The organism is Cupriavidus plantarum (assembly GCF_905397285.1).
Taxonomy (GTDB): Bacteria; Pseudomonadota; Gammaproteobacteria; order Burkholderiales; family Burkholderiaceae; genus Cupriavidus; species Cupriavidus plantarum.
Genome location: NZ_CAJPUX010000001.1, coordinates 628169 through 856427, shown reverse-complemented (window position 1 = coordinate 856427; position 228259 = coordinate 628169). Strand labels below are relative to the sequence as shown.

204 protein-coding genes, 4 tRNA genes, 1 pseudogene and 2 riboswitches (2 of these 211 cut by a window edge) are annotated in these 228259 nt (G+C 66.0%); of the genes and pseudogenes, 119 read left to right on the top strand and 90 right to left on the bottom strand.

What is annotated here, in order from left to right:
* From KHP16_RS03960 to KHP16_RS03950, 3 genes are all read right to left on the bottom strand, one after another.
* Positions 1-2130, bottom strand: the 5' portion of a protein-coding gene (locus KHP16_RS03960) for an ABC transporter permease (RefSeq protein WP_244835629.1). Its footprint begins 435 nt before the window's first position; only the first 2130 of its 2565 coding nucleotides appear in the window; its start codon is at positions 2128-2130; its stop codon lies off the left edge, out of view.
* A 21-nt stretch (positions 2131-2151) separates the two neighbouring features.
* Positions 2152-2742 (bottom strand): DUF4126 domain-containing protein, encoded by a 591-nt coding sequence (locus KHP16_RS03955; protein WP_109581689.1) that lies wholly within the window; start codon positions 2740-2742, stop codon positions 2152-2154.
* A 70-nt stretch (positions 2743-2812) separates the two neighbouring features.
* Entirely contained in the window at positions 2813-3760 is a 948-nt protein-coding gene (locus KHP16_RS03950) for a LysR substrate-binding domain-containing protein (protein ID WP_109581690.1), read from the bottom strand.
* Positions 3761-4044: 284 nt separating this feature from the next.
* On the opposite strand from KHP16_RS03950, the gene xdhA reads away from it, so the two are divergent.
* The 7 genes and pseudogenes from xdhA to KHP16_RS03915 all read left to right on the top strand — a co-directional run bounded on the left by xdhA (position 4045) and on the right by KHP16_RS03915 (position 13708).
* Positions 4045-5613 (top strand): xanthine dehydrogenase small subunit, encoded by a 1569-nt coding sequence (gene xdhA / locus KHP16_RS03945; RefSeq protein ID WP_211959621.1) that lies wholly within the window; start codon positions 4045-4047, stop codon positions 5611-5613.
* A gap of 9 nt (positions 5614-5622) precedes the next feature.
* Positions 5623-8016: a xanthine dehydrogenase molybdopterin binding subunit gene (xdhB, locus tag KHP16_RS03940; RefSeq protein ID WP_211959620.1), complete on the top strand. Its 2394-nt coding sequence runs from the start codon at positions 5623-5625 to the stop codon at positions 8014-8016.
* A gap of 7 nt (positions 8017-8023) precedes the next feature.
* Positions 8024-9022 (top strand): xanthine dehydrogenase accessory protein XdhC, encoded by a 999-nt coding sequence (gene xdhC, locus KHP16_RS03935; RefSeq protein ID WP_211959619.1) that lies wholly within the window; start codon positions 8024-8026, stop codon positions 9020-9022.
* Between the two features lie 64 nt (positions 9023-9086).
* On the top strand, positions 9087-10109 hold the full coding sequence (locus KHP16_RS03930; RefSeq protein WP_115951960.1) for an adenosine deaminase: 1023 nt from the start codon (positions 9087-9089) through the stop codon (positions 10107-10109).
* A gap of 22 nt (positions 10110-10131) precedes the next feature.
* Positions 10132-11460, top strand: a pseudogene (gene guaD, locus KHP16_RS03925) (guanine deaminase); the annotation flags it as partial.
* 188 nt (positions 11461-11648) lie between these two features.
* Entirely contained in the window at positions 11649-12851 is a 1203-nt protein-coding gene (locus tag KHP16_RS03920) for a fatty acid desaturase (RefSeq protein WP_211959617.1), read from the top strand.
* 44 nt (positions 12852-12895) lie between these two features.
* Positions 12896-13049, top strand: a riboswitch (yybP-ykoY riboswitch).
* 83 nt (positions 13050-13132) lie between these two features.
* On the top strand, positions 13133-13708 hold the full coding sequence (locus KHP16_RS03915; protein WP_109581697.1) for a TMEM165/GDT1 family protein: 576 nt from the start codon (positions 13133-13135) through the stop codon (positions 13706-13708).
* 91 nt (positions 13709-13799) lie between these two features.
* Here the strand turns inward: KHP16_RS03915 and KHP16_RS03910 are convergent, their stop codons facing one another.
* Positions 13800-15011 carry a urate hydroxylase PuuD gene (locus KHP16_RS03910; protein WP_211959616.1) on the bottom strand — a complete coding sequence of 404 codons (1212 nt, stop codon included), beginning with the start codon at positions 15009-15011 and terminating at the stop codon, positions 13800-13802.
* A 26-nt stretch (positions 15012-15037) separates the two neighbouring features.
* Positions 15038-15391 (bottom strand): hydroxyisourate hydrolase, encoded by a 354-nt coding sequence (uraH, locus tag KHP16_RS03905; protein ID WP_109581699.1) that lies wholly within the window; start codon positions 15389-15391, stop codon positions 15038-15040.
* Between the two features lie 296 nt (positions 15392-15687).
* Between uraH and KHP16_RS03900 the strand changes: the two genes are divergently transcribed.
* The 6 genes from KHP16_RS03900 (at position 15688) to KHP16_RS03875 (ending at position 21203) form a co-directional block, all read left to right on the top strand.
* Positions 15688-16452, top strand: coding sequence for a GntR family transcriptional regulator (locus KHP16_RS03900; RefSeq protein ID WP_211959615.1), 765 nt, complete (start codon positions 15688-15690; stop codon positions 16450-16452).
* Positions 16453-16607: 155 nt separating this feature from the next.
* Positions 16608-18032: a nucleobase:cation symporter-2 family protein gene (locus tag KHP16_RS03895; protein ID WP_115951956.1), complete on the top strand. Its 1425-nt coding sequence runs from the start codon at positions 16608-16610 to the stop codon at positions 18030-18032.
* Between the two features lie 31 nt (positions 18033-18063).
* Entirely contained in the window at positions 18064-19020 is a 957-nt protein-coding gene (gene puuE / locus KHP16_RS03890) for an allantoinase PuuE (RefSeq protein ID WP_415831426.1), read from the top strand.
* A complete protein-coding gene (gene uraD, locus KHP16_RS03885) occupies positions 19017-19544 on the top strand; it encodes a 2-oxo-4-hydroxy-4-carboxy-5-ureidoimidazoline decarboxylase (protein WP_211959613.1) in 528 nt (175 codons plus the stop codon). Before puuE ends, uraD begins: the two co-directional genes overlap by 4 nt.
* Before the next feature lie 169 nt (positions 19545-19713).
* Positions 19714-20802 carry a porin gene (locus KHP16_RS03880; RefSeq protein WP_109581704.1) on the top strand — a complete coding sequence of 363 codons (1089 nt, stop codon included), beginning with the start codon at positions 19714-19716 and terminating at the stop codon, positions 20800-20802.
* 155 nt (positions 20803-20957) lie between these two features.
* Positions 20958-21203, top strand: a complete 246-nt coding sequence (locus tag KHP16_RS03875) for a hypothetical protein (RefSeq protein WP_109581705.1) — start codon at positions 20958-20960, stop codon at positions 21201-21203.
* 117 nt (positions 21204-21320) lie between these two features.
* Here KHP16_RS03875 and KHP16_RS03870 read toward each other — a convergent pair whose 3' ends face one another.
* The gene (locus KHP16_RS03870) at positions 21321-23651 is read right to left on the bottom strand and encodes an NADP-dependent malic enzyme (protein ID WP_109581706.1); all 2331 of its coding nucleotides are present in this window, start codon (positions 23649-23651) and stop codon (positions 21321-21323) included.
* A gap of 201 nt (positions 23652-23852) precedes the next feature.
* A complete protein-coding gene (locus tag KHP16_RS03865; RefSeq protein WP_179592877.1) occupies positions 23853-24521 on the bottom strand; it encodes a DUF4136 domain-containing protein in 669 nt (222 codons plus the stop codon).
* 197 nt (positions 24522-24718) lie between these two features.
* Here KHP16_RS03865 and pepN point away from each other — a divergent pair, with 197 nt between their 5' ends.
* The 7 genes from pepN (at position 24719) to KHP16_RS03830 (ending at position 33014) form a co-directional block, all read left to right on the top strand.
* Positions 24719-27415: an aminopeptidase N gene (gene pepN, locus KHP16_RS03860; protein WP_211959612.1), complete on the top strand. Its 2697-nt coding sequence runs from the start codon at positions 24719-24721 to the stop codon at positions 27413-27415.
* A 91-nt stretch (positions 27416-27506) separates the two neighbouring features.
* Positions 27507-28523, top strand: a complete 1017-nt coding sequence (locus KHP16_RS03855; RefSeq protein WP_115951950.1) for a class 1 fructose-bisphosphatase — start codon at positions 27507-27509, stop codon at positions 28521-28523.
* Between the two features lie 209 nt (positions 28524-28732).
* Positions 28733-28808, top strand: a tRNA-Thr gene (locus KHP16_RS03850).
* A 203-nt stretch (positions 28809-29011) separates the two neighbouring features.
* A complete protein-coding gene (locus KHP16_RS03845; RefSeq protein ID WP_211959611.1) occupies positions 29012-29761 on the top strand; it encodes a DUF1120 domain-containing protein in 750 nt (249 codons plus the stop codon).
* A gap of 95 nt (positions 29762-29856) precedes the next feature.
* Positions 29857-30603, top strand: a complete 747-nt coding sequence (locus KHP16_RS03840; protein WP_211959610.1) for a DUF1120 domain-containing protein — start codon at positions 29857-29859, stop codon at positions 30601-30603.
* Between the two features lie 234 nt (positions 30604-30837).
* Positions 30838-31515: a DUF1120 domain-containing protein gene (locus KHP16_RS03835; RefSeq protein WP_211959609.1), complete on the top strand. Its 678-nt coding sequence runs from the start codon at positions 30838-30840 to the stop codon at positions 31513-31515.
* An 821-nt stretch (positions 31516-32336) separates the two neighbouring features.
* Positions 32337-33014 (top strand): DUF1120 domain-containing protein, encoded by a 678-nt coding sequence (locus tag KHP16_RS03830; protein ID WP_121491171.1) that lies wholly within the window; start codon positions 32337-32339, stop codon positions 33012-33014.
* A gap of 179 nt (positions 33015-33193) precedes the next feature.
* Here KHP16_RS03830 and KHP16_RS03825 read toward each other — a convergent pair whose 3' ends face one another.
* The 5 genes from KHP16_RS03825 to KHP16_RS03805 form a co-directional block, all read right to left on the bottom strand.
* Positions 33194-33724 (bottom strand): chromate transporter, encoded by a 531-nt coding sequence (locus KHP16_RS03825; RefSeq protein WP_109581713.1) that lies wholly within the window; start codon positions 33722-33724, stop codon positions 33194-33196.
* Positions 33721-34299 (bottom strand): chromate transporter, encoded by a 579-nt coding sequence (locus tag KHP16_RS03820; protein ID WP_211959608.1) that lies wholly within the window; start codon positions 34297-34299, stop codon positions 33721-33723. The genes KHP16_RS03825 and KHP16_RS03820 overlap by 4 nt, the downstream gene beginning before the upstream one ends.
* 312 nt (positions 34300-34611) lie before the next feature.
* A complete protein-coding gene (gene parC / locus KHP16_RS03815) occupies positions 34612-36951 on the bottom strand; it encodes a DNA topoisomerase IV subunit A (protein WP_211959607.1) in 2340 nt (779 codons plus the stop codon).
* Positions 36952-37073: 122 nt separating this feature from the next.
* Positions 37074-37895, bottom strand: coding sequence for a lytic transglycosylase domain-containing protein (locus tag KHP16_RS03810; RefSeq protein ID WP_211959606.1), 822 nt, complete (start codon positions 37893-37895; stop codon positions 37074-37076).
* A 29-nt stretch (positions 37896-37924) separates the two neighbouring features.
* Positions 37925-39916 carry a DNA topoisomerase IV subunit B gene (locus KHP16_RS03805; RefSeq protein ID WP_109582740.1) on the bottom strand — a complete coding sequence of 664 codons (1992 nt, stop codon included), beginning with the start codon at positions 39914-39916 and terminating at the stop codon, positions 37925-37927.
* A gap of 277 nt (positions 39917-40193) precedes the next feature.
* Between KHP16_RS03805 and KHP16_RS03800 the strand changes: the two genes are divergently transcribed.
* The gene (locus KHP16_RS03800; protein WP_211959605.1) at positions 40194-41405 is read left to right on the top strand and encodes an MFS transporter; all 1212 of its coding nucleotides are present in this window, start codon (positions 40194-40196) and stop codon (positions 41403-41405) included.
* Positions 41406-41561: 156 nt separating this feature from the next.
* Here the strand turns inward: KHP16_RS03800 and KHP16_RS03795 are convergent, their stop codons facing one another.
* Entirely contained in the window at positions 41562-43490 is a 1929-nt protein-coding gene (locus tag KHP16_RS03795; RefSeq protein ID WP_211959604.1) for an ATP-binding cassette domain-containing protein, read from the bottom strand.
* A 484-nt stretch (positions 43491-43974) separates the two neighbouring features.
* Between KHP16_RS03795 and KHP16_RS03790 the strand changes: the two genes are divergently transcribed.
* Positions 43975-44943 (top strand): amino acid ABC transporter substrate-binding protein, encoded by a 969-nt coding sequence (locus KHP16_RS03790; protein WP_211959603.1) that lies wholly within the window; start codon positions 43975-43977, stop codon positions 44941-44943.
* Between the two features lie 92 nt (positions 44944-45035).
* On the top strand, positions 45036-46019 hold the full coding sequence (locus tag KHP16_RS03785) for an amino acid ABC transporter substrate-binding protein (RefSeq protein ID WP_211959602.1): 984 nt from the start codon (positions 45036-45038) through the stop codon (positions 46017-46019).
* 6 nt (positions 46020-46025) lie between these two features.
* Here KHP16_RS03785 and KHP16_RS03780 read toward each other — a convergent pair whose 3' ends face one another.
* On the bottom strand, positions 46026-46571 hold the full coding sequence (locus tag KHP16_RS03780; protein WP_211959601.1) for a hypothetical protein: 546 nt from the start codon (positions 46569-46571) through the stop codon (positions 46026-46028).
* A gap of 286 nt (positions 46572-46857) precedes the next feature.
* Here KHP16_RS03780 and KHP16_RS03775 point away from each other — a divergent pair, with 286 nt between their 5' ends.
* Entirely contained in the window at positions 46858-47187 is a 330-nt protein-coding gene (locus KHP16_RS03775; protein WP_211959600.1) for a DMT family transporter, read from the top strand.
* A 26-nt stretch (positions 47188-47213) separates the two neighbouring features.
* Here the strand turns inward: KHP16_RS03775 and KHP16_RS03770 are convergent, their stop codons facing one another.
* The 5 genes from KHP16_RS03770 to KHP16_RS03750 all read right to left on the bottom strand — a co-directional run bounded on the left by KHP16_RS03770 (position 47214) and on the right by KHP16_RS03750 (position 49553).
* Entirely contained in the window at positions 47214-47534 is a 321-nt protein-coding gene (locus KHP16_RS03770; protein ID WP_109581723.1) for a hypothetical protein, read from the bottom strand.
* Positions 47535-47676: 142 nt separating this feature from the next.
* Positions 47677-47751, bottom strand: a tRNA-Arg gene (locus KHP16_RS03765).
* 96 nt (positions 47752-47847) lie between these two features.
* Complete coding sequence (locus KHP16_RS03760; RefSeq protein WP_109581724.1) at positions 47848-48237, bottom strand: hypothetical protein; 390 nt, start codon at positions 48235-48237, stop codon at positions 47848-47850.
* Positions 48238-48249: 12 nt separating this feature from the next.
* The gene (locus KHP16_RS03755; protein WP_211959599.1) at positions 48250-48684 is read right to left on the bottom strand and encodes a hypothetical protein; all 435 of its coding nucleotides are present in this window, start codon (positions 48682-48684) and stop codon (positions 48250-48252) included.
* A gap of 416 nt (positions 48685-49100) precedes the next feature.
* Positions 49101-49553: a lecithin retinol acyltransferase family protein gene (locus KHP16_RS03750; RefSeq protein WP_109581727.1), complete on the bottom strand. Its 453-nt coding sequence runs from the start codon at positions 49551-49553 to the stop codon at positions 49101-49103.
* A 373-nt stretch (positions 49554-49926) separates the two neighbouring features.
* Here KHP16_RS03750 and KHP16_RS03745 point away from each other — a divergent pair, with 373 nt between their 5' ends.
* Positions 49927-50220, top strand: coding sequence for a hypothetical protein (locus KHP16_RS03745; protein ID WP_109581728.1), 294 nt, complete (start codon positions 49927-49929; stop codon positions 50218-50220).
* A 69-nt stretch (positions 50221-50289) separates the two neighbouring features.
* The gene (locus KHP16_RS03740) at positions 50290-51063 is read left to right on the top strand and encodes a PP2C family protein-serine/threonine phosphatase (RefSeq protein WP_211959598.1); all 774 of its coding nucleotides are present in this window, start codon (positions 50290-50292) and stop codon (positions 51061-51063) included.
* A gap of 4 nt (positions 51064-51067) precedes the next feature.
* Here KHP16_RS03740 and KHP16_RS03735 read toward each other — a convergent pair whose 3' ends face one another.
* The 9 genes from KHP16_RS03735 to KHP16_RS03695 all read right to left on the bottom strand — a co-directional run bounded on the left by KHP16_RS03735 (position 51068) and on the right by KHP16_RS03695 (position 63609).
* The gene (locus tag KHP16_RS03735) at positions 51068-52468 is read right to left on the bottom strand and encodes a sigma-54 interaction domain-containing protein (RefSeq protein WP_109581730.1); all 1401 of its coding nucleotides are present in this window, start codon (positions 52466-52468) and stop codon (positions 51068-51070) included.
* Positions 52465-55575 (bottom strand): peptidase domain-containing ABC transporter, encoded by a 3111-nt coding sequence (locus KHP16_RS03730; protein WP_109581731.1) that lies wholly within the window; start codon positions 55573-55575, stop codon positions 52465-52467. Before KHP16_RS03730 ends, KHP16_RS03735 begins: the two co-directional genes overlap by 4 nt.
* On the bottom strand, positions 55556-56308 hold the full coding sequence (locus tag KHP16_RS03725) for a peptidylprolyl isomerase (protein WP_115953599.1): 753 nt from the start codon (positions 56306-56308) through the stop codon (positions 55556-55558). The genes KHP16_RS03730 and KHP16_RS03725 overlap by 20 nt, the downstream gene beginning before the upstream one ends.
* Positions 56309-56338: 30 nt before the next feature.
* Positions 56339-57712 carry an HlyD family efflux transporter periplasmic adaptor subunit gene (locus KHP16_RS03720; RefSeq protein WP_109581733.1) on the bottom strand — a complete coding sequence of 458 codons (1374 nt, stop codon included), beginning with the start codon at positions 57710-57712 and terminating at the stop codon, positions 56339-56341.
* Complete coding sequence (locus KHP16_RS03715) at positions 57709-60294, bottom strand: FHA domain-containing protein (protein ID WP_211959597.1); 2586 nt, start codon at positions 60292-60294, stop codon at positions 57709-57711. The genes KHP16_RS03720 and KHP16_RS03715 overlap by 4 nt, the downstream gene beginning before the upstream one ends.
* Positions 60295-60407: 113 nt before the next feature.
* Positions 60408-61826, bottom strand: coding sequence for an efflux transporter outer membrane subunit (locus KHP16_RS03710; protein ID WP_109581735.1), 1419 nt, complete (start codon positions 61824-61826; stop codon positions 60408-60410).
* 217 nt (positions 61827-62043) lie between these two features.
* On the bottom strand, positions 62044-62319 hold the full coding sequence (locus tag KHP16_RS03705) for a hypothetical protein (protein ID WP_109581736.1): 276 nt from the start codon (positions 62317-62319) through the stop codon (positions 62044-62046).
* A 251-nt stretch (positions 62320-62570) separates the two neighbouring features.
* On the bottom strand, positions 62571-63086 hold the full coding sequence (locus KHP16_RS03700; protein ID WP_407935191.1) for a DUF4399 domain-containing protein: 516 nt from the start codon (positions 63084-63086) through the stop codon (positions 62571-62573).
* A 97-nt stretch (positions 63087-63183) separates the two neighbouring features.
* Entirely contained in the window at positions 63184-63609 is a 426-nt protein-coding gene (locus tag KHP16_RS03695; RefSeq protein ID WP_211959596.1) for a DUF4399 domain-containing protein, read from the bottom strand.
* A 191-nt stretch (positions 63610-63800) separates the two neighbouring features.
* Here KHP16_RS03695 and KHP16_RS03690 point away from each other — a divergent pair, with 191 nt between their 5' ends.
* Complete coding sequence (locus tag KHP16_RS03690) at positions 63801-65084, top strand: formylglycine-generating enzyme family protein (protein ID WP_211959595.1); 1284 nt, start codon at positions 63801-63803, stop codon at positions 65082-65084.
* 9 nt (positions 65085-65093) lie between these two features.
* On the opposite strand, the gene KHP16_RS03685 is transcribed toward KHP16_RS03690, so the two are convergent.
* On the bottom strand, positions 65094-67238 hold the full coding sequence (locus KHP16_RS03685) for a serine/threonine protein kinase (protein ID WP_115953603.1): 2145 nt from the start codon (positions 67236-67238) through the stop codon (positions 65094-65096).
* 353 nt (positions 67239-67591) lie between these two features.
* On the opposite strand from KHP16_RS03685, the gene KHP16_RS03680 reads away from it, so the two are divergent.
* The 4 genes from KHP16_RS03680 (at position 67592) to KHP16_RS03665 (ending at position 71211) form a co-directional block, all read left to right on the top strand.
* On the top strand, positions 67592-67864 hold the full coding sequence (locus tag KHP16_RS03680; protein ID WP_109581740.1) for a hypothetical protein: 273 nt from the start codon (positions 67592-67594) through the stop codon (positions 67862-67864).
* A 25-nt stretch (positions 67865-67889) separates the two neighbouring features.
* Entirely contained in the window at positions 67890-68168 is a 279-nt protein-coding gene (locus KHP16_RS03675) for a hypothetical protein (protein WP_211959594.1), read from the top strand.
* 139 nt (positions 68169-68307) lie between these two features.
* A complete protein-coding gene (locus tag KHP16_RS03670) occupies positions 68308-68523 on the top strand; it encodes a hypothetical protein (protein WP_109582742.1) in 216 nt (71 codons plus the stop codon).
* Between the two features lie 762 nt (positions 68524-69285).
* Positions 69286-71211 (top strand): DEAD/DEAH box helicase, encoded by a 1926-nt coding sequence (locus tag KHP16_RS03665; protein WP_211959593.1) that lies wholly within the window; start codon positions 69286-69288, stop codon positions 71209-71211.
* Positions 71212-71312: 101 nt separating this feature from the next.
* Here the strand turns inward: KHP16_RS03665 and KHP16_RS03660 are convergent, their stop codons facing one another.
* Together KHP16_RS03660 and egtD are read right to left on the bottom strand one after the other, a co-directional pair.
* Positions 71313-72569, bottom strand: coding sequence for an SUMF1/EgtB/PvdO family nonheme iron enzyme (locus KHP16_RS03660; RefSeq protein WP_109581743.1), 1257 nt, complete (start codon positions 72567-72569; stop codon positions 71313-71315).
* 135 nt (positions 72570-72704) lie between these two features.
* Positions 72705-73805 carry an L-histidine N(alpha)-methyltransferase gene (gene egtD, locus KHP16_RS03655; protein WP_109581744.1) on the bottom strand — a complete coding sequence of 367 codons (1101 nt, stop codon included), beginning with the start codon at positions 73803-73805 and terminating at the stop codon, positions 72705-72707.
* A gap of 542 nt (positions 73806-74347) precedes the next feature.
* Here egtD and KHP16_RS03650 point away from each other — a divergent pair.
* The 4 genes from KHP16_RS03650 to KHP16_RS03635 all read left to right on the top strand — a co-directional run bounded on the left by KHP16_RS03650 (position 74348) and on the right by KHP16_RS03635 (position 77256).
* Positions 74348-75064, top strand: a complete 717-nt coding sequence (locus KHP16_RS03650; protein ID WP_109581745.1) for a TerC family protein — start codon at positions 74348-74350, stop codon at positions 75062-75064.
* A gap of 73 nt (positions 75065-75137) precedes the next feature.
* The gene (locus KHP16_RS03645; protein ID WP_109581746.1) at positions 75138-75932 is read left to right on the top strand and encodes a thymidylate synthase; all 795 of its coding nucleotides are present in this window, start codon (positions 75138-75140) and stop codon (positions 75930-75932) included.
* The gene (locus KHP16_RS03640; RefSeq protein ID WP_211959592.1) at positions 75929-76759 is read left to right on the top strand and encodes a 2-keto-4-pentenoate hydratase; all 831 of its coding nucleotides are present in this window, start codon (positions 75929-75931) and stop codon (positions 76757-76759) included. Before KHP16_RS03645 ends, KHP16_RS03640 begins: the two co-directional genes overlap by 4 nt.
* Complete coding sequence (locus KHP16_RS03635; RefSeq protein WP_109581748.1) at positions 76756-77256, top strand: dihydrofolate reductase; 501 nt, start codon at positions 76756-76758, stop codon at positions 77254-77256. The genes KHP16_RS03640 and KHP16_RS03635 overlap by 4 nt, the downstream gene beginning before the upstream one ends.
* A 48-nt stretch (positions 77257-77304) precedes the next feature.
* Here the strand turns inward: KHP16_RS03635 and pmbA are convergent, their stop codons facing one another.
* The gene (pmbA, locus tag KHP16_RS03630; protein WP_115953608.1) at positions 77305-78678 is read right to left on the bottom strand and encodes a metalloprotease PmbA; all 1374 of its coding nucleotides are present in this window, start codon (positions 78676-78678) and stop codon (positions 77305-77307) included.
* A 57-nt stretch (positions 78679-78735) separates the two neighbouring features.
* Here pmbA and yjgA point away from each other — a divergent pair, with 57 nt between their 5' ends.
* Both yjgA and mog read left to right on the top strand, forming a co-directional pair.
* Positions 78736-79368 (top strand): ribosome biogenesis factor YjgA, encoded by a 633-nt coding sequence (yjgA, locus tag KHP16_RS03625; RefSeq protein WP_415831173.1) that lies wholly within the window; start codon positions 78736-78738, stop codon positions 79366-79368.
* The gene (gene mog / locus KHP16_RS03620; protein WP_109581751.1) at positions 79365-80009 is read left to right on the top strand and encodes a molybdopterin adenylyltransferase; all 645 of its coding nucleotides are present in this window, start codon (positions 79365-79367) and stop codon (positions 80007-80009) included. Before yjgA ends, mog begins: the two co-directional genes overlap by 4 nt.
* Here the strand turns inward: mog and KHP16_RS03615 are convergent, their stop codons facing one another.
* On the bottom strand, positions 80010-80891 hold the full coding sequence (locus KHP16_RS03615; protein ID WP_109581752.1) for an AEC family transporter: 882 nt from the start codon (positions 80889-80891) through the stop codon (positions 80010-80012).
* Positions 80892-80907: 16 nt separating this feature from the next.
* A complete protein-coding gene (orn, locus tag KHP16_RS03610; RefSeq protein ID WP_211959590.1) occupies positions 80908-81543 on the bottom strand; it encodes an oligoribonuclease in 636 nt (211 codons plus the stop codon).
* A 113-nt stretch (positions 81544-81656) separates the two neighbouring features.
* On the opposite strand from orn, the gene KHP16_RS03605 reads away from it, so the two are divergent.
* Genes KHP16_RS03605 through KHP16_RS03595 form a run of 3 tightly spaced genes read left to right on the top strand, consistent with a single transcriptional unit; the run spans position 81657 to position 84223 of the window.
* Positions 81657-82910, top strand: a complete 1254-nt coding sequence (locus KHP16_RS03605; RefSeq protein ID WP_109581754.1) for a M48 family metallopeptidase — start codon at positions 81657-81659, stop codon at positions 82908-82910.
* Positions 82907-83896 carry a ribosome small subunit-dependent GTPase A gene (gene rsgA / locus KHP16_RS03600; RefSeq protein WP_211959589.1) on the top strand — a complete coding sequence of 330 codons (990 nt, stop codon included), beginning with the start codon at positions 82907-82909 and terminating at the stop codon, positions 83894-83896. The genes KHP16_RS03605 and rsgA overlap by 4 nt, the downstream gene beginning before the upstream one ends.
* 18 nt (positions 83897-83914) lie before the next feature.
* The gene (locus KHP16_RS03595; protein ID WP_211959588.1) at positions 83915-84223 is read left to right on the top strand and encodes a putative signal transducing protein; all 309 of its coding nucleotides are present in this window, start codon (positions 83915-83917) and stop codon (positions 84221-84223) included.
* Between the two features lie 43 nt (positions 84224-84266).
* Here KHP16_RS03595 and KHP16_RS03590 read toward each other — a convergent pair whose 3' ends face one another.
* Together KHP16_RS03590 and KHP16_RS03585 are read right to left on the bottom strand one after the other, a co-directional pair.
* Positions 84267-85250: a CobD/CbiB family protein gene (locus tag KHP16_RS03590; protein ID WP_109581757.1), complete on the bottom strand. Its 984-nt coding sequence runs from the start codon at positions 85248-85250 to the stop codon at positions 84267-84269.
* 92 nt (positions 85251-85342) lie between these two features.
* The gene (locus tag KHP16_RS03585) at positions 85343-86041 is read right to left on the bottom strand and encodes a pirin family protein (RefSeq protein WP_211959587.1); all 699 of its coding nucleotides are present in this window, start codon (positions 86039-86041) and stop codon (positions 85343-85345) included.
* Positions 86042-86194: 153 nt separating this feature from the next.
* Here KHP16_RS03585 and KHP16_RS03580 point away from each other — a divergent pair, with 153 nt between their 5' ends.
* Both KHP16_RS03580 and gluQRS read left to right on the top strand, forming a co-directional pair.
* Entirely contained in the window at positions 86195-87121 is a 927-nt protein-coding gene (locus KHP16_RS03580; protein WP_109581759.1) for a LysR family transcriptional regulator, read from the top strand.
* Positions 87118-88098, top strand: coding sequence for a tRNA glutamyl-Q(34) synthetase GluQRS (gene gluQRS, locus KHP16_RS03575; protein WP_211959586.1), 981 nt, complete (start codon positions 87118-87120; stop codon positions 88096-88098). The genes KHP16_RS03580 and gluQRS overlap by 4 nt, the downstream gene beginning before the upstream one ends.
* Before the next feature lie 26 nt (positions 88099-88124).
* Here gluQRS and KHP16_RS03570 read toward each other — a convergent pair whose 3' ends face one another.
* Entirely contained in the window at positions 88125-89669 is a 1545-nt protein-coding gene (locus tag KHP16_RS03570) for a DEAD/DEAH box helicase (RefSeq protein ID WP_244214658.1), read from the bottom strand.
* 199 nt (positions 89670-89868) lie between these two features.
* On the bottom strand, positions 89869-90477 hold the full coding sequence (locus KHP16_RS03565; protein WP_211959585.1) for a glutathione S-transferase family protein: 609 nt from the start codon (positions 90475-90477) through the stop codon (positions 89869-89871).
* A gap of 253 nt (positions 90478-90730) precedes the next feature.
* On the opposite strand from KHP16_RS03565, the gene KHP16_RS03560 reads away from it, so the two are divergent.
* The 5 genes from KHP16_RS03560 (at position 90731) to KHP16_RS03545 (ending at position 96015) form a co-directional block, all read left to right on the top strand.
* On the top strand, positions 90731-91714 hold the full coding sequence (locus KHP16_RS03560) for a 2-keto-3-deoxygluconate permease (protein WP_109581762.1): 984 nt from the start codon (positions 90731-90733) through the stop codon (positions 91712-91714).
* 8 nt (positions 91715-91722) lie between these two features.
* The gene (locus KHP16_RS28270; protein ID WP_109582744.1) at positions 91723-93009 is read left to right on the top strand and encodes a four-carbon acid sugar kinase family protein; all 1287 of its coding nucleotides are present in this window, start codon (positions 91723-91725) and stop codon (positions 93007-93009) included.
* A gap of 60 nt (positions 93010-93069) precedes the next feature.
* On the top strand, positions 93070-94068 hold the full coding sequence (gene pdxA, locus KHP16_RS28265) for a 4-hydroxythreonine-4-phosphate dehydrogenase PdxA (RefSeq protein WP_109581763.1): 999 nt from the start codon (positions 93070-93072) through the stop codon (positions 94066-94068).
* A 94-nt stretch (positions 94069-94162) separates the two neighbouring features.
* Positions 94163-94939 (top strand): DeoR/GlpR family DNA-binding transcription regulator, encoded by a 777-nt coding sequence (locus tag KHP16_RS03550; RefSeq protein ID WP_121491239.1) that lies wholly within the window; start codon positions 94163-94165, stop codon positions 94937-94939.
* A gap of 176 nt (positions 94940-95115) precedes the next feature.
* On the top strand, positions 95116-96015 hold the full coding sequence (locus tag KHP16_RS03545; RefSeq protein ID WP_218891810.1) for an ABC transporter substrate-binding protein: 900 nt from the start codon (positions 95116-95118) through the stop codon (positions 96013-96015).
* A gap of 18 nt (positions 96016-96033) precedes the next feature.
* Here KHP16_RS03545 and KHP16_RS03540 read toward each other — a convergent pair whose 3' ends face one another.
* The 3 genes from KHP16_RS03540 to KHP16_RS03530 form a co-directional block, all read right to left on the bottom strand.
* Positions 96034-97650 carry a rhodanese-related sulfurtransferase gene (locus KHP16_RS03540; RefSeq protein ID WP_109581765.1) on the bottom strand — a complete coding sequence of 539 codons (1617 nt, stop codon included), beginning with the start codon at positions 97648-97650 and terminating at the stop codon, positions 96034-96036.
* On the bottom strand, positions 97647-98270 hold the full coding sequence (locus KHP16_RS03535; protein ID WP_109581766.1) for a cysteine dioxygenase family protein: 624 nt from the start codon (positions 98268-98270) through the stop codon (positions 97647-97649). Before KHP16_RS03535 ends, KHP16_RS03540 begins: the two co-directional genes overlap by 4 nt.
* 130 nt (positions 98271-98400) lie before the next feature.
* Positions 98401-99654 carry an acyl-CoA dehydrogenase family protein gene (locus KHP16_RS03530; protein ID WP_109581767.1) on the bottom strand — a complete coding sequence of 418 codons (1254 nt, stop codon included), beginning with the start codon at positions 99652-99654 and terminating at the stop codon, positions 98401-98403.
* A 222-nt stretch (positions 99655-99876) separates the two neighbouring features.
* On the opposite strand from KHP16_RS03530, the gene KHP16_RS03525 reads away from it, so the two are divergent.
* The 11 genes from KHP16_RS03525 (at position 99877) to KHP16_RS03475 (ending at position 111788) form a co-directional block, all read left to right on the top strand.
* Positions 99877-100974, top strand: coding sequence for an LLM class flavin-dependent oxidoreductase (locus tag KHP16_RS03525; protein WP_211959972.1), 1098 nt, complete (start codon positions 99877-99879; stop codon positions 100972-100974).
* A gap of 2 nt (positions 100975-100976) precedes the next feature.
* The gene (locus KHP16_RS03520; RefSeq protein WP_109581768.1) at positions 100977-101816 is read left to right on the top strand and encodes a class II aldolase/adducin family protein; all 840 of its coding nucleotides are present in this window, start codon (positions 100977-100979) and stop codon (positions 101814-101816) included.
* A 51-nt stretch (positions 101817-101867) separates the two neighbouring features.
* The gene (locus KHP16_RS03515) at positions 101868-102875 is read left to right on the top strand and encodes an ABC transporter substrate-binding protein (RefSeq protein ID WP_109581769.1); all 1008 of its coding nucleotides are present in this window, start codon (positions 101868-101870) and stop codon (positions 102873-102875) included.
* A 14-nt stretch (positions 102876-102889) separates the two neighbouring features.
* Positions 102890-103939 carry an ABC transporter permease gene (locus tag KHP16_RS03510; protein WP_211959584.1) on the top strand — a complete coding sequence of 350 codons (1050 nt, stop codon included), beginning with the start codon at positions 102890-102892 and terminating at the stop codon, positions 103937-103939.
* Positions 103933-104838, top strand: a complete 906-nt coding sequence (locus tag KHP16_RS03505; RefSeq protein WP_211959583.1) for an ABC transporter ATP-binding protein — start codon at positions 103933-103935, stop codon at positions 104836-104838. The genes KHP16_RS03510 and KHP16_RS03505 overlap by 7 nt, the downstream gene beginning before the upstream one ends.
* Before the next feature lie 21 nt (positions 104839-104859).
* On the top strand, positions 104860-106044 hold the full coding sequence (locus KHP16_RS03500; RefSeq protein WP_211959582.1) for a c-type cytochrome: 1185 nt from the start codon (positions 104860-104862) through the stop codon (positions 106042-106044).
* 61 nt (positions 106045-106105) lie between these two features.
* Positions 106106-107752 carry an ABC transporter substrate-binding protein gene (locus KHP16_RS03495; RefSeq protein ID WP_211959581.1) on the top strand — a complete coding sequence of 549 codons (1647 nt, stop codon included), beginning with the start codon at positions 106106-106108 and terminating at the stop codon, positions 107750-107752.
* Positions 107753-107756: 4 nt separating this feature from the next.
* The gene (locus KHP16_RS03490) at positions 107757-108755 is read left to right on the top strand and encodes an ABC transporter permease (protein ID WP_211959580.1); all 999 of its coding nucleotides are present in this window, start codon (positions 107757-107759) and stop codon (positions 108753-108755) included.
* Complete coding sequence (locus KHP16_RS03485; RefSeq protein WP_109581775.1) at positions 108752-109630, top strand: ABC transporter permease; 879 nt, start codon at positions 108752-108754, stop codon at positions 109628-109630. Before KHP16_RS03490 ends, KHP16_RS03485 begins: the two co-directional genes overlap by 4 nt.
* Positions 109631-109632: 2 nt before the next feature.
* Entirely contained in the window at positions 109633-110706 is a 1074-nt protein-coding gene (locus tag KHP16_RS03480) for an ABC transporter ATP-binding protein (protein WP_244835627.1), read from the top strand.
* On the top strand, positions 110703-111788 hold the full coding sequence (locus KHP16_RS03475) for an ABC transporter ATP-binding protein (RefSeq protein ID WP_211959578.1): 1086 nt from the start codon (positions 110703-110705) through the stop codon (positions 111786-111788). Before KHP16_RS03480 ends, KHP16_RS03475 begins: the two co-directional genes overlap by 4 nt.
* 58 nt (positions 111789-111846) lie before the next feature.
* Here the strand turns inward: KHP16_RS03475 and KHP16_RS03470 are convergent, their stop codons facing one another.
* The 4 genes from KHP16_RS03470 to KHP16_RS03455 all read right to left on the bottom strand — a co-directional run bounded on the left by KHP16_RS03470 (position 111847) and on the right by KHP16_RS03455 (position 117024).
* Entirely contained in the window at positions 111847-112902 is a 1056-nt protein-coding gene (locus tag KHP16_RS03470) for a porin (RefSeq protein WP_211959577.1), read from the bottom strand.
* Between the two features lie 147 nt (positions 112903-113049).
* Complete coding sequence (locus KHP16_RS03465; protein ID WP_211959576.1) at positions 113050-114576, bottom strand: amidase; 1527 nt, start codon at positions 114574-114576, stop codon at positions 113050-113052.
* A gap of 33 nt (positions 114577-114609) precedes the next feature.
* A complete protein-coding gene (locus KHP16_RS03460) occupies positions 114610-115518 on the bottom strand; it encodes a Bug family tripartite tricarboxylate transporter substrate binding protein (RefSeq protein ID WP_109582747.1) in 909 nt (302 codons plus the stop codon).
* A 153-nt stretch (positions 115519-115671) separates the two neighbouring features.
* Positions 115672-117024, bottom strand: coding sequence for a D-serine ammonia-lyase (locus tag KHP16_RS03455; protein ID WP_211959575.1), 1353 nt, complete (start codon positions 117022-117024; stop codon positions 115672-115674).
* Between the two features lie 114 nt (positions 117025-117138).
* On the opposite strand from KHP16_RS03455, the gene KHP16_RS03450 reads away from it, so the two are divergent.
* From KHP16_RS03450 to KHP16_RS03430, 5 genes are all read left to right on the top strand, one after another.
* Positions 117139-118092, top strand: coding sequence for a LysR family transcriptional regulator (locus KHP16_RS03450; RefSeq protein WP_211959574.1), 954 nt, complete (start codon positions 117139-117141; stop codon positions 118090-118092).
* A 296-nt stretch (positions 118093-118388) separates the two neighbouring features.
* Positions 118389-119384, top strand: a complete 996-nt coding sequence (locus KHP16_RS03445; protein WP_109581782.1) for an ABC transporter substrate-binding protein — start codon at positions 118389-118391, stop codon at positions 119382-119384.
* A gap of 5 nt (positions 119385-119389) precedes the next feature.
* Positions 119390-120247, top strand: coding sequence for an ABC transporter permease (locus tag KHP16_RS03440; protein WP_109581783.1), 858 nt, complete (start codon positions 119390-119392; stop codon positions 120245-120247).
* 3 nt (positions 120248-120250) lie between these two features.
* Positions 120251-121072, top strand: a complete 822-nt coding sequence (locus KHP16_RS03435) for an ABC transporter ATP-binding protein (protein ID WP_109581784.1) — start codon at positions 120251-120253, stop codon at positions 121070-121072.
* Between the two features lie 42 nt (positions 121073-121114).
* Positions 121115-121843, top strand: coding sequence for a GntR family transcriptional regulator (locus KHP16_RS03430; RefSeq protein WP_109581785.1), 729 nt, complete (start codon positions 121115-121117; stop codon positions 121841-121843).
* 24 nt (positions 121844-121867) lie between these two features.
* Here KHP16_RS03430 and KHP16_RS03425 read toward each other — a convergent pair whose 3' ends face one another.
* The 3 genes from KHP16_RS03425 to KHP16_RS03415 form a co-directional block, all read right to left on the bottom strand.
* Entirely contained in the window at positions 121868-122692 is an 825-nt protein-coding gene (locus KHP16_RS03425; protein WP_211959573.1) for an anti-sigma factor, read from the bottom strand.
* Positions 122689-123312: a sigma-70 family RNA polymerase sigma factor gene (locus tag KHP16_RS03420; protein WP_309136550.1), complete on the bottom strand. Its 624-nt coding sequence runs from the start codon at positions 123310-123312 to the stop codon at positions 122689-122691. Before KHP16_RS03420 ends, KHP16_RS03425 begins: the two co-directional genes overlap by 4 nt.
* Positions 123313-123414: 102 nt before the next feature.
* The gene (locus tag KHP16_RS03415; protein WP_109581787.1) at positions 123415-123972 is read right to left on the bottom strand and encodes a DUF3455 domain-containing protein; all 558 of its coding nucleotides are present in this window, start codon (positions 123970-123972) and stop codon (positions 123415-123417) included.
* 283 nt (positions 123973-124255) lie between these two features.
* On the opposite strand from KHP16_RS03415, the gene KHP16_RS03410 reads away from it, so the two are divergent.
* On the top strand, positions 124256-125059 hold the full coding sequence (locus KHP16_RS03410) for a formate/nitrite transporter family protein (RefSeq protein ID WP_109581788.1): 804 nt from the start codon (positions 124256-124258) through the stop codon (positions 125057-125059).
* Positions 125060-125113: 54 nt separating this feature from the next.
* On the opposite strand, the gene KHP16_RS03405 is transcribed toward KHP16_RS03410, so the two are convergent.
* The 6 genes from KHP16_RS03405 to KHP16_RS03380 form a co-directional block, all read right to left on the bottom strand.
* Positions 125114-125192, bottom strand: a tRNA-Ile gene (locus tag KHP16_RS03405).
* A gap of 10 nt (positions 125193-125202) precedes the next feature.
* On the bottom strand, positions 125203-127770 hold the full coding sequence (rpoD, locus tag KHP16_RS03400) for an RNA polymerase sigma factor RpoD (RefSeq protein WP_218891765.1): 2568 nt from the start codon (positions 127768-127770) through the stop codon (positions 125203-125205).
* Between the two features lie 203 nt (positions 127771-127973).
* A complete protein-coding gene (gene dnaG, locus KHP16_RS03395) occupies positions 127974-129812 on the bottom strand; it encodes a DNA primase (RefSeq protein WP_211959572.1) in 1839 nt (612 codons plus the stop codon).
* Positions 129813-130062: 250 nt separating this feature from the next.
* The gene (locus KHP16_RS03390) at positions 130063-130512 is read right to left on the bottom strand and encodes a GatB/YqeY domain-containing protein (RefSeq protein WP_211959571.1); all 450 of its coding nucleotides are present in this window, start codon (positions 130510-130512) and stop codon (positions 130063-130065) included.
* A gap of 94 nt (positions 130513-130606) precedes the next feature.
* Positions 130607-130819: a 30S ribosomal protein S21 gene (gene rpsU, locus KHP16_RS03385; protein WP_109581792.1), complete on the bottom strand. Its 213-nt coding sequence runs from the start codon at positions 130817-130819 to the stop codon at positions 130607-130609.
* Between the two features lie 122 nt (positions 130820-130941).
* The gene (locus KHP16_RS03380; protein WP_109581793.1) at positions 130942-132183 is read right to left on the bottom strand and encodes a BaiN/RdsA family NAD(P)/FAD-dependent oxidoreductase; all 1242 of its coding nucleotides are present in this window, start codon (positions 132181-132183) and stop codon (positions 130942-130944) included.
* 148 nt (positions 132184-132331) lie between these two features.
* Here KHP16_RS03380 and tsaD point away from each other — a divergent pair, with 148 nt between their 5' ends.
* Positions 132332-133360, top strand: a complete 1029-nt coding sequence (gene tsaD / locus KHP16_RS03375) for a tRNA (adenosine(37)-N6)-threonylcarbamoyltransferase complex transferase subunit TsaD (RefSeq protein WP_109581794.1) — start codon at positions 132332-132334, stop codon at positions 133358-133360.
* A gap of 44 nt (positions 133361-133404) precedes the next feature.
* Here tsaD and folE2 read toward each other — a convergent pair whose 3' ends face one another.
* The 4 genes from folE2 to KHP16_RS03355 form a co-directional block, all read right to left on the bottom strand.
* Positions 133405-134208, bottom strand: coding sequence for a GTP cyclohydrolase FolE2 (gene folE2, locus KHP16_RS03370; protein ID WP_109581795.1), 804 nt, complete (start codon positions 134206-134208; stop codon positions 133405-133407).
* A 131-nt stretch (positions 134209-134339) separates the two neighbouring features.
* The gene (gene dxs, locus KHP16_RS03365; RefSeq protein WP_109581796.1) at positions 134340-136259 is read right to left on the bottom strand and encodes a 1-deoxy-D-xylulose-5-phosphate synthase; all 1920 of its coding nucleotides are present in this window, start codon (positions 136257-136259) and stop codon (positions 134340-134342) included.
* Positions 136260-136319: 60 nt separating this feature from the next.
* Complete coding sequence (locus KHP16_RS03360) at positions 136320-137204, bottom strand: polyprenyl synthetase family protein (RefSeq protein ID WP_109581797.1); 885 nt, start codon at positions 137202-137204, stop codon at positions 136320-136322.
* Positions 137201-137524, bottom strand: coding sequence for an exodeoxyribonuclease VII small subunit (locus tag KHP16_RS03355; protein WP_109581798.1), 324 nt, complete (start codon positions 137522-137524; stop codon positions 137201-137203). Before KHP16_RS03355 ends, KHP16_RS03360 begins: the two co-directional genes overlap by 4 nt.
* A 392-nt stretch (positions 137525-137916) precedes the next feature.
* Between KHP16_RS03355 and KHP16_RS03350 the strand changes: the two genes are divergently transcribed.
* From KHP16_RS03350 to KHP16_RS03340, 3 genes are all read left to right on the top strand, one after another.
* A complete protein-coding gene (locus KHP16_RS03350) occupies positions 137917-139020 on the top strand; it encodes an aromatic ring-hydroxylating oxygenase subunit alpha (RefSeq protein ID WP_109581799.1) in 1104 nt (367 codons plus the stop codon).
* A gap of 117 nt (positions 139021-139137) precedes the next feature.
* Positions 139138-140061 (top strand): DMT family transporter, encoded by a 924-nt coding sequence (locus tag KHP16_RS03345; RefSeq protein WP_109581800.1) that lies wholly within the window; start codon positions 139138-139140, stop codon positions 140059-140061.
* A 42-nt stretch (positions 140062-140103) separates the two neighbouring features.
* Positions 140104-140967 (top strand): sulfurtransferase, encoded by an 864-nt coding sequence (locus KHP16_RS03340; RefSeq protein ID WP_211959570.1) that lies wholly within the window; start codon positions 140104-140106, stop codon positions 140965-140967.
* Between the two features lie 10 nt (positions 140968-140977).
* On the opposite strand, the gene KHP16_RS03335 is transcribed toward KHP16_RS03340, so the two are convergent.
* The 4 genes from KHP16_RS03335 to polA all read right to left on the bottom strand — a co-directional run bounded on the left by KHP16_RS03335 (position 140978) and on the right by polA (position 147350).
* A complete protein-coding gene (locus KHP16_RS03335; RefSeq protein WP_244835626.1) occupies positions 140978-141817 on the bottom strand; it encodes a ZIP family metal transporter in 840 nt (279 codons plus the stop codon).
* Positions 141818-141950: 133 nt separating this feature from the next.
* Positions 141951-142826 (bottom strand): dienelactone hydrolase family protein, encoded by an 876-nt coding sequence (locus KHP16_RS03330; protein ID WP_211959569.1) that lies wholly within the window; start codon positions 142824-142826, stop codon positions 141951-141953.
* A gap of 77 nt (positions 142827-142903) precedes the next feature.
* Complete coding sequence (locus tag KHP16_RS03325) at positions 142904-144247, bottom strand: NAD(P)/FAD-dependent oxidoreductase (RefSeq protein WP_115953642.1); 1344 nt, start codon at positions 144245-144247, stop codon at positions 142904-142906.
* A gap of 280 nt (positions 144248-144527) precedes the next feature.
* Positions 144528-147350: a DNA polymerase I gene (gene polA / locus KHP16_RS03320; RefSeq protein ID WP_211959568.1), complete on the bottom strand. Its 2823-nt coding sequence runs from the start codon at positions 147348-147350 to the stop codon at positions 144528-144530.
* 4 nt (positions 147351-147354) lie between these two features.
* On the opposite strand from polA, the gene KHP16_RS03315 reads away from it, so the two are divergent.
* The 4 genes from KHP16_RS03315 to KHP16_RS03300 all read left to right on the top strand — a co-directional run bounded on the left by KHP16_RS03315 (position 147355) and on the right by KHP16_RS03300 (position 150799).
* On the top strand, positions 147355-148302 hold the full coding sequence (locus KHP16_RS03315) for an LOG family protein (protein ID WP_179592833.1): 948 nt from the start codon (positions 147355-147357) through the stop codon (positions 148300-148302).
* A 208-nt stretch (positions 148303-148510) separates the two neighbouring features.
* Complete coding sequence (locus KHP16_RS03310; RefSeq protein WP_244214697.1) at positions 148511-148858, top strand: DUF2782 domain-containing protein; 348 nt, start codon at positions 148511-148513, stop codon at positions 148856-148858.
* A 154-nt stretch (positions 148859-149012) separates the two neighbouring features.
* A complete protein-coding gene (locus KHP16_RS03305) occupies positions 149013-149996 on the top strand; it encodes a homoserine kinase (protein ID WP_109581806.1) in 984 nt (327 codons plus the stop codon).
* Positions 149997-150001: 5 nt separating this feature from the next.
* On the top strand, positions 150002-150799 hold the full coding sequence (locus tag KHP16_RS03300; RefSeq protein WP_109581807.1) for a BPSS1780 family membrane protein: 798 nt from the start codon (positions 150002-150004) through the stop codon (positions 150797-150799).
* On the opposite strand, the gene KHP16_RS03295 is transcribed toward KHP16_RS03300, so the two are convergent.
* On the bottom strand, positions 150800-153154 hold the full coding sequence (locus tag KHP16_RS03295; RefSeq protein ID WP_211959567.1) for a UvrD-helicase domain-containing protein: 2355 nt from the start codon (positions 153152-153154) through the stop codon (positions 150800-150802).
* Positions 153155-153289: 135 nt separating this feature from the next.
* Here KHP16_RS03295 and KHP16_RS03290 point away from each other — a divergent pair, with 135 nt between their 5' ends.
* Together KHP16_RS03290 and galU are read left to right on the top strand one after the other, a co-directional pair.
* On the top strand, positions 153290-156160 hold the full coding sequence (locus KHP16_RS03290) for a valine--tRNA ligase (protein WP_211959566.1): 2871 nt from the start codon (positions 153290-153292) through the stop codon (positions 156158-156160).
* Between the two features lie 164 nt (positions 156161-156324).
* Positions 156325-157191 (top strand): UTP--glucose-1-phosphate uridylyltransferase GalU, encoded by an 867-nt coding sequence (gene galU, locus KHP16_RS03285; protein ID WP_109581810.1) that lies wholly within the window; start codon positions 156325-156327, stop codon positions 157189-157191.
* A gap of 122 nt (positions 157192-157313) precedes the next feature.
* Here the strand turns inward: galU and KHP16_RS03280 are convergent, their stop codons facing one another.
* The 3 genes from KHP16_RS03280 to KHP16_RS03270 form a co-directional block, all read right to left on the bottom strand.
* Complete coding sequence (locus KHP16_RS03280; protein ID WP_109581811.1) at positions 157314-157541, bottom strand: sulfurtransferase TusA family protein; 228 nt, start codon at positions 157539-157541, stop codon at positions 157314-157316.
* A 50-nt stretch (positions 157542-157591) separates the two neighbouring features.
* Entirely contained in the window at positions 157592-158179 is a 588-nt protein-coding gene (locus KHP16_RS03275; RefSeq protein WP_109581812.1) for an NUDIX domain-containing protein, read from the bottom strand.
* A 64-nt stretch (positions 158180-158243) separates the two neighbouring features.
* Positions 158244-158432 carry a 4-oxalocrotonate tautomerase gene (locus KHP16_RS03270; protein ID WP_109581813.1) on the bottom strand — a complete coding sequence of 63 codons (189 nt, stop codon included), beginning with the start codon at positions 158430-158432 and terminating at the stop codon, positions 158244-158246.
* A 202-nt stretch (positions 158433-158634) separates the two neighbouring features.
* On the opposite strand from KHP16_RS03270, the gene KHP16_RS03265 reads away from it, so the two are divergent.
* Together KHP16_RS03265 and KHP16_RS03260 are read left to right on the top strand one after the other, a co-directional pair.
* The gene (locus tag KHP16_RS03265; protein WP_211959971.1) at positions 158635-160068 is read left to right on the top strand and encodes an NfeD family protein; all 1434 of its coding nucleotides are present in this window, start codon (positions 158635-158637) and stop codon (positions 160066-160068) included.
* Positions 160069-160116: 48 nt separating this feature from the next.
* On the top strand, positions 160117-160953 hold the full coding sequence (locus KHP16_RS03260; RefSeq protein ID WP_244214662.1) for a slipin family protein: 837 nt from the start codon (positions 160117-160119) through the stop codon (positions 160951-160953).
* Positions 160954-160956: 3 nt separating this feature from the next.
* Here the strand turns inward: KHP16_RS03260 and alaS are convergent, their stop codons facing one another.
* Positions 160957-163581, bottom strand: a complete 2625-nt coding sequence (gene alaS, locus KHP16_RS03255) for an alanine--tRNA ligase (RefSeq protein ID WP_109581814.1) — start codon at positions 163579-163581, stop codon at positions 160957-160959.
* 187 nt (positions 163582-163768) lie between these two features.
* Between alaS and KHP16_RS03250 the strand changes: the two genes are divergently transcribed.
* The 3 genes from KHP16_RS03250 to KHP16_RS03240 are packed head-to-tail and all read left to right on the top strand — an operon-like array spanning position 163769 to position 166541.
* Positions 163769-164989, top strand: a complete 1221-nt coding sequence (locus KHP16_RS03250) for a CaiB/BaiF CoA transferase family protein (protein WP_121491258.1) — start codon at positions 163769-163771, stop codon at positions 164987-164989.
* A 41-nt stretch (positions 164990-165030) separates the two neighbouring features.
* Complete coding sequence (locus KHP16_RS03245; RefSeq protein ID WP_109581816.1) at positions 165031-165483, top strand: DUF2214 family protein; 453 nt, start codon at positions 165031-165033, stop codon at positions 165481-165483.
* A 17-nt stretch (positions 165484-165500) separates the two neighbouring features.
* Complete coding sequence (locus KHP16_RS03240) at positions 165501-166541, top strand: Bug family tripartite tricarboxylate transporter substrate binding protein (RefSeq protein WP_179592830.1); 1041 nt, start codon at positions 165501-165503, stop codon at positions 166539-166541.
* Between the two features lie 30 nt (positions 166542-166571).
* On the opposite strand, the gene KHP16_RS03235 is transcribed toward KHP16_RS03240, so the two are convergent.
* Positions 166572-168344 carry a potassium/proton antiporter gene (locus KHP16_RS03235; RefSeq protein WP_211959565.1) on the bottom strand — a complete coding sequence of 591 codons (1773 nt, stop codon included), beginning with the start codon at positions 168342-168344 and terminating at the stop codon, positions 166572-166574.
* 382 nt (positions 168345-168726) lie between these two features.
* Here KHP16_RS03235 and KHP16_RS03230 point away from each other — a divergent pair, with 382 nt between their 5' ends.
* Positions 168727-169188 (top strand): tripartite tricarboxylate transporter TctB family protein, encoded by a 462-nt coding sequence (locus tag KHP16_RS03230; RefSeq protein WP_109581819.1) that lies wholly within the window; start codon positions 168727-168729, stop codon positions 169186-169188.
* Positions 169189-169201: 13 nt separating this feature from the next.
* A complete protein-coding gene (locus KHP16_RS03225) occupies positions 169202-170704 on the top strand; it encodes a tripartite tricarboxylate transporter permease (protein ID WP_109581820.1) in 1503 nt (500 codons plus the stop codon).
* 89 nt (positions 170705-170793) lie between these two features.
* Here KHP16_RS03225 and KHP16_RS03220 read toward each other — a convergent pair whose 3' ends face one another.
* Positions 170794-171678 carry a LysR substrate-binding domain-containing protein gene (locus KHP16_RS03220; protein ID WP_109581821.1) on the bottom strand — a complete coding sequence of 295 codons (885 nt, stop codon included), beginning with the start codon at positions 171676-171678 and terminating at the stop codon, positions 170794-170796.
* A 141-nt stretch (positions 171679-171819) separates the two neighbouring features.
* Between KHP16_RS03220 and KHP16_RS03215 the strand changes: the two genes are divergently transcribed.
* From KHP16_RS03215 to KHP16_RS03200, 4 genes are all read left to right on the top strand, one after another.
* Complete coding sequence (locus KHP16_RS03215) at positions 171820-172797, top strand: Bug family tripartite tricarboxylate transporter substrate binding protein (protein ID WP_109581822.1); 978 nt, start codon at positions 171820-171822, stop codon at positions 172795-172797.
* 22 nt (positions 172798-172819) lie between these two features.
* A complete protein-coding gene (ggt, locus tag KHP16_RS03210) occupies positions 172820-174445 on the top strand; it encodes a gamma-glutamyltransferase (protein WP_109581823.1) in 1626 nt (541 codons plus the stop codon).
* Positions 174446-174618: 173 nt separating this feature from the next.
* Entirely contained in the window at positions 174619-175494 is an 876-nt protein-coding gene (locus tag KHP16_RS03205; RefSeq protein WP_121491857.1) for a PhzF family phenazine biosynthesis protein, read from the top strand.
* 47 nt (positions 175495-175541) lie between these two features.
* Positions 175542-176183: a pyridoxamine 5'-phosphate oxidase family protein gene (locus tag KHP16_RS03200; protein ID WP_109581825.1), complete on the top strand. Its 642-nt coding sequence runs from the start codon at positions 175542-175544 to the stop codon at positions 176181-176183.
* Positions 176184-176188: 5 nt separating this feature from the next.
* On the opposite strand, the gene KHP16_RS03195 is transcribed toward KHP16_RS03200, so the two are convergent.
* Positions 176189-177631, bottom strand: a complete 1443-nt coding sequence (locus tag KHP16_RS03195; protein WP_211959970.1) for a CoA transferase — start codon at positions 177629-177631, stop codon at positions 176189-176191.
* Positions 177632-177848: 217 nt separating this feature from the next.
* On the opposite strand from KHP16_RS03195, the gene KHP16_RS03190 reads away from it, so the two are divergent.
* From KHP16_RS03190 to KHP16_RS03160, 7 genes are all read left to right on the top strand, one after another.
* Positions 177849-179606, top strand: coding sequence for a glutamine--tRNA ligase/YqeY domain fusion protein (locus KHP16_RS03190; RefSeq protein ID WP_121491859.1), 1758 nt, complete (start codon positions 177849-177851; stop codon positions 179604-179606).
* Positions 179606-179842: an RNA-binding S4 domain-containing protein gene (locus KHP16_RS03185; protein ID WP_115953653.1), complete on the top strand. Its 237-nt coding sequence runs from the start codon at positions 179606-179608 to the stop codon at positions 179840-179842. The genes KHP16_RS03190 and KHP16_RS03185 overlap by 1 nt, the downstream gene beginning before the upstream one ends.
* 38 nt (positions 179843-179880) lie before the next feature.
* Positions 179881-180267, top strand: a complete 387-nt coding sequence (locus KHP16_RS03180; RefSeq protein ID WP_109581829.1) for an MAPEG family protein — start codon at positions 179881-179883, stop codon at positions 180265-180267.
* 87 nt (positions 180268-180354) lie between these two features.
* The gene (locus KHP16_RS03175; RefSeq protein WP_115954065.1) at positions 180355-180918 is read left to right on the top strand and encodes a YceI family protein; all 564 of its coding nucleotides are present in this window, start codon (positions 180355-180357) and stop codon (positions 180916-180918) included.
* Positions 180919-181039: 121 nt separating this feature from the next.
* Positions 181040-181348 (top strand): hypothetical protein, encoded by a 309-nt coding sequence (locus tag KHP16_RS03170; RefSeq protein ID WP_211959564.1) that lies wholly within the window; start codon positions 181040-181042, stop codon positions 181346-181348.
* Between the two features lie 88 nt (positions 181349-181436).
* The gene (locus KHP16_RS03165) at positions 181437-181982 is read left to right on the top strand and encodes a YaeQ family protein (protein ID WP_109581832.1); all 546 of its coding nucleotides are present in this window, start codon (positions 181437-181439) and stop codon (positions 181980-181982) included.
* Between the two features lie 39 nt (positions 181983-182021).
* The gene (locus KHP16_RS03160; RefSeq protein ID WP_109581833.1) at positions 182022-182369 is read left to right on the top strand and encodes an FKBP-type peptidyl-prolyl cis-trans isomerase; all 348 of its coding nucleotides are present in this window, start codon (positions 182022-182024) and stop codon (positions 182367-182369) included.
* 16 nt (positions 182370-182385) lie between these two features.
* On the opposite strand, the gene KHP16_RS03155 is transcribed toward KHP16_RS03160, so the two are convergent.
* Entirely contained in the window at positions 182386-182706 is a 321-nt protein-coding gene (locus tag KHP16_RS03155; protein WP_109581834.1) for a hypothetical protein, read from the bottom strand.
* Positions 182707-182864: 158 nt separating this feature from the next.
* Between KHP16_RS03155 and KHP16_RS03150 the strand changes: the two genes are divergently transcribed.
* Both KHP16_RS03150 and KHP16_RS03145 read left to right on the top strand, forming a co-directional pair.
* Positions 182865-183677: a gamma-glutamylcyclotransferase gene (locus KHP16_RS03150; RefSeq protein WP_109581835.1), complete on the top strand. Its 813-nt coding sequence runs from the start codon at positions 182865-182867 to the stop codon at positions 183675-183677.
* Positions 183678-183689: 12 nt separating this feature from the next.
* The gene (locus KHP16_RS03145) at positions 183690-184499 is read left to right on the top strand and encodes an ankyrin repeat domain-containing protein (protein WP_109581836.1); all 810 of its coding nucleotides are present in this window, start codon (positions 183690-183692) and stop codon (positions 184497-184499) included.
* 3 nt (positions 184500-184502) lie between these two features.
* Here KHP16_RS03145 and KHP16_RS03140 read toward each other — a convergent pair whose 3' ends face one another.
* Positions 184503-186254 (bottom strand): long-chain fatty acid--CoA ligase, encoded by a 1752-nt coding sequence (locus tag KHP16_RS03140; protein ID WP_211959563.1) that lies wholly within the window; start codon positions 186252-186254, stop codon positions 184503-184505.
* Positions 186255-186458: 204 nt separating this feature from the next.
* Between KHP16_RS03140 and trxA the strand changes: the two genes are divergently transcribed.
* A complete protein-coding gene (trxA, locus tag KHP16_RS03135) occupies positions 186459-187304 on the top strand; it encodes a thioredoxin (RefSeq protein WP_109581838.1) in 846 nt (281 codons plus the stop codon).
* 13 nt (positions 187305-187317) lie between these two features.
* Here trxA and KHP16_RS03130 read toward each other — a convergent pair whose 3' ends face one another.
* Positions 187318-187776: a bacteriohemerythrin gene (locus KHP16_RS03130; RefSeq protein ID WP_109582750.1), complete on the bottom strand. Its 459-nt coding sequence runs from the start codon at positions 187774-187776 to the stop codon at positions 187318-187320.
* Positions 187777-187926: 150 nt separating this feature from the next.
* Here KHP16_RS03130 and KHP16_RS03125 point away from each other — a divergent pair, with 150 nt between their 5' ends.
* On the top strand, positions 187927-188505 hold the full coding sequence (locus KHP16_RS03125) for a P-loop nucleotide/nucleoside kinase family protein (protein ID WP_109582751.1): 579 nt from the start codon (positions 187927-187929) through the stop codon (positions 188503-188505).
* 8 nt (positions 188506-188513) lie between these two features.
* Here KHP16_RS03125 and tcdA read toward each other — a convergent pair whose 3' ends face one another.
* Positions 188514-189416 carry a tRNA cyclic N6-threonylcarbamoyladenosine(37) synthase TcdA gene (gene tcdA / locus KHP16_RS03120; RefSeq protein ID WP_109582752.1) on the bottom strand — a complete coding sequence of 301 codons (903 nt, stop codon included), beginning with the start codon at positions 189414-189416 and terminating at the stop codon, positions 188514-188516.
* Between the two features lie 163 nt (positions 189417-189579).
* Here tcdA and KHP16_RS03115 point away from each other — a divergent pair, with 163 nt between their 5' ends.
* The 5 genes from KHP16_RS03115 (at position 189580) to KHP16_RS03095 (ending at position 196535) form a co-directional block, all read left to right on the top strand.
* Positions 189580-191871 (top strand): AsmA family protein, encoded by a 2292-nt coding sequence (locus KHP16_RS03115; protein WP_211959562.1) that lies wholly within the window; start codon positions 189580-189582, stop codon positions 191869-191871.
* A 198-nt stretch (positions 191872-192069) separates the two neighbouring features.
* On the top strand, positions 192070-193263 hold the full coding sequence (locus tag KHP16_RS03110) for an MFS transporter (RefSeq protein ID WP_109581840.1): 1194 nt from the start codon (positions 192070-192072) through the stop codon (positions 193261-193263).
* A gap of 76 nt (positions 193264-193339) precedes the next feature.
* A complete protein-coding gene (gene pdxH, locus KHP16_RS03105) occupies positions 193340-193978 on the top strand; it encodes a pyridoxamine 5'-phosphate oxidase (protein WP_109581841.1) in 639 nt (212 codons plus the stop codon).
* Between the two features lie 220 nt (positions 193979-194198).
* Complete coding sequence (locus KHP16_RS03100) at positions 194199-195437, top strand: SAM-dependent methyltransferase (protein WP_211959561.1); 1239 nt, start codon at positions 194199-194201, stop codon at positions 195435-195437.
* A 63-nt stretch (positions 195438-195500) separates the two neighbouring features.
* Complete coding sequence (locus KHP16_RS03095) at positions 195501-196535, top strand: DUF72 domain-containing protein (protein ID WP_211959969.1); 1035 nt, start codon at positions 195501-195503, stop codon at positions 196533-196535.
* A 9-nt stretch (positions 196536-196544) separates the two neighbouring features.
* Here KHP16_RS03095 and msrA read toward each other — a convergent pair whose 3' ends face one another.
* Positions 196545-197090 (bottom strand): peptide-methionine (S)-S-oxide reductase MsrA, encoded by a 546-nt coding sequence (gene msrA / locus KHP16_RS03090; RefSeq protein WP_211959560.1) that lies wholly within the window; start codon positions 197088-197090, stop codon positions 196545-196547.
* A 298-nt stretch (positions 197091-197388) separates the two neighbouring features.
* Between msrA and KHP16_RS03085 the strand changes: the two genes are divergently transcribed.
* Positions 197389-197970, top strand: coding sequence for a flavin reductase family protein (locus KHP16_RS03085; protein WP_211959559.1), 582 nt, complete (start codon positions 197389-197391; stop codon positions 197968-197970).
* On the opposite strand, the gene KHP16_RS03080 is transcribed toward KHP16_RS03085, so the two are convergent.
* Entirely contained in the window at positions 197951-198430 is a 480-nt protein-coding gene (locus KHP16_RS03080) for an Lrp/AsnC family transcriptional regulator (protein ID WP_109581845.1), read from the bottom strand. The two genes, KHP16_RS03085 and KHP16_RS03080, sit on opposite strands and share 20 nt — an antisense overlap.
* Before the next feature lie 181 nt (positions 198431-198611).
* On the opposite strand from KHP16_RS03080, the gene kynB reads away from it, so the two are divergent.
* From kynB to kynA, 3 genes are read left to right on the top strand one after another with little or no spacing between them, the layout of a single operon-like run.
* Positions 198612-199268, top strand: coding sequence for an arylformamidase (gene kynB / locus KHP16_RS03075; RefSeq protein ID WP_109581846.1), 657 nt, complete (start codon positions 198612-198614; stop codon positions 199266-199268).
* Between the two features lie 19 nt (positions 199269-199287).
* Positions 199288-200544, top strand: coding sequence for a kynureninase (gene kynU / locus KHP16_RS03070; RefSeq protein ID WP_211959558.1), 1257 nt, complete (start codon positions 199288-199290; stop codon positions 200542-200544).
* A 13-nt stretch (positions 200545-200557) separates the two neighbouring features.
* A complete protein-coding gene (gene kynA, locus KHP16_RS03065) occupies positions 200558-201436 on the top strand; it encodes a tryptophan 2,3-dioxygenase (RefSeq protein WP_121491866.1) in 879 nt (292 codons plus the stop codon).
* A 32-nt stretch (positions 201437-201468) separates the two neighbouring features.
* On the opposite strand, the gene KHP16_RS03060 is transcribed toward kynA, so the two are convergent.
* Positions 201469-202338: an IclR family transcriptional regulator gene (locus tag KHP16_RS03060; RefSeq protein ID WP_244214664.1), complete on the bottom strand. Its 870-nt coding sequence runs from the start codon at positions 202336-202338 to the stop codon at positions 201469-201471.
* A gap of 110 nt (positions 202339-202448) precedes the next feature.
* Between KHP16_RS03060 and KHP16_RS03055 the strand changes: the two genes are divergently transcribed.
* Complete coding sequence (locus tag KHP16_RS03055; protein WP_211959557.1) at positions 202449-203642, top strand: acyl-CoA dehydrogenase; 1194 nt, start codon at positions 202449-202451, stop codon at positions 203640-203642.
* A gap of 99 nt (positions 203643-203741) precedes the next feature.
* Here the strand turns inward: KHP16_RS03055 and KHP16_RS03050 are convergent, their stop codons facing one another.
* Positions 203742-204380: a peroxiredoxin gene (locus tag KHP16_RS03050; RefSeq protein ID WP_109581851.1), complete on the bottom strand. Its 639-nt coding sequence runs from the start codon at positions 204378-204380 to the stop codon at positions 203742-203744.
* A gap of 303 nt (positions 204381-204683) precedes the next feature.
* On the opposite strand from KHP16_RS03050, the gene KHP16_RS03045 reads away from it, so the two are divergent.
* From KHP16_RS03045 to KHP16_RS03035, 3 genes are all read left to right on the top strand, one after another.
* A complete protein-coding gene (locus tag KHP16_RS03045; RefSeq protein WP_309136551.1) occupies positions 204684-205001 on the top strand; it encodes an ElaB/YgaM/YqjD family protein in 318 nt (105 codons plus the stop codon).
* Positions 205002-205224: 223 nt separating this feature from the next.
* A complete protein-coding gene (locus KHP16_RS03040; protein WP_109581852.1) occupies positions 205225-205602 on the top strand; it encodes a phage holin family protein in 378 nt (125 codons plus the stop codon).
* A complete protein-coding gene (locus tag KHP16_RS03035) occupies positions 205599-206138 on the top strand; it encodes a DUF3318 domain-containing protein (protein WP_115953663.1) in 540 nt (179 codons plus the stop codon). Before KHP16_RS03040 ends, KHP16_RS03035 begins: the two co-directional genes overlap by 4 nt.
* 33 nt (positions 206139-206171) lie before the next feature.
* Here KHP16_RS03035 and KHP16_RS03030 read toward each other — a convergent pair whose 3' ends face one another.
* The 12 genes from KHP16_RS03030 to ybgC form a co-directional block, all read right to left on the bottom strand.
* Positions 206172-209063: an EAL domain-containing protein gene (locus tag KHP16_RS03030; protein WP_115953664.1), complete on the bottom strand. Its 2892-nt coding sequence runs from the start codon at positions 209061-209063 to the stop codon at positions 206172-206174.
* A 115-nt stretch (positions 209064-209178) separates the two neighbouring features.
* Entirely contained in the window at positions 209179-209352 is a 174-nt protein-coding gene (locus KHP16_RS03025) for a hypothetical protein (RefSeq protein WP_211959556.1), read from the bottom strand.
* Positions 209353-209354: 2 nt separating this feature from the next.
* Positions 209355-209430 (bottom strand) — tRNA-Lys (locus KHP16_RS03020).
* 57 nt (positions 209431-209487) lie between these two features.
* Positions 209488-210603 carry a YeeE/YedE family protein gene (locus KHP16_RS03015; RefSeq protein WP_121491869.1) on the bottom strand — a complete coding sequence of 372 codons (1116 nt, stop codon included), beginning with the start codon at positions 210601-210603 and terminating at the stop codon, positions 209488-209490.
* 50 nt (positions 210604-210653) lie between these two features.
* Positions 210654-211340, bottom strand: coding sequence for a 7-cyano-7-deazaguanine synthase QueC (queC, locus tag KHP16_RS03010; protein ID WP_109581856.1), 687 nt, complete (start codon positions 211338-211340; stop codon positions 210654-210656).
* Between the two features lie 143 nt (positions 211341-211483).
* A complete protein-coding gene (gene ybgF, locus KHP16_RS03005) occupies positions 211484-212239 on the bottom strand; it encodes a tol-pal system protein YbgF (protein WP_109581857.1) in 756 nt (251 codons plus the stop codon).
* 17 nt (positions 212240-212256) lie between these two features.
* The gene (gene pal, locus KHP16_RS03000) at positions 212257-212769 is read right to left on the bottom strand and encodes a peptidoglycan-associated lipoprotein Pal (RefSeq protein ID WP_179592818.1); all 513 of its coding nucleotides are present in this window, start codon (positions 212767-212769) and stop codon (positions 212257-212259) included.
* A gap of 25 nt (positions 212770-212794) precedes the next feature.
* Positions 212795-214141 (bottom strand): Tol-Pal system beta propeller repeat protein TolB, encoded by a 1347-nt coding sequence (tolB, locus tag KHP16_RS02995; protein WP_109581859.1) that lies wholly within the window; start codon positions 214139-214141, stop codon positions 212795-212797.
* Positions 214142-214338: 197 nt separating this feature from the next.
* Complete coding sequence (tolA, locus tag KHP16_RS02990) at positions 214339-215460, bottom strand: cell envelope integrity protein TolA (protein ID WP_211959555.1); 1122 nt, start codon at positions 215458-215460, stop codon at positions 214339-214341.
* 15 nt (positions 215461-215475) lie between these two features.
* A complete protein-coding gene (tolR, locus tag KHP16_RS02985; protein WP_109581861.1) occupies positions 215476-215913 on the bottom strand; it encodes a protein TolR in 438 nt (145 codons plus the stop codon).
* A gap of 29 nt (positions 215914-215942) precedes the next feature.
* Positions 215943-216626 (bottom strand): protein TolQ, encoded by a 684-nt coding sequence (tolQ, locus tag KHP16_RS02980; protein WP_179592817.1) that lies wholly within the window; start codon positions 216624-216626, stop codon positions 215943-215945.
* Positions 216623-217027, bottom strand: a complete 405-nt coding sequence (ybgC, locus tag KHP16_RS02975) for a tol-pal system-associated acyl-CoA thioesterase (RefSeq protein WP_109582754.1) — start codon at positions 217025-217027, stop codon at positions 216623-216625. The genes tolQ and ybgC overlap by 4 nt, the downstream gene beginning before the upstream one ends.
* A gap of 177 nt (positions 217028-217204) precedes the next feature.
* Positions 217205-217318, top strand: a riboswitch (ZMP/ZTP riboswitch).
* 178 nt (positions 217319-217496) lie between these two features.
* On the opposite strand from ybgC, the gene glyA reads away from it, so the two are divergent.
* The 10 genes from glyA to KHP16_RS02925 form a co-directional block, all read left to right on the top strand.
* Entirely contained in the window at positions 217497-218744 is a 1248-nt protein-coding gene (glyA, locus tag KHP16_RS02970) for a serine hydroxymethyltransferase (RefSeq protein WP_115953674.1), read from the top strand.
* 127 nt (positions 218745-218871) lie between these two features.
* Entirely contained in the window at positions 218872-219348 is a 477-nt protein-coding gene (gene nrdR, locus KHP16_RS02965) for a transcriptional regulator NrdR (protein ID WP_109581863.1), read from the top strand.
* Between the two features lie 266 nt (positions 219349-219614).
* Positions 219615-220259 (top strand): GspH/FimT family pseudopilin, encoded by a 645-nt coding sequence (locus tag KHP16_RS02960; protein WP_109581864.1) that lies wholly within the window; start codon positions 219615-219617, stop codon positions 220257-220259.
* Between the two features lie 70 nt (positions 220260-220329).
* A complete protein-coding gene (gene pilV / locus KHP16_RS02955) occupies positions 220330-220869 on the top strand; it encodes a type IV pilus modification protein PilV (protein ID WP_183084786.1) in 540 nt (179 codons plus the stop codon).
* On the top strand, positions 220866-221705 hold the full coding sequence (locus KHP16_RS02950) for a PilW family protein (RefSeq protein ID WP_121492175.1): 840 nt from the start codon (positions 220866-220868) through the stop codon (positions 221703-221705). The genes pilV and KHP16_RS02950 overlap by 4 nt, the downstream gene beginning before the upstream one ends.
* Before the next feature lie 2 nt (positions 221706-221707).
* Complete coding sequence (locus tag KHP16_RS02945; protein WP_121491873.1) at positions 221708-222298, top strand: pilus assembly PilX family protein; 591 nt, start codon at positions 221708-221710, stop codon at positions 222296-222298.
* Positions 222299-222344: 46 nt separating this feature from the next.
* Entirely contained in the window at positions 222345-227156 is a 4812-nt protein-coding gene (locus KHP16_RS02940) for a pilus assembly protein (RefSeq protein ID WP_211959554.1), read from the top strand.
* 31 nt (positions 227157-227187) lie between these two features.
* The gene (locus KHP16_RS28505) at positions 227188-227652 is read left to right on the top strand and encodes a type IV pilin protein (RefSeq protein ID WP_121491875.1); all 465 of its coding nucleotides are present in this window, start codon (positions 227188-227190) and stop codon (positions 227650-227652) included.
* Positions 227653-227851: 199 nt separating this feature from the next.
* Positions 227852-228202 (top strand): hypothetical protein, encoded by a 351-nt coding sequence (locus KHP16_RS02930; protein WP_211959553.1) that lies wholly within the window; start codon positions 227852-227854, stop codon positions 228200-228202.
* 11 nt (positions 228203-228213) lie between these two features.
* On the top strand, positions 228214-228259 hold the start of the coding sequence (locus KHP16_RS02925; RefSeq protein WP_211959552.1) for a PilW family protein. 1004 nt of this gene lie beyond the right edge of the window; only the first 46 of its 1050 coding nucleotides appear in the window; it begins with the start codon at positions 228214-228216; its stop codon lies off the right edge, out of view.

Genomic DNA, 228259 nt, shown 5'->3' with positions numbered 1-228259 from the left:
CACGGTGATGTTCGGGAACGCCGCCGTCAGCTGGTTGCCAAGCGACGCCTTGGCGGGCGGCAGATGGAACGCGGTGATATACGTCGCGGGCAGGTCGCGCATCTGCGCGGTCGGCAGGATGACGAAGAAATTGACGCGCATCGAACTCCATTCGAGCTTGCGCAACGAGGTCACCGGCGCCTCGACGATCTGCCCGGCCACGTCGAAGCGCAGCGTGTCGCCGAGCTTGATATGCAGCGTCCTGGCGATGCCCTCTTCCACCGATGCCCCGACGTCGGCGCTCTTCCCGTTCACCCATCGTCCCGCCACGATCTGGTTCCCTTCGGGCAGCGCGTCGGTATAGGACAGGTTGAACTCGCGCTCGACGAGGTTGCGCGCGCGGCCATCGGGATAGCTGTCGGCGCGGATCGGGCGCTCGTCGATATGCGTCAGGCGGCCGCGCACCATCGGGTACAGGAGGTCCTCGACGCCATTGCGTTCGAGCATCGCGCGCAGCGGATCGCGCTGGTCGGGCTGGATGTTGATGATGAAACGGTTGGGCGCGTCGGCCGGCGTGGCGTTGCGCCACGAGTCGATGAGGTCATTGCGCGTCATGCCGAGCAGCAACAGCGCCATCAGGCCGATGGCCAGTGCGACGGTCTGCAGCGCGGTCACCGAGCGGCGGCGTTCGAGCACGGCCAGCGCGAAGCGCCAGCCCACGCTGCCCCGCGCGCGGCCACGCATCGCTCTCGACAATCCGGTGAGGAGTCCCAGCGCGAGCACCGCGAACAGCGCGCCCGCGCCGAGGAAACCGCCCGCTGTCGTCAGGCCGAGCTTGAGGTCGCGCGCGGCCACGAGCAGCAGCGCGACGAAGGCGCCAAGGCCAAGCGCGTAGGCGATCCATGCGGAGATCGGCGGCGTGCCGATGTCGCGGCGGAGCACGCGCAGCGGCGCGATGCGCGTGAGCGCGAGCAGCGGCGGCACGGCAAAGCCCACCAGCAATACGAGGCCGGCCGCGACGCCCACGGCGGCGGGCACGAGCGACGGCTGCGGCAGCGAGACCTGCAGCAGGCCGCCCAGCGACAACAGCAGCCCGTAGTGCGCGAGGTAGCCGAGCAGCACGCCGATCAGCGCGCCGGCAAGGCCGAGCAGCAGGAACTCGATGCCGAATGCGGTGAGGATCTGGGCACGGGACAGGCCCATGCATTTGTAGACCGCGCACGCGTCGGTGTGGCGCTGCATATAGCGGCGCGCGGACATCGCGATGGCCACGGCGGCGATCATGGCCGACAGCACGGCCACGAGCGAGAGGAACGTTTCGGCGCGGTCCAGCGTCTGGCGCATCTGTGGCTGGCCGGATTCCAGCGATTCGACGCGCGTATTGCGAAGCTTGCGGGTCTCGATTTCGTTCTGCGCCCACTTCTGGTACGCGGCGCCGGCGGCGTCGGTGCCCGCCACGAGCAGGCGGTAGGTGACGCGGCTGCCCCAGCCGATCAGCCCGGTGGCCTCGAGGTCCGTGAGCGGCAGCATCACGCGGGGGGCAAAGTTCATGAAGCCTGCGCCACGATCGAGTTCCTGCGTGATGAGGCGGTCGATCCGGAAGATCTTGTTGCCGAGTTGCAGGCTGTCGCCGACCCGCAGGTTCAGCGCGGTCAGCAGGGCTTCATCGGCCCAGACGGTCCCCGGCGCGGGGATACCTTGCGCCTCCTGCTCGGCGCCGTTCGGCGCGCTGGTGACCTTGAGCCGGCCACGCAACGGGTAGCCGTCGCTGACGGCCTTGAGAGCCGCCAACTGGCTGGCGGGCTCGGCGCCGGGTGTCCCGTTCGCTGCCCCGCCCGCCGGCCGGGCCGTCGCCATGCTGGGGAACGTCACGGTCTGCGCGGACCGGAGGCCGCTGGCCGCCGCGTGCTCGACGAAGGCCGCGGAGAAGGGCTGGTCCGAGATCAGCAGCACATCGGCGGCGATCATCTGCCGGGCGTCGCGCTCCAGCCCCAGCCGCATGCGATCGGCAAGGAAACCGACGCTGGTCAGCGCGGCCACCGCGAGCACCAGCGCGAACAGCAGCAGGGTCAGCTCGCCGGCGAGCCAGTCGCGGCGCGCCATGCGCAGGGCCTGATGCCAGGGTGAGAAACGGTGAGAGGCGTTGGACATCGGTCGTCGTTCGCTTGTCGGTCAGTGAGGCGCGCGCGGGCCGCGCAGGCTCGCGTGCAGGCGGCGCATGCCGCGCCAGAGTTTCGGGATCAGCCAGATCGCGACGATCAGGAAGACGGCCAGCAGCAGAAAGAACACCACAGGCAGGAAAAATGCCAGCAGCAGTCCGCCCGTGGCGGTCACGTCCTCCGTGAAAGAGGCCAGCCAGTTGGAAAAAGGTTCCGGAGACACGTTGATCAGCGCCCGGGTGCCGGATTTGGCGGCATGCGCGGTGCCGGCGAGGGTCCCGCCGATCAGGCCGGCACCGACGATCCACTGCGCGTCCATGTGGCCGAATGCCGCGGCGGCCAGCACCGCGCCCGCGGGAATGCGGATGAACGTCTGGATGCTATCCCAGACGGTATCGAAGCCCGGCACCTTGTCCGCCACGAACTCCGCGACGGCAAGCACGCCGGCGATGCCGATCACCCACCACGAGGCGAGCACGTCGAGCCCGCCGGGCAACTCCAGCCAGCCAAGACGCGCCAGCGCGCCAGCGGCGAGCACGGCCAGATACAGGCGCAATCCGCTGGCCCAGGACATGCCCGCGGCCAACGCGGCGGTTTCCAGCATGTGGGCCCTTTGCGTTGGAGAGGATGGGATCGAGTGTACTGGAAGTAAGGAGCGGCCCTCTTCCCGACCCCTATTCCGGCATCGCCTCCAGCTTCGGCAACTGCGGCAGGTCCGCCGCCACCTCGGCGATCGCGCGCCGCAGCCACATCACGTCTGGCGCGGCGTGGCTGCGTTCGTGCCAGAGCTGGTAGAAGCGCATGCGGGGAAACGGCACCGGCGACGGCACCATGCGGATCGGCAGATATTGGGCGTAATGCGCCGCGAACTGACGGCCCGTGGTGAAGACCATGTCCGTCTTCATGAGCACGTACGGCACGAGCCCGAAATAAGGCAGCGTGACCTGGATGTTGCGCTTCAATCCCTGTTCGGCCAGCGCCTGGTCGATCATGCTGCGTTGCATCGACGCGTACGGCGCCGGCGCGAGGTGGGGCATCTCGAGGTAATGCCTGAGGGTCAGCCCCTTGCGCGCCAGCGGATGCTGCGCCCCCAGCATGCACACCACCTCGTCGTCGAACAGCGGCGAGATATGCAGGTGCTCGGGCGGCGACAGCCAGTTGCCCACCACGATATCCAGATGCCCCTGCTCCAGCGCCTCCAGAAAATCGCTCGACTGCGTCATCGGATGCACGAACAGCTTGGCCCCCGGCGCCAGCCGCCGGACGCGCTCGACGATATTGGGCAGGAAGAACGCATCGAGGTAGTCCGGCGCGCCGAGATGGAACGTACGCACCGTCGTCGATGGATCGAACTGCTGCGGCGGCCGCGCGATGCGGTCCATCGCGGCAAGGCTTTGCTCGGCGAGCGCGAGCAGCTCGCGGCCGCGTTCGGTTGGCACCATGCCGCTCTTGCCACGCACCAGAATGGCGTCGCCCGTGATCTCGCGCAGGCGTTTGAGCGTATTGCTGATGGCCGGCTGCGACTGGCCGAGGCGCACCGCGGTGCGCGTGACGCTCTGCTCGGTAAGCAGCGTGTGGAGCACACGCAGCAGGTAAGTATCGAGGTGGTCGCGACCGTGCATGGGGGCTAGAAAGGGGCAAAAAGGAGACGGCGAGGCGCGCCGTCAGGCCTGCCGCACGCTGGCGTGTGGGGACCGAGAGGCGCATAGTGTATGTACGCCCCGCGTGCAAGGTCAATTCGGGACTGCCGGTATATTCGCGGCGATACGCGCCCGCGCATCCGCCGGCCCCCCTCCCGTGGGGACGCCTCGCGATACCCGGGCCTGATGCCCGCTATCACCTGGGCCGAATATTGCATCGGGAACGCCAGTGCTATGTTTGCTCCATCCACGAAAGAGAGAAAACCATGGAGACGCAAACCATCCGCTTCTACCACCGCGGCCAGGTCCGGGAGGTGTCCGACGCCGCCGTGACGCGCACCGTCCTGCAGTACCTGCGCGAAGACGCACGCTGCACCGGCACGAAGGAAGGCTGCGCCGAGGGGGATTGCGGCGCCTGCACGGTAGTGATCGGCGAGCTGCATGACGAGACGGTCGAGTTCAAGGCCGTCAACGCCTGCATCCAGTTCCTGCCCACGCTCGACGGCAAGGCACTGATCACGGTCGAAGACCTGCGTCAGGCCGACGGCGCGCTGCACCCCGTGCAGGAAGCGATGGTCGAATGCCACGGCTCGCAATGCGGCTTCTGCACGCCGGGCTTCGTGATGTCCCTGTGGGCGCTCTACCAGCAGCACACCAACGGCCACCCGGCCGACGGCACCCCGGCCGCCTCGAGCCCGACGCGCACGGCCATCTGCGACGCGCTGACGGGCAACCTGTGCCGATGCACGGGATATCGTCCGATCGTCGACGCCGGCCAGCGCATGATGCAGCTGCCCGTGCCGCAACCGGGCAAGCTCGACCCCGCGCGCATCGCCGGGACGCTGCGCAACCTGCGCCGCGGCGAAACCTTCCACTACAGCCGCCGCGACGCGCACGCGCGGGTCCAGCACTTCTATGCCCCGCGCACGGCCGCCGAGTTCGCCCGCATCAAGGCGGAAGCGCCCGGCATCCGCATTCTCGCGGGCAGCACGGACGTGGGCCTGTGGGTCACGAAGCAGTTCCGCGACCTCGGCGACCTGCTGTACGTGGGCCAGGTGGAAGACCTGCAGACGCTCGCCGAGCGGGACGGCATGCTGGAGATCGGTGCCGGCGTGACGCTCGAGAAGGCCTACGCCGCGCTGACCGGCGCGCATCCGGAGCTCGAGGAACTGTGGAAGCGATTCGCCTCGCTGCCGATCCGCAATGCGGGGACGCTGGGCGGCAATATCGCCAATGGCTCGCCGATCGGCGATTCGATGCCCGCGCTGATCGCGCTCGGCGCCGAGGTCGTGCTGCAGCATGGCGACACGCGCCGCACGCTGCCGCTCGAAGACCTCTACCTCGCGTACCAGAAGACTGCGATGGTCCCCGGTGAATTCGTCGCCGCGCTGCGCGTGCCCGTGAAGGGCCATGCCAACGGCGTCGGCCATTTCCGCACGTACAAGCTGTCGAAGCGTTTCGATGAGGATATCTCGGCCGTGTGCGCGGCCTTCGGCATCGATGTGAAGGATGGCGTCATCACCCGCGCGCGCATCGCGTTCGGCGGCATGGCCGCCACGCCCAGGCGCGCGGCACAGGCCGAAGCCGCCCTGACCGGCCTGCCGTGGACCGAGGCGACCGCACGCGCCGGCATGGCGGCGCTCGGCAGCGACTACCAGCCGCTGTCGGACATGCGCGCCACCGCCTCCTACCGCGCGCGCGGTGCGGCCAACCTGCTCTATCGGTTCTGGCTGGAGACACGCGCCGATGCACTGCCCGCCACCGCCGTCAATGTGCGCGCCGTCCACGCCATGCACGCGACCGGCGCGGACGAGCCTGCCGTGGCCGGAGCCTGAGGAGACGCCATGAACAAGCAAACCGAAGCCTTCCTGCTGGACGTCTCCCCGGCCTCCCCGCCCTCCCGGGTCTCCCCGGCCGCGACGGAGGCCGCGCCGCAGATCGGCGTCTCCCGCCCGCACGAATCGGCCCACCTGCACGTGGCCGGCACCGCGACGTACACCGACGACATTCCCGAACTCGCGGGCACGCTGCATGCCGCACTCGGCATGAGCACCCGCGCCCATGCGCGCATCCGCTCGATCTCGCTCGACAAGGTACGCGCCGCGCCCGGCGTGGTTGACGTGCTGACCGCCGCCGATATTCCCGCCGTCAACGACTGCGGCCCCATCATCCACGACGACCCCATCCTGGCGAAGGACGTCGTCCACTTCATCGGCCAGCCAATCTTCGTGGTGGTCGCATCCTCGCACGACGACGCTCGCCGTGCCGCGCGCCAGGCCGAGATCGAATACGAAGACCTGCCGCCCATCCTCTCGCCCGAGGCCGCGCATGCGGCGGGCAGCTACGTGCTGCCGCCGATGCACCTCACGCGCGGCGAACCGCGCCGGCATATCGATGCGGCCGCGCATCGGAACGCGGGCAGCATCCGGCTCGGCGGGCAGGAACAGTTCTACCTCGAAGGCCAGATCGCCTACGCGGCCCCACGCGAGAACGATGGCATGCACGTGTGGTGCTCCACCCAGCATCCGACGGAGATGCAGCATGCCGTTGCGCATATGCTGGGCTGGCACGCGCATCAGGTGCTTGTGGAATGCCGCCGCATGGGCGGCGGATTCGGCGGCAAGGAATCGCAGTCGGCGATGTTCGCGTGCTGCGCATCGCTGGCTGCGTGGAAACTGCTGTGCCCCGTCAAGCTGCGCCCGGACCGTGACGACGACATGATGATCACGGGCAAGCGCCACGACTTCAACTTCGACTTCGAGGTCGGCCATGACGAAGAAGGGCGCATCGAGGGCGTGCGCGTGGAGATGGTGTCTCGCGCGGGCTTCTCCGCCGATCTGTCGGGCCCCGTGATGACGCGCGCGATCTGCCACTTCGACAATGCCTACTGGCTGCCCAACGTGCAGATCGACGGCTACTGCGGCCGCACCAACACGCAGAGCAACACCGCGTTCCGCGGCTTCGGCGGCCCGCAGGGCGCGTTCGCCATGGAGTACATCCTCGACAACGTGGCGCGCACCGTCGGCAAGGATGCGCTGGCCGTGCGCCGCGCGAACTTCTACGGCAAGACCGAGCGCAACGTCACGCCGTATGGCCAGACGGTCGAAGACAACGTGATCCACGAACTCATCGACGAGCTCGTGGCATCGAGCGAGTATCAGGCGCGGCGCGACGCCACGCGCGCGTTCAATGCGGCGAGCCCCATCCTCAAGAAGGGCATTGCCATCACGCCCGTCAAGTTCGGCATCTCGTTCAACGTCGCGCATTTCAACCAGGCCGGCGCGCTCGTGCACGTCTACAACGACGGCTCCGTCCTCGTGAACCATGGCGGCACCGAGATGGGCCAGGGCCTGAATACCAAGGTCGCGATGGTCGTCGCGCACGAACTCGGCATCCGCATGGAGCGCGTGCGCGTGACCGCGACGGACACGAGCAAGGTCGCCAACACGTCGGCCACTGCCGCATCGACCGGTGCCGACCTGAATGGCAAGGCGGCGCAGGATGCCGCGCGACAGATTCGCGAGCGCCTGACCGCCTTCGCCGCGCGCAAGGCGGGCGTGGCGCCGGACACGGTGCGGTTCGGCGACGACCTCGTCGTGGCCGGCGAGTTGCGCATGGACTTCGGCGACCTCGCGCGCGAGGCGTACGTGGCCCGCGTGCAGCTGTGGTCGGACGGGTTCTACGTCACGCCCAAGCTGCATTGGGACCAGTCGAAGCTGCAGGGCCGCCCGTTCTACTACTACGCGTATGGTGCCGCGTGCTCCGAAGTCATCGTCGATACGCTGACGGGCGAATGGAAGCTGCTGCGCGCCGACGCACTGCACGACGCGGGCAAGTCGCTGAACCCCGCCATCGATATCGGCCAGGTCGAGGGCGCGTTCATTCAGGGCATGGGCTGGCTGACCACGGAGGAATTGTGGTGGAACAAGGACGGCAAGCTCATGACGCACGCACCGTCCACGTACAAGATTCCGACGGTCAACGATTGCCCGGAGGACTTCAACGTGCGGCTGTTCCAGAACCGCAACGTCGAGGACAGCATCCATCGCTCGAAGGCGGTCGGCGAGCCGCCGCTCCTGCTGCCCTTCTCGGTGTTCTTCGCGATTCGCGACGCGATTGCCGCGGTGGGCGACTACCGCATCAATCCGCCGCTGCGCGCCCCCGCGACGAGCGAGGCGATTCTAGATGCCGTGGAAGACGTGATGGCGCAACGGGAGGCAGCGGCGCAAGCCGTCTGAGCACGCGATGCAGGACGCCCCGCTCAAGCCCTTCCGCTATGCCGATGCCGCGCGCTGGATCCGCGCCGGCGTGCCGGTGGTCATGGTAACCATCGCCGAAGTGCGCGGGTCCGCGCCGCGCGAGGCCGGCATCCGCATGCTGGTCACGGCCGACGACCTCGTCGGCACGATCGGCGGCGGCCACCTCGAATGGCGCGGGATGGATATCGCGCGCGAGATGATGACCGACGGCTTGCCACCGCGGCGCGTCGAGCGGATTCCCCTCGGTCCCGCGCTTGGGCAGTGCTGCGGAGGCGTGGTGTGGCTGGCGTTCGAAGTGCTCGGCATCGCCGATCTGGTGTGGCTCGATGCTGTCGAACAGGCGTTCTCCACGGGCCGCGCGCTCGAGCGCACCGTCTCGCTCCACGCGCCGCGCCGCGCCGTAACGCTCTCGGAGAGCCGTGCGGTGCTGCCAGCGGTCGAGCGTAACGAGGATGGCTGGATCGACACGCTCGTCCCCGATCCCCTGCACGTGGTGCTGTTCGGCGCCGGCCACGTTGGTCACGCGCTGGTCAGGCTGCTCGCGCATCTGCCCTGCCGCGTGCATTGGGTCGATGAGCGTGACACGCTGTTCCCGGCCGATCTGCCCGCCAACGTCGAGGCCGAGGCCAGCGACACGCCGGAGGCCGTCGTCGATGATGCGCCGCCTGGCAGCTTCTTCCTCGTCATGACGCACAGCCATGCGCTGGACCTCGCGCTGTGCGAACGCATCCTGCGGCGAACGGATTTCGCGTACTTCGGACTCATCGGGTCGAAGACCAAGCGCGCGCGCTTCGAGCATCGGCTCTCGGACCACGGCATAGACCCCGCCCGCTTCGCGGAAATGACGTGTCCAATCGGTGTCGCCGGCATTACAGACAAGGCTCCGGCTATGATTGCGGTAGCGATCGTCGCCCAGCTGCTGCAGGTACGGGATCAGCGCATTGCCGCGCTGTCCGCCAGCCGCAGGGAGGCGGTGGCGCAGTAACCCGGCGCGGCGGGCTCACGAAGCCTGCCGCGAAGATACCGACAGACATAGAAGAGGCCTCCCCATGACCATCGACGCCGCGCTCGCGGACAGGATCCGCCGGACCCCCAAGGCTGAACTGCACGTGCATATCGAAGGCACGCTCGAACCCGAGCGCATTTTTCGCCTTGCCCAGCGCAACCAGGTCTCGCTGCCCTACCCCAGCGTCGAGGCGCTGCGTGAAGCCTACGCATTCACCGATCTGCAATCGTTCCTCGACATCTATTACGCGGGCGCCAGCGTGCTGCTGACCGAGGAAGATTTCTTCGACATGACGATGGACTACGTCCAGCGCGCCGTGGCCGACAACGTGCGCCACGCGGAGATCTTCTTCGATCCGCAGACGCATACCGCCCGCGGCGTGCCGATGGGCACCGTCATCGACGGCATTGCCGACGCGCTCGCGCAGGCGCGCACCGAGTACGATTTCTCGAGCAGCATGATTCTCTGCTTCCTGCGCCATCTGTCCGAGGAAGACGCGTTTGCCACGCTCGAAGCCGCATTGCCCTACCGCGACCGCTTCGTCGGCGTGGGCCTCGATTCGTCAGAACGCGGCAACCCGCCCGAGAAGTTCGCGCGCGTGTTCGCGCGGGCCAAGGAACTGGGCCTGCACCGCGTGGCCCATGCCGGCGAGGAAGGCCCCGCCCAGTACGTGAGCGACGCCCTCGACATCCTCGACGCCGAACGCATCGACCATGGCGTGCGCGCGATCGACGACGACGCGCTGATCGCCCGGCTCGCGAAGGAACGCGTCGCGCTGACCGTGTGCCCGCTCTCCAACGTCAAGCTCAAGGTCTATCCCGACCTGCGCGACCATCCGGCCAAGCGCATGCTCGACGCCGGCGTCGTCGTGACGCTGCATTCGGACGATCCGGCCTACTTCGGCGGCTACATGAACGCAAACTGGGAAGCCACGTTCGACGCGCTGCCGCTCGACGCCAGCGACGCGCACAAGCTCGCGCGGCACTCCTTCGAAGCGGCCTTCCTGCCTCCCGCGCTGAAGGCCGAGTACCTGACGGAAGTCGACCATTTCTGGGCGACGCCGTAACACCCCATCACATCACGACATCATGACCAGCACACTCCCCCCCTCCAACACTACCCGTGCCACCCGTGTCATTCGCGGCCGCATCCTGCACTTCCTGCGCGATCCGCAATTCCATGACGATGGCTACGAGTATTGGGAGGACGGAGCGCTGGTCGTGACCGATGGACGCATCGCCGCGGCCGGCAATTACGCAACGCTCGCGCCGACGCTGCCGGCCGACGCCGAGCTCATCGACCATCGCGGCAAGCTTATCGTGCCGGGGTTCATCGACACGCATATCCACTATCCGCAGACCGACATCATCGCGTCGCCGTCGCCGGGCCTGCTGCACTGGCTCGACACCTACACGTTCCCCGAGGAGCGCCGCTTCTCGGAACCCTCGTACGCGCGCGCGGTGGCGGACTTCTTCACGGACGAGCTGCTGCGCAACGGCACCACGAGCGCGCTGGTCTGGAGCACCGTGCACGCGACCTCGGCCGATGCGCTGTTCGCCGCCAGCGAGGCGCGTAACCTGCGCATGATCACCGGCAAGGTGATGATGGACCGCAACTGCCCCGACTTTCTGCGCGATACCGCCGAAACCGGCGCGCGCGATTCCGCGGACCTGCTGTCCAGATGGCACAACAAGGGCCGCCTGGCGTATGCCATTACGCCGCGCTTCGCGCCGACATCGAGCGAGGCGCAACTGGCCGCGTGCGGCGAGCTCGCGCGCGCGCATCCGGACGCCTTCATCCAGACCCACGTCGCCGAAAACCGCGACGAGGTGAAGTGGGTCGCCGAGCTGTTTCCCGACGCGCGCAGCTACCTCGACGTGTACGACCGCTACGGCCTGCTGCGTCCGGGCGCGTTCTACGGACATGCGATCTACCTCGATCCCGATGACCGCCGCCGCCTCGCGGACAGCGGCGCGGCCGTCGCGCACTGCCCGACGTCGAACCTGTTCCTGGGCAGCGGCTTCTACGATTTCCACCAGTCCGATGCGCATCGGCTCAACGTGACGCTGGCCACCGACGTAGGCGGCGGCACCTCGTTCTCGATGTTCCGCACGATGAACGCGGCGCACAAGGTCGCGCGCATGGGCGGCTACCACCTGACCGCGCTGCGCATGTTCTATCTGGCCACCCGCGCGGCCGCGGAGGCGATGGGCTGGGCCGACCGCATCGGCAGCTTCGACGTGGGCTGCGAAGCCGATTTCATCGTACTCGACCCCGATGCCACGCCGCTGATCGCACGCCGCAGCAGTCGCTCGGAAACGCTGGAGGAGCAGCTGTTCGCGTTCGCGATGCTCGGCGACGACCGCGTGATCGAGGACGTGTACGTCATGGGCAAGGCCGTCGGGGAACGCGTGGGCGAGTCTGTCGGCAAGGCTGTGGACAAGGCCCCGGACAACGCCCCGGACAACGCGGGCGCCCGGGAATATGGCTTATCTGCTATGTCTTGACTGACATCAACACAATTGTCACCAAAGGCCGTTAGCCTCTTCCGGCAATCCAGCGCCATGCCACATGGCGCCTTCATGACCGATACCGGAAGAACCGCATGCCTGCCAGCTCCGACAACGCACTGACCGATGCCAGTGCGTTCGCCACCTCCGACCCCGCCGCTGCTGCCCTTGGTGTCCCCTCTGCCGATGCGGCCCCGCGCCGCCGCCAGCCCGCCGCCGCACTGCCCGACCCCATTGCGGCGGACGCCCCGCTGCCGGGCCGCAAGGTCATTCGCGGCTGGCTGATTCCGCTGGGCGAGCGCAGCACCCCCCGTGCCCTGATGCTGTTCGCCTTCGACTACCTGCTGTTCGCGGCCGTGATGGCCGCGCTCGTGCTGGCCACGCCGTGGTGGGCAAAGCTCGGCATCGGCGTGGTGGCCGGCCTCGTCATCGCGCGGCTGTTCATCATCGGCCACGACGCCTGCCACCAGAGCCTGACGGCGCGCCGCGGCCTCAACAAGTGGATCGGCCGGCTGACGTTCCTGCCGTCGCTGACGCCCTATAGCCTGTGGGAAGTCGGCCATAACGTCGTGCACCACGGCTACACGAACCTCAAGGGCTTCGACTTCGTCTGGGCGCCCTACTCGCTCGAGGAATTCCGCGCGCTGCCGCGCTGGCGCCGCGCGCTGGAGCGCGTCTATCGCAACGGATTCGGCGCGGGGTTCTACTACCTCGTCGAAATCTGGTGGTTCAAGCTGTTTTTCCCGAGCAAACGGCAGATGGCGACACGGCGCGCGATCTTCACGTGGGACTGCGTGCTCGTCGCCACGTTCGGCGCGCTCTGGGTCGGCGCGCTGGCCGCGCTGGCGATCGCCACGGCGCAATCGGTGGCGCTGATGGTGACGACGGGCTTCGTGCTTCCGTTCCTCGTCTGGAACCTGACCGTCGGCTTCGTGCTCTACGTCCATCACACGCATACGAGTGTCGCGTGGTACGACACGAAGTCGATGTGGGCCAAGGCGCAGCCATTCGTGTCCACGACCGTGCATCTCCGCTTCCGTCATGGCATCGGGGCGGCGCTCCACCACATCATGGAACACACGGCGCACCACGTGGACATGAGCGTGCCGCTCTACCGGTTGAAACGCGCGCAGGCGCTGCTCGAGCACGCATTGCCGGGCCGCATCATCGTCGAGAACTTCTCGTGGCGCTGGTACTTCGATACCGCGCGCCGCTGCAAGCTCTATGACTTCAAGGCCCTGTGCTGGACGGACTTCCGAGGCCGGCAGACCAGCGAGAACGCGCCGGTTCCGGCCTGATGCCTTGCGCGCGGTGGACGGGGCTACCCTCCGCCGTTATAATGCGGCCTTCCATTGGGGAGTAGCCGCCCTGCTGCGGGCAACATCATGCTTGCAAAGTCAGCAGGGGCGTACGTCAACAGACTTGACTGGGTTTCCAGTTATGGCGTGCGCAGTCATGTACCACTACGGTACAGGGGCCTGGCGAGACCGATGACCACTCCTTTCTGGCCGGGCCGGGAAAGGCGTGTGTCATTGGCATCTCGCGATGCATTGCGGCCCGGGTTGTTCCCACATAAAAGATGGAATCATTCCTCGTCTCCACGGGTATCGTGGCGCTCGCCGAAATGGGCGACAAGACTCAGTTGCTGTCCCTCGTGCTTGCCGCACGGTATCGCAAACCCGTTCCCATCATCCTTGGCATCCTGATCGCCACGCTCGTCAATCACGGCTTTGCCGGTGCGTTGGGCGGATGGATCACGCATGTGCTCGGCGCCAACCTGCTGCGCTGGATCCTTGGTCTTGGCTTTATCGCGATGGCCGCATGGATGCTGATTCCCGACAAGCTCGACGACGCCGAGCAGGCAAAGCCGGTCAAGGGCGCCATCGGCATTCTCGGTACCACGATCGTCGCATTCTTCTTTGCGGAGATGGGCGACAAGACGCAGATCGCCACCGTCGCGCTCGCCGCGCGCTTTCCGTCGCAGGTCATCGCCGTCGTGGCCGGCACGACGTTCGGCATGATGCTTGCCAATGCGCCCGCCGTGCTGCTCGGCGACAAGTTCGCCAACAAGATGCCGATCGCACTGGTGCACAAGATCGCCGCGGCCATCTTCCTCGTGCTGGGGCTACTAGCACTCTTCAACGTCGGCGGTTAAACCAGCGCTACCAAGCAAAAAAACGGGGCGGTTGCCCCGTTCAAACCATCGACGGCCGAAAGTGCCGGGCCGTCGATCACCGATGCCCGTTTCAGTTGGTGGTCGCCGCGCCACCCTCGAACCATTGCCCCAGCAGCGCGCGCTCGTCATCCGTGATCTGCGTGACGTTGCCGAGCGGCATGGCCTTCTGCTGCACCGCCTGCTGATAGATCAGCTGCGCGTGCGACTTGATCTCGTCCACCGTATCGAGCTTGATGCCCTTGGCCGCGGTCGGCATCATCTTCGGCTGCTCCGCGTGGCACTGCACGCAGCGCGCGTTGATGATCTCCTGCACCTTGTGAAAGCTCACGGCGTTCGCGGCGGCCGCGTCGCCCCCCGCGCTGGCCACCACCGGGCGCGGCTGCGGCGCGATCATGAACGCCACGACGCCGAGCAACGCCACCCCGGCCGCGGGCCACGCGATATTGATCTTGCCCTTGTGCTTGAGGATGAAGAACTGACGCACCATCACGCCCGCAAGCATGATCAGGATCAGCACGAGCCAGTTGTACTTGTGCGCGTACGTCATGCTGTAGTGGTTCGACAGCATCGCGAACAGCACTGGCAGCGTGAAGTAGGTGTTGTGCACGCTGCGCTGCTTGCCGCGCTTGCCGTGGATCGGGTCCACCGGCTGGCCCGCCTTCAATGCCGCCACGACCTTGCGCTGCCCCGGAATGATCCACACCAGCACGTTCGCGCTCATGATCGTCGCGATCATCGCGCCCGTCAGCAGGAATGCCGCGCGGCCCGAGAATACGTGGCACGCGACAAACGCGGCCAGACCTACGTAGATCGCGACCATGATGCCGACCATCCGGTCGCTCTTGCCGAAGATCCGGCAGATGCAGTCGTACACGACCCAGCCAATCAGCAGATACGAGACCGCGAAGCCGACGGCCGCGCCCGGCGACATGTCGAAGACGTTCTTGTCGATCAGGAACGTGCTGGCGTTGAACAGGTACAGCACGACCAGCAGCGCAAAGCCGGTCATCCACGTGGAATAGGACTCCCAGTAGAACCAGTGCAGATTCGGCGGTAACTGCTTCGGCGCGGTGAGGTACTTCTGGGGGTTATAGAAGCCGCCGCCATGCACGGCCCACAGTTCGCCGTCCACGCCGCGCGACTTGAGCTCCGGGTCATCTGGACGGGTCAGGCTGTTATCGAGCCAGACGAAATAGAACGACGAGCCGATCCACGCGATCGCCGTGATCACGTGCGCCCATCGCAGCAGCATGTTGAACCAGTCGAGGATGTAGCCTTCCATGATGTCTCTCCTTCCTTCCGGCCGACTCAGCTGCCGCGGTAGGTCGAGTACGACCACGGCGAAACCAGCAACGGCACGTGGTAATGCGCGGCGGCATCGGCAATGCCGAAGCGCAGCGTCACCACGTCGAGGAAAGCCGGCTCGGGCAGGCTGACGCCCCGGGCACGGAAGTAGTCGCCGGCGCCGAACTCGAGTTCGTACACGCCCGGTACCAGTGCGTCGCCTTCGAGCAGCGGCGCATCGGCGCGGCCATCGTGATTGGTCACGAGGCGCTTGAGCGTTTCGCGCTGATTGTTGACAATTTTATGGAGGGTGATCGACATGCCTTGACCGGGAATACCGGCGGCCGTGTCGAGCACGTGCGTAGTGAGGCGTCCCATCGTTCGTCCTTGACGGTTTGGGTTGTGATAGGCGCCGCTGCCTTCACTAGCACCCTATGTGGGGAGGGTGCCCGCTCGGTACGTGATATCACGCATCCCGGCGCTTGCAGCCAGGGCGGCTGCAACGGTACTGCTGATTTCGAGATAGCTCTCGCGATGGAGGCGAAGATGCCTTTGTCCATCGCCGATGACACTCCGGATTTACCCGGATTTGTCGAAAAGCGCGGCTCGTTTTGTTGACAATATTGAATCCCTATCCAAATAATTGTCAACAATTTTTCTGGTCCTCCATCGCCATGTCCAAGAATCTCAAACTGATTGCATCGGCCAGCGAAGGCCACGAAGGCGACGAAGGCAACGAACGCAAACCCGCCCGCAAGGGCTCGGTGGAAGAGCGCATGTATCACGAGATCTACGACGCGATCATGGAGCACCGCCTGCCCCCGCGCACGAAGCTCACCGAGCAGTCCCTTTGCGAGATCTATGCCACCGCGCGGCATACGGTCCGCAAGGTCCTGTCGCGGCTCGCGGCGGATGGCATGGTGGACCTCGAACCGAACCGCGGCGCCTTCATTGCGAGCCCTTCGACAGACGAGGCGCACGACATGTTCGAGCTCCGCCAGATGCTGGAGCGCGCGGTGCTCGACAAGCTGGCCGCGCGTCCCGACGTGAAGACCGTCATCGCCCCGCTGCGCCGCATGGTCGCGACGGAACGTCAGGCGTTCCTGTCGCACGAACGGCCGCGCTGGATCCGGCTCTCGGCGGAATTCCATACCGCGCTGGCCGAACTCTCCGGCAACGCGCTGCTCGTCACGATGATGCGCCGGCTGGTCTCGCGCACGACGCTGATGATCGCGAGCGTGGAAGCGCCGGGACACAACGCGTGCTCGTTCGACGAGCACGACGAAATTCTCGATGCACTGGAAGCGGGCGATGCCGCGCTCGCCCAGGCGCATATGGCGCACCACCTTGGCGCCTGCGCCGATCGCGTGCAGCCCGACGAGCCCGGCAATTTCGATTTGCGCAGTGTGCTTGGACAAGGCGGGGGTCACACCCGCTGACGCTGGCGCGCGGCTTGCTCCGCGCCTCGATGACTACCCGGCCCAGCACGCGACCCCGCCATACCCACAGGCGCCACAGAGACGCCCTGCGTGCAAACCGCCGATGCCCGGGAGTGGAGGCGACGGATTCCCTACTGTAGGAGAAGGAGACACCCATGACTTCCGCGAGTACCACCAGTCCCGCCGACGGCGCGACGCCCGCCGACCGCATCAACGAACGACTTCCCTCGGGCCGGCTGCTGGCACTGGGCCTGCAGCACGTGCTGGTGATGTACGCGGGCACGGTGGCCGTGCCGCTGATCGTCGGCGGTGCGCTCAAGCTGCCCAAGGACCAGTTGGCCTTCCTCATCAATGCCGATCTCTTCGCGGCCGGCATCGCCACGCTGATCCAGGCGCTGGGTTTCTGGCGCTTCGGCATCCGCATGCCGGTGATGATGGGCGTCACGTTCGCGGCGGTGGCGCCGATGATCGCGATCGGCGGCGATCCCGAGGTCGGCCTGCTCGGCATTTACGGCGCGGTGATTGCATCGGGGATCTTCGGCATCCTTATCGCGCCGCTGATGGGCCGCATGCTCGGGTTGTTTCCGCCCGTCGTCACGGGGACCGTCATCACGCTCATCGGCATTTCGCTGATGCGCGTGGGCATCAACTGGGCCGGTGGCGGCCAGCCGACCACGCGCGCAGTCATCGACGGCGTGGTCAAGGACGTGCCGAACCTCGCGTATGGCGACCTCGGCAATCTTGCCATCGCGGGACTCGTGCTCGTCGTCATCCTCGTGCTGACCAGGTTCGGCCGCGGCCTCGTCGCCAACTGCGCGGTGCTGCTCGGCATCGTCATCGGCACGCTCGTGGCGATGGCCTTCGGCAAGGTGTCGTTCGAAGGACTGCATGAAGCTAGCTACGTGGCGGTCATCACGCCGCTGCATTTCGGCATGCCGACGTTCCAGCTGACGGCAGTACTGTCGATGTGCATCGTCATGCTGATCACGCTCGTGGAGTCGACGGGCATGTTCCTCGCGCTGGCGGACATCACGGGCAAGCGGCTGACCAATCGCGAACTTACCAACGGCCTGCGCGCCGATGGCCTCGGCACGATCATCGGCGGTGTGTTCAACACGTTCCCCTATACGTCGTTCTCGCAGAACGTCGGCCTCGTCACCGTCACGGGCGTGCGCTCGCGCTATGTCGCCGTGGCCGGCGGGCTGATCCTGATCGCGTTCGGGCTGTTCCCGAAGATGGCGCACGTGGTGGCGTCGGTGCCGCAGTTCGTGCTCGGCGGCGCGGGCATCGTCATGTTCGGCATGGTCGCCGCCACGGGTGTGCGCATCCTCGGCTCGTGCGATTTCAACCGGAATCGCCACAACCTGTTCATCGTCGCGATCTCGATCGGCTTCGGCATGATCCCGACGCTCTCTCCCACCCTGTTCCAGTACCTGCCGAAGTGGACCGACCCGTTCACGCACAGTGGCATCGTGCTCGGCACCATCGTCGCGGTGGCGCTGAACCTCTTCTACAACGGCATGCAGTCCGCCGAAGAGGCCATGCGCAACGCGGCCGCGAATTCCCACGGGACCGAATGACGGCCCGGATGACAACAGAGCCATGCGCATCATGAGCAAATCCCTAGATTCCCAGCACTATCCAAGAGACCTGATCGGCTACGGTGCCGAACCGCCGCACGCGCGCTGGCCTGGCGGCGCGCGCGTCGCGCTGCAGTTCGTGCTCAATTACGAGGAAGGCGGCGAGAACAACGTGCTCCATGGCGACGCGGGCTCGGAGCAGTTCCTGTCCGAGATCATCGGCGCGGCGGCCTACCCGGACCGCCACATGAGCATGGAGGGCGTGTACGAATACGGCTCCCGCGCGGGCGTCTGGCGCATCCTGCGCGAGTTCGAGCGCCGCGGCCTGCCGCTCACCATCTTCGGCGTATCGATGGCGCTGCAGCGGCACCCCGACGTCACGCGCGCGTTCGTCGAGCTCGGTCACGAGATCGCCTGCCACGGATGGCGCTGGATCCACTACCAGAACATCGACGAGGCCACCGAGCGCGAGCACATGCGCATCGGCATGGAGATCATCCAAGAGCTGACCGGCTCGATGCCGCTCGGCTGGTACACGGGCCGCGACAGCCCGAACACGCGCCGGCTCGTGGTCGAGCATGGCGGGCTGCTGTACGACGCCGACTACTATGGCGACGACCTGCCCTTCTGGACCGAGGTGAAGGTCACGGGCGGCGGAAAGAAGCCGCACCTCGTGGTGCCCTACACGCTCGACTCGAACGACATGCGTTTTGCCACGCCGCAGGGCTTCAATACCGGCGAACAGTTCTTCCAGTACCTTAAGGACGCGTTCGACGTGCTCTACGAAGAAGGCGATCCGAACGGACTCGATCGTCCCAAGATGCTGTCGATCGGCATGCATTGCCGCCTGCTCGGCCGCCCGGGCCGCTTCCGCGCGCTGCAGCGCTTTCTGGACTACGTGCAGGAGCACGACAAGGTCTGGATCTGCCGCCGCGTCGATATCGCGCGTCACTGGATCGAGGCGCATCCGTACGGAGGGCAGGCATGAGCACGGCAGGCACGCATACCACCATCGCCGCGCTGAACGCGATGCCCGAGGCCGAGTTCGTCCGCGTGCTCGGCGGCATCTACGAACACTCGCCGTGGTTCGCGGAAGCGGCCGCGCGCAAACGCCCGTTTGCCGATCTCGCATCGCTGGCGGCGGCGCTGCGGGAGGCCGTCGATGCGTCGGGCCGCGACGCGCAGCTGGCGCTCGTACGCGCGCACCCGGAACTCGCGGGCAAGGCCGCCGTGCGCGGTGAGCTGACCGACGAGTCCACGCGCGAACAAAGCGGCGCGGGCCTCAACCTGTGCACGCCGGAAGAATTCGAGCGCTTGCAGCAGCTGAACGCGGACTACAACCGCAAGTTCGGCTTTCCATTCATCCTCGCGGTCCGTGGCTACGATCGGCACGGCATCATCGCGGAATTTGCAAGGCGCATCGACAATGCGCCCGACGTCGAGTTGCAAACGTGCATCAACCAGATTCATCGCATTGCGCAGTTTCGACTCGACGACTTAGTATCCGGCTGAGCCAAAACATGGCCGGATAACAACAATACGGAAGAGAAAGAAGAGAGAGCACGAACGTCGTATGCCGCGCCGGATTGCGGCAGCGCCCGTCAGAGGCGCGCCGCGCCGGCGACCCACAGCGGCCCAGCACAACGTTCGGCGCAGTTTCAAACCACGGAGGTCTTTACCCATGTCGAAGCACTACAAGCCGGCTCTCAAGCTGGCGGCGATCGCGGCTGTCCTGTATTCGGGCGCCACCCTGGCGCAATCGGGCGTCACGCTTTACGGCCAGGCCGATATGTTTGTCGGCGGCATCAAAAGTCCGGGCACTGGCGAGCGCGCCTTCGTGGCGAACTCGGGCGGCATGCAGACGTCCTACTGGGGCATCAAGGGTTCGGAAGACCTCGGCGCCGGCACGCGCGCGATCTTCGACCTCAACGCGTTCTACCGGACCGACAACGGCCGCGTCGGCCGCTTCGATGGCGACTCGATGTTCAGCCGTAACGCGTTCGTCGGCCTCGAGAACAGCAACTACGGTACGCTGAAGCTCGGCCGCAACACGACGCCCTACTTCGTCTCGACGATCATCTTCAACCCGCTGATCGACTCGTACGTGTTCTCGCCGATGGTGTTCCACACGTACCTGACGGCCGCCAACGGCACGGTGTTCGATCCGGGCATCATCGGCGACTCGGGCTGGAACAACTCGCTGCTGTACTCCACGCCGACGTGGGGCGGCCTGACCGCCAACTTCATCTACGGCCTGGGGGAGAACGCGGGCAACTACAGCCAGAACAAGTGGGGCGGCAACGTGACCTACTTCAATGGCAACTTCGGCGCGACGCTGGCGTTCCAGCAGGTCAAGTTCGACAACGCGCCGTTCGATGTCACGAACTCGACGAACCCGCTGCTGACTGGTGTCAGCAAGCAGACCGCGGTGCAGGGCGGTATCTCGTACGACTTCACCATCGTCAAGCTGTTCGCCCAGGCGCAGTACATCAAGACGAGCATCAGCGCGGCCAATCCGAACGGCGACATCAAGCATACGAACGGCCAGGTCGGCGCGTCGGTGCCGGTGGGCGCGGGAGCGGTGCTGGCGACGTACGCGTACGGCAAGACCGAGAACGCCGTCTCGGACTTCAAGCGCAATACGTTCGCGCTGGCCTACGACTACAACCTGTCGAAACGCACGGACGTGTACGCGGCCTACTACTACGACAAGATCACCGGCATCGAGCACGGCGACAGTTTCGGGGTAGGCATCCGTCACAAGTTCTGACGCGGCTCGCTAATATGCCGCGCTGCGGCATTGAAGCGAGATTGAAAGCGGGCACTCCATAGACGGATTCAATTGGCGACAGTCTCCTCACAGTCCTTAAATGGGTTTCCGGACTCTGTGCCGGAACCCCGAGACAGGAACGAGTGAGGTGACTCATGCGGCGCTATGCGAAAACCCGTTCGGAATTGATGGCAATCCTGAGCCAGTGCCTGGATAACAATCCAGAGTGCGGTGAGGTGGAGCTGCACGCGATGCGCGTGCACCGGCCCGATCACACCGGTTGCAACTGGAGCGCGGAAGTGGACTTCCGCGAGGATACCTTCGACGACGTGACGCAGCAGCTCGCGGCCGCGCGCTCCATCATCGTGGTCATGCGCGAGCAGTACAACGTGTTGCAATAGCTGCGCACACAGGGAAAGGAAAAGCCGGGTCCAAGGACCCGGCTTTTTTTTAGGGCGTAGCGCTGACGTGGGCCCAATGCTGGCCCAATGCGGGCCCAACGCGGGCCCACCCCTAACTCAACGCAGCGCGCCAGCCTCCGCTACCGCCACCGCCGTCATATTGACGATCCGGCGCGTCGTGGCCTGCGGGTTGAGGATGTGCACGGGCTTGGCCGCGCCCAGCAGGATCGGACCGACGGTCACGCCCTGGCCACCCGTGATCTTGAGCAGGTTGAACGCGATGTTGGCCGCGTCCAGCGTCGGCATGACCAGCAGGTTGGCGCTGCCCGCCAGCTTGGTCGTCGGCAGGAAGTGACGGCGCACGTCCTCCACCAGCGCGGCGTCGCCCTGCATCTCGCCTTCCACCTCGAGGTGCGGCGCTACCTGCGACAGGATCTCGGCGGCCTCGCGCATCTTGCGGGCCGACGGACGCGTGGAGGACCCGAACATCGAGTGCGACATCAGCGCGACCTTCGGGTGCAGGCCGAAGCGCGAGATTTCCTCGGCGGCCAGCTGCGTGATGCACGCGAGTTCTTCGGCCGTGGGATCGTCGTTGACGAACGTGTCGGTGATGAACAGCGTGTATTTCTCGAGCATCAGCGCGTTCATCGCCGCGAACACCTTGGCCTCGGGCTTCATGCCGATGACGTCGCGCACGTGCTCGAGGTGGCCCTCGAAGCGGCCCACCGTGCCGCACAGCAGCGCATCCGCATCGCCCATGTGCATCAGCATGGTGCCGATGAGGGTGTTGGAGCGGCGCAGCGCCACCTTGGCCATGTCCGGCGTGACGCCATCGCGGCCACGCAGCGCGTGGTAGGCCTCGTGGTACGCGCGATAACGCGGATCGTCCTCGGGGTTCACGAGTTCGAAGTCCACGCCCGGACGCAGGCGCAGGCCCGCCTTCTCGATACGCATCTGGATCACGTGCGGGCGGCCGATCAGGATCGGACGCGCGAGGCCTTCGTCGACCACGCTCTGCACCGCGCGCAGCACGCGTTCTTCCTCGCCCTCGGCGTAGGCGACGCGCTTCGGCGCGGCCTTGGCGGCAGTGAACACCGGCTTCATCATCAGGCCGGTGTGATAGACGTAGTGCGTCAGTTGCTGGCGATAGGCTTCGAGGTCCTTGATCGGACGCGTCGCCACGCCCGATTCCTCGGCCGCCTTGGCCACGGCCGGTGCAATCTTCTCGATCAGGCGCTGGTCGAACGGCGTCGGGATGATGTAGTCGGGACCGAACTTGAGCTCGGCGCCACCGTAAGCGGCGGCCACGGCGTCATTGAGCTCGGCCTCGGCCAGCTCGGCGATCGCCTTCACGCACGCGAGCTTCATTTCTTCCGTGATCTTGGTCGCGCCGCAATCGAGCGCGCCACGGAAGATGTACGGGAAGCAGAGCACGTTGTTGACCTGGTTCGGGTAGTCCGAACGGCCGGTCGCGATGATGCAGTCGGGCCGCGCGGCCTTGGCGACTTCCGGCCGGATTTCCGGTTCCGGGTTGGCCAGCGCCAGGATGATGGGCTTGTCCGCCATCGTCTTGACCATGTCGCCGGTCAGCACGCCAGCGGTCGAGCAACCCAGGAACACGTCCGCGCCATTGACGATGTCGGCCAGCGTACGGGCCGTGGTGTCCTGCGCGTAGCGCGCCTTGTTGGCTTCCATGTTGGCGTCGCGGCCCACATGGATCACGCCCTTCGAGTCCACCACATAGACGTTCTCGCGCTTGACGCCCAGGCTCACCATCGTGTCCAGGCACGCGATCGCCGCGGCACCCGCGCCCGACACCGCCACCTTGACGTTGCCGATTTCCTTGCCCACCACCTTCAGGCCGTTCAGCAGCGCCGCCGCGGAGATGATCGCGGTACCGTGCTGATCGTCGTGGAAGACGGGAATGTTCATGCGCTCGCGCAGCTTCTTCTCGATGTAGAAGCACTCGGGCGCCTTGATGTCCTCGAGGTTCACGCCGCCGAGCGTCGGCTCCAGCGCGGCCACGATCTCGACGATCTTGTCCGGATCATGCGCATCGAGCTCGATGTCGAACACATCGATGCCAGCGAACTTCTTGAACAGGCAGCCCTTGCCCTCCATCACGGGCTTGCCGGCGAGCGGACCGATGTCGCCCAGCCCCAGCACCGCCGTACCGTTGGTCACCACGGCCACGAGGTTCGCGCGCGAGGTGTACTCGGCGGCCATCGCCGGATCCTTCGCGATCTCTTCGCAGGCATACGCTACGCCCGGCGAGTACGCCAGCGACAGATCGCGCTGGTTCGACAGCGCCTTGGTTGCCGTGACCTGGATCTTGCCCTTGGTGGGACTACGGTGATATTCGAGTGCGGCGAGGCGCAGTTGCGCTTCAGGACTGTTGGGGGCGTGTTGCGGCGCAGCATCCGCTGCACCGGTAGTCTTGCTGGTCATTCTGCTCGTCCGGGATGAGGCCCTGCCCGACGATGTCCGACGTCGATAGTCGATGTCGATGAGCGATGTCGATAGGCAAGGGCCGAAAAATTCGAGCAGCCATTCTAGCCCAGCGCGCTCGCGCGGTGGGCCTTCTTCTCTTCAGTTTCCGTACTACCAGAGTTGCCTCCGGCCGACCTACTGTCTGGCCTCCTGTCTGCCCTACTGTTTGGCCTTCTCCACCTCCAGTGTCACGCGCCTCGGCCGGCCGCTTTCGCCCGGAAAGTCGGCAAACGCGCTGCGGATCATATAGGGCATAACGCCCGCGAGGCTACCGCCCTCGGTGGTATTGCGCGCGGTGACCTGATAGACGCGCTTGCCGGACTTCGCATCCTTGAAGAACACCCGCAGGCTGGCGAACGTCACGGGCACGTCGCGCACGACGGTCTGCGGCGGCCAGTAGCCCGGGCCCCAACCCCACGGGCCGTAGGGTCGATACCAGCCACCGTAGCCGCCATAAGGCCCCCAGTACGGGCCCCACGGTCCGTACCACGGGTCCGCATAGACGGTCTCCGCCACGCGCACCATGCCGGGGACCGCGTCATAGTCCATGCTGACCAGATACCGTGCCTTGCCCGCCGGCAATTGTTCGAATCCCACGCCCGACAGCGCCGCCGCGAGCCATTGCTCGTACGTGGTGCGCTCGAGCTGTACCTCCTGCTGAGCGGCCTGTTGCGCCGTGTTCTCGAAGGCGTAAGTCCTGGGCGCGTCGTTCTGCCACTCCGGCTGGCGGAAGGCGGTGACCTCGGTGGTGATGGTGCTCGCGCAGCCGGAAAGCCAGAGCGCGGCCAGCAAGGCCAGCCCCAGCCGGTTGGAAATGTATTGCCACATATTCGATCCTTCCCCGCCTTCTTATTGAACGTTCGTACCACGCTATTCAGACCGGCCGCGCTGACGCGTGTTCCCAAGGCCGCGCTCCCCGAGCCGACCTCCTTCAACCCCGTTGGCTACAATGAGGACTTCGGCGCCCAGACCGGCGTGACCGGCCACGCGTCGCCCCACCCCGATTTCCGAACACAGGATTTCCCATGCTCCGCACCGATACGCCCGTTACCGTCTATCGCAAGGACTATACTCCGCCCGCGTTTGCGATCGACCATGTCGATCTGGTGCTCGAACTCGATCCGCAACGCACGGTCGTCACGAGCACGCTGGGGTTTCATCGCGCGCCCGGCGCGGCCGCCGATGCGCCGCTGGTGCTCGCCGGCGAGGAGCTCGAACTGGTCGGCGTGCGCCTCGATGGCGAGCCGTTCTCCGGTGTGACCACCGCGACGGGCTCGCTCACGCTGACCGGCCTGCCCGCGCAGGGCACGCTGGAGATCACCACCGCGTGCAACCCGGCCGCCAACACCACGCTGTCCGGCCTGTACGTCTCCAACGGCAATTTCTTCACGCAGTGCGAGGCCGAAGGCTTCCGCCGCATCACGTACTTCCTCGATCGCCCGGACGTGATGACGACCTACCGCGTCACGCTGCGCGCGGATCGTGCCGCCTATCCGGTGCTGCTGTCCAACGGCAATCTGCTGAGCGAACGCGACCTGCCCGATGGCCGCCACGAAGCCGTCTGGGAAGATCCGTTCCGCAAGCCGTCGTACCTGTTCGCGCTCGTGGGCGGCAAGCTCGAATGCATCGAGGAGCGAATCACCTCCGCGTCCGGCAAGGAGAAGCTGCTGCAGGTCTGGGTGGAGGCGCAGGACCTCGACAAGACGCGCCATGCGATGGACTCGCTGATCAACTCGATCCATTGGGATGAGCGCCGCTTCGGCCTCGAGCTCGATCTCGACCGCTTCATGATCGTCGCCGTCGGCGACTTCAACATGGGCGCGATGGAGAACAAGGGCCTCAACATCTTCAACACCAAGTACGTGCTGGCCAACGCGCAGACTGCTACCGATGTGGACTTCGCCAATATCGAGTCCGTGGTCGGCCACGAGTACTTCCACAACTGGACCGGCAACCGCGTGACGTGCCGCGACTGGTTCCAGTTATCGCTGAAGGAAGGCCTGACGGTGTTCCGCGATCAGGAGTTCTCGGCGGACATGATGGGCTCGGAGTCGGGGCGCGCGGTCAAGCGCATCGAGGACGTACGCGTGCTGCGGCAGGTGCAGTTCCCCGAAGATGCCGGTCCGATGGCGCACCCGGTGCGACCCGACAGCTACGAGGAGATCAACAACTTCTATACCGTCACGGTGTACGAGAAAGGCGCCGAGGTCGTGCGCATGTACCAGACCCTGCTCGGCCGCGATGGCTTCCGCAAGGGCATGGATCTGTATTTCGAACGCCATGACGGGCAGGCCGTGACGTGCGACGACTTCCGTCGCGCGATGGCGGATGCGAATAACCGCGACCTGACGCAGTTCGGCCTCTGGTACAGCCAGGCGGGCACGCCGGTGGTGACCGTGCGCACCGCATGGAACGCGGATGCCGGTACGCTGGACGTGACGCTGGCCCAGCGTTGCCCGAAGGTCGGCATCGAGACGCGCGCCGGCACGCCGGAGAAGCAACCGTTCCATATTCCGTTCGCGATCGGCCTCATCGGCAAGGATGGCGAGGACCTGCCGCTGCAGCTGGCGGGCGAAGCCGCGGCGGGAGACACCACCCGCGTGCTCGATTTCACGCAGGCCGAGCAGACCTTTCGCTTCGTCGGCCTGCCAAAGGGCGAGGCCCCGACGCCTTCGCTGCTGCGCAATTTTTCGGCGCCCGTCATCGTCGACTACGAATACAGCGACAGCGCGCTGACGTTCCTGCTCGAGCACGACAGCGACCCGTTCAACCGCTGGGAAGCGGGCCAGCGCCTGGCGACGCGCGTGCTGCTCGAACTCGTCGGCGATGCGCAGGCCGGCCGCGAGCTCAAGCTCAGCAAGGCGCTCGTCGAGGCGTTCCGCACGGTGCTCACCGACGGCGCGCTGAACCCCGCCTTCCGCGAACAGGCGCTGATGCTGCCGGCCGAGGCCTACCTCGCCGAACGCATGGGCGTGGCCGATCCCGCCGCGATCCACCGCGCGCGGCTGTTTCTGCGCGAAGGCCTCGCGCGCGCGCTCAAGGCCGAATGGCTGGCCGCGTACGAGTCCAACGCGACGCCCGGCCCGTACTCGCCCGACGCCGATTCCGCCGCGCGCCGCGCGCTGCGCAACCTCGCGCTCGGCTATCTGGCGGACACGGGCGATGCCGACATGCAGGCGCTGGCGGATCGCCACTACGCGGAGGCGGGCAACATGACGGACCGCTTCGCCGCGCTGTCCGCGCTGGTCAACAGCTTCGCGCCGGGCCGCGAGCACGCGCTGGCGGACTTCTATCAGCGCTTCGAGAACGACGCGCTCGTCATCGACAAGTGGTTCTCGCTGCAGGGCATGCAGCGCGGCGAAGTGGGTCCGCACGCGGGCAAGCGCACGATCGACGTGGTGCGCAACCTGATGGAACATCCGGCCTTCACGCTGCGCAACCCGAACCGCGCGCGCTCGCTCATCTTCAGCTTCTGCTCGGGCAACCCGGCGCAGTTCCACGCCGAGGATGGCTCGGGTTACGAGTTCTGGGCGGATCAGGTGCTCGCGCTCGATGCGATCAATCCGCAGGTGGCCGCACGGCTGGCGCGCGTGATGGACCGCTGGCAGAAGTACGCGCTGCCGCTGCGCGACCGCATGCGCCGCGCGCTGGAACGCGTGTCGGCGTCCTCGACGCTGTCCCGCGACGTGCGCGAGATCGTGGGCAAATCGCTGTCGGCCTGATTGACCAGCCTGATTGGCTGACATAGAGGACATTTAGGCTCGACACAGGCGGCGCCACGGTAGAATGGCGCCGATCCAAGGAGAACCCACCATGACACGCATCAGTCTCACCCGATATCTGGTCGAGGAGCAGCGCAAGCACAACACGATCCAGCCCGAGCTGCGGCTGCTGATCGAAGTGGTCGCGCGCGCCTGCAAGGCCATCTCCAACGCCGTCAGCAAGGGCGCCCTCGCGGGCGTGCTCGGGTCGGCCGGTACCGGCAACGTGCAGGGCGAAACGCAGCAGAAGCTCGACGTGATCGCCAATGAAGTGCTGCTGGACGCCAACGAATGGGGTGGCCACCTCGCGGCCATGGCGTCGGAGGAAATGGATTCGTTCTACGAGATCCCGAACCGCTATCCGAAGGGCGAGTACCTGCTGCTGTTCGATCCGCTCGACGGCTCCTCGAACATCGACGTCAACGTGTCGATCGGCACCATCTTCTCGGTGCTGCACATGCCGAAGCCGGGCCAGACCGTGACCGAGGCCGACTTCATGCAGCCGGGCACGCATCAGGTCGCCGCCGGCTACGCCGTCTACGGCCCGCAGACCACGCTGGTGCTGACCGTCGGCAACGGCGTGCACATGTTCACGCTCGATCGGGAGGCGGGCAGCTTCGTGCTGACGCAGCAGGACGTGAAGATTCCGGAAGACACCAAGGAATTCGCGATCAACATGTCCAACATGCGCCACTGGGCCCCGCCCGTGCGCCAGTACATCGACGAGTGTCTGCAAGGCGAGGAAGGTCCGCGCGGCAAGAACTTCAACATGCGCTGGGTGGCCTCGATGGTCGCGGACGTGCACCGCATCCTGACGCGCGGCGGCATCTTCATGTATCCGTGGGACAAGCGCGATCCGGACAAGCCGGGCAAGCTGCGCCTGATGTACGAAGCCAACCCGATGGCCATGCTCGTCGAGCAGGCGGGCGGCGCGGCGACCAACGGGATCGATCGGATTCTCGATGTGGAGCCGACCAAGCTGCATCAACGCGTGTCGGTGATCCTCGGCTCGAAGAACGAAGTGGATCGCGTCACGCGTTATCACAGGGAGGCGGAAGGGAAGGCTTGATCGCCGTCCGCCCCTGCTCACCCGTGCCTGCCCCCTCTCCATGGAGAGGGGGTTTTTATTTGATCATTCCGCCCGGCCTTTTCCGATCGCGTGCGCAGAGACCTGCACGTGCGCTGCACAAAAAAAATGGATCGGGGGCTTCACAAAGCTCGAAGTGGCTGCTAATATCGCGGTCTCTATCCGATGCGAAACAAAACGCAACGGGGTGGGCCGAAGTAGCTCAGTCGGTAGAGCAGCTCATTCGTAATGAGAAGGTCGGGGGTTCGATTCCTCTCTTCGGCACCATGTAAGCATTCAAGATCTGCAGTTTTCGAAACCCGCGCAGCGCAAGCTCCGCGGGTTTTTTGTCGTCCCGGCGCAGCGCGGGTCATCTTGCGCACCGCATGGTTTGCCATGGCAGCTTGACGAACTCTGCAGACAATTCTGCATTTAAAGACTTCTGCGATTCAGAGACCACGCATGAACCTTCACACTCGGTTCGTTTAAGCGTGAACACCTTCTCCCTCAACTCTGCAATCGCTCGCCACATCATGGTCACAACCTTTCGCAACACGGTCCTCTTCCGCATCGCCTGCATCCTTTGCACCGCGCTCGCCGGCGGCGGCGCCCATGCCGCCGAGTCGGCGCAACTGACGATCCGGGGCGTCATCAAGCCCTCGGCATGCACTCCGACGCTCTCCGGAGGCGGCATCGTCGATTTCGGCACGATTCCCGTCACGTCACTGAGCCATGCCGGACCCACACGATTGCCCGCAAAGGACGTGGCGCTGACCATTACGTGCGATACCCCGACCAAGGTCGGTGTCGTCTCGATGGACAACCGGGCCGGCACGGCGGACGCCGCGGCGGGCGATGTATTGCCGGCTCGAGGCCCGGACGTGCTCTTCGGCCTGAACGCCGTGGGGGGCAGAAACGTGGGCGCGTACAACGTGCAGTTCTCGACCGATGCCGGCGCGGCGGTCGCGGACAGCGAGCCTGTCGATGTCTTGCGCTCGGAGCGTGGCCGGGCATGGCGGACGTTGGGCACCGCGGGCGGCACCGCGGCTGGAAACGGCGCCACCGGAAACCCGACCATGTTCACGTGGGCCGGTCTGGGCGCGCAGGTACCGGGCGCCTACAGGATCATCGCGCAGACGATCCGCATCACGGTCGCGATCGCTCCCGCGCTGACGCTCCCGCCTCTGACACGGGACATCCCGATCGACGGCTCGGCCACGTTCTCGATCAGGTATTTGTAGGCCTTCAACACAAGCGCCAGGCCACTGCCGATCGCGCTTCCTATCGTCAGTGGCCGTTTCAGTTTTTTAGGCCTCTGACGATTCTGGCCTCCTCCATGCCGACCCATACTTCGATTCGTCGCGGCCACACGCCGCTCTTTCCCCTCACGAATCGAAGCGCCATGCACCTGCCACGCACCGCCTTAGCCGGTCTCTTGACGGTCACTGCCATCGCCACAGCCATCGGGGCTGCCACCGCCGCCGACTCGGCAGATCTCTCGGTCAAAGGCGCGATCAAGCCCTCTGCCTGCAACGTCAACCTGTCCAGCGACGCCGTCGTCGATTTCGGCACCATCGCCGCTTCGTCGCTCAGCCCCACCGACATCACCCGCCTGACCGCCACGTCGTTTTCCCTCACGATCCAGTGCGACGCCGCCACCAGGATCGCCGTCACCACGATCGACGGCCGCAAAGGCACTGCCGATCCGGCGGCGGGCAGCGCCATCAACGCATCCAGCACGGCGTGGTACGGCGCCGGCAACATCGACGGGCGCCCGGTCGGCGCGTACACCCTCCGACGCGACGAAGACACGACGACCACAGCCGACGGCGCCGAAGCAGCGATCCTCTTCTCGCAGGACAACGGCCAATCGTGGAGCAACACCATGCCCACCGACTGGGCCGAACCAGAACACCGCACCCACGCCTGGTCCCCCGCCGGCGCATCGAGCCCCGGCGCCTACAAAACCATCTCCCAACAGTGGCGCCTGGACTTCGCCATCGCGAAACGAAACGACCTCCCACCGCTGATCGACGCGATTCCACTCGATGGCGTCATGACGTTCCAGGTGAAGTATCTGTAAATGCAGAATTGTCACCAAACGATGCCGTCACATCGCCAATCCAGGGCGCGTCAAAGCATGACATTCCCGGCACGTTCGGCCGGAATTTTCCCCTCGCGGCATAGCCGATTTACGAACTATGAGGCCTTTTCCGTTTTTAGCTTTTTTACGATTCAGAGATAGCCGTCCAACGACCAAACTTCAGTCGTTCCAGCGCGAACACAACTTCTTAACTCTGAGAAACATCGCAACATCATGAACACGACTATTCGCAACACCGCCCTCGCCTCCATCCTGTTTGCCGCCGCTTCCGGCGCCGCCTTCGCCGCCGAAACGGCTGACCTGTCCGTAAAGGGTGTTATCAGGCCCGCAGCTTGCAATGTCACCTTCGCCGGCGGTGCTATTGTGGATTTTGGCACTATTGTGGCTAGCACACTGAGTGCAACTGCGCCCACTATTCTCCCCTCGAAGGAAACCTCATTCACCATTTCCTGCGATGCGGCAACCAAAGTTGGCTGGAACACTGTCGATGGCCGAGCGGGAACAGCGAACACGGCTGCGGGCCAAGCAATCTTCAACAACAGCACCGCATGGTTTGGGGTCGGAAGTGTAAGTGGCAAGAATATTGGGACTTACACGATTGACATGCGAGGCACAAGCCAAACGCAGACTGCAGACGGCACAAATGTCGATCGGATCAACTCGCATGACTCGGGTGCCACCTGGGCTAACAACGCATCTCTCGCAACGACAAACGACGCAGCGCGCGTGATGTCATGGGCCCCCACCGGCACTCTGATTCCCGGTAGCTACAAGAACATCACGCAACCCCTGAAGATCACACTTGGCATCGGCCGCACCAGTGAACTTCCTGCACTGACCCAGGAGATTCCCATCGATGGCGTTGCTACGCTGATGGTGAAATATCTCTAATTAGTGAAACGGCACGAATTGAGAGAAGGGCCTGCATTTATAAATCGGGTCACCTTGCAATCCAGTGCCGCCTTTCTCTAGATATCAACTAATCCGTCGCTGCAACGCCGTCGCAGCGCCACATCAACATGGCCCGCCATACCGGCGGGCCATTTGCGTTACCTATAGCATTCGACCTTTCTCACACCAACCCCAACAACCCCGCCCCAGCGCCACCAGCGCCAGCGGGTGCACCTTCGTCGTCAGCATCAGCCATACCGTCAGCAGTGTGACCGCGATGGCGGTCCAACTGTGGTCTACGCTGGCTGCGAGTAGCCAGCCGGTGGACATCAGCAGGCCGATCAGAACTGAGAGGCCCTTTTTGATCAGGTTGGGCCAATGGGCGTGCGGTGCTCGGCCGGCGGAGTATTCGAAAGCTCAGGGCGATGAGGCTCAGGGGGCCGATCATGCCGGTCATGGCGGCGAAGGTGCCTTGGGGTGGCCGGCTACCTGCCAGCCGCACAGCGCGACGAAGAGGATGTTGGGGCCGGGCGATCCTTCCGAAAAGGCGTCGAGGAATCCGCATCGTCGCGCGTGGATGTCGCCCAACGATAACCAGGACTCGACAAGGAGATGGACTCACGCCCGCGCCGCCACAGCTCCGCGGGCTTTTCTGTGCCCAAGCTGTCACGCTACGCCGCCATTTTCATAGCAGTTCTACTAACCCGGCGGAGCTTTCCGCTTTTAAAGATTTTGCGATTCAGAGATAGCCGTCCAACGACCAAACTTCAGTCGTTCCAGCGCGAACACGACTTCTTAACTCTGAGATACATCGCAACATCATGAACACGACTATTCGCAACACCGCCCTCGCCTCCATCCTGTTTGCCGCCGCTTCCGGCGCCGCCTTCGCCGCCGAAACGGCCGACCTGTCCGTAAAGGGTGTTATCAAGCCCGCAGCTTGCAATGTCACCTTCGCCGGCGGTGCTATTGTTGATTTTGGCACTATTGTGGCTAGCACACTGAGTGCAACTGCGCCCACTATTCTCCCCTCGAAGGAAACCTCATTCACCATTTCCTGCGATGCGGCAACCAAAGTTGGCTGGAACACTGTCGATGGCCGAGCGGGAACAGCGAACACGGCTGCGGGCCAAGCAATCTTCAACAACAGCACCGCATGGTTTGGGGTCGGAAGTGTAAGTGGCAAGAATATTGGGACTTACACGATTGACATGCGAGGCACGAGCCAAACGCAGACTGCAGACGGCACAAATGTCGATCGGATCAACTCGCATGACTCGGGTGCCACGTGGGCTAACAACGCATCTCTCGCAACGACAAACGACGCAGCGCGCGTGATGTCATGGGCCCCCACCGGCACTCTGATTCCCGGTAGCTACAAGAACATCACGCAACCCCTGAAGATCACACTTGGCATCGGCCGCACCAGTGAACTTCCTGCACTGACCCAGGAGATTCCCATCGATGGCGTTGCTACGCTGATGGTGAAGTATCTCTAATTAGTGAAACGGCACGAATTGAGAGAAGGGCCTGCATTTATAAATCGGGTCACCTTGCAATCCAGTGCCGCCTTTCTCTAGATATCAACTAATGTCGTTGCAACGCCGTCGCAGCGCCACATCAACATGGCCCGCCATACCGGCGGGCCATTTGCGTTACCTATAGCATTCGACCTTTCTCACACCAACCCCAGCAACCCCGCCCCCGCCCCCAACGCCACCAACGCCAACGGGTGCACCTTCGTCTTCAGCATCAGCCACACCGTCAGCAACGTGACCGCGATGGCGGTCCAGTTGTGGTCTACGGTCGCGGCGAGGAGCCAGCCGGTGGACATGAGGAGACCGATCGTTAGCGCGGAGAGGCCTTTCTTGATCAAGGTGGGCCAGCGTGCATGGGGAGCCTTGCCGGCGAAGTATTCGAAGCTCAGTGCGATGAGGCTCGAGGGGCCGATCATGCCGGTCATGGCGGCGAAGGTGCCTTGGGGGCCTGCTACCTGCCAGCCGAACAGCGCGACGAAGAGGATGTTGGGGCCGGGCGACGCCTGGGAGATGGCGTAGAGCGCCGAGAATTGCTGGTCGGTCATCCAGTGGTTGGCTTCCACCAGATAGCGATGCATGTCGGGGATGGTTGTCGCGCCGCCGCCGATCGACAGTAGCGACAGCATGCCGAAATGGCCCAGCAGGCTGCGGAGGATTTCCGGTGTGGTCATGCGCGCTCCTTGTTGAGGGCGCGGTGTTCCAGATACAGCGCGATGGGTACGAGGACCGCCATGACGGGGACCAATGGCAGGTGCAGGAGGCCGATGGTGATGAACGCCGCGGTGCCGATGAGCAACGCTCGGATCGTTCTGGGTTGGCTTTGGGCTAGCCTGAGGCCTGTGGAAAGGATCAGGCCGGCTGACACTGCCGTCATGCCCGTCAGCATGCGGCGGACGGCTTCCACGTTCTGGTAGTGCTGGTAGAGGACCATGACGGTCAGCACGACTACCATGGGCACCAGCACGAGGCCTGAGAAGGCGGCCAGGGCGCCGCGCAGGCCTGCGAATCTCAGGCCCAGCATGAGCGAGACGTTGATGACGTTTGGGCCGGGGAGGACCTGCCCTACGCTTAGCACTTCTACGAAATCTTTGTCGTTGAGCCAGCGGTTGCGTTCTACGACTGCGCGTCTGACGAAGGGGAGGACGCCGCCGAAGCCGGTCAGGCCCATGCGGGCGAATTCGAAGAACAGGGTGCGGGCGGTGGGGGGCGGAGCCAGATCTGGCTCGGTCGGCGTGATCGGGGGCATGGCGTCGTGTCTCGTTGGCTTTTGTTAAAGCCTATGGTGCTTCTTGTTGGGGAGCGTGATGGGGGGCCCTCTCCCTCGGCCCCTCTCCCCCGGGGAGAGGGGGGCTTCGCCCCCCTTTGGGTCAAGGGGAGCCCTTACCCCCGGCCCCTCTCCCCGAGGGAGAGGGGAGAGAACAATGGGTTATTAACCTTTCACCCTCTCCCCCGGCCCCTCTCCCTCAAGGGAGAGGGGAGCAAACCGTTGGCATACGATGCTCTGGCGCTGCCCTCTCACAAGGGCGAGGGCAGCACCAGCGCATGTTGTCTCACCAAATCAACCCGCCGGTTCCGGCCGTACCGCTTCGATGCGTACGTCCTTCAGCTTCGCTTCCACCGCCTTGCCCTTCCGTGCCCGCTTGCCCACGAACGGCAGCAGCGTCTTGCCCTTCAGCGTCTGCGGTGGCAGCTTGCCGCCGCGTTGGCCGGTGCCTGAGACGATCAGGCCGGGGGCGCCAACGGCAATGGCTTGCAGCAGGGGCTCCTTGTCTTCGAGCTCCATCAGCATCACGCCGCGGCCGCCGGCCGAGAGGACCTTGATTTCCTCGAAGGCGACCAGCAGCAGCCGGCCGTTGCCGGAGACGCATGCCGCGTGGGTGGACTCGTCGGTCAGCGGTTCGGGCTTCAGCAGCACGTCGCCATCGTCGAGCGTGACGAACGACTTGCCGCCCTTCTGGCGGCTGGTCATGTCGCCGACCTTCGTCAGGAAGCCGTTGCCGCTCGATGCCGCCATCAGCATGCGTTGTTCGGCATTGCCCGCGAACGTGTGCGCGATCTGCGTGCCCGGGGCGAGTTCGATCAGCGTGGTCAGCGGGACACCGTCGCCACGGCCGCCGGGCAGGCCAGCGACCCCGACGGAATAGACACGGCCGTTGGTGCCGAAGGCCAGCAGCGTATCGATCGTGCGGCATTCGAACGTCGCGTACAGCGCGTCGCCGGCCTTGAAGGTGAACTGCTGCGGATCGTGGCCGTGGCCCTGGCGCGTGCGGACCCAGCCTTTACCCGACACGACGACCGTGACCGGCTCGTCGATGACACGAACCTCGGCGGCGGCACGGCGCTCTTCCTGGATGAGCGTGCGGCGCGGATCCTTGTCTTCCGGGCTGTATTGCTTCGCGTCCTGCTCGATCTCCTTGATGATGCGACGGCGCATCATCGTTTCGGACTTCAGCAGCACGTCCAGCTCGGCCTGCTCGTCGCGCAGCTTCTTGAGCTCCTGCTCGATGCGAATCGCTTCAAGCCGCGCGAGCTGGCGCAGACGAATCTCGAGGATGTCCTCGGCCTGTCGATCGGACAGGCTGAACGCCTCGATCAGCGCGGGCTTCGGCTCGTCGCTCTCGCGGATGATGCGAATGACCTCGTCGATCTTCAACAGCACCAGCATCCGGCCTTCGAGGATGTGGATACGATCCTCGACCTTGGTCAGCTGGAAGCGCGTGCGCTTGGTCACCGTCTCGAAACGGAACGCGATCCACTCGCGCAGGATCTCCGGCAGCCCCTTCTGACGCGGCCGGCCATCCTTGCCGATCATCACGAGGTTGATCGGCGCGCCCGATTCGAGGCTCGTATGCGCGAGCAGCGTCTGGATGAACTCCTGCTGCTCGATGTTCTTGCTCTTGGGCTCGAACACCAGCCGCACGGGCGCATCCTTGCCGGACTCGTCGCGCACCGCGTCGAGCACGCCAAGCACCGTGGTCTTGAGCTGCGTCTGCTCGGGCGTCAGCGCCTTCTTGCCCGCGCGCACCTTCGGGTTGGTGAGTTCCTCGATTTCCTCGAGCACCTTCTGCGCCGACGTGTTCGGCGGCAGTTCTGTCACCACCATTTGCCACTGGCCGCGCGCCATCTCTTCGATGGTCCAGCGCGCGCGCACCTTCAGGCTGCCGCGGCCGCCCTCGTAGATCTGCGCAATGTCGGCCGCCGGCGAAATGATCTGGCCACCGCCGGGATAGTCCGGCCCGGGCATCAGCGCGAGCAGCTCGGCCAGCGAGATGTTCGGGTTGCGGATCATCGCGACCGTGGCGGCCGCGACCTCGCGCAGGTTGTGCGGCGGGATCTCGGTGGCCATGCCCACGGCAATCCCGGAGGCGCCATTCAGCAGCACCATCGGCAGCCGCGCGGGCAGGACCTTCGGCTCTTCCTCGGAACCGTCGTAGTTCGGCACGAACTCCACCGTGCCAAGGTCGATCTCGTCGAGCAGCAGGCGCGAGATCGGCGTCAGGCGCGCTTCGGTGTATCGCATCGCCGCGGCACCGTCACCGTCTCGCGAACCGAAGTTGCCCTGGCCGTCGATCAGCGGATAGCGCAGCGAGAAATCCTGTGCCAGACGAACCAGCGCGTCGTACGCGGACTGGTCGCCGTGCGGGTGGTATTTGCCGAGCACCTCGCCGACCACGCGCGCGGACTTCACGGGCTTGGCATCGGCGCGCAAGCCCATCTGCTGCATCGCGAACAGGATGCGGCGCTGCACGGGCTTCTGGCCGTCGGTCACCTCGGGCAGCGCGCGGCCCTTGACGACGCTCACGGCGTAGTCGAGGTAGGCGCGTTCCGCGTAACGGGCCAGCGTCAGCGAGTCCGCCGGCTCATCGGGTTGATACGTAATGTCTTGTTGGTCGTCCATGGTAGGCAGGCAGACGGCACACGTGCCGAGGCTGAGCGGAGTTCCGGTCAGCGGAGGATTCTAAATGACTCGCGTGAATGGGAATACAAACGGGAGCCCAAACGGGACCACAAAGGGACGAACTACGGCATGTTGCGGCGGCCACCGATCACCATCCTGACGCGCGAGGGGCCGTCGCCACTGGCGGTACGGACCACCGGCATGCCGGCCGGCTGATACAGCTGATAGAACGCCAGAACGGTGCTCACATACTGCCGCGTCTCCGGGAAAGGCGGAATCTGGTTGTTGTAGCGCTGCACCGCGCCCTCGCCCGCGTTGTACGCGGCAAGCACCAGCTCCAGGTTGTTCGGGAACAGCTCCATGAGCCAGCGCAGATAGCGCACGCCCGCGGAGATGTTCAGGCGCGGATCGGCCAGCTTCTGCTCGACGGAGCGCTTCTTGTCGGCATTGACGCCGAAACGCGCGCCGGTGTCGGGAATGACCTGCATCAGGCCGATGGCGCCCTTCGGCGACACCGCCGTCGGGTTGAAGCCGGACTCCACCGCCATCACCGCTTTCACAAGCGCGGGATCGACGCTTTGCGCCTGCGCGATCTGCTGGATCATCGGATCGACCACCTTCAGGTTCGGATGGTTGAGCACGTAGCGATACAGCTTGCTCGCCTCGGGATCGCTACCGGCAGGCCTCGGCAGCGACGCGCGGTTGATGCCGCCGGCGCGCGGCAGATTGGCGGTGTCGAGCGTGCCGCCGTCCTTCATGAACAGCTTGTAGCGTTCGTCGAGCTTCTGGTCGGAGAAGTGCGCGACGCCGTCGCCATCGACGTAGCCATAGAGTTCGGCGCGCGCGGCGGACGTCGCGCACAACGCGGCAACGGCCAGCACGGTGGCTGCAAGCCGCCGGGTATGCCGTGTGAGCCTTGTCGTCGTGGTTGCGTCGCTCGCCATGCGCGTTGTTCTCCCTGGATGCGGTCTCGTCAGATGTCGGCCTCGACCTCGTTACCCTTTTCCTCGAGCCACGAGCGGCGCTGCGATGCTTCGCCCTTGCCCATGAGCATGTTCATCATGGTCACGGTCTGCGGCAGGTCGAATTCGCCAAGCGACACGGGCAACAGGCGGCGCGTGTCGGGGTTCATCGTCGTTTCCCACAACTGCTCGGCGCTCATCTCGCCAAGCCCCTTGAAGCGCGAGATCTGCCATGCGCCTTCCTTGACGCCATCCTTGAGCAGCTTGTCCTGAATGGCTTCAAGTTCGCCTTCGTCGAGCGCGTACAGCTTCTGCGCGGGCTTCTTGCCGCGCGCGGGTGCGTCCACGCGGAACAGCGGCGGACGCGCCACGCACACGTTGCCGTTGTCGATGAGCTTCGGGAAATGCCGGAAGAACAGCGTCAGCAGCAGCACCTGGATATGCGCGCCATCGACGTCCGCATCCGACAGGATGCAGATCTTGCCGTAGCGCAGGTTCGACAGGTCGGGCTCGTCGTTGACGCCATGCGGATCCACGCCGATGGCCACCGCGATGTCGTGCACCTCGTTGTTGGCGAACAGGCGGTCGCGCTCGGTCTCCCACGTGTTCAGCACCTTGCCGCGCAACGGCAGGATGGCCTGGAATTCCTTGTCGCGGCCCATCTTGGCCGAACCGCCGGCCGAGTCGCCCTCGACGAGGAACAGTTCGTTGCGCGTGACGTCGGTCGACTCGCAATCGGTGAGCTTGCCGGGCAGCACGGCCACGCCGGAGCCCTTCTTCTTCTCGACCTTCTGCGCGGCGCGCGTGCGGGCCTGTGCCTGACGGATGACGAGTTCGGCGAGCTTCTTGCCGTAATCGACGTGATGATTGAGCCAGAGCTCCAGCGCCGGCTTGCTGAACGTCGAGACCAGACGTACGGCATCGCGGCTGTTCAGACGCTCCTTGATCTGGCCCTGGAACTGCGGGTCCAGCACCTTGGCGGACAGCACGAACGAGGCGCGCGCGAACACGTCTTCGCTCATGAGCTTGACGCCCTTCGGCTGCAGCGCATGCATCTCGATGAAACTCTTCACGGCCTGGAACAGACCCTCGCGCAGGCCGGACTCGTGCGTGCCGCCGGCCGGCGTCGGAATCAGGTTCACGTACGACTCGCGCACGGGCGAACCGTCCTCGGTCCATGCCACGACCCACGAGGCCCCTTCGCCGTGGGCGAAGCCTTCCTCGCCGGGATTGTTGTCCGGATCGGCGAAATGCTCGCCCTCGAACATCGGAATCACGAGTTCGGCGCCGCTGCCCTGCGCGAGCGCTTCAACCAGATAGCCCTTCAGGCCCTGATCGTACTGCCACGTCTGCGTCTCGCCGGTCTTCTCGGTGACGAGCGTGACCTTGACGCCCGGCAGCAGCACGGCCTTGCTGCGCAGCAGGCGCTGCAGTTCGGCCTGCGGGATCGTCGCGGTGTCGAAGTATTTGGCGTCCGGCCAGACCTGCACGCGCGTGCCGTTCTTCTTCTCGCCGCGCTCCAGCTTGCGCGTCTGCAGCGGTTTGGTGACATCGCCGCCCGAGAACGTCAGCGTGGAATAGTTGCCATCGCGCCAGACCGAAACGTCCAGCTGCGTGGCGAGCGCATTGGTCACGGACACGCCCACGCCATGCAGGCCGCCCGAGAACGCGTACGCGCCGCCCTTGCCCTTGTCGAACTTGCCGCCCGCATGCAGACGCGTGAACACGATTTCCACCACGGGCACGCCCTCTTCGGGGTGGATGCCCACGGGAATGCCGCGGCCGTCGTCCTCCACGCTCACGCTGCCGTCCTTGTGGAGCGTGACGAGGATCTCGGTGCCGTGGCCGCCGAGCGCTTCGTCGGAGGCGTTGTCGATGACCTCCTGCACGATATGCAGGGGGTTGTCGGTACGGGTGTACATGCCGGGCCGTTGCTTGACCGGCTCCAGGCCCTTCAGGACCCGGATGGAAGATTCGCTGTACTGACTGGTTTTGCTCGCCATGGCGTCGCTACGGGAGTCGCTCAAATAAGTGGGTGTGGCCGCCGCGGCGGCCGGGATGCGCAGCATTGTAATAGATGGCCGCGGGCGCAATCGGTTCGCACAAGGTTGAGGCACCGTTCCTCGTGCGCGTCACTTTCCCGCGAACGGTCGTGCGGGAGTACACTTCTTTTTCGATTTCGCCGTGCCCCAAGCGCGTGCGCGGCGCCGCCCGGCGCCCTGAAAACATTCAAAACAATCCTAATAACGAGACATGCAACGAGACACTCCGAGCCACGACATGACCGACAGAAAACTATCCCTCACGACCGTGCTGGTGTGCGGCGGGCTGCTCGTCACGCTATCGATGGGTATCCGGCACGGCTTTGGCCTGTTCAACCTGCCGATCACGCAGGCCCACGGCTGGAATCGCGAGACCTTTGCCTTTGCGCTGGCCTTGCAGAACCTGATGTGGGGCGCGAGCCAGCCGTTTGCCGGGGCGCTGGCGGACAAATTCGGGGCGCTGCGCGTCATGCTCGTCGGGATCGTGCTGTATGTGGGCGGGCTCGTGGTCATGGCGCTGGCCTCGAGCGGCACGGCATTTGCCTCGGGCGCGGGGATCATGATCGGCATCGCGCAGGCTGGCACCACGTATAGCGTGGTCTATGGTGTGATCGGTCGCGTGGCGAGCGCGGAGAAGCGCGTCTGGGCGATGGGGATTGCCGCGGCGGCGGGCTCGTTTGGACAATTTCTGATGATTCCGGTCGAGCAGACGCTGATTTCGACCACGGGATGGCAGAACGCGCTGTTCGTCATGGCCGCGATGGCCTGCCTGATGCTGCCGCTCGCGTTTTCGCTGCGCGAGCCGAAGATGGCGCCGGCCACTGGCGGTCATCAGCAGACGATTGCCGAGGCCACGCGCGAGGCGTTTGGCAATCGTAATTTCCAGCTGCTGACGCTTGGCTATTTCGTCTGCGGGTTTCAGGTGGTCTTTATCGGCGTTCACCTTGCGCCGTATCTGAAGGAACAGGGCCTCGTCGATGCCAAGATCGCGACGGTGGCGCTGGCGTTGATCGGGCTGTTCAACGTGTTTGGCACTTATACCGCGGGGGCGATGGGCCAGCGCTTGCCGAAGCGTTACCTGCTGTCGTTCATCTATATCGCGCGGTCCGTGGTGATTGCCGGCTATCTGCTGCTGCCGCTGACGGCGGTCAGCACGTGGGTATTTGCCGCGCTGATGGGCTTCCTGTGGCTGTCCACGGTGCCGCTGACCAACGGGATCATTGCGCAGGTCTTTGGCGTGAAGTACCTGTCGATGCTGTCGGGCGTGGTGTTCTTCTCGCACCAGATCGGCAGCTTTCTTGGGGCGTGGCTGGGTGGGTTCCTGTTCGACAAGACCGGGAACTACAACACGGTCTGGTTGATCGCAATTGCGCTGGGCGTGCTGGCTGCTTTGGTGAACCTGCCGATTCGCGAACAGGCGCTGGTCCGGCCGCGGCCGGTGGCGGTGTGAGGGTGGATATGGGGACGCGGGAGCGGTGGCTCCGGGGCGCTGGCCTGGTGGGCCTTGTTGCGCTGCTGACGGCGGGGTTTCTCGCCTATCTGCGGCCGGCGTTTATGGTCGATTTGACCAATATGGTGTTGGCTTGGTGCGGATAGGCGGACCGGGTCAGGACGCTTCCCCTTTGCTCTTCGCCTCCAGCACTTCCCAACGCTCCAGCGCTTCCAGCAATTCCATCTCGATCTCGTCATGGCGCGTCGCCAGCTGCGCGGCGCGGGCGGGATCGGTGGCGTAGAGAGAGCCGTCTTCGAGTTGGGTCGAGATGGTCTTCTGCTCGTCTTCCAGTGAGGCGATGCGCGCCGGCAGGCCGTCCAGTTCCCGCTGCTCCTTGTACGACAGCTTGACCGTGCGATTCGCCCCGCGCGTGTCGCGCGTGTTCTGCGACTTCGCGGGCTCGGCGGGCTTCTGCTCCGCCTGGCGCGCCGACTGCAATGCCGCCGCGCGCGCGCTTTGGGCTTCCCAGTCGGAATACCCGCCGACCGACTCCCGCCAGAGACCGTCCCCTTCCGCGGCGATCGTCGAGGTGACCACGTTGTCGAGGAACGCGCGGTCGTGCGAAACCAGGAAAACCGTGCCGCTGTAATCCTGCAGCAGCTCCTCGAGCAGTTCCAGCGTGTCGATGTCGAGGTCGTTCGTCGGTTCGTCGAGGACGAGCACGTTGGCCGGCCGCGCGAACAAGCGCGCGAGCAGCAGGCGGTTGCGTTCACCGCCGGACAGCGACTTGACCGGCGAACGCGCGCGCTCGGGGGCGAACAGGAAATCGCCGAGGTAGCTCATCACGTGCTTGCGCTGGCCGTTGACCTCGACCCAGTCGCTACCCGGGCTGATGGTGTCCGCAAGCGAGCGTTCGAGGTCCAGTTGCGTGCGCATCTGGTCGAAGTACGCGACCTGCAGGTTGCTGCCGTTGCGCACCGTGCCGCTATCCGGCGCGAGTTCGCCGAGGATCAGCCGCAGCAGCGTGGTCTTGCCCGCGCCGTTCGGCCCGATCAGGCCAACCTTGTCGCCGCGCATGATCGTCCCCGTGAAATCTCGCACGACAGTCTTGTCGCCGTAAGCCTTGGAGACATCGACGAGCTCGGCCACGATCTTGCCCGAGCGGTCCGCCTGGGAAACCTCGAGCTTGACGTTGCCCTGCACCTCGCGGCGTTCCGCGCGCTCCGAGCGCATGGCCACGAGCCGCTGGATCCGCGCCACGCTGCGCGTGCGGCGGGCTTCGACACCCTTGCGGATCCATACCTCTTCCTGCGCGAGCAGCTTGTCGAACTTGGCCTGCTCCACCGCTTCCGCCGCCAGCAGGTCCGCCTTGCGCACCTGATACGCGGCAAAGTTGCCGGGAAACGAAACCAGACGGCCGCGGTCGAGTTCGATGATGCGGGTGGCCACGCGATCGAGAAACGCGCGATCGTGGGTAATCAGCAGCACGCTGCCACGGAAACCGAGCAACAGGTCCTCGAGCCAGCGGATGGCCGCGACGTCGAGGTGGTTGGTCGGTTCGTCGAGCAGCAGGATATCGGGCTCCGCCACGAGACCCTGTGCAAGGGCCACGCGCTTCTGCAGCCCACCGGACAGCGCATCGACGCGCGTATGCGGATCCAGGTTCAGTCGCGCGAGCGTCGTTTCGACCTTCGTGCGCAACTGCCACGCATCGGCGGCATCGAGTTCGGACTGGAGCCGATGCAGCTCGGCCAGCGTGGCTTCGTCCTGATGCGTTTCGAGCTTCGCGGCCACGGCTTCGTAGCGCACGAGCAGGTCGTGCGCCGCGCCCATGCCCTGTGCAACGGCTTCGAACACGGTAATGCCCGGCGCAAATTGCGGCTCTTGCGGCACATACGCCGTGGTCACGCCGCTCTGGCGCGCAATCAGGCCGTCGTCGGGCGCGGAGAGGCCGGCGACGATCTTGAGCAGCGACGACTTGCCGGTGCCATTGCGGCCGATCAGGCCGACGCGTTCGCCAGCTTCGAGCGAGAAATCGGTGTGATCAAGGAGTGCGACGTGCCCGAACGCGAGTTGGGCATCGGTAATGGAGAACAGGGCCATGGAGTTTGACGGTGCATGCGTACGGCGTGGCCCGGATTGTAGACGAGCGGGCTGGCGAGCCGGCAAAAGCCGGGCGGCGAGGATCGCGCGACCGGCAATGCCAAAAAGAAAAGGCCCGTTCGATGACGGGCCCAAGAGTCTCTCCTCGGTGCCCTGCTCGCAAGGCACGACTGAAGCATACCCAGAGCAATGCGCGCAAATAAGTCGGACAACTCCGTAAGGGAAAGCCCCCGTCAACCGGAACACGCGCCGACCGTTGCATGCCCGCACGCGTTTCGTTTGCGACGGTTGTGTCACAGCGCTCCGGCATGGAACAATTCGAGCCTGTCGCCCTGGTCAGCGACACTCCCTCGCAGCAAGCAGCAAGCAGCAAGTACCGATCCCCAGCAGCACGACGCAAACCAGAGCCGGACACATCCGGCCGGACGTGATCACACCATCTGCGGATGGCATCGTTTCACTTTATTCGGACGGGTGAATATCCATGAACTCATTGGTCTTCCCGCGCCGGCTGGCCGCGCGCGCGCGCGCTGTACGCGCCGCGCTTTCGCTGGCCGCCGCCACGTCGGCGCTGCTGCCGATGCTGTGGTTCACCGCCGCGCACGCGGCGTCGGCGTCGAGCGTGCCACCCGGCAACTCCGTCGTGCAACGCATCCAGCTGACCGGTGCGATCCGGATCGCGCACCGCGAAAGCTCGGTGCCGTTCTCGTTCGTTGCCGACGGCAAGCCGATGGGCTATGCGGTGGACCTGTGCCTTCGCGTCGCCGAATCGCTGCGCACCGCGCTCAAGATGCCGCAGCTTCGCGTGGAGTACGTGCCCGTGTCGCCGGCCAGCCGGATTCCGGCAATCGTCGAAGGCAAGGCCGATCTCGAGTGCGGCTCCACGACGAACAACCGTGAGCGCCGCGAGCTCGTGGCCTTCACGGTGCCCCACTTCATCGCGGGCAGCCGCATGCTGGTGAAGACGGACTCCGGCCTGCACAAATGGAACGACCTGCGCGGCAAGACCGTGGTCTCGACCACGGGCACCACGCCGCTCGTGCAGGTGCGCAAGATGAACGAGTCCGGCGCGCTGGGCTGGAAGATCGTCGAAGCGAAGGACCATGGCGAAGCGTTCGCGATGATCGAGTCGGGACGCGCCGATGCGTTCGTGATGGATGACGTCCTGCTCTACGGGCTGCGCGCCAACGCGAAGACGCCCGCGCAGTTCACGGTCACCGGCGATCTGCTCACCATCGAACCGTATGCGATCATGCTGTCGAAGCACGATGCCGAGTTCAAGAAGCTCGTGGACAAGGCGATCGTCGCGTCCATCTACGATCAGGAAACGCAGAAGCTGTATCGCAAGTGGTTCCAGTCGCCGATTCCGCCGAATGGCATCACGCTCGACATTCCGATGAGCTATCTGCTGCGGGACTCGTTCAAGTTTCCGAGCGACAAGGTGTCGGACTGACACGACCCGCGGCGTTTCGCTGAGACAGTTGTGTCACGGCGTTGGGCCGTGGAAGAATCGCCCGGACTATCCTTCTGGAGTCTGGAGCGACGATGACACGTTGGCATGTTTGCAGGCCTCGCGTGGCGGGCCTGCTCACCGCAGTCTGCTGGGCCGCGCAGGCGGCTCCATCTGCCCCGGTGGCACCGGTGGCACCGGTGGCCCCAGCGGCCCCAGCGGCCCCAGCGACGCAGAAAGCCGGCGTGCGCGCCACCGCCGGTTCGGTTCTGCAGCGAATTCGCCAGTCCGGCACCGTGCGCATTGGCTATCGCGAGTCGGCGGTGCCGTTTTCGTATCTGGTCGACGGCAAGCCCGCGGGTTACTCGATCGATCTGTGCATGCGCGTCGTCGCGGCCATTCGCCATAGGCTCGCAATGCCCGCGTTGCCGGTGTCATGGGTACCCGTCACGCCGAATACGCGCGTGGCCGCCATTGCGGACGGCACCGCGCATCTGGAATGCGGGACGACCACCAATACGCGAGAGCGCCGCGAGCGTGTGGCCTTCACGATCCCGCATTTTCTCGCGGGCACGCGCATGCTGGTCAAGACGGCATCCACCATCAACGACTGGACCGATATTCGCGGCAAGACCGTTGCGCTCGCGGCGGGCGCCACCTCGCGCGCCGCCGTAGAAAGGCTGCGGCAGACGCATGCCGTGGATGTGAACATACTGGAAGTGGGCGAGGTCAACGACGCACTGGCGCTGCTAGATGCGGGTCGCGTGTACGCCGTGGTTGCTGGCAACGTGCAACTGGCCGGGCTGGCCGCGGCGGCGAAGGATCCCAGCCAGTATGCCGTGCGGGGCGCGATGCTCGACATAGAGCCCTACGCGATGATGCTGCCGAAGGACGATGCCGAGTTCAAGACGCTTGTGGATCGTACGATGATGGCGTCGATTCACGAGCGGGAGATCCATCAGCTCTATCGCAAATGGTTCCAGTCGCCGATTCCGCCGCGCGGTGTCACCCTGAATGTGCCAATGGGCTACCTCTTGATGGAGTCTTTCCGGTTTCCGAGCGACAAGGTGGCCGATTGATGTGCCTCACAGCAGCAGAAACGAGATATCGGCAGGCGTGATGCGTGAGACCGGCGTGCCTTTGCGGCGCTGGAACAGCACGTGTTCGAGCACGCGGTCGCGATGCTCGGCGAAGGTCTTCGGCTCGAAGTGCAGGGCGGACGTGGCGTAGTGTTCGGCGAGCAGCTTGTACACACGATGCCGCACGAGCAGCATCTCGTTATCCGCCTGGAGCCGCGCGATGTCGGCGTCGCGATCTTCCTCGATCTGCCGCATGCTTACGACCACGCGGGCGTGCATGCCGCGATAGCGGTCGATCTCCGCGTGCGCCTTGCGCAGTTCCTCGCGCAGGTTGCGCATCTCCTGCATCGTCTTCAGGTTCTGCTGCACGCCACGCTGGATGCGATTGGCTTCCTCGAGGGCATGGTCGGCGGCCGCGATCGTGTTCTGCCAGACGCCCTCATCCGGGTCCTCGTTCGTGCTCTCGCCCACGACCCCGTGCCCGATTTGGTTTTCCACGCCGACGGCCCGCGAAGCCGGCCAGACCGTAGCCGGATCGTTATCGTTCCGCATACCCGCTCCCCTGAATTTCTGTCGCTTCGCCCGGCGGTTGTTATGCGTGCCGGTGGTCGAAGCGTGCTGCCGCGACTGGCTCGGCTCTGGCCGATGTTGTAATTCCTACCGACGATTCAACCGTCCTCCGTGTTGGGGCACAACCACCCCAAGGGAGGGTAACCGGTACGCCGAAAGCGCTTGCGTTCACGAGAGGGCTCGGGTCGTTTGGGGGGCCGGTTTGTGAAGCGCACGCATAATACGAGGCATAAGCGCCGCTTTCGCCCCTTTATCGGATGCCGTTGCCATGAATGGATATGTTCTGCTCGCCCTCGCCATCGTCGCCGAGGTCATCGCTACCAGCAGTCTGAAGGCTGCCGGGAATTTCACGCGGCTCTGGCCGAGCGTGCTCGTCGTGACGGGCTATGTCGCGGCCTTCTGGCTGCTCATGCAGGTCATGAAAACGGTACCGGTCGGCGTGGCCTACGCCATCTGGAGCGGCGCGGGCATCGTGCTCGTGACGCTGATCGCGGCCGTGCTATATCGGCAGGTGCCCGATCTGGCGGCTTGCGTCGGTATTGGTTTGATCATTGCCGGCGTGGCGGTGATCCAGTTGTTCTCGAAATTCTCGCACTGAGTGGCGCGAGTCCGCCACGACCGGGCTCAGCCGCGCGGCGGCAGCGTGCGCAGCAGGCGGTTGACCTGTGCGATGGTGTCGCATTCGTCGGCGCCGCGCTGGCGGCGGTGATCGATGATGTCGAGGATCACGCGAATCTGACCGTTCTTCTGGTCGCACCCTGGCTTGTTCGGATCGTTGCAGACGACCTCGATCTCGCTACGCAGGCTCTCCTGCACGATGTCGAGCATCGCCGTGCAGCCAGACGTGTCGGCGAGCCCGGGATCGGGGGCCACAGCCAGAGCCTGCGCGGCGAGCATGCCAGCCAGTACCGGCAGGCTGCGATGGATCGTCTTCAGTAAGTGCATAACATGCGCGAATTCAGTCGGGCGCGGCCACGGTTCGAACGAACATGGCCGCGTGAAGCCGACATCATAGCCGGTCGTCGGGCAGATAACGGAAAACGTGGGAATCGGAAATGGACGATTGCGTGCGGTAGCGCGCGAACCATGGTCCCGCCGACAGGAATCGAACCTGTATCTAGCGCTTAGGAGGCGCTCGTTCTATCCATTGAACTACGGCGAGCGGACCATCGCCCCCGTTGCCGGGAGCCGGGGCGGAGTATAGCAAAACGAGGGGCGCCGGGTTGCGAAAAAGGCCCGCCGGTGTAGGGTTGCTTCCTTATGCGGCAAACACGACGTCGAACAGCGATGTCGGAATGAGGCCGCGACCCAGCTGTTTTGCCGCCAGAGCCATATTGAGTTCATACAGCTGCCGCACCCCGGGCACCGGCACGGCGACCCGCACCCTTAGCGTTCCGGTGTCGAGGTCCTGATACACGGTCATGGATCGCATGGCGAGGCGGCGCTCGCACAGGACGTCGTTTGCTGTCTGCAGATGTGTGGCCACGATGTCATCGGCCACGCCGAACTCGCGCGACATAGTCATGATGGCGCGCGCCCTCTCCTGCGCGCCCTCGATCTCGCAGACGGCGACCACGCGCCGGGTCGTCATGGTGACGACGGTAAGCTTGACGCCATCCAGCCTCTCGACGAGCGAGGCGTTCGTCATGGTGAGGCGGCGCTACGCCGCTTGTAGCAGCCGTGCCAGCGTGTAGGACTGGCCGACCTCGCTTTTGCGCAGCAATACCTGCCACCGTTTCCCGACGATGTCGCCGAGGGCGAACGCCTGCTCGCGGAGAAGCTCGCGGTCTACAGTGCCCTTGTAGAGCAACCGTCGTCCTGCCTGATCCGCAGTCATATCGAACCGTCGCCCCTCGGGTAGCAGAAACAGATACCCTTCGACTTCCACTTCGCTTTCGATGCCCGGCTCGCCATTCCACTCGCCTGCCTCGCGCGCGGCCTCAGTGCTATCAAAACTGGCGATGGCCGCTTCGAGATCCTTCTTGCGGGATGCGAACTGATGCCACGCGATGGAGTCCGGACTCATAGTCGCGAGGAAGCCATTCACCTCCCCAAGGTCGGCCTGAAGCCACGCAAGATTGCCGGGCAAAATCATCGTCTTCCCCCATCCTGTCCAAATGCTGTTGTGCAGCCAGATCGAAACTCTCGGCAAGCGGTATCCGCAATATGCCTTTCCATTGCAGATTGATACGCTCACCGCTTAGGGCGCCATGAGCGTCGCCGGCTGCGCGGGGTTCGATCCCACGTATGGCGGCAGCACGCCAGACGTGTTGAAAGGTGGAATTCTCGTTTGCATCCTGGCCCTCCTGCATCGTTGTCATGGGGTTGTCAACTCGCTGGGGGCGCGCGAATCGTGTGGCGAGATGATGGCACGAATGGGGCGCCAAAAACGAAACGGAAACAAACTGCCACATGCCGGGCACCTTTGGACACATTGCCTGGGGAACGCGCCACCGCCAGGCGGAGCGGCTTGGCACTGAACGCGCGCACAGCGCCGTCGGAAACCTCCGATCACATCGCCCCAACCGCCGTGCCGGATTCCATCGTCACGCCAGCCGGCAGCATGCGGCGCAGCAGCAGAAGGGCCACCTGCATGCCGGCGCGCGGGTGGCGGAGGCAGGCTTCGACTTGTTCGCTGCGGGCGACGCCGCGGACGCACCAGGTGCAGAAGTGTTCGCAGTTGTTCGTGAGCAGGTGGTAGCGGTCTTCGCCGAGGCGGGAGCGGGCGCGGTGGACGGCCTGGGCGCCGAGGTAGCGGGCGAAGGGTTCGGGCTTGACCGTGACGGGGTTGCCGTGCGCGAAGGCTTCCAGCGAAATTTCTTCGACCGGGGCGGCGTTGAGGGTGTCGCAGTAGCCGCCATAGTGGATGACGCGGCCGCGGCCGACGTAGATGCCGTGGTGGGAGTAGCCGTCCCGTGCGGTGACGAGGTGCGTGCCGGGCAGGTAAGCGTCGATGGGTTGCATGGCGGTCTCGGGCGTTGGTTGTTGTTCGTTGGCTGGCGTCACCCTTTTTGCATCAAGCGTGCCAGCGGGGGCGACCGGGACGCAGGGCCCGCAGCGGCGGGAGCTGGCGCGCTGGTGGCGGGCATTGGCGGGCGGTGGGGCGCGTCGCCGGTTGTGAATGGGGATGGCGAGTGGTCGGTGGCGACCCAACAGTTGCGGCACGACGTGTTGGGCCGGCGGCGACCGTTTTGCGCGATGGAGACCGATGGCGGCGACAAGCTGCCCTAGAATCCGCGCCGGGCCTGGGTCTGGGGCGCCCTGCCCCGGGACCGCCGTTTGGCATGCCGTTTGCTCTAACTCCGGCACCGACATACGACACGACTGGAGACCCATCATGGCCACCCTGACGATCAAGGACCTTGCCGTCCGCCGCGAACTCGATTTCCGCGCGATGTCCTGCGTGCGCGGCGGCGGCGCGCAGTGGGTGTTTGGCTGGATTCAGCCTTACGTCGCGCCGCGCGCGAGCGCCATGGCTCCTGTCGTGAACTTTTACGAGATCAATTACAGCTTCTATGCTGAACAGATGAACAATCAGTTCCAGAACATCGACGTCCGCAACGACGCGCCGAACTCCACGATCAGCGTCGATGCGGGCCAGGGTGCGAAGAACAAGGGCCGGCTGGTCTGAGCCGGCGTTATGCTGCCCCGGGGGGCGGCGCTTGCGCGGGGCCGCTTTCGATCCGCGCCGGAGAGCACCGTGACCTGCGCTACGCAATTCCGCTGGACCTCCGCCGCCTGTACCGACGTCGGACTGGTCAGGGAACGCAATGAAGACGCCTGCTTCGATGCCCCCGAGCGCGGCATCTGGGCGGTTGCCGACGGCATGGGCGGCCATGCCGTGGGCGACTTCGCCAGCCGCACGATCGTGCAGGCGCTCGAGGCGATGCCCCCCGCGCAGGAACTCGACGACGCGGTGGCCACCGCGCGCACGACGCTGCAGGCGGTCAACCAGGTGCTGATCGACGAAGCGGCGCGCATGCAGGTGCGCGTGATCGGCAGCACCGTCGTGGCGCTGATGGCCTGCGAGCGGCGATGCGCGTGCCTGTGGGCCGGCGACAGCCGGCTCTATCTCTATCGCGATGGACATCTCAAGCAACTCACGCGCGACCACAGCCAGGTGGAGCGCTTGCGCGCGCGCGGGCTCATTACCGCCGAGCAGGCGCGGCGGCATCCGGCGCACAACACGATCACACGCGCGGTAGGCGCGGCGGCTTCGCTGAGCCTCGAAGATCTGCAGGTCGAGATCGGCGATGGCGACATGTTCCTGCTGTGCAGCGATGGCCTCAGCAACGAAGTCGAGGATCCCGCGATCGCCGAGGCGATGGCGTGCGGCGATTGCGCATCGGCCGCGCGCGAACTCGTCGATCTCGCGCTGGCCAATGGCGGGCATGACAACGTGTCGGTGATCGTGATCCGGGCCGAGGATATCGGAGGCGGTTCCGATCGAACGCTGCTGAACCCGGAGGTCTGACCCCCTACTTCCCGTCCGCCTGACGTCCCGCCCGGAAATCCTTCGAGTGGATGCCATGCTTCTTGAGCAGCATCTGCACGTGCGAGCGGTTCATCTCGAAACGACGCGCCAGTTCGGCCACCGTCCCCCCAACCTCCTGCAACCCGCGTTCGAGAAACGCGCGCTCGGCCTCGTCGCTGGCCGCGCGCTTGGCCTCGCTGAGCGACGTCGGCACCGGCGCATCGATCCCGGCCGCGACCTTGGCCTGCGCCGCTGGGCCCGGACGAATATCGGGCGGCAGATGCGCGAGATCGGCGGTATCGCCGGCCAGGCAGGACAACCGGTACATCAGGTTGCGCAGTTCCCGGATATTGCCGGGATAACCGTAGTGCAGCAGGAAGTCGCGCAGCCGCGGCGTGAGCTTCACGGGCCGGCGCTTCAGCTGACCCGCCGCTTCGTCGCCGAAGTAGGCGACCAGCAGCGGAATCTCGTCGCGGCGTTCACGCAGCGCGGGCAGCGACACATGAATCACACTGAGCCGATAGAACAGATCTTCGCGGAACGTCCCATCCTGGCTCATGCGCCGCAGATCCTTGTTGGTCGCGGCGACGATGCGCGTGTCGACGGCAATTACCTCGTCCGAACCCACGCGCTGGATTTCATGCGCCTCCAGTACCCGCAGGAGCTTGACCTGCCCTGTCAGCGGCAGTTCGCCGATCTCGTCGAGGAAGATCGTACCCGTATGCGCGCTCTCGAACTTGCCCTTTCGATCGTTGCTCGCCCCCGTGAACGCCCCCTTGCGATGGCCGAAGAGCTCGGACTCGAGCAGGCTGTCGGGAATCGCGCCGCAGTTGACGGAGATGAACGGCCGCTCCACGCGCGAACCGTTGGCGTGAATCACCTTCGCCATCAATTCCTTGCCGGTGCCGCTTTCGCCGTCGATCAGCACAGGCAGATCGGTGGGCGCCGCCTTCTCCGCGATCTCCAGCGCTTCGAGCAGCCTCGCGTTGTCCCCGAACGTGCCTTCGAACACGAAGCTCCGCTCCAGCAGTGCCTGACGGCGCTCGCGGGAAGATTGGGCGATGGGTTCGACCTCGGGTGCCAACTCCCGCGGTATCTCCTCGGCCGCAACGCCCTCCTTCGCCGCCGCCTGCACGAAGCGCTCGCGATGCGAAAGGCCCATGACTTCGTCCCGCAGCGACGTGGCCTGCTTGAGCAGCTTTTCGATCTCGGGGCGTTCGAGCCGCGACGACCAGCGTAGCGTCGAGCGGAGGATCTCGAGACGCTCGATGAGCCCCGCGAAGGATACCGTGGACGTGGTCAGGCGCGAGCCAAACGAGGCGGCCGATAGGGACGTCGACGTGGCGGTGTCGTTCTGTGCATCGTCCGAGGATGGCGCCGGTCGCCCGGGATTGAAGAGTTTCATGCCGCGCTCAGTTGTTTCTGCACCAGCTGGTAGTACATGCCCCGCCGCTCGAGCAGTTCCTCGTGCCGCCCCTGCTCGACGATCGCCCCCTCGTAGAGCACGAGGATCTTGTCCGCCTGCATGATCGTGCTGAGCCGGTGCGCGATGATCACGGCCGTTCGTCCGCGCAGGATGTCGTGCATGTTCGCGAGGATGTTGCTCTCCGATTGCGTATCGAGCGCCGACGTGGCTTCGTCGAACACGAGCAGCCGGGGATCGTGATACAGGGCGCGCGCGATGCACAGCCGCTGGATCTGCCCGCCCGACAGCCCGATGCCGCGCTCGCCCACCACCTGCTCGTAGCCGAGCGGCAGCTTGGAAATGAACGCATGCGCATCGGCCATCTTGGCCACCTCCTCGATGCGGCGCCGATCGGCCGCATCGTCCCCGCAAGCAATGTTCTCCGCTACCGTGCCCGAGAACAAGAGGTTGGTCTGCATCACGTAGCCGACCTGCGCGCGGAAGAACTCCGTATCGATCACGTTGAGGTCGTAGCCATCGATGCTCATCGTGCCCTCGCTCGGCTTGTAGAAGCCCACAAGCAGCTTGGCCAGCGTGGTCTTGCCCGAGCCGCTGCGCCCGACGATCGCCACCATCTCGCCCGCGCGGACGTGAAAGCTGATGTTCTCGAGCACGTACTGCGTCTCGTCGCCGCCATAGCGGAAGTACACCCCATCGAACCGGATGTCGCCCTGCAGATCCGGAAGCATCACGCGCGACGCCACGTCCTGCGGCCGCTGCTCGGGTTCGAGATCGAGCACGTCCCCAAGCCGCTCCATCGCGACCCCCGCGTCGTTGAGCTGTCCCCACAACGCGACGAGGCCCATCAACGGCGCGAGCACGCTGCCCATGAAGGCATTGAAGGCGATGAGCTGCCCGATGGTAAGTTCGCGCTCGAGCACGAGCGTGGCCCCGACCCATAGCACGGCGATCGTGGTCGCAGCGTTCAGCAACTGACTGACGAGGCCGACGAGGATATGGAACGACTGCGCCTGATACTGCCGGTCCAGCGCCTTCGCATACTTGCGCTCCCAGCGCAGCCGCACGGCGCGCTCGATACCCATGCCCTTGACGGTCTCCGCGCCGCCGAGCGTCTCCATCAGGTAAGCCTTGGCATCCGTCGAAGCCGTGAAGACGTCGCGCGCGAATGTCTTCAGGCGTGGTGTGACAATCACGGTCAGCGCCGCGATCGGGATGACGAACGCGATCAGCAGCAGCGTCAGCTTGACGTTGTAGACGAACATGATGCTGAAATAGATGAACACCATCAGCAGGTTCAGCGCGGTCGTGACCGTCGATTCCGTCAGGAACGCGCGGATCGTCTGGTTCTCCTGAAAGCGCGCGAAGATGTCGCCGGTCTTGCGCTTCGCGAAGAACGACAAAGGCAGCGCGAGCGTGTGCTTGAAAAAGTGCGACATCATGGCGAAGTCCATGTTGCGCACCATGAAGTTCGCCAGGTACGCCCGGATGGTCGCCATCAGCTGCGTGAACACGTTGGAGATGATCAGCCCGACGATCAGCAGATGCAGCAGTCCCACGTTCTGATGCACGACGACGCCGTCGAGGATGTTCTGGATGATCAGCGGCGGCACGACGCCCAGCAGCTGGATCACGAACGTGGCAAGGAACAGGTGGGCCAGAATGCGCTTGTACGGCGACAGATAGCTGATGAACCGCAGCCAGGGCGACCGCGCCACCGCCAGCTGGGCCATCGATTCGCCCGCCGTAAACAACAGGCAGGTGCCACTCCACCCGCGCTCGAACTCCTCGGTACTCATCTTGCGGAAACCGAGCGCGGGATCCGCGACCCACACATGGTGCGGCGAGATGCCGTACACCACGACGTAGTGATAACCCTCCCAGTGCACGATGAACGGCAGCTCGAAGCCGAGCAGCGCATCGCGTGTACATTGCACCCCTCGCGTGGTGAAGCCCAGCGACTCCCCGGCCCGCGCGAGACTGTCGAGCGTGGCGCCCGCCGTGGTCACGTTGGCGAGTTCGCGCAGCTTGCCGAGCGTCAGCGTCAAGCCATGGTGGCGGCAGATCATGGCGAGGCAGGCCGCGCCGCAGTCCATCTCCTCCGCCTGCTCGACGAGCGCGAAGCGCCGGATCACGCGTTCGCCGAACTCGGGCTTCGAATGCAGATCGAGCAGCACCGGCCGCTTGCGCCGCTCGGCCAGCTTCTGCTGGCGATGCAGCTCGCGGTCGATCACGCGAATACGTTCCTCGAGCACCTCGCGCAGCTTGGCGTTGCGCTCGAGAATCAGCTGCACGGTCTTCTCGGGTATCACCAGCAGCCGGACATCGGTCTCCGCGATGGCGGACGCGATCTGCTCCTGCCGCATGACGCACGCGCGCTCGCCGAAGATGTCGCCCTGCCCGAGCGTGGCGAGCGGATAGGTCTCGCCATCCTCGGTACGCACGATGCGCACGGTCCCCTGGCGCACGATATAAAGCCGCCGATCGTCGCGGCCGTCCTGATGCAGGATCTCGCGGCCCGCCGTCACGCGCTTGACGCCCACGCTGCGCACGGCGTCCTCGAGCTCCGAGCGATCGAGCTTGCCGCGGAGGTCGAACAGCCGCGCCACGAAGCCGCCAGCCGAGCTAATCGCCACGTAACTCGTGATGAACGCCAGCGCGGCCGGGTTCGCGGCTACCACTGCCTCGCTGACCGCGCGCGGTATGCACAGGAGTTCGGTCTTGCCGGAGGCGCGCACGGACGACTCGTGGCGATACTCGCGCAGCATGGCGATATCCGCGAAGACCTCACCGGTCTTGCGAACGCCCATGCTGACCTCCTTGCCGTGCTCCTCGTTGAACACGCGCACGGAGCCGCTACGGACAATGAACAGGCCATCGGCCGGTTCGCCGGCGTTGCATACCGTATCGCCGAAACCGAACGACAGCGTGCGCGCGCTGGCCGCAAGGCGTTCGAGTTCGGCGCGCGTCAGCGGCGACAGGATCTCGACCGTTGCGAGGAAGTCAACCAGAGCGCCGAGCGCGGGGGCCGCGACGTCAGCGCCGGGCCCGGCGTTGGTCGCGGAATCGCTAACGGGCTTCGATGACATGTTCCTGCGCCCTCGCCATCAGCCACTCTTCGCGCAACCGCCGGCGCACTTCCACCGCCACCTCGTCATCGAGCCGCGCGGGATGCTTGGCCCGCACCAGAAACACCTCGAAGAACGAGCGGTCGGCGGCCGGGAACGGACCCAGGAGATCGCCGGCCTCCGCGTTGAACACCTTGGCCTCGATATCGCTCTTGAGTGAGCCGCGCAGGACCTTGCCGATCTCGCCGCCCTGCTCGCGCGTATCGGCGATCGAATGCTCTCGCGCCATGTCGGCGAACGCATCGGGGTCGTCCTGCAGATACGACACGAGCTCGCGGGCCTTGCCCTCGCTGTCGACGACGATATGGCTCACTTCGATGCTGTCGAACTTCGGGGAGTTGAGCTGGAAATAGGTCTCGACGGCCGCATCGTCGCAGACGCGCGCCATCATCTTCTCCTGATAGAGGCTGTCCGTGATGAAGCGCTCGAACTCGTCGAGGCTGATGCCCAGCGCATCGAGGTAGTGGTTCATGTCCGCCGCGCGATGTAGCCCCTGTACGCGCCGGAACTGATCCGCGCGCGCCTGAATTTCCTCCGGCGTCAGCGTCAGGCCCTGCCGCCGCGCCGCGTGCACGGTCAGCTTCTCGCGCACGAGTTGCTCGACGATGCCTTCGAACTGCCCGGTCAGCTTGAGCACACGGATGAATTCGTCGACGTCGATCACTTCCTCGTCGATTCGCACGATGGCGGTCATCGCATCCTCCCCTTGGTTCTCGTAAGCGGGCTAGCCGGCCACCTGCCGGAACGGATCGAGCCCGAGATCGATCAGGCGCCGCTCGCGGACCACGATCTCCGCGGTGGCGGTCATGCCGTAGCGCAGCGGATACTTCTGATCCGCCACGGTGTAGTAGTCCTGCGCGAGCCGCACGCGCCCTTCATAGACTGGCTGCTTGTCCGGGCCCGATGGCTTGGTCGCTGGCGAGATGTACTCGAGCGTGCCCGCGATCAGACCGTAGCGCTGAAAGGGAAACGCGCTGAACTTGAGCTTGACGGGCAGCCCCTCGCGCAGGAAGGCGCGATCCCGTTCGGCGATCTCCACGCGCAGCACGGGCCGCGCATCCTTCGGCGCGATGCCGCCGAGGGGCGCGTTGGCCTGGACCTTGTCGCCACGCTGCGTCGACGTGACATCGGTGATCACGCCGGACGTCGGCGCGAGAATCAGCAGGAAGTTGTCCTTGTCGATGTTCTCGAACTTGATGCGCGCCGCGGCTTCCGCCACGAGCCGCGCGGTCTGCACCTGCAGCCGCAGCTTGTCCTCGGTGCTGCCAATCTCCCGCATCTGGGCGTCGTACTGAATGCGCAGGTTGGCGAGGTCCTGCCCGCTACCCTCGAGATCCGCGCTGGCCTGCGTGTATTCGCGCGCCAGCCGCGCATCGAGTTCCGCCAACCGCGATTGGGCGACACGCAGACCGTTCTCGGCCTCCTGCGCCGAGGCGCGCTTGGCTTCCACCTGCGCCTGCGACACGCCCCCGCCGCCGGGCAGCGCGAAGAGCCGCGCATAGCGGTCCTGCTCCTGCCTGGCGAAGTCGCGCGCGCGCCGTGCGTTCTCGAGGTTGCTGCGCGCCTCCTGCAACTGCGCGCGCTGCTGCTCGGCGAGCCGCGTGGTGCCTTCGGCCATGCGGTTCTCGTGCTGGCGCGTACCGACTTCCAGCTGCTGCTTGAGCGCGGCCGCGCGGCGTTCCATCAACGCCTTGCGCTCGGGGAACTGCCGCCATTCCCGCTCGGAATCCTCGAGCTTGAGTTGCGCTTCCAGCGCCTTGGCGGCTGCCTCGATCGCTCCGCGCGCATTGAGGCGCGCGAGCACGTCGTCCTTCGAGACGGGCTGGCCCTCGGCCACATAAAGATCGGCGAGCTCGCCATCGACGGGCGCATAGAAGCGCCGCACCTCGGACTCCGGCGCGAGCGTACCTTGCGCGGTGACGATGACATCCGCATGCCCGATGAACGACCACAGCAGCGCGCAGAGCACGAGCGCGGCCGTCGCGACGATCGTCAGCATCGTCAGCCGCGAGGGCTCGGCGGTCAGCAGCGCGATGCCTTCGGCGCTGTGGTCGTCGAGTGCCTCGTGCAGCGGACGCAGGCGGTTCTCGTCGTTCATCGCCGCCCTCCCGGCGAGGCCGCCACGGTGGCCGTGGGGCTCGGCTCCCCGACGAGCGCTAGCTTGGCCTTGAGCACGGCAGGATCGAGCACCATGCGAAGGTCGTTGAGCGAGCGCCTTTGCAGGTCGACTTCGGCCTGGATGTCGTCCCGCACCTTGCTCCACTGGGATATCTCGTCGGCTTTCAGTTGCGCGTAGATGCGCAGACCCTGCCGCGCATCGGCCTGCGCATCGGCCAGCAGCTTCGCCTGCGCGCGGAACTTCGCCGAGACGCCCGCCTCCAGCCGTTGTTCGCCGCCGATCAGACCATTGTTGCGATACTGCCGCCACGCCGTCGCCGCGCGATTGAGCAGCAGGTTCGCGCGCCGCAGCGCCGCCTCCCGGATGGCATTGACATCGCCATCGATCGCGCGCACGTACCAGGCATCGCCATCGGGATCGAGCATCGCGTGCAGCGCCAGCAGCTGGTCCTCATATCCCGCGGTCCCTCTCGCGCGCGGCAGCGCCGCATACTGGTCGAGCACCTGCCGCTTGTGCGCGATGTCTTGCGCGAGTTCCTCGCTCCATGGCCCGGCCTCGATCTTGCCCAGCGCGCCGATCGCGGCCTCGCCCTCGCCGCGAGCCCAGCCCTGGGTTGCAGCGAGGTAGTGCTCGGCGATCGATGCGGCCGGCAGCTTTTCGGCGGCGAGCTTGTCGTAGGCCACGCGGAACGGCGGCGTGCTGAAATGCACCGCGGCCATCTGCGCGGCAAGCGGCCCGACCATGCGGTTTCGCAGCGCCTGAATTAGCGCGATGTACTGCTTGAGGTCCGCTTCGGTCGCATCGAGCCCCGCAAGCCGCGGATACTTGTCGCGGTACTCGGCCAGCATGGATTGCAGCGCTTCCGGCTGCTCGCGGCCCAGCTCGGTGGCGATGGATGCGTTGAGCCGTTCGATCGCGCCGAGGTACACGGCATCGTCGTTCTGCAGCTTGCGCAAGGCGCTGAGCGTTCCCGCATAGGTCTCGGCAAACACCGGCACCGTGTTCGCGATGCGGTCGAGGGCGCGTTGGTGCGCCTTCGCGTCTTGCTCCCAGTGCGCAAGCAGCCGGCGGATATCGCCTTCGTCGCGATAGAGCCGGATGCGGGCATCGTCGCCGCCGCGCTCGGCCGCAAAGCGGCTCACGCTGCCAACCCACGCCAGCTCGTCGATCAGCGCGCGCGCGTCGGTATTGTGCCGACTCGTGCCGCGCATGTGCGCGAGCGTGGTTTCGGCGCCGACGAAGTCCTTCGCGCGCAGCTTGTCGATCCATCCCGGCACGTACGCGTCGAGCATCGCTTCGGTGCCGATGGCCTGGTATTTCGGATCGCTCGGATGCCGCGCGAGATACTCGTCGGCGACCTCCGCCGCGCGCGCATACTCATGGTCGGCCATCAGCCGTTCGAGCGAGCGGTCCGGCGCGCTGCGCCAGTAGAGTCCGCCGCCCACGAGCCCGAGAGCGACCACCACGGCTACCGTCCACTTCATGGCGCGGTTGGCCTGAGCGCGGTCGCGAAGGCCCAGCGTGCGTGCGATCTCCGCGCACATCAGCGCCGTGCGTCCGGGCTTGCGCGCGGGAGCGGCATGCGCGCCGGCTTGCGCGGCATGGCTCGCATCCGGCATCGGCTCGAGGTTGACTTCATCCTCCTGCCGGGCCGCGTAGTCGACGCAAAAGATGTCGAGGAACGAGTCCGCCGCACCGACGAAGGTGGTCTTGTCGAGGTCCTCTTCGATGGGCGGCGGCACATCGGCCGGCGCGCCCGACGGAGAAACTGCAGCCGAAACGGCGTGCGGCCGGCTCGCCGTGATCGACCGCGTGGCGGTCGCATCGCCATCCTCATGGCGCGCGATATCGAGCCGATACACGAAGTGTGTGCCGCCGAAGGCCAGCACATCGCCCGCCTCCACACGCACGGCGTGATCGCCGAGCCGCGCGCCGTTGACGAACGTGCCGTTGGTGCTGCCCAGATCCTCGATCCACGGCGCACCGCCCTTCAGATAGAGATGCGCATGCCGCCGCGACAGATAGTTGACCTGATGCGGATAGGCGTCGCGATAGCGCGCGAACGTATCGTCGGCCTTGCTGACGAGAAACGGAAAACCCGTGATGACGATGGGCTGCAGGCCGACGTCCTGCCGCATCGGCGTCAGGCAGGCGACGAGCCCCGTCTGCTGCACCGGCGCACGCGGATAGAGCTTCACGCGGTAGGACAGCTCCGCGCCGAAGCTCAGTTCGTCGCCATCGCGCAATGCGGCAGGCTGCTGCGCGACCACCGCGCCATTGACGTGCGTGCCGTTCTTGCTGCCGAGGTCGGCGACATACACCGCGCCGTCTTCGGAGAAGATGCGCGCGTGCCGGCGCGACAACACCGACGTGGCGTCGGTCGGATACGCCGCGAACGGTGCTTCCCCGCGGCCTATCGCGAACAGATCCTCGCCGATGCGAATCTCGCCGAGATCCGGCCGCGACAGCGGGACCAGCAGGATGTCGAACGCATGGCTGGCGTAGGGATGCGGATCCACCTTTGCCGGCACGTCCATGATCAGGGCATCGTCGCGCGTCATGTTTCCAGACAACCAACAGTCGGGCCAGTCAGGCCACACGCACGCGAGACGGGCGAGAGGCGGGATGTCACGAGTAAGAACATAGTAGGCGACGCTCTGGCTGAGTCAACGGCTCACTGCGGTGCGCCGACGATGGTGCTGACAGGGCCCTCCGCTGGCGCATTGCGCACCTGCTCGGGCGGCCATCCGCCACCGAGTGCCTTGTAAAGCGTGACGGTGTCCGAAAGAATCTGTTGGTGAACTTCCAACAGCGCCAGCTGCGCGGTCAGCAGCGAGCGTTCGGTCTCGAAGACCTCCAGTTGCGAGACCACACCCTCCCTCAGTTGCGCCTCGATCTGCGCGGAGACCACGCGCAGCTGGTCCACCTGCTGCTGCAGTTCGATGCGCTGTTTCTTGTGCGCATCCACGTTGACGAGCGCGTTCTCCACCTCTTCGAACGCGGTCATCACGGCGCGGCCATATTCGTTCTCGGCCACGCCGATGCCGGCCTCGGTCGTCTTCACGCGCGCGCGGATGTTTGGATCGAGCATCGGCAGGTTGATGCTGGGCATGAAGCCGAACGTGAACGACTTGAGCAGGTCCGACAGCGCGAAGCTCGCGGTGCCGCCGCGCGCGGTCAGGCTGATGCTCGGGAGCTGCGCGAGCCGCGCCTGCCCCACGATGTTGTACGCGGACAGCACGCGGTATTCGGCCGCCACGATATCGGGCCTGCGCGCGAGCAGCTGCGACGGCAGCCCTGCTGGCACCACGGGCAGCTTCACGCGATCCTGCAGACGGCCGACGGGCACCTTGAGTTCGCCGGCGGGGACGCCGACCAGCGTGGCCAGCGCATTCTCCGCCACGTTGCGCGATCGGCGCAGTTCGATAAGGTCCTTCGTGAGCCGGTTGATTTCCGCCTGCTGCTGCATCACGCGGATCTGCGGCACGAGGCCGTTGGCGTACATCGCCTTGTACGTGGAGAGGATTTCGTTATTGCGGCCGACCGTGCGCGACTGCTGATCGATCTGTTCGTCGAACTGAAGAATCTGGAAGTAGGTGATGGACACGCCGGAGACCAGCGTCAGGTATCCCGCGCGCCAGTCGGCCTCCGTCGCGCGGAACTCCGCGGTCTGCGCCTGCACGCCCTTCTCCACCTTGCCCCATACGTCGATGTCCCAGTTGACCTGCGCACCAAGGTTATATGTGCGCGTCAGCGGCTGGCCGGTGGTCTTGTCGAAGCTCGCGCCCGCGCCGATATCGAACACCGGCAGCGCCCCCGCGCGCGCTTCGCCGATCTGCGCGTTGGCCACGCGGATGCGCGCCGCCAGCACCTTGATGTCGTAATTGCCCGCGAGCGCGCGCGCCACCAGCGCGTCGAGGTACGGATCCTGGAAGCCCTGCCACCAGTTCGGCACGATCGTCTCGTCCGGCGACACCGTGACCACGTCATCGCGCGACCATGCGGCCTTGGCCGGCGTTTCCGGACGCTTGTACTCAGGCGGCCGGAAATCCGCGCAACCGGCGACGGCCAGCATCGTCATCGCGGTCAGCATGGAAACAGCGGAACGGGAAACGTAGGACACGATGTCCTCCTGCGGAGCCTGGCAGCGGCGCGGTGCTTCGCGTTGCGGCCAACTGTATTGTGGTTCGGCAAAACCGGATTGGGAAAAGCGAGGCAAAAAAATTGCCGGGGCGGAGGTGTCCCCGGCATCAAGCTCCCCGTGCGGTGATGACTTCGATACCGCCTCTTCTGTCAGTGCGTCGTGTCGATCAGCGATACACCGTGTTGCTGGCGTTCTGATTCGTGTTCACGTTGTTCGACAGGTGGTCCTGGAACGCCGAGCCGTTGGCGAACATATTGTTCACTTCCTGCATCTGCTGGTTCGACTGCGTGATCTTGGTCGTCGAGTCGAACGACAGCTTCACAGGGTGATACACCGACGTGAACGGGGCCCAGTTGAAGCCCGTGCCGCCGCGAACGGCTTGCATGCCCTTGGCATCGAGGGTTTCGGTGACGGACAGGTCGGTGATGGTCAGCGTGGTCATGGCAATTCTCCTTGAGAGATTTGGGTGCTACGTGGTTTCAGGTTTGAGCATCGGGTTGGTGTCGCGCTCGGTCCTGATATCGCAGCAAGCGTGCCAGCGGCGGGGCCATGACCTGAAATCATCCGCAACGCCTTGAAAACACGGGGAAAGCGGGAGGTTTTGGCGTTTGGATGCCCGGGACCGGAACCTCTCCTGTGATGGTGCCGCGCCAACAGTCTGCGCGCGCGGTGTTGGCGACCATCCGACATCTCTCATCGCACGTAGATCGTGATCTTTTTCGAGTACACCGCCGGCGTGGTGGGGATGTGCTTCTCGTCGCCCATCAGCAGTTGCAGCGTGTGCTTGCCCGGCGGCAGTTCGATCGTGGTCTCCGTCTCGCCGGCGCCAAAGTGCAGATGATTGCGATCGTTCGGAATCTCCTTGTCGAGGGGCGGGAGGTCGGCATCGATCAGCAGATGGTGGTGTCCCGTGTTCGGGAACTTGACGTCCTTGGGCGCCACGCCCATGTTGCGCAGTCCGAACCAGACTTTGATGGGCTTGCCGGCGGGAAAGGTCTGCTGATCGTTCGGGTAGCCGATATAGAGGTACGCGCCTGCGGGCGCCGGCGTCGGGCCGCCCGTCTTCGCTGCCGCGCCTTGCGTTGGCTTGCTGGAGCGACCGTGATGGGATGACTTGTCGGCCGCGGCCTGCGGCGCACTCCCCTGCGCGAACGCCAGCCCGGTCGATGTGACCAGCGCGGCGGCAAGTGTCAGGGTGAGAGCGGTCAGCGTGAGGGCGCCAGCGCGAGCGCGGTGGCGTCCCGTGGCGGAAACGTGATCGGTCGGCTTGGTCATGGCGTGACTCCCCAACGCGCACCTTGGTGCGCTAGCGCACGGTGATCGTGATCTTCTTCGAGTAAATCGGTGGCTCGAACGGGATGTGCTTGCTGTCGCCCATCAGCAACTGCAGCGTATGCTTGCCGGGCGGCAACTCGATGCGGGCATCGGTCTCACCCGCGCCGTAGTGCAGGTGGTTGCGATCGTTGGGGATTTCCTTGTCCATCGGCGGAAGATCCACGTCGACGAGCAGGTGGTGATGACCGCAATTGGGCCGCTCGATGCCCTTGGGGCAGACGCCCATGCCCTTCAGGCCCATGCGAACCCACAGCTTGCCGCCATCGATCACGGCGCCGTCGGCGGGCCAGATGATGTACGCCTCGGCATTGGCGGGCGCGGGCGTGGGTGTGGAGAGCGAAGGGAGCGCGGCCAGCAGCGATGCCGCCAGCGCATGGCGCAGGAATCGTCGGGACATACACGCTCCTCCCTGTCGTTCTTGGTGGACCTTGTGACGCGGTGCGCTCGTCGACGTGTCCTACAGCGTAGGACGGATGACATGAAAAAGCGAACCCGTCACGCGGACGCCGGGCGCTGACCGCTGTGCTATCTTGAAACGAGCCGTGCAGGTCACGGCGGCTTCACAGCAGACTCAACGGAGCCTTCGACATGTGGCGGAAAACGCTTGTGGTGCTCGGTCTGGGAATCGCCTCGCTGCAGGGGGCGGTAGTGCTCGCGCCCGCAGTCTCTCCACTCGCTTCCGCGCATGCGGGCATCCTGCCGAAGGACAGCAACGAGCAGTACGAGTTGTCGTTCTGGGACTCCATCAAGAACAGCAACTACGCGAGCGACTACGAGGCCTATCTGAAGCAGTATCCGAACGGCCGCTTCGCCGCGCTCGCCAAGGCACGGCTCGAGCGCATTCGCGCGACATCGCCATCGCCGCAGTCGGCCACATCGCCACCGCCCTCGCCCCCGCCCGCCGCGAAGGGCGATGCGAAGCCGCCCTCAACCCCCTCAGTCCCCTCAACGCCTCCAACGGCCTCACCGCAGTCCGCGCCCTCCGCACAAAGTTCGCCCTCCTCTTCCTCCTCGCCGCCGAACACCGCCGCGCGCCCGCGCGCGGGTGGCAGCACCGCCTCGGGTGCGATCACGTATCCAGAAGGCAAGCCCACGCCCTCCGCCGCGGCGCCCGCCGCATCCGCATCACCGGCTGCCGCTGCCACGGTGGCGCGCGGCAGCGAGTTGCGCGACTGCCCGGCCTGCCCCGTGCTGATCGCGCTCTCCCCGGGTGGTTTCACGATGGGCAGCAACACGAGCGATCCCGCCGAACGGCCGCCGCATCACGTCAACATCGGCCAGCCTTTCGCCATCGGCAAGTACGAGGTCACCGTCGAACAATGGAACGCGTGTGTCGAGGCCAGCGCCTGCGCGAAGATCGGCACCAACGGAGGCGATGCGAAGCGCGCGCCGGTACGCGATGTCAGCTGGGACGACGCGCAGCAATACCTGGCATGGCTCTCGAAGACCACGGGCAAGACCTATCGCCTGCCGACCGAAGCCGAATGGGAATACGCGGCGCGTGGCGGCACCGGATCGGCCTACTGGTGGGGCGACCAGATGAAGAAGGGCAACGCGAACTGCAAGGACTGCGGCGACCCCTGGAGTCAGGACGCACCGGCCGACGTGGGCTCCTTCGCGGCCAATCCCTATGGGCTGCACGACATGAACGGCAGCGTCTGGGAATGGGTCAGCGACTGCTGGCATAGCTCGTACAAGGGCGCGCCCGCCGATGGCCGCGCGTGGGACGAGAACGGCTGCACGGCGCGCGTGATTCGCGGCGGCTCGTGGCGCGAAGGCGCGCCCTACATGGTCTCTTCGACGCGGTTCAAGTACAGCACCAGCGTGCGCCAATCGCAGAACGGCTTCCGCGTGGCGCGTGACATGAAGTAGTCACGCCGCTTATCGCGCCCGCGTGGAAATCTGCACGATGTCCGCGCCGATGCGATCGTTCCCGTACTTGCTCGCCATCTGCGCGAGCGGTTTCTCGAGCGCGCGCAGATAGTCCTGGCGCGTCTCGAACTCGGGACGACGCTTGTCGAACAACGGCGCGGGCGTGGTGAGCAGTACCACGAGCTCGGTGCCGAACGGCTTCGAGACGATCCAGTCGCCGCCATCGCCGATCGTCGCGTGATAGTTCGCGGGCGCCTGGTTGCCCTGCACGCGATCGCTCGGCACGAGGTGCGCGACCTTGCCATCCAACACGTAGTAATCGACGTACACGTACGTGTCGTGCGCGGGCGTCGCGATCTCCATCACGAGCGGCGCGCCTTCGATCAGCCGCGTGTTGCCGCCGCGCGCCCGCAACGAGACCGCGTTCTGCGGCCGGCCGCCGTGGCTCGCCCCCCAGTAAGGCGCGACGATCTTCACTACATCGCACTTGTCATCGCCAAGCGGCTGCAGATCCAGCTTGACGCTGCCCGCGCCTGGCACGGCGTTGAGCCGCTCGCGCAGCGGCTTCACCGCCACGGACTCCGACACATAGCCGCTCACGTACAGGATGCTGCCCTCGATCCGGCCGGAAAGCAGCGAACACGGCACGGCCGCGAGCACGGGCGTGACGTTCTCCATCGACAGGGGCGCGTTGGACGGCGCCCGCGCCGTCGCGCTGGCGGGTGGCGGCGCCTCGCCATTGGAGGCCGTGGCGCCGCGCGCGGCGGCTGGCGTACCAGCTGCCGGCTCGGCCGCCGGCTTTGGGGCGGTTGGCGTCAGGCTGGAAGGGGCTCCTGACGACTCGGCCACCGTACGGGAAGACTCCGTGCCATCGTGTGGCGACATCCCGGCGCGCCACGCGTAATAACCGAGCCCCGCGGCCAGCAGTGCGCCGACAGCGGCGCCGGCGAGCAGCGGCGCCCGCATGCCCGCGTGCTGTGGCTCCGCGCCGAGCCCTTCGAGAAACCGCGCGACGGTCGGCGTGCGCGTCGCGCGGTCGAGGGAGAGCGCCTGGCGCAGCGCCTTCCATTGCGAACGCGAGAGCACCTTGGGCTGCGCTGGTTTCAGGTTCGCGGCGCGCGCCTGATTGGCCGACAGCCGGTCGTAGGGATGCTTGCCCGTCAGCAGTTCGTACGTCACGCAGGCCAGCGCGTAGATATCGTCGCGCGGATCGGGCTCGCGATGCTCGAACATCTCGGGGCTCGCATACGCGGGCGTCATGCCGCCCAGCGAGCCAGCATCGAAAACGGTCTGGTCCGCATCGTCGAGCGGCTGCCGAAAGCCGCGCGCGATGCCGAAGTCGATCACCTTCACCTCGCCGCGCTCGGTCAGGAAGACGTTGGCCGGCTTGAAGTCGCAATGCACGAAGCCGCGCTCGTGCGCGTAAGCCAGCGCGCGGCCCATGCCGATGATGATCGGCAGCGCCTTGGCGTAGGGCAACCCCGCGAAGTCCGGCGCGCGCAGCACACGGCTCAGCGACTTGCCCGAGAGGTACTCCATCGTCAGGAAGACCGTGGCGCCATCGCGATCGAAGTCGTACACGGTGACGATATTGCGATGCGCGAGCTGCTGGGCCTTGCGCGCCTCCCGCTGCAACGCCATCAGGGACTTGGGATGCGCGCTGAACTGCAGGTTCAGCACCTTGATCGCGATATAGGGCTTGCGGTCCGAGGCCTCGAGCTTGCGGAGGTCGAGCGCCTTGTAGACGGTGCCCATGCCGCCCACGCCCAGGCACTCCTCGAGCACGAAGCGGCCATTGAGCGTGTCGCCCACGCCCTTCACGTGCGCGCCCGAAGGCGGCATCGACGACATCGAAGACATGGACGAGAGCGACGGCGGCGACACCGACGGCGACGAGGGCGCGCTGCGGTCGCCGACACGCGTTTCCTCGGCGACGGGATCGTACTGCGTGGCCACACGCGACTCGATGCGCCGCATGACTTCCGTATAGACGTTCGCGGGCAGCGGCGCGCGCGTATGTTCCTCGCTCAGCACGCGAGCGAGGTGCCCCGGTGTGGTCTCGTCTTCGAGCGCGTGGTCGATCGACGCCAGAAATTCGTCGCGCGTCAGCCCACCGCTCCGGAAGTTGCGTATCAGATCGGTCAGGCTGGGCATCGATGCGTTCCCGACGTGTGGTTATGGCGTCCTCGATGGATACTAGTGCGCACCCTCCGCATTCGCAATCCGCACAGCACCCGCCGCGCAACGCGGGCGTTGGCCAACGCACGACACTGTTGCGGCAACTGTTGTCCGCCGCCCACCATTCCGGCGGCGCAACGCGCCCCAATTTTCCGCGGGCGGTCGCACGAAACCCGCGTTTTTCCCCGTGTTTTCAAGGCATTGCAAATTTCTTCGGGCGATGGCCACCCTGCTGGCACGCTTGCTGCGATATCTGGACCGAGCGCGACACCAACCCGATGCTCAAACCTGAAACCACGTAGCACCCAAATCTCTCAAGGAGAACTGCCATGACCACGCTGACCATCACCGATCTGTCCGTCACCGAAACCCTCGACGCCAAGGGCATGAAAGCCGTTCGCGGCGGCATCGGCCTCGGCTTCGTGCCGTACACCTCGATCTACAGCCCCGTGAAGCTGTCGTTCGACAAGACCACGAAGATCGACCAGTCGAACCAGCAGATGCAGGAAGTGAACAGCATGTTCGCCAACGGCTCCGCGTTCCAGGAGCATCTGCGCAACAACCTCCACACGAACCAGAACGCCAGCAACTACGTCGGCTGAACGCTGCCGCAACGAGGAGACCACCATGTCGACCATCGTCGTCCGCGACCTTGCGCTCAGCAAGGACCTCGACAGCAGCGCGCTTGCCACCGTTCGCGGCGGCAGCTCGTGGCTCGATCGAGTCGGCGTCGGAGCCACTGGCCCGCTCGCCAACGTCAACATCAATATCAACCAGAGCGTGCAGCAACTGCAGCAGATCAACGTTGCGGCGCTCAACAACAACGGCGTGATCGGCAGCAGTCTCGGCCGCGTCAAGATCAACGTCGAACCGTCGCAGTGGGGCGGCAACCTGGCGGCGGTCTGAAAGGCCAGCCGACGGAAGCGGTCGCGCATGGGAGCATGCGCGACCGCTTGCCTATACTGGAGTGGACCCGCGCCTGCCCCGGCGCCGTCGCCACGGCCTGCCCGCCGCGCGCGGCACGGTCCCCATGCTGGAGAACGCCATGGCAGTGATCGTCATCAGGGATTTGTCGGAGAACACGGACCTCGACCGCGAGGCGATGTCCGCCATCATGGGCGGCGCGCGCGCGGCGGGCTCGCCACGCTGGCAGTCTTCCCGTCACGCGCATCTGACGCGACTCATCCAGTACCCGCGCGGCATACCCGGCAAGGGCGTGCCGCCGGAAGCCCCGAATGCGGGGAAGGAACGGGTGTCTTAGAAAAGGGCCACGTAAAAGAAAAGCCCGCCAAGAGATTGGCGGGCTTTGTGGTTGCGGACGGGCCCGGATCGCCTGGGTCACGTCACCGGATAATTCCGGTCATTTCCTGCGCCGCAAAGATCTTCCGGACCACCCGGAACATCGACTTCTCTTGCCGGCGACAAATGACCGCAATCCCGGTACCGAACGGCAAGGGAAGTTGCCGAAGGCAATCGGCGGGACACGTTATCGTCCGCCCCGGGCGGGCACAGTGTGCTCGCGTTTCCCAGTATAGAAAGCCCGGCTTTCCTTTCAAGTCCGCTTCGGACACATCTGCTTACCTTTCGCAGTGCAACATGCATCCGAGTCTTCTGATATACTCCGCGCCGTGAGTTTCGCACTGTGAGTTCCGCACCGCGCCAGCCGAATTTCAAGGCAATGGCGTATCCGCTGCCCTCCCAAGCTCTGCCCCCTGCTTCTGTCCACGCAACATTCGAGACAGGTGCTGGCCAGATCGCACCGCTCACCGCACGTTGCCTCGTCTCCGATCCTGTTCCGAACAGCCCGCATTCTGGAGCTGTTTGCCTGTCAGGGACCCGCCCGGATATTCCGCGCGCCCCTGCCTGCCGCCGTATTCACAGCCCACAGCACACTGCTGAGTCTGTCGAACGGCCTCACCGATTGGCGCCGAAGCCTTTTTAAGACTTTGACCTTGGGTTCGCCCATCGCGCCCACCCCGTGTTCCGAAACGCCGGGGTGAATGCATCACTGAAAACCTACGACATGACCCAGCACGACTTCCGTGCGGAGCAAGCTATTGCTTCCGCCGACACCGCGATTTCGCCGATTTCGCAAGACACCACCGTTGCCGCGCCCGCGGTTATCGCAGAAAGCCCGCTCGACAAGCTCGACGCGATGCTGAACGGCGACGCGCCCGCCGCCGGCGAGCAAGCCGCGCCCCAGGCCGTCGCCAACGGCTTTGCCACGCTCGGCCTCGACGCCGCCATCCTGCGCGCCCTGAGCGACGCCAGCTACAACACGCCGACGCCCGTCCAGGCGCAGGCCATCCCCGCGTTCCTCGCCGGCCGCGACCTGCTGGTCTCGAGCCAGACCGGCTCGGGCAAGACCGCAGCCTTCATGCTGCCCGCCATCCAGCGCATCAGCGAGAAGCCCGCGCCGAACCGTCCCCGTATGGACGAGCCGGCCAAGCGCATCAAGGGCAAGCGCCCCCGTCCGTCGCCCGCGCAGCCGTCGCTGCTGGTGCTGACGCCGACGCGCGAACTCGCGCTGCAGGTGACCGAAGCCGCCGCCAAGTACGGCCGCTACCTCCGCCGCATCGTGTGCGCGAGCATCCTGGGCGGCATGCCCTACCCGAAGCAGCTCGCCATGCTCTCGAAGATGCCTGACATCCTCGTCGCCACGCCGGGCCGCCTGCTGGACCATATCGAAGCCGGCCGCATCGACCTGTCGCAACTCGACATGCTCGTGTTCGACGAAGCCGACCGCATGCTGGACATGGGCTTTGCCGACGACATCGACGCGATCGTCGCCGCAACGCCGGCCTCGCGCCAGACGCTGATGTTCTCGGCCACGCTCGACGCCCGCATCGCCCAACTGGCTTCGCGCCAGCTGCGCGATCCGCAACGCATCGAGATCGCCGCGGTCCGCGCGGACCAGAGCAATATCGAACAGCGCCTGCACTACACCGACGACATGTCGCACAAGGAGCGCCTGCTCGACCATCTGCTGCGCGATGCTTCGCTCAAGCAGGCGATCGTGTTCACGGCGACCAAGCGCGACGCGGACTCGCTGGCCGAGCGCCTGTCGGACACCGGCTTCTCGGCTGGCGCCCTGCACGGCGACATGACCCAGGGCGCGCGTAACCGCACGCTGACGGCACTGCGCCGCGGCAACCTGCGCGTGCTCGTGGCCACCGACGTGGCCGCCCGCGGCATCGACGTGCCCGATATCACCCACGTGGTGAACTTCGACCTGCCCAAGCAGGCCGAGGACTACGTGCACCGCATCGGCCGTACCGGCCGCGCGGGCCGCTCGGGCATCGCGATCAACCTCGTGAACCACGGTGACGTGTTCCAGTGGCGCCGTATCGAACGATTCACCAACAACCGCATCGACGCTTCGGTGATCGAAGGCCTCGAGCCGCGTCGCACGCCCAAGCCCCGTCAGGGCTTCGGCGGCAAGCCGGGCGGCCCGCGTGGCGGCAACGGCGGTGGCTACCGTGGTAATGGCGGCAACGGCGGCGGCTACCGTGGCAACAACGGTGGCGAGCGCGCTTTTGGTGACCGCAACTTCGGCGACCGCAACTTCGGCGACCGCAACGGCAACCGTGACGGCGCCCGCAGCTTCGGCGGCGGCGAGAACCGCGGCTTCGGCGATCGCGGCGAGAGCCGTGGCTTCGGCGACCGCGGCAACGCCGGCGGCTTCGGCGATCGCGGCAACGGTGGCTACCGTGGCCAGGGTCAAGGCCAGGGCCAGCCGCGCACGTTTGGCGACCGCAACTTCGGCGACCGTAACTTCGGCGACCGCAGCTTTGGCAACCGCGATGGCAATCGTGACGGTGGCCGCGGCTTCGGCAACCGCGAAGGCGGCCAGCGCGATGGCAATCGCGGCGGCTTCGGCGGTGGCAACGGCGGTAACGGTGGCGGCTACGGCGGCCAGCGCAACAGCCGCTCGCGTTATGAGCGTTGATCCTGAGCGTTAATCCTTTGGCCCGTGGCTGACACGGGCGATGGATGCAAAACGGGCGCCCGAAACATCGGGCGCCCGTTGTCGTTTTCGGCCCGGGAAATTTATAGCGCGCAGCTGCGGAAGCCCACGAACGACACATCGTCCTCGGGCAGCAGTGCCGTGCGGGCGCGCGTATGGCGCTGGCGCGGCGCGCTGGCGAACGATACGCCGCGCGTGACCTGATGCGTGGCGAAGCGGCTCACGATGTCCGCATCGACGGGGCTCGCCTCGAAGCCCGCATAAGGCTCGTATGGCGTGGCGGTCCACTCGCGCAGCGCGCCCCACTGGAGGCCGCGGTTTTGCGTGGCCGCGAGTTCCCATTCGACTTCCGCCGGCAGGCGGCGCCCCGCCCACACGCACCACGCCTGCGCCTCGTAGAGCGTGACGTGGCGCACGGGCTCGTCGGGATTCAGGGTGCGCAGCGTACCGAAGCGCGACACCATCCACGCACGGGTCTCGGGATGCCGCGACCAGTAGCGCGGGGCGGAGCGTTCCTGCGTCATCAGCCACTGCCGCCCTGCCGCCGACCACCACGCGGGGTGCTCGTAGCCGCGATCCTCGACGAAGTCGAGGAAGTGCGCGTTGGTGACGAGCGCGGCGTCCATCTCGAAGGCGGGGACATATGTCTGTTGCGCCGGCAGCTCGTCCGGCAGCGCGAACCCGTCGGCATCGCTCCATCCCTGGGTGAAGCGGCCGCCCGGAAAATGCAGTGTCCCGGCAAACCCGGACGTCAGCGTCGGCGCGGGCGTGGCGGGACCGACCGGCGCGATGTCGAGGGCCTGCAGCAGCGCGGCGATGGTCTCGCCCTGCGCGTCTTCATGGAACAGCGCGCGGCGAAAGGGATAGAGCGTGTCGTCGTTGTCGTCGGGCAGCAGCGCGATGCGGCGCAGCAGGCCATCGAGCACGTCGGCCGCGTACTGCTTGACGACCGCGACGTCCGGCAGCGCGATTTCCCAGCGCTCGTCGGGACCGATGCGTTCCGGATCGAACCACTCGTCGGCGCCATCGAGCCGCGACGGCTCGCGCGCGACGGGCAGACGCATGCCGCCGTGCTCGAGTTCGTGCACGCCCCGCAGGCACCACCATTCGGCGTGCCACGCGATATGCCCCAGCGTCCATAACGGCGGATTGCAGTCGTACTGCCGATCGACCTGCCAGCCGCGGCGCGTCTGGCCGAACGCGGCCAGCCAGCCTAGCGTGCGGTTGCGCGCCTCGACCAATGCCTGCGCCAATCCCTCGCGCGGCAGCCGGCGGGCATCGGCCCAGGCCGCCTGGCCGCCAGTGAAGTAGAGATCGGGAAGCATGGAGAAGCCGCTCATCGAATCGTCCGTCCGAGAAAGGTGAAAAAGGTTGCCGGGCGCCGGAGGCACACGCACGAAAGCCCGGGCTGCGCGAATTATGACATCGCGCCCCGGGCCCCGCTTTTCAACCCCCGCTTTCTGCCTGCCAGCGCGTCAACCGCGTGCGTGGAACACCGCGAACCAGCCGCGCGGATCGGTCCAGCACACCGGATCGGTAAAGCCCGCAGCCTCCAGCAGCAGCGAAAAATCGTCCGGCCGATACTTGTACGAGTCCTCGGTATGAATGCGCTCTCCTGCCGTGAAGGCCCGCTCGCCGCCCGGCCAGCGCACCTGCACGTCCCGCGTGGCGGCCAGATGCATCTGCACGCGCGAGGCCTCGCGATCGAAACTCGCCTCGTGCCGCCAGTCGGCGACCGCGAAGTCGCTGCCGACGATGCGATTGAGGTTGCGCAGCACGTTGCGGTTGAACGCCGCGGTCACGCCAAGCGCGTCGTCATAGGCGGCCACGAGCGTGTCCGCATCCTTGTGCAGGTCCACGCCGATCAGCACGCCATCGCCACGCTGGGCCACGCCGCGGAGCCGCTGCAGCAGCGCGAGCGCGTCGATCGGCGCGAAATTGCCGATGCTCGAACCCGGATAGAAGAACAGCCGGCGGCCGCGCCTGACGCCTGACGGCAGGTCGAGGGGGCTGCACAGATCGGCGCCAAGCCCCAGCATCGGGATCTGCGGATGCTGCTGCTGGAGCCCTGTCAGCGTGTCGCGCAGGAACTCGACCGAGATGTCGACGGCCACGTACTGCGCGGGCTGCAGGCTGCCGAACAGCCGCGCGGCCTTCTCGCAATTGCCGGCGCCGAGGTCGATCAGCACGCAGCCGCTGCCCGCGCGCGCCGCGATGGCCGGCGCCGCGGCCGCGAAGATCGAGGCTTCTGTGCGGGTCGGGTAATACTCGGGCAGGTCCGTGATCGCCTCGAACAGACGCGATCCCAGGACGTCGTAGAAGAATTTCGGGCTGATGCCCGCGTGCGGCAACTTCAGGCCCGCGATGATCTCGTCGCGCAACGCGCCGTTGTCCTCGCGATACTGCTGGACGAACTGCGGCTGGAGGCCGGCCTTCGCATGGGCGTGGCCATTGCCGAGCGGTACTACGGCACCATGGTGAGAACCGTTGTGCGATTCCTGCGGAGCGTGATGATTGGAGCGAGGCGGGGCGGAGCGGGAAGAGGTCGGGTTCAGCGGTGTCGTTGAGGCCGGCATGACTGTTGTCCTTGTTGTCGATGGGGCACTACATGAATCCCTGGAACAGACCGCGCTGACCGGCAGGCGCGGCGGCGAAGGGGTCCATTTCTGTGTGGTCTGAAACGTACCTGCCGAGGCCAATCTCACAAGCATAGGTGTTGATCCTGATGCGTGCCTTGTTGTTTGCATCGCCTTACAAACTCTATGCGTGCTTTTTTGACCACATCCGGGCAAACGCGACGCAACATTTTCAGAAAAACTTCGCTTATAATCCGCTTCAGCGCGGTCGGTAGAAGTGATCGCGCCCTACCCAAAGGGGAGTAGCTTGGGGGCCGATGCCCTTAGCACAATCGTCATTCCGAGACGCGGTCACCGCTGCCGTCTCCGGTTGTGCTGACACTGACGCGCATTCCGCGGCAGCCGTCGAGCAAGACCTTTGCAACCTGGTTTCATGGTTTGCAAAGGCGCGGCTCCCACACACTCCGTGTGTCCCCCTCCGCAGTTCTCCATGATCCCAGGCGATAAACCAAGCGTTATTCGCACCTGAGGAGTGTCAATTCATGGAGTGGTTCACCGATCTGTTCACGATGCAGTTCCTGACGGCGCTGCTGTCCATCGTCGTCATCGACCTGGTTCTCGCTGGCGACAACGCCATCGTGATCGCGCTGGCGGCGCGTAATCTTCCGCCCCATCTGCAAAAGAAAGCCATTGTCTGGGGCACGATCGGTGCCGTGGTCGTGCGTTCCGCGATGACCATCGGCGTCGTCTGGCTGCTCAAGATCCCCGGCCTGTTGCTGGTCGGCGGTCTGGCGCTGGTCTGGATCGCCTACAAGCTCCTGGCGGCCGAAGACGGCGGCGATGAGCATGGCGCGGGCGCGAGCACGCTGGTCGGCGCGATGAAGACCATCATCATCGCCGACGCGGTGATGGGTGTGGATAACGTGCTGGCCGTGGCCGGCGCCGCACACGGCAGCTTCCTGCTCGTCGTGCTGGGCCTGCTGATCAGCATCCCCATCGTGGTCTGGGGCTCGAGCCTCGTGCTGAAGCTGATGGCGCGCTTCCCGGCCATTATCTACGTGGGTGCTGGCGTGCTGGCCTTCACCGCGGTCAAGATGATCTCGCACGAGCCGCTGATCAAGGCGTTCTTCGAGCAGTACCCGGTGGCGCTGTGGGCCATGTACGTGGTCATCGTCGGCGGGGTGCTCGGTGCCGGTTATCTCGTGCAGAAGCGCCGGGGCGATCGCGCGGAAAGCGGTGAGGCCGTGACCGGACACTGATCGGGATAGAATATCCGCTGTGCGACGGGGGCCGCTGAGGCCCCCGTCTCGTTTACCCCTTTCTCCAGCGCCGATGAAACAATATCTCGACTTCATGCGCCATGTTTACGAGCATGGCACCGAAAAGTCCGACCGCACGGGCACCGGCACCCGCTCGGTCTTCGGCTACCAGATGCGCTTCGATCTGCGCGAGGGCTTCCCGGTGGTGACCACCAAGAAGCTGCACCTGAAGTCGATCATTCACGAACTGCTGTGGTTCCTCCAGGGCGCCACCAACGTGAAGTACCTGCAGGACAACGGCGTCTCGATCTGGGACGAATGGGCCGACCCCAACGGCGAGCTGGGTCCGATCTACGGTTACCAGTGGCGTAGCTGGCCCGCGCCGAACGGCGAGCATATCGACCAGATCGCGCAGGTGATCGAGCAGATTCGCCAGACGCCGGACTCGCGACGGCTGATCGTGTCCGCGTGGAACGTGGGCGAGATTCCGCAGATGAAGCTGCCGCCCTGCCATGCGTTCTTCCAGTTCTACGTGGCCGATGGCCGGCTGTCCTGCCAGCTCTACCAGCGCAGCGCGGACATCTTCCTGGGCGTGCCGTTCAATATCGCGAGCTATGCGCTGCTAACGCATATGGTCGCGCAGCAGACGGGCCTCGATGTCGGCGACTTCGTGTGGACCGGCGGCGACTGCCATCTATACAGCAATCACCTCGAGCAGGTGCGCACGCAGCTGTCGCGCGAGCCGATGCCCCTGCCGCGCCTGAACATCCTGCGCAAGCCGGACAGCATTTTCGACTATCGCTACGAGGACTTCGAGCTCGTCGGCTACGAATCGCATCCCGCGATCAAGGCGCCGGTGGCGGTATGACGATGACGCAACGGACATTGACGCCGGACGTGTTGGCCGGCATGGCGCAGGCATTCCTGCGCGCGCAGGCTGCGCGTGGCACCGTGGACGCGGAGACGGCTTCGCTGCTGCGCGGCATCGATATCGCGGGCGGGTATCGCGTCGGGCGCGCGCTGCATGAGGTACTCGTGTCGCAGGGCATGCGGCCCGTGGGGCGCAAGATCGGCTGCACGAATACCGCCATGTGGGGCAAGCTCGGGATCGATGCGCCGATCGTCGCGCATGTCTATGAACAGACCGTGGTTGGCGGCGCGGGCGACGCGGTTGCTGTGCCGTGGACCACCCTGCATGCGCCGCGGATCGAACTCGAGCTGGCGTTTCGGTTGAAGGCCACGCCCGAGGCGGGCCGTTCGCTGGAAGCGCTGATCGATTGCATCGATTGGGTCGCGCCTGCGATCGAGGTGGTGGATGGGCATGTGGATCCGGCCATCGGTTCGCCGGCGACCATCCTCTGCGACTTTGGCGCCCATGCGTCGCTGTTGCTGGGCGAGCCGGTTGCGGTCGCCGGGCTGTCGCTGACGCCGCAGACCTTTGCCGACATCACGGCCGCGCTGCAGGTCGGCGAGACCACCATGCCGGGCGGCGCGGTGCACGTGATGGGCAATCCGCTGGTGTCCCTGCATACCGCAATCGGGATCGCGGCGTCGTTGTCCGTGCCGATCGAGGCGGGCGAGATCGTGACCACGGGAGCGCTCGTGGGCCCCGTCGCGGTGGAGCGCGGCCAGCAGTGGCGCGGACGGCTGTCGTTTGCCGGGCGTGACGATCTGACGGTGGGGATGGACGCATGACGCTGTTGACGCTGATCGTTGCACGGGCGCGCAATGGGGTCATCGGGCGCGACAACACGCTGCCCTGGCGTTTGCCCGAGGACCTCGCCTACTTCAAGCGCACGACGATGGGGGCGCCCGTGATCATGGGGCGCAAGACCTGGGATTCCATCGGACGGCCGTTGCCCGGGCGCCGGAACATCGTGGTGAGCCGCAATGCTGCACTACGTCTCGACGGGGCCGATGTGGTGGGCTCGCTCGAGGATGCGCAGCGGTTGTGCGTGGGCGTGGAGCAGGTGTTTCTGATTGGCGGCGCGCAGCTGTATGCGGAGGCGCTGCCTAGCGCCGATCGGCTGCTGGTGACCGAGATCGACGCGGATGTGGAGGGCGATGCCTTCTTCCCTGCCGTCGATCCCGCCAAGTGGGTCGAGATCTCACGCGAGACGCACCGCTCGGAGGCAAATGGCTTCGATTATGCGTTCGTGCGGTACGAGCGGCCGCCTTCGGGCGAAGAGTAACGCCAGCCGCCCTCCCCAACGGGGGGCGGGCGCCGCCCGCCTTCCCTCTTAATTCCCGGCGATCGTCATCTGCTCGATCAGGATCGAGCCCGTCTCCTTGGTGCCGCGCACCAAGGCATCCGCCCCAATCCCCACGATCTGCCTGAACATTTCCGGCATGCTGCCCGCAATGGTGATTTCCTCCACCGGATACTGGATCACGCCGTTCTCCACCCAGTAACCCGACGCCCCGCGCGAATAGTCGCCCGTGACGTAGTTCACCCCCTGCCCCATCAGCTCCGTGACCAGCAGCCCCGTGCCCATCTTGCGCAGCATGGCAGCGAAGTCGTCGGTGGCCTTCGTCAGGTTGCTGGTCAGGGTCAGGTTGTGCGAGCCGCCCGCGTTGCCGGTGGTCTTCATGCCCAGCTTGCGCGCCGAGTACGTCGACAGAAAGTACCCCTCCACGACGCCATCGCGCACCACGTCGCGTTCATGGGTGCGGACGCCTTCCTCGTCAAAGGGCGCGCTGCCCATCGCGCCCGGCACGTGCGGCTGTTCGTGGATCTGGATGTGCGGCGCGAACACGGCCTTGCCCAGCGTGTCGTGCAGGAACGTGGACTTGCGGTACAGCGCACCGCCGGACACCGCCTGCACGAAGGCTCCCAGCAGCCCGGCCGCCAGCGGCGCTTCGAACAGGACCGGGCACTTGCGCGTGCTCAGCTTGCGAGCGTTCAGGCGCGCCAGCGCGCGCTCCGCGGCATAGCGGCCGATGTCCTCGGGGGCCGCCAGCGCCTTGGGCGAACGCTTTGACGAATACCAGTCGTCACGCTGCATGCCGCCGCCGGAACCGGCGATCGGCGCGCACGAGATAAAGTGGCGCGAATACGGATAGCCGCCGACAAAGCCGCGCGAGGTCGCCAGCACGAACTGCGAATGCTGCGCGGACACGCTGGCGCCATCGCTGTTGCGGATCTTCGGGGACACGGCAAACGCGGCCGCTTCCGACCGGCGCGCGATGTCGATTGCCGCTTCGGCGGTCACGGTCCACGGATGGAACAGGTCGAGGTCGCGCGGCGAATGCTCGAGCAGTTCTTCCTCGGCCAGCCCGGCGCAGTCGTCCTCGGCGGTAAAGCGCGCGATGTTGTAGGCGGCCTCGGCCGTGGCGCGCAGTGCCGCCGGCGAGAAATCCGAGGTGCTCGCGTTGCCGCGGCGCTGGCCGATCATCACGGTCACGCCGACCACCTTGTCGCGGTTCTGCTCGATGGTCTCGACCTGGCCCTTGCGCACCGTCACCGACAACCCGCTGCCCTCGGAAATCTCCGTCGCGGCGTCGGTGGCCCCCAGCTCGCGCGCGATACGCAGCACGTCGGCCGCCATCTCGCGAAGCTGGTCCTGGCTGTAGGTGAAATGCGCGGTTTGTTGCGAAACGGCAGAGGTGTCCATGTGGGCGGGTATCGGCTAAAGTCCAAACGACAATCATAGCAAGATAAAATGCGCGCCATGACGCGAAATACCCGTAGCCGAACCAATCCCTCAAACAGCCGCTTCGGTGCCTTCAACCCCGAGCCGGATGACGACGACGCGCCCAAGAGCAAGTCGCAGAAAAAACGCGACATGACGGCGCTGCAGGACCTGGGCGCCGAGCTCGAGGCCCTGCCCAAGGACCGCCTGTCGCGCGTGCCGATGCCCGAGGCGCTGGCCGATGCCATCCATGCGGCGCGCAAGATCAACAGCCACGAAGGCAAGCGCCGCCAGATGCAGTTCGTCGGCAAGGTCATGCGCGGCCTCGAAGACGACGAGGTGGATGCCATCCGCGCCGCGCTCGAAGGCTTCAAGGGCACCAGCAAGGCCGAAACCGCCCGCCTGCATCTGATCGAGCGCTGGCGCGAGCTGCTGCTCACGGACGACGAGTCGCTGACCAAATTCCTGGGCGAGCACCCGGGCGTGGACGTGCAGACGCTGCGCAACACGATCCGCAATGCCCGCCGCGAGCAGCAGATGGCCAAGCCGCCGAAGTCGTTCCGCGAGCTGTTCCAGATCATCAAGACCGCGCTGGACGCCAAGGATGCCGCGCAAGATGCGGCGATGGAGGCGGCCGCCGCCCAGCAGCCCGCTCCGGAGTCCGACGCATGACATCGCCCATCGTCTCGCCCATCACCTCACCGATTGCCCGCCGCCACCCCGACGAGCTCGTCGTCGGCCTGGTCTCGATTTCGGACCGCGCCTCGGCCGGCACCTATCGGGACGAAGGCATCCCCGCGCTGCGCGAATGGCTCGGCCGCGCGCTGACGTCCCCGTGGCAGGCCGTGGAAAAGCTGATTCCGGACGAGCAGGCGCTGATCTCGCGCACGCTGATCGAGCTGGTCGATGTGGGCGGCTGCGACCTCGTGCTGACGACCGGCGGCACGGGCCCGTCGCGCCGCGACGTGACGCCCGAGGCCACGCTGGCGGTCGGCACCAAGGAGATGCCGGGCTTTGGCGAGCAGATGCGCGCGGTGAGCCTGCACTTCGTGCCCACGGCGATCCTGTCGCGCCAGGTGGCGGTGATCCGCGAAACCGCGAGCCGCGCGGCGCTGATCGTCAACCTCCCCGGCCAGCCGCGCGCCATCCGGGAAACGCTCGAAGGCCTGCGCGATGCCGATGGCAAACCCATCGTGCAGGGCGTGTTCGCCGCGATTCCCTACTGCATCGACCTGATCGGCGGGCCGTATATGGAATGCGACGAGGCCGTGGTCAAGGCGTTCCGTCCAAAGAACGCCATCCGCCAGAAGTGATTAACGCAGGCCGAGGTAGAGCCCGATGGGCACGAACACCACGGCTCCGATATTGCCGAGCAGTACGATCGAGGCGACCTGATCCGGCTCCTGCCGGAAATGGTCGGCCACGAGGAAGTTGAGCACGGCCGGCGGCAGGGCCGCAAACACGAACAGCAGTCCGCGCTGGAGGTCCGTCATCGGTACCACCGCGACCAGCAGCAGCGCCACCGCGATGCCCGCTAGCGGACATACCGCGGCGCCCCACATCCCCACGCCCCAGTTGCGCAGGTTGACGTCCTTCATGCGCACACCGAGCGCGAACAGCATCAGCGGCACCGTGGCATCGCCAAGAAGCTTGATCGATTCGTAGATCGGCTCCGGCAGCGCAAACCACGGCTTGGCCAGCGACAGCGCGACGCCGCCGACCGTCGCCAGCACCATCGGATTGCGCGCGATCTGCGCGAGCGACGCGTGCCGGTTGACGATCTTCAGGCCGATCGTGAAATGCATGAGGTTGGACATCGCGAACAGCGCCACGGCCGGCGCCAGGCCCGCCGGGCCGAACGCGAAGACCGAGAGCGGCAGGCCCATGTTGCCGCTGTTGTTGAACATCATCGGCGGCACGAACGTCCGCGGGTCCGCGCGGAGCAGCCGCGCGGCCACGTAGGCCAGCACGCCCGAGCCGAGCACTACGGCTACCGCGCAGGCCAGCAGCACAAGCTGGTCCGCGAGCACGAAGTCCTTGCTGATGAACGCGGACACCACGAGCAGCGGCGCGATGACGTCCAGCGTCGCGCGGTTGATGCCCGTCATGTCGGGATGAGCCCGTCGTCCGTAGATCCAGCCGATGAGGATGATCAGGATGACGGGGGTGATGATGGAGACGATGCGGGCGAACATGCGGCCTTATGCAGCCTTACGCGGCAGGACCGGCGGGCGTGGCAGGGGCGGCCGGCGTGGCGTTTGCCTCGGCGGCGGACGAGCGGATGAAATGCGTGCGGTAGTAGCGCAGTTCCTCCACCGACTCCAGGATATCCGCCAGCGCCGTATGCAGCTGACGCTTGACGAAGCCCTTGTGGATTGCCGGCTCCCAGCGCTTGCAGAGCTCCTTCAGCGTGGACACGTCGAGGTTGCGATAGTGGAAGAATGCCTCAAGCCTGGGCATGTAGCGGGCCATGAACCGGCGGTCCTGGCAGATGGAGTTGCCACACATCGGCGACTTGCCGGCCGGCACCCAGCGCTTGAGGAACGCGAGCAGTTCGGTCTCGGCCTGCGCCTCGGTCAGCGTCGAAGCCTTGACCTTGTCGATCAGGCCCGAACGGCCGTGGGTGCCCTTGTTCCAGTTGTCCATGGCATCGAGTACCTTGTCTTCCTGGTGGATCACGAGCACGGGGCCTTCGGCGAGGATGTTCAGTTCGGAATCGGTGACGACCACCGCGACCTCGATGATGCGGTCGCTGTCGGGCTGCAGCCCGGTCATCTCCATATCCAGCCAGATCAGGTTGTTTTCGCTCTTGGCGGACGGGGAGGCGGTGCTGGCTACGTGTGTCATGGGATTGGGGACGGCTTGAAGGGTACGAACAACTTATAATTCTCGCATATCTGCCCAAAATGGCCGGCCGCGCACTTGCGCGACGGGCCGGGCGTCCCGCAAAGGCCTTGCCGATGTCCACGTTCACCCTGATTTTCCTTGCCGCGCTCGTGATCATGGTCGCCACCAAGCTGTGGCTCGCCGCCCGGCAGGTGCGCCATGTCGCGCAGCACCGCCACGCCGTGCCGGCGCGCTTTGCCGACACCATCGCGCTGACCGCACACCAGAAAGCCGCCGACTACACGGTGGCGCGCACGCGGCTGTCGATGCTGGAGGTGCTCACCAGCGCCGCGGTCCTCATCGGCTTCACGATGCTCGGCGGCCTGCAATGGCTCAACGAGTTCTGGCTCGGCACCTTCGGGCCCGGCTACCGCTACGGCGTCGCGCTGATCGCGAGCGTCGCGCTGATCGGCGGCCTCGTCGATCTGCCCTTCTCGCTCTATGGGCAGTTCGGCATCGAGCAGCGCTTCGGCTTCAACAAGATGACGTTCGGGCTCTGGCTCATGGATCTGGTCAAGATGACCGCCGTCGCCTGCGTGCTGGGCGCCCCGCTGCTGCTGGCCGTGCTCTGGCTGATGGACCGCACCGGCGACTACTGGTGGGCCTGGACATGGCTGCTATGGGTTGGCTTCAGCCTGCTGCTGCATGTCATTGCGCCCACGTACATCGCCCCGCTGTTCAACAAATTCGAACCGCTGAACGACGACAGCCTGCGCGCGCGCATCGAGGCGCTGCTGCGCAAATGCGGCTTTGCCAGCAAGGGCGTGTTCGTCATGGACGGCAGCCGCCGCAGTGCCCACGGCAACGCCTATTTCACGGGCTTCGGCGCGGCCAAGCGGATCGTGTTCTTCGACACGCTGCTGGCGCGCCTGGATGGCGAGGAAATCGAGGCCGTGCTCGCGCATGAGCTCGGTCATTTCAAGCGCCGTCATATCGCCAAGATGATGCTTGTCACCTTCGTGCTGTCGCTCGTGTTCCTCGCCGTGCTCGGCTGGATGTCCACGCGCACGTGGTTCTACATGGGCCTCGGCGTGGCGCCGAACTTCGGCACCGACAACCATGCATTGGCGCTCGTGCTGTTCTTCCTCACGCTGCCCGTGTTCACGTTCGTCCTGGGCCCGCTCGCAAGCCAGTCGTCGCGCCGCCACGAGTTCGAGGCCGACGAGTTCGCGGCCAGCCAGACCAACGCGGGTCACCTCGTGTCGGCGCTGGTCAAGCTGTACAAGGACAACGCGTCCACGCTCACGCCCGATCCGCTCTACAGCGCGTTCTACTACTCCCACCCGCCCGCGGCCCAGCGGATCGACCGGCTGCTGGCGCACGCATGACCCGTAGCGCGCGCCATCACAACGCCGGCAAGACTGCCGGCCAGAGCACCGGCAACAACACCGGCAACAGTTCCGAAGCGGCGATCGTCATCGCCGCGCATGGCCGCCACTATGTCGTCGAACTCGACGGCGGGGAGCGGCTGCATGCGTTTCCGCGCGGCAAGAAGAGCGACTGCGCGGTGGGCGACCACGTGCGCATCGAGCGGGCCGCGGCCGACCAGGGCGTGATCGCGGCCGTCGAGCCGCGACGGAACCTGCTGCACCGTTCGGACCAGTTCAAGTCGAAGCTACTCGCCGCCAATATCGATCAGGTCATCATCGTGCTGGCCACGGAGCCGAGCTTCTCCGAAGACCTGCTCGGCCGCGCGCTGGTCTCGGCCGAAGCGCTCGAGATCCGGCCGCTCGTGATCCTCAACAAGACGGATCTGCCGGACCGGCTCGAGGACGCGCGGCGGCGGCTTGCGCTCTATCGCGACCTTGGGTATGAAACGCTCGAACTGTCCGTGCATGCCCAGCCCGAACAGGCGCTGGAACAGCTGCGGCCGCGTACCGCCGGTGTGGCGAGCATCCTCATCGGACAATCGGGCATGGGCAAGTCGTCGCTGCTGAACCTGCTGATTCCGGGCGTGGAAACGCAGACGCGCGAGATCTCCGCCAAGCTGGACTCGGGCAAGCACACGACCACGTTCACGCGGCTCTATCACCTGCCCGGGGCGTGGGCGACGGTCGACGGCCGGCCTGGCTATCTGATCGATTCGCCCGGCTTCCAGGAATTCGGCCTGCATCATCTGAGCGAAGGCATGCTCGAACGCGCGTTTCCGGAATTCCGCCCGCGTCTGACCGAATGCCGGTTCTACAATTGCCACCATATCAACGAGCCCGGCTGCGGCGTGCTGGCGGCGATCGAGGCGGGAGATATCTCGCCGCGGCGGCACGAGCTCTACACGCAGCTGCTCCACGAATCGCGTCAGCAGAAGCCCTGGTAGGGGGAACGTGAGCCAAACGTGAAACTGCTGTTGAGAGCCTCGTCGCTGGTCCATGCCGCGCACTGCCGCAACGTGCTGCGCGCGGCGGGCATGCATGCCGAGCTGCGCAATACGTGGCTGGCCGGCGCGGCGGGCGATATTCCGTTTCAGGAGAGTTCGCCGCAGGTGTGGATCGACGAGGCGGCGAGTGAGAAGGAAGCGTGGGCGGTGCTGAATGCGGCGGCGAATCCGGCGCCGGGACCGCGCTGGCACTGCGTGGCCTGCGACGAATGGCACGAGGCGCAGTTCGCCGCGTGCTGGCGATGCGGCCGGGCCAACGACGCCTGAGCGGCGTTCCGCGTTCCGGGCCCCGGGCCCCGGTGAGTCAGCCTCAGCCCACCCACAACGCCAGCGACAGCATCGCCAGCAGGAGCATCCACAGCACCACGGCGCGCCAGACGAGGCCCACTGCCGATTGCAGCGTGCGCACGCCGGGTTCCAGCCCGAACTCGGGCGGCATCGGATCCGGCCCGGCGTCCTCCATGCCGGGCGCGTAATCGACGCCCGCGAGGCTCGTCCGCAGCATCACGCTCGAATCGTCCTCGGCCAGCGGCGCGCCAAGCCGCACGCCAAGCGCCCCGCCACCGCTCGCGAGCAGGATGCCGTTGACCGCATCGTTCCACTTGCGCGCGTGATTGCGCCACGCATACACGGCGTCTTCGAAATTCCCGACGATCGCAAACCCGATCGCCGTCAGGCGTGACGGCACCCAGTCCAGCACGTAGAACGCCTGCGCGGCGAACCGGCCCAGCGCGGGGCTGCGTTCGTTGGACGGCAGGTTCCACTGGCGTCCCAGATACTCGGCCACGCGATACAGCACCACGCCGCCCGGACCGATCGGCACGAGAAACCAGAAGAACACGCCGAACACATGACGATGCACCGCCACGATGGCGGCCTCGAGCGTATGGCGCACGATCTCGCTCACGGGCATCTCGATGGTCTCGAGCCCCGTCCATTCGGCCAGCAGCGTGCGCGCGGTCAGCACGTCGTCGCGGTTGAGCGCTTCGTGGATATCGGTGAAATAGTGGCTGAACTGCCGGAAGCCGAGCGTGAGGTACAGCAACAGCACGTTCCACGCGAGCGTGAGCGCCACGCTGATCGACGCCAGCAGGTAATGGACGATGACAGCGGCGAGCGTCAGGGGCAGCACGACGGTCAGCCACGCCAGCGCCGCGTCGCGGCGGCGCCCGGTGTCGAACGCGTGCTCGGCCCGTTCGCCCAGCACGCGCACGATGTCATGAATCGGATTGTTGCGGCCCAGGGCCCGGAATTGCTCGGCGATCAGCGCCAGGAGAATGGAAACAAAGGTCATCTCGGTACTGAGTCTCGATACTGAGTGCGGGGCGCGGCACCGAGTGCCGCGCCGGTCGCATGACTGAATGTCCGAGACGATACCATGCCGGATCAGGGCAGGTCGAACACCAGCACTTCCGCGCCATCGCCCTGCTCGATCTTCACTTCCGCCACGTCCTGCAGCTTGGCGGCGTCACCGGCTTCCAGCTTCTGGCCGTTGACCGTCACCCGGCCACGCGCTACGTGCACATAGGCGCGGCGGCCGGCGGCCAGCGTCAGCGCGGCGGACTCGTCGCCCTCGAACAGACCCGCATAGAGCCGGGCATCCTGATGCACGACCACCGAACCCTCGGCGCCGTCCGGGCTCGCCACGAGGCGCAGACGGCCGCGCTTCTCGGCCGTGTCGAAATGGCGCTCTTCATAGCCCGGCTCGATGCCCTGTTGATTCGGCATGATCCAGATTTGCAGGAAGTGCGTCGTGTCGTGCGCCGCGTGGTTGTATTCCGAGTGGCGAACCCCCGTGCCCGCGCTCATGCGCTGCACATCGCCAGGACGGATCACGCTGCCGTTGCCCATGCTGTCCTTGTGGGCCAGCTCGCCTTCGAGCACATAGCTGATGATCTCCATGTCGCGGTGGCCATGCGTGCCAAAACCCATGCCCGGCGCCACGCGGTCCTCGTTGATCACGCGCAGCGGCCCGAACTGGATATGGTTCTGATCGAAATAGTCGGCGAAGGAGAAGCTGTGAAACGACTTCAGCCAGCCATGGTCTGCGTAACCGCGCTCGTTCGACTTACGGATTTCAATCATTTTGATGGCCCTCCTTTAGGCCGTAGGCTTTGCCGAATCGCCCGGATTGTGTGCCGGGTGGGGCGTAATGCGTTGCGATGCTTTGCAGTTTAGGCCTGTCGGAGTATATTGATGGGCACTGCCTTAGAAGCACTTATTCAGAATTTTTGAATCATGGCCCTGTCCCTTGAATCGCTAGAAGTCCTCGACGCCATCGAGCGCAAAGGCAGCTTTGCCGCCGCCGCCCACGAAATGGGCAAGGTGCCGTCGGCGCTGACCTACGTGGTCCGCAAGCTCGAGGACGATCTCGACGTGTTGCTGTTCGACCGACGCCGCCACCGCGCCGAGCTGACGCCAGCCGGGCGCGCGTTGCTCGACGAGGGCCGCCACCTGCTGCACGCGGCCGACGACCTGGCTCGCCGCGTCAAACGGCTGGCCACGGGCTGGGAGGCCACGCTGTCGATCGTCACCGACGACCTCATCAACTTTCGGGCGCTGCTGCCCGTGATCCAGGACTTCTATGCCGAGAACACCGCGACGCGGCTGCGCTTCGGCAAGGAAGTGCTGGGCGGCGCGTGGGACGCGCTCGTCAGCAACCGCGCCGACCTGATCATCGGCGGCGCGTACGAGGCGCCGAGCACGCAGGGCTTCCAGATCCGGCCGCTCGGCACGATGCCGTTCGTGTTCGTGGTGGCCGCGCATCATCCGCTGGCCTCGGTCGAGGGGCCGCTGACGACGATGGAGATCGCCAAGCACCGCATCGTCGCGGTGGGCGATACGTCGCGCAACCTGCCCGCGCGCACGTTCGGCGTGCTCGCCGGTCAGGACGTGCTGGTGGTGCCGAGCATGCGGGACAAGCTCGAGGCGCAGATCCGCGGGCTCGGCTGCGGCTGGCTGCCCGCGCCGATGGCGCAGCCGTTTATCGAGAGCGGCGTGCTGCAGGCGCGGGAGACGGTGGAAATTCGCGCGCCGGGCAACTTCAAGGTGGCATGGCGCACCAGCACGCGCGGCAAGGCGCTGCAATGGTGGGCAGCGAAGCTGGAGGACCCTCGGCTCGCGCAGGCTTTGATTCAGCAAGCGCCGATGCCCGTGATGGAATGAACGCGCCTAAACGTCCCGCCCGCTATCCCGACCCAAACGATGGCGGACCCAGTGATGGCGGCCCAAACCAGGGCGTCCCAAACCACGGCGCCCCAAAACATGGCGCCCCAAACTATCGCGGCCGCTTCGCCCCCTCGCCCACCGGGCCACTCCATATCGGCTCGCTCGTCACCGCGCTGGCCAGCTGGCTCGATGCCCGCGCGCATGGCGGCCAATGGCTCGTGCGCATCGAGGACATCGACTACCCGCGCTGCGTGGCCGGAGCGGACGAGGACATCGTCCGCACGCTGGTAGAGGTCGGCCTCGTCCCCGACGAGCCGCCCGAATGGCAGAGCCGGCGCGAGGCGCGCTATGGCGAGGCGCTGCGCGCGCTGGATGCGGCGGGCCAGCTCTATCCCTGCGGATGCTCGCGCAAGGAGATCGCCGACTCGCTCGTGCACGTGCGCGAACGCCATCAGACGCTCGGCTATCCGGGCACCTGCCGCAACGGACTCCACGGCAAGCTGCCGCGCGCATGGCGCGTGCGCGTGCCCGACGGCCCGGCCGCGACGATCTGTTTCGACGATCGCTGGCAGGGCCGCCAGTGTCAGGACCTGGAGACGGAACTCGGAGACTTTGTCCTGCGGCGCGCGGATGGGCTTTGGGCTTATCAGCTTGCGGTTGTCGTCGACGATGCCGCGCAGGGCATCACGCATATCGTGCGCGGCGCGGACCTGCTGGACTCGACGCCGCGGCAGATCCATCTGCAGCATCTGCTCGGCGCGCCGACGCCCAGTTACCTGCATGTGCCGGTGGTCGTGAACGCGGCGGGCGAAAAGCTCAGCAAGCAGAGCGGCGCGCTGGCCGTCGACGTGCGCGATCCGCTCGCGGCACTGCGCGAGGCCGGCGCGCATCTGGGAATCGTCAACGGCGAAATGACAGTCGCCCGCTGGCTGGAGCGGGCGATCGAGGATTGGAAGGCGCGATGGGTGAGCTAATCAGGTTAGCTCATCGGGTCAGTTGATCACGACTTGCGCGGCACGCCGCCGAGCAGCGCCGCGACGGGACGCTTCGGTGCCTGGCGGCCACGCGTGAGCGCGGCGGCAAGTTCGTCGGCCGGCGACTGCGTCGCGTTGCCATTGCCATGGCTCACGCTCGGCTCGTACGGACGCGAGAAGAACGGATCGTCCGACGGACGGAACGCGGTGCGCGACGACGAACCCTGCTCGCCACGGCGGCGGCGCTCTTCACCGCCACCCTCGCCCGCATCGCGCGCGCGGCGCACGTCGTTGCGCTGGCGGCGGCGGTCGGCTTCCTCGCTGCGCGCGCGTTCGCCGGTCGGGTCGAAGCCTTCGAGCTGACCGCGCGGCACGCTGCGCTTGATCAGCTTCTCGATATCGGCCAGCAGACGGTCGTCGTTACCCGGCACGTAGATCGAGAGCGCATCGCCGCTGGCGCCCGCGCGGCCCGTACGGCCGATACGGTGCACATAGTCTTCCGCGCTGAACGGCAGGTCGAAGTTGATCACGCACGGCATGGCCTGGATATCGAGGCCACGGGCCGCGACGTCGGTGGCCACGAGCGCGTCGATCGTGCCGCTCTTGAAACCTTCGAGCGTCTGCATGCGCTCGGTCTGCGTCTTGTCGCCGTGGATCGCGGCGGCGTTGATGCCCTCGCGTTCGAGATGGCGCGCCAGGCGAGAGCACCCGATCTTGCTGTTTACGAACACGATGCACTGCTTCGACTGGCCCTGCGCGGCGCGCTGCTTCAGCAGATGCACGACCGCGGCCTGCTTGTGGCCGTCCTCGACCTGATAGACCATCTGGCGCACGTTCTCGTTGGTCGAGTTGCTGCGCGCCACTTCGATCGTCACCGGCTGCTTGAGGTAGCTCGCGGCCAGCCGCTTGATCTCGGGCGAGAACGTTGCCGAGAACAGCAGCGTCTGGCGCTGTGCCGGCAGCAGGTTGATGATGCGCTGCAGGTCCGGCAGGAAGCCCATGTCGAGCATGCGGTCCGCTTCGTCGAGCACGAGCATCTGCACCTGCGACAGGTTCACCGACTTCTGTTGCACGTGGTCGAGCAGACGGCCCGGCGTCGCGACGAGGATCTCCACGCCACGGCGCAGCGCATCGGTCTGCGGGTTCATGTCGACGCCGCCGAACACGACCGTGCTGCGCAGGTCCGTGTGCTTGGCGTAACGTGCCACGTTGTCGTAGACCTGATCCGCGAGCTCGCGGGTCGGGGTGAGCATCAGCGCGCGGACCGGATGGCGGGCGGGCGAAGCGCTCGCATTGGCCATCGGCAGCAGGCGCTGGATGATCGGCAGCGCGAACCCAGCGGTCTTGCCCGTGCCGGTCTGCGCGGCCCCCATGACGTCCTTGCCCAGCAGCACGACCGGAATGGCCTGCGCCTGGATCGGCGTCGGCTTCGAGTAGCCTTGTTCGGTAAGGGCGCGCACGATGCGCGCATCCAGCCCGAAGCTGTCGAACGTCTGGTCCGGCGTCGGCTGTTGCGCCGGCGCGGCCGTCTGTTCGGTCTGGGTCTGGTCTGGGAGGTCGGTAGTGGTCATGGGTCTCGGTGTCGTGCGGGCGTCGGGCCCGGCGCAAAACGGACACGCGTCTGATACGGCGGCGATGCGTTGCAGGCAATCGCCTAGAAAATCAAAGACTTGGATTCTAACACCATGACTTGCCCGGGTGATGTCGGAACCCGCAAAATACGCGGCACCGGTGTCGCCGCCACGTCACAACCCCTAGCTTCATCACCGATCAAACCGGCGGCGTATCGACGAAGGCTTCGAACCGCTCGACCGCTGCGGTGAACGCGGCCAGGGCGGGATGCGCGGCGGCGTCTACCCGGCCCGGTAGCATGGCCTGGGTGAATGTCCACACCACCGCCGCCGTGACGTCGGCCTGATTCAGCTCCGCCTGTGCCGCCGGCGTCCGCCGCTGCGCGATTTCCGCTTCCAGCATCGAGAAGGCGCTCGCCCGCTGGCCGTCGACACGGTCGATCCACGGCCGGTGCTGCTTTTCCTCGGGGCGCAGGTTGTGCTCGTAGACGTCCTGCACCACCTTTTCGCAGGCGGCCAGCGCCAGGCCAAGCACGCGCAGGTCCTGCCGCCGGGCGGCGAGGTCACGCGGCATCAGGCTGCGGCCGCTGAGCGCCTCGGCGTAGTCAATGATGAACGTGGAGTCCATGAGCAGCACCCCGTCGTCGCACACGAGCGTGGGCGCCTTGACGACGGGATTGATGGCGCGGAACTGGTCGAACGTCCGGAAGACCGAGACCGATTCGTGGGTGAACGGCACGTCCAGCAGCTTCATCGAGATGGCCGCGCGGCGGACATAGGGGGAGTCGAGCATGCCGATCAGTCTCATGGTCTTGGCCTTCGTGTCGTGTCGTTGGAACCGGAAAACACGATGCTAAACCGTCGCGGCGCGGTTGTGGCGGGATCCACACGTTTCGTCCGCATTGCCTCCCCGCCAAGTGATCACATCGATCATTGAATTGATTGAACTGGTCATTTTTGAGCGATTCGCCTAAACTTCGGCCTGCAAGCGATCGAAACATGATCGGTTCGATCAAAATTCAACAGACGCAGGCCGCATCCCCACGCGGCAGGAGACGAGAATGCAGATTTCCATCAAGCGCGCCATCGAGCGCGTCCCCGGCGGCATGATGATCGTGCCGCTGCTGATCGGTTCGCTGGTCGCGACGTTCGCCCCCGAGGGCCCGAAGTTCTTCGGTTCGTTCACGGGCGCCCTGTTCACCGGCGCCCTGCCGATCCTTGCCGTCTTCTACGTCTGCATGGGCGCGAGCATCAACGTCAAGGCCACGCCGTACATCATCAAGAAAGGCGGCGTGCTGTTCGGCGTCAAGATCGGAACCGCGATGGTGCTCGGCGTGATCATGGGCCACTTCCTCGGCGAATCGCCGATCAGCTCGGGCATGTTCGCGGGCCTGTCCACGCTCGCCGTGGTGGCCGCGATGAACGATACCAACGGCGGTCTCTACATGGCGCTGATGGGCCAGTACGGCAAGCCGGAAGACGTCGGCGCTTACACGATCATGTCGCTCGAGTCGGGTCCGTTCCTGACCATGGTCACGCTCGGTGTGGCCGGTCTTTCCGCATTTCCGTGGCCCACGCTCGTCGGCAGCATCCTTCCGCTCGTGCTCGGCATGCTGCTCGGCAACCTCGACCGCGAGATGCGCGACTTCCTCAGCAAGGCCGTGCCCGTGATGATTCCTTTCTTCGCGCTGGCCCTTGGCGCCGGTCTCGATCTGCACAAGGTGTGGCAGGCTGGGATGCTGGGCCTGGGTCTCGGCGTTGCGGTGGTCGTGATCACGGGGTTCACGCTGTACTTCGCCGACCGTCTGACGGGCGGCACGGGGGTGGCGGGGGTGGCCGCGGCGAGTACGGCGGGCAACGCTGCCGCGGTGCCTACGCTGATTGCCGCGGCGAATCCCGTGTATGAGGAAGCCGCCAAGAGCGCGACGATTCTCGTGGCGGCCTGTGTGGTCGTGACGGCCGTGCTGACGCCGCTGGCCACGGCCTGGGTCGCGCGCCGCGTGGCCAACCGCCAGGCGGACGCCGTGGCGCGGACGGCCGCATGAGCAGCCGCATGCGAAGCAGCTCCATCGGCACGCTGCCCTCGCCCGGCGCGTGGCTGGTGATCGCCGACGATCTGTCGGGCGCCGCCGACTGCGCGATCGGCTTCGCCGCCGCTGGCGCGCGCACGATGGTGACGCTCGATGCGAAGGCTGCGGACGATGCGCTGGCAGGCATCGCGGATGCGGATGTGATCGCGGCCGATGTGGATAGCCGCCGGATGGCGCCCGCGCGGGCCGCTGCGTGCAATGTCGAGGCGTGGCAGCGGCTCGGCGGTGCGCGTGCGGTGCAGGCGCGGCGGCTGTACAAGAAGATCGATTCGACGTTGCGGGGAAACTGGGCTGCCGAGACGGCGGCGTTGCTGCCCCATGCGGGCGTGGCGATCGTCGCGCCGGCCTTTCCCGCGACGGGCCGTACCACGCGCGGTGGCTGCGTCTTCGTGAACGGAGAGCCGCTGGGCGAGTCCGACATCTGGCGGCTCGAAGGGCTGAGCGGCGTGGCCGATATGGCCGCGTTGCTGGCCGTGCATGATGTGCGCACGGCGGTGGTCGAGCTCGACGTGGTCCGCGCCGGCGATGCCGCCGTGCGCGCTCGCATCGCCGCGTTTGTCGCCGAAGGCGTGCGGGCGGTGGTTTGCGATGCCGAGAGCGAAGCCGATATCGGCGTTATCGCCGCCGCCACCGTCTCGCTCGATACGCCCGCGTTCTGGGTCGGCTCCGGCGGCCTTGCGCGTGCGCTGGCCACACACGGAAGCCCCGCCGAGCAAGGTCAAGGCAGCGCCAGCGGGATCGAACACCGCAAAGGCCCCGTGCTCGCGCTGGTGGGCAGCATGTCCGGCGTATCGGGCCGGCAGGCGGCGTTGCTGCGCGCGCGCACGGGCATGGACCATATCGAGATCGCGCCGCAGGTGCTGCGCGACGGATCGGCGCACGCGTCGTGGGCGTCGATCCAGCAGGACATCGCCGGACGCCTGCAAGGCGGCCGCGACCTGCTGATCGGGATCGGCCGCGACGAGGCATTCGACACGGCCGAGGGCCCGACGCTGAGCAACGCACTGGCGGCGCTCGTGCTGCCCTCGTTCGACCACGTTGGCGGGCTGATCGCCACCGGTGGTGAAACGGCACGCGCCATGCTCGCCGCGGCGGGCATCGCGACGCTGCAACTCAGGCATGAAGTGGAACCCGGCGTGCCGCTGTCGCGCACGCTGGAACGACCGGCGCGCCATGTGGCGACAAAAGCCGGAGCGTTCGGTACCGACGCGGCACTATGGCTCGCATGGCGCGCCATGCAGGCCGATTGAATTTACGATTGCCTGCGCAAGCCAGACACGCGGGGCATCAACAAGCAGGATGAAACGACAATGAGCGACTACCTCCCCATCATCGGCATCACCATGGGCGATGCCTCCGGCGTCGGTCCCGAGATCATCGTCAAGAGCCTCGCGCACGATACCGTGTACGCGCAATGCCGCCCGCTGGTGATCGGCGACGCGCAGCGCCTGCGTCAGGCCGCGAAGATCGTGAACAGCAAGCTGGAGGTGCGCGCCATCGCCACCCCCGCGGAAGCCCGCTTCGAAGCCGGCACGATCGACTGTATCGACCTGGGCCTGATCCCCGAGGACCTGCCGTTCGGCAAGCTGTCCGCGCTGGCCGGCGACGCCGCGTTCCGCTACATCGAACGCGCGGTGGAGCTGACGCGCGACGAGCAGATCGACGCGATCTGCACCGCCCCGCTGAACAAGGAAGCACTGCACGCCGGCGGCCACAAATTCCCGGGCCACACCGAGATGCTTGCCCACCTGACCGGCACGCCGGAAGTGTCGATGATGCTCGTGGCGCCGCAACTGCGCGTGATCCACGTGACCACGCACATCGGCCTGCTCGACGCCATCCGCAAGATCGAACCGGCACTGGTGCAACGCGTGATCGAGCGCGGCCATGAAACGCTGCGCCGGGCCGGCATCGCCGACCCGCGCATCGGCGTGTGCGGCATCAACCCGCACGCGGGCGAAAACGGCCTGTTCGGCCACGGCGAAGAAGAAGAGAAGATCATCCCCGCCGTGAATGTCGTGCGGGAGCGCGGCTGGAATGTCGAAGGCCCGCTGCCCGCCGATACGCTGTTCTATCGCGCGGGCCGCGGCGACTTCGACCTCGTCGTCGCGATGTACCACGACCAGGGCCACGGTCCGGTCAAGGTGCTTGGCCTCGAAGCCGGCGTCAACATCACCGTCGGCCTGCCGGTGATCCGCACGTCGGTCGACCATGGCACCGCGTTCGATATCGCGGGCAAGGGCATCGCCGACGAGCGCAGCCTGCTCGAAGCGCTCCGCCAGGGCGCGGAACTGGCCACGCGCCGCTGATCGGCGTCAACCAACGGGTCCCTCTCCGAAGGAGAGGGACCTTCCCTGCCTTCTTGGTAAGATCGCGGTCGTTCCCGAACTCCTGCCCCGCGCCATGAAAGCCGCCGACCGCCGACGTGCCATCCTCGAACGCGTGCTCTCTGGCGTCGACGCCAACGTGGAGCAGCTCGTCGCCGAACTTGGCGTGTCCGAGGCCACCGTGCGCCGCGACCTCACCGCGCTTGCGCGCGAGGGCCGCATCGTGCGGACCTACGGCGGCGCCGCGGCGCTCACGACCGTCGGCTCCCACGAACCCGAAGCCCCGCTCGAAGAACGCAAGGCGCTGCAACGCGACCAGAAGGACGCGATTGCCCGCACCGCTGCAAGCTTTGTCCGCGACGGTGATGCGGTACTGCTCGACAGCGGCACCACGGCCGCCGCGCTGGCCCGCCTGCTGGCCGCACGCGAAGACCTTCACGTCTACACCACAAACCTGCTGGCGGTGAATGCGCTCGCCGGCCTGCCTAAGATCCGCGTCACGCTGATCGGGGGGGACGTGCGCCCTTCGAGCATGGGCACGTTCGGCCCGCTCGCGCAGCTCGCCCTCTCGCGCATCAGCGTCGACAAGGCGTTTCTCGGGGCCGACGGCGTGGTCGCCGGCGTGGGCCTGTGCGAGGCCACGGCCGAACAGGCGTACCTCAAGGAATGCATCATCCGGCAGGCCGCGGACATCTTCGTGCTCGTCGACTCGACCAAGCTGGGCCGCGCGCGGCAGCAGCACTGGACGCCGCTGGAACGCGCGTGGACCCTCGTCACCGATCGCGACGCCTCCAGCGCGCAGCTGGAGCCGTTCCGCGCGCTCAAGCAGGTGCAAGTCACCGTGGCGCCCTGATCTGCCCTGATCTGTCCTGATCGGCAGCGCCTTCGCATAAGCTTTCCCGCTTTTATTCGTTCGCGCCGCGCGATACGCACGGTACGTTGGCAGTTTGCCAACCCCGAGACCGAATCGTGAGCGACGTGCGCAATCCCCGACGACAATTCCTGCGGCAAGGCGCCGCTTCGCTGGCCATGCTCTATGCGGGCAGTGGTGCTTTCGCGCAGGGCCGCGTGGTGCTGAAGGCCGGCGACCAGAAAGGCGGATTCCGCGCGCTGCTCGAAGCCGCCAACGCGCTCGAGGGCGTCCCCTACGATATTCAGTGGACCGAGTTCCCGGCGGCGGCACCGCTCGCCGAAGCGCTCAACGCGGGCGCGGTCGATAGCGGGCCCATCGGCGACGCCCCGGCAATCTTCGCGCTGGCCGCCGGCACGCGCATCAAGCTGATCGGCGCGAACCGCTCGGACCCCTATGGCACCGCCGTGCTCGTACGCCCCGATTCGCCGCTGAAGACGGCGGCCGACCTCAAGGGCAAGACCATCGGCACCAACCGCGGATCCATCGGCCATTACGTCGCGCTCAAGGCGCTCGAGTCGGCCGGGCTGGGGCCGAACGATGCGAACATTCGTTTCCTCCCGCCCGCCGATACCAAGCTCGCGCTGACCAATGGATCGGTCGACGCATGGGCGACATGGGAGCCCTATACAGCGATGGCGGAGACCAGCGGCCACGCACGCGTGCTGGTGAGCGGACGCGGCTTGTCGTCAGGGCTGAGCTTCCTCGCGGCGACGGAAAGCGCGCTTGCGACGAAGCGCGCGGCCCTGCAGGACTTTTTGCAGCGCGTGGTCCGCGCGCAGCGATGGTCGTATCAGCATGTGCCCGAGTACTCGGCCTCGCTGGCGCGCATCATCGGTATCGCGCCGGAAGCCGCGCGGCTGCAGTTCGAGCGGCGCAATACCCAATGGCGGCCAATCGACGCCGCCCTCATCGCCACGCAGCAGTCGACGGCCGACTTCTACCTCAAGACCGGCCTGCTCAAGCAGCGCCTGGACGTGCGCCAGACCTTCGACACGACCTTCGCGCTGCCTGCCTGACCTGCCATACCGGAGGCCTTACACCACCCGGAAGGCGTGGGTGCCGTCGCGATCGAGTTGCGCGATCAGGCCGAACTCCCAGTCGAGATAGGCCTGCATCGCGGCAGCGGCATTGTCGGTGCCTTCATACGGACGGCGATAGCGATCGGTGCGCGGCACCGACAGGCGCGTTTCGCCCTGCTCCACGGCGAGCCCCGCCGCGATCCACGCGCTCGTGCCCCCTTCCAGCACATGCACCGTGGCGTCGCTGCCCTGCGCCGCGAGCAAGGCCCGCAGATCGACGGCCGCGAAGCGCGCGAGCTGGCTCGTGCCGCAGGTGAGGACGTAGCGGCGCGCCTTTGGAATCGTCTTCAGCGCATCCGCGAGTTGCGCGCGGATCGCGAACCATGCGCCGGGAATGTGCTGGCGCACGTAGTTCGCGCTGGCCGTGACGTCGAGCACGGCGGTGTCGCCGGCATCGATCCACGTCGCCAGCGTGGCCGGGCGGATGGTGTCGGTTGGCGCGGCCTCCGGCGCGGGGACCTTCGTCGCGCCACGCTCGCTGCGCGCGCCGTCATCGGTGGGTTCGACCACCGTCACGTCCCACCCCATCTGCGCGAGCCATGACGCGGTCATGTCCGCGCGCACGCCATCGTCGTCGGCCAGCACGATACGCGCGCCGCGCACGGGCGCGCTGTGATCGGTCTCCTGCACGAGCTGGCCGCCCGGCGCGTTGACGAAGCCCGGCAGATGGCCATCCGCGAATTCCTCGGGCGTGCGCACGTCGAATCGATATACGGTGCGCCCCGGCGCTTCGAGCGTATGCAAGGCATCGTGGGCAAGGCGTTGCACGCCCGCGCGCGTGGCGATCTCGCGAGCCCCCGCGCGGGCGGCGTCCCGGCGCGCCGCGTCGACGACCGCGGGTGCGCGGCGGCTCGCACCGTGATCGAGCGACTGGCCGGCCAGCGTCCAGCCGATCGTGCCGTTGCGCAATGCCGCAACGGGATTCGGCACGCCCGCGTTGATCAGCGACTGCGTGCCGATGATGCTCCGCGTGCGCCCCGCGCAATTGACGATGATGCGCGTCGCCGGATTCGGCGCGAGCTCGCGCGCGCGCAACACCAGCTCAGCGCCCGGCACGCTCGTCGCCGTGGGGATGCTCATGGTCTGGTATTCATCGAAGCGGCGCGCATCGACGATGACGACGTCCGCCTTCGCATCGATCAGCGCCTGGACCTCGGGCGCGGACAGCGATGGCGTATGGCGCTTCGATTCGACCAGTTCGCCGAACGACTTGCTCGGCACGTTGACGTCGCGGAAGGTCTCGCCACCGCCCGCGATCCAGCCATCGAGACCGCCTTCGAGCGCGGTCACGTCCGTATAGCCGAGCGAACGCAGAACGGCCACCGCGCGCGGCGCCAGGTCTTCATCGCCATGCACGCCATAGACGACGATGCGCGTGTCGCGGCGCGGAATGCGCGACCACGCCTGCAGTTCGAGCTTCGACAGCGGGAAATTCGACGCCCACAGCGGATGCGATTGCGCGTACGGATCTTCCTCGCGCACGTCGAGCAGCGCGATCTCGGCGCCCTCGAGCAGGGCTTGGCGAACGGCGGCGGGAGATGTGGTGGCGATGGCGGGGGTAGCGGCGGTCATGACGCGATCGGGTCCTTCGAACGGTCCCACGGGTTAGGCAGGAAAGGATTGGAATAGCCGGAGATGAACGACTTCGTCTCGCCCTCCTCCGTGTAGACGTGTCGGCGTACCGCGCCGATGTTGGCGCCGTACACATGAATGCTGATAGAGACGCGGTCCTGGAACGCGTTGTGCACGCGGTGGATGTCGCCCACACGCGGCGACACGGCCTCGACGTGGCCGGGCTCCAGACGGATGGCCTCCCCATGCGGGCGTGGCCGGCCCTCCGCGTCGAGCGCATAGGGCTGCGAGTACTCGGCGCCGCGCAGCATGCCGATCAGGCCCCAGACGGTGTGGTCGTGGATCGGCGTACGCTGGCCCGGCCCCCACACGAAGCTGACGATGGAGAACCGCTCCGCGGAATCGCAGTGCAGCAGCATCTGCTGGTAGTACTCGGGATGCGGCTGCGCGAAGGCGTCGGGCAGCCAGTCGTCGCGCGCCACCAGCGTGGCCAGCAATTGCCCGCCCTGCTCGAGGATGCGGGGCTCGTCGGGATGCTGGTCGAGCAGGCGCGTGAGGTCGGTGATGAACTCGCGCAGCGGCGCGAGCGAGCGCGTCACGGGAATGGCGGGGTCGGACATGTCGTCTCCATGCGTGATTGGTATGTTACCCGCCACAGTATCCGAAAACGTGCCGGCCGGGTGGGGCTGCATCGGCACGATGCCCCGTCGTTCCATCGTCCCATCATCCCATCGTCCCTTCGTCCCATATTCAAGCCTCCAGCGCCTCGCGGCCGGCCGCGACGAGGATCGAATCGTTCTGCGGCGTGTGGATGCGGCTGCAGAGCACGTCGCGATAGTGACGTTCGAGCGGATTGTTGCGGCTGAGGCCGTGATTGCCGGACAACTGGAGCGCGAGTTCCAGCGCGCGGATCGCGTTGCCCGTGACGGTGAATTTCAACAGGCCGCTGTCCTGCGCCGTGCCGGGCGCGCCCCGATCGGCGTCCGCGGCGGCCGCGTCGAGCAGCACCGCGTTGGTGCGCAGCAGCGCGGCGATTTCGCCCGCATGTTCCTGCACGCGCGGCAGCGATGCCAGCGGCGCGCCGAGACTGCCGGGCGCGCGGGCGCGCAGAAAGCCGCGCAGCCAGTCGAAGCCCGCCCGCGCGACCGCATCGTAGAGGCTGCCCAGCAGCACGATCATCCACGCCTGCTGATCGGCGTTGGCGTCGATATCGGCCTGACTGGCGCCGGCCGGCGCCCACGCCGCCGGCGCGCGCACATCGACCGCGTGCGCCGCGGGAATCCATACGTCGTCGATCACGGCCTCGTGGCTGCCCGAGGCGCGCAGGCCGAGATGGTTCCAGCTTTCGACGATCGTGATGTTGCCGCGAATGTTCTCCAGGCCCGCGGCGGGCCCGGGCACGAGGAAGATGCCGACGCGCGGCTCCGGCTCGTCGGTACGGGCCCACACCGACAGCCACCGCAGCGCGGGGATGCCGGTCGTGTAGAGCTTGTGGCCGCTCACGCGCCAGCCATCCTCCACGCGGCGCGCGATGGTGGCGGGCAGACCGCCGCGCGCGGGCGAGCCCAGCTGGGGTTCGACGCGCAGCGCGTTGATCAGCGCACCGTGCTCCACCGCGGTGGCGAAGACCTCGCGGCGCACCGGGTCGGGCCAATGCGCATCGCGGCGGCCGATCGCCCTGTGCTGCAGGTAGGTCATCGTCAGCACGAGTGCCGTGGCGGCATCGCCGCGCGCCACGGCCGCCACGATGCGACGCGCCTCGGACAGGCTCGCGCCGCCGCCGCCGTGCTCGCGCGGCACCACCTGCGCGATGAGGCCCTCCGCATGCAGCAGCGCGAAGTTGTCGTGCGGGAACGCCCCACTGGCGTCGTGTGTCGCGGCGTTGGCGGCCAGGCGCGCGGTGATGGCCGCCAGCCGGTCCTCGGCGATGGCTGTGCCGGAGAGCGGCGCGCTGGAGAAAGGTGCACCCGCGAAGGCATCGGCACGCAGGAGAACGGTGGACATGCGATGAGGCCCGTGGCCCGGGCGGCTAGCGTGAAACGTCACAGCGTATCGCGCGGGCCCCGCCGGCCTAACGACGAAGTTCGCATAAGCATGCGCGGCGCGCATTCATATGCATGCGCAGGTTTCGCACATAAGCACGCGCATTTTTCTTCCTTCTGCCGCGCCGCGCCATGACGTACGTTTTCGGTCAGTCCGCATTCCCCTCAGGAGAGACAGATGACCGTGGGTGTCAACTTTATCGGCATGATTCAGAGTCAGAAGACGTCGGAGATCCATCCGCCCAATCCGGATGGCCCCGTCGTCGATCGCGACTACGTGCGCGCCTTCGCGCAGGCCCATGAGCAGGCCGGCTTCGACCGCATTCTCGTGCCGCATCATTCCACGGGTCCCTCCGCCACGCTCACCATCTCGTATGCGGCCACGCAGACCGAGCGCGTGCACTTCATGCTCGCGCATTGTCCGGGCTTCACATCGCCGACGCTGGCCGCGCGCCAGATCGCGACACTCGATCAGTTCAGCGGCGGCCGCCTCGGCGTCCACTTCATCTCGGGCGGTTCCGACGACGAACAGCAACGCGACGGAGATTACCTGAACCACGACGAACGCTACGCGCGCACGGACGAGTACCTTGGCATCCTGCGCCGCATCTGGACCGAGTCCAGGCCGTTCGACCACGAAGGGACCTATTACCGCTTCCGCAACGGCTTCTCCGAGGTCAAGCCCGCGCAGAAGCCGCACGTGCCGATCTTCTTCGGTGGCGCGTCGGATGCCGCGATTCCGGTCGCGGGCAAGCACGCGGATGTCTACGCGCTGTGGGGGGAATCGCTGGACCAGGTGCGCGAACTCACCACGCGCGTGCGCGCGGAGGCCGCCACCCATGGCCGCGACGTGCAGTTCTCGATCTCGTTCCGGCCCGTGCTGGCGGACACCGAAGCCAAAGCCTGGGCGCGCGCGGAGAACATCCTCGAACGCACGCGTGCGCTGCGTGTGCAGGCCGGTTATAGCCGAGGCGGCCCGCAGCAGAGCGAAGGCGCGCGCCGCCTGCTTGCCGCGGCGGAGCGCGGCGATCGCGTCGATCAGTGCCTCTGGACCGCGATCGCCCGCGAGACCGGCGGACGTTCGAACTCGACGGGTCTGGTCGGCACGCCCGAGCAGGTCGCGCAGGCGCTGCTTGCCTACTACGACCTTGGCGTGACCACGTTCCTGATCCGCGGGTTCGATCCGCTCGAGGACGTGGTCGACTATGGCCGCGAGCTCATTCCGCGTGTGCGCGAACTCGTCGCGCAGCGCGAGGCGGATCGCGCGCAGAAGGCGGCCTGATCATGAGCGCCGTCCTTCCCATCCAGCGTGGTGAGCCTTTCTCCGCGCGCTTCAACGCCGAACCGAAGCAGAAGTTCTTCTTCGACCCCGTGCCCCCGCGCCCGACCGTGGAGGCGGAGCGCCGCCACCGTCAGGAGCGGCTCGCCGGCGCATTCCGCATCTTCGCGCGCCATGGTTTCGACCTCGGCCTCGCCGGTCATATCACCGCGCGCGATCCCGAGCTGACGGACCATTTCTGGGTCAATCCGCTCGGACTGCATTTCTCGCGCATCCGCGTCTCGGACCTCCTGCTTGTGAATGCGCGCGGAGAGACCGTCATCGGCGATCGCCCGCTCAACAAGGCCGCGTTCGCCATCCATGCCGCGATCCACGAGGCGCATCCGCATGTCGTGGCCGCCGCGCATACGCACTCGACGTATGGCAAGGCGTGGTCCACGCTCGGCCGAAAGCTCGACCCATTGACGCAGGACTCCTGCTCGTTCTTCGAGGATCACGCGCTCTACGACGAATTCCACGGCATGGTCGTGGACGACACCGAGGGCAACCGCATCGCGCGCGCGCTGGACAAGGGCGACGGCAAGACCTACAAGGGCGCGATCCTCAAGAACCACGGCATCCTCACCGCGGGCCCGACGGTCGAGGCGACCGCATGGTGGTACATCGCGCTCGAGAACGCCGCGCATACGCAACTGCTCGCCGAGGCCGCGGGGACACCGCAGCCGATCGACGAGGCCACCGCGCGGCATACGCATGGACAGGTCGGAGGCAACGAGGGGTCGTTGCATGCATTCGAGAGCCTGTACGCGGGACTGGTCGCCGCGGAGCCCGATCTGCTCGACTGATCTGCTCGACCGACTATCGACACCAACAATTCCATCACGGGGAGTGAAATCATGAGCCAGAGCCATCCTGCCGATGGGCGCCGTCGTGTGCTGCGCGCCGCCGGCGCCGCCGCCATCGCGGCACCCGCATTGATCCTGGGCCGCAAGGCCTGGTCCGCGCCGCGCAAGCTGACGTTCGCGTGGAACCAGAACTCGTTCTGCCTCACGCCCATCGTGGCGGCGCAGGAGCGGGGCTTCTTCGAGAAGAACGGTCTGCAGGTGGACCTGATCAACTACAGCGGTTCGACGGACCAGCTGCTGGAGTCGATCGCGACGGGCAAGGCCGATGCCGCGGTCGGCATGATCCACCGCTGGCTCAAGCCGCTGGAAGCCGGCTTCGACGTGAAGATCATCGGCAGCTCCCACGGCGGTTGCGTGCGGCTGGTCGGCGCGAAGGCCGCCGGGGTGACGAACCTCCAGGCGCTGAAGGGCAAGACTGTCGGCGTGAGCGACCTCGCCGCGCCGGGCAAGCACTTCTTCACGATCCTGCTGGCGAAGAACGGCATCGATCCCGATCGCGATATCACATGGCGCCAGTACCCGGCTGACCTGCTCGGCGTGGCCGTGGACAAGGGCGAGATCCAGGCGATCGCGGATGGCGATCCGAACCTGTATCTGCTCGAGAAGCGCACGAACGGCGCATACGTCGAGCTCGCCACCAACCTCACCGGCGAATACGCGCGCAAGGTGTGCTGCGTGATCGGCGCGCGCGGGGAACTCGTGCGCAATGACCGTCCCGCGGCAGCGGCGCTCGCGCGGTCGATCGTGCAGGCGACGGACTTCGTCAACGAGAATCCGAACGAAGCGGCCAAGATCTTCGCGAAGTATTCGCCGAAGATCGATCCGAGCGATCTGCGCAAGCTGTACTCGACGCTGACCTATACGCACCATCCCACGGGTACCGACCTGCAGGAAGAGATCGCGTTCTTCGCGCAGGATTTCCAGCGGATTGGCGTGCTGAAGAAAACGACCGATACCAAACGTCTGGCACAGCATGTCTACGCGAACGTCCTTGGCTGACATGGAGTAATTCGATGACGACGAGTCAACCGGCATTGCAGCCTTCGCTTGCACAGCCGCTTGCCCCCGCAAGGGGTCGCGCGCGCTTGTGGAAAACCGGCCTGCTCGCCGCCACAACATGGGCCGCGTTCGGCCTCCTGACATGGCAATGGCCCAACCATGTCGTGGGCTTCAGCGACTGGGCCTACACGAACGAGCTTGGCATCGCGGCGCTCGTCGTGGCCGCGTTCATCGCGCTGGTGGCGATCCTCGGCAACACCGGGAGTCACCCTGCCACGCGCAATGCGCCGCAGCGCGCGGTGGCGGCGCTGCACGTCGCCGGTCCCTGGCTCGTTGCCGTGCCCGTGGTGCTGGCCGCGTGGGAATTCCTCACCGCCAAGACCGCCACGCTGCCCACGCCATTCTTCGCGCCGCCGCAGGCGCTGATCGAGGTGTATATCGACGACTGGAAGCGGCTGGGCGACAGCGTGATCAACACGCTTCGGCTGCTGGCGTTTGGCGTCGCATGGGGCGGCGTGGTGGGCTTCCTGATCGGCGTGTCGATCGGCTGGTCGCGGCGCATCGGCTATTGGGTGCATCCCGTGCTGCGCGTGCTTGGCCCGTTGCCCTCCACGGCGCTGCTGCCGCTTACGTTCTACTTCTTCCCGTCGAGCTACTCCGCCGCCGTGTTCCTGATCGCGCTGGCCACCGCGTTTCCGGTGGCGGTGCTCACGTGGTCCGGTGTCGCGAGCGTCAACAAGAGCTACTACGACGTGGCGCGCACGCTGGGCGCGTCGGGCTGGTTTCTCGTGTTGCGCGTGGCCATTCCGGCCGCGCTGCCGCAGGTGTTCGTCGGGCTCTTCATGGGCCTTGGCGCCTCGTTCTCGGTGCTCGTCACCGCGGAGATGATGGGCGTCAAGTCGGGCCTGGGCTGGTATCTGACGTGGGCGCAGGGGTGGGCCTCGTACGTCAACATGTATGCGGCGCTGATCGTGATGGCGCTGCTCTTCTCCGGCGTCATCACGTTGCTGTTCGTCGTGCGGGACCGGGCGTTGTCGTGGCAGAAGGGGACGGTCAAATGGTAACGCCTGTCATCGCTCAAGCGGCGACGCCCGCATCGCGCGCGCCCGCGCCGGGGGTTGCGCCGGGGGTTGCGCCGGGGGTTGCGCCCGGGGTTGCGCGCGGGGTTGCGCCCGCCATCGGGCATCCGCAAGGCGCGGCCCCGGCCATCGGCGCGCGCATCGACATCCGCAACGTCAGCCATGCCTTCGGCGACGGCGCGGGCCGCCTGCCCGTGCTCGAGGACGTCAACCTCTCGGTCGCGCCCGGCGAATTCGTCGCGTTGCTGGGTCCCAGCGGCTGCGGCAAGTCGACGCTGCTGCGGCTCGTGGCCGGGCTGGAGACGCCCGTCGAAGGCGACATTCTTCAGGACGGCACGCCGATCACGGCGCCCGATCCGTCGCGCATCGTCGTGTTCCAGGACCCGACGCTGTATCCGTGGCGGCGCGTGTGGGACAACGTTGCGCTCGGATTGCAGGCGCGGGGCATCGTCAAGCAGCAACGGCATCGCGTCGACGCGGCATTGAAGCGTGTCGGACTGGAAGCGTTCGACCGCGCCTTTCCGCATCAGCTTTCGGGCGGCATGGCGCAGCGCGTGGCGCTCGCCCGTGCGCTGGTGAACGATCCGCGCCTGCTGGTGCTCGACGAACCGCTCGGCAAGCTCGACTCGCTCACGCGTCTGGCCATGCAGAGCGAACTCGTCGAACTGTGGCAACGCTCGGGCTTCTCCGCGCTGCTCGTGACGCACGATGTGGAAGAGGCCTTGTTCCTCGCCCAGCGCGTGATCGTCTTCAGCCAACGCCCCGCGCGCATCACGGCGGAGCTCAAGGTAGACCTTCCCTACCCCCGCCACCGCGGCGACCCCCGCCTCACCGAGCTCCGCCACGAGGCCCTCCGCCACCTGGGGCTCGATGCCAGTTGGTAGCGTTCGCCGCGGCGCAGGGCGATGAACGCGCCGCCGCCTCAGTTGTGGCTCAACGCCCTGCTCGCCGCCATCGATCATGCGCAGCGCGGATTGCTGCGTCTGTGGCATGCGCTGGGCCTCACCGGCGATAGCCATGGGCAGCCCGCGTGGCCGTGGGCGCGCCGGGTCGTGGGCGAAACGCTGCTGATCGATCTCGGGCTCGCGCGCCAGTTGCTGTGGTGCCTCGCCGCCATCGTCGTGGCGGTGTTGGCCGTGGGGCTGAGTCTCGCATGGAAACGCAGGCGTCTGCCGGTGCTCGCCATCGGCGCCCTGGCGCTCGTCATCGCCCCATGGCCGTCCGCCTCGCTGGTGCTCGGCCCGGCCGTACCCACCAGCTTCCATACCAGCCCTACAAACTTTGACGTCGGCACGATCGCGCGCGGCGAGCAGGTGTACGCCGCGCACTGCGCCGCCTGCCATGGCGCCGACGGCCGTGGCGAAGGGCCGCTGGCGCAAACGCTCACCCGCTGGCCCCCCACCATCGTCAGCCCGTTGCTCGGCCGCCGCGCCGACGGGGAAATGTTCTGGCACGTGCTCGACGGCATGCGGGACGCGCGCGGCGCGATCACCATGCCCGCCTTCGCGGGCGAGCTCGACGACCGCGACACATGGGCCGTGCTCGATTACATGCGCGTGCTGTCCGCGCGCACGGGCGCGATCGTGTTCGGCAGCTGGCCCGTGCCGTTGCGGTTGCCCGAGCTCACCGTGCAGTGCGGTGAGGACCCGCCTCGTTCGCTTGCCGCATGGCGTGGCGCGCAACGTGTGCGCGTGGTACTGGCCGACGGGCTGGCCGACGGCAGGCGCGACACGCTGCCGCTGGAAGACCCCCGGTTCCAGACGCTCGTCGTCACGCGCGACGCACGACCGCTGCGGGACGTGCCGCAATTCCGTGCGGCCTGCACCGCTGTATCGCCCGCCGCGTGGGACGTGTTCGCGCAAATCGCCGGCATCGAAGGGAAACGGCGCATCGAGCGCATCGAGGGCATGACGCTGCTGAGCGACCGCGACGGCTGGCTGCGCGCACGCGCGGCCGCGGGGGAGGATGCCGCATTGCTATGCAAGGCTGGCGACGGTGGCGGCACGGGTGTGCGTCAGGACCTCACCGCGCTCGTGCTCGAGATGGACGCGGAGCCCGTGCGCTTCGTCAAAGGCGGCTTCGTGCATTGAGCGGGGCATAAGCAAGCGCGAAACTCTTCGTTCCCGGCTGCGCGGGGCGCACCTACCATCGATGGCTGCCTTCGACACTCGACCTGCCAACATGGACCGCCGCGACTTCCTGACTTCCACCGCCCTGCTCTCGCTAGGCCTGCCGTTCTCCGCCGAAGCCTTCGCCCAGGCAAACACTCAAAGCGCCAAGCCGATACGCGGCGGCATCCTGAACGTTGCGGTCTCGCCGGAACCGACACTGCTCACCTCCGCATTCATCACCACGATGAACATCGGTCAGGTGTCTAGCAAGGTGCTCGAGGGCCTCGTCGCGTACGACCTGAACCTGCAGCCCGTGCCAGCGCTCGCCACCTCGTGGAACACCTCCGCCGATGGCCTGACCACGACGTTCTACCTGCGCAAGGGCGTCAAATGGCATGACGGCAAGGACTTCACCGCCGCCGACGTCCGCTACACGCTGCTCGAAGTCTGGAAGACGCTGCACCCTTTCGGCCGCGCCGCGTTCGCCAACGTGACGGCGGTGGACACGCCCGACCCGCACACGGTGATCATCCGGCTGTCGTCGCCAGCACCCTACCTCATCAATTACATCAACACCTACGGCGCGCAGGTCCTGCCCAAACATCTCTATGAGGGCAAGGATGTGCTCAGCAACCCGGTCAACAACGCACCGATCGGCACCGGTCCGTTCGTCTTCAAGGAATGGGTCAAGGGCAGCCACGTGAGGCTGGAACGCAATCCGAACTACTGGCAGAAGGACCAGCCCTATCTCGATGGCGTGGTCTTCAAGTTTATCCCCGATGCGGCCGCGCGCACCGTGGCGCTCGAAGCTGGCGAGCTGGACGTCGCGCTGGGTTCCAGCATTCCGCTGTCGAACCTCACGCGCTTCCAGGACAAGCAGCGCTACCGCATCAACCTCGACGATGGCCGCTACCTCGCCACGATCTTCCTGACGCAGTTCAACGTCCGCAAGCCGTATTTCGCGGACAAGCGCGTCCGGCAGGCCTTCGCCCATGCGATCGACCGCAACGCGCTGCTCAAGGTCGTATTCCTCGGCTACGGCAAGCCGGCGACCGGACCCGTGCCGTCGTCCGTGGTCAACTACTATTCGCCGGAGACGAAGCAGTATGCCTTCGACGTCAACAAGGCCAAGGCGCTGCTCGACGAAGCCGGCCTGAAGCCGGGCGCGGATGGCAAGCGCCTGCGCATCACGCTCGACTACGATGGCGGTGGCGGCGTTACGGCAAGCCGGCCCGCGGAGTTCATCAAGCAGTCGCTCGCGCGCGTGGGCGTGGACGTGGAACTGCGTGCCGGCGACACGGCCACCTATCTGCGGCGCGTGTTCACCGATCAGGACTACGACCTGATGATCTCGAGCCTGCACCGCCTGCCCGATCCCACGCTCGGCGTGCAGCGGCTCTTCTGGACGAAAAACATCATCAAGGGCGCGCCATGGACCAACGGCTCGGGTTATTCGAACCCCGAGCTCGACCGCGTCATGGAGGCCGCGGGCCGCGAGGCCGACGTCGCCAAGCGCAAGGCGCTGATCAAGACGTGGCAGCAGATCGTGCAGGACGACGTGCCGGTGCTGGACCTCGTCGAGCAGACGTGGGTCACCGTGTCCAGCGCGCGCTTCCACAAGACCACGCCGCAGGGCGACGGCCTGTTCGCGTCGTATGCCGACGCATGGCTCGCGCCAAAGGCCTGACGTCATGCGATCGCGCGTCATCGTCTTCCTGCGCCGGCGGCTGCTGCAGGTGGTGCCCGTTGTTGTCGGCATCGCGCTGCTCAACTTCCTCATCCTGCAGCTCGCGCCCGGCGACGTGGTGGACGTGCTCGCGGGCGAGGCGGGCGCGGCCACGCCGGAGACCATGGCGCAGCTGCGCGCGAGCTTCGGCCTCGACCAGCCGGTGTGGCTGCAGCTCGTGCATTACCTCGGCAATGTGGCCACGCTCGATCTGGGATTCTCGTACCGGCAGAACCTGCCGGTCTTCGACCTGATCATGCAACGCCTGCCCGCGACGCTGCTGCTGATGGCGCTCGCGATGACGCTCGCCCTCGCGCTGGGCATCGTGTTCGGCGTGATCAGCGCGGTCTGGGTCCATCGCTGGCCCGATCGCGTGATCTCGATGACCGCGCTGGTCGCCTATGCCATGCCGACGTTCTGGCTTGGCCTGATGGCGATCGTGCTGTTCTCCGCGCGCCTCGGCTGGTTGCCATCCGGCGGCATGGTCGACGTGGGCGCGGGTCATCGGGGCCTCGCCTACGTGCTCGACGTCGCGCGGCACGCGATCATGCCGACCTGCACGCTCGCGACGTTCTACCTCGCGGTCTATGCGCGGCTCGTGCGCACCGCCATGCTGGAGCTCGATGGCGCGGACTTCGTGCGCACGGCGCGCGCCAAGGGCGCGGGCGAGGTCCGCGTGACGCTGGCCCACGCGCTGCGCAACGCGCTGCTGCCGCTCGTGACGATGGCGGGCTATCAGGTCGGCTCGCTGCTGAGCGGCGCGGTGCTCGTGGAATCTGTCTTCAGCTGGCCTGGCCTTGGCCGTCTGGCTTTCGAGTCCGTGCTCGCGCGCGATTTCAATCTGTTGCTCGGCATCCTGCTGCTGAGTTCGCTGCTCGTGACGCTCGTCAACATCGTCGTGGATCTGCTCTACGCCGCGATCGACCCGCGCGTGTCCATCACTCATGCGGGAGGCCGGGCATGAACACCATTGCGCATCCCGCTCCAACGCGGCAGCGCCGGCTGCCGGGACTCGCGTTCGTGCGGCGGCATCCCACGCTGTCCGTCGGTCTGCTGCTGCTTGCCGCCATTGTGCTGCTGGCCGCGTTCGGCCCGCTGCTTTATCCCGGCGATCCGTGGGAGATGGCCGGCGCGCCGATGCTGTGGCCCGGCGACGATCCGGCGCATCCACTGGGCACCGACTTTATGGGACGCGACCTTGCCACGGGGCTCGCCTCCGGGGCGCGCGTCTCGCTGCTGATCGGCCTCGTCAGCACGGCGCTCTCCGCGACGCTCGGCATCGCGGTCGGGGCAATCGGCGGCTACTTCCGTGGTCCGATCGATACCGCCCTCATGCGGCTGACCGAACTGTTCCAGACGGTCCCGAAGTTCGTGCTGGCCGTCGTGCTCGTGGCGATCTTCAAGCCATCCGTCACGACGGTGGTGCTTGCGATTGGCGTCGTCTCGTGGCCATCTACCGCGCGGCTCGTGCGCGCGGAGTTCCTGTCGCTGCGCGAACGGGAGTTCGTGCTCGCCGCGGAAACGATCGGCATGGGGCATGCGCGCATCATCCTCACGCAGATCCTGCCCAACGCATTGCCGCCGGTCATCGCCATGGCGACGTTGACGGTCGCCACCGCGATCCAGACGGAGGCGTCGCTATCCTTTCTTGGCCTCGGCGATCCGAACGTGATGAGCTGGGGCACGATCATCGGCAGCGGGCGAGAGCAGGTGGCCGACGCCTGGTACATCTGCGCGCTGCCGGGTCTTGCGATCGTGCTCACGGTGCTCGCATTCAACCTTGTGGGCGAGGGGCTCAACGACGCGCTCAATCCGCATCTGCGGCAACGGAAGGGATGACCATGCCATTGCTCGATGTGCGCGGTCTGCGCACTACCTTCGATACCGCGACCGGGACGGTCACCGCCGTGCGCGACGTCTCGCTGACCGTCGAACGCGGCGAGACGCTGGCGCTGGTTGGCGAGAGCGGCTCCGGCAAGTCGGTGACGGCATGCTCGCTGCTGCGGCTGCTGCCGCGCCGTGGCGCACGCGTGACGGCCGGCGAGGCCTGGTTCGATGGCATCGATCTGCTGTCGCTCGGCGATGCCCGCATGCGGGCGATCCGCGGCGATCGTATCGCGATGATCTTCCAGGAGCCGATGTCGGCGCTCAATCCCGTCATGCGCATTGGCGACCAGATCGTCGAGGCGATTCGCCTGCACCGGCGCGTGACCCGCGCGGAGGCGGAGGCGCGGACGATCGCGTTGCTCGAACAGGTGCGCATGCCTTCGCCGCGCGAACGGGCGCGGGATTTTCCGCATCAGTTGTCGGGCGGCATGCGGCAGCGCGCGATGATCGCGATCGCGCTCGCGGGCGAGCCCGATTTGCTGATCGCCGACGAGCCGACCACCGCGCTCGACGTCACGACGCAGGCGCAGATTCTCGCCTTGCTCAAGCGTCTGCAGCGCGAGACGGGTATGGCGCTGCTGCTGATCACGCACGACCTTGGCGTGGTCGCGGAAACCGCGGACCGCGCGGCGGTCATGTATGCGGGACGCATCATCGAACAGGGCGATGTCGGCACGCTGCTCGCGCGGCCCGCGCATCCTTACACCGCAGGCCTGCTCGCCTCGCAGGCCATCGACGCGCTGACGCCGGGGAGCCGACTGCCCGAGATTCCGGGCACGGTCCCGCCGTTGTCCGCCATGCCGCCCGGCTGCGCCTTCGCGCCGCGGTGCGCGCACGCGCGGCCGGTGTGCGCGCAGGCGGCGCCCGCCCTCGTGGCGCATGGCGCGGGCCAGCTCGCGTGCCACGCGCCGATCGTGCCGGCCGAAGCGACCCTCCACCGCGCGCCGCGTGGAGACGCCGCCGCAAGGCAACCCACCACGCCAGCCTCGGCCGGCAGGGCCCACGCGCGCGCCGAGGTGACCGCATGATCGCCACCGCATCGCCCATCGCATCGTCCGCCGCATCGCCCACCGCATCGTCCGCCAGCGCGGCCGATACGGCCGCCGAGGTAGCGGACGCGGCCACCCCCCTCGTCTCCCTCCGTAACGTCTCCCGCCACTACCGCACCGACGGCGGCACCGTGCGCGCGCTCGATGGGGTTTCGCTCGACGTGCGGCGCGGCGAGACGCTGGGGCTCGTTGGCGAGAGCGGCTGCGGAAAATCGACGATCGCGCGCGTGGTCATGCGCCTGACGCCCGCCGATGAAGGCGAGGTGCTGTTGGACGGCGAAGACATCGCGCAACGCGCGGGCCGCCAGCTCGCACCACTGCGCGAGCGCATCCAGATGGTGTTTCAGGACCCCGCCGCCTCCCTGAACCCGCGCGTGACCATCGGCCGCGCGCTCGAGGAGCCGCTGATCGTGCATCGTCGCGGCAATGCCAGCGAGCGGCGCGCACAGGTGCACGAGATGCTGGAACGTGTGGGCCTGCGCACAGACATGGCGACCCGATTGCCGCACGAGCTATCCGGCGGCCAGCGCCAGCGCGTCGCCATCGCGCGCGCACTGATGCTGTCGCCCGACATCATCGTCTGCGACGAAGCGGTCTCCGCATTGGACGTATCGATCCGCGCGCAGGTGCTGAACCTGCTGCTCGACCTGCGCGCCTCCCTCGGCATCGCATACCTGTTCATTTCGCACGACCTCTCCGTCGTGCGCCACATGTCGGATCGCATCGCGGTGATGTACCTCGGGCAGATCGTCGAATACGGTCCGCGCGACGCCGTGTGGGACAACCCGCGCCACCCCTACACACGCGCGCTCATGGCCGCCGCACCGGTGGTCCGCGCCGGCACGCATGCCCAGCCGCGTATCGAGACGCGGCCTGTCATCGAAGGGGAATTGCCCAGTCCGCTCGCCCCGCCCTCGGGCTGCCGCTTCCATCCACGCTGCCCGCTTGCCGAGCAACGCTGCCGCGACGAAGCGCCGGCGCTGCGGGAGATCGTCTTCCACAAGACCCCGCACACGGATACGCCAGCCCATGGGGTGGCCTGCCACCTGGCGGCCGCGTAGGGAGCTGCATAGGGGGCCGCATAGCGTTGGACAATGCCCGCGCGCGGCCGCCCGCGCATCAGAACCGATGCCGGACGCCGATCGTCACCGCGGTCTGGTTCTCGTCCGGCACCGCGGTGCCCACGCCGCCGACACCGATCGACGAACCGCCGCGGTTCCGCGAAAAGGCCACCTTGGTGTAGACATCGGTGCGCTTGGAGAACGAATAGTCGGCGCCGACGATGGCCAGCCATGGATCCTGATTGCCATGACGCTGGTCGGTGTAATACACGCCGCCCAGCAACTGGATCGCGCCCGTCACGTTGTAGGTCGCGCCGACCCAGTACAGGTTGGTGCGCAGTCCCGTCGCCGCGGGGCTGTCCGCGCCCTGATCCTGCAGCCAGCGATAGCCGCCAAACACCTTGAGCTGCCCGAACGCGTAGTTCGCGCCCGCGGCGAAGCGCTTGGCATTGCGCTGCCGCGTCGCCTCGGTATTCCCCTGATACTGGTCGTAAGCGAGGCCGAGTTGAAGATTGCCGATGTTATAGCCCAGGCCACCGCCCACGTCGCGCGAGGTCTCGGGCGAGCCCGGGACTTCGCCATCGTTGTTGCGGCCAAAGCTGTAGTAGCCGATCGCCGTCAGCCCGCCGAACTTGCCCGTGTACTTGACCATGTTGTCGGCACGGCCGTTGAACGCGGCATCCGCCGAGACCAGCGAATAGCGCGCGGGCACGCCATACGGATCGAACGCGGCGAACAGATCGTAGATGGCGGTTTGCTGGCGGCCGAGCGTGACCGCACCAAACTGGTTCTGGAGCCCGACGTAGGCCATGCGGCCAAACAGCCGATTGCCCTGCGCGGACAGCCCGTTGTCGATCGTGAAGCCGCTCTCCAGCGTGAATAGCGCGCGCATGCCGCCGCCGAGATCTTCCACCCCACGCAGGCCCCACCGGTTCGACGACATGTTGTCGGAGGCCACGCGCACGGCCGTCCCGCCATTGCCGCCCGGGGAATGCGTCACCGCTTCCACGCTGCCATCGAGAATGCCGTAGAGCGTGACGCTCGACTGCGCGAGGGCGCCCTGCGCGGCAAACAGGCAGCAGGCACCCGCGACCGATCGGATGACGGTTCTCATTCTTGTCGTTCCCCTGAAGCAATGCGGTAGCAGCCGGGGGCACTGGCAGGTGCCCCCTAGCTCATTCAAGCAGACCGCATGCTAAAACGGAAACGGTTTTAGCGTCCGCGCGCGCTGTCGCAAAAATCCCACGCACGGACGTCCCGATTACACCGCCGACGCGGACACGCCCTGCCCCACGCGCGCGTCCAGCACGGGCGGCGCCGTCACGATCGACTTCAGCGACGGCTCGACGGGGCCCAGCTTGCCGATATCGGGCAACGGACGACGCAACGCGGGGGAGGCGGCGAACGCCTGCTCGAGCGCATGGGCGACACCCAGCGTCTCGCGATCCTGGCGGAAGCCGCCGACGATCTGCAAGCCGAAGGGCATGCCCGCGTGATCGAGCCCGCAGGGCAGCGACAGCGCCGGGTGCGTCGTCAGGGTGACCACATACGTCGGCGCGAGCCAGCGGTAGTAGTTCTCCTGCTTCACGCCATTGATCGACTCCGCGTAGAGGGACGTCCAGGGGAATGGGGAGACCGGCGTGGTCGGCGACAGGATCACGTCGTAGTCGCGATAGAGCTGCTGGAAGCGATGGAGGATGCGTGTCTGCTCGCTCTGGGCCCACGAGCTGTCGAGGAGCGACATGCGCGCGCCGATCTCGTAGTTCGCGCGCGTGTTAGGCCCGAGCTTCGACGGATCTCGCTCGTAGGCCTCGCGCGTGCTGGCGACGAAGCTCTCCGCACGCAGCACGTCGAAACACTTGTGCGCGTCGCCGAGGTCCATGCTCACCTCGTCGCAGCTGCGGAACAGGTGTCGCATCGCGGCGATCTTCTCGCGGAAGACGCGGCGGATATCGTTGTCGACATCGCAGCAGCCGAAGTCCTCGGTATAGGCGACGCGCAGCCGGCCGAGGTCCATCGGCATCGGCACGAGGAACGACATCGGGTCGAGCGCGTATGTCAGCGGATCCGAAGCGGACACGCCCGCCGATGCGGCAAGCTGCAGGCACGCGTCGGCCACGGTGCGTCCCATCGGCCCGACCACCGAGATCGGCGTCCAGCCGAGCAGCTTGCGCGAGCTCGGCACCACGCCCGGCGACGGACGGAATCCGACCACACCGCATTTGGCCGCCGGAATCCGCAGCGAGCCGCCGGTATCGGAGCCCGTGCACACGGGCAGCAGGTCGGCCGCGAGCGCCGCTGCGGAACCGCCCGATGAGCCGCCCGCGTTCAGGCGCGGATCGAATGGGTTGCCCGTGGCGCCCCACACGTCGTTACGCGAATTCGCGCCCGCGCCCATCTCCGGGATATTGGTCTTGCCCGTCACGATCGCACCCGCCGCGCGCAGCCGGGCCACCAGCACGTTGTCCTCGGCAGGCACGTTGTCGCGATACATCGGCGAGCCATACGTGGTCAGCAGGCCCGCCGTCGCCTCAAGATCCTTCACGCCGAGCGGCAGCCCGTGCAGCAGGCCCAGCGGCGCGCCCGCGAGCACCGCGCGCTCGGCGGCCCGCGCCTCTTCCCGGGCGCGGTCGTAGCATGTGGCCGTCACCGCGTTCAGGAACGGGTTCACGGCTTCGATGCGTGCGATGCAGGCATCGAGCAGCTCGACCGGCGAGATCTCCTTGCTGCCGATCATCCGGCGCAGCTCGACGGCCGAGCGCGATACGAGCGTTTCCTGCTGGGTCATTGCGTTTGTCTCCATGGGTTATGGGCCGTGATATCAATCGGCCGTGATATTGGCACGCTGCGCCGTGGCGCGCATCAACGGCAGTTCGCGAGCGATCAACGCGGACACGGCGGCGCCATTCGCATACGACGGCTCGAAGCCCGCGTCCAGCAATTGCTTGCGCGTATCGGCATCGGCCATCGCGGCGGCCAGCGCGCCTTCGAGCTTCTGCTTCACGTCGGCAGGCAGGCCGCGCGGCGCGACGAGCGCGAGCCAGGTGTCGGCATCCAGGCCCGGATAGCCGGCTTCGGCCACCGTCGGCACGTTCGGCAGCAGTTGCGAGCGCTTGGCGGTGGTCACGGCGATCGCCTTGACCTTGCCGCCCCGCACCTGCGGAATCGCGGCCGCGACCGTGTCGATCGTGAACGGAATCTGCCCGCCGATCAGGTCGGTCATCGCGGGCGCGCTACCCTTGTACGGCACGTGCAGCAGCTTGATGCCCGCGAGGTTGAACAGCATCTCGCCCGCGAACTGCGCGGTGGTGCCGGCACCGAACGTGCCATACGAATACTTGCCCGGCGCGGCCTTGGCCGACGCAACCAGCTGCTTCAGGTCGTTGACGGGCACGTCGCGGTTCGCCAGCAGGATCAGGCCCGTGCGGCCCGTCAGGCCGATCGGCTCGAAGCTCTTCACCGGATCGTAAGGCAGTTTCGGATGGATGGCGGGGTTCACCGTGAACGTGGTGCCCGAGCTCAGGAACAGCGTGTAGCCATCGGGCGCCGCCTTCGCGGCGAAGCCCGCCCCGACGATCGTCCCGGCGCCGGGACGGTTGTCGATGACCACGGACTGGCCCAGCTTCTCGCCGAGCTTCTTTCCGACGAGTCGGCCGATCACGTCGGTCGCGCCGCCGGGCGGAAACGGAATCACCAGCTGGATCGGCTTCGAGGGGTACGCCTGCGCCATCGCACCGCCGGCCATCAGCGCAACGCCGCACGCGAGCGCCGCACGGGCAAGGAGGGCAAAGCCCGAAGAGGAGGTGATACGAGTCATGGTGATGCTCCGCAAAGGTGATGCAAGTTTCTTGGGAAGTACTGAATGTCCGCGCGAGGACTTGCCTCAGCGCGCCAAATCGTCATCGGCCGCCGCCGCAATGGCGGCGCCGCGTTCCGCAAACGCCGCATAAGCCTCGGGCGGCACGAACAGTCCGCCCGTGGTCCATACGAGGTGCGTCGCGTTCGGCAGCGTCGCGGCGAGCCCAGTGTCCGCCAGCCAGGAGCGCCCCGCGTCGCTCCCCGTCAGCATGCGCGGACCGCTGAAGCCCGCCGCCGCTGACGGTTCCACCTGCATGCCTTCGCTCACGCGCAGGCGGTGCAGGTCGAGGAACAGCGTGTCGTCGGCCACGGTGTAATCGCCCGAGAGAATCGGCGCCATCACTTCCGCCGCGAGTTCGGACGCGCGCGGCACCGCGAGGCCGTCCGCCTCGGTCCGGTTGTCGAGGCCGTAGTCGTACACCGACTTGCCCGGCGACAGCATCTCCACCAGGAAACATGGCGACTGCGTCGGCTCGGCGAAGAACGCATGCACATGCGCGCCGTAGATCTGTCGAAGCCCAAAGGCAATGCCTGCCGGGGCGCCACCGACGCCGCAAGGCAGATACACGAACAGCGGATGATCGGCGTCCACAACGATGCCGGCGGCATCGAACTGCTCGCGCAGATGCAGCGCGGCCGCGCTGTAGCCGAGCATCAGCGACAGCGAACGCTCGTCATCGACGAAGTAGCAATACGGGTCCTGATCGGCCTGACGCCGGCCCGCGGCGACGGCCTCGGCATAGTCGCCCTCGTGCTCGACCACATTCACACCGCGCGCACGGAGCCGCGTCTTCTTCCATTCCTTGGCGTCGGCCGACATATGCACCGTCGCCCGGAAGCCCAGCGCGGCGGCCATCACGCCGATGCTCAGGCCGAGGTTGCCCGTGGAACCCACGGCCACCTCATAGCGCGCGAACAGTTCGCGCGCGGGCGCCTGCGCCAGCGTCGCGTAGTCGCTCTCACGCGTGATCAGGCCGTTCTCGAGGGCGAGCGATTCGGCGAACTCGAGCACTTCATGAATGCCGCCGCGCGCCTTGATCGAGCCCGCCACGGGCAGGCCATGATCGGCCTTGACCCACAGCGCGCCCCGCGCGGGTGCAAGACCGAGCGCGCGCTGCATCGCCGGCACACGGTGCAGACCCGACTCGATACGACCGCCGGTTTCCCGCAGTTCGGGGAACAGCTGGGCGAGCAGCGGCGCAAAGCGCAGGAAGCGGTCCTGCGCCTCGATGGAATCAGCTAGACTAATGACACGCCCGTCCACGACGGTCTGCACTTCCGCCGCATCGCTGCGTGCGGGGTTGGTCCACAGCAGCGGCCGCGCGGCGCGCAGATCCTCCAGTAGCGTTTGATCTTGCGAGATTGTCTCTGTTGTCATTGTGGAATTTCCGTCAGCAGCGCCAAGCGAATGGCGGGGTTCGATGGATCTATTCTTGTCGCAACGACACGGGTTCACAAACCATTTGTACTGATCTACGTATTAGCCTGACTAATGGCAAACGTCCTATCTGCCTCATTATTGGGCTGGCTGCGCTGTTTTGAGGCAGCCGCGCGCCACTGCAACTTCACGCAGGCCGCGGGCGAGCTCTGCGTGACGCAGGGCGCCGTGAGCCAGCAGGTAAAACAACTGGAACAGTGGCTCGACCGGCCGCTGTTCCTGCGCACGCCGCGCGCGCTCGTGCTGACCCCCGAGGGCGAACGGCTGCGCTTCGTGCTCCGCGAGTCGTTCCAGGCGATAGAAGGCACGCTCACGCAGCTGCGGCGTCCGCGCGAGCGCGGCGCGGTGTCGCTGTCCTGCTCGCCGTCGTTCGCGATGGTGTGGCTCACCCCGCGGCTGGGCCATTTTTTCCGCCAGCATCCAGACGTCGGCCTGCGCGTCTACGGCGAATTCCATGCGCTCGATCCCTCGCGCATGGCGCGGGACGGCACCGAGGCCGCCATCCGCTTCGACCCGGGCGGCTATCAGGAACTGGCCGCGACGATGTTTCTGGAGGAATGGCTGCTGCCCGTGGCGAGCCCCGCCTATCTCGCCGCGCATCCCGAACTGCGCAGCCCTTCGGGCCTGCGCGCGGGCATGCTGCTCCATGACGTGAGCCCGTGGGACGGCGCGGGCGAGTTCGACGAATGGCAATGCTGGCTGCGGCACGCCGGCGTGGAGCTCGACGACGCGACCGGCCAGGGGCAACGCTTCAACCTGTCGCAGCTCGCGGTGAACGCCGCGCTGGCGGGTCAGGGCGTGGCGATGGGCCGGACCGCCCTCGTGCTGGAAGAGATCGCGGCGGGCCGGCTCGTGGATCTGTTCGGCATCCATGCGCGCAGCGATGCGTCCTATCACTTCGTCAGCACGCACGCCCACGCGAGCCAGGTCGCCGAGGTGCAGGCGTGGCTCGTGCGGGAAGGCATGGCGTTCCACGCGAACCGCCGCCGCGTGCTGAAGGTCGGCTGACATCGCCGCTCCGCTGAGACATCGTGGTGCGTGGCGCGCACCACGATGTCTCAGACGACTCGGGCTTGCGCGCCGCAAGCGTGCAGCCGGAAGACCCGCGCAACGCGCCGCCCCATCTTGCCCCCATGCCCCCGGATGGCCTCACTCGCCGTGCGTGCGCGCGCTTTCCCTTGTCTGCCAACGATTTCCCACCGAGACGAGCGACAAGACACGCGCGCCGGCTCGCGGATGGCACGCCCCTTGCGAATCTTGGATTCAAGAATGAATTTCCTCCCATACACATAAAGGAAGCTTCGATGTCCAAGTCGCCTGTCTCCGCCACCCGCCGCCGCGTCCTCAAGGCCACCGGCGCCGCCGTCGCCACCCTCGCGGCGCCGGCCATCGTCCGCGCGCAGGGCGCGTCCAAGCTGCGCATCGGCTTCTGGCCCGTGGCATCGGGACTGCCGTTCTATGCGGCCGTGGAGAAGGGTTACTTCAAGGAGGCGGGCCTCGACGTGGAGCCGCTCAAGTTCGCAAGCGCGCAGCAGGTCATCGAGGCCATCCTCTCGGGCCGCTGCGACGGCAGCGCGAGCGGCACCGCGTCCGCCGCGCTGGCGCTGGGCGAGATCGCGCAGCCGGGTCTGCTCAAGATCTTCTGCACCAACCCGACCAACGCCAAGTACGTGCTCGAAGAGATCGTCGTCGCCAAGGACAGCCCGATCAAGACCGTGGCCGACCTCAAGGGCAAGCGCGTCGCGTGCGGCCCCGGCGTGCAGAACGTCACGCTCGCCAAGACCATTCTGGAGCGCGCGGGCGCGGGCAAGATGACCGTGACCGAACTGCCGATCGGCCAGCACGTCGCGGCGCTGGCCGCCGGTCAGATCGACGGCGTCTACACGCTGGAGCCGACCGGCACCGTGGGCCGCCTCAAGGGCCTCACGCGCACGGTCGAAGCAGGCGTGGTGGCGCGTTATATCCTCGGCGACCCGATGGCCCCGTGGCATGGCGGCTCCGCGAGCCTCACGTCCGAGCTCATCGGCAAGAACAAGGACGTCGCCATGCGATACATGGCCGCCTATCGCCGCGGCGTGGAGCTGGTCAAGAAGTCGCCGGCGGAAGCGCGCCCGTACCTCAAGGGCTACACCGCGATCGAGGGCGACCTGACCGCCGAGGTGCCGATGTCGGATTACGTCTTCTACGACGAATTCAAGGCCAGCGACGCGGCCTACTTCCAGAAGTTCTACGACCTGTTCTCCGAGAAGGGCATCTTCTCGCGCAAGGTCGATGTCAACGCGATGCTCTACAAGGGGTAACGGTCATGCGCGAACTCTCACCTTCGGAAACGCCCGCGGCCGCGGCCTCCGCCGCGCCGGCCGCGCGCGGCTGGGCGCCGCCCGCCTCGCAGGACGCCGCGCCGCGACGTCCCTTCTCCGAGCGGCTGCTGCCGTTCGTGGGACCCATCGCGCTGTTCGTCGTCTGGGACGTCGTCGTGCGGCTCGGCTGGATCAAGGCGATCCTGCTGCCGAGCCCGATCGATACGCTCATCGCGCTCGGCACGGGCCTCGCCGGCGGCGCGCTGCTCACGGACTTCCTCGTCACGGTGTCGCGCACGCTGCAGGCGTTCGCGATCGCGGCCGTCATCGGCATGCCACTCGGCGTGCTACTCGGCAGCAACGAGCGCGCATACCGCAGCGTCGAATTCCTGATCGACTTTTTTCGCTCGACGCCCTCCTCCGCGCTGATTCCGCTGTTCCTGCTGATCTTCGGCGTGACCGATATCAACAAGATCGCGATCGCCGCATTCGGCGCCGTGCTGATCGTCGTCTTCAACAGCGCGTACGGCGTGATCAACGCGCGCAAGCAGCGCGTCATGGCCGCGCGCGTGATGGGCGCCTCGCGCTGGCGCATCTTCCGCGACGTGCTCATCTGGGAGAGTCTGCAGCCGAGCTTCGTCGGCCTGCGCTCCGCCGTGTCGATGGCGCTCGTGATCGTGATCGTCGCCGAGATGTTCATCGGCTCCGAGAACGGCCTCGGCCACGCAATCATCGACGCGCAGCAGGTGCTCAACGTCAAGACCATGTATGCGGCCATCCTCGCGGCCGGCGCGCTCGGCTACGTCCTCAACATCGCGTTCATGCTGATCGAACGACGCATCGTCCACTGGAGCGGAAGGTAAATCATGAATGCAGTCATCACGCCCGCCCGTCATGCCGACGTTCCGCCGCCGGTGTTTCGCCCCGGCCCGCCGGGCACGCACATCACGATTCGCGGCCTGACCAAGTACTTCGCCGGTTGGCCGCTGTACGAGAACTTCGATCTGGACATTCCCAAGGGCAAGATCGTTTCCGTGTTCGGGCCCAACGGGTGCGGCAAGAGCACGCTGATCAATATGATCGCGGGCCTCATCCCGATCGATCGCGGGGAGATCCTGTTCGACGGCAAGTCGCTCAAGGACACACGCATTGGCTACGTGTTCCAGAACTATCGTGAGGCGATGTTCCCGTGGATGCGCACGATCGACAATATCGCGTACCCGCTGCTGCTCGAAGGCCGCAGCAAGGCCGAGGTCGATCGCCGCGTGGCGGAACTCGTGGCGTCGTTCGACGTCAAGTTCGACCTGCATCGCTATCCGTACGAACTCTCGGGCGGCCAGCAGCAGACGGCTTCGATCATGCGCGCGCTCGCGCCGCGTCCGGAGGTGCTGTTCCTCGACGAACCGTTCTCCGCGCTGGACTTCGAGATGACGCTGTTCATTCGCGAGAAGCTGCAGGAAGTCTTCATGCAGACCGGCACCACGATGCTGCTCGTCTCTCACGACCTGGAAGAAGCGGTGTACCTCGCCGACCAGATCCTGCTGCTGACCAAGCGTCCCACGCGCGTCGCGGAAATCCTCGACTACACCGACGCGCGTCCGCGCACCGTGGACACGCTGTCGCAGGCGAGCTTCGTCGCGGCCAAGCGGCAGAGCCTGGAGATCTTCCAGCGCGAGGTCAGACGTTGAAGACAATCGGCGTACACTGATGCGACATTCACCGAGTCAATCATGACCGACGTCACACTGACCGACGATCGCGTGCTGCCGGACGATGTACGCACCTCGCGGGCGGACAGCGTCTACGCCCTGCTCAAGCGGGATATCGCGGACTTCCGCCTGATTCCCGGCGACCGCTTCACCGAAGCGGAGGTCTGCGAACGCCTGCACGTGTCGCGCACGCCGGTCCGGCAGGCGCTGTTCCGCCTCAAGCAGGAAGGGTTCGTCGACGTGAGCTTTCGCGCGGGCTGGCGCGTGCTGCCCTTCGACTTCAGCAAGCTCGACGAACTTTACGAGTTACGCATGCTGCTGGAGACGGAGGCAGTGCGCCGCGTCTGCACGATGGACCGCGAGACCATGGACGCCGCGCTCGCCGAGCTGGCCGGGATCTGGCTCGTCGCCCCCGAGGAACGTTTATCGGACCTTGCCCACGTCGGCGAACTCGACGAAGCGTTCCATTGCGCATTACTCGACGTTGCGGGCAATACCGAGATGGCGCGCGTGCACCGCGAGGTCACCGAACGCATCCGCATCGTGCGCCGGCTCGACTTCACGCGTCAGGCGCGCGTGGATGCCACCTACGACGAGCACGGCGCCATCCTGCGCGCGATTCTCGCCCATCGCACCGACGAGGCCACGCGCCTGCTGCGCACGCACATTGGCACGAGCCAGTCGGAAGTGCGCAAGATCACGCTGCACGAGGTGTATCTGGCGAAGAGCCGCGCGCACGGCAACGAGTAGGCGGGGGGGCGATCAGCTCAGCGACTAGCTCACCTTCAACGCACGTCCGATATAGAGAATCGGCCCCGTCGGCTTGCCGATCGGTGAGCCCGTCGCGGGCTCGAGCGTGATCTCGAACAGCTGGTTCGGCTGCAAGGCCGGCAGCTTGTCGAACGGAATTTCCACGCGCTGCCCCGGTTGCACGAGACCGAGCGACACCGGGCCCGTCCAGTCGTCGGCCTTGGTCCAGAACTGCAGCGCGCGATCGGGCGGTGCGGCCTGCGCGCCGAGCGGGATCAGCGTGATATTGCGCGCGGTGCTGGCCTGAATGAGCCAGCCCGGGGTCTTGTCGCGCGGCTCCGCGAGCACGACCACATAGCGCGGCGCGGGCGGCGGCAGCAACAGCTGCCGTCCTAACAGCACCGCAAGCACCACCGCGCAGGCGGACGCGCCGAGCGCCATGCCCCGCCATACCGATAGTGCCTCCCACCAGCGCGGCCTCCCCCGGTCGGCACGCACTGGCGGTGGCACGCGTTGGCCACGGTCGGCGATGCCCGTGGCTCCAATCCGTTCCCCCGTTTCAGAAACACGCTCCGCAACATCCGCCGCCACGCTTTCGGCAATCCGGGGCCATGTGGCCGCATCGGGCTGCACGGGCTCCACGAGCGCGGTCATTGGATGCAGCCTCGCCTCCCAGGCCTGCACGCGCGCAGCCAGATGCGCGTCGGTGGCCATGCGGCGCGCCACGCCCTGCCGGCTCGCGTCTGACAACGTGCCCAGCACATACTCGCCCGCGAGGCGATCGACGTCGTCACCGCGATCATCGCCGCCACGGTCGTCGGCGTCGGAGTTCGGCGTGCCGGCACTCATTGCATGCACTCCCTCAACGATTGCAGCCCCCGGCGAATCCACGCCTTGACGCTGCCGAGCGGCGCGCCCAGACGTGCCGCGATTTCACTATGAGAACAGCCGTCGAGGTACGCGAACATCAGGCTGTTGCGCCGCGGCTCGTCAAGGTGGTCGAGGCAATCGTTCAGCCGGCCCATCAGCACCCGGGTCTCGCCCGCATCGGCTCGCCCGGCCGAGGCGGCCAGTGACACCTCGGCATCGATGGCCTCCGCCGCGTCCTCGTCCGGCGTCACCAGCCGCAGGCGGCCGCGCACGACGTTCAGCGCTTCATGCCGGACGATGCTGAACAACCAGCCGCGCGCGGCCCCGCGGGCACCGTCATAGGTGCCCGCGGCCGTCCAGATTTTCACGAATGCATCGTGCAGGACATCTTCCGCGGTCTGGCGGTCGCGCACGATACGTAGCGCGACACCGAGCAGATACGGCGACGCATGATCGTAGAGCCGCCGCAACGCTTCGGCGTCGCGCGCGGCGCAGCCCGCGATCGCGCCCGCGTAGTCGAATACGTCCTTCACGAATACGTCCCTGACGAAGACGTCCCGGACGAACTCATCCTGCATGGCCGACATGGAATCGTTCAAGACAGCGCCTCCCGCGCAACGCGAACGCCCCGGGGCGGATGCCCCGGATCGGATCTGCCAACGATCATATCGCGCCAACAGGCGTTTGACGCACGCCCGCCATTACGATGTTGCGGCCTTCCAGAACAGATAGTCGGCCTGATACTCGACCGTCTGCTTCGCGCCGGCATTGGCGCCTGAGCACGGTGTGCTCGGCGCCGCGCCACCCTTGGTCGCCACGCGCTGGATATACGTGACACCGGACATGCTTCCGCTTCCCTGCGCGGGATTGGCCTTCACCAGTTGGTGAGGAATATTGCCGGCGCCGGCGGGAGAGACGGCGACCTGCGTGGCGGTGACTTTCGACCCATCGAGGGATTCCCAGGTGGCCGGGGGGCCATAGTATTTGCCGACAGTCTTTCCGCTACGATCCATCAGCGTCGCCGTCGGTCCCACGAACGTCCATTCATGCACGTCCGTGGTGTTCGCCTTCAGTTTGCACTCGTACAGCAGTTGCCCCGCGCCGACGGTCTGCATGACCATCGAATGTCCCGCCGGCACGCGGATCGGTTCCGCCACGGCGTTGGGCTGGACGGTTGCACTGGTCATCATGGGCTTGTTCGTCGAACACGCGGCCAGCGCCGCGGAACCCAGGACGGTAAGCAACAGCAATCGTTTCATGACGAAGCTCCCTCGAGGTGATGTTGGCTGTCGCAACCATCGGTTGCACTAGCTCTACACACGAGCGGGCCATTCGGATGCAGCGTGCGAAAAATAAATTCGTTTCGCATTCGCGGCGATGCACCAACGCAGGGGGCACAAAGAGAAGCGCGCGCGAAGGGTACAGTGCGCGCGGGCGGGAATCAGAGGGTTTTCCCGTACTCGCCGGGACTATGATGACCCACATGCGGCTCACGCAGCGCGCTGCCGGAAGCCACGCCCCCTGTCACTTCCCCTCCTCGCCATGTATCAAGACACCATCCAGCAGCTTGCCGAGACCGGCGCCCACAAGGCGTCCAAGGCCCGGCTGGCACCGTTCGCCTATTTCATCGGCGCCATGATGGCCGGCGCCTATATCGGCTTCGGCGACATTCTGATGTTCTCCGTGTCCTCGCACGTCGATCCCGCCTATGCCCGGCTGATCGCGGGCGCGGTCTTCGCGTCCGCCCTGACCATCGTCATCTTCGCCGGCGCGGAACTGTTCACCTCCACCGCCATGGTCATGCCGCTCGCCAACCTGCGCGGCACCACCGACTTCCGCGGCACCGTCACGGTCTGGTCGATGAGCTGGGTCGGCAACCTGATCGGCGCCACCGTACTGGCCGCCCTCATCCACGCCGCCGGCGGCGGCGTCATGCTGACCGACGGCGCGGACCTGTTCTTCAAGGTCGCCCACGCCAAGATGAGCGGCGCTCCGCTCGAACTGTTCGCCAAGGGCGTGCTTTGCAACTGGCTGGTCTGCCTCGCGGTCTGGATGGTGGCAAGGACAAACAGCGACAGCACGAAGCTGGCGATGATCTTCTGGCCCATCTTCGCGTTCGTGGCCGGCGGCTTCGAACACAGCGTCGCGAACATGTTCGTCTTCTCGCTGGCCCTGCTGGGTCCGCACCCGGACACCATCACCCTTGCCGGCGCGATCCACAACCTGGTCTTCGTCACGCTGGGCAACCTCGTCGGCGGCAGCGTGTTCATGGCATTCGGCTACTGGGCTCAGCAAAACGACGGCAAACCCCACCCCAAGCCCACCGGCAAGCCCGTGGTGCGTTGACGCAAAAAAATGGGGCTACGATGTCTCGTAGCCCCATTGGCTTGCTGCAAAGGTTGGTGGGCCTCCCGTGAGTCGAACACGGCACCAACGGATTATGAGTCCGCTGCTCTAACCAGGCATGAGCTAGAGGCCCTTGGAAGGGCTTAGTTGCCTTCCAGGAAGCTCTTCAGCTTGTCGGAGCGGCTCGGGTGGCGCAGTTTGCGCAGCGCCTTGGCTTCGATCTGGCGGATCCGTTCACGCGTGACGTCGAACTGCTTGCCGACTTCTTCCAGCGTGTGGTCCGTGCTCATTTCGATGCCGAAGCGCATGCGCAGCACCTTGGCTTCGCGCGGCGTCAGCGAGTCGAGCACGTCCTTTACGACATCGCGCATGGAACCATGCAGCGCGGCCTCGGCTGGGGCCAGCGTGTTGGTGTCCTCGATGAAGTCGCCCAGATGGGAGTCGTCGTCGTCACCGATCGGCGTTTCCATGGAGATCGGTTCCTTCGCGATCTTCATGATCTTGCGGATCTTGTCTTCCGGCATCTCCATCTTCTCGGCCAGCGTTGCCGGATCCGGCTCGTTGCCGGTTTCCTGCAGGATCTGACGCGAGATGCGGTTCATCTTGTTGATCGTTTCGATCATGTGCACCGGAATACGGATGGTGCGCGCCTGATCGGCGATCGAACGCGTGATGGCCTGACGAATCCACCACGTGGCGTACGTGGAGAACTTGTAGCCGCGACGGTATTCGAACTTGTCCACCGCCTTCATCAGGCCGATATTGCCTTCCTGAATCAGGTCGAGGAACTGCAGGCCGCGGTTCGTGTACTTCTTGGCGATCGAGATCACGAGACGCAGGTTGGCCTCGGTCATCTCGCGCTTGGCTTCACGCGCGCGCTTCTCGCCTTCCGACATCTTGCGGTTGACGTCCTTCAGTTCCTTCAGCGGCAGCACCACGCGGGCCTGCAGGTCGATCAGCTTCTGCTGCAGTTCGTGCACGGCCGGCACGTTGCGCTCGACGATCTGGCTGTAGCCCTTGTTGTCCGCGACGATGGTCTGGATCCAGTCCAGGTTCGTCTCGTTGCCGGGGAAGCGCTGCACGAATTCCGAACGCGGCATGCCGCACTTGTCGACCACGATGTTCAGGATCGCGCGTTCCAGCTTGCGCACCTCGTCCACCTGGCCACGCAGCGTGTCGCACAGACGCTCGACGTTACGCGCGGTAAAGCGGATGCCCATCAGTTCGGACTGGATGGCTTCCTGCGCCTTCACGTAAGGCTTCGACTTGTAGCCTTCCTTCTCGAACGCACGACGCATCTTGTCGAACTGGTCGGCAATCGCGTGGAACTTCTCGAGCGCGGCAACCTTGAGCTCTTCGAGCTGGCGCGCGGAGGCACCGCCGCCAGCACCGCTGTCGTCGTCTTCGTCCTCGTCGCCGTCGGCGTCTTCATCAGCCTCGATGTCCTCGTCCTCGGCGGCCGAAGCAGCGTTCGCGGCCGACTCCTGCACTTCCTCGGCGTTCGGGTCGATCAGGCCATCGACGAACTCGTCGATCTTGATCTCGTCGTTGCGCACGCGGTCCGCGTAGGCCAGGATTTCAGAGATCGTGACCGGGCAAGCGGAAATGGCCATGACCATGTCCTTGAGGCCCGCTTCGATCCGCTTGGCGATCTCGATTTCACCTTCGCGCGTCAGCAGTTCCACGGTACCCATTTCGCGCATGTACATGCGGACCGGGTCGGTGGTACGGCCAAACTCGGAGTCGACCGTCGAGAGGGCGGCTTCCGCTTCCTCTTCGGCTTCTTCCTCGCTCGTGGCGGACGGCGCGTTGTCGTTGAGCAGGAGCGTTTCGGCATCCGGCGCCTGTTCGTAGACGGCGATACCGATGTCGTTCAGCGTCGCGACCAGCGTGTCGATCGTTTCCGAATCGACCATGTCGTCCGGCAGGTGATCGTTGATTTCCGCGTAGGTCAGGTAGCCGCGCGACTTGCCCAGCTTGATCAGCGCCTTGAGCTTCTGGCGACGGAGCTCGAGTTCTTCCTCGGTCCCCTGCTGGGTCGAGGCGAACTCCTTCAGCAGGGCCTTTTCCTTGGCCTTGCGGTCCTTGGCCTTCTGCTTTTCCGTCTTGGGCGCCGCGGTCGGTGTCACCGCGGGCGTATCGTTTTCAAACTCTTCAGTCACGTCTTCAATAGTGCTGTCGTCTTGCTGCGCTTCGGCGGCCTTGGGTTTCCGGCCACGCTTCTTCGGCTCCGGCTTGACGGCCGGCGCGGAAGGACGTTCCGATGCAGCGGGTGCGGGTGTCGCGGCACGAGCCTTGGGCGCCGCGGCGGCCTCGCCACTACGGGCGGTGCCTGTCCGCGTGCTGGCGCTGGCCGCACGCTTGCTCTCGACTTCGGTATTCTGCTGTTTCGCCACGGTGATACTCTTGCCTTTCACTGATGCAGCGGCGGTTCTGCCGCTAGTATTGGCGCTGCCGCTCTCGCGTGCCGAAGTCGAGGGCTTGTTACTTTCGGATTTGCGATTCCTGGCGGAAGTGGTCTCGTCGGGTGCAGAAGCACCACGCACGGACTTAGATGGCGCAGACCGGGCCTGTGTCGTCCTGACTGTCGCGGTCGAAGTCTTCGCCGCCGTTGCTTTCACGGACGCCTTGCCGCTCCCGGTAGGGGGAGCTTTGGTGGACTCGTCGCCAGATGGGCTCGGAGTCACATCGGTTGCTTTGGCCTTTGCCATTGGCACGCTCACTTTCGCCAGAACTGGAGAGAGATTTCGCAATCCAAACCGGGCATTGTAGCACGTCGCTACTCCCCGGCTTCCTGTCAGGTATGGTTTTCACCTGAAAAATCAAGGCTTAAGCATGACAAACCGGGGCCCGGGGCTTGTCTTCTGGCCGCTGCCGGCCGCTCTTGCCGCTTCCTCGTTACCTCATCGCCCCCTCAATCGCTTCCCTGAGGACCCCTGTATCCGACCTGCCGGCGCTGCTGGACCTCGCTCACGAGCCAGCGGAATCGGGCCTTGTCCGCTTCGTCGGCCGTACCGGCGATGACCGCCGCCTGCAGGGTGTCGAGCTCTCGTTTCAGCGGCTCTGCCAATAACTTGTGGATGGCGCCGTCGAATTCCAGTGTCGCCGGCTCCTCTTCGATATCCTCGCGCAGCACTGCCGTCCGTGCGGCCGCATACACCTCGGCATACGGCGACTGCGCCAGTTGCTCGCCGAACGCCGCAAAGTTCGCGGGCCCTTCTATCGCCTCGCACGCCTCCACCAGATGCGCGAGCACCTCCGACTCGGGCCGTTCCCCATCGAGCAGCAATGCCCGCGCGTCCGCATCGAGCCGCGCCGCCAGCGAGGGATAGGTCATCAGCAGCTGCACCACGCGCTGCTCAAGCGCCGTGGGGGCCTGACGCCGCGCGCGCGGACGGGGGGCCGCGTAGCGACCGACCCGCGACGCATCGCTGCCAAGCCCGCATATCGCCTCAATCTCCGCCGGTGTCGTCCCTGTGGCATCGGCAAGTTCGCGCACGATCTGTAGCCGCAGGCCGCCAGCCGGCATCGCCTGGAGCATCGGCTTGGCCTCGAACTGCGCCCGCGCGCGGCCTTCCGGCTGGCGCAGGTCCTGCTCTTCCGTCGCCACCTGCAGCAGGAAGCGCGACAGCGGCATGGCGTCGCGCACCTGGGCCGCAAAGGCATCCGTCCCCTGTTCCCGCACATAGCTGTCGGGATCGTGCTCGGCCGGCAGGAACAGGAAACGGATGGTCTTGTTGTCCGCCACGTGAGGCAGACACGCCTCAAGCGCGCGCCGGGCGGCACGCCGGCCGGCGGCGTCGCCGTCGAACGAGAACACCACCGCATCGGTCTGGCGCAGCAGCTTCTGCACATGGACCGGCGTGCAGGCCGTGCCGAGCGTCGCGACAGCGTTGGCGAAACCCAACTGCGCCAGGGCCACCACGTCCATATAGCCTTCGACCACCAGAACGTAGCCGGTTTCCCGAATCGCATGACGCGCCTCGAACAGGCCGTAAAGCTCCGTTCCCTTGCTGAAGAGCGGCGTTTCGGGGGAATTCAGATATTTTGGCTCGCCTTGCCCGATGACACGGCCGCCAAATCCAATGACCGCGCCCTTGGTATTGCGGATCGGAAACATGATGCGGTCCCGAAAGCGGTCGTACCGGCGGGGCTTGCCGTCCGCATCGCGCTTGTCGGCGCTCTCGATCAGCAAACCGGCCTCGACGAGCGGCGCCGCGATGGCATCGTCGCGGAAACTGCCGAAAACGGCTTCCAGTCCCTGCCAGTCGTCCGGGGCGTAGCCCAGACCGAAATGCGCGGCGATCTCGCCCGTGAGGCCGCGTCCCTTGAGGTACTGCACCGCGTTCTGGGCGCCACGCAGCTGGCGCCGGTAAAACTCGGTCGCGCGCGTCATGGCGTCGGACAGGGCCACCGAACGCGCCTGCTGCTCCGCGCGCTGCGCGGGCGGCAGGCGGTCGCGCTCTTCCGGAACGGAAAGACCCACCGACTGGGCGAGCTCCCGCACCGCGTCGGGGTAGGACTGCCCGGAGTATTCCATCAGGAAGCCGATGGCGGAGCCATGCGCGCCGCAGCCGAAGCAGTGATAGAACTGCTTGGTCGGCGACACCGTGAAAGACGGCGACTTCTCGTTATGGAACGGGCAGAGGCCCATGAAGTTGGCACCGCCCTTCTTCAGCTGCACATACTTGCCCACCACATCGACAATGTCGACACGGTTGAGCAGGTCCTGAATAAAGGATTGCGGAATCACCCGACTGACCGTCCTGATGGCTTGACCGGCCGGGAGACCCGGCGGCCATTTATTGGAATTAGGTGTAGAAGGCACGCGACCCGGACATCGCCCGGGTCACGGTGTTTCATTCATGCAAACGATTGTAGTGCACAGGCAACGGTCCGCCCGACAAACTCAGCATCCGCCCGCAACTTCTGCGAACTCAATCCGTATTTCGATAAGCATGCTGACTATTCAAGCCAAAACCACTGCGACGACTGCATAAAATTTACTTCGGGGCCAGCGCCGCCTTCACCAGACCCGAGACGGCAGTCATGTCGGCGCGGCCAGCCAGACGGCCCTTCAGCACGGCCATGACCTTGCCCATGTCCTGCGGACCCGCGGCCCCAGTTTCGCTCACGGCCTTCTGCACTTCCGCGGCCACTTCGGCGTCTGACATCGCGGCGGGCATATAGACCTGCAGCACGACGACTTCTGCCTTTTCCTTGTCCGCGAGATCCTGGCGTCCGGCGGCTTCGAACTGCGAGATCGAATCCTTGCGCTGCTTGATCAGCTTCTCGACGACCGCCGTCACGGCTGCGTCGTCGAGTTCGATACGTTCATCCACCTCGCGCTGCTTGATGGCGGCCAGCAGCAGACGGATCGTGCCGAGACGGTCCGTTTCACGGGCGCGCATGGCAGCCTTCATATCATCATTGATCTGTACTTTGAGAGACATGGCAGAATTCCGGAAAAATGCAAAAACCCGCCGGAGCCTGACTCCAGGCGGGTCCTCAATGAGCGGGTCCCTGATGCTGCCGCGAAACGGGCGATCAGTACAGCTTTTTCGGCAGCATCTGGCTGCGGATGCGCTTGTAGTGGCGCTTCTCGGCAGCCGCCTTCTTGCGCTTGCGCTCGGCCGTCGGCTTCTCGTAAAACTCCCGCGCGCGCAGTTCGGTAATCAGGCCCGTCTTCTCGATGGTCCGCTTGAAGCGGCGCATCGCAACTTCGAACGGTTCATTTTCCTTGAGGCGAATGGTAGTCATTTGGCCAAAAGTTAAGTCCGGCGAGGGTCCGATAAATACAGCGAGCGGCGAAGCCGGCGGTTTTTACGAGCGCCGATTGTAGCGCAAGCCCTGTGACGGCGCACGCGCATGCCGGCCCCTGGCTATTGGCGTGCCAGCGACGCAACAGTCGCCTCCGAGGCGGCCTCGCCGGCGGCCACCGCCGACGCCCAGGCCCACTGGAAGTTGTACCCGCCGAGCCAGCCCGTGACGTCCACGACCTCGCCGATGAAGTAGAGCCCGGGCACGTCGCGCGCCATCATCGTGGTCGATGACAGTCCCCGCGTGTCCACGCCGCCGATCGTGACTTCCGCCTTGCGATAGCCCTCGGTCCCGGACGGCACGAGTTGCCAGCGGTTGAGCGCGGCGCCGAGTTGACGCAGGGCCTTGTCGGGCAGGTCCGCCACGGACTGCGCGCCAGGCAGGCCGGCGGCCGCGCACCATGCGTCGGCCAGCCGCGAGGGGAGGCGCTCGGCCAGCAGGTTCGCCAGATGTTTGCGGCTGCCGCGCTTATGGCCGATCAGCCAGTCGGCGGCGTCCTCACCGTCGAACAGGTCGATGTCGATCGGCGCGCCCGGCCGCCAGAAGCTGGAGATCTGCAGCACGGCCGGGCCCGACAGGCCGCGGTGCGTCCACAGCAGGTCCTCCTTGAACGCACCGGCCGTCTTGCCGCTGCCCGTGGCAATGTCCACTTCCATCGATACGCCGGCCAGCGGCACGAAGGGCTGCCACGCCTGCCCGTCGAACGTCAGCGGCACGAGCGCGGGGCGCGTGTCGACGATCTTGAGGCCGAACTGGCGAGCGATGCGGTAACCGAGGTCGGTGGCGCCGATCTTCGGGATCGACAGCCCGCCCGTCGCGACCACGAGCGCGCCCGCGCGGAGCGTGCCCTGCGTCGTGACCAGCAGGTAATCGTCGCCCTCCCGGCGGACCTCCTCGATGCCGCACCCCGTGCGCCATGTCACGCCGCCGGCGTCGCATTCCGCGCGCAGCATGCGGATGACGTCTTCCGCGCTCTCGTTGCAGAACAGCTGGCCGCGGTGCTTTTCGTGCCAGCCGATGTCATAGCGGCGCATGAGCGCGAGGAAGTCCTGCGGCGTGTAGCGGGCCAGCGCGGAGCGGCTGAAATGCGGGTTCGAGGACAGGTAGTTGGCGGGTCCCGCCTGCAGGTTCGTGAAGTTGCAGCGGCCGCCGCCGGAGATCCGGATCTTTTCGGCGATGCGCGTGGCATGGTCGACCAGCACCACCCGCGCGCCGCGCTGGCCGGCAACCGCGGCGCACATCATGCCCGCCGCGCCCGCGCCCAGCACCGCCACGTCGAACCGGTTCGTCGTCCCTGAACTCATTGCTACCCTGCTTTAGGAAAGCGCAGATTGTAGCGTCGGACGCGGCCAGCATGGCCGCCGCCGGTGTGCTACCCTGCTGCCCTTCCCGATTTATCCCTGCGCACCGGCCCTATCCTGCCGGCGCGGTCTGTTTTCCGGCGCTCTTCCCATGCTCGTGCTCGGCATCGAATCCTCGTGTGACGAAACCGGCCTCGCCCTCTATGACACCGAGGCGGGCCTGCTCTCCCACGCATTGCACTCGCAGATCGCGATGCATCGCGACTATGGCGGCGTCGTGCCCGAACTCGCGTCGCGCGATCATATCCGCCGGGTGCTGCCGCTGCTGCGACAGACGCTCGACGATGCGGGCCGCACGCGGGCCGATATCGACGCCATCGCCTTCACCCAGGGGCCGGGGCTCGCGGGCGCGCTGCTCGTCGGGGCCTCGGTGGCCAATGCGCTGGGCTTTGCGCTGGGCGTGCCGATGGTCGGCGTGCATCATCTCGAGGGCCATCTGCTGTCGCCGCTGCTGACCGATGCGCCGCCGCCGTTTCCGTTCGTCGCGTTGCTGGTCTCCGGTGGCCATACGCAGTTGATGGAGGTCAAGGGTGTGGGCGACTACACGCTGCTTGGGGAGACGCTTGACGACGCGGCGGGCGAGGCGTTCGACAAGACCGCCAAGCTGCTCGGGCTTGGTTATCCCGGCGGGCCGGAAGTGTCGCGGCTCGCGGAGTTCGGGGTGCCCGGCGCGTTCGACCTGCCGCGGCCGATGCTGCATTCCGGCAATCTCGATTTCTCGTTCGCGGGGTTGAAGACGGCGGTGCTGACGCAGACGCGCAAGCTTGGCAACGCCTGCGAGCAGGACCGCGCGAACCTGGCGCGCGCGTTCGTCGATGCGATCGTGGATGTGCTCGCGGCGAAGTCGATGGCCGCGTTGAAGCAGACGGGGCACAAGCGGCTGGTCGTTGCGGGGGGTGTGGGGGCGAACCGGCAGTTGCGCGAGCGGCTGAACCAGATGGCCGCGGCGCGGCGGGCGCAGGTCTATTACCCGGATCTCGCCTTTTGCACGGACAATGGCGCGATGATCGCGTTTGCCGGCGCGATGCGGCTGCAGGCCGCGCCCCAGCTCGGGCGTCACGACTACGACTATGGCGTGACGCCGCGGTGGGATCTTTCGGATATCAGGTTGCCGGGCTGAACAAGGTGGGCCCTCTCCCCCGAGGGAGAGTGGAGAAAACCCAATCACCCGCCGCGCTTGTCGCGCTCGATCAGCGCATACGCGCTGTGGTTGTGGATCGACTCGAAGTTCTCGGCTTCGAGCGTGTAGGCCACGATGCGGTCGTCCGCGTTCAGGCGCATGGCGATGTCACGCACGAGATCTTCCACGAACTTCGGGTTTTCGTACGCACGCTCCGTGACGTACTTCTCGTCGGGGCGCTTGAGCAGGCCCCACAGTTCGCATGACGCTTCTTCCTCCGCCATGCGCACCAGCGCCTCCACCGGCAACTCCGCCGCGAGTTCGACCTTCATCGTGATATGCGAGCGCTGGTTGTGCGCGCCGTACTGCGAGATCTTCTTCGAGCACGGGCACAGGCTCGTCACTGGCACCAGGGCCGTCAGGAATACCCGTGTCTGGCCGTCGCGCGCCTCGGCGGTGAGCGTGACCTCGTAATCCATCAGCGACTGCACGCCGGACACCGGCGCTGTCTTCGAGATGAAGTACGGGAAGCGCACCGAGATGCGGCCGGCATCGGCCTCGAGCCGAGCCAGCATGGTATCCATCATCGCGCGGAAAGCGGCGAGGTCGAGCGGGGCCTGACCTTCCTCGAGCAGCGCGACGAAACGCGACATATGGGTCCCCTTCTGGTCCGCCGGCAGCCGCACATCGAGATCGAATGTGCCGACCGTGGCCACCACGCCGTTCGGCGTCTTCACCGACAGCGGATAGCGGACGCCACGCACCCCCACGCGCTCGATCGGAATCTGGCGCGTATCCAGGCTCGATTGCACGTCGGGCATGACGAAGGCGGGATTGATGTCATTCATCTGGGTTTTCCTTTACGGTCGCGGCGTTTTGCAGTCCAACGACACCGCGCAACGAGAAAGACAAAGCCCGCACGGGGTGTGCGGGCTCGCCGGTACTGCAAAACGAAACAGCCTGAGGCGACTCGGGCGACTCAGGCGACGCGGGTCGCCACCTTGATCGACGACGACTGGCCGATCGAGAAGCGCTCGCGCACCGAACGCTCGATGCCGGCGGCGTCCAGACCGCACTGCGACAGCAGGAACGCCGGATCGCCGTGATCGACGAACTTGTCCGGCAGGCCCAGCACGAGCACCGGCATCTCGATACCGGCGTCCGCCAGTGCTTCGAGCACCGCGCCCCCGGCGCCGCCCATCGTCGCGCCCTCTTCCACGGTCACGAGGAAGTCGTGATTCGCGGCGAGCGACTTCACCAGCTCCACGTCCAGCGGCTTGACGAAGCGCATGTCGGCCACGGTCGCGTCGAGCGCTTCCGCCGCGCCCAGCGCGGGATGCACCATCGAGCCGAAACCCAGGAATGCCACGCGCTGGCCCGCGCGCGCATTGCCTTCGCGGCGGACGATACCCTTGCCCACCGGCAGCGACGTGAGTTCGGCGGAGATGGCCGCGCCCACACCGGCGCCGCGCGGATACCGCACGGCGGTCGGCGCGTCCTGCTCGAACGCGGTCGTCAGCAGCTGACGGCACTCGTTCTCGTCGGACGGCGTCATCACCATCATGTTCGGAATGCAGCGCAGGAACGGAATGTCGTACGCGCCCGCGTGCGTCGCGCCATCGGCGCCCACCAGACCGGCGCGGTCCAGCGCGAACACCACGGGCAGGTTCTGCAGGGCCACGTCGTGGATCAGCTGGTCATAGCCGCGCTGCAGGAATGTCGAGTAGATCGCAACCACGGGCTTGAGGCCTTCGCAGGCCAGGCCGCCCGCGAACGTCACCGCGTGCTGCTCGGCGATACCCACGTCGTAGTAACGGTCGGGGAAGCGCTTCTCGAACTCGACCATGCCCGAACCCTCGCGCATCGCGGGGGTCACGCCGATCAGGCGCTTGTCGGCGGCGGCCATGTCGCAGAGCCAGTCGCCGAACACCTGCGTGTAGGTCTTGCGCGACGGCTTGCCCGACGGACGGATACCCTCGGCCGGATTGAACTTGCCCGGGCCGTGGTACAGGATCGGATCGGCCTCTGCGAGCTTGTAGCCCTGGCCTTTCTTGGTCACCACGTGCAGGAACTGCGGCCCATGGCCCTCCAGCGCGCGCTGACGGATGTTCTGCATGGTCGGCACCAGCGATTCGAGGTCGTGACCGTCGATCGGGCCGATGTAGTCGAAGCCGAATTCCTCGAACAGCGTGGCCGGCACGACCATGCCCTTGGCATGTTCTTCCAGGCGCTTGGCGAACTCGAGCACGGGCGGCGCCACCGACAGCACCTTCTCGATGCCCTTCTTCGTGGCCGCGTAGAACTGGCCGCTCATCAGGCGCGCCAGGTGGCGGTTGAGCGCGCCCACCGGCGGCGAGATCGACATGTCGTTGTCGTTGAGCACGACCACGAGCGGCACGTCCTTGTACACGCCCGCGTTGTTCATGGCCTCGAAGGCCATGCCGGCGGTCATCGCGCCGTCGCCGATCACGGCGATGGCGACGCGATCCTCACCCTTCGTGCGCGCGCCCATCGCCATGCCGAGCGCGGCGGAGATCGACGTCGACGAGTGGGCGGTGCCGAACGTGTCGTACTCGCTTTCGCTGCGGCGCGGAAAACCCGAGATACCGCCCCACTGGCGCAGCGAGTGCATGCGGTCGCGGCGGCCCGTCAGGATCTTGTGCGGATAGCTCTGATGGCCCACGTCCCATACCACGCGGTCCGACGGCGTCTGGAACACGTAGTGCAGCGCGATGGTTAGTTCCACCGTGCCGAGGTTTGACGACAGGTGACCGCCGGTCTGGGAGACCGATTCGAGCACGTAGGCGCGGAGTTCTTCGGCCAGCGTGTTCAGCTGGCGTCGGTCCAGCTTGCGCAGGTCTGCGGGGTCGTCAATCTTGTTGAGCAGTGCGTAGGTCATGATGTCCGTTCGGCCGCCGGATTCTTCGCGTCCGGCTTGTTGTTCTTCAGTAATAGCGACTCAGTTCTGGCGCAGCACGATCAGGTCGGCCAGTTCAGCGAGCCGCCCGGCACGTGCGCCGAAGCCTTCCAGCGCTTCGTGGGCGGTGGTGCGCAGCTGTTCGGCCAGCTCGCGCGCGGCGTCGAGTCCCATCAGCGACACATAGGTCGGTTTGTCGTTCGCGGCATCCTTGCCCGCGGTCTTGCCCAGCGTGGCGGTATCCGCGGTGACGTCGAGGATATCGTCAACCACCTGGAACGCCAATCCCGTTGCGGCCGCATAGCGGTCCAGCGCGGCCAGACCGGCCGTATCGATGTTTCCGCACAACGCTCCCATGCGCACGCTCGCGCGCAGCAGGGCCCCGGTCTTCATCCGATGCATGCCTTCCAGCGCCTCGCGCGACATCGCGAGACCGACATTCTGCAGGTCGATCGCCTGGCCGCCGGCCATGCCGACCGAGCCCGACGCGATGGCAAGTTCGGCCACCAGCGTCATGCGCGCTTCCGCGGACAGCATCTGCGCCCGCGTCAGCACCAGGAACGCCTGCGTCTGCAGCGCGTCGCCCACCAGCAGCGCGGTGGCTTCGTCGTAGGCCTTGTGGACCGTCGGACGTCCGCGGCGCAGGTCGTCGTCGTCCATGCAGGGCATGTCGTCGTGGACCAGCGAGTAAGCGTGGATCATCTCCACCCCGCAGGCCGCCGCATCGCAGGCCTCCGGCGTGGCGCCGGTCACCTCGCCCGCGGCGTGGACCAGCAGAGGGCGCACACGCTTGCCGCCGCCGAGGACAGCATAGCGCATGGCTTCATGCAAGGTGTGTGGAATTGTGTCCGTGGTGGGAAGCGCCGCGTCGAGGGCAGCCTCGGTCCGGGCGCCCTGCGCCCGCATCCAGCTTGCAAAATCGGTCATTCGAAGTCTGCCCCGCCGCCATTGTTATCGCCGCGCGTGTCGGCGGCGAGCGGCTTCAGCGCCTCGCCTTCCAGGACACGCACCTGCTGTTCGACGCGCTCCAGCTGCTGCTGGCAGTACCGCACGAGCTCGGCGCCCCGGCGGTACGCCGTGAGGGACGCCTCGAGCGGCAGTTCGCCGGACTCCATGCTGGCGACCAGCGTCTCGAGCTCGGCCATGGCGGCTTCGTACGAGGCGGGAGCGGTCGCCGGCGTGGCGTCGGTGGACGCATTGCCGCGCGTCTCGTCGGGCTGGACCGGAGCGGTCGTCGTTCTTGGCATGAGAGGCCTTGATCAGGGGAAGCGAGGATTCTACGCCAAACCGGGCCATATTCGCTGCGTCACGCGCACGCGTGTGACGAGTACAGCAGATGCCGTCATGGAAGTGACTTGTGCGTTCGGGTCGTCTTTTGGGGAATGCGCCCCGGAGGGCACAAAATGACGACCCGGGTCGACATTTTCGCTAAAAAGTTAGAAAAATCAGTCCCTTAATTTTTTGCCCTTGGGTACAATCCCGGGTTCGTCAGCCCACCCCGGCGGCTCGCGGTTTCGCCAGGGAACCCCCTGCGCCGGTTGGCGTCTGACGCTGTTTGCTACCTGTTTCCCAAATCGATTTTCATATTTCGATGGTTGGGTTGTTCACTGCTTTCGCCTGTTATTAGGGAGTGGGGATAATGTCCAATCTCAGCACCGCGCTCAAGCTGGCGCCGGCTGATTCGCAGCTGCCCGTAGACGTCTACTTCGACGAGGCGCTGCATCAACAAGAACTGGATCTGCTGTTCAGGAAGGGCCCCGGGTACGTCGGCCACACGCTGATGGTTCCCGAGGTCGGCGACTTCCATACGCTGCGCGCCGAGGACGAGGGCCGCATGCTCGTGCGCAACGCGGGCGGCGTCGAACTGCTGTCCAACGTGTGCCGGCATCGCCAGGCCATCATGCTCAACGGCCGCGGCAACACGAAGAATATCGTCTGCCCGCTCCACCGCTGGACGTACGACCTCAAGGGCGAACTGCTGGGCGCGCCGCATTTCACGGAACAGCCCTGCGTCCACCTGAACCGCTCGCCGCTCCAGAACTGGAACGGCCTGCTGTTCGAGGGCGAACGCGACGTGCGCGCCGACCTCGCGCGCATGGGCGTGGCCGAGGACCTGAACTTCGACGGGTACATGCTCGACCACGTCGAGGTCCACGAGTGCGACTACAACTGGAAGACGTTCATCGAGGTCTACCTCGAGGACTACCATGTCGTGCCGTTCCACCCCGGCCTTGGCAGCTTCGTCTCGTGCGACGACCTCAAGTGGGAGTTCGGCGAGTGGCATAGCGTGCAGACCGTGGGCCTGCATGCGGGGCTCAAGCGGCCGGGGAGCGCGACGTACCAGAAGTGGCACGACGCGGTGTTGCAGTTCAACAACGGCAAGCTGCCCAAGCACGGCGCGATCTGGCTGACGTATTACCCGAACATCATGGTCGAGTGGTATCCGAACGTGCTGGTCGTCTCGTCGCTGCATCCGCTAGGTCCGCGCAAGACGCGCAACGTGGTGGAATTCTACTACCCCGAGGAAATCGCCCTCTTCGAGCGCGAGTTCGTCGAGGCGGAGCGCGCCGCGTACATGGAAACGTGCATCGAGGACGACGAGATCGCCGAGCGCATGGATGCCGGCCGCGCGGCGCTGATGAAGCGCGGCGTGAGCGAAACAGGCCCGTACCAGTCGCCGATGGAAGACGGCATGCAGCATTTCCACGAGTGGTATCGCCGCGCGATGCAATATACCGGCTGATTTTCCGCCGCGCCTTCGCTACTTCTTCGCTGCTTCTTCGTTGATCACCGGCTGAAGCCGGGGCATGCGCTGTTACAATCACGCGCTGCCCCGCCTCCACTTGCCTCCCCCGCCGTCATGCAATCGCTCTGGATGTTGTTCGCCGCCTTCGCGTTCTCGTTAATGGGGGTGGGCGTCAAGCTGGCATCCGAGTTCTACACGACGGGCGAGATCGTCTTCTACCGCAGCCTGATCGGCGTGCTGATCATGTGGGCGCTGCTCTCGTACCAGCGCATTCCGATCCGCACGCCGCAGATGACGATGCACATCAAGCGCAGCGTCTTCGGCGTGACCGCGCTGCTGCTCTGGTTCACCTCCATCACCTACCTGCCGCTCGCCACCGCGATGACGCTGAACTACATGTCGCCCGTGTGGATCGCGCTGATCCTTGGCGCGGGCGCGGCGCTCGCGGGGACGGGCGGCGGCGCGGACCGCAAGCTGATCGGCGCGATCCTGCTCTCGTTCGCGGGCGTGCTGTGCCTGCTGCAGCCGTCCGTGGGCAAGGACCAGCTCACGGGCGGGCTCATCGGCCTGATCTCGGGCGTCTTCACCGCGCTGGCCTACGTCGAGGTCCGCCAGCTCGGGCAGCTCGGCGAGCCCGAGGGGCGCATCGTGTTCTATTTCTCTTCGGTCGGGCTGGTGGTCGGTCTGGTGTGGATGATCTATGCCGGTCCAAGCCACCATACGTGGCATGGCGCGGGACTGCTGCTGGCGATCGGCATCCTGGCCACGCTGGGTCAGACGTCCATGACGCGCGCGTACAAGCGCGGCAACACGCTGCTCACGGCCAACCTGCAATATGCGGGCATCGTGTTCTCGAGCCTGTGGGGCATGATGATCTGGTCCGATCGGCTCAACTGGGTGTCGTGGCTGGGCATGGCGCTGATCATCGCGAGCGGCATTGCCACCACGCTGATGCGCGCGGGCGAGAGCACGGATGCGCAGCCGACGCCGGCCACACCGGTCAAGTCGCCCGAGGCGGAAGTTCATCCGGAGGTGTAGCGGGTGTAGGATCACGGGACGTTCTTCCCGACAGGTCCTTTCATGCCGACACCGCTGATCTCCGCTACAGAACTCGAATCGCTGCGCGCCAACGGCGCGCGGGACGTCGTCGTCATCGACTGCTCGTTCGACCTCACGGACCCCGCCGCGGGCCGCGAGGCGTATCACCAGGGCCATCTGCCCGGCGCATACTACCTCCACCTCGACAATGAACTGTCCGGCCCGAAGACGGGCGTCAATGGACGACATCCGCTGCCCGATGCCGAGTTGCTGACGGCCCGCCTGCGCGCGCTTGGCGTCAACGACGATACGCTCGTCGTCGCCTACGACGCGCAGGGCGCGATGTATGCCGCGCGGCTCTGGTGGCTGCTGCGCTGGATCGGCCATGAGGCCAGCGCCGTGCTCGATGGCGGCAAGGCCGCGTGGATCGCGGCGGGCTTTCCGCTCGAGCCGGGTACGACGCCCGACCCCGAAACCGCCGGCAATCTTTCGCTCCGATCCACGCTCGTGCCGACCGTCAACGCGGCCACGCTCATGGAGAACCTCACCGCGCCGACGCGCCTTGTCGTCGATGCGCGCGCGCCGGACCGCTTCCGGGGGGAGAACGAAACGCTCGATCCCGTGGGCGGCCATATTCCCGGCGCCATCAATCGGTTCTTCAAGGACAATTTGCGGCCGGACGGCCATTTCAAGTCGGCCGATACGCTGCGCAAGGAGTTCGGCCAGTTGTTCGCCGGCACGCCGCCGGCGGAGACCGTCATGCAATGCGGCTCTGGCGTGACGGCCTGCCACAACCTGCTGGCCCTCGAAGTGGCGGGGCTGACGGGCGCGGCGCTGTATCCGGGGTCGTGGAGCGAGTGGAGCGCGGATCCGCAGCGGCCCGTGGCGACCGGGCCGGCGGACTGAGCCAGAAGGCCTAGCGCGACGCCGCGGCCGGGGGCTGCCCCGGGTGGCCATGGCCGCCGCCATGAGGCCCACCATGAGCGGCGTGGCTTTCATGCACGCCGTTCGTGATGAACACGATGGCCGCGATGCCCGCGGCAACGAGCACGACCTGGATCACCGACTCGCGCCAGCGCGGACGGCGCTGCATCTGCGGCATCAGGTCGCTCACGGCGATATAGACGAAGCTGCTCGAGGCGATGACGAGCACGTACGGAATCCACGCCTGCAACTGGTCGAGCAGGAAGTATCCGACGATGCCCCCGATCACGGCCGCGAGACTCGACAGCAGGTTGAAGGCGAACGCGCGCGCCTTGGAGAATCCCGCATTGAGCAGCACGATGAAGTCGCCGACTTCCTGCGGGATCTCGTGCGCGGCGATGGCCAGCGCGGTCACGATGCCGATATGCGGATCGGCGAGGAACGCGGCGGCGATCACGATACCGTCGGCGAAGTTGTGGAAGGTATCGCCGACGAGGATCGTCATGCCGCTACGGCCGGCCTCCTCGCGATCATGCCCATGGTGATGGTGGTGGCCGTCGCCTTCGTGATGGTGGGAGTGGCGCAGCAGCGAGAGCTTTTCCAGCAGGAAGAACCCGAGCAGGCCGGCCAGCAGCGTGCCAAACAGCGCGCGCGGATCGGCGCCCGATTCGAATGCTTCCGGCAGCGAATGCAGCAGCGCGGTGGCGAGCAGCACGCCGACAGAGAAACTCACCATGCGTTCGACCACGCGCGAGGCCACCGTCAGCGACAGCAGCGCCGCGCCGAAGATGCTGCCGACGCCCGAGATCAGCGCGGCGAGCAGGATATACAACAGCGTGGAATCGATGATGGGCTCCTCGGAAGCCTTGTTGCGACAACTAACGCAACACGGTTGCAAAAACGCGAAGACCGCATTGTACGTTGGTCTGCGCGAATTGCAATCACCGCGGGTTCAACGCCGCCCGTCAGGCGACCTTGTGCTCCCTGAACCAGGCCAGGCAGCGCTGCCATCCGTCCCTGGCTGCCGATTCGACGTAGCTCGCGCGGTAGTCGGCGTTGAACGCGTGGCCGGCTTCCGGATAGACGACGAACGTCGAAGCCTTTGCGTGGGGGTTCGACGACGCGGCCAGCGCGGCCTTCATCTTCGCCACGTGCTCCTGCGTGATGCCGGTGTCCTTGCCCCCATAGAGGCCCAGCACCGGCGCGTGCAGGTCGTTGACGATATCGACGGGGTTGCGCGGCTTGAGGGGCGTCGGTTCGCCGACCAGCGCGCCGTACCACGCCACCGCTGCCTTGATGCGCTTGCTGTGCGCGGTATATAGCCACGTGATACGGCCGCCCCAGCAGAAGCCGGTGATGCCAAGCCGGTTCAGGTCGCCACCGTTCTTGCCGGCCCAGTCCACCAGCGCGTCGAGGTCGCCGATGACCTGCGCGTCGGGCACCTTCGAGATGATGTTCGTCTGCAGTTCCTGGATCGTGCCAAAGCTGGTCGGGTCCCCCTGCCGCGCGAACAGCTCGGGGGCCAGCGCGAGGTACCCGAGCTTGGCGAAGCGCCGGCAGATATCGGCGATATGCTCGTGCACCCCGAAGATCTCGCTGATCACGAGCACCACGGGCAGATTCGTCTTGCCCTCGGGCTGCGCCCGATAGACCGGCATGCTGAAGCCGTTGGAAGACACGGTGACCTCGCCGGCGGTCAGGCCGGCAAAGTCGGTCTTGATGGTCTGCGCGGTCACGGGCAACACGGCGGCGGCGAACGCCGATCCGAGCGCGGTCTTGACGAACGCACGGCGATCGAATGCCTGGCCAGGGACGAGGCTCTCCACTTCGGGTTTGAACATGCGGTTTTCTCCGGGAGTCAGGGCAGCGCCGCTGATTCTAGGGGAAAACATGTCGTGCCGCGCACTTGCACCGTGGTTCAGTGCAGCTTCACCCGGGGATTCGTCTTGCTGCGGAGCCAGTGGGTCACTGTGTCCAGACCCATCCGCAATGCCCCGTGCAGCGCCATCACGTGCATCCGGTACAGCGATGTGTACATGACCCGCGCCATCAGCCCCTCGATGAACATCGAGCCGCCGATCAGGCCGCCCATCAGGCTGCCGACCGCGCTGAAGTGGCCGAGCGATACGAGCGAGCCGAAGTCCTTGAACTGGAATTTCGGCAAAGGCCTGCCGTCGAGCCGCGCGCGGATGGCGTCGTACAGGAACGTGGCCTGCTGGTGCGCCGCCTGCGCGCGCGGGGGCACGGAGGTCTGCTGTTCCGGCCACGGGCAGCTGGCGCAGTCGCCGAACGCGAAGATGTCCGGATCGGCTTCGCTCTGCAGCGTCGGACCGACCACGATCTGGCCCATGCGGCTGACCGGCAGGTCCAGCGTGCGGAGCACCGCGGGCGCCGTGATGCCCGCCGCCCATACCGTCAGGTCCGCGTCGATCCGCTTGCCGCTCGCGGTCAGGACCGCGTCCGGCGTGACCTCCGTCACGCGCTCGGCCGTCAGCACGCCGACGTCGAGCTTGTGCAGCAGCTTGGTCGTCTCGGCGGACACGCGCTCCGACAGCGCCGGCAGAATGCGCGGCCCCGCCTCGATCACGTTGATATGGATATCGCGCCGTGGATCCAGCTGGTGGAGGCCATAGGCGTTCAGCACATGCGCGGTGTTGCGCAACTCGGCCGACAGCTCCACGCCCGTCGCGCCCGCGCCAATGATCGCGATATCGACGCGCGGCCGGCCATCCTCGCCGACGCGTCCGCGGCCGTTCTGCGCGCGCACGCATGCGGCGATCAACCGACGACGGAATCGCTCGGCCTGATCGACGGTATCCAGCGCAATCGCGTTGTCGGCGGCGCCGGGCACGCCGAAGAAATGCGTGACGCAGCCGATCGCCAGCACCAGCGTGTCATACGCGAGCTCGCGCGCGGGCAGCAGTTCGTCACCGTCCTGGTCCACGCATGCGGACACTGCAATCGTCTTGCGCGCGCGATCGATGCCAGTCAGTTCGCCCTGCTGGAACTCGAAGTTGTGCCAGCGCGCCTGCGCGACATATTCGAGTTGGTGGGTATTGGGATCCATGCTGCCGGCTGCGACTTCATGCAGCAGCGGCTTCCAGATATGCGTGGGCGAGCGGTCGACGAGGATGACCTGCGCCGCGCCGGACTTGCCAAGCTTGTCGCCAAGCTTCGTGACGAGCTCCAGCCCGCCAGCCCCGCCGCCTACCACGATGATGCGATGTCCTCGCCGTACTACTCCTTCTCTCTCACTGGTCATGGGTCTACCCGTCTTTATTTTGGAAACGCTGTTGGCCGCGCGGGGTGGCGCGAGGCTCGTTGCCTCAAGTCTGCTGCATTGCAGCAAACCGGGCAAGCCCGCCAATCGATGTGTTCCATACTAGACCGCGCGCGCGAATCGCACGGTGCACAGTGCGCGGGGGCACTGGACGGGTACAGACCATACGGCGAATGCAGGCACGCTCAGCGATATTTCCGCGAGTATTTCCCTGCATTCGCCTGCACACTTCGGCACGCCTCAGTGCGCGTTCGGTGCGCGTTCAGTGCGCTTCTTCCCAGTTGGCGCCGTGACCGACCTCGGCGACCAGCGGCACACGCAGTTCGGCCACCGTGCACATGAGCTCGGGCAGCTTCACCTTGACGCGTTCGAACTCGGACTCCGGCACTTCGAGCACGAGTTCATCGTGGACCTGCATGATCTGGCGCGTGCCGAGCTTGTCGGTTTCGAGCCAGTCCTGCACCGCGATCATCGACAGCTTGATCAGGTCGGCCGCCGTGCCCTGCATTGGCGCGTTGATCGCCGCGCGTTCGGCAGCCTGGCGGCGCGGGCCGTTGCCACCGTTGATGTCGGGCAGCCACAGGCGCCGGCCGAACACGGTCTCCACATAGCCCTGCTCGCGCGCCGTCTGGCGCGTCTCTTCCATGTAGCGCGCCACGCCGGGATAGCGCATGAAGTAGCGGTCGATGTAGTGCTTGGCGGCCTCGCGCTCGATGCCGAGGTTGCTGGCGAGCCCGAACGCGCTCATGCCGTAGATCAGCCCGAAGTTGATCACCTTGGCATACCGGCGCTGCTCGCTCGTCACCGCCTCCCGGTCCACGCCGAAGATCTCGCCCGCGGTCGCGCGGTGGATATCCTCCCCGTTCGCGAAGGCACGCAGCAGGTTCTCGTCGCCGGAGATATGGGCCATGATGCGCAGCTCGATTTGCGAGTAATCGGCCGATACGATCACGCTGCCCGGGGGCGCGATGAAGGCCTCGCGAATACGGCGGCCTTCTTCCGTGCGCACGGGAATGTTCTGGAGGTTCGGATCGGTCGACGCCAGCCGCCCCGTGACCGCCGTGGCCTGGCCATAGCTCGTGTGCACGCGCCCCGTGTTCGGGTTCACCATCTTCGGAAGCTTGTCGGTGTACGTGGACTTGAGCTTCGACAGGCCGCGATAGTCGAGCAGGATCTTCGGCAGCGGATAGTCTTCCGCAAGCTTCTGCAGCACCTCTTCATCGGTGGACGGGGCGCCGCTCGCGGTCTTCTTCACCACGGGCAGCTTCATCTGGTTGAAGAGGATCTCGCCGATCTGCTTCGGCGAGCCGAGGTTGAACGGTTGCCCCGCCGCGGCATACGCGGCCTGCTCGATGTCCATCAGCCGCTGGCCGAGCTCGGCGCTCTGCGCGGCCAGCCGGTCCGAGTCGATCAGCACGCCATTGCGCTCGATCTTCTGCAGCACCACCGAGACGGGCATCTCGATCTTCTCGTAGACGAAGCGCAGGCCATCGGCCGCCTCGATCTTCGGATGCATGTTCCGATGCAGGCGCAGCGTCACGTCGGCGTCTTCGGCCGCGTACTGCGTCGCGCGCTGAAGGTCGATCTGATCGAAACCGATCTGGCTCGCACCCTTGCCGCAGACTTCTTCATACGTGATGGTCTTCACGTTGAGCAGCTTCTCGGCAAGGCTGTCCATGCCGTGATTGCGATGCGACGCCAGCACGTAGCTCTCGAGCATCGTGTCCTGTTCGATGCCGCGCAGCGCGATGCCATGATTCGCGAACACATGCGCGTCGTACTTCAGGTGCTGGCCCAGCTTGGGCCGCGAGGCATCCTCGAGCCACGGACGCAGCCGCTCCAGCACGTACTCGCGCGACAGCTGGCCGAAGTTCTCGGCGCCCGCGACATCGGGGCCGCGGTGCGCGACGGGGATGTAGCACGCGGAACCCGGCTCCGCGGACAGCGAGATGCCGACGAGCTCCGCGAGCATGGGATCGAGCGACGTGGTCTCCGTGTCGATCGCGACGAGCGGCGCATCGACGATGCGCTTGATCCATTCGTCGAGCGCGGCCTCGCTGGTCACGGTGTCGTAAGTGACTTCGGCCGGCGGCAGATCGTGGGCAGGCTGCTCCGCGTCATTGCCTTCGCCATCGAACAATCCGCCCTGTGGAGAGGGAATGCCCTTCTGGGCGGCGCCCTTGCCGTTGCGCGCGGCATTGGCGAGATTCGGCAGGCTGTCGCCTGTCAGTTCGCGCAGCCACGACTTGAAGCCGTACTTGGCGAAGAACGCGACAAGCTTGTCCTTGTCCTCGCCGAGTTCGCGCAGCGCGTGAAAGTCCGCGACGGCCTCGCGCAGGTCGCAGTCGGTCTTCACGGTCACGAGCTCGCGCGCCTTGGGCAGCCACTCGAGCGTATTGCGCAGGTTCTCGCCCACCACGCCCTTGATCTCGGCGGCGCTCGCCATGATGTTGTCGAGCGTGTCATAAGCGGTGAGCCATTTCACCGCCGTCTTCGGGCCGACCTTGGGCACGCCCGGCACGTTGTCCACGGCATCGCCGATCAGCGAAAGATAGTCGACGATGCGCTCGGGCGGCACGCCGAACTTGGCGACCACGCCCGGCGGGTCCAGCACCTCGCCGCTCATCGTGTTGACGAGCGTGACGTGGTCATCGACGAGTTGCGCGAGGTCCTTGTCGCCCGTGGACACCACCGTGCGCACACCCTGCGCCGTGGCCTGGCGCGCGAGCGTGCCGATGACGTCGTCGGCCTCCACACCCTCGACGACGACGATCGGCCAGCCCAGCGCGCGCACGGCTTCGTGGATCGGTTCGATCTGGCGCGCGAGGTCCTCGGGCATCGACGGACGATGCTCCTTGTAGGCGGGATACATGTCGTCGCGGAAGGTCTTGCCCTTGGCGTCGAACACGCAGGCGCTATACTCTGCCGGGTAATCATTGCGCAGCTTGCGCAGCATGTTGATCATGCCGTAGATTGCCCCTGTGGGCAGCCCCTCGCCATTTCGCAGATCCGGCAGCGCGTGATACGCGCGATACAGATAGCTCGATCCATCGACGAGCAAGAGTGTTTTTGGACTATCCGACATTCCCATGGACTCAAAATTGACAGGCGCTCCGAACGGCGGCGCCGCCGGAACCCCCCTCGCTGATACGGATGTCTCGGACATCTCGGGCAATAGCGTGAATCCCCCACCGGAGGCCGCGTCGGCCCATGCGGCCGCGATCGCCGCAAAGGCCGATGCCGCCGCCGAGGGCAAGACTCCCGAGGAGCAGGATGCCGCGGCCGCCGCGGCGGCCGCGCGGACCAATCCGCGCAAGATGATTCCGAGCCTGCGTGCGCTCGCCGACGAAGATCGCGCGACCGCAAAGAAGGCGCGCGCCTCGTGGCAAATGTTCACGATTATGGCAGAGTTCATCGAGGCCACCGAGTACCTCTCGGAGATCCGCCCCGCCGTTTCGATCTACGGCAGCGCGCGCCTGCGCGAGGACTCGCCGTACTACCAGAAGACCATCGAGATCGCGCGCCTGTTCTCCGACGCGGGCTTCGCGGTGATCTCGGGCGGCGGCCCGGGCATCATGGAAGCGGCCAACAAGGGCGCGCACGCGGGCAAATCCGCAAGCGTGGGCCTCAATATCGAACTGCCGCACGAACAGCAGGGCAATCCCTACCAGGACATCGCCATGCGGTTCCGCCATTTCTTCACGCGCAAGGTAACCTTCGTGAAGAACTCGGATGCGTTCATCGTCATGCCGGGCGGTTTCGGCACGCTCGACGAGCTGGCCGAGGTGCTCACGCTCGTCCAGACGGGCAAGTCGCGTTCGGTACCGGTCGTCATGTACGGCAGCCGGTTCTGGAAGGGCCTGCTCGACTGGTTCCGCTTCACGCTGCTGCCGATGGGCCTGATCGCGGAGCACGATCTGGACCTGATGAAGATCGTGGATGAGCCGCAAGAGGTGCTCGAGGCGGTGTACGAGTACTACGAGAAGCGGGGTGGCGATCATCCGATTCCGCCGAAAGAGGAAATGTTTTACCTCTAAGGCAAGGCTGGGGTGCCCTGGGCGCCACGGGAACGGCCAGAGTGCGGCAGGAATTGCTAGAATGGAATCCTGTTGTCGGGTTCGGCGCCGCCGGGTCCGACCCCCGCACGCCCAGGAGCCTCGGATGACCTCCCCCACGCAACAACGCCTCGTCACGTCCGACGACGGCGACGTACCGCCTGCCGCTTCGCTGAAGCGTCTGATCGCCATGGCCGCCATGGCCGGTATCGCGCTTGGCGCGCCGGCGCTGGCCACGGCACAGCCGAATGGCGAGCAGAGCAATGCGCTGACCCAGCAGGAACTGAATCGGATCAACAACCAGCCGATCGCGCCTGCGGTCAAGAGCCAGCTGAACCAGCCGCGCGAGCCGAGCTTCGAGCTCAACGAGCGCGATGGCACGCAGGTGCGCGAGTATCGCAACAAGGGGCAGGCCACCGACATCCAGGTACGATCTGGCTTCGGTACCAGCTACCAGATGAGCAAGCCCGAAGACAGTTCTCCGAAGTTTCGCGATCACGACGTGAATCGCGTGCCGTCCGTCAACCTGCAGTGGTGACGGTTCTGTAGTTCCGATTTCTTTTCACCCACGGACTGGCGGCCTTGCCGGTCCGCGCCGGCCCGGCGGGTTTCGCCCGCCGTGGCGGCAGATTCGCCCGCGGACCCTACCGCTTGCGGATTCGCCGCATTCCGCATCGATTCACACGACAACAATGGCTGTTTTCACCACGGTCTCGCAGGACGAGATCGCTAGCTGGCTGCTCGATTACGACCTTGGCGAAGTGCGCGCGCTGCGCGGCATTCCCTCGGGCATCGAAAACAGCAATTTCTTCCTGACGATGGAGCGGGACGGGCACGTGCGCGAGTACGTGCTGACGATTTTCGAACGGCTGACGTTCGGGCAGTTGCCCTATTACCTCCATCTGATGGCGCATCTGGCGGGTCACGGCATCCGCGTGCCCGCGCCGATTCCCGCGCGCGACGGCGAGATCCTGCGCGCGCTCAAGGGCAAGCCCGCGACGATCGTCACGCGTCTGCCCGGCGCTTCGCAGCTTTCGCCCAATGCACAGCAGTGCGCCGAGGTCGGCGACATGCTGGCACGCATGCATCTGGCGGGCGTCGACTACGCGCGCCAGCAGCCCAATCTGCGCAGCCTGGCGTGGTGGCAGCAGACGGAGCCCGAGATCACGCCGTTCCTCGATGCGGACCAGCATGCGCTGCTGCGCAACGAAATCGCCCATCAGACCGCGTTTTTCGGCAGCGCCGACTATGCGGCCCTCGATGGCGGCCCGTGCCATTGCGATCTGTTTCGCGACAACGTGTTGTTCGAGGCAGGCGATGGCGGTAACTTCACGCTCGGCGGGTTTTTCGACTTCTACTTTGCCGGCAACGACAAATGGCTGTTCGACCTTGCGGTGACCGTCAACGACTGGTGCATCGACCTGCCGACCGGCGCGCTCGACGACGCGCGTGCGCGCGCGCTGCTCGCGGCTTATCATGCCGTGAGGCCGCTGACCGACAACGAGCACGCGCACTGGCAGGACATGCTGCGTGCGGGCGCGCTCCGTTTCTGGGTATCGCGTCTGTGGGACTTCTTCCTGCCGCGCGAGGCGGACATGCTCCAGCCGCATGATCCGACCCACTTCGAACGCATCCTGCGCCGGCGCGTTGACGCCGCCGCGCTCCCCTGGATCTGATTCCCATGCAACTACTGGAAGTTCCCGCCAAGGAAGGTTACGTCTGGTTCCGCCAGGGTATCTGGCTGTTCCGCAAGAATCCGCTCGCATTTCTGATGCTGCTGTTCATTTATCTGATTGCGGCGCAGCTGGCGATTTTTGTGCCCTTGTTCGGGGTGATCGCGTTGCTCGTGGTCACGCCGGGGCTCTACGTCGGCGTGATGACGGCCTGCCGGGACGTCATTCAGAACAAGCGTGTCATGCCGACCGTGCTGTTGTCGGGGTTCCGGACTAATGGCAAGCAGGCGACGCGGAATCTGCTGATCCTTGGCGGCATCTATGCGGGCATGGTGTTTACGCTGAGCCTGATTGCCGGGGCGCTGGTCGATATCAGCACCCTTGCGCCGATCCTGCTCAAGCAGGAAGAGCCGTCCGCGGAGTCGGTGCGGCAGCTCTACTATGCGCTGTTGCTCGGGGCGCTGCTGTACACGCCGATCGCGATGATGTTCTGGTTCGCGCCGCTGCTGTCCGCCTGGCATAGCGTGCCGCCGGTCAAGGCGCTGTTCTTCAGCTGGACGGCCTGCTGGCGGAATCGGGGGGCGTTCTTTACCTACGCGGTGCTGTTCGCCCTGCTGATGGTCGCGATTCCGTTCTTCCTCGAGGCGGTGTTCGCCGCGTTTGGCGCGGAGGCGGTGTTATCGTTTCTGGTGACGCCGTATTCGCTGCTGATGCTGGCGATTTTGTATTGCTCCTTTTACGCGACGTATCGCGGGTGCTTCAACATCGCCCCGGCCGAGCCGGAGGCGACGTCGGTTCAGGCCTGATCAATCGATCGGGTCCAGCTTGGCGATGCCGAGCGCCAGTTTCTTGGTCCCGTGCCGCTTGAAATGGATCTGCGCGTGGGCGTTCGCGCCCTCGCCTTCGATGGCGGTGATCTTTCCCTCGCCGAACTTGTTGTGGAACACGCCCTGCCCCACGCGGAAGCCGGTTTCCGCGGCGCGTTTGCTGTCCGCGTAGCCGTTACCGGTGTCCATGCCGCCCGTCGGCTTGGTGCCCGTGTACGCAACGTCCTCCGGCCGCTTGAACCAGTCCCGGCCCCAGGCCGACTCTGACTTCTCGCGGCGGCCGCCGCCCATGCCACCATACGCCTGCTGCGGCGGCGTGAGCCACTTCAGCGCGCTCTCCGGCAACTCCTCGAAGAACCGAGACCGCACGTGGTAGCGCATCTGCCCATGCAGCACGCGGCTCTGCGCGAAAGACAGGTACAGCCGCTCCCGGGCCCGCGTGATGGCGACGTACATCAGGCGGCGCTCTTCCTCCAGCCCATCCGCCTCCATGGCGCTGTTCTCGTGCGGGAACAGGCCCTCTTCCAGGCCGGTGATGAACACGACGTTGAACTCGAGGCCCTTGGCCGCGTGCACCGTCATCATCTGCACCGCGTCCTGCCCCGCCTGCGCCTGGTTGTCGCCCGCCTCGAGCGACGCGTGCGTCAGGAAGGCGACCAGCGGCGTCATGACCACCGGCAGCTGCTCGGGGTCGAGCACCTGCTGGGCCTGATCGCCCTCGGCCAGCGCGGGGGCGCCTTCATGCCCTGCCGGCAACACCGCCGCCGGGGCGTCGAGCCCGTAGCCTTCTTCCATGACGAACGCCTGCGCGGCGGTCACGAGTTCCTGCAAGTTCTCGATGCGGTCCTGGCCTTCCTTCTCCGTGCGGTAATGCTGGATGAGACCGCTGGTATTGGTCACGTACTCGACCATCTCCGGCAGCGTCATGCGGCGCGTCTCCGCGCGCATCTGGTCGATCAGGCGAATGAAAGCGCCCAGCGAACTGCCCGCCTTGCCCGGCACGTAGGCCACCGCCTCGGACAGCGAGCAGTTGTATTGCCGCGCGGCGTCCTGCAGCGCCTCGATCGAGCGCGCGCCAATGCCGCGCGTCGGAAAATTGACCACCCGGCCGAACGCCGCGTCGTTGCGCGGATTCTCGATGAGCTGGAGGTACGCCAGCGCGTGCTTCACCTCGGCACGCTCGAAGAAGCGCAGGCCGCCATACACGCGATACGCGATGCCCGCCGAGAACAACGCATGCTCGATGACGCGCGACTGCGCGTTGCTGCGATAAAGAATCGCAATTTCCGAGCGCGACATGCCCTGCGCGATCTGATCCCGAATCTCCTCAACGATCCACGACGCCTCCTGCCCATCCGAGCCGCCCTGGAACACGCGCACCGGCTCGCCATGTCCGGCATCGGTCCGCAGGTTCTTGCCGAGCCGGCGCGCGTTGTGCGAAATCAGATGGTTGGCGGAATCGAGGATGTTGCCGTGCGAGCGATAGTTCTGCTCCAGCTTGATCATCTGGCGCACACGGAATTCGTGCTCGAAGTCGCGCATGTTGCCAACGTTCGCGCCCCGGAACGCATAGATGCTCTGATCGTCGTCGCCCACCGCGAACACCGCGGCCGCGCGGCCCGTGCCATAGCCCGCCAGCAGCTTGAGCCACTGGTACTGCAGCACGTTGGTGTCCTGGAACTCGTCGACGAGGATATGGCGGAACCGATGCTGATAGTGCGCGCGAATCGCGTCGTTGTAGCGCAGCAGCTCGTAGCAGCGCAGCAGCAGCTCGGCGAAATCGACCACGCCCTCGCGCTGGCACTGCTCGTCGTAGGCCGCGTACAGGTCCACGAAGCGGCGGTTGTAGTCGTCGTTGGCCCCGACATCGGCCGGACGCAGCCCCTGCTCCTTCGCGTTGTTGATGAAGTACTGGAGGTTCTTGGCCGGATACTTCTCGTCGTCGACGTTGAGCCCCTTGAGCAGGCGCTTGAGCGCCGACAGCTGATCCTGCGAATCGAGGATGGCAAACGTCTGCGGCAGTCCCGCATCGCGGAAGTGCGCCCGCAGCATGCGGTTGCAGAGGCCGTGGAACGTGCCGATCCACATGCCGCGCGTGTTGATCGGCAGCATCGCGGCCAGCCGCGTCTGCATCTCCTTGGCGGCCTTGTTGGTAAAGGTCACGGCCAGCACGCCGGCCGGCGAGACATGGCCGTTCTGGATCAGCCATGCGATGCGCGTGGTCAGCACGCGCGTCTTGCCGCTGCCCGCGCCCGCCAGGATCAGCGCCGGTTCGTCAGGCAAGGTGACGGCGGCGAGTTGTTCGGCGTTGAGATTGGCGAGCAGGTTGGACATTCGCGGTTGTGCGGAAAGAAGGGCCATTACGGATAGCCGGGATTATACCGGCCCCTTATCCCCTATAATTTGCCGTTTCGCCGCCGCCTCCGCCGGCGCGGCCCCTCAGACATACGATACCGAGCGACACCGAGCATGACCGCAGAAGACCAGTCCCTTGCCAAGAGCTTCGAACCCGCCGCCATCGAGGCGAAGTGGGGCCCCGAATGGGAGCGCCGCGGCATCGCCCAGCCGACGTTCGACCCTGCCAGACCGAACTTCTCGATTCAGCTGCCCCCGCCGAATGTGACCGGCACGCTCCACATGGGCCATGCGTTCAACCAGACCATCATGGATGGCCTGACGCGCCACGCGCGCATGCGCGGCGCCAACACGCTGTGGGTACCGGGCACGGACCACGCGGGTATCGCCACGCAGATTGTCGTGGAGCGCCAGCTGGAGGCCCAGGGCGTGTCGCGCCACGACCTCGGCCGCGAGAAGTTCACGGAGAAGGTGTGGGCCTGGAAAGAGGAGTCGGGCTCGACCATCACGCGCCAGGTGCGCCGCATGGGCGCGTCGATCGACTGGACGCGCGAGTACTTCACGATGTCCCCGGACATGTCGAAAGCCGTGACCGAGGTGTTCGTGCGCCTGTACGAACAGGGCCTGATCTATCGCGGCAAGCGCCTCGTCAACTGGGATCCCGTGCTGGGCACCGCGGTGTCCGACCTCGAGGTGGACAGCGTCGAGGAGGACGGCTCGCTCTGGCACATCCACTATCCGCTCGTGGAAGCGGATGGCGTGCGCGGCCTGACCCACCTGACCGTGGCGACCACGCGTCCCGAAACCATGCTCGGCGACACCGCCGTGATGGTGCACCCGGAAGACGAGCGTTATGCGCACCTGATCGGCAAGTTCGTCAAGCTGCCGCTGACCGACCGCCAGATTCCCGTGATCGCCGACGAATACGTCGATCGCGAGTTCGGCACCGGCGTGGTCAAGGTGACCCCGGGCCACGACTTCAACGACTATGCGGTGGGCCAGCGCCATAACCTGCCGCAGTTGTCGATTCTCACGCTCGACGCAAAGGTGGTCGCCGACGCGCCGGCCGCCTACGCGGGCAAGGACCGCTTCGAGGCGCGCAAGCTGATCGTCGAGGATCTGGACAAGCAGGGCCTGCTTGGCGAGATCAAGAGGCACAAGCTCATGGTCCCGCGCAGCGAGCGCACGGGCAGCGTGATCGAGCCGATGCTGACCGACCAATGGTTTGTCGCGATGAGCAAGCCGGCGCCGGAAGGCACGTTCTACCCGGGCCGCTCGATTGCCGACGTGGCGCTGGACGCCGTGAAGAGCGGCGAGATCAAGCTCGTGCCCGAGAACTGGAACAGCACGTACAACCAGTGGCTGGAGAACATCCAGGACTGGTGTATCTCCCGCCAGTTGTGGTGGGGCCACCAGATTCCGGCATGGTATGACGACGCGGGCAACTGCTACGTCGGCCGTACGGAGGAAGAAGCCCTCGCCAAACAGAAGGCGGCCGGCGGTTCCGGCCCGCTGCGCCGCGAGGAAGACGTGCTCGACACGTGGTTCTCGTCCGCGCTGGTACCGTTCTCGTCGCTGGGCTGGCCGGCCGAGACGCCCGAGCTGAAGCACTTCCTGCCGTCGTCGGTGCTCGTCACCGGCTATGACATCATCTTCTTCTGGGTGGCGCGCATGGTCATGATGACCAAGCACTTCACCGGACAGGCGCCCTTCCACACCGTGTACGTGCACGGCCTCGTCCGCGACTCGGAAGGCAAGAAGATGAGCAAGTCCGAGGGCAATACGCTCGATCCGGTCGACCTGATCGACGGGATCGAACTCGAGCCGCTGCTCAAGAAGCGCACCACGGGCCTGCGCCGTCCGAAGGACGCGCCGCGCATCGAGACGAAGACGAAGAAGGAATTCCCGAACGGCATTCCGGCGTTCGGCGCCGACGCGCTGCGCTTCACCTTCGCGTCGCTCGCCACGCTGGGCCGCAACATCAACTTCGACACGGGCCGCTGCGAGGGCTACCGCAACTTCTGCAACAAGCTGTGGAACGCCACGCGCTTCGTGCTGATGAACACCGAGGGGCACGACTGCGGCATGGGTCCGTGCAACAAGGATTGCGGCCCCGAAGGCTACCTCGACTTCTCGCAGGCGGACCGCTGGATCGTGTCGCTGCTGCAGCGCGTGGAAGGCGAAGTCGAAAAGGGCTTCGCGGAATATCGTTTCGACAACATCGCAAGCGCGATCTACAAGTTCGTGTGGGACGAGTATTGCGACTGGTACCTCGAACTCGCCAAGGTGCAGATCCAGACCGGCACGCCCGCGCAACAGCGCGCCACGCGCCGTACGCTGCTGCGCGTGCTGGAGACGGTACTGCGCCTCGCGCACCCGATCATCCCGTTCATCACGGAAGAACTGTGGCAGAAGGTCGCCCCGCTCGCGGGCCGCTCGAAGGGTGATGGCGCCGAGTCGATCGCGCTGCAGGCGTATCCGCAGGCGGCTGCGGCGAAGATCGACGAAGCGGCCGAGCAGTGGGTCGCCCAGCTGAAGGCCGTGGTGGACGCCTGCCGGAACCTGCGTGGCGAGATGAACATCTCCCCCGCGCAGCGTATTCCGCTCTATGCGCATGGCGACGGCGCGTTCCTGAAGTCGGTGAGCGCGCATGTGCAGGCGCTGGCCAAGCTCTCCGAAGTGCGTGTGTTCGAGGACGAGTCCGCGCTGATGAGCGAAGGGGCCGGGGCGCCGGTCGCGATCGTGGGCGGCAATCGCCTGCTGCTGAAGATCGAGATCGATGTGGCCGCCGAGCGCGTCCGCCTGACCAAGGAAGCCGATCGCATCGCGGCCGAGATCGGCAAGTGCCGTGGCAAGCTGTCCAACGAGAGCTTCGTGGCCAAGGCGCCGCCGGCCGTTGTGGCGCAGGAAACGCAGCGTTTGTCGGATTTCGAACAGACGCTGGCGAAGTTGCAGGATCAACTACTGCGACTGCCCGCCGCCTGAAGATACGAGACGCCGCAGTCTCCGGCATGGAAGTTGCGTGCCGAGGACTGCGGAACAGCCGACATCTGTGAGAAAAGTCGGACAGTCACGGACAGACGACTCCCCCGGCCATCCGGCACGGTAATGCACCGGCAACAGCCACCGGAATAGAAAGGAATTCTGATATGGAAAACCGCGTCACCAAGGCCGTCTTCCCGGTCGCGGGACTGGGCACCCGCTTCCTGCCCGCGACCAAGGCCAGCCCCAAGGAGATGCTGCCAGTGGTAGACAAGCCGCTGATCCAGTATGCAGTGGAAGAAGCAATGGCTGCCGGCATTACCGAGATGATCTTCGTGACGGGCCGCTCCAAGCGCGCCATCGAGGACCATTTCGACAAGGCCTACGAACTCGAGGCCGAACTCGAAGCCAAGAACAAGCGCGCTCTGCTGGATGTGGTGCGCTCGATCAAGCCGTCGCACGTGGAATGCTTCTACGTGCGCCAGCCCGAGGCGCTGGGCCTGGGCCATGCGGTGCTGTGCGCGGCCAAGCTCGTCGGCGACGAGCCGTTCGCGGTCATGCTCGCCGACGACTTGCTCGACGGCAACACGCCGATCATGAAGCAGATGGTCGACGTCTATAACCACTACAACTGCTCGGTGCTCGGCGTGGAGGAGATCGCGCCGGAACAGAGCCGTTCCTATGGCGTGGTGGAAGGCCGCGAGTGGGACGAGCGCGTGATCAAGATGTCGGGCATCGTCGAGAAGCCCGCGCCCGAAGATGCCCCGTCGAATCTGGGCGTGGTGGGCCGCTACATCCTGACGCCGCGCATCTTCGACCATATTCGCGACCTGAAGCCCGGCGCCGGCGGCGAGTTCCAGCTGACCGATGCCATCCAGTCGATGCTGGATCAGGAGCAGGTGCTGGCCTATCGCTACGATGGCGTACGCTATGACTGCGGCAGCAAGCTCGGCCTGCTGAAGGCGACCGTGGAATTCGCGCTCAAGCACCCCGAGGTGCGGGACGAATTCAGCGCGTATCTGGCACAGCGTTAATCGCTGGCTAAATTGCAGCCTTAATTGCAGCCTTAGTTGCAGCCTTAGTTGCAGCCTTAATTGCAGCCTTCATCGCAGCCTTAAGCCTGTATGTCCCTCTCCTCCGGGAGAGGGACACGGTACTACCGGCGCTTCATGTAGAACGTGAAGACCTTGTCCACTTCCTGGTGCGACAGCAGTTCATTGCCGGTCTGCTTGGCGAATGCCTGGAAATCGCGCGGCGAACCGGGGTCGGTCGCCAGCACCTTCAGCACATCGCCACTCGCCATATCGGCCAGCGCCTTCTTCGTACGCAGGATCGGCAGCGGGCAATTCAGGCCGCGCGCGTCCACTTCCTTCTGAAATTCCATACCTCTCCATCCCGTTTCAAATCGGCCGCATCGGGTGGAACCGCGCGACCTTACAGCCGGTATTGTAGCGAAGCATCCAAGCGCCTGAAGTCCGTCGGCTTGCGCGGGTCCTCGATATCCTCGCCGGTCTGCCGGTCGAAGAACCGCACGGGGTAGCCGCGGGCCTGCAGGAAGTCCGCCACCGCGAAGCCCGTGCCCGCGCTCCAGATGCGCACCTTTTCGGGCGCCACCAGCTTGTATTCCGCCAGCTCCTCGGACAGCGCGATCGTGCCCGTCGCCTTGACGTGATAGGCGATGATCAGCTCGTTCTTGCGCATGAATTCGTAGACGCCGATCAGCGACACGGATTCGGTATCGAGATTGGTTTCTTCCTTGAGCTCGCGCGCCACGCCGAGTTCCGGCGTCTCGTCCCGCTCGAGGAAACCCGTGACCAGCGCGAACATCTTTTCCGGCCACGCCGCATTGCGCGCCAGCAACAGCTTGTCTTCGTACTCGACCACGGCCGCCAGCACGGGCAGCGGGTTGTTCCAGTGCACGAATCCACAGCCTTCCGTGACGCAGGCGCTGCGGTCGCGGCCGGCGTGCGGCAGTACCTGCAACGAGGCGCCGCACTGCGGGCAATAGCGGTAGGGTTGCATGTGAGGGCTCGCTCTATCGGCGTTTGTTTATTTGTATGGTTTGTCTTGCTTGCGTTCGTTCTGCTTACTTCTGCTCGGACCAGAGCTTGCCGCCCGTGGCCCAGTTCTCGCGCTTGACCTCGTCGATGATGATATCGACGGCGCCCGGCTCGCAGCCAAGCGTCTCACAGGTGACGCGGGTCACTTCTTCTACCAGCTTGCGCCGCTGGTCGAGCGGACGGCCTTCAAACAACTCGATACGAAACGTCGGCATGCAACAGACTCCTCGGAAAAATCTCGCGCGAATGGCGAGGGTGGTGAAAGCGATACTGTAGCGCCAGTCCGGCGCCGCGGCCATCGCGATTGGCCGGCCGCCGTCGCGATGTGGCCGGTGGTCTACACTGTGAAGTGGCGCCGTCACGGCAATCCTTCCGGACGCGCGCGCGATCATGGCTCTCCTTTTCGGCAGGATCGGCATGCGGGTGAACCGGTTGGCATGGCTCGCAAGATGCGCGACGCTTGCGATCTGCGCGTGCGCGCTGACGCTGTCGTCCATGGGGTCGATGGCGTCGATGGCGTCGATGTCGCGCGCACAGCCCGCCAGCCCAAGCGGCGTCAAACCCGCGGCGTCCGCGGGCTCGCCGGTGTACGTCGTTCCCCTGCGCGGCGCGGTCGGACCGGCCACCGCGCATTTCGTGACGCACGGCATCGAGCAGGCGCGCCGCGCCGGCGCACAGCTCGTCGTGATCGAAATGGATACGCCGGGCGGACTCGACCGGTCGATGCGCGACATCATTCAGGCCATTCTGGCGTCGCCCGTGCCGGTGGCCACGTTCGTCTCGCCCAGCGGCGCGCGGGCGGCGAGCGCCGGCGCCTATATCCTGTACGCCAGCCATATCGCCGCGATGGCGCCAGGCACCAATGTCGGCGCGGCCAGTCCCGTGTCGATCGGCATCGGCGGGCCGCGAGGCGGCGACCGTGGCGACCGTGATGCATCGGCGCCGGCCGGCGGCAGCGGCGAGGACACCATGACACGCAAGCAGATGCATGATGCCGCCGCCTATATCCGGGGGTTGGCGCAGCTACGGCAGCGCAATGCGGAATGGGCCGAGCGCGCGGTGCGCGAGGCCGTGAGCCTGCCGGCGAGCGAGGCCGTGGATCAGCATGTGGCGGACCTCATGGCGCCTGACCTGCCCGCGTTGTTGCGGCAGCTCGACGGCAGAGAGGTTGAGGCCGCCGGCGCGCAGCGCGTGCTGCGGACGGCCGACGCGCCCGTCGTCGCGACCGAACCGGACTGGCGCGCGCGGTTGCTGGCGGTCATCACGGATCCCAGCGTGGCGCTGATCCTGATGATGATCGGTATCTACGCACTGATTTTCGAGTTTTCCACGCCCGGCATGGTGGCGCCGGGCATCGTGGGCGCGATTTGCCTGCTGCTGGGACTCTTTGCGCTGCAGATGCTGCCCGTGAACTATGCGGGCCTTGCGCTGGTCGCACTGGGCATCGGCTGCATGGTCGCGGAGATCTTCCTGCCGACGCTGGGCGTGCTGGGCGTCGGGGGTGCGGTCGCCTTTGCGATCGGCGCGGTGATGCTGATCGACACCGATGTGCCGGGGTTCGGCATTCCGCTCTCGATCATCGCCATGCTCGCGCTGGCCTCGGTGGCCTTCATGTTCCTCATGTCCGCGCTCGTGCTGCGGACGCGCCGGCGGCCCGTCGTCAGCGGCGGGGACACGATCGTCGGCCGGACGGGCCTTGTGATCGCGGATGCCAAGGTGGGTGACGATGGCTGGGCGTCGGTCGGCGGCGAGCAGTGGCGCGTGCGGAGCGGTACGCCGCTTGCGCGGGGTCAGTCGGTGCGGGTGACGGCACGCGATGGGCTTGTACTGGACGTCGTTGCCATCGATTGATGTTTTCGGGATGTTCGACGGGCGCTGGACAACTACAAGGAGATTCACATGGCGTTTGGATTCAGCTTCGGCGGTCTGATCTTTCTGCTTGCGTTGCTGATCATCGCATCGGTGCGCGTGCTGCGCGAATACGAACGCGGCGTGGTCTTCATGCTTGGCCGCTTCTGGCGCGTCAAAGGGCCTGGACTCGTGCTGATCATTCCCGCCGTACAGCAGATGGTGCGGGTGGACCTGCGTACGGTGGTCATGGACGTGCCGCCGCAGGACGTGATCTCTCACGACAACGTGTCGGTGAAGGTCAATGCCGTGGTGTATTTCCGCGTGGTGGACCCCGAGCGCGCGATCATTCAGGTGGCCAACTTCCTCGAAGCGACGAGCCAGCTGGCCCAGACCACGCTACGGGCGGTGCTGGGGAAGCACGAACTGGACGAAATGCTGGCGGAGCGGGAGAAGCTCAACCTCGATATCCAGAAGGTGCTCGATGCCCAGACGGATGCGTGGGGGATCAAGGTGTCGAACGTCGAGATCAAGCATGTCGATATCAACGAGTCGATGGTGCGCGCGATCGCGCGGCAGGCGGAGGCCGAGCGCGAGCGGCGCGCCAAGGTGATTCACGCCGAAGGGGAGATGCAGGCTTCGGAAAAGCTGCTGGAAGCCGCGCAGATGCTCGCGCGGCAGCCTCAGGCGATGCAATTGCGCTATATGCAGACGCTGACGCAGATTGCGGGGGACAGGACGACGACCATCGTGTTTCCGTTGCCGATGGACCTGATCAATACGCTCACGACGTTGACGAGTCCGCTAACCCCCGCGGCGGGGACGCCCTCACCCCGCTCCCCTCTCCCCGAAGGAGAAGGGGGCGGCGGCGGGGGATCGAACCATTAGGCCTCAGACCTTACCGCTCACCCACTCGCTGACACCGGCCAGCGCCTGCGGCAGCCTGGCCGGTTCGGTGCCGCCAGCCTGCGCCATGTCCGGCCGGCCGCCGCCCTTGCCGCCAACCTGCTGGGCGACAAAGTTGACGAGTTCGCCCGCCTTGACCTTGCCCGTGGCATCCGCCGTCACGCCCGCGATCAGGGTGACCTTGCCATCCACCACGGCGCCCAGCACGATGGCCGCGCTCTGGAGCTTGTCCTTGAGCTTGTCCATCGTCTCGCGCAAGGTCTTGACGTCGGCGCCGTCGAGCTGGGCCGCCAGCACCTTCAGGCCCTTGACGTCCACCGCCTGCGCGGCCAGTTCGTCGCCCTGCGAGGCGGCGAGCTTGCTCTTGGCGCGCTCGAGTTCCTTCTCCAGCGCGCGCACCTGGTCCTGCACCTGCGCAATGCGCGACACCAGTTCCGAAGGCTGCGCGCGCATCGCCGCGGCGGCTTCGTTCAGGCGCGCGTCGAGCGACTGCAGGTAGTGCAGCGCGTTGTCGCCGGTAATCGCTTCCACGCGGCGAATCCCCGCGGCCACGCCGCCCTCGACGACGATCTTGAACAGGCCGATATCGCCCGTGCGCGACACGTGCGTGCCACCGCAGAGTTCCTTCGACGAACCGATCGACAGCACGCGCACATCGTCCGCGTACTTCTCGCCGAACAGCGCCATCGCGCCGCTCTTCACGGCATCGTCGAACGGCATGATGCTGGCGGTCGTCGCCTCGTTGCGCAGGATCTCGGCGTTGACGATCTCCTCGACCTGACGGATCTGCGCGTCGGTCAGTGGCGCGTTGTGCGAGAAGTCGAACCGCGTCTTGTCGGCATCGACGAGCGAGCCCTTCTGCTGCACGTGGGAGCCGAGCACTTCGCGCAGGGCCTTGTGCATCAGGTGGGTCGCCGAGTGGTTGCGCATCGTGCGCGCGCGGCGAATCTCGTCCACCTTCGCGGCCACAACGTCGCCAACCTTCAGCGCGCCGCCCGACAGCGTGCCCTGATGGCCGAACACGTCGGCCTGCACCTTCGTCGTATCGGCGACGGTGAACACGGCCGCGCCGGCCACGAGCGTGCCCTGATCGCCGGCCTGACCGCCGGACTCGGCGTAGAACGGCGTGTTGTCGAGCACGACCACGCCTTCCTGGCCGGGCTCCATGGTCTGCACCGCGGCGCCATCGACATACAGCGCGATCACGCGAGCCTGCTCGACGCCCAGCGCGTCGTAACCATGGAACACGGTCTTGTCGCCCGAGTACTCGAGGCCAGCGGCCATCTTGAACTTGCCGGCCGCGCGCGCCTGCTCGCGCTGGCGCGTCATGGCGGCGTCGAACGCGGCCTCATCGACCGTGATCTCCTGCTCGCGGGCCACGTCCTGCGTAAGGTCGAGCGGGAAGCCGAACGTGTCGTGCAGCTTGAACGCGAGTTCGCCGTCGAGCTGCTTGCCGCCCTTCGACTTCAGTTCGCTCACGGCCGCATCGAGGATGGCCATGCCGTTTTCGATGGTCTCGAAGAAGCGCTCTTCCTCGGCCTTCAGCACTTCGGTCACGCGCGCCTGCGCGTCGGCCAGCTCGGGATAGGCTTCGCCCATCTGCGCGACGAGGTCCGGCACCAGCTTGTGGAAGAACGGCGTCTTCTGGCCCAGCTTGTAGCCATGACGGATGGCACGGCGCACGATCCGGCGCAACACGTAGCCGCGGCCTTCGTTACCGGGGATCACGCCGTCGACGATCAGGAACGAGCACGCGCGGATATGGTCGGCGATGACCTTCAGCGAGTTCTGGTTCAGATCGTCGATATGCGTTTCCCGCGCAGCCGCCTTGATCAGCGCCTGGAACAGGTCGATCTCGTAGTTGCTGTGCACGTGCTGCAGCACGGCCGCAATCCGCTCGAGGCCCATGCCGGTGTCCACGCACGGCTTGGGCAGCGGCGTCATGTTGCCCTGCTCGTCGCGGTTGAACTGCATGAACACGAGGTTCCAGATCTCGATGTAGCGGTCGCCGTCTTCCTCGGGCGATCCCGGCGGGCCACCCCACACTTCGGGACCGTGGTCGTAGAAGATTTCCGAGCACGGACCGCACGGGCCGGTGTCGGCCATTTGCCAGAAGTTGTCCGACGCGTAGCGGGCGCCCTTGTTGTCGCCGATACGCACGATGCGCTCGGCCGGCACGCCGACTTCCTTCGCCCAGATGTCGTACGCCTCGTCATCCTCGGCGTACACCGTGACCCACAGCTTGTCCGCGGGCAGCTGGTAGACCTTGGTCAGCAGTTCCCATGCGTACTGGATGGCATTGCGCTTGAAGTAGTCGCCGAAGGAGAAGTTGCCCAGCATCTCGAAGAACGTATGGTGGCGGGCGGTGTAGCCCACGTTCTCGAGGTCGTTGTGCTTGCCGCCCGCGCGCACCGAGCGCTGCGACGACGTGGCGCGCGAATACGGGCGCTTGTCGGTGCCAAGGAACACGTCCTTGAACTGCACCATGCCGGAATTGGTGAACAGCAGCGTCGGGTCGTTCGCCGGCACGAGGCTGGACGAGCGGACCACGGTATGGTCCTTCGACTCGAAGAACTGCAGGAACTTGCTGCGAATGTCGGAGACTTTCATGTTATGGCAGGCACAGCCCTGTTACCGGGCGGCAGGTCGGAATTGGATTTGCAAACCGTTGATTATACGGGGAAGCCATGCCGGGGGGCAGACTCCGCGTGGCGGCCGCAAGTGCGTCCGGCGGCCCGCCGGGTGGTACAGTGCGATCTTTCCCAATTTCGCGCCGTCCTTGCCCGGCCATCCCCCGATGGGAGCCTTGAGCCACCTTCGCGTCCTCGACCTGACCCGCGTTCTCGCCGGGCCGTGGTGCGCACAGAATCTCGCCGACTTCGGCGCCGATGTCATCAAGATCGAGCGCCCCGGCGCCGGTGACGATACCCGCACGTGGGGACCGCCCTGGCTGAAGACGGAGGACGGCCGCGACACCGCGGAAGCCGCCTATTACCTGGCCGCCAACCGCAACAAGCGTTCGGTGACCTGCGACATCAGCACGCCCGAGGGCCAGCAGCTCGTGCGCGAGCTCGCGGCGCAAAGCGACGTGGTGCTGGAGAACTACAAGGTCGGCCAGCTGAAGAAATACGGGCTCGACTACGACGCGCTGCGCGCCGTCAAGCCCGACATCGTCTACTGCTCGGTCACAGGCTTTGGCCAGACGGGGCCGTACGCGAACCGCGCGGGCTACGACTTCATCATCCAGGGCATGGGCGGCTTCATGAGCCTGACCGGCGAGCGGGACGACCTGCCCGGCGGCGGCCCGCAGAAAGCCGGCGTGGCGATCTCCGACCTGATGACGGGCCAGTACGCGACCATCGCGGTGCTGGCCGCGCTCGCGCACCGCGACCGCACGGGCGAGGGCCAGTACATCGACATGGCGCTGCTCGACGTGCAGGTGGCGATGCTCGCCAACATGAATACGAACTACCTCGCCAGCGGCGTGGCGCCGAAGCGCTGGGGCAACGCGCATCCGAACATCGTCCCCTACCAGACGTTCCAGGCCGCCGATGGCTGGATCATCGTCGCCGTGGGTAACGACGGACAGTTCCGCAAGTTCGTGAACGCGGGCGGCCGCCCCGAACTGGCCGACGAGCCGCGCTTCGCGACGAATCCGCAGCGGGTGGCCAACCGCGACACGCTGGTGCCGATCCTTGCCGAGATGGTGCGCCCGCGCACGCGCGCGCAGTGGATCGCGGACCTGGAGGCGGCCGGCGTGCCGTGCGGTCCGATCAATACGCTAGACGACGTGTTCGAGGACGAGCAGGTCAAGGCGCGCGGACTGCGCGTGGACCTGTCGCATCCGACCGCGGGCGAGGTGAAGCTCGTCGGCAGCCCGATCCGCATGAGCAAGACCCCGCCCGAAGCATTCCGGCATCCGCCGTTGCTCGGCGAGCATACGGAGGCGGTGCTGGCCGACACGCTCGGTTACGACGCCGACCGTATCGCCGCGTTGCGTGGCAAGGGCGTGATATAGCCTGCCCGGCCCCAATAACAATATTCCCCACCGGAGGAGACATGCTGACCGATGCGTTGCTCGCGTTCTTTCACTTTGGCGCCATCTTCCTGCTTGTCACGCTGATGGCGGCCGAGGCGGTCGTGCTGCGGCCCGACATGACGCCCGCCGCGCTTCGGCGCCTGTCCCTCTACGATCTGTTCTATTTCCTCTCGGCCATCGCCGTGCTCGTCTCCGGGCTGCTGCGGCTGTTCTATGGCGCCAAGGGCGTGGACTTCTATATCCACAACCCGTGGTTCCACGCCAAGATGACGATCTTCGTGCTGATTGCGCTGTGCTCGCTGCCGCCGACGTTCAGGATCGCCGGCTGGCGCAAGCAGGCGCGCACGCTGCCCGAGTTCGTGCCGACGCCGGCGGAGATCAAGATCGCGCGCCGCTGGGTCATGATCCAGGCGCATGTGCTCATCCTGCTGCCGTTGTGCGCGGTGATGATGGCGCGTGGGATCGGCATGTAATTTCTGATGGTTTTCTTATGCTCAAGACATTGATCAAGGCCACGAAGCTGGCCGTCGCAGTCACCGCCCTTACGTCACTCACCACCCTCACCGTCACCGCTGCCCACGCCGCACCGGCGGGCCCCGCCGCCGCCAACTGGCCGACCAAGCCGCTCCGCTTCGTCGTCCCCTACCCCGCCGGCGGCCCGCTCGACACGGTCGCGCGCGCGATCGGCGAGAAGCTGCGCGAGGAGCTCGGCCAGCCCGTAGTGGTGGAGAACAAGCCCGGCGCGGGCGGCAACCTCGGCGCGGACTTCGTCGCCAAGCAGCCCGCCGACGGCTATACGATCCTGATGGGCGCCGTGGCCACGCATGCCATCAATCCGACGCTGTTCACGAAGATGCCATACGACCCGATTCGGGACTTCGCGCCGGTGACGCTCGTCGCGGATGTGCCGAACGTGCTCGTGATGCATCCGGGCAAGGCCGCCGAACTGCATATCAACAACGTGCGCGACCTCGTTACCTATGCGCGCAGCCATCCGGGCAAGCTCGACTACGCGTCGGGCGGCAACGGCAGCGCGGGCCACCTCTCGGGCGAATTGTTCAAGAGCATGGCGCATGTGAGCATGGTCCATATTCCGTACAACGGCGCTTCGCCCGCGCAGTTGTCGGTGCTGTCGGGGCAGACCGACCTCATCTTCGATAACCTCGCCTCGGCGTCGGCCAATATCAAGGCGGGCAAGCTCAAGGCGTTCGCGGTCACCACGCAGGCGCGCGCCGCGGCGTTCCCCGAGCTGCCGACGATCGCCGAAGCCGGCAAGGGGCTCGGCCTCGAAGGGTTCGATATTTCGACGTGGTTTGGCGTGTTCGCGCCGGCCAACACGCCGCGCGAGATCGTCGATCGGCTCAATCGCGATATCGTCGCGATTCTCAAGACGGAAGACATGAAGGCCAGACTGGCGCGCATCGGCGCACAGCCGGCGCCGACCACGCCCGAGCAATTCGCCGCGCTGATTCGCCGCGAGCTGAAGAAGTATGGCGAGGTGGTGAAGGTCTCTGGCGCGAAGGTCGACTGACGCCGGGACTGGCCGACACGCCCTGCCATCTCAGGGCGCGCGCCGGCGCAGACGCCATGCGCTGTCCCGGGCCGCCTCGTCCGGCCCGATGCCGCGGGGCAGCAGCAGACCGGCCTGCAAGATCCGCGGCCCCTCCATCCGCGTGACCGTGAGCCGCAGCCCGGCCACCTCCACCGCGTCGCCCTCGACGGGCGGCGATGGAAAAGCCGCGAGCATCGCGGTCTCGAGCGTCTGCTCTCCCTGCGCGGGTGTCAGCTCGCGCCCGCCGTAGAGCGCCGCCACCTCGGCGAGCGACGCGCTCCCCGCCAGCAGGAAGTCGTGCGCCACCTGATCCCACTCGGGCGGCGTGGCCGTGGTGAGGAAGAGGCGGGACAGCATCGGCACGGTGCCCGCCGGCGCCAGTACCGACACGATATCGCCCGGCGTCAGCACCGCGTGGTCGAGCGGGAGCAACGTGTTATCGCGCGCCACCGCCACCACCCTGCAGCGCGGCGGCAATTCAAGATGGTCCGCGCGCTGGTCCGCCACCGGCGCGTTCGTCGCGACGAGAAACTGCATCAGCTCCAGCGCGGGCGCGCGCGTGCCGATCAGGTGCTCGCGCGACAGCGGCTCTTGATAGTTCGGCCGCATCACGCGCGCGAGCCGGGCCGCCAGCGCGACGGTCGTGCCCTGGCAAAGCAGGCTTAGCAGCACCACCGCGAAGGCGACGCGGAACACGAGGCCGGAATCCTCCATGCCTTTCAGCAGGGGGAACAGCGACAGTACGATCGGCACCGCGCCGCGCAGCCCCATCCAGCCGAGGAACGCCTTTTCGCGCGCGTTGAAGCGGAACGGCAGCAGCGCGATCCACACCGCGAACGGCCGCGCCACGAACATCAGGAACAAGCCGATCAGCAACGCGGGCAGCGCGATGTCCCAGATGCGATGCGGCGTCACGAGCAAGCCGAGCAGCAGGAACATCACCGATTGCGAGAGCCACGCCATGCCGTCCATCGCACGCATGGTGTCGGACGTTACCGCGCGCTCCCGGTTGCCGACGAGCACGCCCGTCAGGTACACGGCGAGGAAGCCGCTGCCGCCCGCGGTCTGCACGATGGAGAACACCATCAGGCCGCCCGCGCAGACGAGAATCGCCTGCAGGCCCTCGGCCACCTTGATGCGCTCCAGCACATTGGCGAGGCAATAGCCGAGCCCCAGTCCGAGCAGGCCGCCCACGCCGAACTGGACCAGCAAGCGCAGTGCGAGCGCGGCGGGCGTCAGCGCTTCGGGGGCGGTGATCCATTCGATCAGGGTCAGCGTCAGGAAGATGGCCATCGGGTCGTTGATGCCCGACTCGATCTCGAGCACGCTCGCCACGCGCTCCTTGAGCCGGATGCCGCTGCTGTTCAGCAGCGAGAACACCGCGGCCGCGTCGGTCGAGCCGACGATCGCGCCGAACAGCAGCCCGAGCTTCCAGTCCACCGCCAGCAGCCAGCTCGCGAACACGCCGACCAGCCCCGCGGTGATGAGCACGCCGATGGTGGCGAGCGACAGCGATGGCCGCAGCGCGACCCGGAACGTCGCCAGCCGCGTGCGCAGGCCGCCGTCGAGCAGGATGATCGCCAGCGCGACGTTGCCGACAAGGAAACTGAGCCACGTGTTGTTGAACTTGATATGGCCGGGGCCATCCACGCCGGCGAGCATGCCGACACCGAGGAAGACGAGCAGGAACGGCACGCCGAAGCGCGACGAGAACGCACCGACGACGATGCCGAGCGACATCACCACGGCGCCGATGAGGATGGCATGCTCGATGCTCTCCACGCGTCACCTCTCTCCTTTCGAACCTTTCAAACCTTTCGGCGGGCTTTCCGTTTTCTTTCAACGCGCGGGCGGACGCAGGGTCCGACGATCATAACCGAGCCCTCGCCAGTTGGCAGTCGGGTTGCCGCTGACGTACCCGCAGCCCGCCTCCTGCCTGCGTTCCCCGGTATTTACCCTCGGCCTTTCTGCCGCCTTTCATACGTATTCCTAGGGACATACCCTGAGCATGACGCTGAATGCAGACATATGAAAGGTAGCTGAAAGGTGCCCCTTTTACCTTCCACCCTGCTCGCGACGGGGTCAGGGGCAAATCGCCCCCTTGTGCAGTGCATCAACTGCACCGTTGCGAAGAATTTGAAGCGTCTTATCGAGGAGAATCACTTTGCGCATACGTAGCCAAAAGGACTTTGCCTCCGGCCTGATGTTCATCCTGGTCGGTATCGGCTTTTCCTGGGTCGCCCGTACCTATTCCATGGGCACCGCCGCCAAGATGGGGCCGGGATATTTCCCGTTCTGGCTCGGCATCGTGCTGGCCCTGCTCGGCGTGCTCGTGCTGTGGGGCTCGCTGTCCATGAAGGCGGAAGAAGATCAACTGGCCAAGTGGGACATCAAGACCCTGCTGTGGATCCTGGGCGCGGTCGTCCTGTTCGGCCTGCTGCTCAAACCGCTGGGCATGGTGCTGTCCGTATTCGTGCTGGTGATGGTCTCGTCGATGGCGAGCCATGAATTCAGCTGGAAGGGCGCACTCGCGGCCGCTGTCCTCCTGGTCGTGATCAGCATGGGCGCGTTCGTGTACGGCATCAACCTGCAGATGCCGGTGTGGCCTGCTTTCATCACCGGCTAAGGAGACGTCCCACATGGAACTGTTGACCAACCTGGGACTGGGCTTTTCCACCGCCCTCTCCTTCCAGAACCTCGCTTACGCGTTCCTCGGCTGTATCCTGGGCACGCTGATCGGCGTGCTGCCGGGCCTCGGCCCGCTCGCGACCATCGCGATGCTGCTGCCCGTGACGTACACGCTGCCGCCGGTGGCCGCGCTGATCATGCTGGCCGGTATCTACTACGGCGCGCAGTACGGCGGCTCCACCACTGCAATTCTGGTGAACCTGCCGGGCGAATCGTCGTCGGTGGTGACTACCATCGATGGCTACCAGATGGCCCGGCGAGGACGGGCGGGGGTGGCGCTGGCGACAGCGGGTCTCGGCTCGTTCTTCGCGGGCTGCGTGGCCACGCTGATCCTGGCGGCCTTCGCCGCGCCGCTGTCGGAACTGGCGTTCAAGTTCGGCCCCGCCGAGTACTTTTCGCTGATGGTGCTGGGCCTGATCGGCGCCGTGGTGCTGGCGTCCGGCTCGCTCGTCAAGGCGATCGCGATGATCGTGCTCGGTCTGCTGCTGGGTCTCGTCGGTACCGACGTGAACTCGGGCGCGGCGCGCTTCTCGTTCGACGTGCCTGAACTGACCGACGGCCTGAACTTCGTGTCCGTGGCGATGGGTGTGTTCGGCTTCGCGGAAATCATCGCGAACCTCGAACAGAAGGAAGCCCGCGAGACGTTCACGAACAAGGTGACGAACCTGTTCCCGACCAAGGAAGACTTCAAGCGCATGATCCCGGCCGTACTGCGCGGCACGGTGCTCGGCTCGGCGCTCGGTATTCTCCCGGGTGGCGGTGCATCGCTGGCGTCGTTCGCGGCCTACTCGCTGGAAAAGAAGACCTCGAAGCATGCCCACGAGTTCGGCAAGGGCGCGATCGAAGGCGTGGCGGGTCCGGAATCGGCCAACAACGCCGCGGCACAGACCTCGTTCATCCCGCTGCTGACGCTCGGCATTCCGCCGAACGCCGTGATGGCGCTGATGGTCGGTGCGATGACCATCCACAACATCCAGCCGGGTCCGCAGGTCATGACCAGCAACCCCGCGCTGTTCTGGGGCCTGATCGCCTCGATGTGGATCGGTAACTTCATCCTGATCATCCTGAACCTGCCGATGATCGGTATCTGGGTGAAGCTGCTGAAGGTGCCGTACCGCTTCCTGTTCCCGGCCATCCTGACGTTCTGCTGCATCGGCGTGTACTCGGTCCAGAACACCACGTTCGACGTGTTCCAGACCGCGGCCTTCGGCCTGATCGGCTACCTGTTCATCAAGCTGAAGTGCGAGCCGGCCCCGCTGCTGCTCGGCTTCGTGCTGGGACCGATGATGGAAGAGAACTTCCGCCGCTCGCTGCTGCTGTCGCGCGGTGACTTCTCGGTGTTCGTGACCCGTCCGCTGTCGCTCGGCCTGCTGATCGCCGCGGCCGTGCTGGTGGCCATCGTCGCGATGCCGTCGATCAAGGCGAAGCGCGAAGAAGCGTTCCAGGAAGAATAAGCAGGAACCAGGCCGGCTCAGCCGGCCACACAACGCAAAACTCCGGGTGCCGCAAGGCACCCGTTTTTTTTGACTGCGACGATTGCCGTTCAGGCGCCAAACAGCGTCACGCACGCCTGCCGGATCGCGCCGGTCACGTGGTCGCGCCCATGGTCCCGCCGCTCGAGCATGCCGACCGTGCGCACCAGCGGCTCGCCGCCCGCCTGCAACGGCAGGATCCGCAACGCTTCGTCGTCGCGCCAGCGCGCGCGCTTGAGCAGCGGCACCACGGTCACGCCCACTTCCTGCCGCACGAGTTCGACCAGTGCCTCGATCGAATTGAGCTCCAGGAATTCGTTCACGCGCAGATGCGCGCGCCGCAGCGCGCGTTCCACCAGCATGCCGGTGCGCTGCGTGCGGTCGAACCGCAGGAACGGATTGCCCGCCAGTGCCTGCCGCGCGGTCTCGCCCGGCGCGCCGCGCGCGGCGATCGCCACCAGCGGCTCCTGATAGAGCGGCGTCCACCGCAGCGTGCCCGCTGGCCGCGCGGACCCTTCCACGAGAAACGCCGCGTCGAGTGTGCCCTGCTCGACCTGCGCGGCCAGGTCGATCGACTTCGCGCCGACGAGGCGTACGTCCAGCGCGGGATAGGCGCGCTTCATGCGCGCCACCGCATGGGACAGCCCGCCCATGACGGACACCACCGCGCCCACCGCCACGGCGCCGGCCATCGCCTCCGACGCGACCAGCGGCATCCGCATCTCGTCGTACAGGGCCAGCATCCGCCGCGCCTGCGGCAGCAGCTCGCGGCCGTCGGCGTTGAGCACCGCGACGCGGCCGCTGCGGTCGAACAGTTCGCGGCGCAACTCCTCCTCGAGCGACCGCATCTGCAGGCTCACGGCGGCCTGCGTCAGCGCCACCTGCCCCGCCGCGGCGGCAAACGAGCCGTGTTCGGCGACGGCGACGAAGGTGCGGAGGAATCGGATCGTGCTCATTGGGCGTGGCGGGGGCGGTTTATAGGGTCCGATTCACAAGGATTTCTTGTGAATCGCAAAAGGAATATTAGCTTTCATTGTGACCCGGCGCGCGGAATAATGGATGTTCCTATCGAATCCGCCCTGCCCGGAGTACACAGCATGACCCAACGGCTACGCCTGATCGGCCTCGGCCTGGCCTCGAGCCTGATGCTCGCCGCCGCCCCGTCCTTCGCGGACACCTACCCAAGCAAACCCATTCGCCTGATCGTGCCGTTCCCGGCCAGCGGCGCCACCGACCTGCTCGCGCGCGCGATCGCGCAGAAGGTCGGCGCCGACATGGGGCAGCAGATCGTCGTCGACAACCGCCCGGGCGCCGGCGGCGCCATCGGCTCCGACATGGCCGCCAAGGCCGCCCCGGATGGCTACACGCTGCTGATCGCGACCTCGAGCACGCACTCGATCGGTCCTTATATCAATTCGAAGCTGCCGTACAACACCGAGACGGACTTCACGCCGGTGGGCCAGGTAGCCATCGCCACGAACATCCTCGTCGTGCCGAACACGCTGCCGGCGAAGAACGTCAGGGAGCTGATCGACTACGCCAAGAAGCATCCGGGCGAGCTCAACTATGCGTCGAGCGGCAATGGCACGATCGGCCAGCTGACGGCCGAAGCGTTCAAGGCGCAGACGGGCACGTTTATCACGCACATCCCGTATCGCGGCACCGCGCTGGCCGTGCCCGACCTGATCTCGAACAAGGTGCAGGTGCTGTTCGACAGCGTCGTGTCCGGCATGCCCCACGTCAAGGACGGCAAGCTGAAGGCGCTCGCGGTGACCAGCCTCAAGCGCTCGCCGCTCGCGCCTGAAGTGCCGACCGTCGCCGAATCGGGACTCCCCGGCTTCGAGTCCAACACGTGGTTCGGCATCTACGGTCCCAAGGGCCTGCCCGCCGACATCGTTACCCGCCTGAACACCGAGTTCAACAAGGCCATCCAGTCGCAGGACGTGAAGGATCGCCTCGCCAAGCTCGGCGCCGAGCCCGTCGGCGGCACGCCGGCCCAGTTCGCCGCGATGGTGAAGCAGGACAGCGCGCGCTGGGGCAAGCTGATCAAGGATCGCAAGATCACGGTGGACTGACAGACAAGACAACGAGACAACCATGCAGAACTTCAACTGGACCAACCCCTACCCCACCGTGCGCATTCCGCTGTTCGCGCGCAACACGGTGTCCACCTCGCATCCGCTGGCCGCGCAGGCCGGTTTGCGCATGCTGCTGAAGGGCGGCAATGCCGTGGACGCGGCGATCGCCGCCGCGGCCGCGATCACGCTCGTGGAACCCGTGTCGTGCGGCCTGGGCAGCGATGCGTTCGCGATCCTGTGGGATGGCAAGGAACTGCATGGCCTGAACTCGTCGGGCGTGGCGCCGGCGGCGTGGAACACCGATTACTACAAGGGCAAGTATGGCGAGGCCGCCAACGGCATCGCCAATCGCCCGATCCGCGGCATCGACTCGGTGACCGTGCCTGGCGTGGTGGCCGGCTGGGCCGCGCTGCACGAGCGCTTCGGCAAGCTGCCGTTCGAGGACCTCATGGAACCGGCGATCGAGATCGCCGAGCGCGGCTACGCCGTGCCGCCCGTGGTCGCGCACAAGTGGGCGGCTGCCGTGCCCGAGCTGCGCAATCAGCCCGGTTTCGCCGATACGTTCATGCCGCACGGCCGCGCGCCCGAAGTCGGCGAGAAGTTCGTGTTCAAGGCGGCCGCCGACACGCTGCGCAAGATCGGGGCAACGCGTGGCCGCTCGTACTACGAAGGCGAGATCGCGGAGAAGATCGCCGCGTTCAGCAAGGAGATTGGCGGCGCAATGACGCTCGACGATCTGCGCAACTATCGTCCGGACTGGGTCAAGCCGATCTCGAAGTCCTATCGCGGCTATGACGTGCACGAAATTCCGCCGAACGGCCAGGGCATCGCCGCGCTGATGGCGCTGGGCATTCTCGACCAGTTCGACGTGGGCGCGCTGCCGGTCGACTCGGTGCAGTCGCAGCATCTGCAGATCGAGGCGATGAAGCTCGCGTTCGCCGACCTGTATCGCTACGTCGCCGACCCGCGCAGCATGGAAGTCACGCCCGAGCAGATGCTCGACGACGCGTACCTGAAGTCCCGCGCGAAACTGATCGACATGGACCGCGCCACGAATCCGAACTTCGGCATGCCGAAGGCCGGCGGCACGATCTATCTGACCGCCGCCGACGAGAACGGCATGATGATCTCGTTCATCCAGTCGAACTACATGGGCTTCGGTTCTGGCGTGGTCGTGCCGGGCACGGGCATCAGCCTGCAGAACCGCGGCGTGGGCTTCTCGATGGATCCGAAGTCGGCCAATGTGGTGGCCGGCGGCAAGCGTCCGTTCCACACGATCATTCCCGCGTTCCTGACGCGCGATGGCCAGCCCGTGATGAGCTTCGGCGTGATGGGCGGCGACATGCAGCCGCAGGGCCACGTGCAGACCGTCGTACGCATGCTCGACTACAAGCAGCAACCGCAGGCCGCGTGCGATGCACCGCGCTGGAAGGTCAACCGCGACTTCACGCTCGACGTGGAGGGCACGATGAACGCGGACACCGTGGCCGCGCTCAAGGCCCGTGGTCATCAGCTGAAGTCCGTCGAGGATCCGTACATGGACTTCGGCTCGGGCCAGTTCATCTGGCGCCTGTCCGACGACCGCGAGCAAGGGTATGTCGTGGCCAGCGACAGCCGCCGCGACGGTCAGGCAGTCGGCTTCTGATTCTCCGCAAACCACCGTCTACGCAGTCCTGCAAGCGCCCCGGGCAACCGCGGCGCTTTTTTTCGCGCCAGATTTCGTGCCAACTGTTCCGCTCGCGACGGACACAACTGTGCATGGCGCGCGCCGCGCGCATCACTACACTGGGGAGCCCTGCTTCCGAGAGGTTTCCCATCATGGCCACGTACGCGTATCGCATCGTCAACGTCTTTGCCGAGTCCATACTCGCCGGCAACCCGCTCTGCGTCTTCGAGGATGCGCGTGGCATGGATGACGCCACGATGCAGGGGCTGGCGCTCCAGTTCAACCTCTCCGAGACAACGTTCCTGCTGCCATCGGAGGTCGCCACGCGACGCGTGCGGATTTTTACGCCGAATTTCGAGATGCCGTTTGCCGGGCATCCCACGCTGGGCACCGCGCATGTGCTACGCGATATCGCGGGCGGCGGCGATGCGTTGTCGCTCGAGGTGAAGGCGGGCGTCGTGCCCGTGACCGCTGGCACCGGCGCCGACAACGATCGCTGGACGCTGACGGCGCCACATGAGGGCGCGCCGCGGACGGCGCCAGCGGGCGCGCCCGATGCGCTGATTGCGTCGTTGCTCGGGCTGGATGTGTCGGACCTCGCCGGTTCGCCGATGTGGGTCGATACCGGCAGCGAGCAGTTGATGGTGCCGCTCCGCTCGACGGAAGCGGTGCGTCGCGCGCGGCCCGATGGCGGGCGATTCGAGCAATGGCCGCAAAGCCCTTCCACGGGCCGTCGATGCGCGTATGTGTTCGCGCCGGACGTGCAGACGCCGGGCAAGATGCTCGTGCGGTTCTTCTTTACCAAGAACGCGGGATCGTTCGCGGAGGATCCCGGCACGGGCTCGGCCTGCGCGAACCTTGGCGGATGGCTGCTTGCCACGGGGCATGCGTTGCCCGCGTTCTACAAGGTCGACCAGGGCGAGGCGGTGGATCGCCCCTGCAGGCTCGAACTCGCCGTCACTGCCGACGGCGCGATTCGCGTTGGCGGCCGGGTGATCGAGCTGGGGCGCGGGACGGTGACGCTGTAGCGCGTCTCGGTCATACTGTGGCGTCTGGTCTTTTTCCTTCTTCCATCATGTCCGAGAACGATCCGCAAATCTCCGCTCCCCACGTGCTGAACGATATCGCCGCGCTGGAAGCGCTATACGCGGAGCCGAGCGCGGCCTCCATGTCGAAGGAAGTCGACTATCTGCATCCCCACTACCGCGCATTCGTGGAGAAGTCGCCGTTTTGTCTGTTGTCCACGATCAACGACAAGGGCGGCGACTGCTCGCCGCGCGGGGACGCGCCGGGCTTCGTGCAGATTCTCGACGACCGGACGCTGCTGCTGCCGGACCGGCGCGGCAACAATCGGATCGACAGCATGCGCAACATCCTCGCGGATCCGCGGGTGGGGTTGCTGTTTCTGGTGCCGGGCGTCAACGAAACCCTTCGCGTGAGCGGCACGGCCCGCATCTCGACCGATCCGTCGCTGATTTCGCGCTTCGTGGTCGAGGGCAAGGCACCGACGACGGTGCTGGTGGTGTCGGTGTTGTCGGTCTTCTTCCAGTGCGCGCGCGCCCTCGTCCGCTCGCACCTGTGGTCGCCGGACGTGCAGATCCCCCGCTCCGCGCTGCCCAGCACGGGAACGATCCTCACCGATATCAGCGGCGGCACGTTCGATGGCGCCACATACGACCGCGAACTGCCCGAGCGGATGCGGAAGACGCTGTACTGAGCGCTTTACTTAACGCTATATTGAGCCCACTCCGCCGCATGCGTCCCTAGCGGGACCGACGGCAACGCCCAGTGCGCGGGGGTTTCGGATAGCCGTGCCGCGTGCCGGACCACTGTCAGGTCGCCAAAGCCGGAGGGCAGAACTTCGAGCAAGTCCGCCACATCGTCGATCTTCTGGTCCGGGACGCCGAACCCATTGTCCACGCGTCCCAGTCCGCGCAGCCACTGCCCAACCTGCGCGAGCGAAACGCGGACATGCCAGCTGCCCCCCTCCACCGCACGGCGATGCAGGGCGGCCATCGTGCCGAATGCCAGCAGGTACCCCGCCGCGTGATCCAGCACCTGTGCGGGAAGCGGCTTCGGGTCAGCGCCGCCCGACGCCTTCGCTTCCGCATCGTTGAGCCCCGTCGCCGTCTGCACCAGCGAATCGAAGCCTCGCTTGCCCGCCCACGGGCCGACATGCCCGTACGCGCTCAGCGACACGTACACGATGCCCGGCCGCGCGCGGGCCGCGGCTTCGGGGCCGATGCCGAGGTCCGCCAGTCCATTGGGCCGATAGCCCTGCAGCAAGACATCCGCGCCATGCAGCAGCTTGTGCAGCGCGCGCTTGTCGTCCGGATCGCGCAGGTCCAGCTGGCACGATCGCTTGCCCCGCCCCGTGTCGATCACGAGCGGCGCGATCGCGGGCAGGTGCGATGCCGTGACCAGCAGCACGTCCGCCCCATGCGCCGCGAGCGTGCGGCCCGCGACCGGGCCCGCGATGATGCGCGTGAAGTCGAGCACGCGGACGCCCGTCAACGGACGGCTATCGACATTGATTTCGCCATGCGCGGGCAACGGCGCGAAAGGCCGCGGCGGCGCGTCGCCGATGCGTTCGATCGTCAGCGGCGGCAAGCCGCGCAATGCCGCCGCCTGCGGATGCGCGTCCCATTCGTCGAAGGTCCGCATGGCGGCGACCACGAGCCCGGCCTCGGAAGCCGCCGATTCGAAAGCGAACGCCTCCCATTTCCCGAGCGCCGCCTGCACGGCGGTCTTGTCATGCGCACAGCCGAGAATCCGCAGCACCCCATCGCGATGGTGCGGAAAATTCGTATGGAGGCGCACCCAGCGCCCATCGCCGCATCGATACAACCCGGCGATCTTGTCCCAGAGCTCGGGTGCCGCGCCGCCATCGACGCGCAAATAGCGCTCGCTGCGAAACTCGGCCAGGGTATGACGCATGTCGACCGATACCTGCTGCGCGCGCCCGGTCCGCTGCGCCCAGATTGCGGCCGCAGCCAGCGCCGAGGCGCCGAGGCTGGCCTGCGCGGCCGCGCCGATCGGGAAGCTGGAGGGCAGCACGGGGTCCGCCCCCGTCAGCGTCAGGTGCGCCAGCGCATCCATCGGCATGGCCGCATCGCGCCATAGCGTGGCGAGCGCATCCTGCGCCAGCGCAGGGCCGGCCGCCATGGCCAGCGGCGGGCGCAACGAAGAAACCACCGGTGCTGCAAGTGACGAGAAGGGGCTGTTCATGGCATATGTTCCCGCGACGCAAGTCATGGGATCGTGCCACGATTCCAAGGCACGGTAAAATCCTGCTATTCAGCGCAACCCGGCCGGCCGAGCGCCCGCCAGCCGATCCTGCTGCCCCAGATCGATTTTGCTGCCGCCCCAGTGCGGCACCACCATGAGCCAAGACAACAAGCCCACCGACACGCCCGCCGCCTCCAATTTCCTGCGGAGCATCATCGACCAGGACCTGGCCGCCGGCACCTATGCCGCCCGCGCCGACCAGGCCGGCGAGCCGCTGCCCCCAGTCATCACGCGCTTTCCGCCGGAGCCAAACGGTTACCTGCATATCGGCCATGCCAAAAGCATCTGCCTGAACTTCGGCCTCGCGCGCGACTACGCGGGCCGCTGCCACCTGCGCTTCGACGACACGAACCCGGTCAAGGAAGACACGGAATACGTCGACTCCATCATCGACGCCGTGCATTGGCTCGGCTTCTCGTGGGACAGCGACGCCGCGGGCGCCGCGCCGCGCGCGCATCTGTACTACGCCAGCGATTACTTCGACCAGCTCTACGCATTCGCCGAAACGCTGATCCAGCGCGGCGTGGCGTATGTCGATAGCCAGAGCGCCGAGCAGATCGCCGCCGCGCGCGGCAATTTCTCCGAAGTGGGCAAGCCCTCCCCGTACCGCGACCGCACCGTCGAAGAGAACCTGCAGCTGTTCCGGGATATGCGCGCGGGCAAGTACGCCGACGGCGAGCACGTCCTGCGCGCGAAGATCGACATGAGCGCGCCGAACATCGTGATGCGCGACCCGGTGCTCTACCGCATCCGCCATGCGCATCACCACCGCACGGGCGACAAGTGGTGCATCTATCCGATGTACGACTTCACGCATTGCATCTCGGACGCGCTGGAGAACATCACCCACTCGCTGTGCACGCTCGAGTTCGAGAACAACCGTCCGCTGTACGACTGGGTGCTCGGCCACCTGCGCGACGCCGGCGTGTTCAAGGACCCGCTGCCGCATCAATACGAGTTCGCGCGCCTGAACCTCACGTACGCCATCACCAGCAAGCGCAAGCTGCTGCAACTCGTCAACGAGAAGCGCGTCGATGGCTGGGACGACCCGCGCATGCCGACCATCGTGGGCATCCGCCGCCGCGGCTTCACGCCCGAGTCGATCCAGCTCTTCTGCGACCGCGTCGGCGTGTCCAAGGCCGATAGCTGGATCGACATGAGCACGCTCGAAGGCGCCGTGCGCGACGACCTCGACGCGCGCGCGCCGCGCAGCGTGGGCGTGCTCGACCCGATCAAGCTGATTCTCGATAACTACCCTGAAGGCCAGAGCGAGGAATGCTCGGCACCGGTCCACCCGAAGCAGCCCGAACTGGGCCGTCGCGTGTTCCCGCTGTCGCGCGAGCTCTGGATCGAGCGCGAGGACTTCAACGAGAATCCGCCGAAAGGCTATTTCCGCCTGTTTCCGGGCAACAAGGTGCGCCTGCGCTATGGCTACGTGATCGAGTGCACGGGCGTGGACAAGGACGCCGACGGCAACATCGTGGCCGTGCACGCGAACTACCTGCCGGAGACGAAGAGCGGCACGCCGGGCGCGGACAGCGTCAAGGTCAAGGGCAACATCCACTGGGTCAGCGCGGCCCACGCGTACGAGGCAGAAGTGCGCCTGTACGACCGGCTGTTCAATGACCCGCATCCGGACTCGGGCGGCAAGGACTTCCTCGAAGCGCTGAACCCGGACTCGTGCAAGGTCATCCGGGCGTATCTGGAGCCGGGCCTGAAGGAAGCAAAGCCCGAGGACCGCTATCAGTTCGAACGCCATGGCTACTTCGTCGCCGACCGCGTGGACTCGAAGCCGGGCCAGCCCGTGTTCAACCGCATCGTCGGTCTCAAGGACAGCTGGAGCGCGAAGTAATGCCGCCGAAAGACGATCGGCAGTACGTGAACTTCCCGCTGGATCGGGAGTTCATAGCCTTGAACGACCTGCTCAAGCTCGCGGGCGTCTGTGACAGCGGCGGCGCCGGCAAGGCGCTCGTCGCCGCAGGCGAGGTGGCCGTCGATGGCGCCACCGAATCGCGCAAGACGGCAAAGATCCGCGCGGGACAGGTCGTGGACGTGGCTGGGGTCAGGATCCGGGTGGTGGCAGGCTGAGCGCCATTGCCCGTGCAGGACCAGAGAAAGGAATCGGCATGCCAATCGCATTCTGGTGTGTTCTGATCGCCGGCCTGCTGCCGGTGCTGACCGTCAGCGTGGCCAAGGCCGGGGGCCGTGGCGGCTTCGACAACCACGACCCGCGCGGCTGGCTCGAAAAGCAGAGTGGCCGCGCGCGGCGCGCGGATCTCGCGCACCGCAACCACTTCGAGGCGTTTCCGTTTTTCGCCGCGGCGGTACTGAGCGCGAGCCACCTTGGCGCGCCCGCCGCGCGCATCGACGAACTCGCGATGGTGTTCGTCGTCGTGCGCGTGCTGTACACGGTCTGCTACCTCACCGATCGGGCCACGCTGCGGACGCTGTGCTGGACGCTGGGGTATCTGACGGTGATCGGCATCTTCTTGCTGCCGGTCTTCGTTCATTGAGGGGGATCGTCGATGCGTGCGATGCTTTCCCGCGCCGCGCCGGTTGCCGCGCCGGTTGCCGCGCTTGTTGCCGCGCCGGTTGCCGCCATGGCGGTTGCCGCGATCATGCCGCTGACCGCCTTCGCGGCCCCCGCCAACTATACGGTGGACCCGCTCCACACGTCGGTGTATTTCGGGGCGAGTCACTTCGACCGGACCACGGTGCGTGGCCGCTTCGGCAAGATCGACGGCCGCATCGTCTACGACCCCGCCACGGGTGCGGGTTCGCTCGACTTCACGGTCGGCACGGACTCGGTCGATACGGGCAACCGCACGCTCGACGGCGTGCTGCGATCCGATCAGTTCCTGGATGCCCAGAACAATCCGTATGCGCGGTTCACGGCCAACCGCTTCGTCACCGACGGCGGCAAGCTCGTGGCGGTGGAAGGCACCTTCACGCTGCGCGGGGTCACGCAGCCCCTGCGGCTGGACGCAGACCGCTTCAGCTGCGGCCAGACCGTGCTGTTCGGCGTGCGCCGCGACGTCTGCGGCGGCGACTTCCATGCCACGCTCAAACGGAGCGCGTTCGGGCTGACGCGCTTCCTGCCGGAGGTGGGCGACGAGGTGACCCTGCAGATCACCGTGGAAGCCTCACCGGGAAATCCCCAATGAGTGCGGGATGACGCCCCGGCGTCACCTTTGCGCCAAAAATCTTCTGTAGAATCAGCGCCTTGCATTAAATCCCTACCTGCCGCGTCCCGCTGCCCCGCGTGTCCCGGCGACGCGAGTCAAGATGATTGCCATTTCTCCCGGAGACGTCGTTGCGGCGTCCCTCGCCGCGGCCGGCGCCTGCCTGGTGTGCAGCATTCCCCTTCAGTTCCTGCGCCGGTTCCCGCTCTGGGCATTCCGCACGTACGGCCGCAACGCCCTGCTGCTGCCGGTGCTCGGCATGCTCGTGCTGACCGTGCTGGTCCGCCTGGCCGTGGATGGCCAGATCAACAGCGCTGCGGGTCTCGCGATGGTCGCGGCCGCCGCGTTCCTCGGCCTCGTGCTCGCCTCCGCGCTGCTGCGTTTCTACCTGAGCGACTACCGCAAGTCCTGAGGTCCGCGCCCGGACTGTCGGTGGATTTGCGCGGATCACGTATGATGCGGCCTTTCGCGCGTCTTTATCCGCGACACCAATCAGGCCCATGGCGCTCAAGTCCACCATCTTCAAGGCCGAACTGTCGGTATCCGACATGGATCGGCCCTATTACGGCAGCCACGCGCTGACCATCGCCCAGCATCCGTCCGAAAACGACGCGCGCATGATGATCCGCGTGCTCGCGTTCGCGTGCGAGGCCACCGAAACGCTGACCTTCACGCGCGGCCTGGACGAACCCGACGAGCCCGATCTCTGGGACAAGGCGCTGACCGGCGACATCCTCCACTGGATCGACCTCGGCCAGCCCGACGAAACGCGCCTCAAGCGCGCGTCCTCGCGCGCCCAGCGCGTCACCGTGTTCACCTACCAGAGCGCCAGCGCGCGCGAATGGTGGAAGGGCATCGCGGGCAAGGCCGGCAAGCTGCGCAACGTCACCATCTACAATGTCCCGCAGGACGCGGTCGACGCGCTGGCCGGCCTGGCGCAACGCGCGATGCGGCTGTCCGTCACGATCCAGGATGGCGAAATCTGGGTCAGCGACGACGATCACAACGTCCAGCTCACACTGGACGTCCTCCAGCGCGCCGACTGACGCGCTGCCGACCCACGCTTCCCCTCAAGGAAACTCACGATGCAAACCACTCCCTCTGGCCTGCAGTATGAAGACACCGTCGTCGGTAACGGCACGGAAGCCACCGCCGGCAAGCATGTGACCGTGCATTACACGGGCTGGCTGTACGAGAACGGCCAGGCTGGCCGCAAGTTCGACTCGAGCAAGGACCGCAACGATCCGTTCGTGTTCCCGCTGGGCGCCGGCCACGTGATTCGCGGCTGGGACGAAGGCGTGCAGGGCATGAAGGTCGGCGGTACGCGCCGCCTGGTCATCCCCGCCGATCTCGGCTACGGCGCGCGCGGCGCCGGCGGCGTGATTCCGCCGAACGCCACGCTGCTGTTCGAAGTGGAATTGCTGTCGGTCTAAGCTTTCCAGTCGGCCGTCAGAACCCGATGGACGCGTTGCCAACGTCAACGCGGACCTTGTCACGGTCGAGCAGGCGGCCCGCGTGACGCGCGAATTCCTGCGCCCACGCGGCGTCGCCGCTGAAACGCCGCTCCCCCGAGAAGCGTGCGACATTCAAGATCTTGTCGATCACGAGCACCTTTCCCACGGGGCTCGACGCCTGGCAATCGAGCTCGGCGTATTCGCGATCGAACCAACGCCACGCCGCGTCTTCGCCGATGCCGGCGAGTTCGGCCTCCGTCAGCGTGAACTCGAATTCCTTGCCGTTGTTGAAGACCACGGTTAGCGTACGCGCCATGGCGCCCTCTCCTGTCATTGACCTGCCGTTAGGGAACGTGCCGCTCCATTGTACGAACATACGTCCCGCCGTGGCGCAAACACCACGGCCTGTGGAAATGTGGGAAGACCGTGGTTACGCGGACACACCATCGCCGGCTTTGGATTATGCTTGCACGCATGGCCATCACCAGACAGGACCTCGAATCGGATAGGCTGCGCGCCTCGCTGTGCAGCACGCCCGTCGCGTCCTCGCTGTTGACCGAAGATGCGATCGAACGTTCCCTGCGGTGCGCGCTGGCGGAACGCGCCGATGCGGACGGTCCCGACGGCGATAGCGGCGACGTCTGGATCTTTGGCTACGGCTCGCTGATCTGGAACCCGATGGTCGTCCATACCGACCGACGCGTCGCGACGGTACACGGCTACCATCGCGGCTTCTATCTGTACTCCCGTATCAATCGCGGCACCTGGGACCATCCCGGCCTCGTGCTCGGACTCGACCGCGGCGGCAGCTGCACGGGCATGGCGTTCCGCATCCCGAAAAATGTGATCGAGCAGGAGTTCCGCGTGCTGTGGCGCCGCGAGATGATGACGGGCGCCTATCACCCGCGCTGGCTCCGGCTGAAATTCGGTGACGGTACGCACAGCGCACCGCGCCGCGCGCTCGCCTTCGTCATGAACCGGGACCACAATGGCTATGCGGGGCGCCTGCCCGATGACGAGGTCGTCGGCTGCCTGCGGCATGCATGCGGCGTCTACGGCCCGGCGCGCGACTACCTCCAGCAGACGCTGCTCGGCCTTGCCACGCATGGCGTGGGCGACCCGTACCTCGAGCGCCTGTGGCGCCAGTTGCAGGAACGCGACGCGCGCGAAGGCAGCAGCGCCGCGGCCGGTACCCACCCTGCTCCGCAGGGTTCCGGATCGCCGGCCGATGCCGGGCGGGCCGACAACGCCGTGGCTTCCACCATGGCCCCACACGAGACCGTCTGAACCGAAACGGCCATGACTCGTCCCCACTCACGCACCCGACGCCAGGCCATTGCCGAGATGCTGGGGCTCATGGGGGTGTTGATGGGCGGCGCGTTGCTCGCGGGTCAGGGCGGCCAGTCGCTCGCCCGGTCGATCGTCGCGGCGGGCCCGGTTCCATTACCGGCACGCCCGCGCCCGCCCGTCACGCATGATCCCGCGCCCGCCTCCGTGCGGCCGGAAGGCGTCACCGCGATCGATCGCAACCTCATCACCGCGGCATCGCTCGGTGACCTCGATCTCGTCAACCGGCTGCTGTCGGCGGGCGCATCGCCGCTGGCCGCGGACGAACGCGGACGCACCGCGCTGCTCAGCGCGCTTTACAACCGTCGCGGCGATGTCGCGCGCACGCTGATCCTCGCCGGCGCGGACGTCAATCGCAAGGATGCCGAGGCCAACAGCGCCTTCCTGCTGGCCTCGGCCACGGGACAAGTGGATATCGTCCGGCTATCGCTTTCGCACGGCGCGGACCTCAACAGCACGGACCGTTACGACGGCACCGCGCTGATCGCGGCCGCGCAGCATGGCAACACGGAGGTGGTGCGCCTGCTGCTGAAGTCCGGCATCGCGGTCGATCACGTAAACCAGCTCGGCTGGACCGCGCTGCTGGAGGCCGTGATTCTTGGCGACGGGACCTCGCGTTACGAGGAGATCGTGCAGCTGCTGCTCGATGCCGGCGCGGATGCGAACCTTCCGGATCGGGAAGGCATCACGCCCACGCGGCACGCGCGCGACCGGGGCTACAAGACCATGGTCCGCATGCTGATGCGCGCGAGAGGACACTGAGGCTCAGCCGCCCGCCTTCGCGTTTTCGCTTTCCTGCAACTGCCGCCACATTACCTTGCCGGTGCCGGACTTCGGCAGCGCATCGACGAACTCGACCACGCGTGGGTACTTGTACGCGGCCATATTGTCCCGCGCCCAGCCGATGATGTCGTCCGCCGTGGTGTTGCCGCGCGCGGCGGCGCGCAGGACTACCACCGCCTTCACGGTCTCGCCGCGATAGGGATCGTGCGTGCCGATGATGCAGGCCTCCTGCACGGCGGGATGCTTGTACAACAGGTTCTCCACCTCGGCCGGCCATACCTTGAAGCCCGATGCGTTGATCATGCGCTTGAGCCGGTCCGTGAGGAAGAAATAACCGTCCTCGTCCATACGGCCCAGATCGCCCGTGCGGAAGAACGTCGCGCCCTCGAATTCGATGAACGCGTCGCGCGTCGCGTCCGGCTTGCCCCAGTAGCCCTTGAAGACCTGCGGCCCACGCACGATGATCTCGCCGACCTCGCCCACGGGCAGTTCCTGGAGCGTGACGGGATCGATCACGCGCGCATCGGTGTTGAACGTCGGAATGCCGAGGCACTGCTGCTTCGGCCGTTCGAGCGGATTGCTGTGCGTGGGCGCGATCGTTTCGGACAAGCCATAGCCCTCGATATACGACAGCCCGAACTGCTCGCGCAGCCGCTCCGCCACCGCCTGCGGCATGGCCGCGCCGCCGCCGCCGATATAGCGCAGGCTGCGGAGGTCGAAGTCGGACAGATTCGGACTGCCGAGGAAATCGATCACCATCGTCGGGATATTGGTCCAGTGCGTAACCTGATAGCGAGAGATCAGGCGGCCGGCGACCTCCCGGTCCCATCGCGGCAGCATCACGACCGTCGCGCCCGTGTAGATCGGCACGTTCATGCCGTACTGCATGCCGGTCACGTGGAACAGTGGGAGCACGGACAACTGCACGGATTCGGAGCCATTCCCCGACCATGTGGCCCCGCCGATCACGTTATGCATGACCGTGCGATGGGTATGGATGCACCCCTTGGGAAAGCCCGTGGTGCCGGACGTGTACGGCATCACCGCCATGTCGTCGGGCCCCGCGGTGTGCGGGCCCGGTGCCAGGCGCGCGCCCATCGCGTCGGTCCAGCGCGCATAGCCGGCTGGCAGCGGGTGCACGGCCGTCAGCCATGCCGGCGGGGCATCCTCGGGATGCACGTGCGTGGGCGGCAGCGCATCGGCGTATTCCGTGACGAGTATGTGCGCGAGTTGCGCGTCCGCGGGCACGCCCGCGTTCGCCTCCTCGACGCCGGCCGCCAGATCCGCACTGCAGATCGCGACCTTCGCCTGCGCGTCGGTAATGTAGTGCCGGAATTCCTCCGTCCGATTCATCGGATTGACGGGCACGACCACCGCGTCCGCCCGCAGGATCGCGTAATACGAGAGCAGGAACTGCGGGCAGTTCTGCATGTACAGCAGCACGCGATCCCCCTTCTTCACGCCGGCACGCTGCTGCAGCCAGCCGGCCAGCGAGCTGGCCTGGGCTTCCATCTCGCGGAACGTCACCGTGCCGCCGAAGTAGCGGATGGCCGCCTTATCCGGGTAGCGGCGCGCGGATACTTCGAGGTTGTACCAGAGCGAGGTGTCGGGCAGCACGACCTGCGTCGGCAGGCGGCGCGGCCATGCGCGGAAGTGCGGGCGGTCCGGCGGCGTGGTGAAGGGAGAAGCTGTGGACGGAGCGGCGGACGAAGCTGTGGACGAAGCGGCGGTCATGACTGTCTCCTGTTGGCTCGGCCTGTTCTGGGTGCCTGTATGCGCATCGAGGGCCAATATAACTGAACGACCGTGCTATTTTCAACCCATGACTATCCCTTGGTCCGGGGCCGCCGGGCACACATCCACTCATGGCGGTTGTGTTTCCGGCATTCGCCCCCACAATACGCCTCAACAACCGTCAAACGAAACGAGGCCAATACGATGAGCGACGTCACCCTGCAGAACTTCGAAGCGGAAGTCATCGAGTTATCGCGTCAGGTCCCCGTGCTGGTCGATTTCTGGGCGCCGTGGTGCGGACCGTGCCGTACCCTCGGCCCGATGCTGGAAAAGCTGGAAGCCGAAGCCGGCGGCGCATGGCGCCTGGCCAAGGTGAACGTCGACGAGAACCAGCAGCTCGCCGCGCATTTCGGCGTTCGCAGTATTCCGCATGTGGTGGCGTTCGTCGATGGGGAGGCCGTGGATCAGTTCACTGGCGTGCTGCCCGAGTCGGGCCTGCGCGAGTTCCTCGAGCGCCTGTCGCCGAATCCCGCGGACCTCGCGCTGCTCGAGGCCCGGCAATTGCTGGAAGCTGGCGATCGCGACGGGGCGCGGGCCGCGTTCCAGGCTGCGCTGGCCTACGACCCGGGCGCCGATGACGTGCGACTGGCCTATATCTCGTTCCTGCTCGATGGCAATGCGATCGCCGAAGCGGAGGCCGAGTTCGAGCGGCTATCGCCGAAGGCGCCGCAGCTCGATGCCTATGCGGCGCTGCGCACGCGCATCGACGCGATGCAGAACGTGTCGGACCTGCCCGATGCCAGCACGCTCACCGCGCGCGTGGAAGCGGCACCGACCGATCTGGCCGCAAGGCTGGACCTCGCGCGCGTGCTGATCGCGCGCCGCGAGTACGAGGGCGCGCTCGCGCAGTTGCTGGAGATCGTGCGGCGCGACCGTGCGTTCGAGGACGACGCGGGCCGCAAAACGATGCTGTCGGTGTTCGAGATGCTCGCGGACCAGCCGGACATCGTCTCGCGCTGGCGCCGCCAGCTGGCCACCGCGCTCAACTGAGCGCGCTTGCCACTCAGGCCGGCGGCCCCTCCACCAGCGAGAAGCCGTTGGCCTTCATATGGCTGACCATCATCGCGTCCATCGACTTGACGTGATGGTCGAACCAGCCCGATAGCTCGCCGGCGAGGCGGCGGCCCAGATCGAGGCGGCCGTCGTCGGCCACGGCGGTGCGGATCGCCTCGGCAATCGCCAGCACCTGCTGGTGTTCGCCCGCATGGCACCCGCGCGGGCCGAAGGCCATCGCTTCCATCCACTGTTCTTCCTGCTGAAAGTGGTAGCGCGTGTGATCGATCCATGCGTCGAACGCGGCGAGGAACCCTTCGTCGTCAGCCGCGACGGCGGCCGCAAGCAGCTGCACGAATTCGGCGTGCGTGGCGTCGGTGACCGGCTCATCCAGATGGAGATCCGCGGGCAGCCCCTCGGACGACAACCCCTCATAGGGCGAAGGCGACACGGCCGTGGAGGTCGGCATGGAGGTGGTCGCGGTGGTTGTCGCCGATGGGGTCGCGGAGGTGGTCGCGAATGGGGTCATGGAGGCGAGGTCGGACAAACGCGTGTCGGTGGCGGTCATGGCAGGCACTCGAAATGCAAGACGCAAGCATACCGCGTTATGCTGTGCCCCATGCCCAGAATGATCTTCTTCTGCGGTCACGCCGGCACCGGCAAGACCACGCTTGCGCATCGCCTGATCGGCCCCCTCATGGCCGCGACGGGCGAACCGTTCTGCCTGCTCGACAAGGACACGCTGTACGGCCGCTACAGCGCGGCGGCCATGCGCGCGATCACGGGCGATCCGAACGACCGCGACAGCCCCGCCTATCTGGACAACCTGCGCGACCCCGAGTACGAAGGCCTGCTCGACACAGCGCGGGAGAACCTCGCACTGGGCATCAGCGTGATCGTCATCGGCCCGCTATCTCGCGAGATCCGCGCGCACCAGCTCAGCGATCCGCAATGGCTGCACGTGCCGGAAGGAACGACCGTCAGCATCCTGTGGGTGCATCTGCCCGAGGAAGAAGCGCATGCGCGCATCATCCAGCGCGGCAACCCCAACGATGCGTACAAGCTCGCGCACTGGGAAGCCTATCGCACGCGGCGATTCCAGCCCGCGCCGGCCGACTACCCGGAGTTGATCTTCTTCGACAACAGCGCCCCGGACGACGCGCAGGTAGACGCGTTGCTGAAGACGTTGGCGGCCTGATCTGCCGATTACCCGGCAACAGGCGGCGTGAGAGGCGTGGTGACAGGCGGCGCCGCGGCAATCGCGCCGATCACCGCCGACGCGGCGACAAACCCGAACACCGCCGTCACGGCCACCGACGACCCGAAGCCCGCACACGCAAGCCCCTGCGGACCGCTCGGCGCGACGGGCTGCGCGGGTGGCGCCTCGTCGATCTCGCACGCCTGCTGCTCGGGCTCGGGATAGCGCAGCGGCTCGTCCGAATACACCGCCTGGATATCGAATTTGCGCTTGGGGTTACGCGGGAAGTTCCACTTCTGCCGCAGCGACTGCCGCACCTTCGCGAGCAGCGGATCCTGGACCGTCCGCGACAGATCTTCGATGCGCACGCGCGTGGGATCGAGCTGGCCGCCCGCACCCCCGCACGTGATGAACGCCCGGCCTTCGCGGCGCGCCCACGCGATCATCGCGATCTTCACCTTCACCGAGTCGATCGCGTCGATGACGTAATCGAAACCGCCGAGCAATTCGGCGACGTTCTCGGTCGTCACGAAATCATCGACCGTGCTGACGCGGCAGCGCGGATTGATCGCGACGATGCGCTCCGCCATGGCTTCCACCTTGGCGCGCCCATAGGCGTCGCCGAGCGCGTGGATCTGCCGGTTGGTGTTGGACACCGCGATGTGGTCGAGGTCGATCAGCGTGATGCGGCCGATGGCATTGCGCGCCAGCGCTTCCGCGGCCCAGCTGCCCACCCCGCCGATGCCGACCACGCAGACGCTGGCGGCCTCGAGCCGCGCGAGGCCCTCCGCGCCGTAAAGGCGCGCGACGCCGCCGAACCGGCGATGGTAATCGTCGTCCTCGGGCGATTCGTGGGTAAGGGGCGCGGGCAGATCTGGCTTCTCGGCCAGTGGCGGGGGGGCGATGGTCATGGCCGGCATTTTAAGACAACGACTAAAAATCGGCGCGCGGGCGACCGCAATGTCAGCGAACGACCGACAACGGCGCTGCATAACGGTTCCTACAATTGATCTTGAGTGGTTGATGCGCCGCTTCGATATGGCGAAGCGCCGCACCCGATAAAAGGCCCCGTCCATGCCCGTCACCCGCCGCCAGAAGATCGCCCTGTGGAGCGTGCTCACGCCGCTGGCCCTGATTGCCATCGTCGTCATCGTCATTCTCACGTTCGACTGGAATCGACTGAAGCCCTGGCTCAACGACAAGGTCTCGCAGGCCATCGGGCGCCCGTTCGCGATCAACGGCGACCTCGTGGTCACCTGGAAACGCGCGGAGGGTGAAGCCGGCTGGCGCCGGGTCGTCCCCTGGCCGCGGCTTTCCGCGAGCGACATCACCGTCGGCAATACGGAATGGGCCAAGGCGCCGCAAATGGCGACGGTACGCGAACTCATCTTCGTGCTGCGGCCGCTGCCGCTGTTGGCGCACGAGATCAACGTGCCGAGCATCGTGATCGACAGCCCCGCCGTCTGGCTCGAACGCCTCGCGGACAAGCGCAACAACTGGACATTCGACACCGGGCCCAAGACGGGCACCTCGAAATGGCACCTCGACGTCGGCGAGATCGTGCTGGCGCAGGGCAATATCGCGCTCACGGACGCCGCGTCCAAGATCGACATGCAGGCCGAGATCGGCACCATCGGCGACAACGCGCTGTACAACAAGGCGCGCGATGGCGCATTGGTGAACGCCGCGTCGGAAGCCTCCGCGGTACAGGGAAACATGGCGGACGAGCGGCGCTACGGCCTGCGCTGGAAAGCGGTCGGCCACTACAACCAGGCGACGATCAACGCCAACGGCAAGGCCGGCACCGTGCTGAGCCTGCGCGATACCAATACCCCGTTCCCCGTCCAGGCCGACGTTCGCGTGGGCGGCACGCGCGCGGTCATCGAAGGCACGCTGACGAATCCCGCGCACCTCGGCGCGCTGGACGTTCACCTCGCGCTGTCGGGCGACAACATGGCCAAGCTCTATGCCCTCACCGGCATCGTGCTGCCCTCCACGCCGCCGTATGAAACGCGTGGGCGGCTTGTGGCGACACTGAACAAGGGTGCATCGACGTACAGCTACCGCAACTTCACGGGCAAGGTGGGCGGCAGCGATCTCGGCGGCACGCTCAATTTCGAGCAACGCTCGCCGCGCCCGCTGCTGTCGGGCGAGCTCGAATCGAAACAGCTGCTGTTCTCCGACCTGGCGCCGCTCATTGGCGCCGACGCCAAGCCCGGACAGGCCGCCTCCGACAGCACGGTGAAGCAGCCCGCGAACAAGGCCCTGCCCGTGGCGCCATTCCGCACGGAGCGCTGGGACGAAATCGACGCGGACGTGAAGTTCACGGGCCGCCGCATCGTGCGTACCGAAGAGCTGCCGATCACGAACCTGACCACGCACCTGAAACTGACCGACGGCGTGCTGCTGCTCGACCCGCTGAACTTCGGGATCGCAGGGGGGAATCTGGTCTCCACCATCCGCCTGGACGGCAAGCGCGAGCCGATGGGCGCGATGATCGACATGACCGCGCGTCACCTCAAGATCAAGCAGCTATTTCCCAAGATCGAATCGATGCGCGCAAGCATCGGTGAGATCAACGGCGGCGCCAAGCTGTCAGCGACCGGCAACTCCGTGGCCGCGCTGATGGGCTCGTCGAACGGTGAAGCACGGCTGCTCGTCGAGAACGGCACGGTCAGCAAGTTCATCCTCGAAGCCATGGGGCTCAACGTCGGCAGCGTCGTGATCTCCAAGCTGTTCGGCGACAAACCCGTGCAGATCAACTGCGGCGTGGCGGACTTCGCGTTCACCAACGGCGTCTCCCGCGCGCGCACCTTCGTGCTCGACACGCAGGATGCCGTCATCAACGTCGATGGGGCCATCGACTTCACCGACGAGCGCATGGCGCTGACGGTGCATCCCGATTCGAAAGGCGTGCGCATCATCTCGCTGCGTTCGCCGCTGTATATCGGCGGCACGTTCAAGGATCCCTCGGTCAGCCCCAACATCGCGGTGCTCGCGCTGCGCGCGGGTGGCGCCGTCGCGCTCGCGCTCGTCGCGCCCGTGGCCGCGGTGCTGCCCCTGATCGACCTGTCGCCGGGTGACGAAAGCCAGTGCGGACGCCTGCTGACCGAACTCAAGAAACGCCCGAACGCCCCGCCGCCGGGCAAGACGTACAAGGATCCGAAGGCCCCGGCCGCCAGCGCGCCGGCGGCGCCCGGCGCCCGCACCGCCCAGACGCCCGCGGATGGGACCGCCGGATCGAACGCCAATGCCTCCGCGAATGCATCCGCCGACGGGTCCACCGGGGGGGCCGCAAACTCGCAGCCCAAGAAGCCGGCGGCCAGGGCGCCCGCGCAGCCGGACGCGATGCATCAGGGAAGTTGATCGGAGGGCGTTGGGTTTTTCCGACGGAGACGGCCCGGCGCGGGTGGCCCGGTCCGGTTCTCCACCCCTTTTCGGCGCCCCGCCACCGCTCTTCGCACCAAAACCGTTGCGTTTTTGCACGGCGGGGACCCCGTTGTTGTGCATGTGCCACATGCAGGCGCATACTTAAGCGGCCTCTTACAAGTCCCCCGCCCCCAAATGACGTTGCCCCCTGCCACGGTGCCGCCGATCAGCTGGCTGATCGCTCTCACGGTGTGCAACCACGTCGCCTTCAACGCGAGCCGCGTTGTCGTGTCCCTCTTCGCCATCTCCCTCAAGGCCTCGACGATCACGCTCGGCGTGCTGATGGCGCTCTATGCGCTGCTGCCGATGTTCCTCGCCATTCCCGCCGGGCGCCGCATCGATGCGATCGGGCCGCGCCTGCCAATGACGGCGGGATCGGTAATGGTCGTCGCCGGCACGCTGATGCCCGCCGTCTGGCACGACATCGCATCGCTGTACGGCGCCTGCGCGCTGATCGGCGTCGGCTTCATGCTGGTGCAGGTGGCCATGCAGCTGCTGATCGGACAGGTGTCGACGAACGAGACACGGCTGCGCAATTATTCGCTGCACGCGCTCGGCCTGTCGGTGTCCGGCACGCTTGGCCCCGTCACGATGGGCTACGTGATCGAGCACGCGGGCTTTCGCTGGGCGTTCATCGTGCTGGTCGGCGTGGCCATCGCCGGGCAGATCGGTCTCCAATACGTGCGCGGCCGGCTGCCGGCCGCGGGCGGCAACGCCGGCCGCATCGCCATCGAGGATGGATCGCGGCAATCGGCGCTGAGCCTGCTGCAGTATCCCGAACTGCGCGCGGTGTTCGTCGCGAGCGCGGTGCTCTCCGCCGCATGGGACCTCCACGCCTTCCTGATCCCGATCCGCGGCTCGAACATCGGCCTCACGCCATCGTCGATCGGATGGGTGCTCGGCGCGTTCTCGATCGCCACGCTGGCGATCCGTATCGCGATGCCGCTCATCACGCGCCGGTTCTCGGAATGGAAGATCATCCGCATCGCGCTGATGGTCGGCGCCTGCGCGTATCTCATCTATCCGTTCGTGTCGCAGTTCTGGCTGATGTGCATGCTCGCGTTCCTGCTTGGCCTCGCGCTCGGCAGCGCGCAGCCTAACGTCATGAACATTCTCCACGTCGCATCGCCGTCCGGCCGCGCTGGCGAGGCGCTCGGCCTGCGCTCGGCCGTGCTCAACACGAGCCAGGTCGTCTGGCCCCTCACGTTCGGCGTGGTCGGCACCGCGCTGGGGATGCTGCCGATCTTCCTGTCGATGGCCGGCGCCATGGGCATGGCCGGCTACTACTCGCGCAGGCAGACGCGAGGCAAGGCACTGCCGCCGGCTTGATGCAGCGCAGGGCGCGCCGTGCGGCGCATTCGCTATACTCGAAACATCCTTTGCGAAGTTTCCGTGTAGAAGCGACATGACTGAACTTGCCGACCTGCGCCGCCAATTCGTGCTCGGCGCACTCTCCGAAACCGACGTGGCCAGCGACCCCATCGTGCAGTTCCAACGGTGGTTCGACGAAGCCCTCGTCGCCAAGATGCCCGACCCCAATGCGATGACCCTCGCGACCGTCGGCCCGGACGGCCAGCCCTCGGCGCGCATCGTGCTGCTCAAGGGCGTCGATGCGGCGGGCTTCACGTTCTTCACGAACTACGAAAGCCGCAAGGGCAACGATCTCCTCAACAATCCGCGCGCGGCGCTGCTCTTCCATTGGGTACAGCTCGAGCGCCAGGTGCGCATCGAAGGCGAGGTGCGCAAGGTGGACGAGGCCGAAAGCGATGCGTATTTCGTGTCGCGCCCGCTCGGCTCGCGCCTCGGTGCATGGGCGTCCGAACAAAGCCGCGAAGTCGCGGGCCGCGAGGTGATCGAGACCCGGGAGGCGGAATTCCGCGCGCGCTTCGGCGACGATCCGCCGCGCCCGCCGCACTGGGGCGGCTACCGACTGACGCCGACCTGGATCGAGTTCTGGCAGGGCCGCGCCTCCCGCCTGCACGACCGCATCGGCTTCCGCCGGCAGGACGATGGCGGCTGGCGCATTGTGCGATTGTCGCCCTGATTTTTGTTCCGGCCCTTGGACGATGTGTCGGCGAGCCTGAACAGTCCCCATCCGCGATGTGCCGCGTGATGAACGATCACGTGAAAGCCGCACCAGTGCTGGATCGTGGCCCTCTCCCATGCTGATGTTTGCTTGACTAGACAGGTAGGGCCGCGGTCACACGCAGACTACCGTTCGGCAGTAGAGTCGATGGATCGCTGCCATCACGGGAGAGCACGGCATGTTGTTCAAACAAGCTTTGGATACGCAACTCGAACGCTGGATCGCCGACGTGCGCGAGCACGCCAATCTTCCGGTGCGATTGCGATTGTGGAATGGCAGCGAGTTCGCGCTCGGCCGGTTCGACACACCGGATGTCACGCTGACGGTGCGCGAAGCCGCGGCGCTGCCGCTGCTGCTCGTACCGAGCCTCGACAACCTCGGTGAAGCCTACGTCCAGCAGAAGATCGACCTCGACGGCAAGCTGGCCGACATCATCAACGTGGGCTACGGATTCTCGAATGCCGCGAAGTCGCTCGCGGGCGGCATGCTGGCCAAGGTCGCGCAACACTTCACGCATTCGAAGCAGGAAGACAAGGCCGCGATCCAGTACCACTACGACGTCTCCAACGACTTCTATCAGCGCTGGCTCGATCCGCGCATGGTGTATTCCTGCGCGTACTTCGAAAACGGCGACGAGGACCTTGCCACCGCGCAGCTGAAGAAGATCGACCACATCCTCACCAAGATCCGGCTGCAACGGGGTCAGACGCTGCTCGATATCGGCTGCGGCTGGGGTGCGCTCGTCATCCGCGCCGCGCAGAAATTCGGGGCCCGCTGCGTGGGCGTCACGCTGTCCCAGAACCAGTTCGACCTGGCTACCGCGCGCGTGAAGGAAGCCGGACTCGAAGACCATATCGAGATCCGGCTGCAGGATTACCGCGACGTGCCGGGGCAGTTCGACCGCATCACCAGCGTCGGCATGTTCGAGCACGTGGGCAAGGACAACCTGCCGGGCTATTTCGGCCGCATCCGCGAACTGCTGACCGACGACGGCGTGGCCATGAACCATGGCATCACCGCGACCGATCCGGACAGCGGCAAGGTGCCGATGGACGGCGCGGGCTTCATGGACCGCTACGTGTTTCCGCAGGGCGAGTTGCCGCATATCGGGTTGGTGCTCCACACGATGCAGCAGGGCGGGCTCGAGGCGTTTGACGTGGAACTGCTGCGGCGGCACTATGCGCAGACGCTGCGCCACTGGGCCGAGAATTTCGAAGCCCATGGCGATGCCATCCGTGAGATGGTAGGCGAAACGAAGTTCCGCATCTGGCGGGTGTATCTGGCCGGATGCGCGCATGCGTTCACGACGGACCAGATGTCGATCTACCAGGTGGTCTGCCACAAGGCGGGACGGCAGGCGGAGACATTGCCAACGTCGCGAAGGTACATCTACCCCAACAATCAAGACCGCGCGTAAGCCCGCACATGCACCGCGGACCCGCGCATTGCCCAGTTGACGACGAATCTCGACCTGTTTGGCATGCCGGCCGACGCGCCGGCGCAAGATGACCCGGCCGGGGCGGCCAGGCCTCCGCGCGGCAAGCCGATCCAGCCCGCGGCGATGTCGTCGGAACTCAAGGCGGAACTCTCGGCGCTGGCCGTGCGTCTGCCGCGCCAGCTGTACCTCGGCACCTCGTCGTGGTCCTATCCCGGCTGGCATGGCCTCGTCTACGATGGCCAGTACACCGAGAGCCTGCTCTCCCGAAAGGGGCTCACCGCCTACGGCCAGCATCCGCTGCTGCGCGCGGCCGGCATCGACCGCGGCTTCTACGGCCCGATCCCGCTCGCGGACTACCTCAGCTACGCGTCGCAGGTCCCCGAGGATTTCCGCTTCCTGATCAAGGCCCCGGCCAGCGTCTGCGATGGCTGGGTACGCGGGGCCGATGGCGCGGGACGCGTGCCGAATTCCGCCTTCCTCGACCCCGACATCGCGGTGCGCGACTTCATCGTGCCCGCGACCGGCGGACTCGGCCGCCGCTGCGGGCCGCTGCTGTTCCAGCTGTCGCCGCTCGGCAGCATGGCCAACGACGCCGAGGCGTTCCACGCGCGGCTTGCGGCTTTCCTGGAGGCCCTGCCACCGCTCGATCCAACGCTGACGCCGTCCGCCTGCTATGCGGTAGAGATGCGTGACCCCGCGCTGCTGACGCCGCGCTACATCAAGCTGCTGCGCGCGCATGGCGTGCGGTTCTGCCTCTCGGCGCGCGACAGGCTGCCGCCGGTCAGGCGTCAGGCCGGCGCGCAGGCATTAATGGATGCCGAGGGACCGGGTCCGCTCGTGGTGCGATGGATGTTGTATCAGGGCCGCTCGTACGAGATCGCCGAGGCCGCGTATGCGCCGTTCGACAAGCTCGTCGATGAGGACGTGCCCACGCGCGAGGCCATTGCCGACCTCGTCGTACGCACGCTTGCCGCGGATCAGCCCGCGTATGTGATCGTCAGCAACAAGGCCGAAGGCTCGGCCCCGCTGACATGCCTCAAGCTCGCGCAGGCGATCGCCGACCGCCTTCGCGTCTGAGGCCGATGCTCACTGACGCAGTCGGTGCGCGAACTGCTTGCGGAATTTCGCGACCTTGGGCGTGATCACGAACGCGCAGTAACCCTGGCCGGGATGATCCACGTAGTAGTTCTGGTGGCTTTCCTCGGCGCGCCAGTACGGCTGCTCCGGCTCGATCTGCGTGACGATGGGGTCGTCGTAGATCTTGTTCGCGGCGACTTCGCGCATCACGTACTCGGCCGTCGCCCGCTGCGCCTCCGAATGCGTGAAGATCGCCGAGCGGTATTGCGTGCCGACGTCGTTGCCCTGCCGGTTCAGCGTGGTGGGATCGTGAATGGCGAAGAAGATCTCGACGATCTCGCGATACGTGATGACCGACGGGTCGAACGTCACCCGCACGACCTCGGCATGCCCCGTATCGCCCTCGCAGACCTGACGGTACGTGGGATGACTGATATGGCCGCCGGTGTAACCGGACTCCACGGCCCGTACGCCTTCCACTTGCTGGTACACCGCTTCCAGACACCAGAAGCATCCGCCACCGAGGGTGGCGATCTCCAACTGTTGCTGATCCATGTCTTTGGCTCCCTTTGCCGATTCCGCGGTAGGTGCATCCGATACTGCCCGCCCTGTCATGTCATCCGCCCCCATCACTAGCATATTCAAGCAAGTGGGGACGCGCTGGCAAAAATGAAGGCGCCGGCAGGCGCACCCGGTCCGTTACAATCGGGGCTACGCTACGCGACCCGCTTCCCGGTTTGTGCGCAGACCGACGGAAACGCCGTCGCGGGGCGATTAGGTTGTGGTTGCGCACGCGCATCCGCGAGCGCGATTACACTGTGGAACCGTCATGGAATTGTGTGGAGCCCAAGACATGGGCATGCCTGAAACCGGAAGCCGTCTGGAAGGACCCAAGCCAGGCCCCGATGTGCGCGGCGCGGCCGCCCCCGACTTCGACAGCGAGCACTTCCGCCGTGCCCTTTCGCAGTTCGCCACAGGCGTGACCGTCATGACGACGCGTTCGGCCAGCAAAAACCACAATGGCGGTGCGCCCTTTGTCGGCATCACCGCCAGTTCGTTCAACTCCGTCTCGCTCGATCCGCCGCTCGTGCTCTGGAGCCTGGCCATGCGCGCCAGCAGCCTGCCGATGTTCCGCGCCGGGTCGCACTACATCATCAACGTCCTCGCCGCGTCGCAGCTCGATCTCTGCCAGCGCTTCGCCACGCTCAAGGGCGACCGCTTCGCGGGCGTGGACTATCGGCTCTCCGAAAACGGCCTGCCGATCCTGGCGAATGCCCTCGCGTGGTTCGAATGCCATAACCGCAGCCGCTACGACGAAGGCGACCACGTGATCTTCGTCGGTGAAGTCGAACGCTGCGGCATTCTGGACGAAGGCGGCCAGCCGCTGGTATTCCATCGCGGCGGCTTTTCCACGCTTACCCCGCTGGAGCCTTGAGAATCGCCAGCGGCGATCCCTCGGTCTTGATCCGCTGAAGCACGATGTTCGAGCGGATATCCATCACGCCGCGCGTGCGATAGAGCCGGTTCACGATGAAATCCGAGTAGTGCTTCAGGTTGCGCGCCTGCACCCGCAGGATGTAGCTGCTGTCGCCCGTGATCACATAGGCCGACAGCACCTCGGGCCACGCCTGCACGGCCTCGTTGAACGTCTCGTGCCAGCCCTCCACATCGTGCCGCATCGAGACCTGCACGATCGCTTCGATCTCCAGCCCCAGTTGCTCCGCATCGAACCACGCGCGATAGCCGCCGATCACCCCGCTCTCTTCCAGTAATCGCACACGGCGCAGGCACGCCGACGGCGACAGCGCAACGCGGTCGGCGAGGTCCTGGTTGCTGATGCGGCCGTTCTCCTGCAGGCAGGTCAGGATCCGGAGATCGATGGGGTCGAGGGTCATGTGGCGCGCTTTGATATACGCTGACGATTCATATACGCTGAAGATTCCACCGGAATCCATCTTTTCGACGCAAGATTCTGCGAAATCACCGCGATTATAGCGTTGAAATGGCAAGCCTCTTTCGCCGGGTTTTGACTACCATGCGGGCATGCACCGAGCGGTGCCATAGAAAAGGTTCGCCATGACAAACGCGCCCCGCCCCCTGAGGGACCGCACCCTTTGGGACATCACGCCCCCGGTGTCCCCCGCCACGCCGGTCTGGCCCGGCGACACCCCGTTCCAGCACGCCCCTTCCTGGCAGATGGACGCGCACTGCCCCGTCAACGTGGGCCGCATCACGATGTCGCCCCACACGGGCGCCCATACCGACGCCCCGCTCCACTACGCCGCGGACGGCGCGGCGATCGGCGACGTTCCGCTCGATGCGTACCTCGGCCCGTGCCGCGTGATCCATTGCATCGGCGCCGCTCCCGTCGTCGCCCCGCACCATGTTGCCGGCGCGCTCGATGGGACGCCCCCGCGCGTACTGCTGCGCACCTATGCGCGCGCGCCGCGCGAGACGTGGGACAGCCAGTTCTGCGCCGTAGCGGCGGAGACCGTCGCGCTGCTCGCCACGCATGGCGTGCGACTGATCGGCATCGACACCCCGTCGCTCGATCCGCAGGAATCCAAGACCATGGACGCCCATCGCGCCGTGCATGCGCATGGCCTCGCAATCCTGGAGGGCATCGTGCTCGACGACGTGCCCGCGGGCGACTACGAACTGATCGCGCTGCCGCTGCGGCTTGCTGGCCTCGATGCCAGCCCCGTGCGCGCAGTGCTGCGCAGCCTTTCCTGACATCGAACGCCATTCATCCATGACCGCTTTCACCCGTGAACACTGCCTCGCTCTCGACCGCGAGGACCCGCTCGCCCCGCTGCGCGACCAGTTCGCCCTGCCGCCGGGCGTGATCTACCTCGACGGTAACTCCCTCGGCGCGCAGCCCCGTGCCGCCGCCGCGCGCGCGGCCGAAGTCGTTGCCGCCGAATGGGGCGAGGGCCTCATCCGCAGCTGGAACGACGCGGGCTGGTTCGACCTCCCGCGCCGGCTCGGCAACAAGCTCGCTCCGCTGATCGGCGCGAAGGAGGACGAGGTGGTGGTGACCGACACGACGTCGATCAACCTGTTCAAGGTACTGGCCGCCGCATTGCGCGTGCAGGAACAACGCGACCCCGCGCGCCGCGTGATCGTGTCCGAGGCCAGCAACTTCCCGACCGACCTCTATATCGCGCAGGGCCTCGCCGACCTGCTCCAGCGCGGCTACTCGCTGCGCCTCGTCGACGATCCCTCGCAGCTCGATGCCGCGATCGGCGCCGACTGTGCAGTGGTCATGCTCACGCACGTCAACTACAAGTCGGGCGAGATGCTCGACATGGCGGGCCTGACCGAACTCGCGCACGCGCGCGGCGCGCTCACGGTATGGGACCTCGCGCATTCGGCCGGCGCCGTGCCCGTCGATCTGCATGGCGCGCGCGCCGACTACGCCATCGGCTGCACGTACAAGTACCTGAACGGCGGCCCCGGCTCGCCTGCCTTCGTATGGGTCGCGCCCGCGCTGCGCGATGCGTTCTGGCAGCCGCTGTCGGGCTGGTGGGGCCATGCCGCCCCGTTCGCGATGTCGCCGCAGTATCGGCCGACCGAGGGCATCGGCCGCTTCCTGTGTGGCACGCAGCCGATGACGTCGCTGGCGCTGGTCGAATGCGGGCTCGATGTCTTCGCGCGGACGACGATGGCCGCGCTGCGCGAGAAATCGCTGCGGCTGACCGATCTGTTCATCCGCCTCGTCGAGCATCGCTGCGGCGATCACCCGCTACGGCTTGTCACGCCGCGCGATCACGCCCGGCGCGGCAGCCACGTCAGCTTCGCGCATCCCGATGGTTACGCGGTGGTGGCGGCGCTGATCGAGCGCGGCGTCATCGGCGACTACCGTGAGCCGTCAATTGCGCGCTTCGGCTTCACGCCGTTGTACACGAGCTTTGCCGAGGTCTGGGATGCGGTAGAGGTCCTGCGCGACGTGCTCGACAGCGGCGTCTATCGCGAGGCCCGCTTCGCGGTGCGTGGACAGGTAACCTGAGCGGGAGCACAACATGACGACCACCACTACCGCCGGCGGCTGCCCGTTCTCGGCACCGAAAGACGACGCCGAGGGCAACTGGCACGGCGCGCAGATGGACTTCGCGCGGGACATGAGCTACGGCGACTACCTCGGCCTCGACCAGATCCTCAACGCGCAGCATCCGCGTTCGCCCGATCACAACGAGATGCTGTTCATCGTCCAGCACCAGACCACCGAACTGTGGATGAAGCTGATGCTGCACGAGCTGCGGGCGGCGCGCGACAGCGTGCGCGAAGACCGCCTGCCTCCCGCCTTCAAGATGCTGACGCGCGTGTCGCGCATCATGGATCAGCTCGTGCAGGCGTGGAACGTGCTGGCCACGATGACGCCGCCCGAGTATTCGGCGATGCGCCCCTACCTCGGGGCGTCGTCGGGATTCCAGTCGTACCAGTACCGCGAGATCGAATTCATCCTCGGCAACAAGAACGCGGCGATGCTGCGGCCGCATGCGCACCGGGCCGAGCACCTCGCGCTGGTCGAGACGGCATTGCGCACGCCGTCGCTGTACGACGAAGCCATCCGGCTGATGGCGCGGCGCGGCTTCGCGATCGACGCGGCGTGTCTCGAGCGCGACTGGGCGCAGCCCGCGGGCTACAACGCGTCGGTGGAAGCCGCGTGGCTGCAAATCTATCGCGATCCTTCCGCGCACTGGGAGCTGTACGAGCTTGGCGAAAAGTTCGTCGATCTCGAAGATGCGTTCCGCCAATGGCGCTTCCGCCATGTGACCACGGTCGAGCGCGTGATCGGGTTCAAGCGCGGCACGGGCGGTACCGAAGGCGTCGGCTACCTGCGCAAGATGCTTGATGTGGTGCTGTTTCCCGAACTTTGGAAGCTGCGAACGGATCTCTGACGCCGTGCTGAAGCGGGCTGCAGCGCCGAGCCTCAGCCGGTAGTGTCCGACAATCTTTCCGCCAGCGCGCGCAGCGCCGGGGCGAGCCTGTCGTGGAAGTCCTGCTCGGACACCGCGCCATACGACGCGCTACAGCTCAGCATATGGATGTCGCGTTCGCCGATCGGGCGGAAGGCCACCGCACAGGCATGGATGGCCGGATGCCAGTCGCGGAACGACGGCGAGTAGCCTAGGCGCTCGGCTGCCTCGAGCGCCGCGCGCATCGGCGCTTCCTGCTGCCGCCATTGCTCGGGATAGGCCTGTGCGAACTCGGCCAGCACGCGCTCCCGCCGCGCCGAGGGCAGCGCGGCCAGATAGGCGCGGCCCATCGAGCTCGAGACCAGCGACAGCCGCGACCCCACGCCAAGGCCGAGCATCGCGCCGGCATCGTTACGAATCGACTCGAGGTAGATGACCTCGAGCCGCTCTCGCTTGCCCAGCGACACCGACACGCCGTGCGTTTGCGCGAACGCGAGCATATGCGGCCGTGCCAGCGCCACGACGTTCGACGCCGACAGATACGAGAAGCCAAGCGCCAGCACGCCCGCGTCCAGCGCGTACTTGCCGAGCGATGCGTCATACCGCAGGTATCCCAGTTGCACGAGCGTGCCCGCGAGCCGGCTCACGGTCGCCTTCGGAAATCCCGTGCGGCGGACGAAGTCCTGGTTGCCGAGCATGGCCTCGCCGGTCCGGAAGCAGCGCAGCAGCTCGAGGCCGCGCGCAAGGGCGGTAACGAAGTTGGGATCGCTCTCGCGCTCGCCCGCCGGTTTTCCGCTGGCGGCTTCGCGCGCCGGCTGGCGTGAAGAATCAAGGGCCGGATCAAGGGCTGCGTCAATCGCCGCGGTGGTCGGAACGTTGGGCAAGGTGGTCTCCGGGGTAGCACGACGGTATTGCACCGCCATGAGGTTCAGCTATACTACCGCATCGGAACATGGTTCCGCAATGCGGAACTTTAAATCTTCAGGAGACCTCGATGGCCGCGAACGCCGAATTCCATTGGACCGATCCTCTGCTGGTGGACCAGCAGCTCACCGACGACGAGCGCATGGTGCGTGATGCCGCCGCGTCCTACTGCCAGGACAAGCTGATGCCGCGCGTGCTGCAGTCCTTCCGCAACGAGAAGACCGACATCGAGATCTTCCGCGAGATGGGCGAACTCGGCCTGCTCGGCCCGACCATCCCCGAGCAGTACGGCGGCCCCGGCCTCAACTACGTCAGCTACGGCCTGATCGCGCGCGAAGTCGAGCGCGTGGACTCCGGTTACCGTTCGATGATGAGCGTGCAGTCGTCGCTCGTGATGGTGCCCATCTACGAATTCGGCAGCGATGCCCAGAAGGAGAAGTACCTGCCAAAGCTCGCCACCGGCGAATGGATCGGCTGCTTCGGCCTGACGGAACCGAACCACGGTTCGGATCCGGGCTCGATGGTCACCCGCGCGAAGAAGGTCGATGGCGGCTACGAACTCAGCGGCGCGAAGATGTGGATCACCAACTCGCCGATCGCCGACGTGTTCGTGGTGTGGGCCAAGCTGCAGGGGGAGGACGGCAAGGATGCCATCCGCGGCTTCATCCTCGAGAAGGGCTGGAAGGGCCTGTCCGCACCGGCGATCCACGGCAAGGTGGGCCTGCGCACCTCGATCACGGGCGAGATCGTGATGGATCAGGTGTTCGTGCCCGAAGAGAACATCATGCCGGGCGTCAGCGGCCTCAAGGGCCCCTTCACGTGCCTCAACTCGGCACGCTACGGCATCGCCTGGGGCGCGATCGGCGCCGCCGAATTCTGCTGGCACACCGCGCGGCAGTACACGCTGGACCGCAAGCAATTCGGCCGTCCGCTGGCCGCCACGCAGCTGGTGCAGAAGAAGCTGGCCGACATGCAGACCGAGATCACGCTCGCGCTGCAGGGCTGCCTGCGTCTGGGCCGCATGAAGGACGAGGGCACGGCCGCGGTGGAGATCACCTCGATCATGAAGCGCAACTCGTGCGGCAAGTCGCTCGACATCGCGCGCGTGGCGCGCGACATGCTCGGCGGCAACGGCATCTCCGACGAGTTCGGCGTTATCCGGCACGTGGTCAACCTCGAGGTGGTCAACACCTACGAAGGCACGCACGACATCCACGCACTGATCCTGGGCCGCGCTCAGACCGGCCTGCAAGCGTTCTTCTAAAGACAAAACGCCCGGCGGGACCTGCGTCGCGCCGGGCGAAATCACACTACCAAGGAGACGACGGGTCGCCCCGTCGTTGAAACACCTTCGTCGTACCGCTTACTTGTTCGGCTGCGGCGTCAGGCGCAGATACGGACGCACCGCCTTGTAGCCCTTCGGGAATTTCTGGCGGATCACCTCTTCGTCCTTCAGCGACGGCACGATCACCACATCATCCCCATCCTGCCAGTTGCCCGGCGTAGCGACGCTATGGTTGTCGGTCAATTGCAAAGAATCGATGACGCGTAGGATTTCGTTGAAATTTCTACCCGTGCTCGCCGGATACGTGATGATCAGGCGGACCTTCTTTTTCGGATCGATGACGAACAGCGAACGCACCGTCAGGGTCTCGTTCGCGTTCGGATGGATCATGTCGTACAGCTCGGATACCTTGCGATCGCTGTCGGCGAGAATCGGGAAGTTGACCGACGTTGCCTGCGTTTCGTTGATATCGTTGATCCAGCCCTTGTGCGATTCGACGTTATCCACAGACAGCGCGATCGCCTTGACGCCCCGCTTCGCGAATTCGTCCTTGAGCTTCGCGGTCAGACCGAGCTCCGTCGTGCACACCGGCGTGTAGTCCGCGGGGTGCGAGAACAGAACCCCCCAGCCATCTCCGAGCCATTCGTGAAAACGGATGCGGCCCTCGCTCGAATCTTGCTCGAAGTCAGGGGCGATATCGCCGAGACGCAGTGCCATGCCTTATCTCCTGTTGATCTGGGGGATAGAAACGAATTGAACCAGCTTAGTGAGATTGCGATCCAACTCAAACGAATATAAAGTCACTATAAAATCACTCGAAGTCATAAGACCCGTGATTGGCTTCCAGCGGACGGACTATAGCCGACCCGCCCCGCTGCCGATATCGATATGCCATCGGTTTCGGATCGAACGCCCGAAAGCGAGCGTCAAGACTTGAAACGATGGCTCGCCGCCACATATCCTTGTTTCATGTCCCGTGTGGAGACACGAAACGCCACAAGTGGGAGCGAGCAAGGCAAAATGTCATCAACACAACCAACCGCCCGCAAACAGGAGAAACTGATGAGCGATGTCAAGACCGTTCTGTCCGACGCCGAAGAACTGCTTAAGCAAGCGGCCTCGACTACCGGCGAGAAAGCTGCCGAACTGCGCGAGCGTGGCATGGGCCTGCTGAAGCAAGCGAAGGAGAAGGCCCAGGATCTGCAGGACGCCGTAGTCACGAAGAGCAAGGCCGCCGCACGCGCGACCGACGATTACGTGCATGACCACCCGTGGCGCGCCGTGGGCGTGGCGGCCGGCGTGGGTCTGCTGATCGGCCTGCTGCTCAACCGCAAGTAATTCCGGAATCCGGATCGGACGGTGCGAGCGTGCCGTCCGACCCGTCAGTCTGCTAGCGTAGTACCTCACCCGGCCGGGGCGACCCGTGCCGGGTAGTCGCCGGGGGCCACCTGCTCGGGTCTCCAATGCCCAGGGCCTTCCCGCCGAAGCGGAAGGCCCCAACCCCGCCGGCCGCGTCGCGAGTCTTTCCGCGTCACGCCTCGCACATTCGCAAGACCGCCGCATGAGCGAACCCTCTTCCCCGAAGTTCCTGGATGCCCTTCGCAACCTGGCAGGATCGATCGTATCGATGCTGCAGACGCGACTGGAACTCGCGAGCGTGGAACTGGCCGAGGAGCGCGCCCGACTGATGAAGGTGGCGCTGCTTGCCTGTTTCGCGCTAGCGTTCTTCAGCATGGCGCTGATGACGTTCACGCTGCTGATCGTCATCCTGTTCTGGGAAACCTATCGATGGCAGGCGATCCTGGCCATCGTGCTCTTCTATATCGTTGCGGCCGGGTTATGCCTGCTCGTCGCGCGCAACAAGCTGCGCCATGCGCCGCCGCTGTTCGAAGCCACGCTCGCTGAGCTCGACAAGGACCGGGAGATGCTGCGCCGATGAAACACGACAACGACCCCTCCAACGACGAACAAACGGGCCGCGATCATCCGCGCCCCGCGCGGTTCTCGCATGAAGTCCGGCTGCCTCTCGCTGTGCGCAAGGAACTGCTGCTCACGCGCGCCGCGCTGGAACGCTACGACGCCATGCAGGCGTTGCAGCAGGTGCGTGGCGGCGCGCGCCGCATGACGAACCTCAGTGCCTGGCTGCCGAAGATGGCGGGGATGACCCGCCCTGGCGGCTGGCTCAAGCTGTTCGGCATCACGCGGGACTATCCGATGGTGAGCACCGCCATCACGCTCGCGCTGCCGCTGCTGCGCAAGACCTCTATCGGGCGCGTGGTGTGGAAGGTATCGAAGCTCGGCGCGATGGCTGGCGCCGGTTACTTTGCGTACCGCTCGTGGCAGGCTGCCAAACAGCCCGTGCGCAAACCCGGCGACACCGGGTTCCGGGATCCGCTCGTGTATTCGCCGCCCGCGCCAATCACGCCCGTCGCGACGACGGACGCCACGTCGCCGATCGTACCGCCGCCGGTCTGACCTGAGCGCTGACCCGGATATCCGGGCGCATCGTCATAGCGTCACGGCGAAGCGTTCGGTCGTCTCGACCTGCACACCCGTGCCGCGCGCGAACGGCTGCGGCCGCGCGATGTAGTAGCCCTGCGCGTGATCGATCCCGAGCCCGCGCAGGCGCTGCAGCATCTCTTCACTCTCGACGAACTCGGCGATCGTGCGCTTGCCCATGGCCTGCCCGATTCGCTGGATCGCCTCGATCATCACGAGGTTGACGGGGTCGTCGAGCATCTCTCGCACGAAGCTGCCGTCGATCTTGAGATACGCGGCGGGCAGATGCTTGAGGTAAGCGAACGACGACATGCCCGCGCCGAAGTCGTCGAGCGCGAAGGCGCACCCCATGGCCTGCAACTGCTGGATGAACGTCGCCGCCTGCGTCAGGTTGGCAATGGCCGCGGTCTCGGTGATCTCGAAGCAGATGGTGTCGAGCGCGAGACCCCGCAGTTCGGCCTGCTGCTGCACGAACGCGGGGAAATGATCGTCGGCCAGCGACGCGCCGGACAGGTTGATCGAACACATGGCGATCGCGCCCGGCTGGTCCGCGTGCAGGCGCGCGAGCGCGGCGAAGCTCGTCTCCACGACCCAACGGTCGATCATCGGCATCAGGTTGAAGCGTTCGCACGCGGGCACGAAGGCCATCGGCGGCACGAGTTCGCCGCGCTCGTCGATCAGGCGCAGCAACAGTTCGATATGGCGCCCTCCGGCCTGGTCGGCAGCATCGGCTTCGTCGGCAGAATCGGCTTCGTCGGCAGAATCGGCGGCTCGCCCCGCGTCCGACTGCAACGCAACGATCTCCTGCGCATACAGGCAGAACCGTCCGGCGGCGAGCGCCGCATGCACGCGGCTCACCCACTCCATCTCCCCGCGGCGCGACTGCATCGCGTTGTCGTCCATGCGATAGATTTGTACGCGGTTGCGACCGCCCTCCTTGGCCATATAGCACGCCGCATCGGCCGCGCTGAGCGCTTCCTCGACCTTGACGATGCTGCCGTCGAGGCTTACCACGCCGATGCTCACGCCGAGCGCGAACGTGCGCTGCCGGTGCGCGAAGCGGAACGACGAGATCGCGCGGCGCAGGGCCTCGGCCACGCGCGCGCCCTCCTCGCCCGAGCAGTGTTCCAGCAGCACGCCGAATTCGTCGCCGCCGAGGCGCGCGAGCGTATCGCCCTTGCGCAGCGCCTGGCGCATGACCTCCGCCACCTGCCGGATGAGTTCGTCGCCCGCCGCATGGCCGCACGTGTCGTTCACGACCTTGAACTGATCGAGGTCCAGATACATCAGCGTATGCGTGCAGTCGGTCTGGCGCGTGCTGCTCGTGGCCGACGCCAGGCGCCGTTCGAACTCCGCGCGGTTGACGAGGCCCGTCAGCCCGTCGTGGGTGGCCTCGTGCGCGAGCCGCGCCGCGTGCGCGCGTTCCATGCTCACGTCATGCATGACCAGGACCACGCCGATGGCGAGCCCCGAGCGATCGCGAATCAGCGCCACCGAGGGCTTCACCGCCACGAGTCCGCCGCCCCGGCGCGCCAGCAGCATGATGGCCTGCGTGGGCCAGCGCTCCTGCAGCGCGCGCGAGATCAGGTCGGTGATCGGGGCACCCGTGCTTTCGTCCTGCAGCGGACAGGTCTGCGCGAGGAACGTGCCGATCGCCTCCTGATTCGTCCAGCCCGTGAGCAGCTCCGCGACGGGGTTCAGCGATTCGATGCGCCCCCACACGTCCGTTGTGACCACCGCCTCGCCGATTGCCTGCAGCGTGACCTGCGCGCGCTCCTTCTCCGCGAACAGCTGCGATTCGAATTCCTTGCGGTCTGTAATGTCGGTCAGGGAACCCGCCATACGCGCGGGCTTGCCCGTGGTGCCGCGGACCATCCGGCCACGCGAGCGCACCCACTGATAGCCGCCGGTCTTCCGGCGCAGGCGGAACTCCACGTCGTACTGCGTGCCCTCGCGCAGATGCCGCGACAGTTGCCGCTCGAACCCCGGCACGTCGGCCGGATGCATCAGTGCCAGCAGCGTTTCGCGCGCGTGGGGCAGCTCATCGGGATCGTAGCCAAGCATCTCGGCGCAGCGCGGCGAGAAATAGAGTTCGCCGCGATGCGGATGCCAGTCCCACAGGCCATCGCTGCTGCCCGCCACGGCGAGCTTGAGCCGTTCCTCGCTGCCGGTCAGCGCCTCGCGCAACTGCCGCTCCTGCCGCAGGATGCGATACGCCAGCCAGACCGCGCTCAGCAGCAACAGCACCGCAAGGCCGACGCCGCCCCATAACAGCGTGTCGCGGACGCGCCGCGAGGCATTGCCGATGCTGTAGGAAAACGCGATCTCCAGCGGCGTGAGCCGCGCGTCGATCTCGGTGATGTCCGCGACGATGGGCTTCAGGCAGACCTCGTCGCAGGCGGGATCCGCGGCGCGCTCGCGCAGCGTGTTCGCCAGCGTATCGAGCTTGTGGATATCGCGATCGGCCTCGGCCCACAGCGCGATGGCGCGGTCGATCTCGGTGACATTGCGAAAATAGCGGTAGAGCCGGATCATCGCCGGGATGTCGTCCGGATGATTCCCCCCGGCGATCAGCCCGCGAAACGCCTTGTCCCGGTCGAAGTCGTCCACGCGCTCGAGCGCGACGCGCGCTTCGGCGTCGCCAAGCGGCAAAGCGATGGCCATGCGATACGCATCGAAATCGACGTCCTGGCGCGTTTCGGCGAACCGCAGCAAATGCAGCACGGCGGCCTTCTGCCCCTTGGTCCAGAGACTCTCGGCCGAAATGAACGCGCGCGATGCGGATAGCAGATCGACGCTGGCCACGCAAAACAAGGCCAGCGCGATCACCACGGGGACGAACGGCCAGGCGACGCGCAGCACGCGTCCGCCGGCCGGCGGGGATCCGCCATGCTGCTGCATAAAGACTTCCCTTGCCAGCGTCCGCGCAGCCGGCAAATCGTCGATACCTGGGATAAGGAGTGCGGAGCGTCGCCAACACACGCAAGAAGGCGCGTGGCGCAACGTCCATTCTGGGTCACGGCGGTATCGGCGTCTTTAACTCAGACGTGTTATTTTTTGCCGGCCCGGCGCCATGATAGAGGCACATGGCGAAAAAAGCGATGCGGCCGATCACGCGGGTGTGGCCAGTGTGGTAATCGAGCCCGGAAATAAAAAAGGCCTGTGACTTTCGCCACAGGCCCTTCGACATGCTGGTGGGTCGTGCGTGACTCGAACACGCGACCAACGGATTAAAAGTCCGCTGCTCTACCGACTGAGCTAACGACCCGGAAAAACAGAATCCGCGATTATAAGGATGTCGCCATAGGGCGTCAAGCCGTGGGGCTTACGCCATGCGTTCGAGGCGCCAGAGCTGATAGCGGAAGGCGAGGATCGCGCCAGCGACGATGGCGGCGAAGACGATGAAGGAGCCGATGGCAAGCGTCGAGATGCCCGACAGGCCCTGGCCGATCGTGCAGCCCAGTGCCGTGACCCCGCCGATGCCCATCATCGTGCCGCCGATCATGTGGTTGGCCACGTCCTCGGGGCCGCCAAAGCCTTCCCAGCGGAACGTGCGCGTGGCCAGCGCATAGACGGCCGCGCCCGCGATCACGCCGAAGACCGAGACGATGCCGATGGTCAGCACCTTGCTCGTGTCGCTGAACAGCATCAGCCAGTCGAGCGTGTACGCGTACGGCGCGACGAAACTCAGGCTTTCCATGCGGCCACTGTTCGTGGCCACGAATACCTCTTCCAGCGTGTTGGGATCTTCGGCGACATAGCCGAGATGGCCGGACACGTACCACATGCCCACGATGATCAGGCCGACAGCGATCCCGCCGAGCAGATGGTCGAACGTGCGGAAGTCCCGCCCCGCGAGGGCCCAGATACTGACGACCGCGCCGAGCACGACGCCAAGCGCGAGTTGCAGCGTGCCGCGAGCGATACCGGTGGCCTGCGCGATCAGCGACGGCAGGTCCTGCGTCGCGGGCAACGTCACGGCGACCGCGTCGACCGTGTTCACGCGCACCACGCCGAACACGCCGCGCAGCGTCATATAGGCGGACAGGCCGAGGAACACGAACACGACCAGCGATTTCAGATTACCGGCACCGATGCGCACCAGCGTCTTGCTGCCGCAGCCCGACGCCAGCACCATGCCGAAACCGAACAGCAGCCCGCCGACGATCGCCGACAGCCAGCCGAGCCTGGCGGCGGTATAGATCGTACGGGTCGGATCGATCTGCCCGGCCCATGCGAGCACGCCCGTGCCGATCATCGCCACGCCGATCGCGAGGCCCCACATGCGAAGGCGATTCCAGTCGCCCATGTTCACCACATCGGATATCGCACCCATCGTACAGAAGTGCGTGCGCTGGAGAATGGCGCCGAACAGAAACGTCAGCGCGAACGTGCTCCACAGCACGGTCTGCGTGAGCGCGGAAAGATTGATCTCGGGCATGTCGGTGCCGGCTTCTCGTTATTTATTGGTATGGGTACAGCAGATACAAATCAGCTCGCGGCGTCCTGATAGCGCGTGGGATCGGGCACGCCCGCGGCCTCGAAGCCCGCCCGGCGGATACGGCACGAATCGCAGACCCCGCACGCGCGGCCGTCGTCGTCGGCCTGATAGCACGACACGGTCAGGCTGTAGTCGACGCCAAGACGCGTGCCGGCGCGGATGATCTCGCCCTTGGTCATATCGATGATCGGCGCATGCACGTGAAAACGATCGCCCTCGACGCCCGCCTTGGTGGCCAGGTTGGCCAGCGTTTCATACGCGGATACGTATTCGGGACGGCAGTCGGGATAGCCCGAGTAGTCGACGGCATTCGCGCCGAAGAACAGGTCGCGGCCGCCGACGGCTTCCGCCCACCCCAGCGCGAGCGACAACATGATCGTATTGCGCGCGGGAACGTAAGTAATCGGGATACCGCCGACCGCGCCATCGGTCGGCACGTCAAACGCATCGTCCGTGAGCGCGGACCCGCCGAAGCGACGCAGGTCGAGGTCGATGATCTCGTGGCGCACCGCGCCAAGCGCCGCGGCGACACGCTTCGCGGCTTCGAGCTCGGACGAATGACGCTGGCCGTAGCGCATGGACAGCGCGTACGTTTCGAATCCCTGCGCATTGGCCATGGCAAGGACGGTGGCGGAGTCGAGACCGCCCGAAAGCAGGACGATGGCGCGTTTGGTCATGATTGGGAGTTGGGGCAACCTTGGGGGAGGCGCGGTACAGCCGGAAACGCGTATTTTATCCCGGCGCGCGATGCCGGGACCCAAAACAAAAAACCCGCGGTAACCGCGGGTTCTCTGCCATGATCGTTTCCCTACCCGACGCGTTACTTCAGCGTCTTCAGGCGATTGCTCGCCGCCTGGGCGCCTTCCGTGCCCGGGTACTTGGCCACCACGTTCTCCAGCGTCTTCTTCGCAGCCGCCTTCTGGTTGCTTTCGAGCTGGTTGTTCGCGATGGCGATCATTGCATCCGGCGCCTTCGGATGCGTCGGGTTGGCATCGACCATGCTTTGCAGGACCGAAATCGAACCCTTGTAGTCGCGTTGCGCGTACAGCGAATTGCCGAGCCAGAACTGCGCGAGCGGCAGATACGGGCTTTGCGGATACTTGCGCGCGAACGACGAAAACGCACTGCCCGCACCCTTGAAGTCGCCGCTCTGGAACTGCTTGAGCGCGGCGTCGTACTCCGGCTTTTCGGTCGGCTGGGACAGGCCTTCGCGACCGTCGACGGTCACCTGCTGCGGCTCGAACTTCTTCAGGCGCGCGTCGAGGTCGGCGTAGTAGTCCTTCTGCTGACGCTGCAACGTGTCCACCTGATTCTGCAGCACCTCGTTCTGACCGCGCAGCCGAGCCACCTCCTGACGCAGACCTTCGAGCTGGTTCTGCATGTCGAGCTGGACTTTGCTGTTCTGGTCAATACGCTGCGAAGCCGTGGCCTGGAAACCATTGAACTGGTCCCGCAGGGTAATCACGGCCTTGCGCGCCTCGTCGTCGTCGAAGACGCCGGCGTGGGCCTGGGTGGCAGCCAGCAGACCGCCGGTGGCGGCGGCCAGCCAAAGCAAGGTGGATACGCGTGCGTTCATGAAGGATCGTCCGTGGATCAGTAAACGATGTCGGCGCGGCGGTTTTCAGCCCACGCGGCTTCGTCGTGACCGAGGGCCTTAGGCTTTTCCTTGCCCAGGCTCACGGCCTCCAACTGAGAGTCGGCAACGCCCAGGGAGTTCAGCGAACGGCGAACGGCTTCCGCGCGCTTCTGGCCCAGCGCGAGGTTGTACTCGCTGGTACCGCGCTCGTCGGTGTTGCCCTGGATCAGGACCTTGCGGCTCTTGTTCGCGTTCAGGTACTGGGCGTGAGCCGACAGCACGCTCTGGTAGTCCGACTTGACGGTGTAGCTGTCGAAGTCGAAATACACGCTGCGCTTGGCCAGCGGGCCGTTCGGGTCGTTCAGCGGGTCGCGCGACACGTCGACCGGTGCCACGGCGCGGCCATCGGCATTCGGTGCGCCGGTGCCGGCGCCCGACTTGGCGGCGTCGTCGAGCTTCACACCCGAGCTGCAGGCGCCGAGCGCGAGCAGCGCGGCGATCGCGAGAGTCTTGGTCATCATTTGGGGCATGGCGATTTACTCCTCTGTTATTGCGTTATTGCATGAAAGGACCCCAGGACGGCTCACGAACCTCGCCGGACTGGAGGGAGAGAACCTGTTTGGTGCGGCCATCGGTCGACACCGCTGCCAGGACCGCGCGGCCTCCCACGCGGGTGGCGTACAGAATGTACTTGCCATTGGCAGCAAAACTCGGCGACTCGTCGTTCGAAGTGTCCGTGAGCGATGTCACGTCACCGTTCGACAGGTCCTGCAGCTGCAGCTTGAAGCCGCCCGCGCGCGTGATGTAGGCCAGGTACTTGCCATCCGGCGAGATGCGCGGACTGACGTTGTAGTTGCCCTTGAACGTCACGCGTTGTGCCGCACCGGATTCCTCTCCGTTTGCCGGCATGCGATAGATCTGCGGCGCACCGCCGCGATCGCTGGTGAAGTAGATGCTGCGGCCGTCCGGCGAGAACTGCGGCTCGGTGTCGATCGCGCTGCTGCGCGAGATACGACGCAGGTTCGAACCATCCGCATTGACAAGGTACACCTGCGTGTTGCCATCGCGCGAAAGCGCCACGGCGAGCTTCTGGCCGTCGGGCGACCACGACGGCGCGCTGTTGTTGCCCTTCTGGTTCGAGACGAGCACGCGCTTGCCGGTGGCGAGGTCATGCACGTATACCACGGGCTTCTTCGCCTCGAACGAGACGTAGGCCACGCGGCGACCGTCCGGCGACCACGCCGGCGAAATGATCGGCTCGTTGCTGGACAGCGCGACCTGCGCGTTCTGGCCATCGGAGTCCGAGATCAGCAGCTGATAGCGATTGCCGACGCGCGACACGTACGACAGGCGCGTGGCAAACACACCGCGCTCGCCGAGCAGCTTCTCGTAGATGTAGTCCGCGATCTTGTGCGCGGTCACGCGCAGCTGGTTCGGGCCCACCGTGAAGGCCAGTCCGCCCAGGCTTTGCTGCTTGACGGTGTCGTACAGGCGGAAGCGCACCTCGAACTGACCGTTGGCGGCGGGGGTCACGCTGCCAGCGACAAAGGCATCGGCGCCGCGGCCCTTCCAGCTGCCGAGGTCGACGTTCGCGGTCTCGGCGACAGTGGCGCCGCCCGGATCCACGTTACGGAAGCGGCCGCTGTTGACGAGGTCGCTGCGGATGATGGCGGTGAGATTGATCGGAGCCTGTGCTTCGCCCTGGAAGTTGGCGGTGGCGATCGGGAACTGCGTCGAGCCGACGCCGACGATTTCCACATTCAGCTGGGCGTGCGCGATGCCTGCGGTCATGGTCAATGCCGCGGCGAGCCATGCCATCAATGCGCGGCGCGTGCTGCGGCGCGCAGAGGTTTGCGTATCCCGTCGTGCGGACAGCCAGTTTGGGGCCCAAAGCTTTCGCATGCTGCTCCTCAAGTCGATATCAAGATTCATCGGGCTCGGCGAACGGCAAGACCAGCAAAGCACAAGGTGCGGCTGGCGCATCCCGTGCTTGCGTACATCTTGCACACCGCCGGCTGCGTCAGGCAACCGTTCATGGTAGCCATCGTCCCGATCCCCAGCGATGAAGGTTGCAATCTGTTGCAAATCATGCGCTTACCTCAATTGCGGGGGCGGAACTGCAACGTGATGCTCGACGGCGCCTTGCCATCTTCGTCACGCGGCAGCGGGCTCGAGGCCTCCACTGCGCGCAGGACCGCATCGTCCCAAGCGGAATTACCGCTGCTGCGCGAGACGCGCGCCGAGAGCACCGTGCCATCGGGAGCCAGCTGCACCGAGACCGTCGCGGTCGGGTTGCTCGACGTGTCGCCGCCAAAATTAACGTTCGGCAGCACTTTGCGGCGGACACGATCCGGATAGCCCGGCGATGCCTTGCCGCCGGCGCCCGCACCGGACCCGGTCGCGTTGCCCACGCCACCGCCGCTCCCGCCCGAGCCGCCACCGGCAAGCGCCTGCAGGCGCGCGAGTTCGGCCTTGCGCTGGGCGCTGGCCGCGGCGTCGCTCTTGGCCTTGGCCTCGGCGGCAGCCTTGGCCTTCGCCTTGGCTTCATCGGCCGCCTTGGCCTTGGCTTCCGCGTCGGCCTTTGCCTTCGCATCGGCTTCGGCCTTTGCGTCGGCCTTGGCCTTCGCGTCCGCCTTTGCCTTGGCGTCGGCTTTCGCCTTCTCGTCGGCTTCCTTGCGGCGCTGCTGGTCCTGCTGTTCCTGTTGCGCTTTCTTTCTCGCGTCTTCTTTTCGCGCGTCTTCCTTCCGCTGCGCTTCCTGCTGCTTCAGCTCGTCCTGACGCTGCTGCTCCTTGCGCTCTTGTTCCTTACGCTGCTGCTCCTGGCGCAGGCGATCCTGACGCGCGGCCTCTTCCCTGGCGGCCTGCTCCTGCGCGAGCTTTCGCTTCTGCTGCTCGAGCGCGATATCGGCATCCTCTTCCGCCTTGCTGCGGACCTGCGGCGCGGGTACGGGGCGCGGCTGCTCCACCGGCGGCGGAGGCGGCACCGGCTGCGGCGTCGCGACGTCGGGGACCTCCTCCCACAGTTCCGCCTCGCCGCCGACAGGCGTGCTGCTCTGCCAATGCACGCCGAAATACAGCACGATGCCGAGCAGCACGTGCATGAACAACGCCAGCAGGAAGGAACGCAGCGTGCCGCGTTCCTTGACGGGCTCGTACGGATACGCCGCGCGCGGTTTGCGCGGCGGTCGCGAAGACGGGTGAGGCGAGGACAGAGTGGCCACGAGAGGACGCGACGCTTATTTGGACTTCACCATCAGGCCGACGCGCTTCACGCCATCGGCCTTCAGCACGGACATGACGTCGAGCACGGCTTCGTACTTGACGGCGCGGTCGGCGGCGATCACCACCGGCTGGTCCGGGTTTTCGTTCTGGCGCTGATGCACGAAGTCGAGCAGGCCACGCTTGTCGAGCTTGCGTTCGAACGTGCCACCCGACGCGTCCTTGCCGCGCGCGGTCAGCGAACCGTCCTCGTGGACCGAGACGACGATCGGCGGTGCCTTCTGTTGCGGCGTGGCATTCGCGACCGACGGCAGATCGACCACCGACGGATTCACGATCGGTGCCGCCACCATGAAGATGACGAGCAGCACGAGCATCACGTCGATATACGGCACGACGTTGATCTCCGCGCTGGCACGGCGGCGTGAACCGCCGCGACGCTGGATGGCTGCCATATCAGTTAGCTCCGTGCATCAACGATTCATCAGCGCGTCTGACGCTGCAGGATGTTCAGGAACTCTTCCATGAAGCTCTCGAACCGGATGGCCAGACGATCGATCTCGGTGGCATAGCGGTTATAGGCGATCACGGCGGGAATCGCGGCGAAAAGGCCGATCGCCGTGGCGACCAGTGCTTCCGCGATACCGGGCGCGACAGAGGCAAGCGTCGCTTGCTGGACGTTCGACAGGCCGCGGAACGCGTTCATGATGCCCCACACCGTGCCGAACAGGCCGATATACGGGCTGACCGAGCCGACCGACGCCAGGAACGGCAGATGCGATTCGAGGACATCCATCTCGCGCTGGTATGCGGCGCGCATCGCGCGGCGGGCCGCGTCGAGCAGAGCGCCGGCGTCGTTGCTGCGCTCGCGCGCTTTCAGGAATTCACCCATGCCCGACTCGAAGATGCGTTCGAGCGCGCCGGTGTTGTGGCGGTTGTTGACGGCGCTGTTATAGAGCGCCTGCAGGTCGCCACCCGCCCAGAAATCGCGTTCGAAACCCTCGGTCTGCGTGCGCGCGGCGCGCAGGGCCAGATGTTTCCGAAAAATATAGGTCCACGAGAAGAGGGACATGACCAGCAGCAGTGCCATGACGGCCTGTGCCAGCAGGCTGGCGTTCAATACCAGCGAAATGATCGACAGGTCTTGCGTGACGGTCACCGGGTTCATCGAGTCTTCTTTATCGTTTCTAGGACGGGATTGGGAATCGGAGCCGGCCGGAAAGTGCTCTTGTCGACGCACCCCACCCGAATCGACCCGGCCGCCAGCTGCAGCTCGCCGCGCCACGCTTCCTGGGCGAATTGGACCGAGGCCGGCCCTACCCGTTCCACGCGCGTGCGGATCTCCAACTGGTCGTCCAGCCGGGCGGGCGCATTGTATTCGACGGCCGTACTGCGCACGACGAAGACCACGCCGGCTTCATCAACGAGCTTCTGCTGTTCGATGCCGAGCGAGCGCAGCCACTCCGTACGGGCGCGCTCGAAGAACTTCAGGTAATTGGCGTAGAACACCACGCCGCCTGCGTCGGTATCTTCCCAGTACACGCGCAGCGGCCACACGAAAATCGACATGGGCGGCATTGTAACGGAGTGCGGCGTTCATACGTGGTTTACCCGCACAGGACTTTGCAACAGCAAGTTGCGAGCCAGCACCGGCGCGGCTTTGCGGGAAGCGGGCTGGCGGGAGACGGTGCCCCGCGGGGTCATTTGCAGACCGGCGCGCGAAGCAGTAAAATCGCCGGCAACCATTCCACCTTGCGCAACTGGCGAAGTCAGTGGGTACTACCACGAGGAAGCGCAAGTTCTCTGGCGTGCCGCATGAAGTCTATGCGAACATGCCTGCCGCTCGCCTGGGCAGCGAATGGGAAGCAGGGTGCGCGCCGTGCTGTCGATCCCGTCTGGAACGGGGTTTTCGCATGGTTCGCCGATGCCTCCCCGCACGCCCTACCCTCCAACGCCTGTTTCCAGAAATTTCCGATGCAATGTGACGTAAATTGCAATCGGTGCCCTCTGAATTCCCTTTTTACAGACGAGTGACGCCATGTTCGAACGCAGCCGCTTTACGATCGACCAGATCGACCCCGAGGTCTTTGCCGCGATCCAGAAGGAAAACCAGCGCCAGGAAGACCACATCGAGCTGATCGCTTCCGAGAACTACACCTCCCCGGCCGTGATGGCCGCGCAGGGTTCCCAGCTGACCAACAAGTACGCCGAGGGCTATCCCGGCAAGCGCTATTACGGTGGCTGCGAGTATGTCGACGTGGTCGAGCAGCTGGCCATCGATCGCATCAAGCAGATCTACGGCGCCGAAGCCGCCAACGTGCAGCCGAACTCGGGCTCGCAGGCGAACCAGGGCGTGTTCTTCGCGATGCTGAAGCCTGGCGACACCATCATGGGCATGAGCCTCGCCGAAGGCGGTCACCTGACGCACGGCATGGCGCTCAACATGAGCGGCAAGTGGTTCAACGTGGTGAGCTACGGCCTGAACGCGCAGGAAGACATCGACTATGAAGCGATGGAGAAGCTGGCGCAGGAGAAAAAGCCCAAGCTGATCATCGCGGGCGCGTCGGCCTTCTCGCTGCGTATCGACTTCGAGCGTATCGCCAAGGTTGCCAAGGCAGTCGGTGCTTACTTCATGGTGGACATGGCCCACTACGCCGGCCTGATCGCCGCGGGCGAGTACCCGAACCCGGTGCCCCACGCGGACTTCGTCACCACGACCACCCACAAGAGCCTGCGCGGCCCGCGCGGCGGCGTGATCCTGATGAAGGCCGAGCACGAGAAGGCCATCAACTCGGCAATCTTCCCGGGCATCCAGGGCGGTCCGCTGATGCACGTCATCGCCGCCAAGGCAGTGGCCTTCAAGGAAGCGCTCACTCCCGAGTTCAAGGCTTACCAGCAACAGGTGGTGAAGAACGCCGCCGCCCTGGCTGAAACGCTGATCGCGCGCGGCCTGCGCATCGTGTCGGGCAAGACCGAAAGCCACGTGATGCTGGTCGACCTGCGCGCCAAGCAGATTACCGGCAAGGAAGCCGAGAAGATCCTCGGCGACGCGCATATCACCGTGAACAAGAACGCGATTCCGAACGACCCGGAAAAGCCGTTCGTGACCTCGGGCGTGCGCCTGGGCTCGCCGGCCATGACCACGCGCGGCTTCAAGGAAGAGGAAGCCCGCCTGGTGGGCAACCTGATCGCCGACGTGCTGGACAACCCGCACGACGAAGCGAACATCGCCAAGGTGCGCGAGCAGGTGGCGGCGCTGACCAAGCGCTTCCCGGTGTATGGTTGATACGCGATCGATACTGAGATCGTTTGGCGGTTGATTCCCGGTTGATGCCGGGTGGATCGAATCCCCTCTTCCGCGCGCGGGAGGGGGGCATACCAACGGGGCATACCCACGCAACAGGCGGCCCAGCATGAAATGCCCTTTCTGCGGTCACTCCAATACCCAGGTCCTCGATAGCCGTGTTTCCGAAGACGGCGACACCGTACGCCGCCGCCGGCGCTGCGAGACCTGCGATCGCCGCTTCACCACGTACGAACGCATCGAACTGTTCTTCCCGGCCATCGTGAAGAAAAACGGCTCGCGCGCGGATTACGCGCGGTCCAAGCTGCAGGACTCCATGCGTCTGGCGCTGCGCAAGCGCCCCGTCTCCGCCGAGGCCATCGACCTCGCCATCACGCAGATCGAAGAAAAGCTCCTCGCCCTCGGCGAGAAGGAAATCCCGAGCAGCCAGGTCGGCGAGCTCGTCATGCGCGAACTGCGCAAACTCGACAAGATCGCGTACATCCGCTTCGCCTCCGTGTATCGCAGTTTCGAGGATGTGTCGGAATTTCGAGAGGTCATCGAAGAATTCTCGACGTCGTCCCGCAAGTCCGGCCGCAATCCGTGAAGCCACGGCCGCGCTGGCGCGGCGACTGTGACAGGACTGTCTGAATTTCGCGACGAAACCCGACGCGAGCGGGTGAGATTCGGCCCTTACCCCACGAAAGGGGTAGCCTTTTGCCTTAAAAAGCCGTCTAATCTGCCCTGACCTTCCCACGGGTTAGGGAAAGGGTGTTTTACGCGAGCGCGCATCGCGGCTTCGAACGCATATCAAACATAACCGCGCGCCGCACTACAAAAAGCAAAAAGCAGCACCTTTTTTTGACGGGAGTCATGATGGGTCAGTCTGTCTGCCTGTGGGCAGTGGGCTTGCTGGCGTCTGCGCAGCCCACGGCGGCCCCTGCATTGGGACGCGCGGCAAGCGAGGGCCTTGCCGTCCGGGGTGATCTTTCGCGCCGCGCATCGGGGCGCGCCGGCGGCTTCACGCTCATCGAGATGCTCGTCGCCGTCACCGTCCTCGGTGTGGTCGCGATGGCCGCGTTACCGAACCTCAGCAGCTTCACCCACAACAGCAAGATCCGATCGGAAGCCTCGAGCTTCGCCAGCGACATGGAAGTCGCGCGCAGCGAAGCCGCGCGCCGCAATGCCACCATTACGATCTGCCCCAGCCAGGATGGGAACGCCTGCTCGGAGGACTGGTCGCTGCCGCGCGTGATCTTCTTCGACGCCAACAACGATGGCGCCTACGGCAATGGCGACGACCTGATCCGCCGCGGCAACACGCCGCCCGCGCGCATCGTCATCACGGCGACGGACCTCGCCGCGCCGACCTATATCCGCTTCCGCTCCTTCGGCCCCTCGAACTCGCCGACGGCGAGCTGGCAGATCTGCGAAAACGGATCCGCGCTCTCCGGCCAGACGATCACGATGACCGGCAGCGGCAAGCCCTATATCCAACTGCAGACTCCCTGCTCCTGACGCCATGTCAAGACACCGCATCCATGCCCAACGCACCGGCAGGGCCACGCGTATCCGCGGGCCTCGAGACATGGCCGGCTTCTCGCTGATCGAGGCGCTCGTGACGATCGTCATCCTGTCGTTTGGGGTGCTGGCGCTGGCGATGTTGCAGGTGCAGACACTGGTCGATACGCGTACTTCCGCGGCGCGCAATATCGCCGCCGAGATGGCTTACAACCTCGCGGACGAGATTCGCAGCAACTTTGCCGCATTCGACGCGGGCGTCTTCAAGAACCTGCCGGTCACCCGGCCCGATCCCGTCGATGCCTGCTACGTGGGCGGCTGTACTGCCGAGCAGATGGCCACCACGAGCTATGCCACCTGGCGCGCCGATATCTCCTCGGCCCTCAACGGCGGAGAGGGATACCTTTGCGTGGACAGCACCCCCAATGACGGTGACAGCGCGATCAACAACGGTTGCGACAACGCCGTCAACGCGCCCTACGTGATCAAGATCTGGTGGAAGGAAAACACCCAGCGCACGCAGGGCAACCAGCCAACCGTCAACACGACGCCGCTGCGATTCGTGACCTCGTTCGTGCCCTTCCCGATCGTCCCCCCCGCGCCATGACACAACTGCCCCGCACACTTTCCCGCCGTGCCAGTGGCTTTACGCTGGTCGAGCTCATGGTCGGGATGATCATCAGCCTGCTGTTGCTGCTGGCCGCCACGTCTATGTTCATCGTCCAGCAGCGCACCAATGCCACGCAGGGCGACCTTGCCGAGATTCACGAGACCGCGCGCGCCATCTCGCAGGTGATCCAGCGCGAATCGCGCCTGGCCGGCTACAGCGACTTCACGTTCGCCAACAACACCTTCGGCGCGGTCAATGTCCTGGAGGCGAGCAACGACGACGGCGTGAACGTGTCGGACACGCTGACATTTCGCTATTTTGGGGGATCTACGACGGGCTCGGATCCCTGGGCGCCCGTCGGCAGCGCGAGCGCCCCGGTTGCCGACGGCACCGTGGTCGATTGCACCGGCAAGGACGTGAATGCCAATGCCATGGTCACGACCGTGTATTCCATCACCCAGGCCGCCGACGGCACGCCTTGGCTAATGTGCTCGGTCAATGGCGTGAATACGCCGATGTTTCCGAACGTCGAGTCGTTTCAGGTCCTGATGGGCGAGGACACGGACGGCGACCTGACCATCAATCGCTATGTTCGCCCAGGCACGGCCGACATGTCGAAGGTACGAGCGCTCCGGCTCTCGTTCGTACTGCGCGGCAACAGCACGAACAACCCCGCGCCGACTAGCCCGTTCATCAACCACTTCGGGACGGGCTATGCCAAGAACAATGTTGCGCCGGCAGGCGACGCGGGCAGCATCTTCAACGTTCCCACCGACGGCCGCCTGCGCAAGCACTACGCGTTCTACGTCGCCATTCGCAATCGACTGAACTAGACATGCGCCATCGACTTCTCCGCCCTTCGCGATCGACCACCCGGCTGCAGCGCGGTATCTCGCTGATCATGGTCCTGCTGTTCCTCGTCATCCTGACACTGGCCGGCGTGGCCGCGAGCATATCGAGTCGTTCGTCGGAACTGATGGCGCGCAACGCCCGCGACGAGAACATCGCGCTGCAGGCTGCGGAATCCGCGCTGCGCGACGCGCGCAACGACATCATGAAGAAGCGCCTGCTGAAAGGCCTGACCGGCGCATCGGATACGTGCGATACGCCGGGATACAAGGGCTACTGCACGGAGCCGTCTTCGGGGCAGCCGCGATGGCAGCAATACATCGAGGATCCTGCCCGCTCCGTGGAACTGGGCGAGATCACCGAATTGACCGCGGCGCAGAAGATGCCGACGACCGCGACGGTCCAGTCGAACGGTGTGTGGCGCCAGCCGCGCTACATCATCGAGCCGACCAGCGACCTGAACTCGGGCGACGACATCAAGTTCAACAACATCAAGTACGTATTCCGCGTGACCGCGATCGGCTACGGGGCCAATCCCACCACACGCGTGATCGTGCAGGAAGTCGTCCGTCTGTGAAGCCATTCAGCCGTTCTTGCGCAACCTCCCACCCGTCGGGCGCACTATGACCCAGCTACCCTCCTCCCGCCTCATGAGCCGCCTCCAGCGCGTGCTTCTGGCCACGTCCTGCCTGCTAGCCATCGCCTCCGCCTCGGGCGCGCAGCTCAATCTTTCGTCGCGGCCGCTGTATGCCGGGGGCGCCGTGCCGCCAATGGTCATGATCGATCTGAGCAAGGACCATTCGCTTCACCAGAAGGCCTACAACGACTACACGGACCTCGACGGTGGCGGGATCGACTCGACGTACAAGAACAGCATCGAGTACGCCGGATACTTCGACTCGTACAAGTGTTACGACTACGATGCAAGCGGCGTCAAGGGGTTCTATCCGAAGTCGGTCACGACGACCAGGTATTGCGATGGCAAGACCTGGAGCGGCAACTTCCTGAACTGGGCGTCGATGAGCCGGATCGACGAAGTGCGCAAGATCCTGTACGGCGGCACGCGATCGACCGATACGGCCACGCAGACCATCCTCGAACGCGCGTTCCTGCCCATGGATGCGCATGCATGGGCAAAGTACTACGCGGGCACGGACATCGCCCAGCTCACGCCGTTCAGCGTGGAATTGCCGGCCGACGTCAAGGGTGTGACGTCGACAACCAGCATGTCCCTGTCCCCCGCGGTCCGTACGATCTCGGTCAGCAGCACGAGCGACATGCAGATCGGCGACCAGATCCAGCTCAAGCCGACAAACGGCAATGCCGGCGCGTCGATGATTGGCTGGATCTCGAGCGTCGGCACGGGCCAGATCACGCTGGCGATCTACAACGAGAGCATCACCAATCCGACCGGCACGGCGTCGAACTACAACAACTGGAGCGTGCTGAACCTGACCCGCGGCGGTTTGACGCTATGCAACGTCACGCCGAAGGACAGCAACAACCTGAACTCGCAAAGCAACACGCAGCCGCCGCAGATCCGCGTCGTGCGCGGCAACTACGCGACGTGGGGCGCCAGCGAGAAGTGGCAGTGCAACTGGTACTCGGAGGCATCGAACACGCAGAATGGGTTCCTGCCGGCCATCGGCAACACGGCGGTGACGGGCTCGTCCAACGGCAATCGCGCCGCGATCTCCGGCATCACTTCCTCGGCGGAAAACCCGCCGAAGGCCGGCCGTGGCCTGGGCACCGGTCAGGACACGGGCACCTACAACGCGCGCGTGCAGGTCTGCGTGCCCAGCCTGATCGGCACCGAAAACTGCAAGCAGTACGGCACCAGCTACAAGCCCTACGGCCTGCTGCAGAAGTACGGCGAAACCGGCCAGATGCTATTCGGCCTGATGACCGGCACGTACGACAAGAACATCTCGGGCGGCGTGCTGCGCCGTAACGTGACGAACTTCGCGAGCGAGATCAACCAGGCCGACGGTACGTTCGTGTTCACGGGCACGAACGGCGTCAAGGGCATCGTCTGGAATATCGACAAGCTGCGTCCGTATGGCTACAGCTACAGCGATGGCGGCTATACCAGCGCGGATGCCTGCAACTACCAGCAGACGTCGATCGTGCCGAGCGGCGGTAGCACGGCGCAAAACAAGCCGGCCAACGAAGGCAACTGCTCGACGTGGGGCAATCCGATGTCGGAAATCTACATCGAGACCCTGCGCTACTTCGGCGGACTGAAGCAAACCACCGATTTCCAGCCGAAGACCAGCGGCAAGGACACCACACTCGGCCTCACGCAGGCCGTGTGGGCCAACCCGATGGACCTGCCGTCCACCAACGCCAACAAGGCGCCCTACTGCTCGCCGATGAACGCGCTGGTGTTCAATGCCAGCGTCACCTCCTACGACAACGACCAGGTCAACATCCTGAACGGACTGGCCGGCACGCCCAACGTCAGCACGTACACCGACACGGTCGGCGCGGGAGAAGGCGTCAACGGCAAGTCGTGGTTCGCGGGCGGCGTGAATGGCGGCGTGATCGACAACCTGTGCTCGGCCAAATCGGTCGGCAAGTTCAGCGACGTGCTAGGCATTTGTCCGGAAGGCCCATCGCAGCTCGGCACGTTCCAGATCGCCGGCGCCGCGTTGTTCGCGCACATGAACCGCATCCGCGATGGCAGCAAGCTCGGCGTGCCCACGAGCGACACGACGTCGCTGAAGGTCTCCACGTACGCGGTGCAGCTGGCGACCACCACGCCGAAGATCAACGTGAACGTGAACGGCAAGACCGTGACGATCATGCCGGCCTACCAGCTGCATCCGACGGGCGTAGTGGCCAGCAGCGGCACGCTGGTGGACTTCAAGGTCATCTCGCAGGACGCGACGTCGGGCAAGTTCTACGTCAACTGGGAAGACTCGACCGCGGGTGGCGACTATGACCAGGACGTGTGGGGCATTCTGAGCTACAGCGTGAGCGGTAACAACATCACGGTCACCACGCGCGTGGTGTCGGCGTCGACGAGCAACGGCCAGGGCTTCGGCTACGCGATCTCCGGCACGGACAAGGACGGGCCCCACTTCCACTCGGGCATTCTCGGCTTCAACTACACGGACCCCGTGCCGGTGACGGTGTCGCCGAACACCAAGGTCGACAAGACCGGTGGCTGCAGCGGCTGCCAGCTCGGCGATTCGGCGACGAGCGTGACCTACTCCGCCAGCGGCAATGCGGCGGCGCAGTTTCAGGATCCGTTGCTGTATGCGGCCAAGTGGGGCGGGTTCAAGGACCTGAACGGGTCGGGCACGCCGGATCAGGCGTCGGAGTGGGATGTGCGGCTGCAGGATGGCACGCCTGGTTCGGATGGCATCCCCGACAATTACTTCTACGCGACGAACCCTGGCGCGCTCAGCGCGGCGCTCGAACGCGCGTTCCTGTCGATCCTGAAGACATCGTCGGCCTCCGCGGCGGCCACGAACTCGGCGTCGCTCAGCACGGACACGGCCATCTATCAGGCTCGTTTCAACGGCTCGGACTGGTCTGGCCAATTGCTGGCCTACGGCATCAATACCGATGGTTCCATCAAGACGCCAGAGATCTGGGACGCGGGCGCCAAGTTTGCGGGCGTCGCGGCATCGGCGCGGCAGATCCTCACGTACAACTATGCGGACAATACCAGCGCCGGCATCCCGTTCCGCTGGGACCGCCTGCCGGATGCCTACAAGACCGCATTGAACACGACCGATACGCTTGGCAGCAAGCGACTGGACTGGCTGCGCGGCGACCAGAGCAACGAGGGCGACGCGGCCACGCAGTTCCGCACGCGACCGGTATCGGTGCTCGGCGACATCATTGATTCGGCGCCGCAGTACGTCGGCCCGCCGAACTCGGGGTTCTCCGATCCGGCCTACGCGCAGTTCGTCGCGGCGCGGCGCACGCGCAAGCCGATGCTTTATGTCGGCGCGAACGACGGCATGATGCATGCCTTCTCCGCCGCCCCCACCGCGACCAGCGACGGCGGCAGGGAACTGTTCGCCTATGTTCCCTCCACGATGTACCCGAAGCTCGCCAATCTGACGGCCAAGGGATACACGCATGCGTACTACGTCAACAGCACGCCCACCGTCGCGGATGCCGTCGTCAACGGCAACTGGAGGACCGTGCTGGTTGGCGGCCTCGGCGGCGGCGGCCGTGGGGTGTATGCGCTCGACGTGACGGATCCCACCGCTATCTCGGAAGGCACTGCGGCGAGCACGGTCCTTTGGGAATTCACGAGCGCGAACGATCCGGACCTCGGATACGTCTATGGCCAGCCGCAACTGATCCGCTTCTCGAACGGCAAATGGGCGGCGGTCTTCGGTAACGGCTACAACAGCAACGCGGGCCGCGGCGCGATCTTCATCGTCATGCTCGACCGTCCGGCCGGCAAAAAGACGTGGGTACTTGGCACCGACTACTACAAGCTGACGCTGGACGATGCCGGCACGACGGCATCGAACGGAGTGGTGCAGGTATTCCCGACGGACGGCAATGGCGACGGCTTCGCGGACTCGCTCTATGCGGGGGATCTGCTCGGCAATGTCTGGCGATTCGACTTCGGCGCGGGCAACCCCAGTCTCTGGCAGCTCTCCCGCCGCAAGCTGATGGTCGCCACGGACAACCGTGGCAAGGCGCAGCCGATTTCGACGTCCCCCGTCGTGCGGCGTCACCCTCAGGGCGGCTATCTCGTGCTGGTGGGCACCGGACGCTTCGTCGATACGGCGGACCCGACCGACATGTCCGTGCAGTCGGTGTATGGCGTATGGGATCAGGACAAGAGCACGCAGGCCACCGTCACCCGCGAGAAAATGCAGGCGCAATACATCACGCAGGAAACGCAGGTCAACGGGAACTGGTATCGCCTGATTACCGCCAATGCGTTTCAGTACGCGCCCGGCGGCACGCAGGGCTGGTACATGGACCTGATCCCGCCGGGCACGGCCGCGACGGCACAGGGCGAGCGCGTCATCTACAGCCCGATCCTGCGGAGCGGCCGGCTCATCTTCGTGACTGCCATCCCTTCGACGGATGTCTGCGACAACGGCGGCTCGAGCTGGCTCATGGAATTCGACTCGCTTACGGGCGGCCAGCTCACGACGGCGCCATTCGACGTGAGCAATGACGGCAAGTTCGACGCGAGCGACCTGCTGGTCGGCGACAAGGGCGACGGCACCACGGGCAAGGGCGCGCCCGGCGGCGTCAAGACGTCCGGCGGCATCGCGACCTCGCCTACCGTGCTCGATGGTGTGGGCGCCGGATCCGGTGGTGGTGGCGGCGGCGGCGGCGGCGGCAACGAGATGAAGTACATCGTTCAATCCAACGGCACCGTGCAGGCAGTACCGGAAAGCAACTCGACGCAGAAGGGTCGCCTGACGTGGCGCCAGATCATGCGCTGATGGCTCGTTCGCGGGAACAAGGAGAAATGACATGATGAGAACCGCCCTGCCAATCAGGCGCCCCGCCGGCGCCCGGGGCTTCACGCTCATAGAGCTGATGATCACGGTGATGATCATCGGCGTCCTGGCCACGATCGCGATTCCGAGCTACCAGCAGTACGTGCAGCGCGCGCGTCGCACGGAGGCCAAGAGCGCGATGATGCGGATCATGGGCGCGCAGGAACGGTTCTTTACCGTGAACAACACGTACACGCAGGATCCGACGGCGCTGAACTTCCCGGTCTGCACTGGCGCGAACACGACGGGGTCGGCGGACAGTTGCGAGGCGAGCACCTACACCATCGCGATCACACCGCTGGCTGGCGCGGATATGACCGGTGGGTTCCTGCTCACCGCCTCGCCGAAGCAGCCCGACGATCTCTGCGGCAACCTCACGCTCACCAGCACCAACGTGAAGGGCAAGAACGGTTCCGGCAGCATGCAGGACTGCTGGTAATCGCCTCCCCTCCCGGCGCCCGCAGTCGCTAACAAACTGCCACATTCCCGGCACACGTCGACACGTTTCTGGCCGCGATCCGATTCTATGCTTGGCGCCTTGCTCATCGATCGAGGACGTCATGTCGGATGCCTGTCGCTCCCTCCTTTCTCTTTCCACTGGCTGCCATAGCCGTAGCCGCGCTGCAACGCGTGGCTACGTGTTGGCCGAGGCAATGCTGTGTCTGGCGATCGTTGCCATGGCGGCGTTGCCGTTGTCGTTGCTCGCGATAAAGGGTCTCGGCGCTATCGCCGAGCAGCGCGTGATGCTCGCGGTGGCGAGCGTCACCGCGGATGCAGCCGAGTACTGGAATGCGGATAGCGGCAGTGCGTCTGGCGTTCACCAACACCGCGACATGCACGATGTGCGGCTCCTGCGGTGCGAATCGCTCTCCGCCGATGGTTCATGCGCACCGGGGACCCGGCTCGTCGTCGGCGAATCGACAAGGCCTTGCCGCCTCCCCGCGGCTGACGCGCCGGTGCCACGCGTGGCCCTCTGGGTCACCCCATAGCTGCAGCCATCATGCGACGGTCCTCTGCGTCGTTTTCTGCATCGTCACGCGGCATGC

Excerpts from the sequence above, each read along its gene's own strand:
- KHP16_RS03755 (WP_211959599.1), bottom strand. The coding sequence starts at position 48,684 with ATGATTTTGCCCGGCAATCTTGCGTGGCTTCAGGCCGACCTTGGGGAG.
- KHP16_RS03535 (WP_109581766.1), bottom strand. The coding sequence starts at position 98,270 with ATGTCCGACCCCGCCATTCCCGTGACGCGCTCGCTCGCGCCGCTGCGC.
- KHP16_RS03715 (WP_211959597.1), bottom strand. The coding sequence starts at position 60,294 with ATGACGCGCGACGATGCCCTGATCATGGACGTGCCGGCAAAGGTGGAT.
- KHP16_RS03720 (WP_109581733.1), bottom strand. The coding sequence starts at position 57,712 with ATGAACGACGAGAACCGCCTGCGTCCGCTGCACGAGGCACTCGACGAC.
- pmbA (WP_115953608.1), bottom strand. The coding sequence starts at position 78,678 with ATGGACACCTCTGCCGTTTCGCAACAAACCGCGCATTTCACCTACAGC.
- glyA (WP_115953674.1), top strand. The coding sequence starts at position 217,497 with ATGTTCGAACGCAGCCGCTTTACGATCGACCAGATCGACCCCGAGGTC.
- KHP16_RS03690 (WP_211959595.1), top strand. The coding sequence starts at position 63,801 with ATGTGGCGGAAAACGCTTGTGGTGCTCGGTCTGGGAATCGCCTCGCTG.
- KHP16_RS03670 (WP_109582742.1), top strand. The coding sequence starts at position 68,308 with ATGGCAGTGATCGTCATCAGGGATTTGTCGGAGAACACGGACCTCGAC.
- KHP16_RS03660 (WP_109581743.1), bottom strand. The coding sequence starts at position 72,569 with ATGAGCGGCTTCTCCATGCTTCCCGATCTCTACTTCACTGGCGGCCAG.
- pilV (WP_183084786.1), top strand. The coding sequence starts at position 220,330 with ATGGCCGGCTTCTCGCTGATCGAGGCGCTCGTGACGATCGTCATCCTG.
- KHP16_RS03200 (WP_109581825.1), top strand. The coding sequence starts at position 175,542 with ATGTCCGAGAACGATCCGCAAATCTCCGCTCCCCACGTGCTGAACGAT.
- KHP16_RS03055 (WP_211959557.1), top strand. The coding sequence starts at position 202,449 with ATGGCCGCGAACGCCGAATTCCATTGGACCGATCCTCTGCTGGTGGAC.
- KHP16_RS03545 (WP_218891810.1), top strand. The coding sequence starts at position 95,116 with ATGCTCTATGCGGGCAGTGGTGCTTTCGCGCAGGGCCGCGTGGTGCTG.
- KHP16_RS03895 (WP_115951956.1), top strand. The coding sequence starts at position 16,608 with ATGACTTCCGCGAGTACCACCAGTCCCGCCGACGGCGCGACGCCCGCC.
- KHP16_RS03570 (WP_244214658.1), bottom strand. The coding sequence starts at position 89,669 with ATGACCACTACCGACCTCCCAGACCAGACCCAGACCGAACAGACGGCC.
- KHP16_RS03180 (WP_109581829.1), top strand. The coding sequence starts at position 179,881 with ATGCCAATCGCATTCTGGTGTGTTCTGATCGCCGGCCTGCTGCCGGTG.
- KHP16_RS03050 (WP_109581851.1), bottom strand. The coding sequence starts at position 204,380 with ATGGCACTGCGTCTCGGCGATATCGCCCCTGACTTCGAGCAAGATTCG.
- KHP16_RS03330 (WP_211959569.1), bottom strand. The coding sequence starts at position 142,826 with ATGTTCAAACCCGAAGTGGAGAGCCTCGTCCCTGGCCAGGCATTCGAT.
- KHP16_RS03150 (WP_109581835.1), top strand. The coding sequence starts at position 182,865 with ATGGCCATCACCAGACAGGACCTCGAATCGGATAGGCTGCGCGCCTCG.
- KHP16_RS03780 (WP_211959601.1), bottom strand. The coding sequence starts at position 46,571 with ATGCGGAACGATAACGATCCGGCTACGGTCTGGCCGGCTTCGCGGGCC.
- KHP16_RS03485 (WP_109581775.1), top strand. The coding sequence starts at position 108,752 with ATGAACACCATTGCGCATCCCGCTCCAACGCGGCAGCGCCGGCTGCCG.
- ggt (WP_109581823.1), top strand. The coding sequence starts at position 172,820 with ATGCAGAACTTCAACTGGACCAACCCCTACCCCACCGTGCGCATTCCG.
- KHP16_RS03790 (WP_211959603.1), top strand. The coding sequence starts at position 43,975 with ATGAACTCATTGGTCTTCCCGCGCCGGCTGGCCGCGCGCGCGCGCGCT.
- KHP16_RS28505 (WP_121491875.1), top strand. The coding sequence starts at position 227,188 with ATGATGAGAACCGCCCTGCCAATCAGGCGCCCCGCCGGCGCCCGGGGC.
- queC (WP_109581856.1), bottom strand. The coding sequence starts at position 211,340 with ATGACCAAACGCGCCATCGTCCTGCTTTCGGGCGGTCTCGACTCCGCC.
- KHP16_RS03140 (WP_211959563.1), bottom strand. The coding sequence starts at position 186,254 with ATGACCGCCGCTTCGTCCACAGCTTCGTCCGCCGCTCCGTCCACAGCT.
- KHP16_RS03220 (WP_109581821.1), bottom strand. The coding sequence starts at position 171,678 with ATGAGCACGATCCGATTCCTCCGCACCTTCGTCGCCGTCGCCGAACAC.
- KHP16_RS03045 (WP_309136551.1), top strand. The coding sequence starts at position 204,684 with ATGTCATCAACACAACCAACCGCCCGCAAACAGGAGAAACTGATGAGC.
- pdxA (WP_109581763.1), top strand. The coding sequence starts at position 93,070 with ATGAGCGACTACCTCCCCATCATCGGCATCACCATGGGCGATGCCTCC.
- KHP16_RS03475 (WP_211959578.1), top strand. The coding sequence starts at position 110,703 with ATGATCGCCACCGCATCGCCCATCGCATCGTCCGCCGCATCGCCCACC.
- KHP16_RS03425 (WP_211959573.1), bottom strand. The coding sequence starts at position 122,692 with ATGAGTGCCGGCACGCCGAACTCCGACGCCGACGACCGTGGCGGCGAT.
- kynA (WP_121491866.1), top strand. The coding sequence starts at position 200,558 with ATGACGACCACCACTACCGCCGGCGGCTGCCCGTTCTCGGCACCGAAA.
- KHP16_RS03170 (WP_211959564.1), top strand. The coding sequence starts at position 181,040 with ATGATTGCCATTTCTCCCGGAGACGTCGTTGCGGCGTCCCTCGCCGCG.
- KHP16_RS03585 (WP_211959587.1), bottom strand. The coding sequence starts at position 86,041 with ATGATTGAAATCCGTAAGTCGAACGAGCGCGGTTACGCAGACCATGGC.
- rpoD (WP_218891765.1), bottom strand. The coding sequence starts at position 127,770 with ATGGCAAAGGCCAAAGCAACCGATGTGACTCCGAGCCCATCTGGCGAC.
- folE2 (WP_109581795.1), bottom strand. The coding sequence starts at position 134,208 with ATGAATGACATCAATCCCGCCTTCGTCATGCCCGACGTGCAATCGAGC.
- KHP16_RS03800 (WP_211959605.1), top strand. The coding sequence starts at position 40,194 with ATGACCGACAGAAAACTATCCCTCACGACCGTGCTGGTGTGCGGCGGG.
- KHP16_RS03565 (WP_211959585.1), bottom strand. The coding sequence starts at position 90,477 with ATGAGACTGATCGGCATGCTCGACTCCCCCTATGTCCGCCGCGCGGCC.
- KHP16_RS03870 (WP_109581706.1), bottom strand. The coding sequence starts at position 23,651 with ATGACCAGCAAGACTACCGGTGCAGCGGATGCTGCGCCGCAACACGCC.
- KHP16_RS03440 (WP_109581783.1), top strand. The coding sequence starts at position 119,390 with ATGCGCGAACTCTCACCTTCGGAAACGCCCGCGGCCGCGGCCTCCGCC.
- KHP16_RS03910 (WP_211959616.1), bottom strand. The coding sequence starts at position 15,011 with ATGGAAGGCTACATCCTCGACTGGTTCAACATGCTGCTGCGATGGGCG.
- KHP16_RS03835 (WP_211959609.1), top strand. The coding sequence starts at position 30,838 with ATGAACACGACTATTCGCAACACCGCCCTCGCCTCCATCCTGTTTGCC.
- ybgC (WP_109582754.1), bottom strand. The coding sequence starts at position 217,027 with ATGTCGATTTTCGTGTGGCCGCTGCGCGTGTACTGGGAAGATACCGAC.
- orn (WP_211959590.1), bottom strand. The coding sequence starts at position 81,543 with ATGACACACGTAGCCAGCACCGCCTCCCCGTCCGCCAAGAGCGAAAAC.
- KHP16_RS03640 (WP_211959592.1), top strand. The coding sequence starts at position 75,929 with ATGACGATGACGCAACGGACATTGACGCCGGACGTGTTGGCCGGCATG.
- KHP16_RS02940 (WP_211959554.1), top strand. The coding sequence starts at position 222,345 with ATGACCCAGCTACCCTCCTCCCGCCTCATGAGCCGCCTCCAGCGCGTG.
- KHP16_RS03770 (WP_109581723.1), bottom strand. The coding sequence starts at position 47,534 with ATGCACTTACTGAAGACGATCCATCGCAGCCTGCCGGTACTGGCTGGC.
- KHP16_RS03760 (WP_109581724.1), bottom strand. The coding sequence starts at position 48,237 with ATGACGAACGCCTCGCTCGTCGAGAGGCTGGATGGCGTCAAGCTTACC.
- KHP16_RS03775 (WP_211959600.1), top strand. The coding sequence starts at position 46,858 with ATGAATGGATATGTTCTGCTCGCCCTCGCCATCGTCGCCGAGGTCATC.
- KHP16_RS03515 (WP_109581769.1), top strand. The coding sequence starts at position 101,868 with ATGAGCCAGAGCCATCCTGCCGATGGGCGCCGTCGTGTGCTGCGCGCC.
- KHP16_RS03355 (WP_109581798.1), bottom strand. The coding sequence starts at position 137,524 with ATGCCAAGAACGACGACCGCTCCGGTCCAGCCCGACGAGACGCGCGGC.
- KHP16_RS03805 (WP_109582740.1), bottom strand. The coding sequence starts at position 39,916 with ATGGCGAGCAAAACCAGTCAGTACAGCGAATCTTCCATCCGGGTCCTG.
- KHP16_RS03310 (WP_244214697.1), top strand. The coding sequence starts at position 148,511 with ATGGCCGCCATGGCCGGTATCGCGCTTGGCGCGCCGGCGCTGGCCACG.
- KHP16_RS03165 (WP_109581832.1), top strand. The coding sequence starts at position 181,437 with ATGGCGCTCAAGTCCACCATCTTCAAGGCCGAACTGTCGGTATCCGAC.
- KHP16_RS03750 (WP_109581727.1), bottom strand. The coding sequence starts at position 49,553 with ATGCAACCCATCGACGCTTACCTGCCCGGCACGCACCTCGTCACCGCA.
- KHP16_RS03840 (WP_211959610.1), top strand. The coding sequence starts at position 29,857 with ATGCCGACCCATACTTCGATTCGTCGCGGCCACACGCCGCTCTTTCCC.
- rsgA (WP_211959589.1), top strand. The coding sequence starts at position 82,907 with ATGACCCGTAGCGCGCGCCATCACAACGCCGGCAAGACTGCCGGCCAG.
- KHP16_RS03240 (WP_179592830.1), top strand. The coding sequence starts at position 165,501 with ATGCTCAAGACATTGATCAAGGCCACGAAGCTGGCCGTCGCAGTCACC.
- KHP16_RS03205 (WP_121491857.1), top strand. The coding sequence starts at position 174,619 with ATGGCCACGTACGCGTATCGCATCGTCAACGTCTTTGCCGAGTCCATA.
- mog (WP_109581751.1), top strand. The coding sequence starts at position 79,365 with ATGACATCGCCCATCGTCTCGCCCATCACCTCACCGATTGCCCGCCGC.
- KHP16_RS03175 (WP_115954065.1), top strand. The coding sequence starts at position 180,355 with ATGGCGGTTGCCGCGATCATGCCGCTGACCGCCTTCGCGGCCCCCGCC.
- KHP16_RS03820 (WP_211959608.1), bottom strand. The coding sequence starts at position 34,299 with ATGCCCCCGATCACGCCGACCGAGCCAGATCTGGCTCCGCCCCCCACC.
- msrA (WP_211959560.1), bottom strand. The coding sequence starts at position 197,090 with ATGGATCAGCAACAGTTGGAGATCGCCACCCTCGGTGGCGGATGCTTC.
- KHP16_RS03360 (WP_109581797.1), bottom strand. The coding sequence starts at position 137,204 with ATGACCGATTTTGCAAGCTGGATGCGGGCGCAGGGCGCCCGGACCGAG.
- tolB (WP_109581859.1), bottom strand. The coding sequence starts at position 214,141 with ATGCGAAAGCTTTGGGCCCCAAACTGGCTGTCCGCACGACGGGATACG.
- KHP16_RS03695 (WP_211959596.1), bottom strand. The coding sequence starts at position 63,609 with ATGTCCCGACGATTCCTGCGCCATGCGCTGGCGGCATCGCTGCTGGCC.
- KHP16_RS03410 (WP_109581788.1), top strand. The coding sequence starts at position 124,256 with ATGTATCAAGACACCATCCAGCAGCTTGCCGAGACCGGCGCCCACAAG.
- KHP16_RS03665 (WP_211959593.1), top strand. The coding sequence starts at position 69,286 with ATGACCCAGCACGACTTCCGTGCGGAGCAAGCTATTGCTTCCGCCGAC.
- KHP16_RS03340 (WP_211959570.1), top strand. The coding sequence starts at position 140,104 with ATGCCGACACCGCTGATCTCCGCTACAGAACTCGAATCGCTGCGCGCC.
- KHP16_RS03250 (WP_121491258.1), top strand. The coding sequence starts at position 163,769 with ATGGGAGCCTTGAGCCACCTTCGCGTCCTCGACCTGACCCGCGTTCTC.
- KHP16_RS03930 (WP_115951960.1), top strand. The coding sequence starts at position 9,087 with ATGACCATCGACGCCGCGCTCGCGGACAGGATCCGCCGGACCCCCAAG.
- nrdR (WP_109581863.1), top strand. The coding sequence starts at position 218,872 with ATGAAATGCCCTTTCTGCGGTCACTCCAATACCCAGGTCCTCGATAGC.
- galU (WP_109581810.1), top strand. The coding sequence starts at position 156,325 with ATGGAAAACCGCGTCACCAAGGCCGTCTTCCCGGTCGCGGGACTGGGC.
- KHP16_RS03745 (WP_109581728.1), top strand. The coding sequence starts at position 49,927 with ATGGCCACCCTGACGATCAAGGACCTTGCCGTCCGCCGCGAACTCGAT.
- KHP16_RS03155 (WP_109581834.1), bottom strand. The coding sequence starts at position 182,706 with ATGGCGCGTACGCTAACCGTGGTCTTCAACAACGGCAAGGAATTCGAG.
- polA (WP_211959568.1), bottom strand. The coding sequence starts at position 147,350 with ATGTCGGATAGTCCAAAAACACTCTTGCTCGTCGATGGATCGAGCTAT.
- KHP16_RS03855 (WP_115951950.1), top strand. The coding sequence starts at position 27,507 with ATGACACGCATCAGTCTCACCCGATATCTGGTCGAGGAGCAGCGCAAG.
- alaS (WP_109581814.1), bottom strand. The coding sequence starts at position 163,581 with ATGAAAGTCTCCGACATTCGCAGCAAGTTCCTGCAGTTCTTCGAGTCG.
- uraD (WP_211959613.1), top strand. The coding sequence starts at position 19,017 with ATGAGCACGGCAGGCACGCATACCACCATCGCCGCGCTGAACGCGATG.
- xdhA (WP_211959621.1), top strand. The coding sequence starts at position 4,045 with ATGGAGACGCAAACCATCCGCTTCTACCACCGCGGCCAGGTCCGGGAG.
- KHP16_RS03350 (WP_109581799.1), top strand. The coding sequence starts at position 137,917 with ATGTCCAATCTCAGCACCGCGCTCAAGCTGGCGCCGGCTGATTCGCAG.
- KHP16_RS03215 (WP_109581822.1), top strand. The coding sequence starts at position 171,820 with ATGACCCAACGGCTACGCCTGATCGGCCTCGGCCTGGCCTCGAGCCTG.
- KHP16_RS03025 (WP_211959556.1), bottom strand. The coding sequence starts at position 209,352 with ATGTCGAAGGGCCTGTGGCGAAAGTCACAGGCCTTTTTTATTTCCGGG.
- KHP16_RS03880 (WP_109581704.1), top strand. The coding sequence starts at position 19,714 with ATGTCGAAGCACTACAAGCCGGCTCTCAAGCTGGCGGCGATCGCGGCT.
- pal (WP_179592818.1), bottom strand. The coding sequence starts at position 212,769 with ATGCCCCAAATGATGACCAAGACTCTCGCGATCGCCGCGCTGCTCGCG.
- KHP16_RS03265 (WP_211959971.1), top strand. The coding sequence starts at position 158,635 with ATGCGGGTGAACCGGTTGGCATGGCTCGCAAGATGCGCGACGCTTGCG.
- KHP16_RS03195 (WP_211959970.1), bottom strand. The coding sequence starts at position 177,631 with ATGGCGGCCGGCCCTGCGCTGGCGCAGGATGCGCTCGCCACGCTATGG.
- KHP16_RS03785 (WP_211959602.1), top strand. The coding sequence starts at position 45,036 with ATGACACGTTGGCATGTTTGCAGGCCTCGCGTGGCGGGCCTGCTCACC.
- rpsU (WP_109581792.1), bottom strand. The coding sequence starts at position 130,819 with ATGACTACCATTCGCCTCAAGGAAAATGAACCGTTCGAAGTTGCGATG.
- KHP16_RS03460 (WP_109582747.1), bottom strand. The coding sequence starts at position 115,518 with ATGGCGCAGGCGTACCCCTCGAAGCCGATCCAGCTGGTGATTCCGTTT.
- KHP16_RS03675 (WP_211959594.1), top strand. The coding sequence starts at position 67,890 with ATGTCGACCATCGTCGTCCGCGACCTTGCGCTCAGCAAGGACCTCGAC.
- KHP16_RS03260 (WP_244214662.1), top strand. The coding sequence starts at position 160,117 with ATGGCGTTTGGATTCAGCTTCGGCGGTCTGATCTTTCTGCTTGCGTTG.
- KHP16_RS03185 (WP_115953653.1), top strand. The coding sequence starts at position 179,606 with ATGCCGCCGAAAGACGATCGGCAGTACGTGAACTTCCCGCTGGATCGG.
- KHP16_RS03015 (WP_121491869.1), bottom strand. The coding sequence starts at position 210,603 with ATGCCCGAGATCAATCTTTCCGCGCTCACGCAGACCGTGCTGTGGAGC.
- KHP16_RS03415 (WP_109581787.1), bottom strand. The coding sequence starts at position 123,972 with ATGAAACGATTGCTGTTGCTTACCGTCCTGGGTTCCGCGGCGCTGGCC.
- KHP16_RS03080 (WP_109581845.1), bottom strand. The coding sequence starts at position 198,430 with ATGACCCTCGACCCCATCGATCTCCGGATCCTGACCTGCCTGCAGGAG.
- KHP16_RS03735 (WP_109581730.1), bottom strand. The coding sequence starts at position 52,468 with ATGAAACTCTTCAATCCCGGGCGACCGGCGCCATCCTCGGACGATGCA.
- KHP16_RS03795 (WP_211959604.1), bottom strand. The coding sequence starts at position 43,490 with ATGGCCCTGTTCTCCATTACCGATGCCCAACTCGCGTTCGGGCACGTC.
- KHP16_RS03490 (WP_211959580.1), top strand. The coding sequence starts at position 107,757 with ATGCGATCGCGCGTCATCGTCTTCCTGCGCCGGCGGCTGCTGCAGGTG.
- KHP16_RS03300 (WP_109581807.1), top strand. The coding sequence starts at position 150,002 with ATGCAACTACTGGAAGTTCCCGCCAAGGAAGGTTACGTCTGGTTCCGC.
- tsaD (WP_109581794.1), top strand. The coding sequence starts at position 132,332 with ATGCTCGTGCTCGGCATCGAATCCTCGTGTGACGAAACCGGCCTCGCC.
- KHP16_RS03455 (WP_211959575.1), bottom strand. The coding sequence starts at position 117,024 with ATGACAACAGAGACAATCTCGCAAGATCAAACGCTACTGGAGGATCTG.
- KHP16_RS03270 (WP_109581813.1), bottom strand. The coding sequence starts at position 158,432 with ATGCCGACGTTTCGTATCGAGTTGTTTGAAGGCCGTCCGCTCGACCAG.
- KHP16_RS03465 (WP_211959576.1), bottom strand. The coding sequence starts at position 114,576 with ATGACCCAGCAGGAAACGCTCGTATCGCGCTCGGCCGTCGAGCTGCGC.
- KHP16_RS03635 (WP_109581748.1), top strand. The coding sequence starts at position 76,756 with ATGACGCTGTTGACGCTGATCGTTGCACGGGCGCGCAATGGGGTCATC.
- parC (WP_211959607.1), bottom strand. The coding sequence starts at position 36,951 with ATGGACGACCAACAAGACATTACGTATCAACCCGATGAGCCGGCGGAC.
- KHP16_RS03245 (WP_109581816.1), top strand. The coding sequence starts at position 165,031 with ATGCTGACCGATGCGTTGCTCGCGTTCTTTCACTTTGGCGCCATCTTC.
- KHP16_RS03810 (WP_211959606.1), bottom strand. The coding sequence starts at position 37,895 with ATGGCGAGCGACGCAACCACGACGACAAGGCTCACACGGCATACCCGG.
- KHP16_RS03725 (WP_115953599.1), bottom strand. The coding sequence starts at position 56,308 with ATGACCGCCATCGTGCGAATCGACGAGGAAGTGATCGACGTCGACGAA.
- tolQ (WP_179592817.1), bottom strand. The coding sequence starts at position 216,626 with ATGAACCCGGTGACCGTCACGCAAGACCTGTCGATCATTTCGCTGGTA.
- ybgF (WP_109581857.1), bottom strand. The coding sequence starts at position 212,239 with ATGAACGCACGCGTATCCACCTTGCTTTGGCTGGCCGCCGCCACCGGC.
- kynB (WP_109581846.1), top strand. The coding sequence starts at position 198,612 with ATGACAAACGCGCCCCGCCCCCTGAGGGACCGCACCCTTTGGGACATC.
- pdxH (WP_109581841.1), top strand. The coding sequence starts at position 193,340 with ATGACTGAACTTGCCGACCTGCGCCGCCAATTCGTGCTCGGCGCACTC.
- KHP16_RS03500 (WP_211959582.1), top strand. The coding sequence starts at position 104,860 with ATGAACGCGCCGCCGCCTCAGTTGTGGCTCAACGCCCTGCTCGCCGCC.
- xdhB (WP_211959620.1), top strand. The coding sequence starts at position 5,623 with ATGAACAAGCAAACCGAAGCCTTCCTGCTGGACGTCTCCCCGGCCTCC.
- KHP16_RS03505 (WP_211959583.1), top strand. The coding sequence starts at position 103,933 with ATGGTAACGCCTGTCATCGCTCAAGCGGCGACGCCCGCATCGCGCGCG.
- KHP16_RS02945 (WP_121491873.1), top strand. The coding sequence starts at position 221,708 with ATGCGCCATCGACTTCTCCGCCCTTCGCGATCGACCACCCGGCTGCAG.
- KHP16_RS03280 (WP_109581811.1), bottom strand. The coding sequence starts at position 157,541 with ATGGAATTTCAGAAGGAAGTGGACGCGCGCGGCCTGAATTGCCCGCTG.
- KHP16_RS03900 (WP_211959615.1), top strand. The coding sequence starts at position 15,688 with ATGTCCAAGAATCTCAAACTGATTGCATCGGCCAGCGAAGGCCACGAA.
- KHP16_RS03530 (WP_109581767.1), bottom strand. The coding sequence starts at position 99,654 with ATGTCCACCGTTCTCCTGCGTGCCGATGCCTTCGCGGGTGCACCTTTC.
- KHP16_RS03040 (WP_109581852.1), top strand. The coding sequence starts at position 205,225 with ATGAGCGAACCCTCTTCCCCGAAGTTCCTGGATGCCCTTCGCAACCTG.
- KHP16_RS03650 (WP_109581745.1), top strand. The coding sequence starts at position 74,348 with ATGGAGTGGTTCACCGATCTGTTCACGATGCAGTTCCTGACGGCGCTG.
- KHP16_RS03160 (WP_109581833.1), top strand. The coding sequence starts at position 182,022 with ATGCAAACCACTCCCTCTGGCCTGCAGTATGAAGACACCGTCGTCGGT.
- KHP16_RS03445 (WP_109581782.1), top strand. The coding sequence starts at position 118,389 with ATGTCCAAGTCGCCTGTCTCCGCCACCCGCCGCCGCGTCCTCAAGGCC.
- KHP16_RS03190 (WP_121491859.1), top strand. The coding sequence starts at position 177,849 with ATGAGCCAAGACAACAAGCCCACCGACACGCCCGCCGCCTCCAATTTC.
- KHP16_RS03680 (WP_109581740.1), top strand. The coding sequence starts at position 67,592 with ATGACCACGCTGACCATCACCGATCTGTCCGTCACCGAAACCCTCGAC.
- KHP16_RS03345 (WP_109581800.1), top strand. The coding sequence starts at position 139,138 with ATGCAATCGCTCTGGATGTTGTTCGCCGCCTTCGCGTTCTCGTTAATG.
- KHP16_RS03950 (WP_109581690.1), bottom strand. The coding sequence starts at position 3,760 with ATGCACGGTCGCGACCACCTCGATACTTACCTGCTGCGTGTGCTCCAC.
- KHP16_RS03390 (WP_211959571.1), bottom strand. The coding sequence starts at position 130,512 with ATGTCTCTCAAAGTACAGATCAATGATGATATGAAGGCTGCCATGCGC.
- KHP16_RS03685 (WP_115953603.1), bottom strand. The coding sequence starts at position 67,238 with ATGCCCAGCCTGACCGATCTGATACGCAACTTCCGGAGCGGTGGGCTG.
- KHP16_RS03130 (WP_109582750.1), bottom strand. The coding sequence starts at position 187,776 with ATGCCGACCTCCACGGCCGTGTCGCCTTCGCCCTATGAGGGGTTGTCG.
- KHP16_RS03955 (WP_109581689.1), bottom strand. The coding sequence starts at position 2,742 with ATGCTGGAAACCGCCGCGTTGGCCGCGGGCATGTCCTGGGCCAGCGGA.
- xdhC (WP_211959619.1), top strand. The coding sequence starts at position 8,024 with ATGCAGGACGCCCCGCTCAAGCCCTTCCGCTATGCCGATGCCGCGCGC.
- KHP16_RS03550 (WP_121491239.1), top strand. The coding sequence starts at position 94,163 with ATGAAAGCCGCCGACCGCCGACGTGCCATCCTCGAACGCGTGCTCTCT.
- kynU (WP_211959558.1), top strand. The coding sequence starts at position 199,288 with ATGACCGCTTTCACCCGTGAACACTGCCTCGCTCTCGACCGCGAGGAC.
- KHP16_RS03115 (WP_211959562.1), top strand. The coding sequence starts at position 189,580 with ATGCCCGTCACCCGCCGCCAGAAGATCGCCCTGTGGAGCGTGCTCACG.
- KHP16_RS02950 (WP_121492175.1), top strand. The coding sequence starts at position 220,866 with ATGACACAACTGCCCCGCACACTTTCCCGCCGTGCCAGTGGCTTTACG.
- KHP16_RS03325 (WP_115953642.1), bottom strand. The coding sequence starts at position 144,247 with ATGACCAGTGAGAGAGAAGGAGTAGTACGGCGAGGACATCGCATCATC.
- KHP16_RS03875 (WP_109581705.1), top strand. The coding sequence starts at position 20,958 with ATGCGGCGCTATGCGAAAACCCGTTCGGAATTGATGGCAATCCTGAGC.
- pepN (WP_211959612.1), top strand. The coding sequence starts at position 24,719 with ATGCTCCGCACCGATACGCCCGTTACCGTCTATCGCAAGGACTATACT.
- KHP16_RS03865 (WP_179592877.1), bottom strand. The coding sequence starts at position 24,521 with ATGTGGCAATACATTTCCAACCGGCTGGGGCTGGCCTTGCTGGCCGCG.
- KHP16_RS03615 (WP_109581752.1), bottom strand. The coding sequence starts at position 80,891 with ATGTTCGCCCGCATCGTCTCCATCATCACCCCCGTCATCCTGATCATC.
- KHP16_RS03030 (WP_115953664.1), bottom strand. The coding sequence starts at position 209,063 with ATGCAGCAGCATGGCGGATCCCCGCCGGCCGGCGGACGCGTGCTGCGC.
- KHP16_RS03225 (WP_109581820.1), top strand. The coding sequence starts at position 169,202 with ATGGAACTGTTGACCAACCTGGGACTGGGCTTTTCCACCGCCCTCTCC.
- KHP16_RS03710 (WP_109581735.1), bottom strand. The coding sequence starts at position 61,826 with ATGCTGACCGCGATGACGATGCTGGCCGTCGCCGGTTGCGCGGATTTC.
- uraH (WP_109581699.1), bottom strand. The coding sequence starts at position 15,391 with ATGGGACGCCTCACTACGCACGTGCTCGACACGGCCGCCGGTATTCCC.
- KHP16_RS03920 (WP_211959617.1), top strand. The coding sequence starts at position 11,649 with ATGCCTGCCAGCTCCGACAACGCACTGACCGATGCCAGTGCGTTCGCC.
- KHP16_RS03560 (WP_109581762.1), top strand. The coding sequence starts at position 90,731 with ATGCAGATTTCCATCAAGCGCGCCATCGAGCGCGTCCCCGGCGGCATG.
- KHP16_RS03305 (WP_109581806.1), top strand. The coding sequence starts at position 149,013 with ATGGCTGTTTTCACCACGGTCTCGCAGGACGAGATCGCTAGCTGGCTG.
- KHP16_RS03510 (WP_211959584.1), top strand. The coding sequence starts at position 102,890 with ATGACGACGAGTCAACCGGCATTGCAGCCTTCGCTTGCACAGCCGCTT.
- KHP16_RS28270 (WP_109582744.1), top strand. The coding sequence starts at position 91,723 with ATGCGAAGCAGCTCCATCGGCACGCTGCCCTCGCCCGGCGCGTGGCTG.
- KHP16_RS03095 (WP_211959969.1), top strand. The coding sequence starts at position 195,501 with ATGCCGGCCGACGCGCCGGCGCAAGATGACCCGGCCGGGGCGGCCAGG.
- tolR (WP_109581861.1), bottom strand. The coding sequence starts at position 215,913 with ATGGCAGCCATCCAGCGTCGCGGCGGTTCACGCCGCCGTGCCAGCGCG.
- trxA (WP_109581838.1), top strand. The coding sequence starts at position 186,459 with ATGAGCGACGTCACCCTGCAGAACTTCGAAGCGGAAGTCATCGAGTTA.
- KHP16_RS03590 (WP_109581757.1), bottom strand. The coding sequence starts at position 85,250 with ATGACCTTTGTTTCCATTCTCCTGGCGCTGATCGCCGAGCAATTCCGG.
- KHP16_RS03290 (WP_211959566.1), top strand. The coding sequence starts at position 153,290 with ATGACCGCAGAAGACCAGTCCCTTGCCAAGAGCTTCGAACCCGCCGCC.
- KHP16_RS03915 (WP_109581697.1), top strand. The coding sequence starts at position 13,133 with ATGGAATCATTCCTCGTCTCCACGGGTATCGTGGCGCTCGCCGAAATG.
- KHP16_RS03430 (WP_109581785.1), top strand. The coding sequence starts at position 121,115 with ATGACCGACGTCACACTGACCGACGATCGCGTGCTGCCGGACGATGTA.
- egtD (WP_109581744.1), bottom strand. The coding sequence starts at position 73,805 with ATGCCGGCCTCAACGACACCGCTGAACCCGACCTCTTCCCGCTCCGCC.
- KHP16_RS03450 (WP_211959574.1), top strand. The coding sequence starts at position 117,139 with ATGGCAAACGTCCTATCTGCCTCATTATTGGGCTGGCTGCGCTGTTTT.
- KHP16_RS03830 (WP_121491171.1), top strand. The coding sequence starts at position 32,337 with ATGAACACGACTATTCGCAACACCGCCCTCGCCTCCATCCTGTTTGCC.
- KHP16_RS03730 (WP_109581731.1), bottom strand. The coding sequence starts at position 55,575 with ATGTCATCGAAGCCCGTTAGCGATTCCGCGACCAACGCCGGGCCCGGC.
- KHP16_RS03580 (WP_109581759.1), top strand. The coding sequence starts at position 86,195 with ATGGCCCTGTCCCTTGAATCGCTAGAAGTCCTCGACGCCATCGAGCGC.
- KHP16_RS03275 (WP_109581812.1), bottom strand. The coding sequence starts at position 158,179 with ATGCAACCCTACCGCTATTGCCCGCAGTGCGGCGCCTCGTTGCAGGTA.
- KHP16_RS03145 (WP_109581836.1), top strand. The coding sequence starts at position 183,690 with ATGACTCGTCCCCACTCACGCACCCGACGCCAGGCCATTGCCGAGATG.
- KHP16_RS03085 (WP_211959559.1), top strand. The coding sequence starts at position 197,389 with ATGGGCATGCCTGAAACCGGAAGCCGTCTGGAAGGACCCAAGCCAGGC.
- KHP16_RS03035 (WP_115953663.1), top strand. The coding sequence starts at position 205,599 with ATGAAACACGACAACGACCCCTCCAACGACGAACAAACGGGCCGCGAT.
- puuE (WP_415831426.1), top strand. The coding sequence starts at position 18,064 with ATGAGCAAATCCCTAGATTCCCAGCACTATCCAAGAGACCTGATCGGC.
- KHP16_RS03380 (WP_109581793.1), bottom strand. The coding sequence starts at position 132,183 with ATGAGTTCAGGGACGACGAACCGGTTCGACGTGGCGGTGCTGGGCGCG.
- KHP16_RS03125 (WP_109582751.1), top strand. The coding sequence starts at position 187,927 with ATGCCCAGAATGATCTTCTTCTGCGGTCACGCCGGCACCGGCAAGACC.
- KHP16_RS03100 (WP_211959561.1), top strand. The coding sequence starts at position 194,199 with ATGTTGTTCAAACAAGCTTTGGATACGCAACTCGAACGCTGGATCGCC.
- KHP16_RS03435 (WP_109581784.1), top strand. The coding sequence starts at position 120,251 with ATGAATGCAGTCATCACGCCCGCCCGTCATGCCGACGTTCCGCCGCCG.
- KHP16_RS03520 (WP_109581768.1), top strand. The coding sequence starts at position 100,977 with ATGAGCGCCGTCCTTCCCATCCAGCGTGGTGAGCCTTTCTCCGCGCGC.
- KHP16_RS02960 (WP_109581864.1), top strand. The coding sequence starts at position 219,615 with ATGATGGGTCAGTCTGTCTGCCTGTGGGCAGTGGGCTTGCTGGCGTCT.
- KHP16_RS03470 (WP_211959577.1), bottom strand. The coding sequence starts at position 112,902 with ATGAGAACCGTCATCCGATCGGTCGCGGGTGCCTGCTGCCTGTTTGCC.
- gluQRS (WP_211959586.1), top strand. The coding sequence starts at position 87,118 with ATGAACGCGCCTAAACGTCCCGCCCGCTATCCCGACCCAAACGATGGC.
- KHP16_RS03605 (WP_109581754.1), top strand. The coding sequence starts at position 81,657 with ATGTCCACGTTCACCCTGATTTTCCTTGCCGCGCTCGTGATCATGGTC.
- KHP16_RS03295 (WP_211959567.1), bottom strand. The coding sequence starts at position 153,154 with ATGTCCAACCTGCTCGCCAATCTCAACGCCGAACAACTCGCCGCCGTC.
- KHP16_RS03480 (WP_244835627.1), top strand. The coding sequence starts at position 109,633 with ATGCCATTGCTCGATGTGCGCGGTCTGCGCACTACCTTCGATACCGCG.
- yjgA (WP_415831173.1), top strand. The coding sequence starts at position 78,736 with ATGACGCGAAATACCCGTAGCCGAACCAATCCCTCAAACAGCCGCTTC.
- tcdA (WP_109582752.1), bottom strand. The coding sequence starts at position 189,416 with ATGACCATCGCCCCCCCGCCACTGGCCGAGAAGCCAGATCTGCCCGCG.
- KHP16_RS03645 (WP_109581746.1), top strand. The coding sequence starts at position 75,138 with ATGAAACAATATCTCGACTTCATGCGCCATGTTTACGAGCATGGCACC.
- KHP16_RS03495 (WP_211959581.1), top strand. The coding sequence starts at position 106,106 with ATGGCTGCCTTCGACACTCGACCTGCCAACATGGACCGCCGCGACTTC.
- KHP16_RS03825 (WP_109581713.1), bottom strand. The coding sequence starts at position 33,724 with ATGACCACACCGGAAATCCTCCGCAGCCTGCTGGGCCATTTCGGCATG.
- KHP16_RS03540 (WP_109581765.1), bottom strand. The coding sequence starts at position 97,650 with ATGACCGCCGCTACCCCCGCCATCGCCACCACATCTCCCGCCGCCGTT.
- dxs (WP_109581796.1), bottom strand. The coding sequence starts at position 136,259 with ATGACCTACGCACTGCTCAACAAGATTGACGACCCCGCAGACCTGCGC.
- KHP16_RS03110 (WP_109581840.1), top strand. The coding sequence starts at position 192,070 with ATGACGTTGCCCCCTGCCACGGTGCCGCCGATCAGCTGGCTGATCGCT.
- KHP16_RS03705 (WP_109581736.1), bottom strand. The coding sequence starts at position 62,319 with ATGACCACGCTGACCATCACCGACCTGTCCGTCACCGAAACCCTCGAT.
- KHP16_RS03315 (WP_179592833.1), top strand. The coding sequence starts at position 147,355 with ATGGACTCAAAATTGACAGGCGCTCCGAACGGCGGCGCCGCCGGAACC.